At 65.0% G+C, this 224651-nt stretch carries 203 protein-coding genes and 2 tRNA genes (2 of these 205 running past the window's edge); 130 read left to right on the forward strand and 75 right to left on the reverse strand.

What is annotated here, in order from left to right; all coding sequences use genetic code 11:
- The 5 genes from AC3RCJ_RS11710 to AC3RCJ_RS11730 form a co-directional block, all read left to right on the forward strand.
- Window positions 1–415, forward strand: partial view of a YncE family protein gene (locus tag AC3RCJ_RS11710; RefSeq protein WP_492960119.1) — the 3' end only. Its footprint begins 857 nt before the window's first position; the window shows 415 of its 1272 coding nt (coding positions 858–1272); its start codon lies beyond the left edge, outside the window; the stop codon is at window positions 413–415.
- A gap of 13 nt (window positions 416–428) precedes the next feature.
- On the forward strand, window positions 429–1034 hold the full coding sequence (locus tag AC3RCJ_RS11715; protein ID WP_492960121.1) for a pyridoxamine 5'-phosphate oxidase family protein: 606 nt from the start codon (window positions 429–431) through the stop codon (window positions 1032–1034).
- A gap of 71 nt (window positions 1035–1105) precedes the next feature.
- Window positions 1106–1477 carry a VOC family protein gene (locus AC3RCJ_RS11720; protein ID WP_492960123.1) on the forward strand — a complete coding sequence of 124 codons (372 nt, stop codon included), beginning with the start codon at window positions 1106–1108 and terminating at the stop codon, window positions 1475–1477.
- Between the two features lie 27 nt (window positions 1478–1504).
- On the forward strand, window positions 1505–1840 hold the full coding sequence (locus AC3RCJ_RS11725; protein ID WP_492960125.1) for a DUF2628 domain-containing protein: 336 nt from the start codon (window positions 1505–1507) through the stop codon (window positions 1838–1840).
- A 290-nt stretch (window positions 1841–2130) separates the two neighbouring features.
- A complete protein-coding gene (locus AC3RCJ_RS11730) occupies window positions 2131–2751 on the forward strand; it encodes a phasin family protein (RefSeq protein WP_492960127.1) in 621 nt (206 codons plus the stop codon).
- 160 nt (window positions 2752–2911) lie between these two features.
- Here the strand turns inward: AC3RCJ_RS11730 and AC3RCJ_RS11735 are convergent, their stop codons facing one another.
- Complete coding sequence (locus AC3RCJ_RS11735) at window positions 2912–3844, reverse strand: alpha/beta hydrolase (RefSeq protein ID WP_492960129.1); 933 nt, start codon at window positions 3842–3844, stop codon at window positions 2912–2914.
- A 103-nt stretch (window positions 3845–3947) separates the two neighbouring features.
- On the reverse strand, window positions 3948–4838 hold the full coding sequence (locus AC3RCJ_RS11740; RefSeq protein WP_492960131.1) for a LysR family transcriptional regulator ArgP: 891 nt from the start codon (window positions 4836–4838) through the stop codon (window positions 3948–3950).
- Between the two features lie 204 nt (window positions 4839–5042).
- On the opposite strand from AC3RCJ_RS11740, the gene AC3RCJ_RS11745 reads away from it, so the two are divergent.
- The 4 genes from AC3RCJ_RS11745 (at window position 5043) to AC3RCJ_RS11760 (ending at window position 7517) form a co-directional block, all read left to right on the forward strand.
- On the forward strand, window positions 5043–5648 hold the full coding sequence (locus AC3RCJ_RS11745; protein WP_492960133.1) for a LysE/ArgO family amino acid transporter: 606 nt from the start codon (window positions 5043–5045) through the stop codon (window positions 5646–5648).
- A 64-nt stretch (window positions 5649–5712) separates the two neighbouring features.
- Window positions 5713–6171, forward strand: a complete 459-nt coding sequence (gene trxC, locus AC3RCJ_RS11750) for a thioredoxin TrxC (RefSeq protein WP_492960135.1) — start codon at window positions 5713–5715, stop codon at window positions 6169–6171.
- 31 nt (window positions 6172–6202) lie between these two features.
- Window positions 6203–6934, forward strand: coding sequence for a CPBP family glutamic-type intramembrane protease (locus AC3RCJ_RS11755; protein ID WP_492960137.1), 732 nt, complete (start codon window positions 6203–6205; stop codon window positions 6932–6934).
- Between the two features lie 40 nt (window positions 6935–6974).
- Window positions 6975–7517, forward strand: a complete 543-nt coding sequence (locus AC3RCJ_RS11760) for a gamma carbonic anhydrase family protein (protein ID WP_492960139.1) — start codon at window positions 6975–6977, stop codon at window positions 7515–7517.
- On the opposite strand, the gene AC3RCJ_RS11765 is transcribed toward AC3RCJ_RS11760, so the two are convergent.
- The 8 genes from AC3RCJ_RS11765 to AC3RCJ_RS11800 all read right to left on the reverse strand — a co-directional run bounded on the left by AC3RCJ_RS11765 (window position 7490) and on the right by AC3RCJ_RS11800 (window position 13974).
- The gene (locus tag AC3RCJ_RS11765; RefSeq protein ID WP_492960141.1) at window positions 7490–8434 is read right to left on the reverse strand and encodes an acyl-CoA desaturase; all 945 of its coding nucleotides are present in this window, start codon (window positions 8432–8434) and stop codon (window positions 7490–7492) included. The two genes, AC3RCJ_RS11760 and AC3RCJ_RS11765, sit on opposite strands and share 28 nt — an antisense overlap.
- Window positions 8431–8757, reverse strand: coding sequence for an ArsR/SmtB family transcription factor (locus tag AC3RCJ_RS11770; protein WP_492960143.1), 327 nt, complete (start codon window positions 8755–8757; stop codon window positions 8431–8433). The genes AC3RCJ_RS11765 and AC3RCJ_RS11770 overlap by 4 nt, the downstream gene beginning before the upstream one ends.
- Window positions 8758–8881: 124 nt before the next feature.
- Window positions 8882–9199: a DUF3144 domain-containing protein gene (locus AC3RCJ_RS11775; protein WP_492960145.1), complete on the reverse strand. Its 318-nt coding sequence runs from the start codon at window positions 9197–9199 to the stop codon at window positions 8882–8884.
- Between the two features lie 55 nt (window positions 9200–9254).
- On the reverse strand, window positions 9255–9785 hold the full coding sequence (locus tag AC3RCJ_RS11780) for a gluconokinase (protein ID WP_492960147.1): 531 nt from the start codon (window positions 9783–9785) through the stop codon (window positions 9255–9257).
- Window positions 9782–10285, reverse strand: a complete 504-nt coding sequence (gene yfiB / locus AC3RCJ_RS11785) for an outer membrane lipoprotein YfiB (RefSeq protein ID WP_492960149.1) — start codon at window positions 10283–10285, stop codon at window positions 9782–9784. Before yfiB ends, AC3RCJ_RS11780 begins: the two co-directional genes overlap by 4 nt.
- Window positions 10286–10302: 17 nt before the next feature.
- Window positions 10303–11562: a diguanylate cyclase DgcN/YfiN gene (gene dgcN, locus AC3RCJ_RS11790; protein WP_492960151.1), complete on the reverse strand. Its 1260-nt coding sequence runs from the start codon at window positions 11560–11562 to the stop codon at window positions 10303–10305.
- Complete coding sequence (gene yfiR, locus AC3RCJ_RS11795) at window positions 11559–12140, reverse strand: regulatory sequestration protein YfiR (protein ID WP_492960153.1); 582 nt, start codon at window positions 12138–12140, stop codon at window positions 11559–11561. Before yfiR ends, dgcN begins: the two co-directional genes overlap by 4 nt.
- A gap of 181 nt (window positions 12141–12321) precedes the next feature.
- The gene (locus AC3RCJ_RS11800) at window positions 12322–13974 is read right to left on the reverse strand and encodes a Na+/H+ antiporter (protein WP_492960155.1); all 1653 of its coding nucleotides are present in this window, start codon (window positions 13972–13974) and stop codon (window positions 12322–12324) included.
- Window positions 13975–14169: 195 nt separating this feature from the next.
- Between AC3RCJ_RS11800 and AC3RCJ_RS11805 the strand changes: the two genes are divergently transcribed.
- The 4 genes from AC3RCJ_RS11805 (at window position 14170) to AC3RCJ_RS11820 (ending at window position 19154) form a co-directional block, all read left to right on the forward strand.
- Window positions 14170–15468, forward strand: coding sequence for a cytochrome c (locus AC3RCJ_RS11805; protein WP_492960157.1), 1299 nt, complete (start codon window positions 14170–14172; stop codon window positions 15466–15468).
- A gap of 49 nt (window positions 15469–15517) precedes the next feature.
- Window positions 15518–15985 (forward strand): (2Fe-2S)-binding protein, encoded by a 468-nt coding sequence (locus AC3RCJ_RS11810; RefSeq protein ID WP_492960159.1) that lies wholly within the window; start codon window positions 15518–15520, stop codon window positions 15983–15985.
- Entirely contained in the window at window positions 15978–18296 is a 2319-nt protein-coding gene (locus AC3RCJ_RS11815; RefSeq protein WP_492960161.1) for a xanthine dehydrogenase family protein molybdopterin-binding subunit, read from the forward strand. The genes AC3RCJ_RS11810 and AC3RCJ_RS11815 overlap by 8 nt, the downstream gene beginning before the upstream one ends.
- A gap of 192 nt (window positions 18297–18488) precedes the next feature.
- Window positions 18489–19154: an alpha/beta hydrolase gene (locus tag AC3RCJ_RS11820; RefSeq protein ID WP_492960163.1), complete on the forward strand. Its 666-nt coding sequence runs from the start codon at window positions 18489–18491 to the stop codon at window positions 19152–19154.
- Between the two features lie 44 nt (window positions 19155–19198).
- On the opposite strand, the gene fghA is transcribed toward AC3RCJ_RS11820, so the two are convergent.
- From fghA to AC3RCJ_RS11855, 7 genes are all read right to left on the reverse strand, one after another.
- Complete coding sequence (gene fghA / locus AC3RCJ_RS11825; RefSeq protein WP_492960165.1) at window positions 19199–20068, reverse strand: S-formylglutathione hydrolase; 870 nt, start codon at window positions 20066–20068, stop codon at window positions 19199–19201.
- A gap of 56 nt (window positions 20069–20124) precedes the next feature.
- Entirely contained in the window at window positions 20125–20988 is an 864-nt protein-coding gene (locus AC3RCJ_RS11830) for an NAD-dependent protein deacetylase (protein WP_492960167.1), read from the reverse strand.
- Between the two features lie 49 nt (window positions 20989–21037).
- The gene (gene lepB / locus AC3RCJ_RS11835) at window positions 21038–21709 is read right to left on the reverse strand and encodes a signal peptidase I (RefSeq protein ID WP_492960169.1); all 672 of its coding nucleotides are present in this window, start codon (window positions 21707–21709) and stop codon (window positions 21038–21040) included.
- 168 nt (window positions 21710–21877) lie between these two features.
- Window positions 21878–22111: a hypothetical protein gene (locus AC3RCJ_RS11840; protein WP_492960171.1), complete on the reverse strand. Its 234-nt coding sequence runs from the start codon at window positions 22109–22111 to the stop codon at window positions 21878–21880.
- Window positions 22108–22359, reverse strand: coding sequence for a hypothetical protein (locus tag AC3RCJ_RS11845; protein ID WP_492960173.1), 252 nt, complete (start codon window positions 22357–22359; stop codon window positions 22108–22110). Before AC3RCJ_RS11845 ends, AC3RCJ_RS11840 begins: the two co-directional genes overlap by 4 nt.
- A gap of 126 nt (window positions 22360–22485) precedes the next feature.
- Window positions 22486–24060 carry an oleate hydratase gene (locus tag AC3RCJ_RS11850; protein ID WP_492960175.1) on the reverse strand — a complete coding sequence of 525 codons (1575 nt, stop codon included), beginning with the start codon at window positions 24058–24060 and terminating at the stop codon, window positions 22486–22488.
- A 132-nt stretch (window positions 24061–24192) separates the two neighbouring features.
- Complete coding sequence (locus AC3RCJ_RS11855; RefSeq protein ID WP_492960177.1) at window positions 24193–24735, reverse strand: GNAT family N-acetyltransferase; 543 nt, start codon at window positions 24733–24735, stop codon at window positions 24193–24195.
- Between the two features lie 83 nt (window positions 24736–24818).
- Here AC3RCJ_RS11855 and AC3RCJ_RS11860 point away from each other — a divergent pair, with 83 nt between their 5' ends.
- Window positions 24819–25211: a VOC family protein gene (locus AC3RCJ_RS11860; protein ID WP_492960179.1), complete on the forward strand. Its 393-nt coding sequence runs from the start codon at window positions 24819–24821 to the stop codon at window positions 25209–25211.
- 1 nt (window position 25212) lies between these two features.
- Here the strand turns inward: AC3RCJ_RS11860 and AC3RCJ_RS11865 are convergent, their stop codons facing one another.
- Complete coding sequence (locus AC3RCJ_RS11865) at window positions 25213–25797, reverse strand: DinB family protein (RefSeq protein WP_492960181.1); 585 nt, start codon at window positions 25795–25797, stop codon at window positions 25213–25215.
- Window positions 25798–25961: 164 nt separating this feature from the next.
- Here AC3RCJ_RS11865 and AC3RCJ_RS11870 point away from each other — a divergent pair, with 164 nt between their 5' ends.
- Window positions 25962–26951 carry an HDOD domain-containing protein gene (locus tag AC3RCJ_RS11870; protein ID WP_492960183.1) on the forward strand — a complete coding sequence of 330 codons (990 nt, stop codon included), beginning with the start codon at window positions 25962–25964 and terminating at the stop codon, window positions 26949–26951.
- Window positions 26952–26977: 26 nt separating this feature from the next.
- On the opposite strand, the gene AC3RCJ_RS11875 is transcribed toward AC3RCJ_RS11870, so the two are convergent.
- The 8 genes from AC3RCJ_RS11875 to AC3RCJ_RS11910 all read right to left on the reverse strand — a co-directional run bounded on the left by AC3RCJ_RS11875 (window position 26978) and on the right by AC3RCJ_RS11910 (window position 35185).
- Window positions 26978–27679, reverse strand: a complete 702-nt coding sequence (locus AC3RCJ_RS11875; RefSeq protein ID WP_492960185.1) for an ABC transporter ATP-binding protein — start codon at window positions 27677–27679, stop codon at window positions 26978–26980.
- Window positions 27672–28385 carry an ABC transporter ATP-binding protein gene (locus tag AC3RCJ_RS11880; RefSeq protein WP_492960187.1) on the reverse strand — a complete coding sequence of 238 codons (714 nt, stop codon included), beginning with the start codon at window positions 28383–28385 and terminating at the stop codon, window positions 27672–27674. Before AC3RCJ_RS11880 ends, AC3RCJ_RS11875 begins: the two co-directional genes overlap by 8 nt.
- On the reverse strand, window positions 28378–29352 hold the full coding sequence (locus AC3RCJ_RS11885) for a branched-chain amino acid ABC transporter permease (RefSeq protein ID WP_492960189.1): 975 nt from the start codon (window positions 29350–29352) through the stop codon (window positions 28378–28380). Before AC3RCJ_RS11885 ends, AC3RCJ_RS11880 begins: the two co-directional genes overlap by 8 nt.
- Window positions 29349–30221, reverse strand: coding sequence for a branched-chain amino acid ABC transporter permease (locus tag AC3RCJ_RS11890; protein ID WP_492960191.1), 873 nt, complete (start codon window positions 30219–30221; stop codon window positions 29349–29351). The genes AC3RCJ_RS11885 and AC3RCJ_RS11890 overlap by 4 nt, the downstream gene beginning before the upstream one ends.
- Before the next feature lie 104 nt (window positions 30222–30325).
- Window positions 30326–31492: an ABC transporter substrate-binding protein gene (locus AC3RCJ_RS11895; RefSeq protein WP_492960192.1), complete on the reverse strand. Its 1167-nt coding sequence runs from the start codon at window positions 31490–31492 to the stop codon at window positions 30326–30328.
- Between the two features lie 117 nt (window positions 31493–31609).
- Window positions 31610–33142: a class I adenylate-forming enzyme family protein gene (locus AC3RCJ_RS11900; protein WP_492960194.1), complete on the reverse strand. Its 1533-nt coding sequence runs from the start codon at window positions 33140–33142 to the stop codon at window positions 31610–31612.
- Window positions 33143–33153: 11 nt separating this feature from the next.
- Window positions 33154–34308, reverse strand: a complete 1155-nt coding sequence (locus AC3RCJ_RS11905) for an acyl-CoA dehydrogenase family protein (RefSeq protein ID WP_176388302.1) — start codon at window positions 34306–34308, stop codon at window positions 33154–33156.
- A gap of 52 nt (window positions 34309–34360) precedes the next feature.
- A complete protein-coding gene (locus tag AC3RCJ_RS11910; RefSeq protein ID WP_492960196.1) occupies window positions 34361–35185 on the reverse strand; it encodes an IclR family transcriptional regulator in 825 nt (274 codons plus the stop codon).
- A gap of 279 nt (window positions 35186–35464) precedes the next feature.
- Between AC3RCJ_RS11910 and AC3RCJ_RS11915 the strand changes: the two genes are divergently transcribed.
- Window positions 35465–37465 carry a TonB-dependent receptor plug domain-containing protein gene (locus tag AC3RCJ_RS11915; protein WP_492965582.1) on the forward strand — a complete coding sequence of 667 codons (2001 nt, stop codon included), beginning with the start codon at window positions 35465–35467 and terminating at the stop codon, window positions 37463–37465.
- Between the two features lie 27 nt (window positions 37466–37492).
- The gene (locus AC3RCJ_RS11920) at window positions 37493–38032 is read left to right on the forward strand and encodes a molybdopterin-dependent oxidoreductase (RefSeq protein WP_492960200.1); all 540 of its coding nucleotides are present in this window, start codon (window positions 37493–37495) and stop codon (window positions 38030–38032) included.
- Between the two features lie 52 nt (window positions 38033–38084).
- Here the strand turns inward: AC3RCJ_RS11920 and AC3RCJ_RS11925 are convergent, their stop codons facing one another.
- Genes AC3RCJ_RS11925 through AC3RCJ_RS11935 form a run of 3 tightly spaced genes read right to left on the reverse strand, consistent with a single transcriptional unit; the run spans window position 38085 to window position 40958 of the window.
- A complete protein-coding gene (locus AC3RCJ_RS11925) occupies window positions 38085–39014 on the reverse strand; it encodes an alpha/beta hydrolase (RefSeq protein ID WP_492960202.1) in 930 nt (309 codons plus the stop codon).
- A complete protein-coding gene (locus AC3RCJ_RS11930) occupies window positions 39011–39883 on the reverse strand; it encodes an alpha/beta fold hydrolase (RefSeq protein WP_492960204.1) in 873 nt (290 codons plus the stop codon). Before AC3RCJ_RS11930 ends, AC3RCJ_RS11925 begins: the two co-directional genes overlap by 4 nt.
- A 13-nt stretch (window positions 39884–39896) precedes the next feature.
- On the reverse strand, window positions 39897–40958 hold the full coding sequence (locus AC3RCJ_RS11935) for a sugar phosphate isomerase/epimerase family protein (protein WP_492960206.1): 1062 nt from the start codon (window positions 40956–40958) through the stop codon (window positions 39897–39899).
- 140 nt (window positions 40959–41098) lie between these two features.
- On the opposite strand from AC3RCJ_RS11935, the gene AC3RCJ_RS11940 reads away from it, so the two are divergent.
- The gene (locus AC3RCJ_RS11940) at window positions 41099–41704 is read left to right on the forward strand and encodes a TetR/AcrR family transcriptional regulator (RefSeq protein WP_492960207.1); all 606 of its coding nucleotides are present in this window, start codon (window positions 41099–41101) and stop codon (window positions 41702–41704) included.
- 13 nt (window positions 41705–41717) lie between these two features.
- Here AC3RCJ_RS11940 and AC3RCJ_RS11945 read toward each other — a convergent pair whose 3' ends face one another.
- Window positions 41718–42089 (reverse strand): flagellar basal body protein, encoded by a 372-nt coding sequence (locus tag AC3RCJ_RS11945; protein WP_492960209.1) that lies wholly within the window; start codon window positions 42087–42089, stop codon window positions 41718–41720.
- A gap of 204 nt (window positions 42090–42293) precedes the next feature.
- On the opposite strand from AC3RCJ_RS11945, the gene AC3RCJ_RS11950 reads away from it, so the two are divergent.
- The 7 genes from AC3RCJ_RS11950 (at window position 42294) to AC3RCJ_RS11980 (ending at window position 49949) form a co-directional block, all read left to right on the forward strand.
- Window positions 42294–43481 carry a dienelactone hydrolase family protein gene (locus AC3RCJ_RS11950; protein ID WP_492960211.1) on the forward strand — a complete coding sequence of 396 codons (1188 nt, stop codon included), beginning with the start codon at window positions 42294–42296 and terminating at the stop codon, window positions 43479–43481.
- 111 nt (window positions 43482–43592) lie between these two features.
- A complete protein-coding gene (locus AC3RCJ_RS11955) occupies window positions 43593–45128 on the forward strand; it encodes an NYN domain-containing protein (RefSeq protein ID WP_492960213.1) in 1536 nt (511 codons plus the stop codon).
- Between the two features lie 85 nt (window positions 45129–45213).
- Window positions 45214–45831, forward strand: a complete 618-nt coding sequence (gene trhA / locus AC3RCJ_RS11960; RefSeq protein WP_492960215.1) for a PAQR family membrane homeostasis protein TrhA — start codon at window positions 45214–45216, stop codon at window positions 45829–45831.
- A gap of 69 nt (window positions 45832–45900) precedes the next feature.
- Window positions 45901–46782 (forward strand): LysR substrate-binding domain-containing protein, encoded by an 882-nt coding sequence (locus tag AC3RCJ_RS11965; RefSeq protein WP_492960217.1) that lies wholly within the window; start codon window positions 45901–45903, stop codon window positions 46780–46782.
- Window positions 46783–46806: 24 nt separating this feature from the next.
- Window positions 46807–47064 carry a hypothetical protein gene (locus AC3RCJ_RS11970; protein ID WP_492960219.1) on the forward strand — a complete coding sequence of 86 codons (258 nt, stop codon included), beginning with the start codon at window positions 46807–46809 and terminating at the stop codon, window positions 47062–47064.
- A 64-nt stretch (window positions 47065–47128) separates the two neighbouring features.
- A complete protein-coding gene (locus AC3RCJ_RS11975) occupies window positions 47129–47452 on the forward strand; it encodes a hypothetical protein (protein ID WP_492960220.1) in 324 nt (107 codons plus the stop codon).
- Between the two features lie 55 nt (window positions 47453–47507).
- Entirely contained in the window at window positions 47508–49949 is a 2442-nt protein-coding gene (locus AC3RCJ_RS11980; RefSeq protein ID WP_492960222.1) for a membrane-bound PQQ-dependent dehydrogenase, glucose/quinate/shikimate family, read from the forward strand.
- Between the two features lie 74 nt (window positions 49950–50023).
- Here the strand turns inward: AC3RCJ_RS11980 and AC3RCJ_RS11985 are convergent, their stop codons facing one another.
- Entirely contained in the window at window positions 50024–52900 is a 2877-nt protein-coding gene (locus AC3RCJ_RS11985; RefSeq protein WP_492960224.1) for a bifunctional diguanylate cyclase/phosphodiesterase, read from the reverse strand.
- 148 nt (window positions 52901–53048) lie between these two features.
- Window positions 53049–53840, reverse strand: coding sequence for a spermine/spermidine synthase domain-containing protein (locus tag AC3RCJ_RS11990; protein ID WP_492960226.1), 792 nt, complete (start codon window positions 53838–53840; stop codon window positions 53049–53051).
- Window positions 53841–54072: 232 nt separating this feature from the next.
- Here AC3RCJ_RS11990 and AC3RCJ_RS11995 point away from each other — a divergent pair, with 232 nt between their 5' ends.
- The 7 genes from AC3RCJ_RS11995 (at window position 54073) to AC3RCJ_RS12025 (ending at window position 61023) form a co-directional block, all read left to right on the forward strand.
- Entirely contained in the window at window positions 54073–54348 is a 276-nt protein-coding gene (locus AC3RCJ_RS11995) for a hypothetical protein (RefSeq protein ID WP_492960228.1), read from the forward strand.
- Window positions 54349–54385: 37 nt separating this feature from the next.
- Complete coding sequence (locus AC3RCJ_RS12000; protein WP_492960230.1) at window positions 54386–55537, forward strand: GGDEF domain-containing protein; 1152 nt, start codon at window positions 54386–54388, stop codon at window positions 55535–55537.
- A gap of 108 nt (window positions 55538–55645) precedes the next feature.
- On the forward strand, window positions 55646–56728 hold the full coding sequence (locus tag AC3RCJ_RS12005; RefSeq protein ID WP_492960232.1) for a calcium:cation antiporter: 1083 nt from the start codon (window positions 55646–55648) through the stop codon (window positions 56726–56728).
- Between the two features lie 159 nt (window positions 56729–56887).
- Window positions 56888–58345, forward strand: a complete 1458-nt coding sequence (locus AC3RCJ_RS12010) for a Ppx/GppA phosphatase family protein (protein ID WP_492960234.1) — start codon at window positions 56888–56890, stop codon at window positions 58343–58345.
- Between the two features lie 92 nt (window positions 58346–58437).
- Window positions 58438–59112, forward strand: a complete 675-nt coding sequence (locus tag AC3RCJ_RS12015; RefSeq protein ID WP_492960236.1) for a hypothetical protein — start codon at window positions 58438–58440, stop codon at window positions 59110–59112.
- Between the two features lie 67 nt (window positions 59113–59179).
- Window positions 59180–60007, forward strand: a complete 828-nt coding sequence (gene fdhD / locus AC3RCJ_RS12020) for a formate dehydrogenase accessory sulfurtransferase FdhD (protein ID WP_492960238.1) — start codon at window positions 59180–59182, stop codon at window positions 60005–60007.
- A 254-nt stretch (window positions 60008–60261) separates the two neighbouring features.
- Window positions 60262–61023, forward strand: coding sequence for a GNAT family N-acetyltransferase (locus tag AC3RCJ_RS12025; RefSeq protein WP_492960240.1), 762 nt, complete (start codon window positions 60262–60264; stop codon window positions 61021–61023).
- On the opposite strand, the gene AC3RCJ_RS12030 is transcribed toward AC3RCJ_RS12025, so the two are convergent.
- The 3 genes from AC3RCJ_RS12030 to AC3RCJ_RS12040 form a co-directional block, all read right to left on the reverse strand.
- Window positions 61024–66459 carry a CHAT domain-containing protein gene (locus tag AC3RCJ_RS12030; RefSeq protein ID WP_492965592.1) on the reverse strand — a complete coding sequence of 1812 codons (5436 nt, stop codon included), beginning with the start codon at window positions 66457–66459 and terminating at the stop codon, window positions 61024–61026.
- A gap of 282 nt (window positions 66460–66741) precedes the next feature.
- Window positions 66742–67029: a hypothetical protein gene (locus tag AC3RCJ_RS12035; RefSeq protein WP_492963115.1), complete on the reverse strand. Its 288-nt coding sequence runs from the start codon at window positions 67027–67029 to the stop codon at window positions 66742–66744.
- A 192-nt stretch (window positions 67030–67221) separates the two neighbouring features.
- Window positions 67222–67914: an ABC transporter ATP-binding protein gene (locus tag AC3RCJ_RS12040; protein ID WP_492963117.1), complete on the reverse strand. Its 693-nt coding sequence runs from the start codon at window positions 67912–67914 to the stop codon at window positions 67222–67224.
- Window positions 67915–68234: 320 nt separating this feature from the next.
- Here AC3RCJ_RS12040 and egtD point away from each other — a divergent pair, with 320 nt between their 5' ends.
- Entirely contained in the window at window positions 68235–69227 is a 993-nt protein-coding gene (gene egtD / locus AC3RCJ_RS12045) for an L-histidine N(alpha)-methyltransferase (RefSeq protein ID WP_492963119.1), read from the forward strand.
- A 10-nt stretch (window positions 69228–69237) separates the two neighbouring features.
- Entirely contained in the window at window positions 69238–70482 is a 1245-nt protein-coding gene (gene egtB / locus AC3RCJ_RS12050; RefSeq protein WP_492963121.1) for an ergothioneine biosynthesis protein EgtB, read from the forward strand.
- A 3-nt stretch (window positions 70483–70485) separates the two neighbouring features.
- Here egtB and AC3RCJ_RS12055 read toward each other — a convergent pair whose 3' ends face one another.
- Together AC3RCJ_RS12055 and leuA are read right to left on the reverse strand one after the other, a co-directional pair.
- The gene (locus tag AC3RCJ_RS12055) at window positions 70486–72081 is read right to left on the reverse strand and encodes a methyl-accepting chemotaxis protein (protein WP_492963123.1); all 1596 of its coding nucleotides are present in this window, start codon (window positions 72079–72081) and stop codon (window positions 70486–70488) included.
- A gap of 182 nt (window positions 72082–72263) precedes the next feature.
- A complete protein-coding gene (gene leuA, locus AC3RCJ_RS12060) occupies window positions 72264–73970 on the reverse strand; it encodes a 2-isopropylmalate synthase (RefSeq protein ID WP_492963125.1) in 1707 nt (568 codons plus the stop codon).
- Window positions 73971–74453: 483 nt separating this feature from the next.
- Between leuA and AC3RCJ_RS12065 the strand changes: the two genes are divergently transcribed.
- The 3 genes from AC3RCJ_RS12065 to AC3RCJ_RS12075 all read left to right on the forward strand — a co-directional run bounded on the left by AC3RCJ_RS12065 (window position 74454) and on the right by AC3RCJ_RS12075 (window position 76952).
- Window positions 74454–74822 (forward strand): type VI secretion system baseplate subunit TssF, encoded by a 369-nt coding sequence (locus tag AC3RCJ_RS12065; protein WP_492963127.1) that lies wholly within the window; start codon window positions 74454–74456, stop codon window positions 74820–74822.
- Window positions 74822–75562: an effector protein Tle3 domain-containing protein gene (locus AC3RCJ_RS12070; RefSeq protein WP_492963129.1), complete on the forward strand. Its 741-nt coding sequence runs from the start codon at window positions 74822–74824 to the stop codon at window positions 75560–75562. The genes AC3RCJ_RS12065 and AC3RCJ_RS12070 overlap by 1 nt, the downstream gene beginning before the upstream one ends.
- A 418-nt stretch (window positions 75563–75980) precedes the next feature.
- Window positions 75981–76952, forward strand: a complete 972-nt coding sequence (locus AC3RCJ_RS12075; RefSeq protein ID WP_492963131.1) for a hypothetical protein — start codon at window positions 75981–75983, stop codon at window positions 76950–76952.
- Window positions 76953–76966: 14 nt separating this feature from the next.
- Here the strand turns inward: AC3RCJ_RS12075 and AC3RCJ_RS12080 are convergent, their stop codons facing one another.
- The gene (locus tag AC3RCJ_RS12080; RefSeq protein WP_492963133.1) at window positions 76967–77236 is read right to left on the reverse strand and encodes a barstar family protein; all 270 of its coding nucleotides are present in this window, start codon (window positions 77234–77236) and stop codon (window positions 76967–76969) included.
- A 14-nt stretch (window positions 77237–77250) separates the two neighbouring features.
- A complete protein-coding gene (locus AC3RCJ_RS12085) occupies window positions 77251–77913 on the reverse strand; it encodes a hypothetical protein (RefSeq protein WP_492963135.1) in 663 nt (220 codons plus the stop codon).
- Between the two features lie 169 nt (window positions 77914–78082).
- On the opposite strand from AC3RCJ_RS12085, the gene AC3RCJ_RS12090 reads away from it, so the two are divergent.
- The 6 genes from AC3RCJ_RS12090 to AC3RCJ_RS12115 all read left to right on the forward strand — a co-directional run bounded on the left by AC3RCJ_RS12090 (window position 78083) and on the right by AC3RCJ_RS12115 (window position 85252).
- Window positions 78083–78991 (forward strand): patatin-like phospholipase family protein, encoded by a 909-nt coding sequence (locus tag AC3RCJ_RS12090; RefSeq protein ID WP_492963137.1) that lies wholly within the window; start codon window positions 78083–78085, stop codon window positions 78989–78991.
- A 59-nt stretch (window positions 78992–79050) separates the two neighbouring features.
- Window positions 79051–79458, forward strand: a complete 408-nt coding sequence (locus AC3RCJ_RS12095; RefSeq protein WP_492963139.1) for a GlcG/HbpS family heme-binding protein — start codon at window positions 79051–79053, stop codon at window positions 79456–79458.
- A 295-nt stretch (window positions 79459–79753) separates the two neighbouring features.
- A complete protein-coding gene (carA, locus tag AC3RCJ_RS12100) occupies window positions 79754–80932 on the forward strand; it encodes a glutamine-hydrolyzing carbamoyl-phosphate synthase small subunit (protein WP_492963141.1) in 1179 nt (392 codons plus the stop codon).
- The gene (carB, locus tag AC3RCJ_RS12105) at window positions 80925–84164 is read left to right on the forward strand and encodes a carbamoyl-phosphate synthase large subunit (protein ID WP_492963143.1); all 3240 of its coding nucleotides are present in this window, start codon (window positions 80925–80927) and stop codon (window positions 84162–84164) included. Before carA ends, carB begins: the two co-directional genes overlap by 8 nt.
- Window positions 84165–84332: 168 nt before the next feature.
- Window positions 84333–84809: a transcription elongation factor GreA gene (greA, locus tag AC3RCJ_RS12110; protein WP_034757428.1), complete on the forward strand. Its 477-nt coding sequence runs from the start codon at window positions 84333–84335 to the stop codon at window positions 84807–84809.
- Window positions 84809–85252 (forward strand): DUF4149 domain-containing protein, encoded by a 444-nt coding sequence (locus tag AC3RCJ_RS12115; RefSeq protein ID WP_492963145.1) that lies wholly within the window; start codon window positions 84809–84811, stop codon window positions 85250–85252. Before greA ends, AC3RCJ_RS12115 begins: the two co-directional genes overlap by 1 nt.
- A gap of 227 nt (window positions 85253–85479) precedes the next feature.
- Here the strand turns inward: AC3RCJ_RS12115 and AC3RCJ_RS12120 are convergent, their stop codons facing one another.
- The gene (locus AC3RCJ_RS12120) at window positions 85480–85950 is read right to left on the reverse strand and encodes a YhbY family RNA-binding protein (protein ID WP_492963147.1); all 471 of its coding nucleotides are present in this window, start codon (window positions 85948–85950) and stop codon (window positions 85480–85482) included.
- Window positions 85951–85992: 42 nt separating this feature from the next.
- Between AC3RCJ_RS12120 and AC3RCJ_RS12125 the strand changes: the two genes are divergently transcribed.
- From AC3RCJ_RS12125 to AC3RCJ_RS12150, 6 genes are all read left to right on the forward strand, one after another.
- Complete coding sequence (locus AC3RCJ_RS12125; protein WP_492963149.1) at window positions 85993–86676, forward strand: RlmE family RNA methyltransferase; 684 nt, start codon at window positions 85993–85995, stop codon at window positions 86674–86676.
- A 201-nt stretch (window positions 86677–86877) separates the two neighbouring features.
- Window positions 86878–88758 carry an ATP-dependent zinc metalloprotease FtsH gene (gene ftsH / locus AC3RCJ_RS12130; protein WP_492963151.1) on the forward strand — a complete coding sequence of 627 codons (1881 nt, stop codon included), beginning with the start codon at window positions 86878–86880 and terminating at the stop codon, window positions 88756–88758.
- Between the two features lie 109 nt (window positions 88759–88867).
- The gene (gene folP / locus AC3RCJ_RS12135) at window positions 88868–89701 is read left to right on the forward strand and encodes a dihydropteroate synthase (protein WP_492963153.1); all 834 of its coding nucleotides are present in this window, start codon (window positions 88868–88870) and stop codon (window positions 89699–89701) included.
- Window positions 89702–89740: 39 nt separating this feature from the next.
- On the forward strand, window positions 89741–91078 hold the full coding sequence (gene glmM / locus AC3RCJ_RS12140) for a phosphoglucosamine mutase (protein WP_492963155.1): 1338 nt from the start codon (window positions 89741–89743) through the stop codon (window positions 91076–91078).
- 92 nt (window positions 91079–91170) lie between these two features.
- Window positions 91171–91247, forward strand: a tRNA-Pro gene (locus AC3RCJ_RS12145).
- Between the two features lie 94 nt (window positions 91248–91341).
- Window positions 91342–91416 (forward strand) — tRNA-Arg (locus tag AC3RCJ_RS12150).
- Between the two features lie 52 nt (window positions 91417–91468).
- Here the strand turns inward: AC3RCJ_RS12150 and AC3RCJ_RS12155 are convergent.
- From AC3RCJ_RS12155 to AC3RCJ_RS12170, 4 genes are all read right to left on the reverse strand, one after another.
- Window positions 91469–92233 (reverse strand): PEP-CTERM sorting domain-containing protein, encoded by a 765-nt coding sequence (locus tag AC3RCJ_RS12155; RefSeq protein ID WP_492963156.1) that lies wholly within the window; start codon window positions 92231–92233, stop codon window positions 91469–91471.
- Window positions 92234–92431: 198 nt separating this feature from the next.
- A complete protein-coding gene (locus AC3RCJ_RS12160) occupies window positions 92432–92602 on the reverse strand; it encodes a hypothetical protein (RefSeq protein ID WP_175533359.1) in 171 nt (56 codons plus the stop codon).
- A 160-nt stretch (window positions 92603–92762) separates the two neighbouring features.
- A complete protein-coding gene (locus AC3RCJ_RS12165; RefSeq protein ID WP_492963157.1) occupies window positions 92763–93329 on the reverse strand; it encodes a PEP-CTERM sorting domain-containing protein in 567 nt (188 codons plus the stop codon).
- Between the two features lie 300 nt (window positions 93330–93629).
- Window positions 93630–94181, reverse strand: a complete 552-nt coding sequence (locus AC3RCJ_RS12170; protein WP_492963158.1) for a GbsR/MarR family transcriptional regulator — start codon at window positions 94179–94181, stop codon at window positions 93630–93632.
- Between the two features lie 141 nt (window positions 94182–94322).
- Between AC3RCJ_RS12170 and cydD the strand changes: the two genes are divergently transcribed.
- The 5 genes from cydD to cydX all read left to right on the forward strand — a co-directional run bounded on the left by cydD (window position 94323) and on the right by cydX (window position 100696).
- On the forward strand, window positions 94323–96011 hold the full coding sequence (gene cydD, locus AC3RCJ_RS12175) for a thiol reductant ABC exporter subunit CydD (protein WP_492963159.1): 1689 nt from the start codon (window positions 94323–94325) through the stop codon (window positions 96009–96011).
- The gene (locus AC3RCJ_RS12180; protein WP_492963161.1) at window positions 96008–97690 is read left to right on the forward strand and encodes an amino acid ABC transporter ATP-binding/permease protein; all 1683 of its coding nucleotides are present in this window, start codon (window positions 96008–96010) and stop codon (window positions 97688–97690) included. Before cydD ends, AC3RCJ_RS12180 begins: the two co-directional genes overlap by 4 nt.
- Before the next feature lie 124 nt (window positions 97691–97814).
- Window positions 97815–99389, forward strand: coding sequence for a cytochrome ubiquinol oxidase subunit I (locus AC3RCJ_RS12185; protein ID WP_492963163.1), 1575 nt, complete (start codon window positions 97815–97817; stop codon window positions 99387–99389).
- A 13-nt stretch (window positions 99390–99402) separates the two neighbouring features.
- The gene (cydB, locus tag AC3RCJ_RS12190) at window positions 99403–100557 is read left to right on the forward strand and encodes a cytochrome d ubiquinol oxidase subunit II (RefSeq protein ID WP_492963165.1); all 1155 of its coding nucleotides are present in this window, start codon (window positions 99403–99405) and stop codon (window positions 100555–100557) included.
- 22 nt (window positions 100558–100579) lie between these two features.
- Window positions 100580–100696, forward strand: coding sequence for a cytochrome bd-I oxidase subunit CydX (gene cydX, locus AC3RCJ_RS12195; protein WP_215408054.1), 117 nt, complete (start codon window positions 100580–100582; stop codon window positions 100694–100696).
- A gap of 114 nt (window positions 100697–100810) precedes the next feature.
- Here the strand turns inward: cydX and AC3RCJ_RS12200 are convergent, their stop codons facing one another.
- The 3 genes from AC3RCJ_RS12200 to AC3RCJ_RS12210 form a co-directional block, all read right to left on the reverse strand.
- Complete coding sequence (locus tag AC3RCJ_RS12200; RefSeq protein WP_492963167.1) at window positions 100811–101521, reverse strand: PEP-CTERM sorting domain-containing protein; 711 nt, start codon at window positions 101519–101521, stop codon at window positions 100811–100813.
- Window positions 101522–101725: 204 nt separating this feature from the next.
- Window positions 101726–101971, reverse strand: coding sequence for a hypothetical protein (locus AC3RCJ_RS12205; protein WP_492963169.1), 246 nt, complete (start codon window positions 101969–101971; stop codon window positions 101726–101728).
- An 87-nt stretch (window positions 101972–102058) separates the two neighbouring features.
- Complete coding sequence (locus AC3RCJ_RS12210) at window positions 102059–102238, reverse strand: hypothetical protein (protein ID WP_492963171.1); 180 nt, start codon at window positions 102236–102238, stop codon at window positions 102059–102061.
- A gap of 175 nt (window positions 102239–102413) precedes the next feature.
- Between AC3RCJ_RS12210 and AC3RCJ_RS12215 the strand changes: the two genes are divergently transcribed.
- Window positions 102414–103133, forward strand: a complete 720-nt coding sequence (locus AC3RCJ_RS12215; RefSeq protein WP_492963173.1) for a hypothetical protein — start codon at window positions 102414–102416, stop codon at window positions 103131–103133.
- 4 nt (window positions 103134–103137) lie between these two features.
- Here the strand turns inward: AC3RCJ_RS12215 and AC3RCJ_RS12220 are convergent, their stop codons facing one another.
- Entirely contained in the window at window positions 103138–103704 is a 567-nt protein-coding gene (locus tag AC3RCJ_RS12220) for a methylated-DNA--[protein]-cysteine S-methyltransferase (RefSeq protein ID WP_492963175.1), read from the reverse strand.
- Window positions 103705–103816: 112 nt separating this feature from the next.
- On the opposite strand from AC3RCJ_RS12220, the gene AC3RCJ_RS12225 reads away from it, so the two are divergent.
- On the forward strand, window positions 103817–104575 hold the full coding sequence (locus AC3RCJ_RS12225) for a nucleotidyltransferase domain-containing protein (protein WP_492963177.1): 759 nt from the start codon (window positions 103817–103819) through the stop codon (window positions 104573–104575).
- A gap of 3 nt (window positions 104576–104578) precedes the next feature.
- Here the strand turns inward: AC3RCJ_RS12225 and AC3RCJ_RS12230 are convergent, their stop codons facing one another.
- A complete protein-coding gene (locus AC3RCJ_RS12230) occupies window positions 104579–106387 on the reverse strand; it encodes a carbohydrate binding domain-containing protein (protein WP_492963179.1) in 1809 nt (602 codons plus the stop codon).
- A gap of 181 nt (window positions 106388–106568) precedes the next feature.
- On the reverse strand, window positions 106569–108812 hold the full coding sequence (locus tag AC3RCJ_RS12235) for a TonB-dependent siderophore receptor (RefSeq protein ID WP_492965606.1): 2244 nt from the start codon (window positions 108810–108812) through the stop codon (window positions 106569–106571).
- Window positions 108813–109134: 322 nt separating this feature from the next.
- Here AC3RCJ_RS12235 and AC3RCJ_RS12240 point away from each other — a divergent pair, with 322 nt between their 5' ends.
- Window positions 109135–109968 (forward strand): hypothetical protein, encoded by an 834-nt coding sequence (locus tag AC3RCJ_RS12240; protein WP_492963183.1) that lies wholly within the window; start codon window positions 109135–109137, stop codon window positions 109966–109968.
- Window positions 109969–109982: 14 nt separating this feature from the next.
- On the opposite strand, the gene AC3RCJ_RS12245 is transcribed toward AC3RCJ_RS12240, so the two are convergent.
- The 4 genes from AC3RCJ_RS12245 to AC3RCJ_RS12260 form a co-directional block, all read right to left on the reverse strand.
- Window positions 109983–110381 carry a bacteriohemerythrin gene (locus AC3RCJ_RS12245; RefSeq protein WP_492963185.1) on the reverse strand — a complete coding sequence of 133 codons (399 nt, stop codon included), beginning with the start codon at window positions 110379–110381 and terminating at the stop codon, window positions 109983–109985.
- Window positions 110382–110608: 227 nt separating this feature from the next.
- Window positions 110609–110761, reverse strand: coding sequence for a hypothetical protein (locus AC3RCJ_RS12250; protein WP_492963187.1), 153 nt, complete (start codon window positions 110759–110761; stop codon window positions 110609–110611).
- Between the two features lie 151 nt (window positions 110762–110912).
- Window positions 110913–111098 carry a hypothetical protein gene (locus AC3RCJ_RS12255; protein WP_492963189.1) on the reverse strand — a complete coding sequence of 62 codons (186 nt, stop codon included), beginning with the start codon at window positions 111096–111098 and terminating at the stop codon, window positions 110913–110915.
- 126 nt (window positions 111099–111224) lie between these two features.
- Window positions 111225–113750, reverse strand: a complete 2526-nt coding sequence (locus AC3RCJ_RS12260; protein ID WP_492963191.1) for a PepSY domain-containing protein — start codon at window positions 113748–113750, stop codon at window positions 111225–111227.
- Window positions 113751–114276: 526 nt separating this feature from the next.
- Here AC3RCJ_RS12260 and AC3RCJ_RS12265 point away from each other — a divergent pair.
- From AC3RCJ_RS12265 to AC3RCJ_RS12280, 4 genes are all read left to right on the forward strand, one after another.
- Entirely contained in the window at window positions 114277–116625 is a 2349-nt protein-coding gene (locus AC3RCJ_RS12265; RefSeq protein ID WP_492963193.1) for a TonB-dependent receptor, read from the forward strand.
- Window positions 116626–116789: 164 nt separating this feature from the next.
- Window positions 116790–117890: a branched-chain amino acid aminotransferase gene (locus AC3RCJ_RS12270; RefSeq protein ID WP_492963195.1), complete on the forward strand. Its 1101-nt coding sequence runs from the start codon at window positions 116790–116792 to the stop codon at window positions 117888–117890.
- 72 nt (window positions 117891–117962) lie between these two features.
- Window positions 117963–118679 (forward strand): ribonuclease T2 family protein, encoded by a 717-nt coding sequence (locus tag AC3RCJ_RS12275; protein ID WP_492963197.1) that lies wholly within the window; start codon window positions 117963–117965, stop codon window positions 118677–118679.
- Between the two features lie 95 nt (window positions 118680–118774).
- On the forward strand, window positions 118775–120187 hold the full coding sequence (locus AC3RCJ_RS12280; RefSeq protein ID WP_492965610.1) for an MFS transporter: 1413 nt from the start codon (window positions 118775–118777) through the stop codon (window positions 120185–120187).
- 4 nt (window positions 120188–120191) lie between these two features.
- Here the strand turns inward: AC3RCJ_RS12280 and AC3RCJ_RS12285 are convergent, their stop codons facing one another.
- Complete coding sequence (locus tag AC3RCJ_RS12285) at window positions 120192–121826, reverse strand: acyl-CoA synthetase (RefSeq protein WP_492963202.1); 1635 nt, start codon at window positions 121824–121826, stop codon at window positions 120192–120194.
- Between the two features lie 154 nt (window positions 121827–121980).
- Here AC3RCJ_RS12285 and AC3RCJ_RS12290 point away from each other — a divergent pair, with 154 nt between their 5' ends.
- From AC3RCJ_RS12290 to AC3RCJ_RS12460, 35 genes are all read left to right on the forward strand, one after another.
- Window positions 121981–122682 carry a Crp/Fnr family transcriptional regulator gene (locus AC3RCJ_RS12290; RefSeq protein WP_492963204.1) on the forward strand — a complete coding sequence of 234 codons (702 nt, stop codon included), beginning with the start codon at window positions 121981–121983 and terminating at the stop codon, window positions 122680–122682.
- Window positions 122683–122744: 62 nt separating this feature from the next.
- Entirely contained in the window at window positions 122745–123347 is a 603-nt protein-coding gene (locus tag AC3RCJ_RS12295; protein WP_492963206.1) for a helix-turn-helix transcriptional regulator, read from the forward strand.
- 24 nt (window positions 123348–123371) lie between these two features.
- Entirely contained in the window at window positions 123372–123779 is a 408-nt protein-coding gene (locus AC3RCJ_RS12300; RefSeq protein ID WP_492963208.1) for a DUF2946 domain-containing protein, read from the forward strand.
- A gap of 83 nt (window positions 123780–123862) precedes the next feature.
- Window positions 123863–124459 (forward strand): SCO family protein, encoded by a 597-nt coding sequence (locus AC3RCJ_RS12305; RefSeq protein ID WP_492963210.1) that lies wholly within the window; start codon window positions 123863–123865, stop codon window positions 124457–124459.
- A 21-nt stretch (window positions 124460–124480) separates the two neighbouring features.
- Window positions 124481–124951 (forward strand): copper chaperone PCu(A)C, encoded by a 471-nt coding sequence (locus tag AC3RCJ_RS12310; protein WP_492963212.1) that lies wholly within the window; start codon window positions 124481–124483, stop codon window positions 124949–124951.
- Between the two features lie 122 nt (window positions 124952–125073).
- On the forward strand, window positions 125074–125718 hold the full coding sequence (locus AC3RCJ_RS12315) for a CerR family C-terminal domain-containing protein (RefSeq protein ID WP_492963214.1): 645 nt from the start codon (window positions 125074–125076) through the stop codon (window positions 125716–125718).
- Window positions 125715–126923 carry a multidrug effflux MFS transporter gene (locus AC3RCJ_RS12320; protein ID WP_492963216.1) on the forward strand — a complete coding sequence of 403 codons (1209 nt, stop codon included), beginning with the start codon at window positions 125715–125717 and terminating at the stop codon, window positions 126921–126923. The genes AC3RCJ_RS12315 and AC3RCJ_RS12320 overlap by 4 nt, the downstream gene beginning before the upstream one ends.
- A 122-nt stretch (window positions 126924–127045) precedes the next feature.
- Entirely contained in the window at window positions 127046–128392 is a 1347-nt protein-coding gene (locus AC3RCJ_RS12325; RefSeq protein WP_492963218.1) for a DUF3422 family protein, read from the forward strand.
- A 97-nt stretch (window positions 128393–128489) separates the two neighbouring features.
- On the forward strand, window positions 128490–129983 hold the full coding sequence (locus AC3RCJ_RS12330) for a hypothetical protein (protein ID WP_492963220.1): 1494 nt from the start codon (window positions 128490–128492) through the stop codon (window positions 129981–129983).
- Window positions 129984–130044: 61 nt separating this feature from the next.
- Window positions 130045–130461, forward strand: coding sequence for a BlaI/MecI/CopY family transcriptional regulator (locus AC3RCJ_RS12335; protein ID WP_492963222.1), 417 nt, complete (start codon window positions 130045–130047; stop codon window positions 130459–130461).
- On the forward strand, window positions 130458–132206 hold the full coding sequence (locus AC3RCJ_RS12340) for a M56 family metallopeptidase (RefSeq protein ID WP_492963224.1): 1749 nt from the start codon (window positions 130458–130460) through the stop codon (window positions 132204–132206). Before AC3RCJ_RS12335 ends, AC3RCJ_RS12340 begins: the two co-directional genes overlap by 4 nt.
- 60 nt (window positions 132207–132266) lie before the next feature.
- Window positions 132267–133217 carry a subclass B3 metallo-beta-lactamase gene (gene bla / locus AC3RCJ_RS12345; RefSeq protein WP_492963226.1) on the forward strand — a complete coding sequence of 317 codons (951 nt, stop codon included), beginning with the start codon at window positions 132267–132269 and terminating at the stop codon, window positions 133215–133217.
- Window positions 133218–133563: 346 nt separating this feature from the next.
- Window positions 133564–134142: a HupE/UreJ family protein gene (locus AC3RCJ_RS12350; protein ID WP_492963228.1), complete on the forward strand. Its 579-nt coding sequence runs from the start codon at window positions 133564–133566 to the stop codon at window positions 134140–134142.
- A gap of 336 nt (window positions 134143–134478) precedes the next feature.
- Window positions 134479–135570 (forward strand): hydrogenase small subunit, encoded by a 1092-nt coding sequence (locus AC3RCJ_RS12355; protein WP_492963230.1) that lies wholly within the window; start codon window positions 134479–134481, stop codon window positions 135568–135570.
- Between the two features lie 12 nt (window positions 135571–135582).
- The gene (locus AC3RCJ_RS12360) at window positions 135583–137445 is read left to right on the forward strand and encodes a nickel-dependent hydrogenase large subunit (protein ID WP_492963232.1); all 1863 of its coding nucleotides are present in this window, start codon (window positions 135583–135585) and stop codon (window positions 137443–137445) included.
- A 34-nt stretch (window positions 137446–137479) separates the two neighbouring features.
- Complete coding sequence (gene cybH, locus AC3RCJ_RS12365; RefSeq protein WP_492963234.1) at window positions 137480–138202, forward strand: Ni/Fe-hydrogenase, b-type cytochrome subunit; 723 nt, start codon at window positions 137480–137482, stop codon at window positions 138200–138202.
- Between the two features lie 3 nt (window positions 138203–138205).
- Window positions 138206–138868: a HyaD/HybD family hydrogenase maturation endopeptidase gene (locus AC3RCJ_RS12370; protein ID WP_492963236.1), complete on the forward strand. Its 663-nt coding sequence runs from the start codon at window positions 138206–138208 to the stop codon at window positions 138866–138868.
- Window positions 138869–138870: 2 nt separating this feature from the next.
- Window positions 138871–139215 (forward strand): HypC/HybG/HupF family hydrogenase formation chaperone, encoded by a 345-nt coding sequence (hypC, locus tag AC3RCJ_RS12375; protein WP_492963238.1) that lies wholly within the window; start codon window positions 138871–138873, stop codon window positions 139213–139215.
- On the forward strand, window positions 139208–139684 hold the full coding sequence (locus tag AC3RCJ_RS12380) for a hydrogenase (protein ID WP_492963240.1): 477 nt from the start codon (window positions 139208–139210) through the stop codon (window positions 139682–139684). Before hypC ends, AC3RCJ_RS12380 begins: the two co-directional genes overlap by 8 nt.
- A 37-nt stretch (window positions 139685–139721) precedes the next feature.
- Window positions 139722–140576 carry a hydrogenase expression/formation protein gene (locus AC3RCJ_RS12385; protein ID WP_492965619.1) on the forward strand — a complete coding sequence of 285 codons (855 nt, stop codon included), beginning with the start codon at window positions 139722–139724 and terminating at the stop codon, window positions 140574–140576.
- A 5-nt stretch (window positions 140577–140581) separates the two neighbouring features.
- Window positions 140582–140797, forward strand: coding sequence for a rubredoxin (locus AC3RCJ_RS12390; protein ID WP_492964124.1), 216 nt, complete (start codon window positions 140582–140584; stop codon window positions 140795–140797).
- Window positions 140798–140799: 2 nt separating this feature from the next.
- Complete coding sequence (gene hybE / locus AC3RCJ_RS12395; RefSeq protein WP_492964119.1) at window positions 140800–141309, forward strand: [NiFe]-hydrogenase assembly chaperone HybE; 510 nt, start codon at window positions 140800–140802, stop codon at window positions 141307–141309.
- Window positions 141302–142405 carry a nickel-dependent hydrogenase large subunit gene (locus AC3RCJ_RS12400; protein ID WP_492964118.1) on the forward strand — a complete coding sequence of 368 codons (1104 nt, stop codon included), beginning with the start codon at window positions 141302–141304 and terminating at the stop codon, window positions 142403–142405. Before hybE ends, AC3RCJ_RS12400 begins: the two co-directional genes overlap by 8 nt.
- Window positions 142398–142760 carry a hydrogenase maturation nickel metallochaperone HypA/HybF gene (locus tag AC3RCJ_RS12405; protein ID WP_492964117.1) on the forward strand — a complete coding sequence of 121 codons (363 nt, stop codon included), beginning with the start codon at window positions 142398–142400 and terminating at the stop codon, window positions 142758–142760. The genes AC3RCJ_RS12400 and AC3RCJ_RS12405 overlap by 8 nt, the downstream gene beginning before the upstream one ends.
- 9 nt (window positions 142761–142769) lie before the next feature.
- A complete protein-coding gene (gene hypB, locus AC3RCJ_RS12410; protein WP_492964116.1) occupies window positions 142770–143660 on the forward strand; it encodes a hydrogenase nickel incorporation protein HypB in 891 nt (296 codons plus the stop codon).
- Entirely contained in the window at window positions 143657–144796 is a 1140-nt protein-coding gene (locus AC3RCJ_RS12415) for a Kae1-like domain-containing protein (protein ID WP_492964115.1), read from the forward strand. The genes hypB and AC3RCJ_RS12415 overlap by 4 nt, the downstream gene beginning before the upstream one ends.
- Window positions 144787–145017: a HypC/HybG/HupF family hydrogenase formation chaperone gene (locus AC3RCJ_RS12420; RefSeq protein ID WP_492964114.1), complete on the forward strand. Its 231-nt coding sequence runs from the start codon at window positions 144787–144789 to the stop codon at window positions 145015–145017. The genes AC3RCJ_RS12415 and AC3RCJ_RS12420 overlap by 10 nt, the downstream gene beginning before the upstream one ends.
- 20 nt (window positions 145018–145037) lie before the next feature.
- Window positions 145038–146177, forward strand: a complete 1140-nt coding sequence (hypD, locus tag AC3RCJ_RS12425) for a hydrogenase formation protein HypD (RefSeq protein WP_492964113.1) — start codon at window positions 145038–145040, stop codon at window positions 146175–146177.
- The gene (gene hypE / locus AC3RCJ_RS12430) at window positions 146174–147226 is read left to right on the forward strand and encodes a hydrogenase expression/formation protein HypE (protein WP_492964112.1); all 1053 of its coding nucleotides are present in this window, start codon (window positions 146174–146176) and stop codon (window positions 147224–147226) included. The genes hypD and hypE overlap by 4 nt, the downstream gene beginning before the upstream one ends.
- A 90-nt stretch (window positions 147227–147316) precedes the next feature.
- The gene (locus AC3RCJ_RS12435; RefSeq protein ID WP_492964111.1) at window positions 147317–148792 is read left to right on the forward strand and encodes a sigma-54-dependent transcriptional regulator; all 1476 of its coding nucleotides are present in this window, start codon (window positions 147317–147319) and stop codon (window positions 148790–148792) included.
- Window positions 148792–149802 carry an NADH-quinone oxidoreductase subunit B family protein gene (locus AC3RCJ_RS12440; protein ID WP_492964110.1) on the forward strand — a complete coding sequence of 337 codons (1011 nt, stop codon included), beginning with the start codon at window positions 148792–148794 and terminating at the stop codon, window positions 149800–149802. Before AC3RCJ_RS12435 ends, AC3RCJ_RS12440 begins: the two co-directional genes overlap by 1 nt.
- 8 nt (window positions 149803–149810) lie before the next feature.
- Window positions 149811–151268, forward strand: a complete 1458-nt coding sequence (locus tag AC3RCJ_RS12445; protein ID WP_492964123.1) for a nickel-dependent hydrogenase large subunit — start codon at window positions 149811–149813, stop codon at window positions 151266–151268.
- A gap of 2 nt (window positions 151269–151270) precedes the next feature.
- Window positions 151271–152638, forward strand: coding sequence for a sensor histidine kinase (locus AC3RCJ_RS12450; RefSeq protein ID WP_492965625.1), 1368 nt, complete (start codon window positions 151271–151273; stop codon window positions 152636–152638).
- Window positions 152639–152860: 222 nt separating this feature from the next.
- The gene (locus tag AC3RCJ_RS12455; protein WP_492964108.1) at window positions 152861–153244 is read left to right on the forward strand and encodes a hypothetical protein; all 384 of its coding nucleotides are present in this window, start codon (window positions 152861–152863) and stop codon (window positions 153242–153244) included.
- Window positions 153241–154410 carry an acetyltransferase domain-containing protein gene (locus AC3RCJ_RS12460; RefSeq protein ID WP_492964107.1) on the forward strand — a complete coding sequence of 390 codons (1170 nt, stop codon included), beginning with the start codon at window positions 153241–153243 and terminating at the stop codon, window positions 154408–154410. The genes AC3RCJ_RS12455 and AC3RCJ_RS12460 overlap by 4 nt, the downstream gene beginning before the upstream one ends.
- A gap of 12 nt (window positions 154411–154422) precedes the next feature.
- On the opposite strand, the gene AC3RCJ_RS12465 is transcribed toward AC3RCJ_RS12460, so the two are convergent.
- The 3 genes from AC3RCJ_RS12465 to AC3RCJ_RS12475 all read right to left on the reverse strand — a co-directional run bounded on the left by AC3RCJ_RS12465 (window position 154423) and on the right by AC3RCJ_RS12475 (window position 157904).
- Window positions 154423–156294 carry a transthyretin-like family protein gene (locus AC3RCJ_RS12465; protein ID WP_492964106.1) on the reverse strand — a complete coding sequence of 624 codons (1872 nt, stop codon included), beginning with the start codon at window positions 156292–156294 and terminating at the stop codon, window positions 154423–154425.
- Between the two features lie 106 nt (window positions 156295–156400).
- Window positions 156401–156931, reverse strand: coding sequence for an isochorismatase family protein (locus tag AC3RCJ_RS12470; RefSeq protein WP_492964105.1), 531 nt, complete (start codon window positions 156929–156931; stop codon window positions 156401–156403).
- 55 nt (window positions 156932–156986) lie between these two features.
- Window positions 156987–157904 (reverse strand): LysR family transcriptional regulator, encoded by a 918-nt coding sequence (locus tag AC3RCJ_RS12475; RefSeq protein ID WP_492964122.1) that lies wholly within the window; start codon window positions 157902–157904, stop codon window positions 156987–156989.
- 119 nt (window positions 157905–158023) lie between these two features.
- On the opposite strand from AC3RCJ_RS12475, the gene AC3RCJ_RS12480 reads away from it, so the two are divergent.
- From AC3RCJ_RS12480 to mmsB, 3 genes are read left to right on the forward strand one after another with little or no spacing between them, the layout of a single operon-like run.
- On the forward strand, window positions 158024–159241 hold the full coding sequence (locus tag AC3RCJ_RS12480) for an ABC transporter substrate-binding protein (RefSeq protein WP_492964104.1): 1218 nt from the start codon (window positions 158024–158026) through the stop codon (window positions 159239–159241).
- Between the two features lie 17 nt (window positions 159242–159258).
- Window positions 159259–160773: a CoA-acylating methylmalonate-semialdehyde dehydrogenase gene (locus tag AC3RCJ_RS12485; protein WP_492964103.1), complete on the forward strand. Its 1515-nt coding sequence runs from the start codon at window positions 159259–159261 to the stop codon at window positions 160771–160773.
- Between the two features lie 9 nt (window positions 160774–160782).
- Entirely contained in the window at window positions 160783–161676 is an 894-nt protein-coding gene (gene mmsB, locus AC3RCJ_RS12490; RefSeq protein ID WP_492964102.1) for a 3-hydroxyisobutyrate dehydrogenase, read from the forward strand.
- Here the strand turns inward: mmsB and AC3RCJ_RS12495 are convergent.
- A complete protein-coding gene (locus AC3RCJ_RS12495) occupies window positions 161673–162062 on the reverse strand; it encodes a DUF1090 family protein (protein ID WP_492964101.1) in 390 nt (129 codons plus the stop codon). The two genes, mmsB and AC3RCJ_RS12495, sit on opposite strands and share 4 nt — an antisense overlap.
- Before the next feature lie 222 nt (window positions 162063–162284).
- On the opposite strand from AC3RCJ_RS12495, the gene AC3RCJ_RS12500 reads away from it, so the two are divergent.
- From AC3RCJ_RS12500 to AC3RCJ_RS12515, 4 genes are all read left to right on the forward strand, one after another.
- The gene (locus AC3RCJ_RS12500; RefSeq protein WP_492965630.1) at window positions 162285–163040 is read left to right on the forward strand and encodes a tetratricopeptide repeat protein; all 756 of its coding nucleotides are present in this window, start codon (window positions 162285–162287) and stop codon (window positions 163038–163040) included.
- Window positions 163037–164038, forward strand: a complete 1002-nt coding sequence (locus AC3RCJ_RS12505; protein ID WP_492964099.1) for a tetratricopeptide repeat protein — start codon at window positions 163037–163039, stop codon at window positions 164036–164038. Before AC3RCJ_RS12500 ends, AC3RCJ_RS12505 begins: the two co-directional genes overlap by 4 nt.
- A 68-nt stretch (window positions 164039–164106) precedes the next feature.
- Complete coding sequence (locus AC3RCJ_RS12510) at window positions 164107–165321, forward strand: AGE family epimerase/isomerase (RefSeq protein ID WP_492964098.1); 1215 nt, start codon at window positions 164107–164109, stop codon at window positions 165319–165321.
- A complete protein-coding gene (locus AC3RCJ_RS12515; protein ID WP_492964097.1) occupies window positions 165318–166250 on the forward strand; it encodes a carbohydrate kinase family protein in 933 nt (310 codons plus the stop codon). The genes AC3RCJ_RS12510 and AC3RCJ_RS12515 overlap by 4 nt, the downstream gene beginning before the upstream one ends.
- A gap of 7 nt (window positions 166251–166257) precedes the next feature.
- Here the strand turns inward: AC3RCJ_RS12515 and AC3RCJ_RS12520 are convergent, their stop codons facing one another.
- Together AC3RCJ_RS12520 and AC3RCJ_RS12525 are read right to left on the reverse strand one after the other, a co-directional pair.
- The gene (locus AC3RCJ_RS12520) at window positions 166258–167331 is read right to left on the reverse strand and encodes a LacI family DNA-binding transcriptional regulator (RefSeq protein ID WP_492964096.1); all 1074 of its coding nucleotides are present in this window, start codon (window positions 167329–167331) and stop codon (window positions 166258–166260) included.
- A complete protein-coding gene (locus AC3RCJ_RS12525; RefSeq protein ID WP_492964095.1) occupies window positions 167315–169228 on the reverse strand; it encodes a glucokinase in 1914 nt (637 codons plus the stop codon). The genes AC3RCJ_RS12520 and AC3RCJ_RS12525 overlap by 17 nt, the downstream gene beginning before the upstream one ends.
- Before the next feature lie 322 nt (window positions 169229–169550).
- Between AC3RCJ_RS12525 and AC3RCJ_RS12530 the strand changes: the two genes are divergently transcribed.
- The 5 genes from AC3RCJ_RS12530 to AC3RCJ_RS12550 all read left to right on the forward strand — a co-directional run bounded on the left by AC3RCJ_RS12530 (window position 169551) and on the right by AC3RCJ_RS12550 (window position 175349).
- Window positions 169551–170837 carry a maltoporin gene (locus AC3RCJ_RS12530; protein ID WP_492964094.1) on the forward strand — a complete coding sequence of 429 codons (1287 nt, stop codon included), beginning with the start codon at window positions 169551–169553 and terminating at the stop codon, window positions 170835–170837.
- A gap of 267 nt (window positions 170838–171104) precedes the next feature.
- A complete protein-coding gene (locus tag AC3RCJ_RS12535) occupies window positions 171105–172358 on the forward strand; it encodes an ABC transporter substrate-binding protein (RefSeq protein ID WP_077402988.1) in 1254 nt (417 codons plus the stop codon).
- Between the two features lie 115 nt (window positions 172359–172473).
- The gene (locus AC3RCJ_RS12540) at window positions 172474–173358 is read left to right on the forward strand and encodes a carbohydrate ABC transporter permease (RefSeq protein WP_010397323.1); all 885 of its coding nucleotides are present in this window, start codon (window positions 172474–172476) and stop codon (window positions 173356–173358) included.
- A complete protein-coding gene (locus tag AC3RCJ_RS12545; RefSeq protein ID WP_034757607.1) occupies window positions 173355–174230 on the forward strand; it encodes a carbohydrate ABC transporter permease in 876 nt (291 codons plus the stop codon). The genes AC3RCJ_RS12540 and AC3RCJ_RS12545 overlap by 4 nt, the downstream gene beginning before the upstream one ends.
- Before the next feature lie 9 nt (window positions 174231–174239).
- Window positions 174240–175349, forward strand: coding sequence for an ABC transporter ATP-binding protein (locus AC3RCJ_RS12550; protein ID WP_492964093.1), 1110 nt, complete (start codon window positions 174240–174242; stop codon window positions 175347–175349).
- Between the two features lie 72 nt (window positions 175350–175421).
- Here the strand turns inward: AC3RCJ_RS12550 and AC3RCJ_RS12555 are convergent, their stop codons facing one another.
- The 6 genes from AC3RCJ_RS12555 to AC3RCJ_RS12580 all read right to left on the reverse strand — a co-directional run bounded on the left by AC3RCJ_RS12555 (window position 175422) and on the right by AC3RCJ_RS12580 (window position 182158).
- Window positions 175422–176453, reverse strand: coding sequence for a ParB/Srx family N-terminal domain-containing protein (locus AC3RCJ_RS12555; RefSeq protein WP_492964092.1), 1032 nt, complete (start codon window positions 176451–176453; stop codon window positions 175422–175424).
- Window positions 176454–176552: 99 nt separating this feature from the next.
- Entirely contained in the window at window positions 176553–177785 is a 1233-nt protein-coding gene (locus AC3RCJ_RS12560; RefSeq protein WP_492964091.1) for a maltoporin, read from the reverse strand.
- Between the two features lie 92 nt (window positions 177786–177877).
- Window positions 177878–179011 (reverse strand): ABC transporter ATP-binding protein, encoded by a 1134-nt coding sequence (locus AC3RCJ_RS12565; protein WP_492964090.1) that lies wholly within the window; start codon window positions 179009–179011, stop codon window positions 177878–177880.
- A gap of 10 nt (window positions 179012–179021) precedes the next feature.
- Window positions 179022–179861, reverse strand: a complete 840-nt coding sequence (locus AC3RCJ_RS12570) for a carbohydrate ABC transporter permease (protein WP_086147275.1) — start codon at window positions 179859–179861, stop codon at window positions 179022–179024.
- An 8-nt stretch (window positions 179862–179869) separates the two neighbouring features.
- Window positions 179870–180784: a carbohydrate ABC transporter permease gene (locus AC3RCJ_RS12575; RefSeq protein WP_492964089.1), complete on the reverse strand. Its 915-nt coding sequence runs from the start codon at window positions 180782–180784 to the stop codon at window positions 179870–179872.
- Between the two features lie 111 nt (window positions 180785–180895).
- Window positions 180896–182158 (reverse strand): ABC transporter substrate-binding protein, encoded by a 1263-nt coding sequence (locus AC3RCJ_RS12580; protein ID WP_492964088.1) that lies wholly within the window; start codon window positions 182156–182158, stop codon window positions 180896–180898.
- A 355-nt stretch (window positions 182159–182513) separates the two neighbouring features.
- Here AC3RCJ_RS12580 and AC3RCJ_RS12585 point away from each other — a divergent pair, with 355 nt between their 5' ends.
- The 3 genes from AC3RCJ_RS12585 to AC3RCJ_RS12595 are packed head-to-tail and all read left to right on the forward strand — an operon-like array spanning window position 182514 to window position 185986.
- Window positions 182514–183842 (forward strand): ABC transporter substrate-binding protein, encoded by a 1329-nt coding sequence (locus tag AC3RCJ_RS12585; RefSeq protein WP_492964087.1) that lies wholly within the window; start codon window positions 182514–182516, stop codon window positions 183840–183842.
- Window positions 183817–184530 carry a response regulator gene (locus AC3RCJ_RS12590; RefSeq protein ID WP_492964086.1) on the forward strand — a complete coding sequence of 238 codons (714 nt, stop codon included), beginning with the start codon at window positions 183817–183819 and terminating at the stop codon, window positions 184528–184530. The genes AC3RCJ_RS12585 and AC3RCJ_RS12590 overlap by 26 nt, the downstream gene beginning before the upstream one ends.
- The gene (locus tag AC3RCJ_RS12595) at window positions 184523–185986 is read left to right on the forward strand and encodes an ATP-binding protein (RefSeq protein ID WP_492964085.1); all 1464 of its coding nucleotides are present in this window, start codon (window positions 184523–184525) and stop codon (window positions 185984–185986) included. Before AC3RCJ_RS12590 ends, AC3RCJ_RS12595 begins: the two co-directional genes overlap by 8 nt.
- 13 nt (window positions 185987–185999) lie before the next feature.
- Here AC3RCJ_RS12595 and AC3RCJ_RS12600 read toward each other — a convergent pair whose 3' ends face one another.
- A complete protein-coding gene (locus AC3RCJ_RS12600; protein ID WP_492964084.1) occupies window positions 186000–187217 on the reverse strand; it encodes a hypothetical protein in 1218 nt (405 codons plus the stop codon).
- 237 nt (window positions 187218–187454) lie between these two features.
- On the opposite strand from AC3RCJ_RS12600, the gene AC3RCJ_RS12605 reads away from it, so the two are divergent.
- Together AC3RCJ_RS12605 and AC3RCJ_RS12610 are read left to right on the forward strand one after the other, a co-directional pair.
- The gene (locus AC3RCJ_RS12605) at window positions 187455–187820 is read left to right on the forward strand and encodes a type II toxin-antitoxin system RelE/ParE family toxin (protein WP_492964083.1); all 366 of its coding nucleotides are present in this window, start codon (window positions 187455–187457) and stop codon (window positions 187818–187820) included.
- Window positions 187777–188115, forward strand: a complete 339-nt coding sequence (locus tag AC3RCJ_RS12610; protein ID WP_492964082.1) for a helix-turn-helix domain-containing transcriptional regulator — start codon at window positions 187777–187779, stop codon at window positions 188113–188115. Before AC3RCJ_RS12605 ends, AC3RCJ_RS12610 begins: the two co-directional genes overlap by 44 nt.
- A 13-nt stretch (window positions 188116–188128) precedes the next feature.
- Here the strand turns inward: AC3RCJ_RS12610 and AC3RCJ_RS12615 are convergent, their stop codons facing one another.
- Genes AC3RCJ_RS12615 through AC3RCJ_RS12625 form a run of 3 tightly spaced genes read right to left on the reverse strand, consistent with a single transcriptional unit; the run spans window position 188129 to window position 191025 of the window.
- Window positions 188129–189151 (reverse strand): Gfo/Idh/MocA family oxidoreductase, encoded by a 1023-nt coding sequence (locus AC3RCJ_RS12615; RefSeq protein ID WP_492964081.1) that lies wholly within the window; start codon window positions 189149–189151, stop codon window positions 188129–188131.
- 28 nt (window positions 189152–189179) lie between these two features.
- On the reverse strand, window positions 189180–190166 hold the full coding sequence (gene iolG / locus AC3RCJ_RS12620) for an inositol 2-dehydrogenase (protein ID WP_492964121.1): 987 nt from the start codon (window positions 190164–190166) through the stop codon (window positions 189180–189182).
- The gene (locus AC3RCJ_RS12625; protein ID WP_353657677.1) at window positions 190159–191025 is read right to left on the reverse strand and encodes a MurR/RpiR family transcriptional regulator; all 867 of its coding nucleotides are present in this window, start codon (window positions 191023–191025) and stop codon (window positions 190159–190161) included. The genes iolG and AC3RCJ_RS12625 overlap by 8 nt, the downstream gene beginning before the upstream one ends.
- A gap of 261 nt (window positions 191026–191286) precedes the next feature.
- On the opposite strand from AC3RCJ_RS12625, the gene AC3RCJ_RS12630 reads away from it, so the two are divergent.
- From AC3RCJ_RS12630 to AC3RCJ_RS12670, 9 genes are all read left to right on the forward strand, one after another.
- A complete protein-coding gene (locus tag AC3RCJ_RS12630; protein WP_070311795.1) occupies window positions 191287–192336 on the forward strand; it encodes a sugar ABC transporter substrate-binding protein in 1050 nt (349 codons plus the stop codon).
- Between the two features lie 139 nt (window positions 192337–192475).
- Window positions 192476–193645, forward strand: a complete 1170-nt coding sequence (locus AC3RCJ_RS12635; RefSeq protein WP_475416882.1) for an ABC transporter permease — start codon at window positions 192476–192478, stop codon at window positions 193643–193645.
- A gap of 3 nt (window positions 193646–193648) precedes the next feature.
- Window positions 193649–194434 (forward strand): ATP-binding cassette domain-containing protein, encoded by a 786-nt coding sequence (locus tag AC3RCJ_RS12640; protein ID WP_492964080.1) that lies wholly within the window; start codon window positions 193649–193651, stop codon window positions 194432–194434.
- Between the two features lie 8 nt (window positions 194435–194442).
- Window positions 194443–196389, forward strand: coding sequence for a bifunctional 5-dehydro-2-deoxygluconokinase/5-dehydro-2-deoxyphosphogluconate aldolase (locus tag AC3RCJ_RS12645; RefSeq protein WP_492965641.1), 1947 nt, complete (start codon window positions 194443–194445; stop codon window positions 196387–196389).
- Window positions 196386–198218 (forward strand): 3D-(3,5/4)-trihydroxycyclohexane-1,2-dione acylhydrolase (decyclizing), encoded by a 1833-nt coding sequence (iolD, locus tag AC3RCJ_RS12650; RefSeq protein ID WP_492965643.1) that lies wholly within the window; start codon window positions 196386–196388, stop codon window positions 198216–198218. Before AC3RCJ_RS12645 ends, iolD begins: the two co-directional genes overlap by 4 nt.
- 1 nt (window position 198219) lies before the next feature.
- Window positions 198220–199134, forward strand: a complete 915-nt coding sequence (gene iolE, locus AC3RCJ_RS12655; protein ID WP_492958606.1) for a myo-inosose-2 dehydratase — start codon at window positions 198220–198222, stop codon at window positions 199132–199134.
- Complete coding sequence (gene iolB / locus AC3RCJ_RS12660; protein ID WP_492958608.1) at window positions 199131–199931, forward strand: 5-deoxy-glucuronate isomerase; 801 nt, start codon at window positions 199131–199133, stop codon at window positions 199929–199931. The genes iolE and iolB overlap by 4 nt, the downstream gene beginning before the upstream one ends.
- A gap of 14 nt (window positions 199932–199945) precedes the next feature.
- Window positions 199946–201445 (forward strand): CoA-acylating methylmalonate-semialdehyde dehydrogenase, encoded by a 1500-nt coding sequence (locus AC3RCJ_RS12665; RefSeq protein ID WP_492965645.1) that lies wholly within the window; start codon window positions 199946–199948, stop codon window positions 201443–201445.
- Window positions 201446–201509: 64 nt separating this feature from the next.
- Entirely contained in the window at window positions 201510–202148 is a 639-nt protein-coding gene (locus AC3RCJ_RS12670) for an ANTAR domain-containing response regulator (protein WP_492958612.1), read from the forward strand.
- Between the two features lie 46 nt (window positions 202149–202194).
- On the opposite strand, the gene AC3RCJ_RS12675 is transcribed toward AC3RCJ_RS12670, so the two are convergent.
- From AC3RCJ_RS12675 to AC3RCJ_RS12685, 3 genes are all read right to left on the reverse strand, one after another.
- Window positions 202195–204717: a TonB-dependent siderophore receptor gene (locus AC3RCJ_RS12675; RefSeq protein ID WP_492958614.1), complete on the reverse strand. Its 2523-nt coding sequence runs from the start codon at window positions 204715–204717 to the stop codon at window positions 202195–202197.
- 94 nt (window positions 204718–204811) lie between these two features.
- Window positions 204812–205816, reverse strand: a complete 1005-nt coding sequence (locus AC3RCJ_RS12680) for a FecR domain-containing protein (RefSeq protein WP_492958616.1) — start codon at window positions 205814–205816, stop codon at window positions 204812–204814.
- Entirely contained in the window at window positions 205813–206331 is a 519-nt protein-coding gene (locus AC3RCJ_RS12685; protein ID WP_492958618.1) for a sigma-70 family RNA polymerase sigma factor, read from the reverse strand. The genes AC3RCJ_RS12680 and AC3RCJ_RS12685 overlap by 4 nt, the downstream gene beginning before the upstream one ends.
- 244 nt (window positions 206332–206575) lie before the next feature.
- Between AC3RCJ_RS12685 and AC3RCJ_RS12690 the strand changes: the two genes are divergently transcribed.
- Together AC3RCJ_RS12690 and cobA are read left to right on the forward strand one after the other, a co-directional pair.
- On the forward strand, window positions 206576–207754 hold the full coding sequence (locus AC3RCJ_RS12690; RefSeq protein WP_492958620.1) for a CmpA/NrtA family ABC transporter substrate-binding protein: 1179 nt from the start codon (window positions 206576–206578) through the stop codon (window positions 207752–207754).
- Between the two features lie 14 nt (window positions 207755–207768).
- Window positions 207769–208542: a uroporphyrinogen-III C-methyltransferase gene (gene cobA / locus AC3RCJ_RS12695; RefSeq protein WP_492958622.1), complete on the forward strand. Its 774-nt coding sequence runs from the start codon at window positions 207769–207771 to the stop codon at window positions 208540–208542.
- On the opposite strand, the gene AC3RCJ_RS12700 is transcribed toward cobA, so the two are convergent.
- Window positions 208539–209528: a cyclase family protein gene (locus AC3RCJ_RS12700; RefSeq protein ID WP_492958624.1), complete on the reverse strand. Its 990-nt coding sequence runs from the start codon at window positions 209526–209528 to the stop codon at window positions 208539–208541. The genes cobA and AC3RCJ_RS12700 overlap by 4 nt on opposite strands.
- A 108-nt stretch (window positions 209529–209636) precedes the next feature.
- Between AC3RCJ_RS12700 and AC3RCJ_RS12705 the strand changes: the two genes are divergently transcribed.
- The 6 genes from AC3RCJ_RS12705 to AC3RCJ_RS12730 form a co-directional block, all read left to right on the forward strand.
- On the forward strand, window positions 209637–210527 hold the full coding sequence (locus AC3RCJ_RS12705; RefSeq protein WP_492958902.1) for a LysR family transcriptional regulator: 891 nt from the start codon (window positions 209637–209639) through the stop codon (window positions 210525–210527).
- A gap of 139 nt (window positions 210528–210666) precedes the next feature.
- Complete coding sequence (locus AC3RCJ_RS12710; RefSeq protein ID WP_492958626.1) at window positions 210667–213693, forward strand: CHASE domain-containing protein; 3027 nt, start codon at window positions 210667–210669, stop codon at window positions 213691–213693.
- A 75-nt stretch (window positions 213694–213768) separates the two neighbouring features.
- Window positions 213769–217185, forward strand: coding sequence for an exodeoxyribonuclease V subunit gamma (recC, locus tag AC3RCJ_RS12715; protein WP_492958628.1), 3417 nt, complete (start codon window positions 213769–213771; stop codon window positions 217183–217185).
- Window positions 217182–220850: an exodeoxyribonuclease V subunit beta gene (gene recB / locus AC3RCJ_RS12720; RefSeq protein WP_492958630.1), complete on the forward strand. Its 3669-nt coding sequence runs from the start codon at window positions 217182–217184 to the stop codon at window positions 220848–220850. The genes recC and recB overlap by 4 nt, the downstream gene beginning before the upstream one ends.
- Window positions 220847–222817, forward strand: coding sequence for an exodeoxyribonuclease V subunit alpha (recD, locus tag AC3RCJ_RS12725; RefSeq protein ID WP_492958632.1), 1971 nt, complete (start codon window positions 220847–220849; stop codon window positions 222815–222817). Before recB ends, recD begins: the two co-directional genes overlap by 4 nt.
- A 193-nt stretch (window positions 222818–223010) precedes the next feature.
- Window positions 223011–224651, forward strand: the 5' portion of a protein-coding gene (locus AC3RCJ_RS12730) for a methyl-accepting chemotaxis protein (protein ID WP_492958634.1). 297 nt of this gene lie beyond the right edge of the window; the window shows 1641 of its 1938 coding nt (coding positions 1–1641); its start codon is at window positions 223011–223013; its stop codon lies beyond the right edge, outside the window.

A 224651-nucleotide genomic window follows, 5' to 3' on the forward strand; every position in this document is an offset into this window, starting at 1 on the left:
CGTGCACATCGTCGATGGCGCCACCCTGAAGGAAATCGGCTTCATCCAGACGGGCGTGGGCGCGCACGGCCTGTACCCGAGCCGCGACGGCAAGAAACTGTACGTGGCCAACCGCGGCACGCACCGCATCCACGGCAAGCGCAACGGCAAGGGCAGCGTCAGCGTGATCGATTTCGCCACGGAAAAAGTGGTGGCGAACTGGCCGATTCCCGGTGGCGGCAGCCCCGACATGGGCAATGTGAGCGCCGACGGCAAGTATCTGTGGCTGTCCGGCCGTTTCGACGACGTGGTCTACCGCATCGATACGAACAGTGGCGACGTGTCGAAGGTGAAAGTCGGCCAGGAACCGCACGGCCTGACCGTGTGGCCGCAGCCGGGCCGCTATTCGCTCGGTCACACGGGCAACCTGCGCTAGGCGGGGGAGGCGCATGGAAATCGATTCGTTGGAGCAACTGCGCGCGCATTATCCGCCCGCGCAGGGGCGCTCGCTGAGCAAGCAGCTCGACCGTCTCGACCCGCATTGCATCGCCTTCATCGGGCTGTCGCCGTTCGCCGTGCTGGCCACGGGCGGGGCTGGCGGCCAGCTCGACGCCTCGCCGCGCGGCGGCGCGCCCGGTTTCGTGCACGTGCTCGATGCCCATACCTTGCTGCTGCCCGATGCCAAGGGCAATAACCGCCTCGACAGTTTCAGCAATGTTGCCGAGACGGGCAGGGCGGGACTGCTGTTCATGATCCCCGGCGTCGATGAAACCTTGCGCGTGAATGGCGAGGCCAGTCTCAGCGACGATGCGGCGCTGCTGGCGCACTTTGCCGCCGAGCGCAACCCGCCGCGCCTGGTCCTGCGCCTGCGCGTGGCCGAGGCTTACTTGCACTGCGCCAAGGCCCTGATGCGCGCGCGCCTGTGGGACAGCACGGCCAGGGTCGAACGCTCCGTCTTGCCGAGCATGGGGCGGATGATCCAGGACCAGACGGGTAGTACTGGTCCGCTGGAAACCCAGGAGCAGATGCTCGCCCGCTACGCGCAGGATCTGTAGCCTTGCTTGCTTAAAAGGCAATGTTGGCGCATACTGCGCTTCCTGTCCCACTACCTGCATGGAGCGACCTCATGATTCTTGATCACATTGGTTTGAACGTCAGCGATGCACAGGCCAGCAAGGCCTTCTTTTCGGCCGCCCTGGCGCCCCTGGGCGTGTCGGTGGTGATGGAAGCGCAGGGCTGGGTGGGCATGGGCAAGGATGGCAAGCCCGATTTCTGGTTTGGCGTGGGCGCCGCGCCGCATGCGGGCATGCATCTCGCCTTTGCGGCAGGCAACCGTGCCCAGGTTGACGCGTTCTACCAGGCCGCGCTTGCAGCGGGCGGCAAGGACAACGGCGCCCCCGGCATCCGTGCCATCTATCATCCGAATTACTACGGCGCCTTCGTGCTGGGACCGGACGGCCATAATGTCGAAGCCGTCTGCCATGCCCCCGAGGACTGACATCGGTCCCGCTCTGAAAAATACCGCATGAAGCCCGGCGCCACCCTGTATGCCAACGCTGCCGGCCGCTACGCCTACGTGAGCGGGGGCTTTTCCTGGCCCGCGTTCTTCCTCGGCCCCTTGTGGGCCGTCGCCAAGCGTCGCTGGTGGCTGCTGCTGCCCATGCTGGCCGTGGAGCTGTGCCTGTGGTGCGGCAGCCAGTTCGCCACGGACTTGCGCACGGGGCCGCTGATGCTGCTGATGATGTGCGCCGAACTCAGCTATCTGCTGGCGCGTGGCTGGTATGGCAACCGCTGGCTGGAAGCTTCCCTGCGCAACCATGGCTATCGGCCCGTCGTGCCGGGCGCCGGCGCGCGCTTCTGACTCTTCCTGCCTGCTTTTTCTGCGCAGGATGCTGACCTTCGGCAACGATCGTGCGCCCGGCACAAACTTTCTGCGCTCCCTGTCGCACCTTTGATCCAGATCATCCCTTGAAAGCGGTGCTCACGTAGCCTTGGGACTCGCGTTGCAAAGCATCTCTCCACCAAATCGGATATGTTTTTTCGCGTAGCGCGCGGCAGGGCCTGCACGGTTGACGGCATGTGTTTTGACTGTCCAGCGCCTGTGTCGCACAGGTAGACCAATCCACCCCGAACTTTCATGAGGAATTTCACATGTATCCATACTCACGCAATGTCACACCCGCTGCCAAAAACCACCTGGAAGCGCAATTGTCGTTCTTTAACGGTATTTCGAAATCGCTGTTTCGCTCGGTTCAACAATTCAGCGACCTGAACATGCAACTGGCCCAGGGCTTGCTGGAAGAAGGTACCATCGCCAGCCAGAACCTGATCACGGTCGATCGCGTGGAAGACGTGTTCCAGGTGGCCGCCGCCTCGGGTCAGCCGGCAGCCGAACAGCTGCGCGTGTATCAGCAGCAAGTCTCGCGTCTGGCCGCCGACACGCAAGTGGAACTGGCCAATGTCGCGGAACAGCATGTGTCTGAAACGAGCCGCACGGCCAAGGCCCTGGCCGAAGAAGTGGCCCGCACGGCATCGGAAGAAACCGAGAAAAACATGCGCAAGCAGCAAGACGCGATGCAGCGCATTGCCGAGCCCTTCCAGGCCTTCCATAATGGCGCCGGCCGCGAGCAGCGCCGTGAAGGTCAAAGCATGCAAAGCGCCAGCCATCAAGGCAGCCAGCAATCGGCTGCCAGCGAAGGTTCCGCCAGCGGCAGTACGGCGCAGGCGAGCGGGACGCAAAGCAAAAGCGGCAGCGCCAGCCGCAAGGAGTAAGCGGGCCGCAGCCTGGGCGTAAGCGCCTGGGCCGGAGGCCGAGCTCCGGCCCAGGCGATTCGCCTTGCGCCTGTCGCCAGCGGCGGCCCTGTGCCGCCGCCATCGCACAAAACGCCCATTCCTTGCCGGATGGGCGTTTTGCCGTTTGATCGGAGCCGGTTTACGGCGCTGCTGGTGGGCGGCGCAGATGGGGGGCGCCGGCCGGTGCGCCTGGAGCTCCCGCTTGCGCGTCGACGAAGGTGCTTACCTCGTCCAGCGTGGGCGCCAGCATGCGCAGCGGCCCTGCCAGCGAGGCCACCAGGGTGGCATGGCTGACCTTGTCGAAATACCGTTCCGTCACGGGACGGTGCAGCGCGCGCAGGGCGCGCGCCAGGCCGCCCGTGTTGCGTTGCGGGTTGACCAGCTTGTCCTTGCCCGCTGCCGGTGCGATCAGCAGCGCGGGCGGGGCGTCGGCCGTCACGTGATGGATGGGCTGTGATGCCGTCGGCGTGTCGGGATAGTAAAAGACCGGGCGGGCCGCGGGGTTTTGGACGGGCAGGAAGTCGTACGGCCCGGCCAGGCCTATCCAGCCGCGCAAGTCTTGCGGGCGCATGCCGTGGCGCGCCAGCAGGCTGGCGTCGAGCGCCACCATGGCCGCGTTGTAGGCGCCGGCGCTATGGCCCATCACGAACAGCCGCGTCGGGTCGCCGCCATAACGGCGCGCTTCCATGGCGGCCCAGGCCACGGCACGGGCCGCATCCTGCAGGATGGCGGGATAATGCGCCTGCGGATACAGGCGGTAGTCGGCGATCACGGCCATGTAGCCGCGCGCGGCCAGCGCATGGCCGACAAACGCATAGTCGGCGCGCTCGCCCGACGTCCAGTTGCCGCCATAAAAGAACACCACCACGGGCACCGGTCCCGCAGCGTCCCTGGGCGCATACACGTCGAGCCGTTGCCGCTCCAGCGGCCCATATGCCAGGTTGGGCGTGACCCGCGAAGCGCCGCCGGAAGACAGGGCGTTGATGGCGCTCAAGGGAGAGCGTGCGATCAGGCCCGCCGCCAGGGGCAGGGCCGCCAGCAGGCCGAACACGGTGGTGCGCAGCGTCGTCATGCGTGCCCCTTGTTAGTCGCGATGTTCCCAGTGTAGGCCAGGTGCGCGGAAAGAGGCACGCAGTCGTTGCAAGCTGGCATAGAAAATTGGCTGGTACGCAACATCAGCCCTGCAGCAGCCACTTGCGTGCCGTGGCGATCACGGCGTCCGACAGGGTGCGCGTGAGGGCCGTCTGGATATCCCAGGCATGCCAGATCAGGGGCACGTCCAGGGCCTGGCCTGCCGCCACGTCCACCAGCCGGCCCGCCGCCAGCGCCGTTTCGGCCTGCAGCAGGGGCACCATGCCATACGCATAGCCGGCTTCGATGAAGCGCACGAAGTCGCGCGCCGAGCCGAGCACGTGATGCGGATAGCGGCCCGTGTAGCCGAGCCGGTGCTGCAGGTAGCGCTCGTGCAGCGCATCCTTGCTGCCAAACGTGATGGCGGGCGCCTGGCTGACGGCCTCGACCGTAAATCCGTCCGGAAACCATTGCCGCGCGAACGCGGGCGAGGCTACGCACAGGTAGCGCATGCCGCCCAGCGGCGTGGCCGTGGTGCCGGCCACCAGGTCGGTGGCGCTGGTGACGCAGGCAAACACGCGGCCTTCGCGCAGCTGGCTCAAGGTGTGGTCCTGGTCGTCGAGGCGGATGTCGAGCAGGCAGGAGGGGGGCGTGAGCAGCGGTCCCAGCGCTTCCGGTATCCAGGTGGCGGCGCTGTCGGCATTGACGGCGATGGCCAGCGCCGGCAGTTGCGTGGTCGGTCCCGGCTGGGCGTCGAGCGCCGCCTCGAGCAGCTTGACTTGCCGGTAATGGGCGATCAGCCGCTGTCCCGCTTCCGTGGGCAGGGGCGGGTGGCTGCGGACGATCAACAAGGTGCCTTCCAGGTTTTCCAGGGTGCGGATGCGCTGCGACACGGCCGGCTGGCTGATCGCCAGCGCATGGGCCGCCTTTTCAAAGCTGCCCAGGCCGATCACGGCGTCGAGGGCGGCCAGTCCACGGTAATCGACGACGCGCATAAGTTTCTCTTATATATGTTTAGAATCATTCATTATACTTATATTTACTTTTTCTTTACACTGTTGAAATAGGGTAACAACTCCACTCTCCCGCGCGGTCCTGCTGGTACCGCTACACCCTCCACCTACCTTTGATGCCTCTGCCGTTGCCGGCGGAGCGTGGGCGGCCGTGCGCGTGATGGAAAGCAATGGAAAGGAATCGATATGGACAGCGCAATTTTCTTGAAAGGCATGGGGCTCGGGGCGAGCCTGATCGTGGCCATCGGCACGCAAAACGCATTCTTGCTCAAGCAGGGCTTGAAACGCCATTACGTGCTCACCTGCATCCTCGTCTGTTTGCTGTGCGATGCCATCCTCATTTCCGCCGGCGTGGCCGGCATGGGGACGTTTATCGCCGACAATCCGAACTTCTTGCTGTGGGCCAAGGCCGGCGGCGCCACCTTCCTGATCGCGTATGGCTTGCGCGCCGCCAAATCGGCATGGCGTCCGACGGCCATGACGGTATCGGCCGCCAAGGCGCCCGAAGGCTACTGGGCCGTGATCGGCGCGGCGCTGGCGTTCAGCCTGCTGAACCCGCACGCCTTCCTCGACACGGTGATACTGCTCGGTTCCATCGGCGGCCAGCATGAAGGCAGCGGCCGCTTCTACTTCGCCGGCGGCGCCATCGTGGCCTCGGCCCTGTGGTTCTTCCTGCTGGGCTTTGGCGCCCGCTACCTGGCGCCCGTGTTTGCCAAGCCCATGGCCTGGCGCGTGCTCGACGGCATCATTGCCCTCGTGATGTGGGCGATCGCCGCCTCGCTGTTCCTGTAAGCGGGAAGCTGGCCGGGATTTCTGCTAAGGTTGCATTATTCTTAGCAAGCATCCCGGCCCTTTCATGACTACAAGCTCGACCACGCCAGACTCCGTGCACATCGTTTGCCCCCATTGCGACGCCGTCAACCGCCTGCCGCCCGCGCGCCTGCGCGAGCAGCCCACGTGTGGCAAGTGCCAGAAAGACCTGTTTACGGGCCAGCCCGTGGACCTGGCCAGCGCCCGTTTCCTCAAGCATATCGACCGCACGGACATTCCCGTCCTCGTCGATTTCTGGGCCCCGTGGTGCGGTCCGTGCCGCAGCATGGCGCCATTCTATGCACAGGCCGCCAAGACGCTGGAACCGGCCTTCCGCGTCGTGAAGGTCAATACGGAAGCGTCGCAAGACCTGGGCGCCCGCTTCAATATCCGCAGCATTCCCACCCTGGCGCTGTTCCACAAGGGCCTGGAAGTGGCGCGCCAGCCGGGCGCCATCGATGCCAACGCCATCATCGCCTGGGCCAGGGACAAGGCGCGGCCGTGAGCGCCGCCGGCGCCTCTCCCGCTTGCCTGCCATGCCGGAATTGACTTCCCTGCTGGCCTACCTGCTGGCGATCACGCCCGCCTTCCTCGTCTGCGGCGCCTTGCTGCTGGCCGTGCCGCGCGACGTGCCGCTGCTGCGCGTGCTCGTGCACATCCTGTTCTTCGTGCTGGCGCGCGACGCGATGACGGCGCACGGCTATTGGCACGTGGCGGCGGGCGGCTTGCGCTTCACGGCGCCGCCGCCGGTGCTGCTGGCGCTGGGCGCCCTGTCGCTGGCAATGGTGGCCGGCATTTGCTGGCTGGAAAAGAGTGCGCGTGCCCACCTGCGCTGGACGGGCGGGCAGCCGGCCCGGTCCGCGCTGCTGGGCGTGGCCGGCGCCGCGCTGATTGTCTTGCTGGCAAGTATGCTCAAGGGGCTGGCCGGCTTGCCGTCGCTGCCGCCCGTCGCGCCTTCGCTGTGGCCGCTGCTGCTGCTGTTTGCGCTGGCCGCCAACTGCTATGAAGAATTGCTGTTTCGCGGCTTGCTGCAGCAGCAATTGCAAGCGTGGCTGCCCGCCTGGCGCGCGGCGCTGGTGTCGGGCCTGCTGTTCGGCCTGTGCCACGCCTTCCTGGCCACCACCGTCACGCGCGTGGGCGCGCCCATCCTCGTGTTTACCGTGATCGAAGGCGTGGTGGCGGGCCTGGTATATTGCCGTGCCGGCTTGCTGGGCGCCGCGCTCGCGCATGGCCTGGCCATTTTTGCGCTGGCGGCCGGCTGGGTGTGATGCCCGTGTTCCTTTTTATTGAGTGTGAAGCGAGAAAATAATGCCTGTGAGTTCCTACCTGAATACCCGTCCCGTCGTGGGCGAGCGCGTGTACCTGCATGACACGGCGCAAGTGATTGGCGATGTGCGGATCGGCGACGACTGCTCGATCTGGTGCAACAGCGTGCTGCGGGGCGACGTCAACCGCATCGTCATCGGCGAGGGCAGCAATATCCAGGACTTTTCCATGGGCCATGTGTCGCACAAGAATGCGGCCAAGCCCGACGGCTCGCCCTTGACCATCGGCAAGTATGTGACCATCGGCCATTCCGTGATCTTGCACGGCTGCACTATCGGCGATGAATGCCTGATCGGCATGGGCAGCATCGTCATGGACGATGTCGTGGTGGAAAAGCATGTGATGCTGGGCGCGGGCAGCCTGGTGTCGCCGGGCAAGGTACTGCAAAGCGGCCACCTGTACGTGGGGCGGCCCGCCGCCAAGGTGCGCGCCTTGACGCAGGACGAGATCGCCTACCTGCGCTATTCGGCCGAGCACTATGTGCGCGTGAAGAATAACTACCTGGCGGGCCGGGACGACGCCTGAGCCGGCGCGACATCGAGGCGGCGCAGTGCCGTCCGCGGCGCCAGGTCGGCCGGCAGGCGCAATTTCGACACCAGGCCCATGCGCCGCAACAGCAGCAGCGCCCACCAGCCCGGGTCCCATTCGCCCGGCAGCAGTCCCAGCCGGGCCGAGCCCGGATAGGCATGGTGGTTGTTGTGCCAGCATTCGCCCATCGTCAAGAGCGAGGCGAGGCGGATGTTCCGGCCTTGCACGGCCGCGCCATCGACGTGGAAGCGCATCTGGCCATGGTTATGGGCGAAGTAGCCGATCAGCCAATGGCCGAGCACGCCAGCGCTGACGCGCGCGCACACGCCCCAGCATACAAAGCCCCAGCCGCCCCACGCCAGGAACAGCATGGCCCATGGCGCTTGCTGCAGCATCCACGTCGCCTGCAGGAAACGATACAGGCGGTCGCCCGCGATGCGCTGCTCGATGGCGATGTGCGGCGGATGGTCGAGCAGCAGGCGGCAATGTAATTGCCACCAGGCATCGCGCCAGAAACCGCCGCCATGCCGCAGATAGGGGTGGCAAGCGGGCATCCGCTGGGCATAGTCGCGCAATTCATGCTGGCGCAGCAGGCCCAGCGGACCGCCGAGGCCGACCAGCACGCCCAGGTAGACGAACAGGTATTCCAGCCACCGGGGGCAATCGTAGCTGTCGTGTATCAGCTTGCGGTGGCTGCCCAGCGAGTGGCCGAACAGCAGTACCGTTGCCGTGCTGACCATGAACAGCAGCAGGGCCGTCCAGCTGAAAGCGAGCGCGCCGCCGATCACGGCGCCGGCCAGCATGGCCGCCAGCCACAGCGATTGCAATGGCGCATGCCGCACCGAGCCATGGACGACGGCGTCGGCGCGCGCCGCACTGGCGCGGTGGCCGGACGGGCCGGCTGGCGCCGTCATGGCCCCGTTGTTTCCGCGTGCGCCGCCAGTTGCGCCGACTCGCGTTTCAGCGCGCGGCCCACGGGGCAGATTTCAAAGGCGAAATTATTGAGCGTATTGACCAGATTGTCCGGATGCAGGCGGTACAGCACGAACTGGCCCTTGCGCTCGCTGCTGACGAGGCCCGCGTTTTCCAGCACGGCCAGGTGGCGCGAAATGGCCGGCGCGCTCATGGAGAAGCGTGCCGCCAGCTCGGACGTCGTCAGCTGCGCCTGCGACAGGTAGGCGAGAATCTGGCGCCGCGGCGTGGAGGCGAGCGCCTCGAAGATCTTGTCTGCTTGCATGCCTGCTCCTCATAAACTATTAACTAATTCGTTAATAGTTTAAAGGATGGGCGGGACAAGTCAAGCGCGTTCGCGGGCGGGCATGGGAGGCAGATGGCCGGCGCACAGGGCCGGCCCGCAGGAATCAGGCCTGGGGGGCGGCTGAAGGTTGCGTATATTTGTCGAAGTTGGCGATGTAGTCGTTGAAATTATCCGTCAGCATGCGCTTGTATTGCTCGGTGAAAAAGGCGACGGCGTCGTCCTTTTCCTGCTGCATCTTGGTGACGTCGTTGGTCTTGCTGGCAACGAGGAAGGCATTGAAACGGGCGGCCGCGTACAGCAGCGAGGTGGCCACTTCATTGCCGCGGCTGTGCTCGCATTGCTGGTTGGCGACGGCGATGATCTGGTCGGCCCGTTCCCAGAATTCGGGACCTGGTGCTGCTTTTTCTGCTGGTGTGCTCATACGGCTCCTCATGAAAGTGCGTGCCAGTCTACACAGCGTGCCGCGGGCTGTCCAGTCACGCCGCTTGCCGGATCTGCCGCACCAGCGTGGACAGGGGCAGGCGCAGGTCGAGCACGATACCGGCCTCGTCCGCTTGCAGCGGCTGCAAGGTGCGCAGCTGGCTGTCGAGCAGGCTGGCCGGCATGAAGTGCCCCGACGTTTGCTGCCGGCCCTGCACGCGGCTGGCCAGCACGTCGCGCGGACCGTCGAGGTGGGCGAAGCGCAGCGCCGGGTCGCCCGTGCGCAGCAGGTCGCGGTAGGCGCGTTTCAGGGCCGAGCAGGAAACCACCAGCCCGCTTCCCTGTGCGCGGGCGGCGGCGATGCGCTCGCGCAAGGCGGCCAGCCAGCCGGCGCGGTCGGCGTCGTCGAGCGGCACGCCGGCGGCCATCCTGGCCACGTTATGCGGCGGATGCAGATCGTCGCCTTCCACATAGGGGACGCCCAGCTCGCTGGCCAGCAAGCTGCCGACGGCGCTCTTGCCGCAGCCGGACACGCCCATCACGACCCAGCGCACGGCGGCTGCGCCGCTGGCCGGGACGCTGCTCATGGCGCCGAGACGATGACGGTGACGCGGCGGTTTTCCGCCTGGCCCGCCTTGGTGGCGTTCGAGGCCACCGGCTTGCTCATGCCCAGGCCGCGCACGACGATATTGCCACGTGGAATACCTGCCACGCCCATCGCATCGGCCACCACGTTGGCGCGCGCCAGCGACAGCTTGTTGTTCAGCGCCTCGGCGCCTTCATTGTCCGTGTGGCCTTCCACGCGCATGTGCGTGATGCCCACCTTCAGCAGGGCCGCGCTGATCTTCTGGATGGCGCTGCGGCTGGGCGCCGTCAGGCTGGAGGCGCCGAAATCGAACAGCAGCTTGTCGGTAAAGCTCAGTTCCCAGCCGTCTTCCGTCTGCACGAAACCCTGTTCCGTCAGGGTGGCGATCTGCTGGGCGTTGAACGGCGATTTCTTTTCGGGCGTGCTTTGGCAGGCGGCCAGCAGGCCCAGCATGAGCAGGCCGAGAAAACCGAGGCGTAGTTGCTTGTAGAGAAATTGCATGGTGATGCTCCTTGCGGTCAGGGGTGAGTGTAGGTAGGGGAGCGGCCGGCCACCTGGCGCGTGCCGCGCTGCGCCTGCTTGGCGCGGTACATCGCTTGGTCGGCCGCGCCCACCAGCGACATGGCATCGATGGCGTGATCGGGGAAGACGGCCACGCCGATGGTCAGCGAGGTGACGATACTGTTGCCTGTCGGCAGTTCAATGGCTTGGCCCATGGCGGCGATGATGTTGTCGGCGATATGCATGGCGTCGGCACTGCTGCGCAGCGGCTTGAGCAGGATGGCGAATTCGTCGCCGCCCAGGCGCGCCACCAGGTCGCCTTCGCGCAATTGCTGCTTGATGCGCGCGGCAATGGTGACCAGCACGCGGTCGCCCGAGGCGTGGCCAAAGGTGTCGTTGATGTACTTGAAACGGTCGCTGTCGAGGAACAGCACGGCCACCTTGCCATTGCCGACGCGCGCCTCGATGATGGCGCGCTCCAGTTCCGTTTCCATGAAGGCGCGGTTGGACAGGCCCGTCAGGCTGTCGTGGTTGGCGCGGTGCGACAGCGAGGCGTTTTCCATCTGCAGGTGGCTTTGCCATGCCTCCAGTTCGTCGAGCAGCGCGTTGAAGTCGTCGTTGATCTGGTTCAGTTCGGCGATATTGGCGCCCGGCACGCGCAATTCGAACGAGCGGTCGCGCCGCACGCGGTGCGCCGTTTCGGCCAGGTGGCGCAGCGGCGAAGTGATTTCCGTTTCCATGCGGCGCGACAAACGCACGGCTACCACCAGGCTCAGCGCCAGGCAGCCCAGCAGGCAGGAGAGGCCGCTGAGCAGGAAGGGCAGCAGGCTGCGGCTGTGCGGCACCAGTTCGATGCTGCCGATGACCTGGTCGTCGTGCGTGATGGGAAAGGCCAGCGAATCGGGCAGCATCCAGCCCGTCAGCGCGCGCTCGATCACATAGCGCGTGCCGTGCTCGCCCCGTTCCCAGCGGGCCAGCGTCTTGCCATTGCTGTCCGTGACGTGGGCCTGGTCGATGTCCTCATTGACGCCGATCAAGGCCAGCGCTTCCTTGGCGGCCATCGGGTCGCCGAAGACCACGGCCGCTTCCACCGTGTAGCTCATGGAGCGCGCCACCAGGCGCAGGTTCTGGTCCGAATACACGCGCAGGGCCAGCAGCGCGATGGCCGTCAGGGTCAGGCCGGCCGTGAGGACGGCGATCAGCGACACGCTCAGGTGGGCGCGCCGCAGCACGCTGTCGAGCGTGGGCCGGGGTTTCTTGGCAAGCTTGGCGCTCATGGCGTGGGTCCCTTGCGACGTGCAATTTGCAAGGCATTCGGATGCACGCGCAGGCCGCTGCGGGCGATGGCGTCGAGATTGACGTCAAAGCCGATCTGCGCCTCGGCCAGGCGCAGGCAGAACATGGTGCCCACGGCGCAGGCCGTGCCAGGCTCGGTGACGGACAGGATGGGTTTGCCGATGATCTGCGCCAGCAGGTGCTCGCGTTCGCTGTCGGGCAGGCTGCCGAAGTAGACCACGTCGCATTCGCTGGCGGCCACGCTGGCCGGCTGGGCCTTGACGCGGATGCGCTGGCCCGTGCTGGAGGCGGGGGTATCGACGATGGCCGTCCCATGGCGTGCCGTGCCCACCATGCAGACGCGCACTTCGGGGCGTGCCACGGGCCAGCGCACATAGCTGATGATGCCGAACAGTACCTGGGCCACGTCGGCCGGACGCCGCGCATCCGGCATGGCAAGCCCTTGCGCCTGCGCCACGCCCGTGGCAAGCAGGGCGCAGGCCAACAGCGAGGCCAGCAGCAAGGCGACCAGCGGCGTGGGCGGCGCGGCGCGCTGCCAGTGACAGAGGGGAGAGGGCACGGCTTCGGATGTCTTTATTCAGGTCGGGCATGGCTACTCATCAACGCTGACTGTACGGAACTGCGCGCTGAAAGTAAATCTCTAATGCGATATAAATTGCATTATAAACATTAATTCACAAGCTTGCATTCTTTACCATGAGAATTGCTGTCCAACATTGTCCAAGGCGCTGCCACTGTCGTTATTCTTCCAATGTCGCTTCCAGCAAGTCGATTTCGCGCAACAGGCGCAAGTGGATGGTGTCGTCCAGTTCGCCGGAGATGCGGCGGCGGAACAGTTCGTCGCGTTCCGCGTTCAGCGCTTCCAGGCGCAAGGCCCGCTCGGCCCTGGCCAGCTCCTGCATGCGGGCCGCCTCGTCGTTGCTGCTTTCGCCGTAGGCCAGCCGGCGCCGGTAAGCCTCGATCAGCCGGTTGGCGGCCTCGGTGACCACTTGCTGCTTGCTGTCCTTGTCGATGCCTTCGCAGACTTTTTCCAGCCGCGCGATGGCCGCTTCGGCCGCGGCGGCCCGTGCATTGCGCTCCTCCGTCGAACGGCGCGCGGGCGGGGCGAAGACCAGGCCCTTGGTCAGCAGGGGCAGGGTGACGCTGGCCACGATCAGCGACAGCAGGATCACGCCCATGGCCAGGAAGATGACCAGGTCGCGCGCGGGGAAGCGCGTGCCGTCAGGCAAGAACAGGGGCAGGGTCAGGATGCCGGCCAGCGTCAGCGCGCCGCGCACGCCGGCAAACGAAGCGACCAGCAGCAGGCGCAGGCTGGGGCGCGCCAGCAGCGCCGCCTCCTTCGATTCGCCGGTCACCTTCTTGTGGTGCTTGAACAAGGTCAGCTTCATCGAGATGAAGACCCAGACGAAGCGCATGAAGGTCAGGCCCACCGTGATGGCCACCACGAACAGGGGCAGCTTCCAGGCGCTGCCGGCGCCCACTTCGGCCGACGCGGCCGGCAGGCCGGCGACGGTGGCGGGCAGCTGCGCGCCCAGCATGACGAAGATGACGCCGTTCAAGACCAGTTGCACGGTATCCCACACGGCCTTGCGCTGCGTGCGCGTGGCGGCCAGCGGACGGCCGATCAGGTCGGCGTAATGCATGGACACGCCCGCCGTGGCGGCGGCCAGGATGCCCGAGCCGTGGATTTGCTCGGCGCCCAGGTAGGCGGCAAACGGGATCAGGATGCTGATCAGGATTTGCAGGCCCGGCTCTTCGCCGACCTTGCTCACCAGCCATTTATTCGCCAGGCCCACGCCCCACGAGATGCCCAGGCCGATGACGATGCCGCCGCCCGCTTCCTGCAGGAAGCTCAGCGAGGCGGCGCCGATGGAAAAGCCGCCCGTCATCATGGCGCCGACGGCAAACGTGAAGCAGACCAGGCCGGAAGCGTCGTTCAGCAGGGATTCGCCTTCGAGGATGTGCATCAGGCGCGGCGGGATCGGGTTGCCGGCCGCAATCGCCGAGACGGCCACGGGGTCCGTCGGCGAGAGGATGGCGCCCAGCGCGAAGGCCACGGCCAGCGGCACGCTGGGGATCAGCCAGTCGATGAAGAAGCCCATGCCCATGACGGTAAACAGCACCAGGCCGATGGCCAGCATCAGGATCGAGCGCGCATCGGAAAAGAAGGCGCCCTTGGGGATGCGCCAGCCATCGAGAAACAGCAGCGGCGGGATGAAGAGCAGGAAGAAGATGTCGGGATCGAGCGGCACTTGCACGCCAAACAGGGCCAAACCCGTGCCGCCGGCGATCTGGATCAGGGGCAGCGGCAGCCTGACCCAGCGCGAGCGGGCGATGAAGCCGCACAGGACGACGGTCAAGACGAGGATGAGGATGATGGTGACGGTATGCATGAAGGGAGCGGCGGCGTGCTGAAACGCTGATTATAAGGCGCAGCCTGCCTGCGGGACCGCCTGCGTGTCATTGCGTACATACAACAAGTCACAATCGCGGTAAGATTGTCGCTGTGGCCCGGTTGCCGCCGCCGTTGGCCAGCGGCCCATGCGCCTTGCTTTCACCCCGGCCTTTACTTTTCACTGGTTCCTGTTTTGCTCAAGAAAATCTTCACCGGCCTGCTGCTGTCGCTGGCATTGCTCATCGTGGCGGCGCTGGCCGCGTATCTGTATTATTGGCGCCCCGCGCTGGCGCCCGCCAATCCGCCCGCCGCCACGGCGTTTTCCCCGCAAGTGGTGGAGCAGGGCCGCATCCTGGCCGGCATGGGCAATTGCGCCGCCTGCCATACGGCCAGGGGCGGCGCCGATTACGCGGGCGGCCACGGGCTGGCCACGCCGTTCGGCACGATTCATGCCACGAATATCACGCCCGACACGCAGACGGGTATCGGCCGCTGGTCGCTGGCCGCCTTCCGGCGCGCCATGCGCGAAGGCGTGGGGCGCGACGGCGCGCATTTGTTTCCCGTGTTTCCGTACACCCATTTCAACGGCGTCTCCGATGCGGATTTGACGGCCCTGTACGCCTACTTCATGACGCGTCCGCCCGTGTACGCGGTGGCGCCCGTCAATAGCCTGCCTTTCCCTCTGAGCTGGCGACCCTTGCAGGCGGGCTGGAAGCTGCTGTACTTCAAGCCAGCCAGCTACCGGCCTGATCCCGCGCAAAGTGCGCACTGGAACCGGGGCCGCTACCTGGCCGAAGGGCTGGCCCATTGCGCCGCCTGCCACACGCCGCGCAATGCGCTGGGCGCCGAGCTTGCCGGTTCCGCGTATCTGGGCGCGTCCATCGACGGCTGGTATGCGCCGGCCTTGAGCAGCGCCAACACGGCACCGTTGCCGTGGACGCAGGCCGAGCTGTATGCCTTCCTGCGCACAGGGGCGACGGCCCTGCACGGCGTGGCGGCCGGGCCCATGTCGGCCGTCGTGCACGAGGGCATGGGTGCCTCGCCCGATAGCGATATCGGCGCGCTGGCCACGTATTTTGCCGGCGTGGCGGGCGCTGACGGGCGCAAGGTGGATGCGCAGGCCGTGATCAAGGCTGGCATCGAACGCTCGCAGCGCGTCAGCCTGGTCGACAACGACCGTGGCGCCAGCCTGTACGTGGCCGCCTGCGCGGCGTGCCATTCGAACAGCGATGGCCGGCCCGTGGCCGTGCGCCCCGAGCTGAGCCTGAACAGCGCCGTCAGCGCGCCCGATCCCGTCAACCTGATCCAGGTGGTTTTGCACGGCATCGGCAAGGACGCGGCCATGTCCGGCGTGCTGATGCCGGGCTTTGCCGCCTCGCTGACGGACAACGACGTGGCCCAGCTGGCTGCCTATCTGCGCCGCAGCCGCAGCCACCAGCCGGCCTGGAGCAACCTGGAAGCGGCCGTGGCGCGTACGCGTGCCGGCAAGTAAATATGAAAGTATGAAAGTTTCTTATGTATGACACTTATCTATAACACTTATGTATAACATGACCGTGAATGGCCAGCCCTTAGTCACCGAGGCCGATGCCGGGACGCCGCTGCTGTGGGTGCTGCGCGACGAAGTCAACTTAAAAGGCACGAAGTTTGGCTGCGGCATCGGCATGTGCGGCGCCTGCACCGTGCACGTGGATGGGCGCGCCATGCGTTCGTGCATCACGCCCATTTCCGCCGTGGCCGGCTGCGCCATCACCACCATCGAAGGCCTGTCGCCCGATGGCACGCACCCGTTGCAGCGGGCGTGGCTGGCCACGCAGGCACCGCAGTGCGGTTATTGCCAGTCGGGCCAGATCATGCAGGCTGCTACCTTGCTGAAAGACTATCCGCAGCCGACGGATGCGAATATCGATGCCGTCATGAGCGGCAACCTGTGCCGCTGCATGGCGTATGTGCGGATCCGCAAGGCCATCAAGCTGGCGGCCGGCATGGGGGAGACGCCCGGTGTTTAAGTTGCCTAAAGATAATTCTTCCGCCCGTCCCCCGTTGCCGGGCCGGCGCGGTTTCCTCATCGCCGCCGCCGGCACGGGGTTTACGCTGGCCTTCCTGCGCGCCGACAGCTCCTTGGCCGCCGGCAAGCCGGCGCCCATGCCGCCGACAAAACCCGCGGTGCCCGTGTTCGACCCGAGCATCTGGTTCCAGATCGACCGCGACGGCATGATCACCGTCAATATCGCCAAGGCGGAAATGGGCCAGCATATCGGCACGGCCCTGGCGCGCATCGTGGCCGATGAACTGGAAGCGGACTGGAGCAAGGTGCGCCTGCATTACGTCGATACGGACCCGAAATGGGGGCTGATGGTGACGGGCGGCAGCTGGTCCGTCTGGCAGAATGTCGATCCGCTCAGCCGCGCCGGCGCGGCCGGCCGCCTCGCGCTGGTCGAGGAGGGCGCGCGCCTGCTGCGCGTGCCCGTGTCCGCCTGCCACGCCCGGCTCGGTGTCGTGCATGGCCGGGGACGTTCGATCAGCTATGGCGATATCGTGCGCCGAGGCAAGCTGGCCCGCCGCTATACGCCCGAGCAGCTGCAGGCCATCGTGCTGAAGACGCCGCAGCAGCGCAGGCTGATCGGCCAGCAGGTGCAGGCGCTCGATATCCCCGCGAAAATCAATGGCGCGGCCGTGTACGGCATCGATGCGCAGGTCGAAGGCATGCTGTTTGCGCGTCCGAAGATCCCGCCCACGCGCTATGGCGCGAAGGTGGTGTCCATCGATGATTCGGCGGCCAAGGCGGTACAGGGCTACCTGCATAGCGTGGCGCTGCAGGACCCGAGCGGCACGGTGCCCGGCTGGGTCATGGTTTATGCGCAAACGTATGCGGCCGCCAGCCGCGCGGCCGAGCTGGTGCGGGTGAAATGGCGGGCCGGCGCGGCCGCCCACGTGTCGGAGCAGGATATCGTCAATTATGCGGGCAAGCAGCTGGCCGATGCCACGCTGGGCGCCCGCGTGGTCGATGACGATGGCGTCGAACAAGCGTTCAAGGATGCCAGCCTGCAGCTGGAGCGCCATTACACGACCGGCACGGTACTGCATTTCCAGCTCGAGCCCGTCAATGCGCTGGCGCAGGAAATCGACGGCGTCTGGCACATTCATGCCGGCAACCAGTGGCAGTCGCTGATCCTGCCCGTGCTGGCGCAGGCGCTCAAGGTGGCGCAGGACAAGGTGGTGCTGCATACCTATCTGCTCGGCGGCGGTTTCGGGCGGCGCCTGAATGGCGACTATTGCGTGCCGGCCGCGCTGGCGGCGCAGGCCGTGGGGCGTCCCGTCAAGATGATCTGCACGCGCGCCGACGATGCGCGCTTCGATTCGCCCCGCTCGCCGTCCGTGCAGCACCTGCGCATGGCCTTCGACGATGCCGGCAAGGTGTCGGCCATGGTGCATGAGGCGAGCGCGGGCTGGCCCACGCAGGCCATGATTCCCGCCTTGCTGGCCAAGGATAAGCAAGGCCATCCGTATGACCCCTTCGCCATCGCCGGCGCCGATCACTGGTATGCGGTGGGCGCGCAGCGCGTGCGGGCCGTGTCGAACGACCTGGCCAACAGCAGTTTCCGGCCCGGCTGGCTGCGTTCCGTGGGGCCGGGCTGGACCAACTGGGCCGTGGAAAGCTTCATGGACGAGGCGGCGCAGGCGGCCAAGGTCGATCCGCTGGCGTTCCGGCTGTCGCTGCTGCAGGCCACGGGCCGCAACGCGGGCAGCGCGCCGAACGCCGTCGGCGGTGCCGCGCGCCTGGCCCACGTGCTGCGGCGGGCGGCGGACAAGGCGGGCTGGGGCACGGCCATGCCGCCCGACACGGGCCTGGGCATTGCCGCCACGTTCGGCCAGGAGCGCGACATGCCGACCTGGACGGCGTGCGTGGCGCGCGTGAAAGTGGACCGCAGCACCTGCATGGTGAAGGTGGAAAAGCTGACGATGGTGATCGACGCCGGCACCATCGTCGATCCCGATGGCGCGCTGGCGCAGGCGGAAGGCGGCGCCCTGTGGGGCGTGAGCATGGCCATCCATGAGGGCACGGCCTTCCTGAATGGCCAGGTGAAGGATACCAACCTGAATACCTACACGCCGCTGCGCATGGCCGACGTGCCGCAGCTGGACATCGAATTCGTGGCCAGCACGCAGGCGGCCACGGGCATGGGCGAGCCGCCCACCACCGTGGTGGCGCCCGCCATCGGCAACGCCATCTTTGCCGCCGTGGCGGCGCGCGTGCGGCATTTGCCGATCCGCCCCGAAGCCGTGCTCAAGGCGCTGGACAAGCACGGCGCCGTGTAGCGTCCATGTCGGCAGCAAGGCCGGGCGCCACGGGCGCGCGTCCGGCGCTGTTGCACGGCGCTCCCTGCGCCGCGAACGCCTGCACGCAAATGGGCGCAGGCTGGTACACTGCAGGTATCTCTCAAGGGCCGCCGCCGGGTGCCGTTTTGATAGCTCCGGTCCGGCCGAACCAGCTCGATTGTGGAGGCAGACATGCAAGAACAACTTGTCAGCATCACGGCGGACGAACTTCAAATGGACGGCGTGCTGGAATTGCCCGAGCGGCCAGTGGGCATCGTCCTGTTCGCGCATGGCGCCAGCGCCGATAGCGACTATCTGGGCGCTTCCAGCCATGCCACTTCCCAGGATTTTTTGCGAGCGGGCATGGCGACCCTGCGTTTCGACCAGGGCGGCATCGCGCCGGCCGGCGGCAGCAATGGCCATGCGTATTTCGTGCGCAGCGACATCGTGCTGCTGGCGCGGCAGCTGGAGAAGGCGCTGGGCTGGCTGCAGGTGGATCCCAGCACGCGGCGCCTGCCCTGCGGCCTGTACGGGTATGGCACCAGCGCGGCCGTGGTGATGCAACTGGCGGCCTGGCGCGGCAATGACATCGCCGCGCTGGCCGTCTGCGATGGCCAGGTGGAAATGGCGGGCAAGGCGGCGCTGGAAAATGTCCGCGTGCCCTCCTTGCTCATCGTGGGCGGACGCGACCCCGACGTGGCCGGATTGAACCGCATGGCCTTTGCCACCTTGCGCTGCGACAAGCAGCTTGAGCAGATTGCCGCGCCCGGCGGTCCCGATACCCGCCACCAGGCGGCGCTGCTGGCCACGGACTGGTACACGCGCCATTTCAACGGGCATACCAGCACGGCGCAGTAGTGCAATCAGGCAAATGCGTCAGGCAAATGCGTCAGGCAAATGCGTCAGGCAAGGGCGCGCAGGTTTTGCGCATGGAAGCGCACGTGCTCTTCCATGAAGGTGGCGATGAAGTAATAGCCGTGGTCGTAGCCGGCATGGCGGCGCAGCCGCAAGGGCTGGGCCGCGTCGCGGCATGCCGCTTCGAATACCTCCGGATACAACTGCTCGGGCAGGAACTGGTCGGCCAGGCCCTGGTCGATCAAGATGCCATTAGGAAATAGTGCCGGCTGGCCCTGCAGGCCGCGCATCAGCGCGCTGGCATCGTACTGCTGCCAGTTGGCTTCGTTGCTGCCCAGGTAGCCCGTCAACGCTTTCTTGCCCCACGGACACAGGCTCGGCGCGGCAATGGGCGCGAACGCGGACACGGAGCGGAACAGTTGCGGGTTGCGCAAGGCCAGCACCAGCGCGCCGTGGCCACCCATGGAGTGGCCAAAAATGCCCGTGCGTTGCGCATCGATACCGAGTTCGCGCTCCAGCAGCGCGCGCAATTCCAGGATGTAGCTGTACATGCGGTAGCGCGCCGCCCATGGCGCTTGCGTGGCATCGACGTAGAAGCCGGCGCCGGCGCCGAAATCCCAGGCATCGGTCTCGCCCGCAAGGCCGGCGCCACGGGGGCTGGTATCGGGCGCGATCAGGATCAGGCCTTCCTCGGCCGCCACGCGCTGCGCGCCGCCCTTGATCATGAACGTTTCTTCAGTGCAAGTGAGACCTGCCAGGTAAAACAGGGCGGGCCGCTTGCCGTGGGCCATGGCGCCTGGCGCCAGGTCCGGAATGAAGGCCGAGAAACGCATGGGCAAGCCGATGGCTTGCGCGTCGTGGCGATAAAAACGTTGTACGCCGCCAAAACAGGCGTGTTCACTCAACAGTTCCAGCATGAATTCTCCTCGTTAATGCCACAGTATAGCGAGAGCGGCGCAGCGCCGAGGCGGCATCAGCCCAGCATGGCCGCTATTGCAGGCAAGATGTCCTGTGCCGCCGCTTCGGTCTTGAACGCCAGCAGATGGTCGGCGCGCGTCTTGCCCAGGTTGATGGCGGCCACGGGCTTGCCCGTCTCGGCCGCCATGCGGCACAGGCGAAAGCTCGAATACACCATCACGGACGAGCCCACCACCAGCAGGGCGCCGGCCTCCCTCATCTTGCGCTCGGCCTCGGCCGCGCGGGCGGCGGGCACGCCATCGCCGAAAAACACCACGTCCGGCTGCAAGGTGCCGCCGCAGCGGGGGCAGACGGGCAGGTGGAAGGTGGCCAGATGCGACGGCTCGAGCAGGGCGTCGCCGTCGGGCGCCGGGGTGGCCGTGGCGCCCAGCATCTGGGGATTGTCGCGTTCGAGCTGATCCTGGATCAGGCGGCGCGCGTGGCTGGCGCGGCAATCGAGGCACACGACGCCGTGTATGCTGCCGTGCAACTCCGTGACGGCCGCGCTGCCCGCCCGCTGGTGCAGGCCATCCACGTTTTGCGTGATCAGGCCGCCTATGCGGCCCCGCTGCGCCAGCTGGGCGATGGCCAGGTGGCCAGGGTTGGGTGCGGCCTGCGCCAGGGTGGGCCAGCCCACCATGCTGCGCGCCCAGTAGCGGCGGCGCACGGCTTCCTGGCGGCGAAAATCCGGTCCTTGCACAGGAGCATTGCCACGCCGCACGCCGTCCACGTCGCGGTAAGCGGGAATGCCGGACGCCGTGCTGATGCCGGCGCCGGTCAGCAGCAGCACGTCGGGATGGCGCTGCAGGAACTGCGCCAATTGCCCGGCGACGCTATCGTCGCTGGCGGGCTGCTGGCTGGCGGAGGGAAAGTTTTGCATGATGCGCCATGCTAACCGAAAAGCACGGCGCCGTTGCGAGGCCGGGTGCTTATTCCAGCTTCATGCCAAAGCGTTGCAGTCGCGGCTGCCAATGGTCCTGGATGTTGGCCGAGACGAGGATGCGCTCGGCCTTGCCGATCAGTAAATTCCGCGGCACGAAGCCGAAGTAGCGCGAATCGGCGCTGTTGTCGCGGTTATCGCCCAGCATGAGGAAATGGTCGGGCGGCACCGTCACGGGAGCGAAGCTGCGCGCCGCCCCTGCGATTTGCGGCAAGACCTGGATGCGGTGCTGTTCCGTCGCGTTGCGTTCGCGGACGCGCTGCGCCGTCAGCTGGCCCACGTGGGCGATGGTTTCGGGCGCCGTGTCGAGCGCCGTGTACTGGGCGGGCTGGCCATTGATGACCAGCTGTTCATTGCGCATTTCCACCGTGTCGCCGGGCAGGGCGATGATGCGCTTGATCAATCGCGTGCCGTCTTTCGGCGAGGAAAAGGTGACGATGTCGCCCCGTTGCGGTTCACCCAGGCGTTGCAGCACGATGTCGGTCAGCGGTACCTTCAGCTGGAAGGCCAGGCGGTTGACGAAGACCACGTCGCCTTCGAGCAGGTTGGGGCGCATGGAGGCCGACGGTATCGGGTTCCAGTCGGCCACGGCCGTGCGGAACACGCCGAACAGCAGCAAGAACATCAAAAAGCCCTTATTCGTTCGCATCCATGTTTTCATCGTCTGTCTCTCGCTGCGGGCCTGCGCCCGTGGTGGTGGGAAAAACGCCAACGCGGTGCCGGCGCCATGCGATAGACGATGCAGGAGCAGACTGAAGCCAGTCTTAAATGGCCGGTATCGGCCGGCGCCGGCGCGCGGAGGTGTTGCGCGCACGCGTCGGCTGCCGCCTCATGGTCGCCGGCAGTGCGCCTGCCCGTTTCCGCTGCCATGCGGCAGGATTTCGTCCCACAGCTCGCCCAGCGCCACCAGCAGGCCGCCCGCCACGAGGGGGATGGCCACCAGCCACGGCGTGCTGTCGAGCCAGGGACCCAGCAGCAGCGCGCAGGCGATGGCGATGGCCAGGGAGCTCCACCAGAAGCGCCTGGGATGCCTGAGCCGGAACAGGTAATGAAGGTCTGTCATATGTCCTCCTTGGTCAGCATGCGGTACAGCCTGGCGGCAAGGATGCTGCTGGCGGCAATGACGACGCAGCCGTCAAGGAAGAACAGCACCATGCCGATCAGGTGCATGCCTTGCGCCAGGTAAGCGGGCAACTGCCGCGCCTCCACCCATTGCGTCATCCAGGCCAGCACGATGGCGGCGCCAAAGATGACGATGGCCAGCGCAAGCATCAGCAGCACGTGTTCGAACAGGCGCAGGCGCAGTTTCATATGGACCAGGCAACGCTCAAAGGGATTCCCGAGCCTTGACGTTATCAGTCCGATATCGCTGCACTTTGCGCTGGCATAAACTCGCGGTGGAAATGGGCAAAGTGGCGTTTATGCCAGGCAAGAAGGTTATTTGAACGCCTTGATCACGGCATCGAGCTTGACCTTGAGCGATTTGTCATGCGCGTGGATGGCCGGCACTTCGCGCTGCACCTCGAGCAACTGGTAGACGGCCGTCTGCGCCGCGCGCACCGAGTACTCCACCGTGAAGACCACGTCGTCGGCGATTTCCACGAACTGGCTGACGAAGGCCAGGTTGCTGGAGTTGGCTGGCACGGGCAGCGGACGGTCGCTCTTCGCGCGGGGCATGAACATGCTGGTGATGTAGGGCATGCGGCAGGGAATGCAGTTGGCCGTGGCCATGACGTCGAGGTCGAAGTTCAAATGGCCGCACAGTTCGCGCAGGATCTCTTCGCCGCTGCAGTCGGACATGGGCTTGGCGACAAAATTGCCGATGCGGTCGGGGTGCAGTGCATAGCCCCAGAACACCTGCACGCCGTCGGGCTGGCCGGCGAAATGGGGCTGGTGCGCCAGCACCACGGACATGAACCAGTTGCTGTCCTTGAAAGTGACGAGGCCGCCCGTGCCGGCGCGGTTGCCCGTGAATTGTTCCATGCGGTCGAAAAAGGCGCTGTCCTTCAGGGTGACCGTGTACGAAGCCCAGTACGATTCCGGGATGCTGCTGTTGAAGGCGGCGGGGCGGCCCAGTTCCGGGCGTCCCTCGGCCAGCTTTTCCCACAGGCGCCAGCCGCCGCTGTCGCTCTTCGTCAGCTTGGCCGGCGCGCCGTGCATGCTGCCATAGCTGGACGCATCCGTCATCGAGGCATTCTGGAAGAACACCAGGTCGCCCGCGGCGACGGGAATCACATCGGCCAGGCCGCGGCGCTGGCAGGCGATGGCCGTGGCCGTCAAGCGCCCGTCGGCCTCCTGCAGCTCGATATCGGTCACCGTGCAATCCATGATGACGTTCACGCCTTGCCCGCGCAGCCAGGCGACCAGCGGCCGCACCAGCGAATCGTACTGGTTGTAGATGGTGCGCTTGACCCCGGCCAGGGTTTCGATGCGCGAAAACTCCAGCATGAAGCGGTGCAGGTAGCGCTTGAATTCGACGGCGCTATGCCAGGGCTGGAAGGCGAACGTGGTGGCCCACATATACCAGAACTTGGTGTCGAAAAATTCGGGCGACAGCCAGTCCGTGATGGCGCTGCTGCCCAGCGTGTCTTCATCGGCTTCCGTCAGTTTCAGCAGTTCCAGCCTGTCCTGCATGGTAAAACCCATGCTGCCGACGTCGACCTTGAAACGGTTGCGGTCGACCAGGCGCGCGCGCGAGTGGGGAAGGTGCAGTTCGTTGAAGGCGATGGTTTCGTCGTAGACGCTCTGGCCCGCATGTTCGAGCGAGGGGATGCTCTTGAACAGATCCCAGGTGCACTCGTAGTTGTCGGTGGTGAGCATGCGCCCGCCGCGCAAGGTATAGCCGTCCTCGGCATTGCCGCCGCCATCGAGGCTGCCGCCCGTGACGGGCGATGCTTCGAAGATGGTGATATTGCTTCCTTGCATGCCTGCGTCGCGTATCATGAACGCGGCCGCGGCCAGCGAGCCGATGCCGCCCCCTACCAGATAGGCTTTTTTGTTTGTATTGGTCATGGTTTTTCCCTGAATGTGAGCACATCCGCGTGCGCGAAAACACTGGCGAGCGGCACGGCGGATGCCGTGCCATATTTGCCTATTTTACAACGCCAGGGGAAAAATAGCCGCTCAATAGAGCAATTGCTCGGTTTATCGCGTGCCGGCGTGCCCCTTGCGCCGTTCAAAATACAGCAGGTCCGACCAGGCGTCCTGGAAGCGCATGGCTTGTTCCGCTTTGCCATACTGGTGAAAGCCGTTGCGCTGCATGACGGCGATCGAGCCCAGGTTTTGCGGCCGCGCCGTCGCTTCCAGGCGCCACAGGTCCAGCGCGCCGAACGCTTCTTCCAGCAGCAGCGCCACCACGCGCGTGGCGTAGCCGCGCCCGCCGAAGCGTTCGCCGATGCGGTAGCCGAGTTGCGCCTTGTTGAAGTACGGGCGCGTGACGGCCGTCAGGTTGACCCTGCCGACGATCTGCCCGTCCAGCCTGGCCAGGTACTGGTGTGCCGTGTCGTTTTCGCGTTCGCGCTGCGCCTGTTCGATGCTGGCGGCGACGGCGTCCAGGCTATAGTAGGACGGCGCCCGGGCCGTGACCCAGGATTCAAAATAGGCGCGGTTGTCCAGCTCGAAGGCGAGCAGGCCGGGGAGGTCGGCGCTGGCCGGGGGGGACAAATGGAGACGGTCGATGTCTGGCATGGGATGGGGTCCGAAAGAGATGCGCCATTATAATCAGCGAGCGCATTTTGCCGCACCCCCGTTTCTACCCATGAAGGAGCAGCATGCTGTCCCATCTCTGCCTCGGCACCAACGATTTTCCCCGCGCCTACGCCTTCTATACGGCCTTGCTGGGAGAACTCGATCTGATCGAAAAATTTCATGATCCGGCCAAGCCCTGGGCGGGCTGGATGGCGCGGCAGGCGCCGCGTCCCCTGTTCGTGCTGACGGCGCCGCATGACGGCTTGCCGGCGACGCCCGGCAACGGCCAGATGACGGCCTTGCTGGCGGCCAGCCGCGCGCAGGTGGACCGCTGCCACGAGAGGGCGCTGGCGCTGGGCGCCGCGTGCGAGGGGCCGCCCGGCCTGCGTCCCCATTACCACGCCCATTACTATGGCGCCTACTTCCGCGACCTCGACGGCAACAAGCTGTGCGTCTGCTGCCACGGCGAGGAATAACTCAGCGCTCTCCCCACACCTCGTCTTCCGTCCAGCCCAATTCCAGAAAATCCTGCGCCCGCTCGTCCGCTTCGCCGGCGCAATAGAATTCATCGAGCTGCGGTGGCGCGATGCGCGTGCCGGCCAGCATGGCGTGCACTTGCCCCCGGTGGTGGAGCTGGTGCTGGAACAGATGCGCCAGCAGGCGCTGGCGCGTGTCGACCTGTGGGGTGTCGCGCAGGATCGTCACGGGCCGCGCCAGGTCAAGGTCGCACAGGCTGCGGCAATGCGCGATCAGGCGTGCATCCGAGGCGCGCTGGGCCGCATGCAGGGCGGCGCAATCGCTGAACGGTTCATCCTGTGCAAAGAAGACGTAGCAGTCGGGATGGGGCGCCTCGCCGCGCAGCTCGCGCTCCAGCGCGTCGAGATAAAACCAGTCGCACGTCAATATGTGGTTCAGGGTGAAGCCGATGGTGGGAAAAAAACTGACGCGCGTGGCCTGGAACTCGGCCTGGCTCAGCTGTCCGCAAGCTTTCAGCAGGCGGTGGTTGGCCCAGGCGTTGTTGTACGCCTGGCTGGTGACGTACCGGGCCAGCAAATTGTTCATGATGTACCTTGTAAGGCAGGGGAAGCTGCGGGAGCGCCACTGTAGCACTACTTTGCGGCATGTGAACAACGCCGGTCACGCCAGTCGCACCGGCGCCGCTGTCATCAAGTAAAATCGGGGAGCGGATTTCTCGATAGTGATGCACATAGGGCTGGAAGAATAAAATGGGTTGGATAGGAAAACTACTGAACGGCGGCGACGACAAAAACAAGCCTGCGCCAGCCGCGGCGGCGGCGCCCGAGATGGCGCGGCCGCCAGCGACCATCGCCGAGATCGATGCCATTTACTACCGCTGGCTGGCGGCCGTGGGTTCGGCGCAGGCGCCGGCGGAGGCGGAACAGCAGATTCTGGACGAATTGGCGCGCCTGGCCCGTGAACCGATCGCCGGCGCCGCGCTGGTGCCGCGCATTCCCGCCATTATTCCGCAGTTGATGCGGACCTTGCAAAATGAAAACATGAACGCGGCCGAGCTGTCGCGCCAGCTGGCCCAGGACGTGCTGCTGGTCGCCGAAGTCTACCGCGAAGCGAACCGGCCCTGCTACCATTCGCGCTACAACGCCAGCCCGTCGATCAACAACATGGAAGGCGCCATCATGCTGCTCGGGCAAAACGGCATGCGCATGCTGCTGGCCCGCGTCGCCTTTCGTCCCATCGTCAGCATGCAAAGCGGCGGCCTGACCGTGCGTACGGCGCCGCTGATCTGGCGCCAGTCCGAGAAATGCGCGCTGGCGGCCAACCTGCTCGCGCCGGCCATGCAGGCCAACGCCTTCGACGCCTATCTGGCGGGATTGATGGCCAATGTCGGCCTGGTGGTGGCCTTCCGGCTGATCGACCAGATGCATGCGCCCGACGCCTTCCCGCAATCGGATGCCTTCATAGCCCAGGTGTTTGCGCAAGCGCGCATCTTGTCGGTACGGATCGCGGAATTATGGGAGTTTCCCGCGTCCGTCACCCGCGCGATCGGGCAGGCGGGTGTCGATGCCAACGCCGATGCCGATCCGCAGGCGCAGGCGCTGGCCCTGGGCGAACGCTTGAGCAAGCTGCGCATGCTGGTCGATACCGGCCGCTTTCCGGCCGACGATCCTTTTGTGATAGCCGGACTCGGCAAGGGCGCGCTGCTGGCGTTTGACAAACTGGCCGACGACGAGGAGTGACGCCGGCCGCGTGCGGCCGATCTCGCTTAGCGCGCGAAATACAGTTCATGCAGGTGCTCGAGGTCGACCTCGCCGGCTTTTTGCGACAGCGCCACCTTACCGCTTTGCATCAGGTAGACGTGATCGGCCACGCCCACGGCGCGCGCCGTATTCTGCTCCACTAAAATGAGGGTGCGCTTGCCGTCGTTCAGGCGCGCGAGGATCTCGAACAGTTCGTTGACCACCAGCGGCGCCAGGCCCAGCGAGGGCTCGTCGATGATCAAGAGCGACGGATCCGACATCAATCCCCGCGCCATCGCCAGCATCTGCGCCTCGCCGCCGGAGAGCGAGCCGGCCAGCTGGCGGCGCCGTTCGTGCAGGCGCGGGAACATGGCGTAGGCTTCGGCCAGGCGCGCCGGCATGTGGCTGCGGTGCTCCTTCGGAAAGGCGCCCATGATCAGGTTTTCTTCCACGCTCATGTCGCGGAACGTCATGCGGCCTTCCGGGATCATCGTGACCCTCGCGTCGCTCATCTTCCAGGTGGGCGTGCCGTTGATGGCCTGGCCGTCGAGCAGGATTCGTCCCGCGCTGGCCGGCACCAGGCCCATGATGGCGCGCAGCAGGGTGGTCTTGCCGGCGCCGTTCGGGCCGATGATGGTGGTCAGCTTGCCCTTCTGGATCGAGAGCGACACGTCCCACAGCACGTTGATGGCGCCATAGCCGGCGCGCAGATTTTCTATGTTAAGCATGCGCTGCTCCCGTATAGCTTTCGATGACGGCCGGATCGCGGAAGACGCAATCGGGCGTGCCGTCGGCGATCAGCTGGCCAAAATTGAGCACGGCCACGCGCTGGCACAGATTGCTGATGGTTTCGATATCGTGCTCGATCATGACGATGCCCACGCCAAAGGCGGCATGCAATTCCTTCAGCATGCCCATGAAGCGGCGCTTGCCGTTCGTTTCCAGGCCCGCCAGCACCTCGTCAAGCAGCAGCAGTTTCGGGTTCGTCGCCAGCGCCTTGGCCACTTCCAGCGCTTTCAATTCCGTCAGCGCCAGTTCGCTGGCCGCGTCGCGCTGCGCCTTGTCCGCCAGGCTCGTGAAATCGAGGATTTCATCGATCTTGCGCTGGTCCACCTTGCCGGTGCCGAAGCGCTGCGCCACGACGAGGTTTTCGCGCACCGTCAATTCATGCATCGGTTGCGGAATCTGGAAGGTGCGGCCCAACCCCAGGCGCGCGCGCTGGTACATGGGCGTGGCCATGATGTCGCGCCCCTCGAAGCGGATGCTGCCGCCGGTGGGGCGCACCAGGCCGGAAATGGCGTTGAACAGCGTGGTCTTGCCGGCACCGTTGGGGCCCACCAGGCCGATCACGTCGTGGCTGCCCACCTTTAAGGTGACGGCATCGACGGCCGTCAGGCCGCCGAAGCGCACGGACACATTATCGAGTTCAAGCATGTTGTTTCTCCTTCGCTTTGAAGGTGTTTTTCAGCCATTTTTGCAGCAGCGGCAGCAAGCCGTTCGGACTGAAGACGATCATCGCCACCAGCAGCACGCCCAGCACCAACTGGTGGCCGGTCGGGATCAGCGACTTGAAGATCAGCTGGTCGACCAGGTACACCACGACGGCGCCCAGCACGGGACCGAGTATCGTGCGGTAGCCGCCGAAGATGGCCGCCACGATCGGTAACGTGACCCACAGGCTGTTGAAGGCGTAATCGGGCTCCAGGAAGTTGATGTAGTGGGCGTTGAAGGCGCCGAACAAGCCCGCCATGAAGGCCGACACCAGCAGCATCGCGCCTTTCAGCAGGGTGCTGTTGACGCCGACGACGCGCGTGGCGTCCTCGCTGTCGTGCATGGCGCGCAAGGCGATGCCGTAGTGGCTGGCGCGGATGCGGCCGTAGGCAAACGCGCATGCCACCACCAGGGTCAGCACCACCAGGTAGGCGCCCGTCTTGCTGGCCAGATCAACACCGAAGACGGTGGGCAGGGCGGGAATGTTGTTGATGCCGCCGGCGCCGCCCGTCACCGAGCTCCATTCCGTGGCCAGGATGCGGAAGATATGGGCGTAGGCGAGGATGGCCAGCGCAAAATATGGCCCGCGCAGGCGCAGCACGGGCAGCATGATGACGGCGGCGATGGCCGCGCCCGCGCCGCCCAGCAGCATGGCGGCAAACACGGGCAGGCCCAGTTTCACGGTGGCCAGCGCGGAGACATACGCGCCCACGCCGAAGAAGGCCGCATGGCCGAAGCTGACCATGCCGCCCAAATTGCCGAGCAGAGCCCAGGACATGGCCACGCCGCCGATGATCAGCGCCGCCACCACCATGCTCATCACATACTGGTTGCCGCCCAAGGCCAGCGGCACGGCGACATACGCGGCCAGCAGCAGCACTGCCGTGGAAATCAAAGTCGAGCGCTTCATCCGCGCCTCCGTTGTGCGCCGAACAAGCCGTTCGGCATGATGAACAGCACCAGCAGGAACAGCACCATGCCCGACAATTCCTGCAGCGCGGAGCTGGCCAGGGTGACGGTCAAGGCTTCGGCCACGCCCAGCAGCACGGCGGCCAGCAGCACGCCTGGAATCGAGCCGATGCCGGCCAGCACCGTGATGATGAAGGCCTTCACCGTCAGCGCGCCGCCGTAGGCAGGCTGGATCACGCCATAGCTGAACAGGGCCACGCCGGCGAAGGCGGCCAGGATGCCGGCGACCAGAAACGACACCAGCTCCGTGCGGCCCGGGTCGATGCCCATCAGCTTGGCCGCGTCGCGGTTGCTGGACACGGCGCGCACGGCGCGCCCATACCAGCTGGTCGACAGCCAGCGCCACAGGGCCGCCATCAGCACCAGGCTGACGCCAAAGAAGATCACTTCGCTGCGCATGCTGAAAAACGGGCCGATCTCGAAGCCTTCCTGCAGCCAGCTCGACGAGGTCGAGCGGATGTCGGCCTTCCAGACCAGCAAAATGACATTGGTGAGTATCACGCCGATGCCGTAGGTAAGGATCAGCGAGTTGATTTCGCGGTCCTTCTTGATGCGGCTGACGATCAGGTAGACGCCGACCGACGTCAGGCTGACGATCACCAGCGCGATGGGAATGGCGAACATCGGCCCCAGGCCCAGGCCCGACTCCACGCTGTAGGCGATGTAGGCGGCCAGCAGCACCAGTTCGCCGTGCGCCAGGTTGATCACTTTCATGGTGCCGAAGACCAGCGCCAGTCCCAGTGCGATCAGGGCGTAGGAGCCGCCCTGCAGCAGGCCCGAATACAGGGCTTGCAAGATTAATTCTGTCATGTCGTCATCCCGTCAGGCGGCCCAGGCGCATCGCGAAGAGGCACCAGGACCGCCGTTCATCGGTGCACGCCCGGCGGGCGCGCGCGTGTGCAGCGGGAGGCTGCCTACCAGGGCAGGGCAGGATAGGCCAGCTTGCCCGTCGCGTGTTCCTTCGGCCAGACGATCACCACCTTCTTGTCCTGGTGCTGGGCCATGCGGTGCACGAAGTTCTGGTTGTCGCCATTGGCGGCGAACTGCACCCGGCCGATCAGCGTTTCGCGGTCCGTCTTGCGCATTTCCTCGGCCACGCCGCCCTTTTTTATCGTGCCCTTGTCGGCCGCGCGCGCGATCGCCTCGAACAGCAGCATCGACTGCACATAGCCGAACTGGCCCAGGTAGTCCGGTTCCTTCTTGTACAGCTGCTTGTAGGCGTCGCTGAAGGCCTTGCCGTCGGCCGTCTTGAATTCGGTCGGGAAGGGCAGCAGGGCCGTGCCGAAGACGTTCGGCATCAGCTCGGGGAAGTCGGCCGCCATCTTCGGGGTGGCCAGCGACCACACGCCCACCATGGCCTTGATCTTCGGTTTCAGCACGCGGGCGGCGCGGATGATGCCGACGTAATCGTTTTCATAGCCGACCATGGCCACCACTTCCGATTTATCCTGCAGCTTGATCTTGTTGATGATGGGCTTGAAGTCGGTAATGGCCGGGTCGAACGAGTGCGTCGTCACCTTCACGCCCTTGGCGGCCAGGGCCTTTTCCACGTCCTTGGCCAGGCCCGTGGTGGCATCCTTGGTCGAATACACGATGGAGACGGACTTGGCACCCACGTCGGCAAGCAGTCCCAGCATGGCTTTTTCGTAGCCGGCCGTGTTATTGATGCGGAAGAAATTCTTGCGCCCGCTGGCCACCAGGCTGTCGTCCACGCCGCCCGAGGTGATGTAGACGAGGCCCAGCTTGTTGGCCGTGTCCGAGGCGGGCGAGATATTGTTCGAGCCATAGCCGCCCGTGATGGCCACCACGCCCTGGCTGGCCAGCTTTTCCACGGCGGCGATGGCCTTGGCGGGCGCCGATTCGTCGTCGACGGTGACGATCTTGACCTTGTGCTTGCCGTTGGTCTTGTTGAAGACCTCGGCCGCGACCATGATCCCTTCCTGCATGCCTGCGCCGACCCGCGCCAGGTTGCCCGTCAGCGGGATTTCCGCGCCGACCAGGAATTCGTCGGCGCTGGCGTGCGACAGCCAGGCGCCGGCAACCAGCGCTGCCATGGCGATGCGTGTGTATGTGCGTTTCATCGTGTCTCCTCCGGTGATGTGACTCGGTTTGCCGGCGCCAGGATCGGCGCCGGCAAGGTACCCGCCTGGGTTTTATTGTCGGGTCTCTTGAAAGCAGGTGCAATGTCGAATTGACTACTAGTTCTGTGCCATCTGCCGCAGCTGCCCCTTTAAAATCTTGCCCGTGGCGGCGGCCGGCAGCGCTTCCATGACGATGATCGCGGACGGACACTTGTACGGTGACAGGGTCTGCGCCAGCCAGGCTTGCAGCTCTTCCACCGTGGCAGGCCGGCGCTGGTCGATTTCCACGTAGGCGATGACGTCCTCGTTGCCATCGGCCAGGCTGCGCCCGACCACGGCCGACTGCACCACGGAAGCGTGGGCGTTCAGGGCCGTTTCCACTTCCAGCGGATAGACATTGAAGCCGGAGCGGATGATCAGTTCCTTGGTGCGGCCGACGATGAACAGCGCGCCGTCAGGCTCCTGGCGCGCCATGTCGCCCGTATTGAGCCAGCCGCCGTCGCGCATGGCGGCCGCCGTCATGGCCGGTTCGCGGTAGTAGCCGGCCATGACGTTCGGCCCGCGTATCCACAGTTCTCCCGCCTCGCCCGGCGCCACGTCAAGGCCATCGAGGCTGACCACGCGCACGTCCACGCCGGGGATTGGCATGCCGACGGAATCGTCCTGGCGCGGCGCTTCCAGGCGCGTCTGGCTGATGGTGGGGGCGCTTTCCGTCATGCCGTAGCCATTGTGCAGCGCGGTGCCCAGCAGCTTTTCCACGTCGCGCTTGAGCGACGGCGCCAGCGGCGAGCCGCCCGCATACGCAAAGCGCAGCCGCGTGGGCAGCGGCGTGTCCGGGCCGCCCAGGGTTTGCAGCAGCTTGGCGTACATGGCGGGCACGCCCTGCACGATGGTCAAGCCGTCATCCTTCAGGGCCGACAGCAGGCCGTCGACGGAGAAGCGTGGCACCAGGTACAGCGCGGCGCCCGCATACAGGGTGCCCAGGGCCACCGAGGCCAGGCCGTACACGTGCGAAATCGGCAGCACGCCGTAGGCGCGGTCGGTGCTGCTCAAGCCGCGCAGGGTGCTGGAGACGGCGGCGATGAACAGCAGGTTGCGGTGCGTGAGCATCACGCCCTTCGACTGGCCCGTCGTGCCCGTCGTGTAGATCAGCGCGGCCACCTGTTCGTTGCCGGGCACCGTGTCTTGCGCGATGGCCGCCTCGTTCAAGTCGCCGGCCAGCAGCTCGCCCATGCCATCGACCGTGGCGCTGGCCGCGCCCAGACGCGCCGCATGCGCTGCCGCCTCCGGCGAGGCGCCGGCCAGGAACAGCATGCGCCGCGCGCCGGAGTGGGCGGCGATGGTGTCGATCTCGCGCGCCGACAGCCGCGCATTGACGTTGACGATCCAGGCGTCGATGCTGGCGCAAGCAAAGATCAGCGCCACCTGCAGCGCGCAGTTCTCGCCCACCACCATCAGGCGGTCGCCGGCGCGCACGTCCAGCTCGCGCAGCAGCTGCGCGGCGCTTTCCACGCCATGCTGCAGCTGCGCATAGGTCCAGCTGCGCCCACCTTCATGCAGCGCGGGCGCGTCGGGCGCGCGCGCCGCCCAATAGATGGGGATGGCCGACAGGCGCGCCGGCAAGTGGGCCAGCAGGGCGGGAATGTCCATCGCGGCCTCCTTCACTTTTGCGCTGCCTTGATCATGTTGCGGGCGATGACGATCTGCTGGATCTGCGTGGTGCCTTCGTAGATGCGGAACAGGCGCACGTCGCGGTAGAAGCGTTCGGCCGCGTATTCGCTGATGTAGCCGGCGCCGCCGTGGATCTGCACGGAGCGGTCAGCGACTCTGCCGCACATTTCGGAGGCGAACAGCTTGCAGCACGACGCTTCCGTCGAGATGTCTTCCTTGTTGTCGCGCCGGCGCGCGGCGTCGAGCACCATGCTGCGCGCGGCATAAATTTCGGCCTTGCTGTCGGCCAGCATGGCCTGGATCAGCTGGAATTCCGCGATGGGCTGGCCGAACTGCTGGCGCTCCATGGCGTAGGCCAGGGCGTCGGCCAGCATGCGTTCGGCCGCGCCCACGCAGACGGCGGCGATGTGCAGCCGGCCCTTGTCGAGCACTTTCATGGCTGTTTTAAAACCCACGCCTTCCTTGCCGCCGATGATGTTTGCCGCCGGCACGCGGCAGTTCTCGAAGATGACGTCGCAGGTATGCGCGCCTTGCTGGCCCATCTTCTTATCGATTTTGCCCAGCGAGAGGCCTGGCGTATCTTTTTCCACGATGAAGGCGGAGATGGCCGAGGCGCCGCGCTTGACGGGGTCCGTGCGCGCCATGACGGTAAAGATGCTCGCCTCGGGGGCGTTGGTGATATAGCGCTTGCTGCCGTTGAGGATGTAAAAATCGCCATCGCGCACGGCCGTCGTGCGCAGCGAGGCGGCATCGGACCCCGATCCCGCTTCCGTCAGCGCGAAGGAGCCGATGATGTCGCCCGCCGCCAGCTTGGGCAGATAGTATTGTTTTTGCGCTTCCGTGCCGTCGATGACGATGCCTTGCGAGCCGATGCCGTTGTTCGTGCCGATCAGCGAGCGGAAGGCCGGCGAGGTGCGGGCAATTTCAAAGGCGACGCGCACTTCCTCTTCCATGCTCAGTTCCAGGCCGCCGTAGGCTTCCGGGATGGACAGGCCGAACAGGCCCAGTTCGCGCATCTGCGCCACGATGGCGGGCGGGATCGTGTCCGTTTCGGCCACCAGCGCCTCGTTCGGCACCAGCACTTCGCGCACGAAGCGGGCGATGCTGTCGAGCAGGATGTTCAGGGTTTCTTCGTCGCGTATCATCGGGTTCCTCGGCGCTTTGATTTGATCTGTCATTGAGAGGCGGGCGCGCAGTCTAACCGCGTCCCAGGTTTTTTTCCACTGTCTTGACCAGGGCGGCCAGGCGCGGTCCCAGGTCCGCTTCGAGCTTTTCGCGCGACAGCAAAAAGGCGGGGCCGCCGCAATTGAAGGCCATCACCTGTTCGCCGTCGGCACCCAGCATGGGCACGCCCACGGCATGCACGTCGTTCTGCCATTCGCCGGCCGAGATGCAAAAGCCCCGGTCCTGGTAGTCCTTGAAGCCTTGCTCGATGCCGGCCTTGATGCGCGGCCAGCGCTGCGTCTCGTGCAGGCGCGCATGGTCCATCAGGTAGTCGCGCTCGGCCTGCGGCAGGATGCACAGCAGGGCCTTGCCCATGGCCGTCGTCATCAGCGGTATGCGCGAGCCGACGTCGAGGCGCAGGGTGACGTTGGCGCTGCTGCGGCAGGTTTCCACGTAGACCATGCTGAGACGGTCGCGCGTGCCCAGCGACACGGAGGCCTGCGCATGTTCGGCCAGTTCCTCCATCAGCGGGCGCGCCATCTTGCGCACGTCGAGGTTCGACAGCATGCGGTAGCCGAGGGCCAGCACGCCGGCGCCCAGCTGGTACTTGCCCAGGCTGTCCGAGTAGTTGAGGTAACCGAGCTTGGTCAGGGTGTAGGTGAGGCGGGAGATCGTCGGCTTCGGGATGGCCGTGCGCTTGGCCATGTCCGCGTTCGACAGGAAGACTTCACCGGGACGAAAGCAGCGCAGTACTTCCAGGCCGCGCGCCAGCGCGTTGACGAACTGGCGGTCCTTGCCTTCCTCGTCATCGCTGAAGACGATGATTTCCGGATCTGCCGCGGTCTGCATATTTGTCATATTTGCATTCATTTTCTGGTTCCCTGGAAACCAGTTTGCCTAGCGTCATTCCGCATGTCAACCGTTTTGTGAAACATTCGTTCGCACAGCGAAATGCTGCGCTGCATGAAAAAGAGCGGGAAAATTGACCCGTGCGCGCGCTTCTGGCCTTGTCGCTTGAGCATCGCTATATACATCTGTATATTGCGCTGTTGGGTGACGGCTGGCGCATGCGCGGCCGCTTTTTTGTACTTTTTTGCATATCGCTATATAAGACGATATATAACGAGAGATGAAAGAATGACGATGTTGAAACAGGTAATGGCGGGCGCGGTGATGCTCGCATTGGCGCAGATGGCGCAGGCGCAGCAAATGGCGGGCAACGATGACGTGGCGGCGGCGCCGTTCGTGCTGGGGACCGTGACGGTGATCGGCCAGCGCGAGCAAACAGGCCAGGTGGAACAGCAGGTGGGCTCGCAAGTGAACCGCGCCGAGATGCGCCGCTTTAACCGCGACAACGTGGGAGATGCCCTCAATTTGCTGTCGGGCGTGTCGCTGTCGACCAATTCGCGCAACGAGAAAACCGTCGCCATCCGCGGCTTCGATGCGCGCCAGGTGCCGCTGTACATCGACGGCATCCCCGTCTACGTGCCGTACGACGGTTATGTCGATTTCAACCGCTTTACGACGGCCGACCTGGCCGCCATCCAGGTGGCCAAGGGCTACAGCTCCGTGGCCTACGGCGCCAATACCCTGGGGGGCGCCATCAACCTGGTCTCGCGCAAACCGTCCGCGCCGATGGAGGGTGACGCATCCGTCGGCTTCGGCTCGGGCAGCGAGCGTCAGATGTCGGCCAACGTGGGCACCAACCAGGGCCTGTGGTATCTGCAGGCGGGCGTGTCCTACATCGACAGCGACGGCTTCCCCATGTCGTCCGACTTCCGTCCGACGGCCACGGAAGATGGCGGCACGCGCAACAATTCCTACCGCAAGGACCATAAATTGTCGTTCAAGGTGGGCCTGACGCCCGGCGGCGCGCATGCTGGCGATGAATATGCGCTCAGCTACTACAAGCAGCATGGTGAAAAGGGCCAGCCGCCATCGACCAATCCCGTTGGCGCGCGCTATTGGCAATGGCCGTACTGGAACAAGGAAAGCGTGTATTTCGTCTCCCATACGCGTCTGGGAGAAGCCGAGCGGCTGAAACTGCGCTTGTACCACGACAGCTACGACAATGAAATCACCTCATTCACCAACGGCAGCTACACGACCCTGAAAACCAGCGGCCAGGGCAGCGTCAGCGGCGGGCGCAGCATCTACAACGACCGCACGAACGGCGGCGCGGTGGAACTCGAATCGTTCCGCCTGGCCGCGCACAGCCTGCGCCTTGTCGCCAGCTACAAGGCCGACGAACACCAGGAACTCGATGCCAAGGGCGTGCGCACCACCTGGTACAAGGACGCGCTGTGGACCCTGGGCGCGGAAGACAGCATCGCCCTGAACGCCGCGACGCAGCTGTCGCTGGGCGCCTCGCGCAATGCGCTGCGCCCGGATACGGTCTACAGCGCCGGCAATGCGTATACCTTGCCCGATAATCAGTCGGCCACCGACCTGCAGGCAGGCCTGTTCTACAAGACCGGTCTTGCATCGCGTGTGTACGCCACCGTGGCGCGCAAGTCGCGCCTGCCGACCCTGAAGGACCGCTACTCGCAGCGCCTGGGCACGTATGTCGAAAACCCGGCCTTGCGCGCCGAACAGGCGCTCAATTACGAGCTCGGGTATCAAGGAAACGTAAGGGGCGCCAGCCTGGAAGCGGCGTTGTTCTACAGCGACGTGAAGGACAAGATCCAGAGCGTGGCGAATGTGGCGGGCGTGCGCTCGCAGATGCAGAACGCGGGCAGGGCGCACATCAGCGGCGTGGAACTGGGCTTGCGCGCACGCGCGGGCGCCTGGCTCGATGTCGGCGCCAACTACACGTATACCGACATGAAAAATGTCAGCGACCGCGCCATCCGCCTGACGGACGTGCCGCGCCACAAGCTGACGGCGCACGCCGTGCTGCACGCGGCGCGCCAGGTCGACGTGGTGGCCATCGCGGAATCGAACAGCGGGCGCTGGGTCTCGAACACCCTGGAACTCGGTGGTTTTACGACGCTGAACCTGAAGGCCGTGTACCGCCCCTTGCCGGCATTGACCCTGGAAGCGGGCGTGGCGAACCTGGGTGACCGCAATTATGCGCTGTCCGATGGTTTTCCCGGCGCGGGCCGCACCTGGCTGGCCAATGCGCAGTATCAGTTCTGATTTATCACTGTCATGAAAGGACACAGCATGTTGAAGAAAATATTGGCTGGTTTTACCTCGGTGGCGCTGCTGGCGGCGGTGCCCGCGTGGTCGGCCGCTCCGGCGCCCGCGCGCGACAACATGAGCCATGCGCTCGCCGTGACGGGCATGGTGGAAACGCCGTTGACCCTGAAGGTGGCCGACCTGCGCCAACTGCCGCCCGCGAATGGCGGAGAGATTGCCGTCACGCGCCACAATGGCGACAAGGCAGAAACCATCACCAGCTACAAGGGCGTGCGCCTGCGCGACATCCTCGACAAGGCGGCGCTCGATGCGCCGGGCCACAACGACGTCAAGAAGCTCGCCATCATCGCCACGGCCACCGATGGCTATGCGGTGGTGTTTTCCTGGGGCGAGCTGTATAACGCGCCGGCCGGCGAGGGCGTGATCGTCTACTACGAGAAGAACGGCAAGGCGCTCGACGACAACGATGGTGAAATCGCGCTGATCTCGGCCAAGGATATCCGCACGGGGCCGCGCCATGTGAAGTGGCTGAACGGCATCGAGGTGCGCAAGCTGGTGGAGTAACGAGACGCTGGTGGGGAAAAACGCGCCGTGGAGCCATCCCCGGCGCGTTTTTTTATGCCGCCAGCGCTTGCCGCATGGCCTTGCCCGCCACGTCGAACAGACCGCGCGCCGCTGGCGTCAGGCCCGGCATGTGCATCGACGCATGGATCATGCCGTCGAGCTGCACGCATTGCGCCGCCACGCCGTCGTCGCGCAAATACCGCGCATAGGCTTCGCCTTCGTCATGCAGCGGATCGTACTCGCACACCAGCACCGTCGCCGGCGGCAAGTCCTTCAGCGAGGCCGCCCGCAGGGGCGCCGCATAAGGATTGCCACCGTCGGCCGGCTCGTTCAGGTAGGCTGACCAGCAAAAGCGCATCGCCTCCCGGGTCAGCGAATGGCCATCCGCATAGCGCTGGTAGGAAGCCGTATCGAAGGCGAAATCGAGGGCCGGGTACAGCAGCAGCTGGTGCGCCAGCGCGGGTCCGGCCTGGTCGCGCGCCATCAGGGCCGCTGCCGCGGCCAGATTGCCACCCGCGCTGTCGCCGCCCACGGCGAGCCGCCGCGCATCGATGCCGAGCGCCGCCGCATGCTCGGCGACCCAGCACAAGGCCCGGTAAAAGTCGTTCAGCGGCACGGGAAACTTGTGCTCCGGCGCCAGCCGGTAGTCGACGGAAAAGATCACGCAGCCGGTGGCATTGGCCAGCGCGCGGCACGGGTTGTCGTACAGGTCCAGCGAGCACAGGCACCATCCGCCGCCATGCGCGAAGACGATGGCCGGCAGGGGCTGGCCGGAATCGGCGCCGGCCGGCACGTAGGCGCGCACGCTCAGCGCATGCTCGCCGGGCAGCACGTAGTCGGTGACGGACGCGACATCCTCCAGGGGACCGTGCAACTGGCGCAGCCCCGTTTCCGTGGCCGCGCGCAGGTCCGCCAGCGTCGCGGGCGGCGGCGCATCCTTTGTATTTTCCAGCCAGGCGGCGATCAGCGGGTCGAGGCTCATGCGGGCTCTCCGGCCAGGAAGGGCAGCAAATGGGCGATGAACGCTTGCGGCTGTTCTTCCATGATGAAGTGGCCGCATTCGGCGACGATGGCGCCTTTCAAATTTTCCGCCTTGCCCTGCATGGTCAGCAGCGGCGCGTCATTCGTCGCGTGGTCGGCGCCGATGGCCAGCACGGGCATGGCCAGGCTGCGTTTTGCCCGCTCCAGGTTCTGCCGGATGGTTTCTGGGATGGCGCGGTAGTAGGCGAAACCGGCGCGCAGGGCGCCCGGCGTGGCGTAGGCGTCCGCATACACGTCGACGGCCACCTTGTCGCGGCGGTACGACCAGCGGTCGAAAATGAAGCGGATGTATTCGCGCTCCTTGCCTGCCGTGAGCATTTCCGGCAAATCCAGCACCTGGTTGAACATGAAGTGCCACAGGAAGATGTTGTCGGACGGCGCGACAAAAATCGGCGGCGCCGGCGCCAGACCGGGAATCACGGCTTCCGTCAGCGCCAGTTTCGTCACGGCCTGCGGGAAATCGCTGGCCAGCGCATAGCCGACCCACATGCCGATGTCGTGGCCGACGACGTCGTACTGCGCGTGGCCCAGGGCCAGCATGGCGCGGTGCAGGGTGGCCGCCACGGCGCCCGTGTCGTAGCCGCCGGCCGGGCGGCTCGAGTGGCCGCTGCCCGGCGGGTCGATGGCGATCGCCTGATAGCCGTTGGCGGCCAGCGCCGCCATCACGTGGCGCCATGCATACCAGGTTTGCGGCCAGCCGGGAATCAAGAGCACGGGCTTGCCGTTGGCGGGACCGGCGATGACGCAATGCAGGCGCTCGCCGTCGATGCGGACGTAATCATGTGTATATTCGTGGCTAAAATCGTTCATTGGGTTTCCTTGTTTAGTGATGCTCGATGCCGAGCAGGGTGTTGATCTGTTGCGCGCTGACGGGGGCGCCGGCGAAGTCGTCGAAGATCTTGTCAGTCACGGGGATGATGTGGGCGTTGATGAAGGCCACGCCTTCGCGCGCGCCCACCTCCTGGTCTTTCAGGCAGCATTCCCATTCCAAGGTGGCCCAGCCCGCGTAGTCGTTCTGCGCCATCTTCGAAAAAATCGCCTTGAAATCGACCTGGCCGTCGCCCAGCGAGCGGAAGCGCCCGGCGCGGTTTTCCCACGACTGGTAGCCGCCGTAGATGCCTTGCCGTCCCGTCGGATTGAATTCGGCATCCTTCACATGGAACATGCGGATGTGGTCCTTGTAGATATCGATGAATTCCAGGTAGTTCAGCTGCTGCAGCACGAAGTGGCTGGGGTCGAACAGCATCTTGCAGCGCGGGTGGCGGCCCACGCGCTCGTAGAACATCTCGAAGCTGATGCCGTCGTGCAGGTCTTCGCTCGGGTGGATTTCATAGCACAGGTTGACGCCCTGTTCCTCGCATACGTCGAGGATGGGCAGCCAGCGGCGCGCCAGTTCGTCGAAGGCCGCTTCGATCAGGCCGGGCGGGCGCTGCGGGAACGGGAACAGGTAGGGCCAGGCGAACGAGCCGGAGAACGTGCCCATGTCGGTCAGGCCCAGGCGTTTCGATGCCATGGCCGCCAGCTTGACCTGTTCGATGGCCCACTCGGTGCGCGCCGCCGGCTGGCCGTGCAGGTGTGCCGGGGCGAAGCTGTCGCACAGCGCGTCGTAGGCCGGGTGCACGGCCACCAGCTGGCCGAGGATGTGCGTCGTCAGTTCGCTGATGACGAGGCCATGGCCGGCCAGCATGGCCACGAGCTCGTCGCAGTATTGCTGGCTGTGGGCAGCCTGCGCCACGTCGAACAGGCGCGCATCCCAGGCGGGAATCTGCAGGGCCTTGAAGCCCATGCCGGCCGCCCACTCGGCGATGGCGGGCAGGGTGTTGAAGGGCGCCGTGTCGGCGGCGAATTGTGCCAGGTGCAGGCTTGGTCCTTGGATGGTTTTCATATCGGCTCCTATTGTTTGTCGATCGACAAAGAATAGGTGAAATTCTTGGCGCGGTCAAGCCCGTGATGCGAAATAAATGGCGAACGCGCCGTGCGCGCCAGGCGTTATACTGGCCGCCAGTTCGCAAGCAGAGGATCAAGATGGCAGGAAGACCGAGGGAATTCGACCGCGCGCAGGCGCTGGCAAAAGCGCGCGACGCGTTCTGGACGCGCGGCTACGAAGGCGTATCGATGGCGGACCTGGTGGCGGCGCTGGGCATCGCCTCGGCGCGCATCTATGCGGCGTTCGGCTCGAAGGAGCAGCTGTTCCGCGAAGCCGTGGAGCTGTATGAAACGGGCGAGGGCGCCTTTGCCGTGCACGCGCTGGCGGCCAGCCTGAATGTGCGCGATGCGGTGGCGCGCATGCTGGAAGAAGCCGTGCTGCTGTACACGCGCAGCGGCCAGCCGCAAGGCTGCATGGTGGTGACGGCCGCCACGAATACGAGCGCGGACAACGCGGGCATCGCCGACTGGCTGGCGCAGCACCGGCGCGCGCGCACGCAGGCTCTCATCGAGCGCCTGCGTGCGGCGCAGCTGGCGGGGGAATTAAGAGGGGACGCCGATGTGCAGGCGCTGGGCGACTATTATGCGGCGCTGCTGCACGGCCTGTCGGTGCAGGCGCGCGACGGCATTCCGGCCGAACGGCTGCTGGCGCTGATCCAGCCGGCGCTGGCGCCGCTGGCGCTCGCTTCCCAGGCTACCGTGTAGATAGTCGCGGCGTTCAGGTCTTGACGTCGATCAGGCTGCCCAGCGCCTGGTCGGCGGCCTTGACGACATTCGCCGACAAATTGAAGCCGGCCTTGTAGACCAGGTTATCGGTCAGCTCGGACGCCAGGCCCACGCCATTCGGCCGGCTTTCTGCCGCCTTGGCCGCAGTCGCATTCGCGCCGCTGACGCTTTCGCCGGCGGCCAGCTTGCGCCCCTCGACCGACAGCGTCACGCCCGTGCCGGCCGGGCTGCTTTCCTGGAAATTCGCCGACTGCGGCTGGAAGGCCGGCGTGTTGGCATTGGCGACATTGTTGGCGGCCACGTCCAGCGCGCGCTGGTTGGCGGTCAGTCCCGACGTGCCGGTGGCAAGGGCGGATATGGACATGGCAACTCCTTGAGAATACTGCCAGTTTACTCCAGTTGGCGGGAGTTGTGCTTGGCGCAAGGCAGTAATGACTTGCGCTGCGGCAATGGATTTCCATGCCGTTCATTTCTCGAAAAATAGTTATCTGTCGTAATATTTTAATATTGTCATCGCTGGCATGGCTGCCTAGACTGCCTGGATCGCATTGTTTGCCGCCTCCGGGAGTTGCTTATTTCTCGCCTGTCCGCGCCGTTGTTCGCTTGCCTGCTGGCTTGCCTCTGGTCCCCCGGTTCGTCGGCGCAGTCTGTTGCCGCGCCACTGCCGCTCGACACGCGCCTGAACGAGCAGATCATCATGGTGCCGGCCGGCGACGGCATGCGCGAGGCGCTGGAGACGACGGTTTTCCGGCCCGGCGGCCCCGGTCCGTTTCCGCTGTTGCTGATGAACCACGGCAAGCAGGGTGGTCCGGCCAGGCGGCAGGGGCGCGAACGCTTCATTTATATGGCGGCCGAGTTCGTGCGCCGCGGTTATGCCGTGATGTTGCCCATGCGCACGGGATTTGCCCAGTCCACGGGGATTTACCGCGATTTCGGCTGCGACATGCTGGCCAATGCCCGGGGCCAGGCGCGCGACGTGCTCGATGCGCTGGCCTATGCGCGGCGCCAGAACTGGGTCGATCCCGCGCGCATCATCGTGGCGGGCCAGTCGTATGGCGGCATGGCGGCGCTGGCGCTGGCCACCCGGGCGCTGCCCGGCGTGCGCGGCGTGCTCAATTTCGCCGGCGGCCTGCGCGTCGATGCGCCGGGCTGCGACTGGCAAGCCGCGCTGGCCAAGGCCTTTGCCACCCTGGGCGCCTACAACCGCATCCCCAGCCTGTGGCTGTATGGCGCCAACGACTCCTATTTCGGCCCGGCGCTGGCGCAGCGCCTGTACCGCTCGTTTACCGGCTCGGGCGGCAGGGCCCAGCTGCATGCGTATGGCGCGTTCAAGCGCGATGCCCACCTGACCCTGGGCAGCCGCGACGGCGTGGGCACCTGGCTGCCGGCCACCGAACGTTTCCTGCGCAGCGTGGACATGCCGGTGCGGCAGGTTTATGCGGTGATCGATCCGCCGTCCCCGCCCGAAACGCATTTCGCGCTGCAGGACGATATCGCCGCCGTGCCCTACCTGGCCGCGCAGGGCCGCGCCGCCTACCGCGATTTCCTCGGCAAGCTCTCGCCGCGCGCGTTTGCGCTCTCCGAAAGCGGTGCCTGGGGCTGGGCCGAGGAAGGCGAAAGCCCCGATGTCCGCGCGCTGGCATCGTGCCAGCAGCGCAGCAGCAAACCCTGTCGCTTGTACTCGGTCGATGCCAACGTGGTGTGGCCAGGGGCGGGCAGCAGCGTCAGCGCCGGTGCCGCCGGCGGTGCGGATTAGGCGGGCGCGCACGATAGTTGTCGCCGAAACGGGGGGCGGGCGAATATACTAGGGGAAAAGGGAGGCGTTGCGCTTCCCGTCCGCCCTTATCATCAGCGAGAATTCACCCTTATGGCGTCATCCCCAGAAAACCTCAGCATGGCCGTGTTTTGCGACTTCGAGAACGTCGCGCTCGGCGTGCGAGATGCAAATTACGAAAAATTCGATATCAAGCCCATCCTCGAACGCTTGCTGCTGAAGGGCAGCATTGTTGTCAAGAAGGCATATTGCGACTGGGACCGTTATAAAAGTTTCAAGGGCACCATGCATGAGGCGAACTTCGAACTGATCGAAATCCCGCACGTGCGCCAGTCCGGCAAGAATTCGGCCGACATCCGCCTGGTGGTCGATGCCCTGGACCTGTGCTACACCAAGGCCCACGTCAACACCTTCGTCATCATCAGCGGCGATTCCGACTTTTCGCCGCTGGTGTCGAAACTGCGCGAAAACGCCAAGCAGGTGATCGGCGTGGGCGTCAAGCAGTCGACTTCCGACCTGCTGGTGGCGAACTGCGACGAATTCATTTTCTACGATGACCTGGTGCGCGAAAGCCGCCGCACGGCCGCCAAGCGCGATGCGCGCGAAAGCCCGGCTGCTGCCGCCAAGCGCTCGCCCGACGAGGAAGTGCGCCGCAAGGAAAAATACGAGTCGCGCAAGACGGAAGCGATCGAGATGGCCGTTGCCACCTTCGATGCGCTGGTTTCCGAGCGCGGCGACAGCGGCAAGATATGGGCCTCGATGCTGAAGGAAGCGATCAAGCGCCGCAAGCCCGATTTCAGCGAATCGTATTACGGTTTCCGCACCTTCGGCAACCTGCTGGAAGAAGCGCAGACGCGCGGCTTGCTGGAATTTGGCCGCGATGAAAAGTCGGGCGCGTATGTCTATCGCAGCAGCGGCCTGGCGGCCGTGCCTGCCCCGGATGCCGTGCCGGCGAACATGGAAGCGGCCGGCGATGCCGACGCCGCCGCGACGACCGAAGACGGTGGCCGCGACAGCGGCAGCCGCCGCGATTCGCGCCGCAATGGCCGTGGCGGACGCAAGCAGAACGAGCATCGCCGCGGCGAAGCGGCGCCCCAGGCCTTCGTGCCCGTGGCCGATGCCGAGGCATCCGTCGTCATCGTCGACCAGTATGCGCAGGAGTATGCGCAAGCGCCGCAGCCGGAAGGAGGGCTGGAAGTGGCCCAGCCGGTCGAGGCGCCGGGCGAAGACGCCAGCGCGGAAGGCGGCGCCAAGCGCGGTTCGCGCCGTAATGGCCGGGGCGGACGCAAGAATGGCGATGGTGGGCGCGAGGCGCGCGTCGTGGCCGATGCCGCCGACGTCGCGCCGGCGCCGGTTGCCGAAGCAGTCCCGGTGCCCGAGCCGGTGAGCGAGGCCGTCGCCGAGGTGGTGGCCGACGCGAAGCCGAAGGCCAAGCCGCGCACGCCTGCCCGCAAGGCGGCTGCGGCGAAGAAGCCGGCCAAGAAGGCGGTCGACGCCGTGGTGGAAGCGGCGCCTGTCGTCGAGGCGGCGCCGGTGGAAGTGGCCGTCGTGGCGGAAGACAAGCCGGCCAAGGCGCCGCGCAAGACGCCGGCGCGCCGTCCCGCGCGCAAGAAAGCGGAAGAAGCTTGATTGCAACCCCAAAGCAAGAACTGGGGTCGGACCCGTCGGGTCTGACCCCGGAATTTTGCGGCGTCTCGATACGCTCGGCTTAAGCATGTATCACGGCGAACGCTTCAACAGCATTTCCCATACGGTGGGCGCCGCGCTGGCGGCCATCGGCGGCGTCATCCTGATCGTCGCGGCGGCCCGCACGGGCGACCCGTGGAAGATCGTCAGCTGCAGCGTGTATGCGGCCATGCTGCTCACGCTCTACCTCACCTCCACCCTGTATCACAGCGTGCGCGGCAAGGCCAAGGCCGTGCTGCAGCGGCTTGACCATTGCGCCATCTATCTGCTCATCGCGGGCACCTACACGCCGTTCATGCTGGTGACCCTGCGCGGGCCATGGGGCTGGTCGCTGTTCGGCGTCGTCTGGGGACTGGCGCTGCTTGGCATCGTGCAGGAATATGTGTACGCGAAAGGCGCGCGCATCCTGTCGCTGGTGATTTACGTGGCCATGGGCTGGCTGGTCGTCATCGGCATCAAGCCGCTGCTGGCGGCGCTCGCATGGAACGGCTTCCTGTGGCTGGTGGCGGGCGGGCTGTGCTACACGGGCGGCATCGTCTTTTACGCCACCGACCACAAGCTGCGCCACGGCCACGGCATCTGGCATTTGTTCGTGCTGGCCGGCAGCAGCTGCCATTTCATCGCCATTTTGTTCTACGTTGCCTGACCTAGTCCCTTGCCCTCACTGTTGCCGCAATTCCATTATAATGGCGGGATATGTGAAAAAAAGGCAACAATGGATATCAATTCGGACGATCTGAAAATTTTCGTCACCGTCATCGACAGCGGCACCCTGAGCGCGGCCGCCGTGCACCTGGGACAAACCACCTCGGGCGTCAGCCGCGCCCTGTCGCGCCTGGAAGACAAGCTGGCCACCTCGCTGCTGACGCGCACCACGCGGCGCATGGAGCTGACGGAAGAGGGCCAGCTGTTCCTGGACAAGGCGCGCGCCATCCTCGCCTCGATGGAGGACGTGGAAGAGTCGATCCGCATCCGCCGCCAGAAGCCGGCCGGGCGCCTGTGCGTGGACGCCGCCTCGCCCTTCATGCTCCATTGCGTGGTGCCGCACGTGGCCGAGTTTCGCGCCATGTATCCGGACATCCGCCTGGAGCTGACCAGCAACGACCAGATCGCCGACCTGCTCGAGCACCGTACCGACATCGCCATCCGCATCGGCGCCCTGGTCGACTCGACCCTGCATGCGCGCCCGCTGACTGCCAGCCCGCTGCACGTGCTGGCCACGCCCGCCTACCTGGCGCGCCACGGCGTACCCGACACGCCGGAAGCGCTGTCCGGCCATGCGCTGCTGGGTTTTGCGCAATATGAACTGGGCAATCACTGGCCGCTGCGCCACGAAGCGGGCAACAGCCTGCAGATCGTGCCTGCGCTGGCCGCTTCCAGCGGCGAAACCCTGCGCCAACTGGCGTTGCATGACCAGGGCATCGTCTGCCTGTCCGACTTCATGACGAAGGACGACATCGCGGCCGGCCGCCTGGTGCAGGTGCTGCAGCCGTTCTACACGGGCTACCGCCAGCAGATCCACGCCGTGTATTACCGCAATACGCAGCTGGCGCAGCGCATCAGCTGCTTCCTCGAATTCCTGCAGCACAAGCTGTAGGCCCTGAGCATGCAGGAGACCGGCATGCAATGTCCCTCCTGCGACGAGTACGGCGACCTGCTGCGCGCCACGGTCCGCAAGACGGGGCAACAGGTGATCGTCTGCTCGGAATGCGATTTCGTGTGGCCGCATCCGGGGCAGCCTTTCGACTGGGCCCGCGCCACGGACGTGGCTTCCCTGCTGGCGCAGTCCGGCCTGGACGACGACTGGGACGAGCTCGAACTTGGGGCAAGGCTGGCGGCGCCAGCCGCATTTCCCGTAGTACTACGTAAATACAAATGAATAGTTCAAGAGTATAGTGTTCATTCGTACAGTATTCATCGGATCCTGAAATCGACGCACGCATTTGCGCCAGGCCGTGCGGGGGCATGTCCCCGTCGCCTGGCATCTTACGCAAAGCGCATGCATCGACCTGGCCGCGATGATGCCGGACGGCGTGCTGCATGCCGTGCCGATGGTCGACGCGCTGGTGCGCCGGCGCAGCGGCGACGGCGCTGGTGCGCATGACGGTGGTGCTGATCAAAATGATGAGCGACTCCCCGACCCCGAGCCGTTTTTTTGTGCTCTTTCTCCTGGACCCAGGCGCCGCCCCAAGCGCCACCTTGATCCGCTGATCCCACAAAAACATTCGATCATGCCGGCACTGCCGTTATCTCTCTTGTCACCTTGAGCCTGCCGCACATGGCTCGGATGGCTGCGTATAGACTAACGGAGTACAACATAAAATGATGAATGATCTTCATTCAACACCAGGGAAATTTTCAGCAGCGGATCTCGGCAGAATAGTCTTCTCCCTTGTCGTTGCCATCGTGGCGCTGGCCTTGCTATATGGCGGCGGCAAGCTGGTGGGGCTGGGCGGATCGAGCTACTACCTGATCGCCGGTTTCGCCTATCTGGCACTGGCCATCCTCCTCTTCTTGAAAAAGCGCAGCGGCGCGCCGCTGTCCGTCGCCATCTTCCTGGCCACCTGTGCCTGGGCCTTGTACGAGGTTGGCCAGTTCAGCTACTGGGAACTGCTGCCGCGCGTCGTCGTGCCGGCCGTGATCCTGATGTGCAGCCTGTGGGTGGGCGCGGCCTTGCCGGGCAGCTCCCGGGGCCAGCGCCGCTTGGCGAACTGGTGCGGCCTGGGCCTGTTCGCGGCCCTGGCCGCCACCCTGGTCGCCGCGTTTTTCCCGCATGGCGTGATCTTCGATCCTTCCGCCACTGCCGCCACGGCGGACCGCTCCGCCGCGCCGGACGGCGCGCCCGAGAACTGGGAATTCTTTGGCCGCGATGCCTCGGGCACCCGCTTCGCCCCCTATACGCAGATCACGCCGGGCAACGTCAAGGACCTGCAAGTGGCCTGGACCTACAGGACCGGCCGCCGCACCACCGGCGCCGGCGCCGGCGTCGATGAAAACACCCCGTTGCAAATCGGTAATGTGCTGTATTCGTGCACGCCGGAAAACCTGGTGACGGCCCTCGATGGCGACACGGGCAAGCCGCTGTGGAAATTCGATCCGCATGCCCGGAGCGCGGAGCACGTGACGTGCCGTGGCGTCGGCTATCACGACATCGACAAGGACAGCAGCCTGGGCGCGGCCGTCAAGGCGTCGTATGGCGCGCAGCAGCAATGCCGCCAGCGCATCCTGGTCTCGTCCGTCGATGCGCGTTTGTTCGCGCTCGATGCGCATACGGGCGCCCTGTGTTCGGACTTTGGCGACAAGGGCTATGTCGACCTGAAGAAAGGCATGGGACCGACGGAAAACAGCAAGCGCTATCACCCCACCTCGCTGCCCGTCGTCATGGGCCACCTGACGGTGGTCGGCGGCTGGGTGCGCGATATCGTGGCCGGCGAGCCGTCCGGCGCCGTGCGCGCATTCGACGTGCTGACCGGCAAGCTGGTGTGGGCCTGGGACGTGGGCGCGCCGGAGAGCGCCGATACCACGGCGCCGGCGCACCAGTTCGCGCTCGATACGCCGAACGTGTGGACCGTGCCGACCTATGACAAGGCCTTGAACCTGCTGTACCTGCCTACCGGCAACGGCCCGCCCGACTACTGGGGCGGCGACCGCAACGCGGTCAAGGAAAAATTCGGCTCGGCCATCGTGGCCGTCGATGCCTCGACCGGCAAGGCCAAATGGGTCTACCAGATGGTGCACCACGATGTGTGGGACTTCGACCTGCCGTCGCAGCCCGTGCTGTATGACATGAAGAATGCCCGGGGCGAGAAAACGCCGGTGCTGATCCAGACCACCAAGACGGGCCATATCTTCGTGCTGGACCGCCGCACCGGCAAGCCCTTCACGGAAGTGCAGGAGCGCGCCGTGCCGACCGCGCCGGCCGCCCATGGCGAGCATCTGTCGCCGACGCAACCGTACTCGGTCGGCATGCCCGTCATCGGCGCCGAGCCCCTGACGGAAAAATCCATGTGGGGCGTGAGCACCTTCGACCAGCTGTACTGCCGCATCCTGTTCAAGGATTCCGTCTATGTGGGACCGTTTACGCCGCCGAGCGAAAAGCCGTATATCGAATGGCCCAGCCTGTTGGGCGGCATGAACTGGGGCGGCATGTCCATCGATGAAAACACGGGCATGATGTTCGTCAACGACATGCGCATGCCGCTGCGCATGTCGCTGGTGACGCAGGAAAATACGAAGAAATTCAAGGTCTCGACCGACGAGGTGCCCGGCTTCATGGGGACCATCCGTCCGCAAGTGGCCGGCATCTATGGCGGCATCAAAATCGATATCATGCAGTCGCCGCTGGGCGTACCGTGCAACAAGCCGCCGTTCGGCAGCATGAGCGCCATTGACCTGAATACACAGAAACTGGTGTGGCAGGTACCGCTGGGCACGGTCAAGGATACGGGCCCGCTGGGCATCAAGACGCACTTGCCGATCCCGCTGGGCATGCCCACCCTCGGAGGCCCGACGTCGACGGCGTCCGGTCTGGTGTTCTTCGCCGGCACGCAGGATTACTATTTGCGTGCGCTCGATTCGGCCACGGGCAAGGAAGTCTGGAAGGCGCGCCTGCCGGTGGGCGCCGTGGCCGCTCCGCTAATCTACAAGTCGCCGGCCAGCGGCAAGCAGTACGTGGTCATTTCCGCGGGCGGCACGAGCCATTCGCCTGACGTGGGCGACTACATCATTGCCTACGCCTTGCCGGACAATCTCATCGAGAAATAAGCGGCTATCCCGTTGTGCCCAATAATCCCCACTTGCTGGGGATTATTTTTGCCCGGGTCACGGCGCTTGCCCGCCTAGGCCAGCGCGATCGTCTCGGCTCTCAGCAGCTGTTCCACCTCGTGCGCGGGCAGCGGCCGGCTGAAATAAAAGCCCTGCGCCTCGTCGCAGCCGTGCTGGCGCAGGTAGTCCAGCTGTTCCGCCGTTTCCACGCCTTCGGCCACCACGCGCAGTTTCAGATTGTGCGCCAGCGCGATGATGGAAACGACGATGGCCGCATCGTCGGCGTCGCGCGCCACGTCGTTGACGAAGCTGCGGTCGATCTTCAGCACGTCGATGGGGAAGGTGCGCAGGTAGGCAAAGCTCGAATAGCCGGTGCCAAAATCGTCGATCGACAGCTGCACCCCCAGCGCCTTCATGTCGTGCAACTGGCTGACGGCCAGCGCCACGTCGTGCATGAACAGGCTTTCCGTCAGTTCCAGCTCGAGGCAGGCGGGCGCCAGGCCCGTTTCAAGCAGCACCTCGTCGATCGAGGCGACCAGGTTCGGCTCGTTGAACTGGCGCGCCGACAGGTTGACGGCCAGGCGCAGCGTGCCCAGCCCCGCCGCATGCCAGGCCTGCATCTGCGCGCAGGCCTGGCGCATGACCCAGGCGCCGATCGGCACGATCAGGCCCGTATCCTCGGCCAGCGCGATGAAGCGGTTCGGCGCCACCATGCCCAGCTCCGGGTGCTGCCAGCGCAGCAGCGCTTCCACGCCGACGATGCGCCCGCTGGCCAGGTCCAGCTGTGGCTGGTAATGCAGCACGAACTGCTCGCGTTCGAGCGCATTGCGCAGCGCCGTCTCGATGCGCAGGCGCTCCAGCGTGGCCTGGTTCATGGCCGAGGTATAGAACTTGATGTTGTTGCGGCCCTGCTTCTTGGCGCAATACATGGCGATATCGGCCTGCTCGATCAGGTTTTGCGTCTCGCCATTGAGCGTGACGTCGCCGGGCGCGTCGTAGCGCGAGAGGTCGTAGACGGCCACGCCGATGCTGCAGGTGACGAAAAATTCCTTGCCATCGAGGACGACCGGCTGGGCCACGGCATCCATGATGCGCTGCACGATGGCATTGCTGAGCACTTCGTCCGCCTGTTCGCACAGGATGGCGACGAATTCGTCGCCGGACAGGCGCGCCACGGTGTCGCTTTCGCGCAGGCTGGCCTGCAGGCGCGCGGCGATGGTCTTGAGCAGCAAGTCGCCGGCCTTGTGGCCGAGGCTGTCGTTGACGAATTTGAAGCGGTCCAGGTCGATCAACAGCACCCACAACGCGCGTCCCTTGCGGCGCGCCAGCGCCATCGCCTGCGCCAGGCGGTCGCGCAGCAGGGCGCGGTTGGGCAAGCCCGTCAGCACGTCGTGGTGGGCGATATGCTGGATCTGCTGCTCGGCCAGCTTGCGCTCGGTGATTTCCGAGCCCGTGCCCCGGTAGCCGTGGAATTCGCCCAGCTCATTGAACAGCGGCTCGCCATTGATGCTGAACCAGCGCAGCTGCCCATTGCGGTCGTGCATCGCATATTCGAGGTTGAAGAAGGGCAGGTGGGCTTCCAGGTTGGCGATATGCTGCTTGCCCCAGCGTGAATTGCGCATTTCCGGGTTGTTGTCCCAGCGCGTCATGCCGATGAAGCGTTCCAGCGGCATGTTCGACTTGTCCGTGAAGCCGCTGGTGATGTGCGTGAAGCAGAAGTTCGCATCCTGTTCCCAGTACCAGTCCGAGGATAGCGCCAGCAGGCGGCGGAAACGCTTTTCGCTTTCCTGCAGTGCCCGTTCCGTGCGCTGGCGCGCACGCACGTCGGCGCTCAGCAGTTCATTGCTGCGCTTGAGGTCGGCGGTGCGCTGCTCGACCAGCAGCTGCACCCGGCGCGAGCGCTGCGTCAGCGATTGCACGAAGGCGGCCGTCAGCAAGCTGAACAGCAATCCCGCGATGACGGTGAACAGCGAGCCCAGGTGGTCGGCCAGGAAGGGGCGCGGATGGGCGGTCACGCGCACGTGCCAGGGGCGGCCGGCGGCCAGGAAGGCGCTGTCATAGCGGCTGTGGTAGGCGAAATGCAGCCAGCGGGGCAGCGATTGCCAGCCCTTGTCCGAGGTGTCGGCCGCTACCTGGCCATGCTGGAAGATGCGCTGCGCGGGATCGGCGCCCGCATCCGCATAGACGCTGATTTCCAGCTGCGGATCGGCCAGCAGGTCGGCGCCGGCGAGGATCTTCTGCACCAGTTCGCCCGCGCGGATGACCGCCGCCGTGTCGCCGATCAGCGCCGCGCGGCGCTGCCGCACCGTGTGCAGCGGCATGCCCTGGCGGTACACGGGGCGCAGGATGACGAAGCCCCGCTGCGGCCCTTGCGCCAGTGCCAGCAGGCCGGTGGCGGTGGTCTGGCCGCTGATCAGCGACTGCTCGAGCGCGCCGGCCAGCAAGCCGTCGGGACGCACGTTCAGGCCAAAGGCGGGCTGGTTGCCCTGCAGCGGCTCAAGGTAGTCGACGATCAGGTAGGTCGCGTGCTCGGCCACGGGATGGATGGTGCCGTCGCGCATTTCCGTCATGGCGTAGTCGGGCATGATGCGCCGCAGTTCGGCCTCGAAGGCGGCGCGCTGCGCATGCGGCACGAGGCGGTGGAAATTGAAGGCCTGGATGAACGGGTGGCGCTGCAGCAGCGGCGTGGTGAAGTCGTGGAACTGTTCCCGCGTGACGGGCACGATGGCGGCAAACAGCTGGTTTGTCGTGGTCAGCACTTCCACCGCGTCGTCGAGCCCCTGCTCGATGGCGGCCACGCGGGCGCCTGCGCGCTGTTGCAGGCTCAGGCTCATCTTGTCGTACTCGAGCTGGCTGATCGCCGCGAACAGCACGGCCGTGATGCTCAGACCGCAGGCAAAGGTCAGTGCGGCCGCGGCGGAAATCGACAATGGCAGGCGGCCACGCAACATGGGGATTCCTATCTCACTTCATGGACACAATCGTTTCGCGGCGCCTGCCGGCCCCGCGAAGGCCGTAGTTTGTCATAAACGCTAGCAACAGTGCTGATTTTGCGCCCACTCAGTGCCAATAAGCAACAATAATACGCGACAGGCTGGCTCACTGCGCCGGGCGAGTCTCGCCTGGTGCCGCCTGGCGCGAACGGCGGCGCAGGCGCCACAGCTGCCATGGCGGCAGCAGGCGGTTCAGCACGGCCATCCGCGCCAGGCGGCGCCAGCGCACCAGCCGGACGACGCGCAGGGCGCGCCCGGGCGTATCGCGCCCGGGCTTGGCCGCGAAGACGATGCGGTTATTGCCGGCGATGCCATCGAAGTGGCACACGGCGCCGCGGAAGGTCAGCATCAGGCGCGCCAGCATGGCCGGGTAGTGCTCGTCATAGCTGAACAGGTTGGCCACCAGTACGCCGCCGGGCAGCAGCGCGCGCAGGCAGTCCGCATAAAAGCGCGCGCTGCCCAGAGCCGGCGGCAGGCCCGTTTCGTCGAAACCGTCGAGCAGCAGCACGTCGGCGCATCCCGGGTGCTGGCGGATATAGCTGACGGCGTCGGTTTCGATGATGCGCAGGCGCGCATCGTCGGGCGGCACCATGAATTGTTCGCGCAGGGCGATCACGTCGGCGCGCAATTCCAGCACGGTGATGCGCGCCTGGGGCAGGTGGCGGTGGCAGAATTTCAGCAGCGAGCCGCCGCCCAGGCCGACCATCAGGATGTGCCTCGGACGCGGCACGAACAGGGTGAAGCACATCATGGCGCGCGCGTAGCGCAGCAGCAGGTGGTCCGGGCGCGACAGCAGCATTTCGCTCTGGATCATGCCTGGCCTGAATTCCAGGCGGCGCCGGTCGCCGCAGGTGTGCACCAGGGGAAGGTCGAGGCTGTTTTCCGTGGTGTCCGGCATGGCTTGGCTTGGCTGGGTTGGATTCTGTGCGATGTTTTGTTGCATTCAGAGAAATCTGATAAGCTCCCGTGAGCATACCCGATTATAATCCGCACAGTCCGCAGGGCGCGGCGGCGGTGGGCTGGCCACCTGCCGTCTGACGCGCAGTCCGGGACCTGGTTCCGGATGCAATGCAGGGCATTACACGACGCGTGGCGGCCAGGCCGCCCGCTCGGGCACCATGGAGACAAGCATGTTTTTGGATCACCCCATTATCACGGCCACGAATAGTTTTACCGAGCCCGACCGCATTGAGCGGCTCACCCGCGTGTATGGCTATGCGGCGGCGCTGGCCGACCAGGCCGCCAATTTCGGCTTTATCGAAAAAGTGGCGCAGATCCACGATCACAAGGGTACCCTGATCGTCTTCTGGCATGAAGTGCCCACCGAGGTGGAAAAACAGTATTTCGTGCAGGCCTGGGCCAGCAAGGTGGGGGACGGCAGCACCAATGTCGAGCACGAAATTTGACATGAGACGCCGCCGCGTGGCGGCGATAGCGTAGCCCATGGATATCAAGACCCTGGTACTGGCGCTGGCGCTGGGCAATCTGAGCCTGTGCGCGGCCCTGTTCTTCTTCGAATACGAGCGCAAGAAGTCGCTCAGCCTGTCCACCTGGGCGGTGGCCAAGCAATGCCAGGCCATCGCCTGGTGCCTGCTGTACTTTCGCGGCGTGCTGCCCGATTTCCTCTCCATTTTGCTGGGCAACAGCCTGCTGTTCGCCGGCATGGCGCTCGACGCGGGCGCGCTGTGGCAGGCGGCCGGGCGCGGCGGCTGGCGCCGCCATCTGCTGCCGGCGCTGGGCGTGGCCATCGCGCTGTTCGCCGCCTGCTACCTGTTCGACGTGGCGCCGCTGCTGCGCAGCGCGGGCGGCTCGCTGATCGTCGCCGGCTTCTTCCTGTCGGGCGTGGCCGCGCTGTGCCTGAAATGGCGCGAAGCGAGCATGCTGCGCCGCTTCCTCGTCGTCAGCATGGGCATACTGTCGCTGCTGATCGCCGCGCGCGGCGTGCTGGCCGCCAGCATGCCCGGTTTCGACGCGGAGCTGATGCAGCTGGCCGGCTTCGGCGCGCTCTACCTGATGATGCTGACGAACGGCTTCGGCTACCTGCTGCTGTCGCGCGAAAAGCTGGGCAGCGAGCTGGCGCGGCTGGAAGTGCTGGACACGGCCACGGGCGTGCCGAACCGGCGCGGCTTTTACCAGGCGCTGGCGCCGTGGATGGCGCTGGCGCGCCGGCCCGGCCTGCCGACGGCGCTGGTGGTGCTCAATATCGACCATTTCAAGCGGGTCAACGACAGCTATGGCCATCCGGTCGGCGACGCGGTGCTGAAGGCCATCGTCGACACCTGCCGCCAGCAGCTGCGCGACAGCGACCTGATGGGCCGCCTGGGCGGCGCCGAATTCGCCATCCAGCTGCCGCGTACCAACCTGGTCGACGCGCTGATGGTGGCCGAGCGCATCCGCGCCGCGGTGGCGGCGCTGCCCGTCAAGACCGAGCGCGCCGTGCTGCAGCTGACGGCCAGCCTGGGGGTGACCACCATCCGCGCCGAAGACAGCACCGTCAGCCTGTTCAAGCGCGCCGACGAGGCGCTGCAGGCGGCCAAGCAGGCGGGCCGCAACCGCGTCATGGAAGCGCAGGAGCGCGCCACGCCCGATGCGTGATGCTTCTAACTTTCATTTAAGCTAAGCAAGTTATGCTGTGGGATGCACGCTGGGTCCCTCATGTCGTCCGCACCGCAGTTCCCCTTTTTTACTCTTGCCAGGCCCATAATGAAAATGCTTAAATCCCTGCCTGTATGGCCGCTTGCCGCCCCCCTTGCCGGCTGGCTGTTCCTGTTCGGTTCCACGTTCAATGTCGGCGGCGCCTACCAGATCCTGCTGGTGGTAGGCCTGATCGGCAGCGTGCTGGCCGCCGTGTATCACGCGGAAGTGGTGGCGCACCGCATCGGCGAACCATATGGCACGCTGGTGCTGGCGCTGGCCGTGACGCTGATCGAGGTGGCGCTGATCGTCTCGCTGATGCTGGCCGGCGGGCCGGAAACGACGGGCCTGGCGCGCGACACCGTGTTTGCCGCCATCATGATCATCCTGAACGGCATCGTCGGCATCTGCCTGCTGCTGGGCGCCGGGCGCCACAGGGAACAGACTTTCGGCCTGCTGGGCGTGAGCGCCTCGCTGGCCACCCTGGCGGCCATCGCCATCTTGACCCTGGTGCTGCCGAACTACACCTCGAGCGCGGCGGGACCGTACTACAACTCCAGCCAGCTGATCTTCATCGCCGTCATCTCGCTGGTCCTGTACGGCACCTTCGTGCTGGTGCAGACGGTGCGTCACCGCGATTACTTCCTGCCCAAGGAAGCCGTCGGCGACGAAGAGGTGCATGCGGCGCCGCCCACGCCGACGGTGGCCTGGGTCAGCGCCGGCGCGCTGCTGGTCTGCCTGGGCGCCGTGGTGCTGCTGGCCAAGTCGCTGGCGCCCGCGCTGGAGACGGCGATTGCCGCCATGGGCGCGCCGAAAACCCTGGTCGGCATCGTCATCGCCGCCATCGTGCTGCTGCCGGAGGGCTTGGCCGCCGTGCGCGCGGCGCGCGCGAACCGCCTGCAAACGAGCTTGAACCTGGCGCTCGGCTCCGCGCTGGCCAGCATCGGCCTGACGATTCCCGCCGTGGTGGTGGTGTCGCTGGCCACGGGCCTGACGATCACGCTGGGACTCGATATCAAGTCGACGGTCCTGCTGCTGCTGTCGCTGATGGTGGCCACGCTGTCGCTGGGCACGGGCCGCACCACGGTGATGCAGGGCACCGTGCACCTGGTGATCTTCGCCGTCTATCTGTTTACCACCATCGTGCCCTAAGCATCGCGGCGGGCCGCCGTTTTGTCACAATCCTGTCACGCCGCTGTCATACGATGGCGGTAGTGTGGTAGGATTTTTAAATCGTTTAAATGATTTATATAGTTTGTCAACTTTTCCGCATACTGGCGCAAAGTGGCAATGACAAGACAAGAGGCTAGTATGTATGCAGCGGTGGACCTGGGGTCCAACAGTTTTCGTTTACACGTCGGCAGGCATGATGGCGACACCATCCGCGTCATTAAAAGCGTGCGCGACCCGATACGCCTGGCGGCCGGACTGGATGCCAACGGCGACCTGACCGACGCGGCCATGCAGGCGGCGCTGGCCTGCCTGCAGCGCTTCCGCGCCATCCTGGCCGGCTATGAACTCGATGCCGTGCGCGTGGTGGCCACTTCGGCCATGCGCGTGGCGCGCAATGGCGCCGTCTTTTTGCCGCTGGCCGAACAGGCCATCGGCTATTCGATCGAGATCATCTCGGGCGAGGAGGAGGGGCGCCTGATCTACATGGGTGTGGCCAATTCGCTGGCCATTCCCGGCGAACGCCGGCTGGTGATGGATATCGGCGGCGGCTCGACCGAATTGATACTCGGGCGTGGCCAGGATATCGAGCGCGTGGAGTCGTTCAGCCTGGGCACGGTCAAGCAAAGCCTTTCCTTCTTCATCGGCGGGCGCATCGACGCGCCGTCGTTCGAGGCGGCCATCCTGTCGGCGCGCAGCCATTTCGAGGATGGCGCGCCGCCATTCGGCCCGCAGTACTGGAAGACGGCATATGGCTCGTCCGGCACCATCCGCACCATCGCCGACATCATCGCGCGCAACAAGCTGGGCGACGGCCTGCTGTCCGGCCCCAGCCTCGATGCGCTGGTGCTGCGCTTTATTGAACTGGGCCACACCAGCCGCATCGACATGCCCGGCCTGCGTCCCGACCGCGCCAGCACCATCGTGGGCGGCCTGGCCATCTTGATCGGCCTGTTCCGCGAACTGGCGATTCCCGTCATGACGCCGATCGAGGCGGGCCTGCGCATGGGCGTGATGTGGGATTTGTACCTGCGCTCGACCAAGCGCGACCGCCGCGAGCAGTCGGTGCAGGGCTGCATGGAGAAATTCCATATCGACCAGCGCCGCGCCGGCAGGGTGGCCGAGCAGGCGCTGGCCATGTACGCCCAGCTCAAGCCCACCTCGGACGCGCTGGTGAAATGCCTGCGCTGGAGCAGCCTGCTGCACGAAGTCGGCCTGGCTGTCTCGCAGACCGGCTACCACAAGCATGCGGCCTACATCGTTGAAAACGCCGACCTGCCCGGCTTCACCACGCGCGAACAGAAGATCATGAGCCGCCTGATCCTGGCGCAAAAGGGCAATCTGCGCAAGATCGGCGAAGTGCTGGCCGATGCCGATTTCGCCAAGGCCGTGCTGGCGCTGCGCCTGTCCATCCTGCTCATGCATGCGCGCATCGAAGCCGACTTCAGCGAATTGCGCCTGCGCATGAAGAGCCGCATCGATCTCGACATCAAGCGCGACTGGGTGGCGCATCACCCGACCGTGTCGTTCTGGATCGAAAAGGAACAGGAGTTCTGGGATGAGGTGGGGGTCGATTTCACCATACGCGCGAGCGCGTAGGCAGGGTGCATACTGCCGGGACTTGATGTGCAGCAAGCAAGATTTCAAAAAACAGTATATATTGTTTATATTCTTTTAAATTGGAAAAATCCATGACTAAAATCGTACCCGTGAAAAAAGACGCCGCTGCCCCCGTTTCGATGTTCCCGACCAGCGCCTCGATCAACGCCGCCAGCGCCAAGGCCGCCCCTGCGGCGCCAGTCAAGCCCGCCGCCGCAAAAACGGCGGCCGCAAAACCGGCCGTTGCCAAGCCTGCCGCTGTCAGGGCCGCCGTCGCCAAGCCAGTTGCCAAGGCCGCCGTCGCCAAACCAGCGGCCAAGGCCGCTGTCAAACCGGCCGCCAAACCGGCCGTGAAAACCGTTGCCAAGGTGGCGGCCAAGCCGGCGCCGAAGGCGCCCGCCAAGCCAGCAGCCAAGCCAGCGGCCAAGGCTGCTGCCAAGCCGGTCGCCAAGGCCGCCGCCAAGCCAGCCGTGAAAGTCGCCGCCAAGCCGGCTGCCGCGAAGAAGGCGCCGGTCGCCAAAGTTGCTGCAGTGAAAGAAAAAGCCCGCAAGCCCAAGCTGGTGCGCGACAGCTTCACCATGCCGGAAGCCGAGTATGAAGTGCTGGGCCAGGTCAAGAAGGCGTGCCTGAAGGCCGGTTTCGAGATCAAGAAAAGCGAATTGCTGCGCATCGGCGTGGCGCTGATCAGCCAGATCGACCTGGCGACGCTGCAAAACGTGCTGGCCGGCCTGCCGCAGCTCAAAACCGGCCGTCCGAAGAAGGATTGATGGCGCGGGCAGGGCTCGCCCCCTGCCTGGCCGTTCTGGTTTACCATGGGGCCTGTGATAGTTCCCCATGGTTGCCATGTCAGAAGAAACCCCTGTTGAACGCGCCGGCTTCGTCGCGCGCGCCATCGTCCGCCACCGCGCGGGCGTCTCCACCCCTGCCTTTGACCACGTCGCCGAGGAAATTCCCGTCGCGCTGGTCTTCAACGGCATTTCCCACGTCGTCATGATGGCCACACCGCGCGACCTGGAAGCGTTTGCCTGCGGCTTCGCGCTGACGGAAGGCGTGGTGGCATCGGCTGCCGCCATCTTCGATTGCGAAGTGTTGCTGCGTCCCGACTCCGCCGAAGTGGCGTTGACCATCGCCCAGGAGGACTTCGTGCGCCTGAAGGACCGGCGCCGCGCGCTGACGGGCCGCACGGGCTGCGGCGTGTGCGGCATCGACAGCCTGGAAATGCTGGATTTGCTGCCGGAAGCGCTGCCGCCGGCGCTGATCCGGGTCGACCTGCCCGCCGCGCTGGCGCGCGCATCAAGCGCTTTGCGCGAACACCAGGCGCTGATGCGCGAGACGGGCGGCGTGCATGCGGCCGCGTGGTGCACGCCCGATGGCGATATCGTGCACGTGTTCGAGGATGTCGGGCGCCACAACGGCCTGGATAAACTGATCGGCCATCTGGCGCTGCACGCTATCGACATGCGGCGCGGCTTTGTGTTCCTGTCCAGCCGCGGCAGCTACGAGCTGGCGCGCAAGGCGGCGCGCATGCAGATCCCGCTGCTGGCGACGATTTCCGCCCCCAGTTCGCTGGCCGTTTCCATCGCCACGCAGGCGGGCATGAAGCTGGTGGGCTTTTGCCGCCAGGATGCCTGGGTCGATTACACGCCGGCTATCCGCATCTGAACGCCCGCCGCTGGCAGCGGCAGCGGCACCGATTCCGATGTCGGCGCGCCACGCCGTCGTCCCCGGTGTGTGCCAGCAGCGCCGTCCGGCTGCCGGCCTGGTCTTTCATCCTCTCTTCCGGCTGGGCGAGTGTGGTAATTCTGCACGCAGCCTGCAGGGTATTGACTTGCGTCATGGAAATGACATTCGGCTGTCATTTTCCTGACATATTAGACAAGTACGCTGGAGTCGTCTTGATCACAGGGGATGAAACCATGCAAAACATAAGCGTGTCAAACGAAGCCAAGGCCCGGCCGGTGCAACTGGTGCTGAGCCAGGCCACTACAGCCGCTGAGTTGCGCGAAGTACAGCGTCTGCGTTACAAGGTGTTTATCGAGACCATGGGATTGAGCTCGCTGGCGAATGCCGATGGCCTCGACAGCGATGAATTCGACGCGCATTGCGATCACCTGATCGTGCGCGACGCCGATACCCTGAAGGTGGTGGGCACCTACCGCGTGCTGAGCGCGGCCAAGGCGGCCAAGATCGGCCGGCTGTATTCGGAAAACGAGTTCGACCTGAGCCGCCTGAACAACCTGCGCGGCCGCATGGTTGAAGCGGGGCGCGCCTGCATCCATCCCAAGTACCGCGGCGGCAGCGTGATCATGCTGTTGTGGTCCGGCCTGGCCGAATACATGCGCCGCGAGCGCTGCGACTACCTGGTCGGCTGCGCCAGCATCAGCCTGGCCGACGGCGGCCACAACGCCGTCGCCGTGTACCAGGCGCTGGCCGAAAAGCACATGGCCCCAAGCGAGTACCGCGTCACGCCGCACCTGCCTTTCCCCATCCACCAGGTGGAAGCGGCGCAAAAGCCGCAAGTGCCGCCGCTGATCAAGGGCTACCTGCGTTCGGGCGCGTGGATTTGCGGCGAACCGGCGTGGGACCCCGATTTTGAAAGCGCCGACATGTTCATGATGATGCCGCTGGCGAATCTGGACGAGCGCTATGCGCGCCACTACGGCGTGGTGCCCGGCTAGCTACTGCCGCAACTGGCCGTCGAGCGCCTGCAGCGCGCTGCGCAAGCCGTTTTCGCCGCCGTCGGGCGGCAGCAGTTCGAGCAGGAAGCGCAAGGGCGCGCCAAGCGCTTCCGGTTCGCCGATGCTGCCGTGGCGCCGCACGGCGTCGCGGTACAGCGCGAGAAACGATGCCCGCGCATCTGCATCGAAGGGCACGCCGTCCTGGGCGTGCCATAGCGCCGCCATCAGCGCGGCGCGCACGGGGACGCCGGCGTCGATGGCGCGGTGTTCTTCCGCATGGCGCTGCCGCGCATGGCCGATGGCGTCGTGCAGCAGTTCGTCGAGCCGCGGGTGCAAGGCCCGCCAGGCGCGGTCGTCGCCGTGGCTATGCAGCAGCAGGGCGCTCGTCAGCAACTGGAAGGTGAGGTCGCAGTCGGGCGTGCCGCTGCGCAGCCGCGCTTCGTCCAGGGCGGCCGAGCAGGCATCGTGCATGGCGCGCAGCGCCGGCGTGTACGCGGCTTGCGCGGCATGCTGCAGCCGCGCCTGCAAGGCCCAATAACGGCCCAGCAGCGCCAGGCGCTGCGCTGTGGGCGCCAAGGCGATCAGCAGGTCGATATGATGCTTGCCGTCTTGCATTAATTGCCGGCCCTGCGGCTTGTCGGGCACGGCCGGCACGTCGATGCCGGCACCCGCATCCAGGCCGCACAGGGCCGCGCCCTGGCGGATTTCCAGTTCCGCCAGGTGCGCCAGCGCGCGCAGGCCGACCTTGCCGTCGGCCGCGCTGTGCGCCGCCCGGTAATGTTCGATGGCCCGCAAAGTGTTGTCGAGTCCGCCGAGGCCGGCGCGCGTGGCGGCCATGTTTTCGCGAATGTCGGCGCAGCCGAAGAAGCGTGCGCGCACGGCGTCCTCGATGCGGCGCAGCCTGTCCTCGATGGCCGCGCGGCGTGCCGCATCGGCGCCCGCCAGGCCCGCGTGCAGGGTTTCCAGGTCGGCCAGCAGGTGGCCGTGGTAATGGTAGGCGGGCGCCTGCCACGGCCGGCTTTGCGTATTCGGGAAGCGGTAGCGGTCATCGCCATACGCCTGGTAGGCGCCCCAGGTGTTCGACGCCGGGAATTGCAGGTAGGCCGCCTCGCGCGCCAGGCGCACGGCATCGCCGAAGAATTCGCCGCCCAGCATGGCATGGTACAGGCTGTGCGCAAAGATGCTGGCCGCCTGGTCGTCGATGCGCCAGCCGGCCGCGATCACCGCCTGCGAGCCCATTTCGATGAAGGCGGTGGCCAGGCTGGCGGCCAGCTTGGACCAGGGAGCGATGGCGTCCTGGCGCATGTCGCCCAGGTGGCAGCAATTGATGAAGACGAATTGCGGCACCCGTTTGAGCTTGCCGACCTGCGCCGCCGTCAGGCGCGTCTTCGGTCCCAGCACCAGTCCCGTATGCGCGATGCCGGGGCCTGCCACCTCGCCGTGGCCGGCCAGGTGGATGGCGAAGTAGCGCTCGTCGAACAGCTGCACCAGCACCTGCTGCGCCTGCGGCCGTAGCAGTTCGCGCACCTGGTAGCCGTGCGCGCGGAACAGGCGTGCCACGTCTTGCGCTTCGGCCTGGGCGCCCGGCAGTTCGGGCAGGCCGGAATCGGTGTCGCCGATCACCAGCACGCCGTTGCCGGGCGGGCTGGCGGCAGGCGGCTGTTCGCGCAGGCTGGCCAGCTGGCGCACCATGCCGATGCGCGTTGACAGCGGGCTTTCCTCGCTGCCCGCCTCGTCGCGCATCAGTTCCCACGGATAGATGGCGGCGCTCTGGTCGACGGCCAGGACCAGGCCGCGCATCTCGGGAATGGCCGCCTTCAGGCCGTTGGGCAGCATCAGTTCGTACAGCGCGCGCGACAGGCCCGGCTGGTCGGTGCTGTTGTCGGTGGCATCCAGGATCAGGCCATCGACGGCTTGCCGCTGGTTCGGCTCCTCGTCGACGCTGTTGTGGGCGCGGTCCGTCAGCACGGTGAAGCGCAGCGCGCCGGAGAGATCCGCGGCGACGATCTGCACGCGGCGCCAGCCATTGTCGCCGCTCAGCGTGGGCAGGATGCGCCGGTAGCCGCCGGGGCTGTGGCGGATGCGCCGCTCGAACGTGAAGCTGCCCTGGTAGCGCGCTTCGGTCATGATCTGCTCGATGGCCACGGCGGCGGCGATGGCGCGCGCCTCGGACTGTTCGTAGATGGCGATGTGGCCGATGCGGCAGGCCATGCCCGCGTCTTCCAGGCGCCGGTTGGCGCTGCGCGCGCCGTCGATCAGGGCGCGCGCGCACAGTGCGATGCTCAGGCCGCCGTAGCCGGAACCGGACAGCAGGCTGGCCACGCGCAAGCCGTGCCCGCCCGGCGGCGGCGCCGCGCCGTGCTGTGCGGCGCGCACCTGCGTGCAGACGCAGGCGTATTCCAGCAGGCCGCCAGCGAAGGCGCGCGTCAATTCCCCTGGCGTCAGTTCGCCCAGCGGACCCAGGCCGATGACGATGGCGCCGCCGGGCCGTCGCGACGCGTCGGGCTGCAGCACCACCAGCGCGGAGTCCGGCCGCTGCGGGAAGCGCCCCAGCGCGTGGATTTCCTGCAGCTTGCCGGCCAGCAGGCGGTCGAGAAAACTCATGCTGCCGCGCAGCGACTCGTATGCGTAGCAGCCGCTCATGACGGGGGCGTCGGCCGAGGCCATGCTGCCGTGGATGACGGAGATGCTCAGGCGCGGCCGCGCGTTGGCCGGCGCGGCGGGCGGACGCGCCGCGCCGATGGCGGCGTCGAGCAGTTCCTGCGGCTGCGGATACAGCGGCGGCGCGTCGGGCGCATGCGGCCGGAAGCGGGGCGGGGCGCCGCCTGGCGCATGCGGCGGCTGCCGGGCAAGTTGCCCCCCGTGGCCGCTGTCGAGCAGCCCGGCGATGGCCGCATAGGCCGGCTTGTGCAGCAGCAGGTCGCCATGCGCGAGCGGCAGGTAGCAGGCCTCGACGCCGGGCGGAATGGCGCCTTGCCACGCCGTGCGCCCGTCGCCATCGGGGGACCAGGCCACCTCGATGGCGCCGTCGCGCAGGCGCAGCGCTTGCGGCGTGTCGGCGCAGCCGGCCAGGTAGCTGCAGTAGCGGGCGTCGGGCGGCGCGGCGGCCAGCAGATCGACGGTGGCGCGCGCGGCGCGCAGCGCGCCGGGGTCCGGCGCCTGCCAGCCGCCGGGCAGGCCGGCTTGCCGGTCGCCTGCGGCCAGCAGGGTCCAGGCGGCCGGGTCGAAATAATCGATATCGCCGGCCGTCGGCTGCGCGCGTGGCCACGGCAGCATTTCCAGCACGCCGGGGAAATCCCGCACGAAGCCGAGGAACTGGCGCCGCGTATGCTTCCAGCCTATCCAGCTGGCCAGCATGCGCACCAGCGGGTCGCGTCCCAGCAGCACCTGCACCATCGCCAGCGTGCCGCGGTTGGGCGTGCCGACCTGCAGCAGGCGGCTGCCGGCGATGGCGCCAAGGTGCGTCCAGCGGTCCTTCAGGGCCAGGCGCGCCACCAGCCCGCCCATGCCATGGGCGACGATCTGCAGCGGCTGGCCGCGCCGCTGCGCGTCGCGCAAGGCCTCGTCGAGCACGGGCAGGAAGGCCGCGCTGACGTCTTGCAGCGACAGGCGCCAGTCGTAGGTGTAGGGCCGCACTTCGCGGCTTTGCGCGAGGAACTGGGCAAACGGTTCGTAGCAGGACTCGAGCCAGCCGGCGCTGACGATGTGCGGTTGCCCGACCGCCAGGCGCTCGATGCGGCCCTCGACCAGGTTGACGGGATCGAACCAGATGCGGTTGCTGCCTACCTGCAGGTGGCTGCCCATGATGTCGGGCAGCAGCAGCACGATGGGGGCATGTTCGCGCCGTTTCGGCGCTTCGCCGCCGCGCGCCAGCACGCCATGCTCGGGGCCGGCCAGCGCCTGGTAGGCGCTGTCGTCGCCGGCCAGCGCCTGCAGGGTGGCCGTGCTGGACGGCGCGCGCTCGAAGTAGTTCAGGTGATGCACGCGGGGGCCGCGCAGCTGCAGCTGCAGCACCGGCGTGGTGCGCGTGGCGCCGCCGGCCATCGACGCGCAATTGACCACCAGGTCGCTCTGGCCGCCGTAGAACAGGTCGCCCAGGCAATCGTTCAGCCAGCCCAGCAGGCTGTCGCCGCTGCAGTCGCCTGCCAGCACGTGCAGCGGACTGGCCACGCGCACGTCGGGCGCGTTGAGCAGGGCCAGCAGCGGCGAGTCGGGCATCATCGCCTCGAGTCCCGGCAGGATGCGCGCGTCGCAGCGCTGCCGGACCAGGGCCAGCAGGAAGGGCGTGCCGCCATCGAGCATATCGGCCTGCGGCGCGTTTGCGCCATCGCCGTGCAGGCCCAGCACGGCCAGGTTGAACATCACGCTGGCCCAGCGGTCCAGCCGCCCGGACATCAGCGTGGTGCCGCGCGCGGGGCAGGCCACGCGCACGAAGCGGGCGATGGTGATGGCGCGCGTCTTCAATTCCAGGTTCAGTTCGCACAGGCGCGCCGCATCGTCCTCATGGCCGCTGCGTCCGCACAGGCGCGACTGGGCCGTGAAGTGTTCGATGTCGTGGCTGTTGAACGCTTCGCCGCCCACCGTGTTTTCGCTCAGGCGTCCGAGGCCGTCGCCGGCCAGGTCGACGGCGCCGCGGCTGTCGATGCGTTGCGCGCGCGCCAGCAGTTCGCCCACCAGGCCGCCGCGCGAATGCGCCAGCAAGTGCAGCACGGCGCCCGGCGGCAGCAGGCGCACCAGCGCCAGGGCGTTCTGGATCGGGCTTTCGCTGAGGCTGCGGTGTTCATAGCCATAGATGCGGTTGCCGTACAGGGCGGCCAGCTGCGGCGCCAGGCCGTGGCGCCACAGGGCGCCAAAGCTGCGCTGGGTCGACGACGCCGTGCCGTGCAATAGCAGCAGCACCGGTTCCGGCCCGGCCGGCAGGCTCGCCACGGGCGTCATGGCGCCGGCCTCCATGCCGCAGCGGTACAGGCCCAGGCGATGCTCCAGCTGGCGGTCCTGGAAGGCGCCGGCCGCCGCCAGCGCCGTCATGGCGCCGGCGCCGCTGCGGTACACGCGCAGCGCCCTGAGCATCCAGGCACCGAGGCCGTCGCGGCTGGCGCCGGGCGGCGGCCGCGCGCCTTGCGGATGCAGGGACAGGCCTACCTCGATGGCGGCCGGCTCCCCGTCGCGCGCGGCGGCGGGGCCCAGGTAGCGCGGCAGGTCAAGGCTGCCGGCCAGCAGCGAACTGCCATCGCACAGCAGCAGTTCGACCACGTCGTCGGCGCCGATGTCGAGCGTGACGCGGCTGCTGCCCATGCCGCGCGCGCCGGACAGCACATGCGTCTCGGCCTGCCAGCCGGGCGCCACGGGGCGCTCGCCGGCGCTGGCATGGGGGTCGCGCGTGAGCGTCAGGCGCAGGACGGGCAGCGCGGCCGGCAAAAGGGGATCGCTGGGCATGCTGGCGGCAATACGGAGTTAAAAGATGACCTTGATACGGGCGGCGCGGATGCGTGTTGCGGAAGATCAAGCAGGAGCGGAAAGGCGATGCGGCTGGCGGCTGGGGGAGAAGAACGGCGAGCGTCTGGCCAGAGAAACGAGCAGCATGGTTTGGGCTGGGCTTCTTCGGTATCGTGCTCGTGTGCTGTGCTCTATGGTGAGCGAACTACGCGAATTTCATGGCAAAAGTTCTTGGCGCCGGGGACCTGGGTGCCTGGCATGGCAATACAACAGCGAGACGGTTCAATGCACGTGGGTGGCGGACAGTTCCTTCAGTTCGCGGATGGTGATTTCCGATTTTTCATGCATGCGCAATAAAATCGTGGCACCGACCGACAGTTTGCCGTGCCGTATCTTGCTGATGATGGGGGGCTGGACTTCCAGCACGCGGCACAGTTCCGCATCATTTTTCAGATTCAGCTTTTCGATCAGGGTATCGAGCAGCTTGTTGGGCACAAAACTCGATGGTTCGAGCGCGCGCGCCCGGTTCATCGCTTCAATCATTTCCAGCTTCTTTTGCCGAACGTTCATTTACTCCTCCTTTAGGTTATGCAAGGGACGGGACCGCTACTGGTCCCGGCGATAGTTCGTCATCGCAATACGGCCATGCGGGTGACGTAGTACACCATTTGCAGTACAACATTCCTCTTAAAACATTGATAACCAGGCAAGTGATTTCAATAATACTACGATAACAAAACTTGTGATATATGGTCAGTAAAATTAACTGATTGTTTGATCAAATCGGTTGACGGTTGTTGTATTTTGTAATCCGCTCTTGGTCAAAATCATGGTCCTGTCCGCCATTTCGGCGGCGGCCAGCGAATGCGTGACCATGATGGCGCAACTGCCGTTGGCCTTGATTTCGGCGCGCAGCAATTGCAGGATGCCGTGCGCCGTGTCCGGATCGAGGTTGCCGGTAGGCTCGTCGGCCAGCACCAGCGCCGGCCTGTGCACGAGCGCGCGGGCGATGGCCACGCGCTGCATTTCGCCGCCGGACAGCTGCTGCGGAAAATCGCCGCCGCGGCCGCCCAGGCCGACGGCCTCGAGCATGCTGGCGGCGCGCTCCTGCGGCAGGCCGTTGAGCAGCAGCGGCAGGGCCACGTTTTGCAGCAGGGTCAAGTGCGGCAAGACGTGGAAGGCCTGGAAGATAAAGCCCATGCGGGCGCGACGCAGCCGGGTCGCGGCGGCGTCATCGAGGCTGGACATGGCAATGCCGTCCACCAGGATAGGGTGCGCTTCGCTACCCGCATCGGGCGTGTCGAGGCCGGCAATCAGATTGAGCAAGGTCGACTTGCCGACGCCGGAGTCGCCCATGATGGCGATGAATTCCCCCGCATGGAAGCGGCAGGAAAGGTTGGCCAGCACGGGACGCGCATTGGCATAGGACTTCGACAGATGACGCAATTCGAGCATGATGATGGCTATCGTAAAGGGAGGCACGCGGGGGAGAGGGGGGCCTGGAACTGCAATGGCGCGCGGATTGTTTGGCCGGCAATGTGTAGTATACGACAGGCTTATCATTTTTGCTGGGTAATACCACTTTTGTGTGCTTGCCGCGGCAAGCGGCACGTGTCGACCTTAAGTTACCTGTCGCACGGCTGGCTTGCGCGGATTCCGCTATGATGGAAAAAAGTCATCGGCAAAGGTGCCCGCAAGCCGCTGCGGCAGGGGCGGCGCGCCCGGTGGCCGACCGTGCAAGCCCTTCGTGAACCCCATATTGACGACGCCAGCCCATGACCATGCCACCCGCGCAGCACCTGTCCCATCCGCGCCACACCGACCGCCCGGCGGCGGCCGGCGCCACTCCCGCAACGATAGCCGAGATCAGCGCCGGCTTGCTGGCCCCGGCCGCCTGGACCTCGCCCAAGTACCTGTACGACGCGCTGGGCTCGAAGCTGTTCGAGGCCATCTGCGCCTTGCCCGAGTACTACCCGACGCGCACCGAGGCAGCCATCTTTGCCCGCCACGGCGCCGACATAGCCCATGCGGTGGGGCCGGGCAGCACGCTGATCGACCTGGGCGCGGGCAACTGCGCCAAGGCCGCCAGCCTGTTTCCACTGCTGCACCCGGCCCAGTACGTGGCCGTGGATATTTCCTATGATTTCCTCAGTGAATCACTGAGCCGGCTGCGGCAGCGCTTCCCGCACATCGAGATGGACGGCCTGGGCCTGGATTTTTCCAGCGGCCTCGAGTTGCCGGCCAGCGTGCGCGCCGCGCGCCGCCTGTTCTTCTACCCCGGCTCGTCGATCGGCAATTTTGCGCCTGAGCAAGCAATCGCCTTCCTGCGCCGCCTGCGCGCGAATGCCGAGGGCGACGGCGGCTTGCTGATCGGCGTCGACCTGATCAAGGACGATGCCATCCTCGATGCCGCCTACGACGATGCGCTGGGCGTCACGGCCGCCTTCAACCTGAACATGCTGCGCCACGTGAACGGCCTGGTCGGCGCCGACTTCGACGTGCGCGCCTGGCAGCACCACGGCTTTTTCAATGCCGACGAGAGCCGCGTCGAGATGCACCTGGAAGCGCGCAGCGAGCAAGTTGTCCATTGGAAAGGTGGTCAGCGGCGTTTCGCAAAAGGCGAACGCATCCATACGGAAGACAGCTATAAATATACGCGGGCCGGTTTCGTGGGCTTGCTGGAACAGGCGGGTTTTTCCACCGTGCAAGTGTGGACCGACCCGCAGCAGTGGTTTGCCGTCATTTACGCCAGAGTAATCCGGGATTAACAAGGAAAAGATGCTGATCGATCATTACCATACAGTGCGCCAGCACTCGCTGCGGCTGGCCGAGCCCTTGTCCGACGAGGATTGCGGCGCCCAGTCGATGCCGGACGCCAGTCCCGTCAAATGGCATCTCGCGCATACCACTTGGTTTTTCGAAACGTTTATTCTGGAAAGCATGGAAGCGGCGTTCGCGCCATTCCACCCCGCCTTCCGCGTGCTGTTCAACTCGTATTACAACGGCGTGGGCGAGAAGCACCCCCGCGCCCAGCGGGGCTTGCTGACGCGTCCCGGCATGGCGCAGGTGCGCGCCTACCGCATCGATGTCGATGCGCGCATCGCGCGCCTGCTGGCGGGCGAGCTGGCGCGCGACGCGCGCGAACGGCTGACCATGCTGCTGGCGCTGGGCCTGGAACACGAGCAGCAGCACCAGGAGCTGCTATTGACGGATGTCAAACACCTGCTGGCGCAGAGCGCGCTGTTTCCCGCTTATCTGGACAATGCGCTCGACGGCGCGGTGGCGCCGGCGCAAGCACACGCGCAGTCCACGGCCTGGCTCGCCTTCGACGGCGGCCTGGCGCAGATCGGCCACGCGGGCGACGGTTTTTGCTTCGACAATGAACTGCCGCGCCACCCGCAATACGTGGCGCCGTTCGAACTGGCCAGTGCGCTGGTGACGAACGGCGAATTTCTCGCCTTCATCGAGGCGGGCGGCTACCGCACGGCGCACCTGTGGCTGGCCGAAGGCTGGGACTGGGTCTGCCGCCAGCAGCTGCAATGTCCGCTGTACTGGCAGCGCGATGACGCGGGGCACTGGCTGGAATTTACCTTGCATGGCTTGCAGCCGCTGGAGCCGGACTTGCCGGCCACGCATTTGTCGCTGTTCGAGGCGGATGCCTATGCGCACTGGGCCGGCGCGCGCCTGCCCACGGAAGCGGAATGGGAACTGGCCGCGCAGGGCGTGGCCGTGCAGGTCGGCCGGCTGCATCCGGCGGCCGCCACGCAGGCCGGGGGATTGCGGCAAATGTTCGGCCACTGCTGGCAATGGACCAGCAGCAGTTATGCGCCGTATCCCGGCTACCGCACGGCGCCGGGCGCCCTGGGCGAATACAACGGCAAGTTCATGCTGAACCAGTATGTGCTGCGCGGCTCCTCGTGCGCCACGCCGGCCGGCCACGCGCGCGCCAGCTACCGCAATTTCTTTCCGGCCGGCGCGCGCTGGCAATTTTCCGGCATCCGCCTGGCGCGCCAGGTGGAATAGGCGCTAGCGGCGTGCCAGACGCCGCGCGGCAGTAGCGGCCGGGCGTGCCGCTACCTTGCCATGGACCGCGTCATCGAGCTTGAACTGGCTGACCAGCGCTTCGAGGTCGCTGGCCTGCTCATGCATGGCGGCCGCCGCCGCGGCCGCCTGCTCGACGAGCGCCGCGTTTTGCTGCGTGGTCTGGTCCATCTGCATGATGGCGGCATTGATCTGCTCGATGCCTTCGCTTTGCTCGTGGTTGGCGACGCTGATTTCGCCGACGATGTCGCTGACGCGGCCCACGCTGGCCACCACTTCTTCCATCGTCGTGCCAGCCTGGCTCACCAGTTGCGCGCCCTGGTCGACGCGGCTGACGGAGTCGGCGATCAGTTCCTTGATTTCCTTGGCCGCTGCCGCCGAGCGGTGCGCCAGGCTGCGTACCTCGGTGGCGACGACGGCAAAGCCGCGTCCCTGCTCGCCCGCGCGCGCCGCTTCCACGGCCGCGTTCAAGGCCAGGATATTGGTCTGGAAGGCGATGCCGTCGATGACGGCGATGATGTCGACGATCTTGCGCGAACTGGCGTTGATGGCATCCATGGTGCCGATGACTTCGGCCATGGCCGTGCCGCCGCGCTGGGCGACCAGCGATGCGGAGCGGGCCAGGCTGTCGGCCTGGCGCGCATTGTCGCTGTTGCTGCGCACCGTGCCGGTCAGTTCGATCATCGACGATGCCGTCTCTTCCAGCGCGCTCGCTTGCGCCTCGGTACGGGCCGACAGGTCGGCATTGCCGCTGGCAATCTCGCTCGAGGCCACGGTGATGGTGCCCGTGCCGCCGCGCACCTGGCCCACCAGCGTGGCCAGGTTGTGGTTCATGTCGCGCAGGGCCTGCAGCAGCTGGCCCGTTTCATCCTTGCCGTCAGTCACGATTTTGCTGCTGAGGTCACCACCGGCCACGGCTTGCGCCACGCGCAGCGCATACGCGATCGGCGCGGTGATGGAGCGCGTGACGCGCCAGGCGAAGAGCACGCCCAGCAGCAGGGCGACGGCGCCGAAGCTGGCCATCAGCACATTTGCCATGGAAATATTCTGGTGTATCTGTTCGCCGCCGCGCATGACCACGCCGCGCTGCACGTCGTTCAGGGTATTGACGGTCTTTTGCAGGCGGCTCAGCGCCGGCAGCGTGTCGTCGCGCACGTGCCTGGCCGCTTCCGCGCGCTGCCCGGCCACCAGCAGCTTGTCGGCCTGGCTGAACGAGACAACATAGGCCTTGCGCTGCTGTTTCAGGGTGGCCAGCAGTTCCTTGGCTTCCGGCAGCACGATCAGGCGGTCGAGAATTTCCAGGGCCTTGGTGATGGTGGCCTTGTTGGTGTCGATTTCCGCGTGGATGGCCGCCGCGCGGGCCGGATCCTCATGGATGAACAGTTCCAGCACCAGCGCCGCGTTCGAGCGCGTGGTGCTGCGGACGGTGGCGATGGCGTCGGCCTTGGCCCAGTCGCGCTCGATGATGGCGTCGCTCAGTGCACCTATCTTGTCCAGGCGCAGCAGGCCCGTCAGTACCAGCACCGCCATCAGCAGCAGCACCACGCCAAAGCCCGCACCCAGGCGTACGCCTATCTTCATATCCGTTAATTTCATCATAGTCCCTCGGTAGCTAACATTCTGTCCCCGGTGGTCTTATTATGAGTCGATTATACGGCGAGTGATACTTCTTTTGCAGCAACAATTGCTCTACGGAAATGAAAAAGCGGCACGGCGATCAAGCCGTACCGCTTTTTTTTCCTGCGCAAGAGGGAAAACCGTCCTCAGGCAGCGCTGGCCGCCACGTCGGCTGTTGTTGTTTTTTCGGCTTCCGTCTGCTTGATGCGGCGGTTTACGGCCGACAGCACGGCCTTGAACGAGGCGGTGACGATATTGCTGTCGATGGCGGCGCCGAACAGGGTCGGGCCGTTATCGAGGCGCAATTCGACGTAGCAGGCCGCCTGCGCGTTGGCGCCGGAACCGATCGAGTGCTCATGGTAATCCATCAGCTTGATGTCGAGACCGAGCGCATTGACGAAGGCGTCGATGGGGCCGTTGCCGCCGCCCTGCAGGGCCAGCGGCGTCTGGCGGTGCGACAGGCTGATGTCGATCTGCACGGATTCATCGCTGCTCGTGTCTTCCACCATGCGGTGCGAGGCATAGGCGTACGGCGCCACCTGCTCCAGGTATTCGCGCTGGAAGATTTCATGGATATCCTGCGCGGCGATTTCGCGGCCCGTGGCGTCGGCCACGGCTTGCACGGCGCGCGAAAATTCGATCTGCAGGCGGCGCGGCAAGACCAGGCCGTATTCCTGTTCCAGCAGATACGCCATGCCGCCCTTGCCGGACTGGCTGTTGACGCGGATCACGGCGTCGTAGCTGCGGCCCAGGTCGGCCGGGTCGATCGGCAGGTAGGGCACTTCCCAGATGCTGTCCGGTTGTTGCTTGGCAAACCCTTTCTTGATGGCATCTTGGTGCGAGCCGGAGAATGCCGTGAACACCAGGTCGCCCGCATACGGGTGGCGCGGGTGGACGGGCAGCTGGTTGCACTCTTCCACGCATTTGCGCACGGTATCGATGTCGGAGAAATCCAGGCCCGGGTGCACGCCCTGCGTGTACAGGTTCATCGCCAAAGTGACGAGGTCGACGTTGCCCGTGCGCTCGCCATTGCCGAACAAGCAGCCTTCCACGCGGTCGGCACCCGCCATCACGGCCAGCTCGGCCGAGGCGACGGCCGTGCCGCGGTCGTTATGCGGGTGCACGCTGATGATGATGGAATCGCGGCGCGCCAGCTTGCGCGACATCCATTCGATCTGGTCCGCATACACGTTCGGCGTGCTGCATTCCACGGTCGAGGGCAGGTTGATGATCATCTTGTTGGCGGGCGTCGGTTTCCAGATGGCGCTGACGGCGTCGCAGATATGCTTGGAGAAATCGAGTTCCGTGGTGGAGAACGATTCCGGCGTGTATTCGAAGCCCCATTCCGTTTCCGGATGCTGCGCCACCAGCTGTTTTACCAGGGTGGTGCCGGTGGTGGCGATCTGCGTGATTTCTTCGCGCGACATGCCGAACACGACCTTGCGGAACACGGGCGCCACGGAGTTGTACAGGTGCACGATGGCGCGCTTGGCGCCGACGACGGACTCCACCGTGCGGCGGATCAATTCTTCGCGCGACTGGGTCAGCACGATGATGGTGACGTCGTCCGGGATGCGGCCTTCATCGACGAGCTTGCGCACGAAGTCGAAATCCGTCTGCGATGCCGATGGGAAACCCACTTCGATTTCCTTCAGGCCGATGGCGATCAGCATCTCGAAGAAGCGCAGCTTCTTTTCCGCGCTCATCGGCTCGATCAAGGACTGGTTGCCGTCGCGCAAGTCGGTGCTCATCCAGATCGGCGGTTTGCTGATGATCTGGTTCGGCCATTGACGGTCGGTCAATTTGACGGGAGGAAAGGCGCGGTATTTGGAAGCTGGGTTTTGCAACATCATGATCGGGTACTCCTGAAGATAGGGGGGAAATCAATGGTTGTGGCGCAAGCTTGCCGGGCGGCCACGCAACACTAGGCCAGGCAAGCGATCGGTAGCGGTAGCAGTGCGGCCGCGATGCCAGCAGGGGCGGTCGCAGCGGGAATTACGTGTACGTATGGGGATGGTGCAAACATCATCAAACCTTCCAGGGTTTTTGAAACACGCCGGCGTGTGACCAGGCGAAGCAATGCGGCAAACTTATGCGCGTGCTAGCAGTAGTCGCGATAGCGACAGCAGGGAAGGGGAGGAATGTTTGAAGGAGGACATGCACTTAATGTAAGGGAAGTGGGGCGGGGCTGTCAAGCATATTTCGCCAGGGAACAACCTCTGCGGCCATGTTATGGATTTGCTTATTGTTCCTGCGCAACTTACTTTTCCAGCGCTGTTGAATAATGACGCTATGCCTGGCGGCCCGTGTCGCCCGTGCTGTCCTGGAGCCGACGTATGGAATCATTGCTGAAATATTATGAGCTGGAATTGGGCATGTTGCGTACGCATCAGCAGGAATTCGCCGCGCGCTATCCCGGCGTGGCCGGTGCACTGGGTCTGACTGGCAACAGTTGCCAGGACCCGCATATCGAGCGCCTGATCGAGGCCTATGCCTTGTGCAATGCCCGCACGGCCAAGAAGATCGATGACGCGCGCCATGTTTTCACCGAGTCCATGCTGGAAGTGAATTTTCCACATTACCTGAGGCCGTTTCCCGCGTGTTCGATAGCCCACGTGGACGCCAGCGGCGTGCCGGGCCAGGCGCGCGACGGCATCGATATCTTGCCACGCGGAACATTGATGCATGCCCCGCAATATCCTTGATGCGCCAGCGTATCAATGCCTCGCCCGACAAGTACTGGAAAATCCCGCTGGAAGCGCCCGACCTGCCAGAGACCTTCTTCCCGCAGGCGAAGTTGTTTGGCGCTATCTGCCCCAGCTTTGACATGGGACTGCATCCGCACGGCTGGGATCGCAACAAGGATGCCGCCCATCCGAAGGGCGACCCCTTCCATGGCGAGCGCGAGTTGTCGATACCGCGCGGCGGCCTGCATGGCGAAAAACAGCGCACCGATGCCGCGCGCGGCAACGAGGAGAGCGAAGCGGCACTGCAATACGAATACCACGCCTCCCTGCGCATGATGGCCAAGCGCGAAGGCAAGGTCGAGAAAGGCAAGCAAGTCACGGAAGAAGACCGTCCCGAGACGGCGAGCGCGCAATACACGGCATGGCGCCATCGGAAAATCCAGGCGGGACTCGCTGGAAACGTCGGCACCTATGCCACCGATCACTCCACCATCCTGACCAACAGCGAGCATTCCAGAAAGGCGCTGGCGTATGACGTGGCCGTGGGCTGTTGCCATCTGTTGGAAACGGATTTGCGGGAGTTGAGGACGATGGCGGATTGGCGGTTTCTTGAATATTTTGAAAGTAATGAGGATTTTATATTATTGGATAGATACATTAAAAAAGGGAAATATAAAGAGGTTGCTGTTTTGGAATGGAGTAAGTCGGCAGAGGGCTCAATGCCAGAAAAAATTCAGAACCTGCGCGAAAATAGGTAATTTCAAATTTTGCAAATTAAAATTAAAGGCTAACGGTATGGTTAAAAGTAATGTAGTAACTTCTTTGGCTGCAATCATGGCGTCGATAGGGCTATCTTCTTGTGCCGTCAAGCCGGAGTTGAATACCGATAAAAATAAGGTTGACACGACTGACATCAGTAAGCCGTTTACTGCGCAAGTTGTGGGATTGCAATGGTTGAATCCTCTTCAGCGTCAGGACTATTCAACCGAGTGGCAACTATTATGGACTATGGGGAAGGTGCAATCGAATAAGAAAGATGATATGTTGGAACTATATCCAGAGGAATTTTCGGAATTGAAATATGTATCTGATATAGCATCATCAAATAAATTAACAGGTACTTTCAGAGGATATCATCGTAAATATGTAATCCAAATGATCGCTAGATTTCATGGAATGTATTTTTCCAATCCCACTTATTTTTATAACGCCCACGACTTCAAACACAAAAAAGGCTGGAATGAACTGGCGGGTATCCATGTCGAATATACCGTGCCCGCAGAGCGGGTTGATTCCATCCAGGCAGGCGAAGTCCTGCGCGAAGAAATCATCGATACTTTTTCAATCGGGAATCCAAGTTTCCCCAACTCCTGGACCAAGTCCACGCCGCCCGACGTGCGCGTCACAGCCGGCGGCGCGAATGCCGGGTTTATCTCTCTGGCGGCCGCCCTCGATTATCTGCAGGCGCATCCGAAGGAAACGGTGTGGGTGATGAGCTGGGATGCGCCCAGTTTTCCCAAGGATGAGCAGATCAATGAAAACATGGTCTTGCTGGTATTGGCCGGTCCGAACTACAAGACGGAGCGCGATGCGCTGGCGTGGATAGGCTATCCGGCCACGCAGCAGGTCGGCGCCTTTACTGCGCAGAAGGGCTTGCCGCCGCCCACGGTGCAGGCGTGGCAGGCGACCCTGGCGCAGGCGGCCGCGAATGGGCACAAGACCGATGCCGAGATCGGCTATGTGATCCACGACGCGCACAACACGCATCCGGCCTCGTCGGACCGCATCGGCTACCTGGCGCAGACCTTGACGACCGAGGTGCCGGCCTTCGATTTTCTCCGGCAGACCTTCAATACGCCGGCCTTGCTGGGTGAAATGGGCGCCGCCACGGCCTTGACGAATGTGGCGCTGGGCATTGCGCAGGCGAATCACTTTGGCCAGAACGTGCTGGTGGCGGGCACCAGCGACGCCGGCCAGACGAGCGGCGTGCTGATCTTGCCGCCGGCCAAGGTGCGGCCGATCGACCCCGTGAAACCATGGTTCCGCGCGCGCGGCGGCGGCAATGCCTATCTGATGTGGTGGGGCATCCGCCATGCCTGGGCCACGCTGGATGCGGGGCAGTTCAATGAGCAGGGCTATTCGAAGTAATCGACGGTAAAAGCTCAGGCATGGCGCACCTGCGCCGCCTGGGCCGGCATGTCCTGCGCCAGGCGCGCCAGGCTGCGCCGCAGCATGGCTGCATCGGCGGGCAGTCGCGTGGCAAAGGCTGGCCAGCCGCGCAGTTCCAGCTGCTGCGGCATGTCCACCAGGCCCGTGATGGCATCGTGGAAGGCATCCCAGTTCATGCCGTAGAAGGAAGGGAAATCCAGCGCGGCTGCCAGTGCCGCGTGCAGCTGGCTCGGCGTGTTGATCTCGCTCAAGTCGATTATCACAAGGGTTTGCCTGTTCACAGTATGCCCTTGAGCAGGTTCTGCAGGTTTTGCCGCATGCCGCCCACCACCGTCTCATGCCGCTCCAGGATGGCGGAAGCATCTTTGAACGGTACCGGCTCGAGGTACAGGCGCGGCAAGTCGGCCACGGCCACGCCGCGTGGGCCGCCGCGCAGGATGTCGTCGGCGTGCTGCGTGATGGCGCTCACTGCCGCCCGGATGCGCGGCGTGGCGGACGCGGCCAGGCAGACGGCCAGCGCCGCGTCCAGTTCGGCGCGCGCGGGTGCCTGCGGCAGCACGGGGGCGGCGATCTGTTCCAGCGGCGACATGTTGACGGCCGGCTTGCGGTACGCCAGCAAGGTATCGAGCGCCATCAGCCGGTGCGGGCCGCCGCGGTGCAGCCAGTCAACGATTTGCGGCCACGGCGTGTCGAGCAGCGCGGCCGCCACGCCCCATTGCCCGGCCACGGGCGAGCCGATATTGGTGTTGATCCAGGCGATGGCGGCCGGGTTGCCCGTGTAGGCCAGCAGAATGGCGTTCGACGAGCGCAGCGCGGGCGCTTGCGTGGCAAGGATGGCGGTCAGCCAGGCGAGGGCGCCGTCGGGCGGCTGCTTCGATAACTGTTGCGCGAACGGCTCGCCCAGGACGCGGCTGTCGGCAAATTGCAAATGTTCTGGCATGGTGAAAAGGAAGAAAAGGCGAGGTGCCAGTCTAACAGCAGCGCAGGCGCGCACGTTTCCCTGGAGCCTGGTCCTGTCGCCATTTAAGACTGCCTTCAGTGCGGGCAGCCCCGCTTGCGCTACAATCGGCTCTTCTTTTTACTGCCGCGTGCGGTTCCCTTTAGCCACTATGCTCCCTAAACGCCTGACTCTGCTTGCCCTGGCCGCCTTTGTGCTGGCCGGTTGCGATACCACCGCCCCGAAACCCGTACAAGTATTGACGCCGCCCGAACCCGTCGTCGCTCCCCGCAAGATCAAGATCGGCCTGGCGCTGGGCGGCGGCGCGGCGCGCGGCTTTGCGCATATCGGCGTGATCAAGGCGCTCGAATCGCAGGGCATCCATGCCGACATCGTTGTCGGCACCAGCGCCGGCAGCGTCGTGGGCGCCCTGTATGCGGCGGGCAATTCCGGCTTCGCCCTGCAAAAGATGGCCTTCGACATGGATGAGGCGGCCATTTCCGACTGGGCCTTGCCCCTGTTCGGCAAGTCGTCCGGCGTGCTCAAGGGCGAAGCGCTGCAAAGCTATGTCAACAAGGCCGTCGGCGGCGTGCCGCTGGAAAAGCTGAAGATCCCGTTTGGCGTGGTGGCCACCGATTTGAAAAATGGCCAGCCGATCCTGTTCCAGCGTGGCAACACCGGCATGGCCGTGCGCGCCTCGTCGGCCGTGCCCGGCGTGTTCCAGCCCGTGACGATTGCCGGCCATACCTATGTCGATGGCGGCCTGGTCGCTCCCGTGCCGGTGCGTTTCGCGCGCGACATGGGCGCCGATTTCATCATCGCCGTGAATATCTCGTCGCAAACGGATACGCAAAAGGCCATCAGTTCGATGGAAGTGCTGATGCAGACGTTCGCCATCATGGGCCAGCGCATCAACCAGTTCGAATTGAAAGATGCGGACGTGGTGATCCAGCCCAGCCTGGGCACCATGAAGGGCAACGATTTCAACAGCCGCAACCAGGCCATCCTGGCGGGTGAGCAGGCGACATTTGCCGTGATGGCACAGCTCAAGCAAAAGTTGAAAGCCCGGCGGGAGCAGTAAGTAGCCGCGCCGCAGCGCATTTCGTATACAATTTTACTTCAACATAACAAGGATGCAGCATGCAATCGAAACCGATTTTGACCCTGGACGACGTAAAGAAAATCGCAGCCGCCGCCGAAGCGGAAGCGGTCAAGAATAACTGGGCGGTCGCTATCGCCATCGTCGACGACGGCGGCCACCTGGTGTGGCTGCAGCGCATGGACGGCGTGGCGCCGATCTCGTCGCACATCGCCCCATCGAAAGCCAAGACGGCCGCCCTGGGCCGCCGCGAATCGCGCATCTATGAAGAGATGATCAACGGCGGCCGCGTGTCGTTCCTGAGCGCACCGGAAATCGACGGCTTGCTCGAAGGCGGCGTGCCCATCGTGTACGACGGTCACTACGTGGGCGCCGTCGGCGTCTCGGGCGTCAAGTCTGCCGAGGACGCGCAAATCGCGAAAGCGGGCATTGCGGCCCTGACGGCCTAAGTAGTAGCCACAGTTGCAGAACCAGCCGCTCCGCGCAAGCCGGGCGGCTTTTTTCATGGGGCGCCGGTTTTATGCTGCTGCGCAAAAAAATGCCGGGCTTTCTGAATTTTCTTCCTTGTGGAAAAGCTTCCTTTTGGTTATAATTCAAAGGTTTAGCCAATCACACATATACCGTAGCGACTACCCATCCCCTCATTCAAAATGACCGTTGAAACGCCCTGAGTGCATCTGGCTCGGGTATCTAGGCGGTCGGTCTGACGTGGCGCAGCTACGGTAACTTTATCAGGAGTTGCCCTTGCCGCCATTTTTTTCTGGCCCTGCCGTTCCAGCCATATTAGCGCTTGCTGATGGAACGATCTTTAAAGGTTTTTCGATCGGCGCCGCCGGTCATACCACGGGCGAGGTTGTTTTCAACACCTCGATGACCGGGTATCAGGAAATCCTTACCGACCCAAGCTATTGCCGCCAGATGGTCACCCTGACCTATCCGCATATCGGCAATACGGGCGTCAACCCGGAAGACGTCGAGTCTTCCAAGGTACACGCCGCCGGCCTCATCATCCGCGATCTGCCATTGCTGGCATCCAATTTCCGTTCCACCGTTTCCCTGTCCGACTACCTGAAAGCTGAAAATATCGTCGCCATCGCCGGCATCGATACACGCAAGCTCACGCGCATCCTGCGTGAAAAAGGCGCGCAGGGCGGCGCCATCCTGGTCGGTACGCAAGGCAACGAACCGTCCGCCGCGCAGGCGCTGGAACTGGCCCGTTCCTTCCCCGGCCTGGCCGGCATGGACCTGGCCAAGGTGGTATCGAGCAAGGTCGCCTACGAGTACCGTGAAACGGAATGGACCCTGGGTGTAGGCTACGGCCAGCTGGCTGACGCGGACGCGAAATACCACGTGGTCGCCTTCGACTACGGCGTCAAGCGCAACATCCTGCGCATGCTGACGGCGCGCGGCTGCAAGGTCACCGTGCTGCCAGCGCAGGCGACGGCCGCTGACGCCCTGGCACTGAATCCGGACGGCATCTTCCTGTCGAACGGTCCGGGCGACCCGGAACCGTGCGACTACGCCATAGCGGCGACCAAGGAGCTGATCGAGAAGGGCATCCCGACCTTCGGCATCTGCCTCGGCCACCAGATCATGGCGCTCGCTTCCGGCGCGAAAACCTTGAAGATGAAGTTCGGCCACCACGGCGCCAACCACCCGGTGCAAGACCTGGAAACGAAACAGGTCTTGATTACCTCGCAAAACCACGGTTTCGCAGTCGACGCGGCAACGTTGCCCGCGAATTGCCGCGTGACCCATGAATCGCTGTTCGACGGCTCCCTGCAAGGCTTTGCCCGCACGGACAAGCCGGCCTTCTGCTTCCAGGGCCACCCTGAAGCGTCGCCGGGCCCGATGGATGTTGCTTACCTGTTTGACCGCTTCATCAACTTGATGGCTGCGGAGGAGAAAAAGAAAAATGCCTAAACGTTTAGATATCAAAAGTATTCTGATTATTGGCGCTGGCCCGATCGTGATCGGCCAGGCCTGCGAATTCGATTATTCCGGCGCGCAAGCGTGCAAGGCCCTGCGCGAAGAGGGCTACAAAGTCATCCTGGTCAACAGCAATCCTGCGACCATCATGACGGACCCGGAAATGGCCGACGTGACCTATATCGAACCGATCACCTGGTCGGTCGTCGAGCGCATCATCGCCAAGGAGCGTCCTGACGCCATCCTGCCGACGATGGGCGGCCAGACGGCGCTGAACTGCGCGCTGGACCTGTTCAACAACGGCGTGCTGGCAAAATACAACGTCGAGCTGATCGGCGCATCGCCGGAAGCCATCGACAAGGCGGAAGACCGCTCCAAGTTCAAGGACGCGATGACCAAGATCGGCCTCGGTTCGGCACGCTCCGGCGTGGCGCACTCGATGGAAGAATCGTGGGCCGTGCAGCGCACCCTGGGCTTCCCGACCATCATCCGTCCATCGTTCACCATGGGCGGTTCCGGCGGCGGCATCGCCTACAACGAAGAAGAATTCGAAACCATCTGCAAGCGCGGCCTGGAAGCATCGCCGACGAAAGAGCTGCTGATCGAAGAATCGTTGCTGGGCTGGAAAGAGTACGAGATGGAAGTGGTGCGCGACAAGGCGGACAACTGCATCATCATCTGCTCGATCGAAAACCTCGATCCGATGGGCGTGCACACGGGCGACTCCATCACGGTTGCGCCAGCGCAAACGCTGACGGACAAGGAATACCAGATCATGCGCAATGCCAGTCTGGCAGTGCTGCGCGAGATCGGCGTCGACACGGGCGGCTCGAACGTGCAATTTTCGATCAACCCCGTCGATGGCCGCATGATCGTCATCGAGATGAACCCGCGCGTATCGCGTTCGTCGGCGCTGGCCTCGAAAGCGACGGGTTTTCCGATCGCCAAGATCGCCGCCAAGCTGGCCGTCGGTTTCACCCTGGACGAGCTGCGCAATGAAATCACGGGCGGCGCCACGCCGGCTTCGTTCGAACCGTCGATCGATTACGTCGTCACGAAGATTCCCCGTTTCACGTTCGAGAAATTCCCGACCGCCGACCACCACCTGACGACGCAGATGAAATCCGTCGGCGAAGTGATGGCCATCGGCCGTACTTTCCAGGAATCGTTCCAGAAAGCCTTGCGCGGCCTGGAAGTGGGCGTGGACGGCATGAACGAAAAGACCAAGGACCGCGAAAAGATCGAAGAAGAACTGGGCGAGCCTGGCCCTGAGCGTATCTGGTACGTGGGCGATGCGTTTGCCCAGGGTTTTACTTTGGAAGAAGTGCACCAGCTGACCAAGATCGACCCATGGTTCTTGATCCAGATCAAGGAAATCGTCGACCTGGAACTGTGGCTCGATACGCAGAAGCTGGACAACCTGGACAAGAACACCCTGTACAAGTTGAAACAGAAGGGCTTCTCGGACCGCCGCCTGGGCTTTTTGCTGCAAACGACCGACACGGCCGTGCGCCAGCAGCGCCATGCACTCAATATCCGTCCCGTCTACAAGCGCGTCGACACGTGCGCGGCGGAATTCTCGACCGACACGGCGTACATGTATTCCACGTACGACGAAGAGTGCGAATCGAATCCGACCGACAAGAAAAAGATCATGGTGCTGGGCGGTGGCCCGAACCGTATCGGCCAGGGTATCGAGTTTGACTATTGCTGCGTCCACGCGGCCCTCGCCATGCGCGAAGACGGCTACGAAACCATCATGGTCAATTGCAACCCAGAAACGGTTTCCACTGACTACGATACTTCGGACCGCCTGTACTTCGAATCGCTGACCCTGGAAGACGTGCTGGAAATCGTCGCCATCGAAAAACCGGTCGGCGTGATCGTGCAGTACGGCGGCCAGACCCCATTGAAGCTGGCGCTGGACCTGGAAGCGAATGGCGTGCCGATCATTGGCACCTCGCCCGACATGATCGATGCGGCCGAAGACCGCGAGCGTTTCCAGCAGATGCTGCACAAGCTGGAGCTGCGCCAGCCGCCTAACCGCACCGCGCGCACGGAAGCCGACGCCCTGGCGCTGGCGCAGGAAATCGGCTACCCGCTGGTCGTGCGTCCATCGTACGTGCTGGGCGGGCGCGCCATGGAAATCGTCCACGAGCAGCGCGACCTCGAGCGCTACATGCGCGAAGCCGTCAAGGTCTCGCACGATTCGCCCGTGCTGCTGGACCGCTTCCTGAACGACGCCATCGAGTGCGATGTCGATTGCATCTCCGACGGCGAAACGACCTTCATCGGCGGCGTGATGGAACACATCGAACAGGCTGGCGTGCATTCGGGCGACTCGGCTTGCTCCTTGCCGCCGTACTCGCTGTCGCAAGAAACCATTGATGAACTGAAACGCCAGACGGCGCTGATGGCCAAGGGCTTGAACGTGGTCGGCCTGATGAACGTACAGTTCGCGATTCAGAAGCAAGAGATCGACGGCCAGCTGAAAGACGTCGTCTTCGTGCTGGAAGTCAATCCACGCGCCTCGCGCACCGTGCCTTTCGTGTCGAAAGCCACCGGTCTGCAACTGGCGAAGATCGCCGCACGCTGCATGGTCGGCCAGTCGCTGGCCTCGCAAGGCATCACGCAGGAAGTCGTGCCGCCATATTTCAGCGTCAAGGAAGCCGTGTTCCCGTTCGTCAAGTTCCCGGGCGTGGACACCATCCTCGGCCCTGAAATGAAATCGACGGGCGAAGTCATGGGCGTGGGCCTGACCTTCGGCGAAGCGTTTGTGAAATCGCAACTGGGCGCCGGCGTGAACCTGCCAAAATCGGGCAAGGTCTTCATCAGCGTGAAAGCGTCGGACAAGCCGCGCGCCGTGCAAGTGGCGCGCGACCTGGTCGAGTCCGGTTTCACCGTGGTTGCCACCAAGGGCACCGCCGCCGTGATCGCTGCCGCCGGCATCGCCGTCACGCCAGTGAACAAGGTGATCGAAGGCCGTCCGCACGTGGTCGACATGATCAAGAACCATGAAATCGTGCTGGTGATCAACACCGTGGAAGAAAAGCGCAGCGCCATCGTCGATTCGCGGGCCATCCGCACCTCGGCCCTGGCCTCGCGCGTGACGACCTACACCACCATCGCCGGCGCGGAAGCGGCAGTCGAAGGCATCCGCCATCTGGATGAGTTGCGTGTGTACGATCTGCAAGGTCTGCACAAGACCCTGCAACAGGCTGAGTAATCCGCGTGTGATTTGCAGTGACCGCCGTTAGGCGGTACACTGCATGCTTATCAACCACAGAGTTCCGTGCAGAGCAGCGCGCGGCCTCTGTGGTTTTCACTTGGTAAGTCCGTTCAGCGTGGCAAAACACGGCAACGGCGCCGATAACTAGCAGATAGTAGAGATAACATGACCTCAGTCCCATTGACCAAATACGGCGCAGAACTCCTGAAGGAAGAGCTGCATCATTTGAAGACCAAGGAACGCCGCATCGTCATCGATGCGATCGCCGAAGCGCGTTCGCACGGAGATTTGTCGGAAAACGCCGAGTACGATGCCGCCAAGGAGCGCCAGGCCTTCGTCGAAGGCCGCATCGCCGAGCTCGAGGGCAAGCTGGGTGCCGCGCAAATCATCGACCCGACCGCGCTCGACGCGGAAGGCCGCGTGGTGTTTGCCTCGACCGTGAACCTGGAAGACCTGGAATCGGGCCAGAAAGTCACGTACCAGATCGTCGGCCTCGATGAAGCCGACCTGAAAATGAACAAGGTGTCCGTGACGTCGCCGATCGCCCGCGCGCTGATCGGCAAGTATGCCGGTGACGTGGTCGAAGTGCAGGCGCCGTCCGGCCCGCGCGAATACGAAATCCTGGAAGTACTGTACATCTGATGCTGGCCCGCGTGCGCGTCCTCGTTGCCACCCTGTGGGCGGGCAGCCTGTGGACCATCGGCTTCATCGTGGCACCGACCCTGTTCGGGACCTTGAGCGACCGCGTGCTGGCAGGCAATATCGCCGGCAGCATGTTCCGCGCCGAGGCCTGGCTGTCGATCGCCTGTGCCTTGATACTGCTGGCCTTGCTGCAATGGGCGCCCGGCGTGCTGGAACCGAAGCGCCGCCGCCTGCTGGGGGCGCTGGTGCTGTCGATGCTCGTGTGCGCGCTGCTCAGCCATTTCGGCATTTCGCCGCTGATGGCCGAACTCAAGGCGCAAGCGCCGTCGGGCATCATGGACGAGGCCATGCGCAGCCGCTTCGGCATGCTGCACGGCGTGTCGACCGTGATCTTTGCCGTGCAAAGCGTGCTGGCGGGCGTGCTGATCTGGAAACAGCAGTAATCGTCTGTGGTGTTGTCGGATTACGCGTGGCCTGCGGCCCCGCTAATCCGACAAATGCCGCAGCGCAATTGCAATAAAAACGCGCAGCCCGCAGGTCGGATTGGCGCGCAGCGCGTAATCCGACGATGTCTATGTAATAACAGTAATAAAAAAGCGGAGCAGGGAAGATCCCGTGCTCCGCTTCTTGTTTCAAGCCCGGCCGCCTTGCGGTGGCCGGGTGTACAGGCTTACTTGCTGCCCAGTGCGCTTTTCTTGGCGCTTTTCTGACGTGGCTTGGCACGCTTGATGGAACCGCCTTCGGTAACGCGCTCATTGCCCTTGATCATGACTTTCGTCACGCTCGGGCGCTTGGTGCCGCTGGCGCTGGCCTTGACGATGGTCACTTCGCGCATGCCTTTGCCGGCGCTGACCTTCTCCTTAACCACATCTTTTTTCGGACGGTAGATTACCAGCAGTTTGCCTATATGTTGTACCGGGGCGGCGCCGAGATTGCCGCAAATCGTATCGTACATTCCGACGCGGGCTTCGCGGTCGTCGCCGAACACGCGCACTTTAATCAGGCCGTGCGAATCCAGGCCCAGGTCGATTTCTTTGAGGACAGCAGGTGTCAAGCCCGCTTCGCCAATGATGACGATAGGCTTCAGCGCGTGTGCTTCGGCGCGCAGTGCGCTGCGCTCTACGGGTGTAAGTTTTAGCATAATAATTTTTAGTAATTCCCTTAAAAGCAGTATTCTACGCGAATGGCAAAGAAGAAATTAAACAAAAACTGGTTGCACGACCACATAAATGATCCTTATGTGAAGTTGGCGCAAAAAGAGGGCTACCGTGCCCGGGCCGCATACAAGCTCAAAGAAATCGATGAAGACGAGAAACTGATCAAGCCTGGGCAGGTGATTGTCGACCTGGGCTGCACTCCCGGCAGCTGGGCGCAGTACACGCGGCGCAAGCTGGCCGGCAAGGATGGCGGCGGGGTCAATGGTACGCTGATTGGCCTGGACATGCTGGAAATGGAGCCGATCGCCGATTTCCACTTCATCCAGGGCGACTTCCGCGAAGCGCGCGTGCTGCGCCAGCTGGAAGTGGTGTTGCAAGGCCGCAAGGTCGACCTGGTGCTGTCGGATATGGCGCCCAATCTGTCGGGCATCGCCACGGCGGACGCCGCGCGCATGGAGCACCTGATCGACCTGGCCATCGAATTTTCGCAGCTGCACCTGAAGCCATCCGGCGTGCTGCTGGTGAAATGCTTTAAAGACATGGGTTTCAGCCAGATCGTGGAGAAATTCCGCGCCGAATTCAAGGTCGTGGTGCAGAAAAAGCCCAAGGCCAGCCGCGATAAATCGTCGGAAATCTTCCTGATGGGGCGTGGTGTCAAGAATCCGATGAAAAATGCCGTTGAAGAAGATGATTCCGCCCTTGATATTTAAGCGGGAATCCGCACATGGGAACGAGAAGTGCGGTGGCGGCGGTGGTATAAAAGCCTAAATTGTTTATACTGCACTTTTTTGCGTGAACGCGGTTTTTTCGCGCGCACGGATCGGCGGGCTTTGGCACGGCCCGCTTATTACGAGTAAAATCGTGTTTCTAGCTATAGGTAAAGAGATGCGCACTGCATCCAAGGAGTCTTCGTGAATAACATGTTTTCCAAATCTGCCATCTGGGTAGTCGTATTGCTGCTGTTGTTCATGCTGTTCAAGCAATTCGACAGTCATGGCGCCACAGGCGGCAGCAAGGCCATCGCTTATTCCGACTTGCTGGATGAAGTCAAAGCCAAGCGCGTCAAGGATGTCGTGATCGAAGGTTCGTCGATCACCGCCAAGCTGATGGACGATACCAAGGTGCGTACCACGGCTACCAGCCTGGACAAGGGCCTGATCGGCGACCTGCGCGACAATGGCGTGCATTTCGATGTGCGTCCGCCCGAGGAAGCGTCGTTCCTGCAACAAATTTTTGTTTCCTGGTTCCCCATGCTGCTGTTGATCGGCGTGTGGGTCTTCTTCATGCGTCAGATGCAGGGCGGCGGCAAGGGCGGGGCATTCTCGTTCGGCAAGTCGAAGGCCCGCATGATGGATGAGGCCAGCAACACCGTCACCTTCGCCGACGTCGCTGGTTGCGACGAAGCCAAGGAAGAAGTCAACGAAGTGGTCGATTTCCTCAAGGACCCGAGCAAATTCCAGAAACTGGGCGGCCGCATCCCGCGCGGCGTGCTGATGGTCGGCCCTCCGGGCACGGGTAAAACCCTGCTGGCGCGCGCCATCGCCGGCGAAGCCAAGGTGCCGTTCTTCTCGATTTCCGGTTCGGACTTCGTGGAAATGTTCGTTGGCGTCGGCGCAAGCCGCGTGCGCGACATGTTTGAAAACGCGAAAAAGCATTCGCCATGCATCATCTTCATCGACGAGATCGACGCTGTCGGCCGCCACCGCGGTGCCGGCATGGGCGGCGGCAATGACGAGCGCGAACAGACCTTGAACCAGTTGCTGGTCGAGATGGACGGTTTTGAAGCGAACTCCGGCGTGATCGTCGTGGCCGCCACCAACCGTGCCGACGTGCTCGACAAGGCGCTGCTGCGTCCGGGCCGTTTCGACCGCCAGGTGTCCGTCGGCTTGCCCGATATCCGTGGCCGCGAGCAGATCTTGAACGTACACATGCGCAAGGTGCCTATCGGTACCGACGTGAAAGCCGATATCCTGGCCCGTGGCACCCCCGGTTTCTCGGGCGCGGACCTGGCCAACCTGGTCAACGAGGCAGCCCTGTTCGCGGCACGCCGCAGCAAGCGCCTGGTGGAAATGGCCGACTTCGAAGATGCCAAGGACAAGATCTACATGGGTCCGGAGCGTAAATCGATGATCATCCGCGAGGAAGAGCGTCGCAATACGGCTTACCATGAGTCCGGTCATGCCGTCGTCGCCAAGCTGCTGCCGAAGGCCGATCCCGTGCATAAAGTGACGATCATGCCGCGCGGCTGGGCCCTGGGCCTGACCTGGCAGCTGCCGGAACACGACAATCTGTCCGCCTACAAGGACAAGATGCTGGAAGAAATTTCCATCCTGTTCGGCGGCCGTATCGCCGAAGAGATTTTCGTCGGACAGATGTCCACCGGTGCATCGAACGACTTTTCACGCGCCACCAAGCTGGCCCGCTCCATGGTGACCCGCTTCGGCATGTCCGACAGCATGGGCGTGATGGTCTACGAAGACAGCGAAAACGAAGGTTTCTTCGGTGGCGCCACGAAGACGATCTCGGAAGCGACCCAGCAAAAGGTCGACGCTGAAATCCGTAACATTCTGGACAAGCAATATGCTTTGGCGCGCACCTTGCTGGAAAGCAACCGCGACAAGGTCGAAATGATGACCAAGGCCTTGCTGGAATGGGAAACCATTGACGCCGAGCAAATCAACGACATCATGGCTGGCCTGGAGCCGCGTCCGCCGAAGGTCATTCCGCCACGCCGCAATGCGGGCGACAGCGGTGCCGGCGGCATCTCGCCGAACGTGACGGCACCGGCCTGATCATGATGCCGGCCTCCTGCGGGCGGCCTGCGATAACAAAGGGTAAGGAGCAATCCTTGCCCTTTTTCGTTAGCGCGCCAGTCTTTCCTTCCTGACTATATAGATTCACATGCGACATTATCTTCAATTTGGCCGCTTCGGCTTCAACCTGCAGGGCACGCAGGCGCTGGTCATGGGCATCCTGAACATCACGCCCGATTCGTTTTCCGATGCGGGCCGCTACCAACACCTGGAATTTGCCCTGTCGCGCGCCGAGCAGATGATGCTGGACGGTGCCGACATCCTCGACATCGGCGGCGAATCGAGCCGGCCCGGTGCGCCGCCGTTGCCGCTGCAGGACGAATTGCAGCGCGTCATGCCGGTGCTGTATGCCCTGCGCGACTGCGGCAAGCCCCTGTCCGTCGACACCTACAAGCCCGAAGTGATGCGCGAAGCCATCCTGGCCGGCGCCGACATGATCAACGACATCAACGGTTTCCGCGCGCCGGGCGCCATCGATGCCGTGCGCGGCAGCGACTGCGCGCTGTGCATCATGCACATGCAAAGCGTGCCGCAGACCATGCAGGACCAGCCGCAATACGAGGACGTGGTGCGCGAAGTCATCGACTTCCTGCGCGAGCGCGTCGATGCCATGGTCGGGGCGGGAATCGAGCGCGAGCGCCTGTGTGTCGATCCCGGCTTTGGCTTCGGCAAGACTGTCGAGCAGAACTATGCCTTGCTGCGCGCCACGCGCCAGCTGCGCGGCGAACTGGGCCTGCCGGTGCTGGCGGGCCTGTCGCGCAAGTCGATGATCGGCGCCGTGACGGGCCGGCCTGTCGAGCAGCGCCTGGCCGGCAGCATTGCCGGTGCGCTTGCTGCGGTAGCGCAAGGTGCGGAAATTGTACGTGTGCATGATGTGGCGGAAACCGTCGATGCCTTGAAGGTCTGGCGCATGGCGCACTGAGCCTGTAAGATTCATTATAAACAACAAAAAGAGAAATTTATGACCCGGAAATATTTTGGTACCGATGGTATTCGTGGCCTGGTGGGCGTTGCCCCGATCACCCCTGATTTCGTGATGCGCCTCGGCTACGCGGCCGGCAAGGTGCTGGCCAAGTCGCATGGCAGCAAGGTGCGTCCTACCGTACTGATCGGCAAGGACACGCGCATTTCCGGTTATATGCTGGAAGCGGCGCTGGAGGCTGGCCTGTCGGCGGCTGGCGTGGACGTGATGCTGGCCGGCCCCATGCCGACCCCGGCGATCGCCTACCTGACGCGCGCGCTGCGCCTGTCGGCCGGCGTGGTGATTTCCGCCTCGCACAATCCCTTCCATGACAATGGCATCAAGTTCTTTTCCGGCCAGGGCACCAAGCTGCCCGACAGCATGGAGCTGGAAATCGAGGCGGCGCTGGACGAGCCGATGGAATGCGTGCCGTCGGACAAGCTGGGCCGCGCCAAGCGCCTCGACGATGCGCAGGGCCGCTACATCGAGTTTTGCAAGAGTACCTTCCCGAACGAGCTCGATCTGCATGGCCTGAAGATCGTCGTCGATTGCGCGCATGGCGCCGCGTATAACATCGCGCCGCATGTGTTCCACGAGCTGGGTGCGGAAGTCATCGCCATCGGCAACAAGCCCGATGGCTTCAACATCAACGCCGGTTTTGGCGCCACGGCAACCAAGGCCATGGCGGCGGCCGTCGTCGAGCATGGCGCGGACCTGGGCATCGCGCTCGATGGCGATGCGGACCGCCTGATCATGTGCGACGCCACCGGTCGCCTGTATAACGGCGACGAACTGTTGTACGTGATGGTCAAGGACCGCCTGGCGACGGGCCCCGTGCCTGGCGCCGTGGGCACCCTGATGACGAACATGGCGCTGGAAGTGCTGTTCAAGCAGCAGGGCATCGGTTTCGCGCGCGCCAAGGTGGGCGACCGCTACGTGCTGGAAGTCATGAAGGAAAAGGGCTGGATACTGGGCGGCGAAGGCTCGGGCCACTTGCTGTGCCTGGACAAGCATACGACGGGCGATGGCATCGTCTCCGCGTTGCAAGTGTTGTCGGCGCTCAAGCGCAGCGGCCAGAGCCTGCAGCAATGCCTGGCCGAACTGGTGCTGTTCCCGCAAACCCTGATCAATGTGCGCGTGGCCCCCGGTTTCGACTGGCAACAGAATGCCGTCATGGTGGCCGAGAAAGAGGCGGTCGAGGCTGAACTGGGCGACACGGGCCGCGTGCTGATCCGCGCTTCCGGCACGGAGCCGCTGATCCGCGTGATGGTGGAAGCCAAGGACAAGGAGAAGGCCGAGTCCATGGCGCGCCGCATCGCCGATAAAATTGCCGTATAAAACAAAAGGCAGGGGCGGGCGCGATAGTTATTTCCGCCTAATTCGTCTATGGCAATTGACGAAATTGTGGGGAAGCGTTATTATCTTGTCTTCGGAGTGTGGCGCAGCCCGGTAGCGCACCTGGTTTGGGACCAGGGGGTCCAAGGTTCGAATCCTTGTACTCCGACCAAAGTCATAAGCGGGCTGTCAGAAATGACAGCCCGTTTTCTATTGTGCGACGCCTTGGCATTGCTGGCGCGCATAGACTAAAATGCTGCACCTTTCCGCCCATCGTTCAACGGATAGGACAACGGTCTTCTAAACCGTGAATGGGGGTTCGATTCCCTCTGGGCGGACCAGTATGTACTGGCCAGTAATGCCATCAGCGGCGCAATGTCCGCACTCTATCCTCTACCTGTTCCCCTTTTCCCGTGCCGTGGCCTTCCTGCGCCAGCGCCAGCCGATCAAGCCCAAGCCCGCCAGCAGCATGGCATGCGTCTGCGGCTCCGGCACTGCTGACAGGATGGGTTCGGAATAAATCGTCAACATGATATCGCGCAAACTGACATGGGCCAGCGAGGGGTTGGAGATGTAATGACAACAAAGATAGGGATCGGGATCGCGGATGTGCGCCCATTGTGCCTTTGCATCCGTCGTCAGCATGGCATCGAAGCGGATGGAAAAATCCTGTGTCAGCGACAGGCCGGAAGCGCCGACCAGGAGCTCGCCGCTGGAATTGAAGAGTGTTTTCGACTGGCCGGCGCCGATTGCGCTGCCGTCGGCCAGGCGCGTCTCGACGGCCAGGGTCGCCGACGAGTAGGAGTATCCTGGCGAGATTTCATCGTACTCCTTGTAATTCTCCCATCCCAGAGCGACCAGGTGGGCGCTGAATACATTGCTCTGCAGGCTGTATCCCGTGATGCGGTAGCCATCCTTTACGCTGATCTGCATGGTATCGCCATACGGCAGGGTTTTCGGTGCAGGGCGCGGCTCGTAGGGCAGCGCGTCATCCCATGACTGCAGGGCGTTGTTTTCGTCGTAACTGCCAAAGGCGATGCGGCTGACGCCCGGCTGGTCCGATGCCAGATAGTCCGCCCAGCTACTTTGTGTTCCGCTTGTCAGGAAGGTAAAGGCATGGGTTTCCTGCCACGTATTACTCTGCGCGGAAGCCTGCATGGATGACAATGTCAAGATGCTGGCGGCCAGATACAGTCGGACTCGATGCATTTCTTTCCCCTTGGGCGCGTATTCTCGCCCGTGACTTTGCCAGCGGCGCCGGCACAAGAGTCGTTATCATATTCTTATCGAATTGAGAGAAATGCTTCAATTGTCACTTTATTACTATCATGGTGCGGCGATGCGCGCCGTGAGGGACTATGGTTGCGCGGACAGTACCACTGACAGCAGGTAGAGGATGGGGGCCGCGCTCAGCATGGCCACGACCAGGGGGGCGCGCTTCCTGTTCGCCAGGCGCAAGCGTTCACGCGCCGGCAGGTGGCGCCGCAGGATGCCGGGGCGACGCGTGCGCAAATGCGGTTGATGCATGAAGGACTCCTCGCAAAGTGGCTGGTGATGCCGTCCAGCATAGCGAGGGGGGTCTAAAAATGGTGTAAACAGTGGGCCTGGCGCCGCAAGCGCGGCGTAAACAGGCCGCTGGCGGTGAAGGCGGCAGCGGGCGCCGTTGCGCCGCTGCCGCTGGTGATGCTTACTTTCCCTGGCGGCGGCGTGCCAGGAAGCCCAGCAGGCCCAGGCCGGCGAGCAGCATGGCATAGGTTTCAGGTTCCGGCACGGCGGAAATGAAGGCCCTGTAGTTGCTCAGGTCCTTGGGCAGGCCCGCCACCGTGAACGTGGTGCCGGCAGCCACGGGCGCGGCCCAGTGGAACACCAGTTCGCCCTGGCCGAAGTGGATGGCCAGGTAGTCATAGGCCGCCGCGCTCGTATAGGAGTTGACGCCGCCGCTCAGGCCGGCCGTGGTGCCGGCCGTGCAGCCCGAGGTGGCGCTGTTGCAATATGAAACGGCGGCGCCCAGACTGGTGCCGAACACGCCATTGATATAGCCCTGAATATCGGACGGGCTTTGCGGCACGAGATTATCGTCATAATATTTCACCTGCAGTGCCGGCGACGGCGAGTAGGTGACGGTGCTGCCGGCGATGACGAAACCGCTGGCCGGACCCACATCGACCCAGGTGGCCGCTTGCGCCGCACTTGCCAGTACGGTCATCGCGGCCAGCATGGATGCCTTGACGGCAATGCGCTTTATGCTTTTCATGAAAATCCCCTTGTGCTAAGACTAACGCTTCATCGTGTGGGAATGCGTCCCTGCATGCCGGGGATCTCATCCCATTGCCCGTTTTTATCTATTTCCTGCGCGTAGAGAGTACGCAAATGAAAGCTTACTCTTGATGTAAATTAATACAATTTAAATAATACTATTGGTTCAGTTGACAACATCGCATACAGCTATGCATGGCTGTGCTAGCGATGTTCGCAACAACGTTCGGAAATAGCGTGACAGGAAATGTCCGCGCGTGCTAGCGGCATTCCGGGCGGAAAGAGGGGAGGCGGGGTGTCAGTCGCTGTTGTTGCTGACGCCAAACAGGCGGTCCTTGGCGTTGAGCAGTTTTTGTACCTTGGCGCCCATCTTCATCAGCTGCGCCATCGATTCGGGCGACAGGCGCTGCAAGTCGTCGAACCAGGTATTGGCCAGGTCGACCAGTTCATACATTTCGCGCATGCGTTCCTGCGCATAGTGATCGACGGGTTCCGTGGCGGGCGTGAGCAGTGATTCGCGCAGCACCGTCAGGGTGGGCGCCACTTCGCGGCGGCGGCGTTCGGCCGCCACCACGCGGAAGATTTGCCACACGTCGCCCAGCGACGAGAAGTACTCGCGCCGGTCGCCGGGGATGCGCGACTGGCGGATCAGGCCCCAGCCCTGCAATTCCTTCAGGCCGATGCTCACGTTCGAGCGTGAAAAACTCAGGTGCTCCGCAATTTCGTCCGCATGCAAGGGGTGCTCCGCGACAAACAACAAGGCGTACACTTGTCCCACCGTGCGGTTGAAGCCCCAGCGGCTGCCCATCTCGCCGAAATGGCTGACGAAGGTCAGGATCAGCGGTGTCATGTGGATATTTTGAGTTTTCATAATTATCTGAAATTTTTGCACGCCGATCAGGTCGGGTCAATTGATATATGTCATGTTTCGCAGTATTATACAAAAAATCGAATTTACAGAAAATTCTGAAAACTCAAGAAGTATAAGACGATGCCCACCACGCCACTTGCCTTGCCCCGCTTTCTCCTTCCCCGTGTCCCCAGCCTGGTGCAAGGCGGCGCGGCCTTGCTGTGGCTGCCGCAAGCGGCCCTGCTGGCCTGGGCCCTGCAAGCCATGCTCGATGGCGCGCCCTGGCGCGCGGCCCTGCTGCCCGCGGCCGGCGTGCTGCTGCTGGGCGTGCTGCGCGCCTGGGGCGAAGCGTGGGGCGCGCGGCGCATGTATGCGGCGGCGCGCGCCCACCTGTCGACCTTGCGCGCGCAAGTGGCGCAGGCGCTGGCGCGCCGTTCGCCGCTGGATCGCCAGCGCGCCCAGTCGGGACAGGCTGCCAGCGTCATCGCCGAACAGGCCGAGGCCATCGTGCCCTACCTGGTGCGCTACAGGCCGGCGCGCTGGAAGGTGCTGACCGTGCCCCTCGTGATCCTCGCCGTGGTGACGCCGCTGTCGTGGATCGCCGCGCTGATCCTGCTCATCGCCGCGCCGCTGATTCCCGTCTTCATGGCCCTGGTCGGCATAGGCGCGCAGGCGGCCAGCCGCGCGCAGATGGTGGAAATGGGCAGCATGAACGCGTTCCTGCTGGACCGCCTGCGCGGCCTGGCCACTCTGCGCGCGCTCGGTGCCGTCGATGCCACGGCCGCGCGGCTCGATGCCTCGTCGCAATCCGTGCGCCGGCGCACGATGGTGGTGCTGCGCATCGCCTTTTTATCGTCGGCCGTGCTGGAACTGTTTTCCGCGCTGGGCGTGGCCATGGTGGCCGCCTTCATCGGCTTTTCCTTGTTGGGCAGCATTAATTTCGGTACCTGGGGCCGGGAACTGACGCTGGGGCAGGGCATGTTCATCTTGCTGCTGGCGCCCGCCTTCTTCGAACCGCTGCGCGAGCTGGCGGCCGTCTGGCATGACAAGGCGGCCGGCGAAGCGGGCCTGGTCGGCCTGCACGACCTGGCGGGCGAGGGCGTCGCCCTGCCTGGCGCCAGCGTGGAAGTGGCCGCCGTTTCCGCCGCCGCCATGGCGGTGGCAGCGCCGCCCGCCATTGCCATCCATCAACTGCGCTTTGCCCATCCCGGCGAAGCGCCCGTGTTCGACGGCTTTGACTTGAGCGTGCGCGCCGGCGAACACGTGGCCCTGCTGGGCGCCAGCGGCGCCGGCAAGACCACCTTGCTGTCCCTGCTGGCCGGCTTGCTGCCCGCCAGCGGCGGCGAGATCCGCATCGGCGGCGTGCGCCTGAACGACGGCAGCGTGAACACCTTGCGCCAGCGCATGGCCTGGATGGGCCAGCGGCCCCATGTATTTGCCGCTTCCGTCAGCCAGAACGTGACCCTGGGCCGCCTCGGTGCGAACGCGGCGCAGGTGACGCAGGCGCTGCACCTGGCCGACCTGGCCGGCGTGGCGCAGGCGCAGCCGGCCGTCATGCTCAGCGACGGCGGCCAGGGCTTGTCGGGCGGCGAAGCCGTGCGCCTGGCCCTGGCCCGCGTGGCCCTGCATCCGCATGCCGATCTGCTGCTGGTCGATGAGCCGACGGCCCACCTGGACAGCGAAACGGCGGCGCGCGTCACGGACGCCTTGCTGGCCCTGGCGCAAGGCAAGACGATGCTCGTCGCCACGCACGACCCCGTGCTGGCCGCCCGCCTGCAGCGCACGGTGCAGGTCGATGCGCAGGCGCCAATGCAGGAGCGGCGCGCATGAAACCCTCCCTCCTGTCGCACCCCGTCCTGCGGCAACTGCTGCTGGCCCAGCCCGGCAAACTGATCGCCGGCGCCGTGCTGGCCGCCCTGACGGCCGTGGCTGGCATGGCGTTATTGGGCCTGTCCGGCTGGTTCATCACGGCCACCTCGATTGCCGGCCTGCATGCGTCCACCGCCATCGTCTTCGACGTTTTCGGCCCGTCGGCCGGCATCCGCCTGCTGGCCATCGGCCGCACGGGCTCGCGCTATGCGGAACGGCTCGTCACGCACGACGCCACGTTTGCCGCGCTGGCGGCCATCCGCGTGCAGCTGTTTCGCGGCTGGTCGCGCCCCGAGGCGGCGGGCCGCCTGCTGCGCCAGCCCGCCCGGCTGCTGTTTCGCCTGACGGCCGACATCGACGCGCTTGAAGCGCTGTATTTGCGCCTGCTGGTGCCCGCCTTCACGGCCCTGTGCGCGGCCTTGCTGGCCGGCGTGGCGCTGGGCCTCATGCGGTGGCAGCTGGGCCTGGGCCTGGCGCTGTGGCTGCTGGCCGCCGGCGGCGGCATCGGCTGGCTGGTCGCGCGCGGCGCCCGCCGTCCCGCCATCGTGCGTACACGCGCCATCGAAAAACTGCGCTCCGGCGCCATCGACCTGGTGGCGGGCCAGACGGACCTGGTGATGGCCGGCCGCATCGAGGCCCAGTGCGCGGCGCTGGCGCGCATCGACGCCTCGCTGGCGCAAGCCGATGTCGCCCTGCAGCGCCTGGAGACGGCGGCCGGTGCCGCCTACGGCGTGGCCGGCAGCGCGACCTTGGCCGGTGTGCTGCTGGCCGTGGCCGCGCTGGCGCAGCAGCAAACGCTGAGCGTGCCGCTGGCGGCCCTGGCCCTGCTGGTCGCGCTGACGGCCGTGGAACCGTTCGCGGGACTGCGCCGCGGCGCGCTGGAGGCGGGGCGCATGCTGCTGGCCATGCGTCGCCTGGCGCCGCGCCTCGATGGCCGGGAAGCCGCCGCGCCGCCGGCTGACAGCGCGCCGGGCTTGCGCCTGGAGCGCGTGAGCGCCGCGCATGCGGGCAGTAATGTTGCAATTTTGCATGACGTATCGCTGCACATCGCCGATGGCGAGCGCGTGGCCGTGATCGGCCCCAGCGGCGCGGGCAAGTCCACCTTGCTGGCCATCGCCGCGCGCGAACTGGCACCGCTGTCGGGGAGCGTCAGCGCGCCGCGCGCCTGCCTGCTGACGCAGAAGACGCAACTGTTCCAGGACAGCCTGCGCGACAACCTGCGCCTGGCCGACCCGTCCGCCAGCGACGAACAGCTGTGGGCGGCGCTGCACGCGGCCGGGCTGGACGGCGAGGTGCGGGCTTTCGCGAGCGGCCTGGATACCATGCTGGGCGAGGGCGGCCTGGGCTTGTCCGGCGGCCAGGCGCGGCGCTTGGCGCTGGCGCGCCTGTTCCTGCACGCATCGACCTTGTGGCTGCTGGACGAGGCGACGGAAGCGCTCAATGCGCAGACGGCCAGCGATGTCCTGCAGCGCCTGGCCGCGCGCAGCGAAGGGCGCAGCTTGCTGATCGCAACCCACTTGCGGCGCGAAGCGGCGCTGGCGGACCGGCTGCTCAGCCTGCGCGATGGCCGCATCGTCGGCGACGTGCGGCGTGGCACGCCAGCCTTCGAGGCGGCGCTGGCGGGCTTGCGCGCAGATTAAGGAATCAAGGAAAGACGGGAGACACAGGCGGTCCGTATGCCAGCCTGAGGGCGGCGGAACCAATCGAATCGCATCAGATAGATACCAAGTTTACAATTCAGTAGGGAAACACCAAGGAAATCATATGGACTTCGATATTGTCGCTTTATCCAGACTGCAGTTTGCGCTGACAGCTCTGTACCACTTTATATTCGTTCCGCTGACGATAGGCCTGTCAGTGATCCTCGCCATCATGGAGACGGTTTACGTGATGACGAACCGCCCCATCTGGCGCGATATGACCAAGTTCTGGGGTGTCTTGTTCGGCATCAACTTCGCCATGGGCGTGGCGACGGGCATCGTCATGGAATTCCAGTTCGGCATGAACTGGAGCTATTACAGCCATTACGTGGGCGACATCTTCGGCGCGCCGCTGGCCATCGAGGGCTTGATGGCTTTCTTCCTGGAAGCGACCTTCGTCGGCCTGTTCTTCTTCGGCTGGGACAAGCTGTCGAAGCGGGGCCATTTGGTCACGACCTGGCTGGTCGCCATCGGCTCGAACTTCTCGGCCCTGTGGATTCTGATCGCCAACGGCTGGATGCAAAATCCCGTCGGCGCGGCCTTCAATCCGCAGACCATGCGCATGGAAGTGACGGATTTCGGCGCCGTGCTGACGAATCCTGTTGCTCAGGCGAAATTCGTGCACACGGTGTCGGCCGGCTATACGGCGGCGGCCATCTTCGTGCTCGGTATTTCCGCCTGGTATCTGCTGAAGGGCCGCCACGTGCAGCTGGCCAAGCGCTCGATGACGGTGGCCGCCTCGTTCGGCCTGGCCGCCACCTTGTCGGTGGTGGTGCTCGGCGATGAAAGCGGCTACCTGTCGTCCGAACATCAAAAAATGAAGCTGGCCGCGATCGAGGCCATGTGGACCACGGAGCCGGCGCCCGCCGCCTTCACGGCCTTCGGCTTCCCCGACGCGACAGCGCGCGAGACGCATTACGCCGTGCATATCCCGATGGTGATGGGCCTGATCGGCACGCGTTCGCTGACGACGGAAATCCCCGGCATCGAGCAGCTGGTCGACCGTGGCGAGCTGCTGATACAGGATGGCATCAAGGCCTATGACGCGCTGCAGACCATCCGCAGCGTGGCGCCGGGCAGCCCCGTGCCGCAGGACGCGAAGGACATGTTCGAGTCGAAAGGCCACTCCATGGGCTACGCCTTGTTATTGAAACGCTATGTCGACGACCCGCGCCAGGCCACGCCCGAGCAGATCCGCAAGGCCGCGCTCGACACCGTCCCGCCCGTGGCGCCCCTGTTCTGGTCCTTCCGCGTGATGGTGGGCCTGGGCATGTTCTTTATCTTGTTGACTGGCACGTTCTTCATCCTGTCGACGCGCCGCACGCTGGACAAGCACCGCTGGCTGCTGAAACTGGCCGTGTTCGCCATCCCGCTGCCCTGGGTGGCCATCGAGGCGGGCTGGATCGTGGCCGAAGTGGGCCGCCAGCCGTGGGTCATCGAAGGCGTGCTGCCGACGGCCGTGGCCGTCTCGAACCTGGGCGCGACGACCTTGTTGATTACCATTGCCGGCTTTGCCGCCATCTACACCGTGCTGTTGGTGATCGAAATGAAGCTCATGCTCAAGGCCATCCGCAAGGGGCCGGAAGAGACGCCGCCGGCCTCCGCGCCCGCCGCAGCCATTCGTACCCAACACGCCTGAGGAGGACCGGACCATGATTTTGCATGAAATGATTTCTTATGAAACACTGCGCCTGATCTGGTGGCTGCTGATCGGCGTGCTGCTGGTGGGCTTTGCCATCACGGACGGCTTCGACCTGGGCACGGGCATCCTGCTGCCCTTCGTCGGCAAGACAGACCTCGAGCGCCGCGTCGTCATCAACAGTATCGGCCCCGTGTGGGAAGGCAACCAGGTGTGGCTGATCCTCGGCGGCGGCGCCATCTTCGCCGCCTGGCCGCAGCTGTACGCCGTGTCGTTCTCGGGCTTTTACCTGGCCATGTTCGTCATCCTCGTGGCGCTGATCGTGCGTCCCGTGGCGTTCAAGTTCCGCAGCAAGCGTGAAGACCCGCGCTGGCGCGCCCGCTGGGACGCGGCCCTGTTCGTGGGTGGCTTCGTGCCGGCCCTGATCTGCGGCGTGGCGATCGGCAACGTGCTGCAGGGCGTGCCGTTCCGTTTCTCGCCGGACATGCACATCTTCTATGACGGCACGTTCTTTGCGCTGCTCAATCCGTTCGCCTTGCTGTGCGGCCTCGTCTCGGTGGCCATGCTGGTGATGCACGGCGCCACCTGGCTGCAGCTGAAGACGGACGGTCTCGTCGCCGAACGGGCGCGCCGCTACGGCAGCGTGGCGGCGATGGCCACCGTGGTGCTGTATGCGGCAGCCGGCGTGGCCCTGTGGCTGTGGGTCGATGGCTACCGCATCAGCAGCGCCGTCGTCGCCGACGGTCCGTCGAATCCGATGCTGAAAACGGCGCACGTGCACGCGGGCGCCTGGTTCCTCAACTTCGCGGCCCATCCGTGGACCTGGATCGCCCCGGCGGCCGGCCTGCTTTGCCCGCTGCTGGCCTTCGCCTTGTTGCGCGCGCGCCGCGAAGTGCCGGCCCTGCTGGCCAGTGCGGCGGCCATCGCCGGCATCATCCTCGGCGTGGGCGCGGCCATGTTCCCGTTCATCCTGCCTTCGTCGATCGACCCGCGCGCCAGCCTGACGGTGTGGGATTCCTCGTCCAGCCACATGACGCTGTTCATCATGCTGGTCGTCACGGCCGTCTTCATTCCCCTCATCGTGGCCTACACGACCTGGGTATATAAAGTGCTGTGGGGCAAGGTTGATGCAAAAGCCATCAACGACGACAGCGGTCATGCCTACTAAGAATTTACGAAAGGAATTAACTATGTGGTATTTCGCCTGGATACTGGGTCTGCCGCTGGCGGCGACCTTCGCCGTGCTCAATGCGATGTGGTATGAAGTCGCCGATGGCGACACGACGCCCGAGCAGTACCGCGACTAGTTTTACTGGTCGCGTGACGTATTGACCAGCCCCGCCCGACGCGTACGCATCCGGCGGGGCTGTTTATTATGATCTGCGCAAACGCATTATTAGTGCTTGCGCAGTGTCGCATTCTCAATGCTTACTGCCGCGCCCCGTCTTGCGCGCAAAGGCGCCCAGCAGGGCCAGGCCGCCCAGCAGCATGCCGTAGCTTGCCGGCTCGGGCACCGGCGAGACGTGGCCCTTGGTCAGGGAGGTCAGGTGGCCGTTGACAATCAAGTAGTCTTGGTACAGGCCATAACGGTAGTTGAAGGTGGCTGATGTGAAATCGGCCAGAGTCAATGTTTTGGTCGGTATGCCGGTGCTTGAAAAGGCGTTACCACTCGCATCGGCCAAGGTCAGGGACTGACCGATGTAGATGGTAGAGCCGCCGCCAGCGTCGGTGATCGTAAACTCGTCGGTTGCGCCGTTTTGGACGGTGAGTCTGCTGCCGTAGGCATTGTGGAACTCTCCATAGCCGGATTGATCGAAGGTCAGCGTCATGAAATTATTCTCCGAGCAGGCATAGGTAGTGTTGCTGCCCGAGGGCGCATTTCCCGTACAGCTTGTTGATTCCGATGCCGTGTCGTAAGAAAACGTACCATGCACGGTGTAGCCTGTTTTGAACAGGTATCCATAGGGCATTGTGCTAGAGCTGACCTCCGTTGGCGACAGCAAGCCTTCGTTCTTTTCCACCATGAGATCAACCACGCCCGTGAATTGATACATAATGACTTCAGCATGCGCCTGGCTGGCGCACGCAGCCATGGTAAGTAGCGTAAGCGGAATGAATTTGGACAATTTCATGATAATCCCATTAATATAAAAAATACAATTTAATTTCAAAGCGCAATATTGTCAAATGTAATTTACTTTAAAATAATTTTATATTTTCTGCTATCGATGGCTGGGCTGTTTGCCGCTACCTGTCGTGGTCCCGCCGGCTTGGCAAGATGAAGCATCGATGGAGGTCTTGCGCACGGTGACGCGTGCCGGGCCGGCGCATTGCGCCTAGAGCAAAATGAACTCACCGCGGATGCGCAGTTTCATGCCGCGCGGCGCATCCATGCCCGCCGTCACGGCCCAGGCTGCGACCCAGCGCGCGCAGCGTTCATGTGCTGCCGCATCGTGCAGCCGTTGCAAGCGCGCATAGGCCAGGTCGATATGCCGGGCCAGATACAGGTGTGGCCCATAGGATTTTTTTTCTGGAATGCCGCATGACACTCCCTTTTCCGCGTGCTTACTTCCTTGGGTCATGGCATCGCCATCTACGCATGGGCGCGCCGTTCAGGTTCAGCGGAGGATAAAAAAATGCCACCGCAAGGGTGGCTGGCGGCTGCGCCTTCAGGTGGGTGCCTCGTTCGATGGCTTGGGAATGGCAATGGCAATCGGATCGCTGGCCGGAAAGCTTTCTTTCAATGCTTCATCGAGTGCTTGCTCGGCATGGCTTTCGCCGGCTGGCGTGGGCGAATCGCGCTCCGGTGGCGGGGCGGGTGCGGTGGCGGCGTTGGTGCTGGAATGCATGGTATTCCCCTCGCAATCATTGTCCGGCAACGCCATGCGGCCGGGATGGCCATGGCGCGGACGGATGCTTCCAGCCTAGCACAGCGCGCAAAAACAGCGCGCCCGCTGCGCCAGCGGCGGCGCTGACATGGCGGCGTCTGCTACACTGCGCTCCACTTTGACCGATGGAACCGCCATGACTTCCCTATCCCTGCCATACCGCGCCACCGCCCTTGACGCTTGCGCCTGGCTGGCGCAACAGACGGGCACGCCTTGGACCCTGGTGCGTTTGCTCGAGCAGGGCGGCTTGCCGTATGTCTGGCTCGACTACAGCGAGCAGTGGGCCGAGCTGTTCCATGACGGCGTGACGCGCTATGCGGCGCCCGTCGTGTTTATCGAGGACAAACAGCACCTGGCCTCGGGCGCCGGCGACGTATGGCTGCGTTTTACGCGCGATTCGGGCAATCTCCCCATCGAACTGAAAGGGCAGGGCTTGCGCGTGCCGCTCGACGGCCTGCATTTCCAGGAGCGCGACCTGTTGCGTTTGCTCAAGGAACTCCAGCACCCGCAGCCGGCCGAAGCGGAATCGGACAAGGCGCCCGTGGTCTTGCCCAGCGCCCTGAAGGGCCTGGGGCGCGAGCAGATACTGATTGCCTTTGCCGGCGTGGGCAAGGTCGACCTGGACAAAGGCATGGCCGGCGGCGTGGGTATCTTTGGCGACGATGGCGCGCGCGTGCGCAAGAATTCGCGCGGCGGCAAGAACAGCCACCTGTGGCATCCGGTGACCCTGGCGTTCGGCTTGCACGATGTGCACCGCGTGCCGATGGCGCACCTGAAAAAGGCCTTCGCCACGCAACCGTTGCTGCGCGAGTGGAAGGCGGACTGGCTGGAATCGCTGCGCCTGCTGGGCGAATAAAGGCCTAGAACAGGCAGCCTTGCGCCGTATCAATGTGCACGGCGCGGCGCCGCGCGTGGCCCGTCTTCAGGGCTTCGCGGTCGCTGGACAGGGAAATACCTTCCAGCGCCAGTAACGTTTCCTTCGCATGCAGGCCGCCCGCAAAGCCCGTCAGCTCGCCCGTGGCGCCGATGACGCGGTGGCAGGGGGCGATGATGGAGATGGGATTCCTGCCGTTGGCGGCGCCCACGGCGCGCACGGCGGCGGGGCGGCCGATCTGGCGCGCGATCTCGCCATAGCTGCGCGTCTGGCCGTACGGTATCGTCAGCAGCGCGCGCCACACTTCCTGCTGGAACGCGGTGCCGGCAAAATCGAGCGGCAGCTCAAAATGCTGGCGCGCGCCGGCAAAATACTCGCCCAACTGGCGCGCCGTCTGCTGCAGCACGGCGCAACCGTCATCGACGCGCATGTCGCCCAGGCGCACGCGGCCGGGCTTGTCGTTTTCCCACAGGATGGCCGCCAGGGCCGCGCCGCGCGCCACCAGGGTCAGTTCGCCCACGGGCGAGGGCACCACGATACATACGGTTTCCATGTCGCTTCCTTGACCACGCACGCCGTGCGAATGAGATGGCGTCAGTGTAGCAGGATGGCGACTGCACGCATATTGCTGGTAGGATAACGTTTTTCGACATGGAGCACCGGCTTTGACGACGATTCCCACCTACGAGGCCATCCGCGCCATTGCCGTGCGGCTGGTGCACGAGCGCTATCCCACGGCCGTGGCGGCCATCATCGGCGGCTCGTTCGCCACGGGCCGGCAAACGCCCACTTCCGATATCGACTTGCTGCTGCTGTTCGAGCACGTCGATTGCGCCTGGCGCGACACCATCGTGGCCGAAGGGCGCACGGTGGAATTGTTCGGCCACGATCTGGCCACGTTCACGTATTTTTGCAAGGAAATAGATGCGCCCGGCGGCACGGTGCCGCTGGCGATGATGGTGGTCGAAGGGGAAAACATCGTCGCCGCCGGCGACGCCTACGCGCAGATGCACGCGCTGGCGCAAGCCATCGACGGGGCCGGACCGCCCGTGCTCGACGCGGAAAACCTGCAGCGCCGCCGCTACGCCATCACCACCGCGCAGGAAGACCTGGTCGACAGCACGCACCCGGGCGAGGCGCTGGCCGTCGCTTGCCAGCTGTACGAAGCGCTGGCCGACCTGCACCTGCGCGCGGCGGGGCAGTGGAGCGGCGGCGGCAAGCATCTGTTCCGCCGCCTGCAGGCCTTCGACGCCGCCATCGCCGGGCAGCTCGACGGCGCGCTGCGCCTGGTGGCCGGCGACTTGCCGGCCGGCCAGCAGGCGTTTGCGCAAGTGACCGCCGCCGTGCTGGCGCCCGCGGGCGGTCCCCTGTTGCAAGGTTTTACCTTGCCGGCGCCCGCGCACTGGCGCTGCGCACGGGAGTGAGTCTTACTGCTGTGGCCAGCGCTGCGGATAATGCTGCTTGATGTAGTCGGCGACGGCTTTCACGTCGGCATAGCCGGCATTGCCGCGCCAGGCCGTGTACATGAAGCCGTTGACGCCCGTCACGCCATTGCTTTCCGCCTGCGCCAGCGCCTCCATCCAGGAATGCACATTCCCGGTTTCGAGGGCGCGGTCGTCATAATAGCCGGCGATCATTTGCCGATGCCCGAGGCCATGGAAGAATTCCAGCGATGCCTTGCGCTTGGCGGTTCCTTCATCGCTCCAGTTGACGATGATCGTCGTCGCTTTCAAGCCTAGCCATGAGTTGCTGAGGTCGCCGTTGACGGCCCAGTATTTCGGAATGGCGTTCATCTTCGGATCGAACATGTCATTCCACACATACAGTTCCAGATTCGGATACGCTTGCAGCAGGGTTTCCTGGTGTTTCTCGATCATGTTCGCCAGGTATTTGCCGGCTGTGATGTTGCCGCAGGCAGGATCCCAGTTGAGCACCCGATTTTCATCATAGTAGAGGAAGAATTTTGTCGGGGCGTCGAGCAGACCGTGGATATTGTCGTAATATTGTTTCTGGATATCGAAGAATTTCTGATAGCAGGCGCTGGCCGGCGTACCCCACATGGCCGTCATGTTCTGCGCCGACTGATAGGCCGATACGCGCAGGATGGCACCTTCGCCGATGCTGCTTTGCGCGGGAAGGCTTAGCGCTTCCGTGTCGACGACATAATCGAGCGATTCCACATATGTGATGCTGCCGTCTTCCGACTTGACCGTGACGGGCAAGGTCGCGGGATTGCGCCGTATCGTATGAGCCAGGCCGATCTGTTTGATTTCCAGATCATCGAGCCAGACGGTCCCGGCCTGCAGCAGATTCGCCTTCCAGCTGCCTATGTACAAATATGTCAGGGGATTGTTCCCCGTATTGAAGTCCAGATTATATTGTTTCCAATCCTGCGTGCTGGCCAGCGTGTTGCCGCTGCCATTCCAGGCGCCATTCTGCGTACCCCATCCCAGCCCGGCGCTGGCATTCGAGTACATGGGGGCCTTTGCCGTGGGGTCGGTAATTTGTATCCTGAAGGCGGCATCGGGATGATAGTCTTCAGTCTTGACCCAGAACGATGCGCGGTAGGCGGTATTCGGGCGCAAATTGTTTAACTTGCGGTGCAAACGGGCCATATTGCTGTCCCCAGCCTTGCTGAATTTAATCGAGCGCTGGCCCGTGTGCGCGACCGTATTGTCGACAACGCTGTTGCCTACCGTTTTTTCAAACAATTCCCATGCCGGGCTGTTGTTTTCAAAACCGGGATCGTCGATGACCGACATGCCGACAGGCACCGCGCGCCTGCCTTGCACGATGAACGGCGTATCGATGGTCGGCAAGGCCTCGATCAAGTCAGGCGCGGCGCTAACGGGGACTTCCGGACCGCCGCCGACCGGTATCAATTCGATGCCGTTATCCTTGGCCGCTTGTAGCACCAGGGCGAAATTGGGGAAGTAATTCGGATATCTGGCCGCCGTGGCGGGATTGAGCATGGCTACATAGGAACCGCTGCCACCCGCATTGAGCGCGATGCCGTTATAGCCTTCTGCCTTGGCCAGATGTATCAGTTCGATGACTTTGTTGAAACTGGCATCAGCTGTGGAAGCTGCCGCCGTAATATTGCCGCCGTAATAAATCCAGCGTTTTTCAAAGCAGTTCGTGCAAGGTGGCGTCGCCGCGTTTGCGGAAACCAGGGGCAGTACGCTGGCGCATAACGTCGCCAGCGCCGTCCAGATAATCGTCTCTTTCATCTTCATCAGATATTCCCATTTTAAATTTTTGATAATATCAAAAAATTATCAACGTGGGCACGTCTTCAGGATGATTGCCGGCTATTTCTATTCCATATCAATGCATGCGCTATCGCGCAAGCCATTGCCATTCAAGGCACGGCGGACAGGGCCGCATCCGCCGTGCCGGCGATGCGGCTACGATTCTTTAAAACGCCGTGCGCACGGTCAGGCTGATGTTGCGCGGTTCGCCCCAGAACACGCCGTCGAAGAAGCCCACGTTGCGGTAGTACTTTTTATCGAGCAAGTTGTTGACGTTCAGCTGCACGCTGGCGTGGCGGTTGATGGCATAGCTGGCCATGGCGTTGACCAGTGCATAGCCGGCCTGCGGGATATTCGTCATCTCGCCCGATGGCGGGCGGCCGTACCACGATTCGCTGTAGGTGGCGCTTTGCGCCGTCATGCTGGCGCCCGCCCTCAAACCGGCCAGGCGGCCGTCGAAGCGGTAGCTGGTGGCCAGGCGCAGCAAGTGGCGCGGCTGCGTGGTGGCGGCGCGGCGGCCATCGGCCTCGGCCGCGTGCAGATAGGTATAGCCGCCGCTCGCTTCCCAGGCGGGCGTGAGCTGGCCGGAGACGTCGAACTCGACGCCCTTGGCCGTCACGCCGGTGCCGTTGGCCACCATGGCCTGGCCGCCGTCGGGCAGCAAAAAGCCGGGCGGCACCGTGCGGTCCAGCTCGGCCATGTTCTTTTTCTTCGTGTGGAACAGGGCGGCCGACGCGTTCAGCTTGCCTTCATAGAATTCGCCCTTGATGCCCAGTTCCGCATTGTCGCCCGTTTCCGGCGCCAGGAACTGGTTGTTGCGGTCCTTGCTCGATTGCGGGTTGAACAGCTGCGTGAAGCTGGCGTAGGCCGAATATTGCTTGTTGATATCGAACACGGCGCCCACATACGGCGTGACTTCATTGCGCGTTTCCACGAAGTCGCCGCTGCCCGTGTACGCGCCTTGCGTGTTGTAGCTGCGCGTGTCGGTGCGGTAAGTACTGCTGCGCGCGCCGATGATCAGGTGCAGCGGGTCGGCCAGGCTCAATCGCGTGGCCACGTAGCCGCCCGCCAGGCGCGTGACGGTTTCCGTGTGCGAGCCGTCCGGGTGGAACACGGGGCGGGGAATGTTGCCCGTCCAGTTGCGGTAATCGGGGACGAAGTTCGGGTAGTTGATTTCCGCCTCGCCACCCAGCGAGCGGGCGCGCTGGTTGCCGCCGTTCCAGCCGATGATGGCCGTGTGCTTGCGCCCCAGCAAGGTGAATGGGCCGCTGGCGTAGACGTCGAAGTTGTCGCCCGTGGTCTTGCCCGGGCCATACGCGCCCGTCCACAGGAACATGCCTTCGCCCGTGGCCGGATCGGGCTTGCCGCCGCCCGCATAGGCGACGGTGGTGCGGTTCGTGCTTTCCGTGCGCGCGTAGCCCAGGTGCATGTTCCAGTTGCCGGGCAGGCGCTGGTCCAGCGAGGTGAAGATGGTGTGCTGCTTGTTGGCCCAGGTGCTCCATGGCGTCGTGAGGCTGGTGTTGCGCGGCAAGTTCGCCAGGCTGCCATCCGCATTCCAGTAGGGCACGGCGCCCCAGGTGGCGCCCGTCGGCTTGTTGTCCTGGAAGTCGACGCCGGCCGTCAGCAGGGTGCCGGGACGCACGTCCGCCTCGAGGATGACCATGCCGACCGTCTTGCGCTCGTGGTACATGTCCAGGTAGGAATCGCGTTTTTGCCACGCCAGGGAGGTGCGCGCGCGCACGCTGCCCTCCGCGTTCAGCGGCGTGGAGAGGTCGGCTTCGAAGCGCTGGTCATCCCAGCGGCCCATGATGAGACCGGCGCTGGCCTGGAATTCCTTCGTCGGACGCTTGCGTATCATGTTGATGGTGGCCGACGGGTCGCCCTTGCCGCCCATCAGGCCCGTGGCGCCGCGCACGACTTCGATGCGGTCGTACAGGATGGTGTCTTGCAGCGGTGCATTGCCGCCGCGCGCCATGCCGTCGATCTGGAGATTGTTGATGCCGAAGCCGCGCGCATAAAAGGTCGTGCGTTCCGTGTCGTTCTGGCCCACCTGGATGCCCGTCGTCTGCGCCAGGGCCTGGTCCAGGCGCACGGCGCCCAGGTCGTCGAGCAGCTGGCGCGTGATGACGCTGACCGATTGCGGCGTTTCGCGCAAGGACAGGTCCATGCGGGTGGCGCTGCGCGCTTCACCGGCCGTGTACGACTGCGTGCCTTCCGTGCCGGCCGTCGACTGGCCCAGCACGGTGACGGCCGGCATGGTGACGGGCGTGTCTTCTGGCACGGCATCGGCCGCCTGTGCCGGCAGGACAGCGCCGGCGGCAAGGCTGAACAGGGTGTAGCGCAAGAGGCGCGTCAGGGGACGCAAGGCGGGATGGGGGGCAGGGCGAGGTTCTATAGTCGATTGCATCATATTCCTGGAGTATTTTTAGTCGTAGTTTTCCTATCTCGTCTGGCGAAGTGCGCAGTAGCTGGTGGGGTGGCGTGGAGCTGGCCCGTGGTCTGGCTCGGATAGCAGTTCCACCGCGAGGCCCGGCGCGGATGGGCGTGGAAAAGACAATGCGCGGTATTCTTTACACTATTTCGTGAATAAGAATCATTATCAATATAGGCGGAATGTGACAAATAAGCAAGCGTGTGCACCATAAAAGTGCATGCGGCCGGGGGCGGCGCGTTGGCGGGCCTTCTGCGATAATGGCGGAGCTGACAAATATTTTCCTAATTGAAAGAAATGCATGCGTACATGGATAGCCTGTGCAGGATGGTGGTGTGTCGTGTCGCTGGGACAGGCCCAGGAACACGCGGCAACACCGCCGGCCATGCCGCCAGCCATGCCTGCCGCCAGCGTGCCGGCCGCCAGCGTGGCGGCGCCCCCCGTGGCGCGGCCGGTTCCGGTCGCGGACGGCGAAGCCCCGCCGCAAACGGTGACGATCACGGCTAGCAGCGACTTGAAGCCTCCGCGCATCCGTTTCACGGCTTACCGCGACAGTTATCTGACGGCCAAGAAAGTGTGGCAAGTGTCGAGCGGCAGCGTGGTCATGGCCTTGCGCCTGATCCCGGCCAAGCTCAGCGCCACCATCGACGACGTGCGCGTGGCCCTGCAGGGCAATGGCGCGCCGATTCCCATCAAGGTGTCCGAGGGCGGCGTGTTTGTCGTGCCCCTGAATGACGATATCGCCGCGCAAGACGGCAGTTTCATGGTGAACAAGGGCAAGGGGGAATTGACGGCCAACATCGTCATCCAGCCTTCTGTGGCGCGCGATGCGTGGAATGTCACGCGCATCGGCCAGGTCTTGCATGATGCCAAGCGCGCGGTGCGCGCCATCACGCCCTGGTACAAGCGGCCATTCGCCAACGACGTGCAAGCGCTGGCTTTTTGCGCGGCCGAGCGGGGCAGCACCCTGCAATTGGTGGAAGGCGAACAATTGATCGCCACCCTGCCCATGAACGAGCCGGCCGTCAACGACATCAACATGCCTGTATTTTGCAAAATCTTCGATGGCGAAGATAAATATCCCGGGCATTACCGCGTGGTCTTGCCCGAGCAGGCCAAGGTCTTGCTGCTGTAACGTCCAGCCGGCGCTCAGCCGGGCTGGCGCTGCACGATTTCCAGCGCCGCGGCCAGGGCCAGGTCCATGGTCGCCTGGTGGAATACCAGCCATTGCGGCAAGAGCGCCAGCGCATGGCGCCCCTGTTCCAGGTCGCCCTCGTCGACGGCGGCCCAGGCGTGGTGCAGTCCGCTCAGCACGCGCGCATGCTGTTCGCGGTGATTGGCCAGCGAGGGGAAGCCGATTTCTTCCATCAAGTCTTCCTCTTCGCGGAAATCGCGCTCGACGGCGGCGATCAGGTCGCGGAACGCGGCGCTGAAGTGCTGGTCGCTCAGGCGGCCCAGGCGCGCCAGTTCCAGAAACAGCGCCTCATGCGCTTCGTCGATGGCGGGAACGCCCAGCGCCATGTCATCCTTCCATTGCGTTTCATGCATGCTGATACTCCTGGTTAAGCCCGTTCCGAGACGAAGCGGACTGTTCCAGTGTGGACGCGACGAAGGTGGAAATCCATGACCTGGATCAAATGTGTGATGAAGAGGGCCAGGCCATGCGCAAAAGCGGAGAAAAGGAAGAACAGCGGCCCCTTCCGCACCAGCGGCGTGGAACACTGCGGCAACTTCGGCAGTGCGGTTTTTCAACGGCACCCAGCCGCGCAAACTCGCTACTGCCTCGGCCAGTGGGCCCACATGGCATGCGCATCGACATTCGGCACCTGCATCTGCACGCCCGATGATTGCATCGCATCGCGCAGCACGAGCGGCACCAGCAGCAGCGCCGACAGGGCAAGGCAGGCCAGCACTTTGAGCGTCAACATGGTCGTCTCCCGATGAGCCGGTGGCGGCGCGGGGATGCGGCGCCTGCCGGCCATTCCATCTCTGTACACCATGCTTGCAGTTTAGTTCACCTGATATGAATTTCAACTAATTGCTGTGATGCAGCGCAGCAGCGAGGCCATGCCGGCCGCGTCATTTGGCCTTGCGGCGACGGCGCGGCTTGCCCGCCGCAGGCAGGAAAGAGTCGAACCACACTTGCGTCAGTTGCCGCGTATTCTTCGCCGCCTCGCGCTTGACGGCCGCCGTCGCATGGCCGCGCGCCGTGTTGGCGATGCGGTTGGCGGCGCTCAGGTACATGCTCATCCAGGGGTTTTTCATGGGAGACCTCGCAGACAGTGAGTGGGCAGGCGGTCTTGCCGCCATGCCCCTACTGTAGCCCGATGGCGTGCCGGGACCGTGCGGCGGCCCACACATGCCTGGTCTTGCATGGGCATCCTGCCTGCATCAATACACGTCGCGGCGGTAGCGGCCGGCCGCCAGCAGGGCGTCGAGTCCGTCCTGGCCCAGCACTTCTTGCAGTACAGCATCGATTCCTGCCGCCATGCCTTGCAGGCTGCCGCACACGTAGACGATGGCGCCCTGTGCCAGCCATGCGCGCAATTCGTCCGCGCTGGCACGCAGGCGGTCCTGCACGTATGCGCGCTGGCCGCCAGCGGTGTCGCGCGAAAAGACGCGGTCCAGCCGTGCCAGGTGGCCGGTTGCCAGCCAGTCTTCCAGTTCGGCGGCGCAGAGGCCGTCGACGGCTTGCTGGCGTTCGCCGAACAGCAGCCAGTTGCGCGCCAGTCCCGCCCGCTGGCGCGCGCGCAGGTGGGCGCGCAGGCCGGCCAGGCCGGAACCGTTGCCGATGTAGATGCAGGGCACATCGCCCAAGGCAGGGGCGAAGGCGGGATTGGCTTGCAGGCGCAGGCGGATGCTGGCGCCCACGGGCGCGAAGCGCGTGAGCCAGCCGGAACAGACGCCATAGCCTTGGTTTTCGCCGCCCGCATGGCGCTCCTGGCGCACCAGCAATTGCAGTTCGCCGTCGGACGGCAGCGAAGCGATGGAATAGCTGCGCGGCGCATGCTGGGCATTCTGCGCATCGCCCTCGCTGCCATCCGCATTGCAGGCGATGATTTCGGCCAGCGCGCCCGCTTGCCAGCTGACATCCGCCGGACCGCTGAGGACGATTTCATGCAGTTCGCCGCCCAGGCTGCCCGGATTGAGCAGCGTGCGGCGCACCAGGCGCCACGCGTCATACGACGCTTCTTCCTGCACGCCGATGGCGTCGATGGCGCTGCCGCTGCAGCGGGCCAGCGCCTGCGACCAGGCGGCCAGCGCTTGCGCGTCGTGCTTGTCCACTTCGATCAGCGGGAATAAAGGCGTGGCGCCCAGCGCGCGCAACTGCCGCTCCAGCGCGTGGCCAAAGCCGCAGAAGGCGCTGTAATGGCGGTCGCCCAGGGCCAGCAAGCCGAATGCCAGGCCCGCCAGCGGCGCACCCGAGGTCGCTTGCAGCAGGCGCGCGAAGCGGCGCGTGCCGTCCGGCGCCTCGCCCTCGCCAAAGGTGCTGGCGACGATCAGGGCCCGTTCGTACTGGCGCAATTGCGCCGGATCAAAGCCCTCCAGCGATTGCACGTCGACGGCCACGCCCGCCTGCTGCAGGGCGCGCGCGCTTTCCAGGGCCAGGCGCTCGGCCTGTCCCGACTGGCTGGCGTAGGCCACCAGGGTCGGCAAACCTGTGTCCGTCTTGCCCGCTATGCCAGCCAGCAACGCGCGCTGCGCCTGCACAGCCCGTTTTGCCTTGCGGCGGCCCAGGTACAGCATCCAGCCCGTGATGGCGAACAGGGGCAGGCCCAGGCTGGCGAGCGTCACGATGATGCGGCCCGGCAAGCCAAAATACGTGCCCATGTGCAGCGGATAAATGATGTTGACGAGGCGCGCACCGAGGTCCTGCCGGCTGTACGGCGCGTTTTCCGTGAGCGTGCCGTCGGCCGGCGCAATGCTCATGCGGCTGCGCGCCCGTTCGTGCGGCGCGTCGCCGGCCAGCCACGTGAATTGCACGGCTTCGCCGGGGCGCACGGGCAGGCGCAGCGTGGCCAGGGTCCAGCCGGGGGCGTGCTGCTGGAAGCTGCTCCAGGCCAGGCCGATGTCGGCGGCGGGCGATGGCTCCTTCGGCGTGCCTGTTTTGCCGGGTGCTTGCGCCGTCCGGGGCGGCTTGCCGGCCCAGGCGTCGATATTGTCGCGCACCACGTCATAGCTCCAGTAAATGCCCGTCAGGGTCAGCGCCACGTAGACCACCAGGCACCAGGTGCCGGCCACGGCGTGCAGATTCCACAAAAACGAGCGGCCTTTTAATGCCGGATCGAAGGTCAGCCAGGTGCGCCAGTCCAGCGGACGGCGCGGCCAGCGCAGGTACAGGCCGGACAGTGCCAGGCCCAGCAGGCACAAGGCCAGCGCGCCCGCCACTTGCCGGCCCGGATCGCGCGGCAGCAGCAGCCAGCGGTGCAAGGACTCCGTCCATTCGAAAAATGCCGCCCCCGTCAGCGCCGGCTGGGTGGCGCCCGTGTACGGGTGCACATAAGCGGACTCGCCGCGCCGCTGGCCGTTCTTCGGCGCGAAGAACAGGCGCGGCGCCGCGCCCGCTTCGGCAGACATGGTGATCGAGGCGACGCGCTGGCCGTGTTCGGCTGCGGCAATGCTGGCGAGCCGGGCCGGCGTCAGCGGCGCGCGCGTTTCCACGGGCACATGACGCACGCCGGGGTTCATGACATCGAGTAGTTCATCCTTGAAAGCCAGGGTGGCGCCGCTCAGGCCGATGATCACCAGCACGGTGCCGGCCGTGATGCCGATGAACCAGTGCAATTGAAACCAGACCTGCTTCCAGCTCCAGTGCCAGCGCCGCGCATGCGGCGCGGCGGCAGGCGGGCGTTGCTGGCGGCTTGCGGACGCGGCGTCGGCGCTGGCGCGCAACTGGGGCAGGGAGGAGGTAGTCATGGCGGCTTTCGATAGCGCCGCCATGCAGAGCGTCAGGCATGGCGGGAAGAGGAAGGCTGACATAGTATCGCAAACGAGAATCATTCGCAAATGATGGCCAGGCTCCGGGGCAAGCCAAAATAGCCACGGAATTGAAAAATGCTGGCATTGATAATTTACATCACAGTGAAAATATGTAAAAATAAAAATCATTCTCATTCGTACTTATGGACGCATCCGGAATTCGCGAACGTGCCCCCGCTGAGACAGGCTGACCCGCCTGCCAGGCAAGTCGGGCAGCTGTGCGTTCCCGTGTCCACCCTCGACGTTGTCAGTAGCCTGTGCACGAGCCGGCATGGCTGGCTGTCGCACCGGCGCAGGACACTTCCTACAGCATTGACAATATCGCGCTCCGTCCGGCTCGCCCCGGGCGCCGCGCATGACGATGCTGTGGCAGTTTTGTAGTACCCAAGCAAGCATGGCCAGCCAGGCGCCACGGCGCATTCGCCAGCTATATTCAGCCCACTTGATAGATTGAAAGAACACGATGACATTGAAACACACCGCAGGCGCCGCCAAGCCAGCCGCTGCCATCCGCAGCCGCAAGCACCAGATCGCCGCCGCGCCGCGCATGCATGGCACGGCCCTGGCCGCGTTTGCCACCCTGGCCATGCCGCTGGCGCTGCACGCGCAAACGGTGGACAAGCCGCAGCAGTTGCAGGAAGTAAAAGTCATCGGCACGGCTGAGCGCCTCATCCAGGCGCCCGTGAAATCGGCGAACGACAAGTTGACGGCGCCGCTGCTGGACACGCCGAAATCCGTGACGGTGATTCCCGCCGAAATCATTTCGCAAACGGGCGCCGTCTCGCTGACGGACGCGCTGCGCACCGTGCCGGGCATTACCATCGGCGCCGGCGAGGGCGGCAACCCCGTGGGCGACAATCTGTTTATCCGCGGCTACAACGCGCAAACGGACACGTATATCGACGGCATCCGCGACACGGGTTCGCAATCGCGTGAAATCTTTGCGCTGGAACAAATCGAAGTCGTCAAGGGGCCGAACTCGGCCTACGGCGGACGCTCGTCCGCGGGCGGCGGTGTCAACCTGATCAGCAAGACGCCGAAGGCGGAAGATTTCACGAATGCCACGGTGGGCCTGGGCAGCGCCAAGTACCGCCGCGCCACGGCCGACGTCAACCGCGTCGTCAGCGACGATGTGGCCGTGCGCGTCAACGTGATGGCGCATGACGCCCACGTGGCCGGCCGCGACTACATCAATGGCGACCGCTGGGGCATCGCGCCCTCCGTCACGTTTGGCCTGAAATCGGCCACGCAGGCGACCCTCAGCTACTACCACATGCAATCGAGCGAATTGCCCGATACCGGCTTGCCGTTCAACAACCCGTTCTCGTCGGGCGCGAATGTGTCGAAAAATGGCAACGGCACGCCCGTCAACGTGCCGCGCGACACCTTCTATGGCCTGGTGAACCGCGATTTCCGCGACACGCAAAGCGATATCGGCACCATCGACGTGCGCCACGACTTCGGCAACAAATTGATCTTGCGCAACGTGACCCGTTACGGCAAGACCAGCAACGACTACGTGTGGACCCAGCCCGACGATTCCAAGGGCAACACCATGCTGTACGGCACCGTCTGGCGCCGCGCCAACACGCGCACCACCGATACGGACGCGCTGGCCAACGCGACCAGCCTGGGCGGCGAATGGCTGGCCGGCGGCGTCAAGCACACGTACACGCTGGGCCTGGAAATCAGCCGCGAAGAGACGGACCGCAGCTCCTACCTGTTCAGCCCGGGGACGAACAATCCGCTGGAAAAAGTCGGCTCCAGCTGCCCGACCTCTGGTGCGGCCACCCTGTACAACTGCGCACCGTTGCTCAATCCGAACGCCAACGACCCGTGGGTCTACACGCGCTCGGTGTCGCCGGCCCGCACGAACATCGTCACCAACACGCGTTCCGTGTACGGTTTCGACACCATCGAGTTCACGCCGCAATGGCTGCTCAACGTGGGCATCCGCTGGGATGATTACAAGAGTTCGTTGAACACGCCGCAATACACGCTTGACGGCAAGACCACGTCCGCCGTCAGCGCCCGTGTGCATGCCACGTTCGCCAGCTACCAGGCGGGCCTGGTCTACAAGCCGTCGAGCAACAGCAGCGTGTATGTGTCGTACGGCACCTCGTCCACGCCACCGGGCAATGACGGCGGCGACGGCATCGACGGCCTGTCGGTGGCGATCCAGAACCTGAAACCGCAAGAGAGCAAGAGCTTCGAGCTGGGCACGAAATGGGAAGTGTTGCCGGGCGGCCGTTTGTCCGTGAGCGGCGCCTATTTCCAGAGCGACATGAGCAATGCGCGCGTGACGGCGCCGGACGGCAGCACGCAAAACGTGGGCGACAAGCAAGTCAAGGGTATCGAGCTGGGCGTGAGCGGCAATATCACGCGCGAATGGTCGGTCTTCGGCGGCTACACGCACTTGAACGCCATCGTGGAAAACAATGGTTATCTCAACACGGGCACGACGGCTGCGCCTGTGTATGTGCCGTCGCCCTACAACGGCAACCAGTTCCCCACCACGCCGAAAAACAGCGCCTCGCTGTGGACGTCCTACCTGGTCACGCCTGCCATCACGGTGGGCGGCGGCGTGAACTACGTCGACAAGGTCTACGCCAACGTAGCCAACAATAAATATGCACCGGCCTACACGCGCTTCGACGCCATGGCCAGCTATGTCGTCAGCCGCAATGTGACCCTGCAGCTGAACATCCAGAACCTGACGAACAAGCTGTACTTCGACAAGGTATCGTCGCCGCACTACGCTGGCGTGGCGCCTGGCCGCTCGGCCACCCTGACGGCCAACATGAAGTTCTGATGCAGTGATTTTGCTGTAATGCCAAAGCGCCGTTTCCACCGCAAGGTGAACGGCGCTTTTTTTTGCAGCCGGATTGACACGGGGCGGGGCGCCGTCCCGGCCATCCTCGTTTGCCTGATTAGGCGCTACAATAGGGATACTGTTCACTAGTTCCTATTGCCGCCATGACTACATCCACACCGAATCTCGTCGTCACCCCATCCGCCCACCCCTTGTCCGATGCCGAGCGCGCCGCGCGCATGGTCAATCCTGCCTTCGGCCGCATCTTCACCGACCACATGGTGGTGATTCCTTACCGCGACGGCAAGTGGCAGCAGGGTGAGCTGAAGGCCTACGGCCCTTTGATGCTGGACCCGTCCGCCTCGTCGCTGCACTACGGCCAGGCCATCTTCGAAGGGTATAAGGCGTTTGCCCAGCCCGATGGCAGCATCAAGACTTTCCGTCCGGAACAAAATGCCGAGCGCTTCAACCGCAGCGCCGCGCGCCTGGCCATGCCGGCTATCCCTGTCGAGCTGTTCCTGGAAGCGGGCGATGCGCTGATCGCGCAAGACCGCAACTGGGTGCCGAAGAACACGGGCGAGAGCCTGTACATGCGTCCGCTGATGATCGCCACCGACCCCTACCTGGGCGTGCGTCCATCGGAAGAGTACCTGTTCGTGCTGTTCGCCTCGCCGGCCGGCGCCTACTTCCCGAAAGGCGTGAAACCCGTCACCGTGTGGATCAGCGAAGACTTCGTGCGCGCCGCGCCGGGCGGCACCGGTGAAGCCAAGTGCGCGGGCAACTACGCGGCCAGCCTGATGGCCCAGTCGCAAGCGCAAGAGAAGGGCTGCGACCAGGTCGTGTGGCTGGACGCCGTGCACCGCGAATTCATCGAAGAGATGGGCGGCATGAATCTGTTCTTCGTGTACAAGGATGGCGAGAAAGTCACGGTCGTGACGCCGGAACTGACGGGTACCTTGTTGCCAGGCATCACCCGCCGCAGCCTGCTGGAAATGGCGAAAGACCTCGGCTATGCGACGGAAGAGCGTAAATTGTCCGTCCAGCAATGGCGCGACGACATCGCCTCGGGCCGCATGACCGAAGTGTTCGCCTGCGGCACGGCCGCCGTCATCACGCCGGTCGGCGTGGCCAAAGCCAACGGCTTTGAAATGACCATCAACAACAATGAAAACGGCGCCGTCACCCTGGCCCTGCGCGAAGCGCTGCTGGGCTTGCAGCATGGCACGGCCCCGGATACCCATAACTGGATGCATACCGTCTGCTAAGTTGATGGTGTCATTTCACTACCGCGCCGGCACCCAGTTGCCGGCGTTTTATATTCCTGAAAGGGAAACTCGATGCATTTGAAAACTGTCTTGCCGGCGCTGGCCGCCGTTTTCTTCGGCCTGTCGGCCGGCGCCGCCCACGCGGCCGACGCCAGCTGCGCCATTCCCCGCAACGTCAGTTATGTCGACTACGACGTCAAGCCGTCGGACGAGAAAAACACGTGCTACAAGCAAAGCACCAACGTGCCCACGGATTCCTTCATGCTCGCGCTGTCGTGGTCGCCCGGCTTTTGCGACAGCCAGCGCCGCCGTGGCGCGGTGTCGAAGAAGGCCGCCTTCCAGTGCGCCGAGAGCAATCACTTCGGCTGGATCGTGCATGGCTTGTGGGCGCAGTCGGACCATCCGGCCACCTGCGAAGACATTTCCGTGACGCCGCCGCGCAAGACGGAACTGCATCCGCGCTACTGCAAGGGCAACTTGCCCAAGCTGGCGCCGTCGGAGATTTTGCCGTATATGTGCATGCAGCCCGGCGAAGCCTTGCTGCAGGGGGAGTGGGAAAAGCACGGCGCCTGCGATTTCGCTACGGCCAAGCAGTATTTCGAGAAGGAACGCGAACTGTTCCAGGCCTTGAAGTTGCCGGACTCCACCATGCCGAAAAACGAACTGTTCCAGTGGATGAAGCAGCACAACCCGCAGCTGAAGGGCCGCTGGCTCGGCTATGAAAAGCACTCGGGCGAGCTGCGCATCTGCTATTCCAAGGATTTCAAGGTCATCGACTGCAAGAAATGAGGGGCATGGCTTGCCCGGCAGAGTCCGCTCATCCATGCTAGTGTCTTGCCAGCGGCAATCGTTGTCGCGCGCGATAGGCTAGACGAACAGGCAAGATGATGAAGCAGAAGAATAGGGCGCCAGCCGTCCCTGTGGGCGAGGACGGCTTGCCGCCCGGCGCCCGTTTATGGGCCATGCTGGCGCTGGCCATCGGCGTGGGCATGGCTTCGCTCGATACGGCGATCGCCAACACGGCCTTGCCGGCCATCGCCAGCGAGCTGCACGCGACGCCGGCCGCCTCCGTCTGGATCGTCAACGTGTACCAGCTGGCCATGGTGGCGACCCTGCTGCCGTTTTCCGCCCTCGGCGAAATCGCCGGCTACCGGCGCGTGTTTATCTCCGGCATGTTCGTGTTTACTTTGGCGTCGCTGGCCTGCGCGCTGTCCTGGTCCCTGCCCTCGCTGGTGGTGGCGCGCCTGTTTCAGGGTGTCGGCGCCAGCGCCATGATGAGCGTCAATACGGCGCTGCTGCGCGCCCTGTATCCGAAGCACTTGCTGGGGCGCGCGTTTGGCAACAATGCGCTGGTGGTGGCCGTCGCCTTTGCCATCGGCCCCACAGCCGCCTCGCTGATTTTGGCGACGGCGTCGTGGCCCTGGCTGTTCGCCATCAATGTGCCGCTGGGCGTGGCCGGCTTTTTCCTCGCCAGCCGCATGCTGCCGGCGACGACACTGTCCGGCCACACCTTGGATGCGCGCACGGCGCTGTACAACGTGGGCGCCTTCGGCTTGCTCATCTTGCTGTTCGGCGATGCGGCCCATCATGCGTCCAGCGCCGTCCTGCTGGCGGAACTGGCGGCCGTCGTGATCTTTTTCATCTTGCTGCTGCGCCGCCAGGCAGGGCATGCGGCACCGATGCTGCCCATCGACCTGTTCCGCCGTCCCCTGTTTTTGTTGTCGTCGCTGACGGCCGTGTGCACGTTTGCCGCGCAGGGCCTGGCGTTCGTCTCCTTGCCCTTCTATTTTGAAGTGACACTGGGCCGCTCTCCCGTCGAGACGGGCTTTTTGATGACGCCGTGGGCCGTGCTGGTGGCCGTGATGGCGCCCGTGGCGGGGCGCCTGAGCGACCGTTATGCGCCGGGCGTGCTGGGCGGTATTGGCCTGGCGGCGCTGGCGGGCGGCTTGCTGACCCTGGTGTGGATACCGGCCCACCCGAGCGCCTTCGACATCGGCTGGCGCATGGCCTTGTGCGGCATCGGTTTCGGCTTTTTTCAGGCGCCCAATCTGAAAGCCATCATGGGCAGCGCGCCGCCCGAGCGGGCCGGCGGCGCCAGCGGCGTGGTGGCCACCTCGCGCCTGATCGGGCAGGCGACGGGCGCGGCACTGGTCGCCTACTGCTTTACGGTGTCGGCTGCCAAGGGCACGACGTATGCGCTGTGCCTGGCGGCAGGGTTCGCCGCCGTGGCCAGCGTCGCCAGTTTTGCGCGCCTGGCGGTGGCGCAGCCGGCGTGGCTGGCCGGCAAGGGCAGCTAAGCGGCTAGACGTCGATGGCCTTGTCCGAGTGCATGCGCTTGCGCAATTCGAACTTCTGGATCTTGCCCGTCGAGGTGCGGGGCAGGGGACCGAAATAAATGGCTTTCGGCACCTTGAAGCCGGCCAGGTTGTTCTTGCAGAAGGCGATCAATTCCGCTTCCGTCACCGTCGCCCCTTCGCGCAGTTCGACGAACGCGCATGGCGTCTCGCCCCATTTCTCGTCCGGCTGGGCGATGACGGCGGCGGCCAGCACTTGCGGGTGGTGGTACAGCGCATCTTCCACCTCCACGCTGGAAATGTTTTCGCCGCCGGAGATGATGATGTCCTTGCTGCGGTCCTTCAGCTTGATATAGCCGTCCGGATACATGACGCCGAGGTCGCCCGTGTGGAACCAGCCGCCCGCGAACGCTTCCTGCGTCGCCTTTTCATTTTTTAAGTAACCCTTCATGCAGATGTTGCCACGGAACATGATCTCGCCGATCTGTTCGCCGTCGGCCGCCACGTGCTGCATGGTTTCCGGGTCGATCACGGCGACGGCGCTTTGCAGGTGGTAGCGCACGCCCTGGCGTGACTTCAATACGGCGCGCTCTTCCTGGCTCAAGGCCGCCCACTCATCCTGCTCGGCGCAGATGGCGGCCGGGCCATATACTTCCGTCAAGCCATACGAGTGGATCAAGTCAAAGCCCATGGCTTCGATCTTCGCCACCATGGCCGCCGGCGGCGGCGCGCCGGCCACCATGCCGCGCACGGTCCAGTCTATCCCGTCGCGCCAGTTGGCGGGCGCGTTGGCCAGGGCCGCATGCACGATGGGCGCCGCGCAATAGTGGGTGATGCGCAATTCGCGCATCAGGTCGAATACCAGTTTCGGTTCGAACTTGCGCAGGCAGACATTGACGCCGGCGCGCGCGGCGATGGTCCACGGGAAGCACCAGCCGTTGCAGTGGAACATGGGCAAGGTCCACAAGTAGACGGCGTGCTTGGGCATGTCCCATTCCAGGATGTTGGACAGGGCATTCAATGCCGCGCCCCGGTGGTGGTAGACGACGCCTTTCGGGTCGCCCGTGGTGCCGGACGTGTAGTTGAGGGCGATGGCGTCCCACTCGTCGGCAGGCGGCTGCCAGGCGTACTCGGGGTCGCCGCTGGCCAGCAAGGTTTCGTAGTCGAGGTCGGAAAAGGCGTCCACTTCCGGCCCCAGCACGTCATTGACCTGGATCACGCGCAAACCGGGAATCTGCGCCGCCATCTGGCGCGCCAGCTCGGCGAATTCCGTATCGGCCAGCAAGACTTTCGCCTGGCCATGGCGCAGCATGAAGGTCAGCGAGGCCAGGTCGAGGCGGATGTTCAGGGCGTTGAGGACGGCGCCGGCCATGGGCACGCCAAAGCTCGCTTCCACCATGGCAGGGGTGTTGGGCAGCATCACGGCCACCGTGTCGCCGGTGCCCACGCCCAGCTTGACGAGGCCGGACGCGAGGCGGCGCGTGCGCGCATAGGTCTCGCGCCACGTATGGCGCACGGCGCCGTGTGCAATTGCCAGGCGATTGCCATATACTGCGGCTGCCCTGGCGATATAGTCGAGCGGGGTCAGGGCGGCATAGTTGGCGCTGTTCTTGCCGAGGCCGGTGTTGAAATCGGGTGTCATGTCTGTCTCCTGATGAGTAAGCTAAGCCTGGTGCTCCCTGTTTCGGGATTGATACCGGCAAGCATAGCACCGGTATGGAAAAATCACTGTCATCTTAGTGACAACTGGCAAGGCCAGCCCATGTGACAATCAAGCGTGACAATGCAAGGATGGAATGGATAGCAAGGATATCGCCGGCAGCGCAGGACAGGAACTCGACAGCCACGACTGGTTCGCGGCGCTCGATACGCACCACCAGGCGCTGCTGCGCGCCGGCAGCACGCTCAAGCACTTTCCCGCCGGCGCCTTCATCACGCGGCGCGGCGAGCCCTCGCTGCACTGGGTCGGCGTGCACACGGGCTTGATCAAGCTGGCCGTGTACAACGCCGATGGCCGCGCCGCCACGTTTTCCGGCGTGCCGGCCGGCGGCTGGTGCGGCGAGGGTAGCGTGCTCAAGCGCGAATTGCGCCGCTATGACGTGGTGGCCGTGCGCGCCTCAAGCATCATCCTGGTGCCGGTGGACCTGTTCCATCTGCTGCTGGCCGAAAGCCTGTCCTTCAATGCCTACGTGATACGCCAGCTTAACGAGCGCATGGGGCAATTCATCGCCACCATCCAGAACCAGCGCCTGCTGGCCGTCGATGCGCAAGTGGCGCAGGCGATCGCGCAACTGTTCCATCCCATGCTATACCCGCGCACCTCCGACGTGCTTGAGCTGTCGCAGGAAGAAATCGGCTTGCTGACCGGCATCTCGCGCCAGAGGGTGAACCTGGCCCTGGGGCGGTTGGCCGAGCTGGGCCTGATCAGCATCGCCTACCAGGCCATCCGCGTGGTGGACCTGGACGGTTTGCGCCGCTATGGCGTGGCGTCGCTGTGATGACAGACTGCCGGCGCCATTCATGGCATGCTCATGCCTTGCATATTGAATCGAGTTGAAGCATGGCCCTGGTTTCCGATCATCCCTTGCACCTGTTGGGTCTGCGCTTTCCGCTCAGGCTGCGCGTGACCGTGCGCCAGGGCTACGTCACCCTGCACAACGAAATTGCCACCAAGAAACTTGGCAGCGGCGACAGCTTTGTCGTGCCCGCGTTTCTGCGCTTTGCCTGCGATGTGATGCCGGGCAGGGGCAAACCGGCCGTGTTCACGCTGGCGCTGGAAGGCGATGAGGCGGATGCGGGCCACGGCGGCGGCAAGCGCTGGAGCCGGGCGCTGGCGCGGCATATATTCCATTCGCCGCAAGGCAAGTGGACGGCCGCCCGCCTGGCCGCCCTGTGGCAGGTGACGCCGCACAAGGCCAGGGCGCGCCTGTTTGCCGAGGGCGAGGCCTTGCTCAGCCTGGTGCGCGAACAGCGGCTCGCGCATGCGCTGCATACCGTGGCGCAGGCGGGCCGCGACGGGGAGGACGGCGAGCGCGACCTGGCGCAAGTGGCGGCCGGCTCCGGCTTCGCCTCGATCCCCGCGTTTTGCGACGCCTGCGTGGATGTGGCCGGCATACGCCCGAGCCTGTTCCTGCGCGGCGCGGACGCCGGCATGCCCGGATAGCCATACTCCGCTATAATCGGGGGCATGGGACATACATCGACGCGCAAACCGTGGCATATGTGGTTCGCCTGCCTGGCGATACTGCTCAATGCGCTGTCGCCGTCCCTGTCATATGCCTACGCTGCGCTGCACGCGAATGCGAATGGCGCCACGCTCGAGGTCTGCTCGGCCAGCGGCGCCGTCTACACGCAGGCCGACCTGGCGCCCGCCATACAGGCCGCGACCTCCGCCACCGATTCCGTGCTGCACCATATCGAGCATTGTCCGTTCTGCATGAGCCATGCGGGCAGCTTTGCCTTGCCGCCGCCGCAATCGACGCCGCTGGCCGTGATGGACGGCCACGACCGCTATCCGCCCCTGTTCTACCAGGCGCCGCAGCCCCAGTTCGCGTGGCTGGCCGCCAGTCCGCGCGGGCCGCCGGCAGCCGCCTGAGCGCATCTGTTCCGCCTGCCGCCCTGCGGCATGGCATCTACGTCCTCATTTGTCTCAACTACGCCCATTGGGCCGGAATTTCCATGAAACGTCGTTTATTCCTTCTCGCCGGCACGGCGGGATTGCTTACGCTTGCCGCGTGCGAGCAAGCACCGAAACCCCATTACAACGGCCTCGACTTGACGGGCGGCGATTACAAGCCCGACTTCACATTGAGCGGCCCCGACGGCAAGGTGTATACCCTGGCCGACTTCAAGGGCAAGTATGTGATGGTCTTCTTTGGCTTCACGCAATGCCCGGACGTGTGCCCGACGGCCCTGTCGCGCGCGCTGGAAATCCGCCAGAAGCTGGGCGCCGATGCCGACAAGCTGCAAGTGATCTTCATCAGCATCGACCCCGAGCGCGATACGCCCGAACTGCTGGGCGAGTACATGCGCGCCTTCGACCCCAGCTTCCTCGGCTTGCGCACGGACCCGCAGGCGACGGCGCAGACGGCCTTCAACTACAAGGTCTTCTACCGCCGCGTGCCGAGCGGCAGCTCGTATACCATGGACCACACGGCCATCAGCTATGTGCTCGATAACGAGGGGCGCATGCGCCTGGGCCTGAAGCACCAGTTGACGGGCGACGAGTGCGTCCAGGACATCAAGACCTTGATGAAATCGAAATACACTTTGTAACCTCCATTGAAAGGAATGATCATGACCCATCTGAACACCCTGCTGGCCACGGCCCTGGCCGTGCTGTCCTTCTCCGCCGCTGCCCAGACTTCCGTGCAGATCAGCGACCCGTGGGTGCGCGCCACCGTGCCGCAGCAAAAAGCCACGGGCGCCTTCATGCAGATCACGGCGCCGAAAGCCATGCGCCTGCTGGAAGTGCGCTCGCCCGTGGCGGGCGTGGCGGAAATCCATGAAATGAGCATGAGCGACAACATGATGCGCATGCGCCAGGTCAAGGAAATCGCTTTGCCAGCCGGCAAGGCCGTGGAATTGAAGCCGGGCGGCTACCACGTGATGCTGCTCGAACTCAAGGGGCAGGTGAAGGCGGGCGACAAGATCCCGCTGACCCTGGTCGTCGAGGGCGAGGACAAGCACCGCGAAACCATCGAAGTGACCGCCGTGGCCCGTCCGCTGGGCACCGCCTCGGCCCCGATGCCGGCGATGAAGCACTAAGTCTGCCGCTGTCCCTTGAAAAGCCCGGTACGCCGGGCTTTTTTGCGTCCATTTGAAAGTTAAACGGCTGTTTGATACAATGTCGGATAATATTAAACGGCTGTTTAAATGATGGGAATGGCATGACAGAAGAAGTCGAACCGGCGCGCACGCGCATCCTGCAGGCGGCGGTCCAGCTGTTTGCCGACCAAGGCTACAAGCTCGCGTCCGTGCGCCGGATATGCGAAGCGGCCCACGTCAACGTGGCGATGGTCAATTATTATTTTCATGGCAAGGAAGAGCTGTACCTGGCCGCCTTCGACCATGCGCGCGCGCTGGCGCGTGCCTCGGCTGCTGCCGGCCCTGTGGCGGCCGTGGCGCCCGTGGAACAGTTGCGCCTGGCGATAGAAGCGATGGTATTCGACATGCTGCGCCCGGGACCGTCTTCCCTGTTCAGCCGCCTGGTGGCGCGCGAACTGATCGAGCCGACGGCCGCCATCCACCTGCTGGCCGAACGCGATGTACGCGCGCACCATGCGCTGTTCACTAGCTTGATCCGCGCCGTGGTGGGCGCGGCCATGCCGGACGCGGTGGTGCAGAAATGCGTGTTCAGCGTGATCGGCCAAGCCGTGTTCTATGCCCGTTCGCGCATCGTGCATGAACTGGTGGCGCCGGAAATCACCTATGACGAGGCGGGTACCGCCAGCATTGCGCAGCATGTGTCGCAATTCTCGCTGGCGGCCCTCGATGGCATGCGCCGTCAATACGCCGAGCAGGCGGGCGCATGAAGGCGCGTAACCTGACCCTGGTGCTGGCCGGGCTGGCCATGCTGGGCCCGTTCGCCACCGATACCTTCTTGCCCTCGTTTCCCGCGATCAGCACGCATTTCGGCGTCAGCAGCGTGCTGGTGCAGCAGACCCTGAGCGTCTACCTGGCCGCCTACGCCTTCATGACCCTGTTCTACGGCACCTTGTCCGACTCGTTCGGCCGCCGTCCCGTGATCCTCGCTTCGCTCCTGATCTTTGCCGCCGGCTCCATCGGCGCCGCGTTCGCGCCCAGCTTTGGCTGGCTGCTGTTTTTCCGCGGCATGCAGGGCGCCTCGGCCGGGGCGGGCAGGGTGATCGGGCAAGCCATCGTGCGCGATACCCTGTCGGGCGCGGCCGCGCAAAAGATGCTGGCCAATATCATGATGGTGTTCGGCATCGCGCCGGCCATCGCCCCCATCATCGGCGGCTGGCTGCACGTGGCGTATGGCTGGCAATCGACGTTCGTCTTCACCTTTGCCGTCACGGTGCTGCTGGCGCTCGCTTGCCTGAAAGGCTTGCCGGAAAGTTTAGCCGTCGAGCAACGCCAACCCTTCCACCCAGGCAACATCGCGCGCAATTACTGGCTGGCCTTGCGCCACCGGGTTTTCCTGCTGCGTTCGCTGGCCGTGGCCTTCGCCTTTGGCGGCTTCGCTCTATACATCGCCTCGGCCCCGCATTTCATCCTGGAGTTGCTGCGCCTGCCGGAAACGGCGTTCGGCTGGATGTTCATCCCCATGGTGGCCGGCCTGGTGGGTGGTTCCGCCCTGTCGGGCAAGCTCGCACACACGGTAAAAAGCACCGTGCTGGTGCGCTGGGGCTTGCTGGCCATGGCGGCCACGGGAGCGCTCAACATTGCTTACAACCACTGGTTTGCGGCCAGCATCCCGTTCGCCGTCGTGCCCGTGATGCTGTATGCGTTCGGCATGTCGCTGGCCTTGCCCGGCATGACCATGTCCACGCTCGACATCTTCCCGCAGATGCGGGGCCTGGCGGCGTCCTTGCAGAACTTCGTGCAGATGCTGGTGTTTGCCCTGGTGTCCGGTTTTGTCGCACCCTTGCTGTTCGACAGCGCTTTTAAATTGGCGCTGGGACAAGCGTCGGCCGTCGTGCTGGCAGCCTTGTTCTGGTGGCTGGGCACGCGGCAGGGGGCGCGGCGCGCCATGGCTGGCATTATCAAAACCACATGACCGGCTTGTGAAAAAGGTGGCATGCTTTCTGCTTTGTTACACTGTGACAATCAGACCCACGCCGCGGGCACGGCAGCACGCGCGCGGGTCTAAGCAGTTTTGCAACTTTACCTTTGGCTATCATGCACTTGATTAACTCCAGTTTGAACCACGCCCTGCGCGTGCCGCTGGCCGCGGAAATCCATTCGCGGCCGTTTTTGCAGCTCGACGCGCCCGAGCTGATCACCCATTTGGCCGTCTACAAGGATGACAGCGCGGCGCCCGGTGCGTCGAATATGGCGGCCCAGCACGCTACCCTGGCGGCCCTGTGCACGCATTTTGGCGTCACGCCCCCAAGCACCGAAGCCAAGTATTTTTATTACGACTTCGGCCGCTTCCGCCTGAAATGGGAATGCCATACGGAATTTGCCACGTTTACCTTTGCCGAGCATCCGGGCGCCGCCTTGCCCCTGGAGCAGGCGTTCGAGCGCATGCCCCTGGAACAGTTGCCGCAGCATTGGCTGGTCGGCTTGAAGGGCAAGCTGATGGTGGCCGCGCACGTGGTGCTGGAACAGGCAAGGGAGCCGGCCGATATCTTCATGCAGGGCCTGTCGCGCGTGTTCGAGGGCAATACCCTGGTGGGCAGCGAAGTGCTGCAGGGCGGTGAATTGTGGACGGATTTCACCATCCAGTCCGATGGTTTCAGCCGTTTCGTCATCCGCGACGCGGGCATGCGCTCGCAGCAGTCGGGCCGGCTGGTGCAGCGCGTGCTGGAAATCGAAACCTACCGCATGATGGCCTTGCTGGGCTTGCCTTACGCCATGCAGGCGGCGCCGTCGTTGAACGCCATCGAAAATGAGCTGGCGACCCTGGCCGCCGCCATGGTCGATACGGACGACGCCCCGGGCGCCAGCGCGGCCGACGCGGGCGTGTCCGAGCAAGCCTTGCTCGACCGCATCACGCGCCTGGCGGCCCGCATAGAAAAATTGTCACTCGACAATAGCTACCGTTTTTCCGCCTCGAAAGCGTATATCGGACTGGTCAAGGCGCGCATCGAGGAGTTGCGCGAAGTGCGCATCGAAGGCATCCCCACGATAGAGGAATTCATGGACCGCCGCCTGACGCCGGCCATGAACACCTGCGAAGCGATGGCCAGCCGCCAGGAAGCCATGGCGCAGCGCATCGCCAACACCAACGACTTGCTGCGCACGCGCGTGGGCATCGTGCAGGAATTGCAGAACCGGCAAATCCTGCAATCGATGAACGCCCGCGCGGCCCAGCAATTGCGCTTGCAGCAAGCCGTGGAAGGCTTGTCGGTCGCCGCCATCTCGTACTACGTGATCGGCCTGTTCAGCTACACGGGCAAGGCAGCCAAGGTGCTGGGCTTGCCCGTGAACCCGGAAATCCTCGTCGGCGCCCTGGTGCCGTTCGTGGCGGCGGCCGTCTGGCTGGGCTTGCGGCGCATGCACCACAAGCTGCACGCCGACTGAGCCGTGTAAGCACCTTTGCGGCTCCGGCGGCGCGTACGCCATGCGCCGCCAATCTTTGCTATCGTGCGGCCCTCACCGTTCGATACAAGGAAATGACGTGCTTGCCAAGGTTGGAGATATTTACAGTGTGTTTTCGTCCAGGCTGCAGCAGTATGTGGCTTGCCAGGTCACGGCCATCGACGATGCTGCGTCCGGCAGCGCCCCGCTGGCCGCCATTTTGCAGCTGGACTGGACGGGCGACGCCTTGCCCGATGCCGCAGCCGTGCAGGCGATGCGCCCGCTGGTGTGCGATTACTATTTCTGGAACAGCCGCCACGACCACAGCTTTGCCAACGCCAAGGTGCCGCGCCACTACACGTTCGTGGCGAATATCGCGCCCCTGGTCGAGGTGGAAGTCAAGAGCTACAGCGGCGGCTGGCACATGGGCGACAGCGTGTACCGCCAGCGCCGCTGGGAGCAGGTCGATCCGGCCAGGCGCCAGCGCTTCAAGGCGGCGTCGAGCGAGCAAGTGATGGTCGGCGGCCAGGCCGTGCGACAAAAGACGAGCCGCATCGGCGACGACATCCTGCAGGAGATCAGCGACCTGTCCGAACTGGACCGGCTGCCTTGCCTGACGACCATCGAGACGCGCCACGGCAGCGCGGCGCTGGCCGCCTACATCAACGGCAACCCCATCATCAACGAAGTGCAGTGGCAGTCCTCGACGGAGAGCGAACTCGACTTGAGCAACAGCAATGTCAGCCGCCTCATCGTGCATGCCGCAGGCTTGCGCTCGCTGCGCCTGAACGAGGGTGTGAGCACCCTGATACTGAATGGCGCGCCGTCGCCCGCGCTGCGCATCGACGATCCGCATGCGGGGCGCTTCCTGCGGCTGCAGTTGTCCGGCGACCTGGCGCCATTCCACGGCCTCGACCAGCTGGCGCGCCTGTCGCTGAGCGCCATGCCGGCCGTGGATTTCGACATGGTGGCGCAGCGTTTCCCCTTGCTGACGGACCTGACCGTGTGGGGCAAGCCGGGCGTGGCGTCAAACGTGGCCGGCATCGCCAGACTGGACCGTTTGCGCTCCTTCACCGCGTATGAACTGTTTGGCTACGGTCCAGATGACTTCCCCGCGCCGGCGCAGTTGCCGGCCTTGTCCAGCCTGTGCCTGGCCAGCCTGCCGGCCGACGCCGCCAAGGCCATCAAGGCCAGTTATAAAAAGGCGGCGGCGCTGGGCCTGGACTTGTCCGTGACGCGGCCGCGCAAGCCGGAATGGCTGGCGGAAAACCTGGACAATCCGTTCCGCGACTGGGACGGCCGCGCGCACATTTCGGCAGCGTATGCCAAAAAGGCCGCGCAGGCATATAAAAAGCTGCTGGCCACGGCGCGCACGCTCGACGGGGTGACCGATGCCGGGACGGCGCACGCCGTGGCGCAGGAGATGGTCACCGCCTATGTCGGCGTGTTCAACCAGATCGAGCGGCGTTCCAGCATCATCGAGACGGTGGAGCGCGATGAAATCTACGTGGCGCTGGAGCAGGTGCTGACGCAAGTGCCGCTGCCGGATATGGCGGCGCTGTATGCCTTGTTCGACCGCTTGCGCGATTTTTAGTCAGGCATGCTCTAGAAAAAAAGTTCTAGACATGGAGTTCTAGAATCGGTATTCTAGCGTCATGCTAAAAAATACTTCCACTCCCCATCCCACGGCCGCCGAACTGGATTTGCTGCGCATCCTGTGGCAGCGCGGTCCGTCCGACGCGCGCGCCGTGTACGACGCCCTGGCCGAAGAGCGTGCCGACGCCAGCTACGCCACCGTGCTGCGCCAGTTGCAGCTGATGCATGGCAAGGGTTTGCTGAGCCGCGACGAAAGCCGGCGGCCGCAGCTGTATGCGGCCGTCGAGGCGCAGGAAAAGCTGCAGACGAGTCTGCTCAAGGACTTGATCGGCAAGGTGTTTTCCGGTTCCGGCAAGGCGCTGGTGCTGGCCGCGCTGCGCGAGCACGTGAGCGACGCCGAACGCGCGGACATTGAAAAAATCCTGCGTGCTGACCATGCTCACAACGACGGCGGCCAGGGTGGCGGCCAGCCATGAGCCTGTCCATCACCGATGCATTCCTGCCTGCGCTGGGCTGGGTGCTGCTGTATTTTGTCTGGCAGGGCTTGCTCGTTGGCGCTGCCTCCGCTGCCGGGCTATGGCTGCTGCGCGACGCGGACGCGCGCTGGCGCTATGCGCTGTGCGCGCTGGCCCTGCTGCTGTGCCTGTGTATTCCCGCCGCGCATCTGCTGACCTTGCTGTTGGACAGCGGCGCATCGTCCAGCCTGTTTTCGGCCATGGCGCCGCCCGCGTGGCGGCAAGACCTTCAGGCCTGGCTGCCCGCGCTGGTGCTGGCCTGGAGCGCCGGTGTCGGCCTGATGAGCTTGCGCCTGTGCCTGGGCCTGGCCTGGGTCGGCAAGCTGCGCCGCCAGGCCGTCGCTGCCCCGGCCAGCTGGCAGGCGCGGCTCGACGCCCTGGCCCTGCGCATGGGCTTGCCAAGGCCGCTGCCGCTCAAGCTGCATGCGGGGCTGTCCAGTCCCGTCACGCTCGGTTTCTGGCGTCCCGTCGTGCTCTTGCCCGTCGCCTTGCTGAGCGGCATGCCCGTGCCGCTGCTCGAAGCCTTGCTGGCGCATGAGCTGGCGCACGTGCGGCGCTGGGATTACCTGGTCAACCTGCTGCAAAGCGTGGCCGAGGCGCTGCTGTTTTTTCACCCCGCCGTCTGGTGGTTGTCGGCGCGCATGCGGACCGAGCGCGAACAGGTGGCCGACGCGCTGGCCGCGCAGGCGCTGCAAGACCCGCAGCAGCTGGCCATGGCCCTGCACGCCTTGTCCCTGCACGCGTCTCCATTGCAGCGGCCCGGCCTGCTGTTGTCGGCGCGGGGCGGCGTGCTGCTCGCCCGCATTCGCCGCCTGATGGCGCCCGCGCCCGCCGTCACGGGCTGGAAACTGGCCGTGCCCGCCTTGCTGCTGGCCGGCGCCACCCTGCTGTTGCAGACGCAGGGCAAGCCGGCCGTCACGGCGGCGACGCTTGCCGGTGCCGCTACCGCGATGCTGGACTTGCCCGTGAGCGCAAAACACATGCTGGTATTTGACGACAGCACGGGCCAGGTGCTGATGGCAAAAGACGCGGACGCGGTGGTGCCGATCGCCTCGATTACCAAGCTGATGACGGCCATGGTGGTGCTCGACGCGGGCCTGGCCCCCGACGAACAGCTGCGCATCGTGCGCGCCGATGGCGACTCGTCGCGGCAGCGCCACGGCCTGCTGGCCGATGGCGTGGCCGTGTCGCGCGGCACGCTGTTGCAGCTGGCGCTGCTGCCATCCGAGAACCGCGCCGCCGCCGCGCTGGCACGTACCTATCCGGGCGGCAACGCGGCCTTTGCGCAAGCGCTGCAGGCGAAGATACGCGCGCTGGGCCTGATCCGCACCACCCTGACGGACCCGGTCGGCAGTTCGCCCGCGAACACGTCCACGGCCAGCGAGGTGGCGAAGATCGTCGCGGCGGCCGCGCGCTACCCGGACATCGCGCGCATCACCAGCCATCCGCAAGCGAGCGTGGCCGTCAATGGCAAGGTCCGCACCCTGCACAACACCAATCCGCTCGTCGGCGGCAAGGGCTGGGACATTCTGCTGTCGAAGACGGGCAGCAGCCACGCGGCGGGCAGTTGCCTGAGCATGCGCATGCGCAGCGGCGGCAAGCACGTCACGGTGGTGCTGCTGGACGCGGATGGCGCGCAGCGGCGCTCGCTCGACGCCGGACACATCCGCGACACCCTGGCCGACAGGACCGGCCGCATGCATTGATCCCCCCCCCGGGCGCGCCGCGCGGCGGCCGCCTTTCTTTTTACACTCTGGAGATGATAGATGACACTATTGGCGAAGTTGATGCTGGCGACGGTTGCGACCATGTCGGCGGGTGCAGTACAGGCGAAGACCCTCGCACCGGTGCAGGATACACCGGTTAATTGCGATAATTGCAAGGAATGGAATGCGCCCGTCAAGCCGTTCAATATCTACGGCAATAGCTGGTATGTGGGCACGGCCGGCCTGTCCGCCGTGCTGGTGACGAGCCCGCAGGGCCATATCCTGCTCGACGGCGCGTTGCCGCAATCGGCACCCTTGATCATCGACAATATCAAGGCGCTCGGCTTCCGCATCGAGGATGTGAAGTTCATCCTCAATTCGCATGCGCACTGGGACCATGCGGGCGGCATCGCCGCCTTGCAGCGGGCCAGCGGCGCCACCGTGGTGGCCAGCGCCTCGGGCGCCCTGGGGCTGCAAAGCGGCACGAATGGCAAGGACGATCCGCAATACCAGGCCAACCCTGTCGTGCATGTCGCCAAGGTGGCCAGGGTCAAGGTGGTGGGCGAGGGCGATACCGTCAAGGTCGGCCCCTTGACCTTGACGGCCCGCATGACGCCCGGTCACACGCCCGGCGGCACGACGTGGACCTGGACCTCGTGCGAAGGCCAGCGCTGCCTGAACGTGGTGTATGCGGACAGCCTGAATCCGTATGCCAGCGGCGATTTTACTTATACGGACAAAGGCAGGACGCCGGACGTATCGGCCGCGTTCGAAGCGAGCATCGCCAAGGTGGCCGCCTTGCCATGCGACATCATCATTCCCGTGCATCCGGGCACGACGGACGTGCTGGGCAAGGCGGCCAGGCGCAGCGGCGCGGACAATCCCCTGGTCGACGCCAGCGCCTGCCGCAGCTATGCGGCGCAAGCGGGCGACCTGCTGGCCAGGCGCCTGGCGAAAGAACGGGGCGAGACGGCGCCGGCCGCCGCCGTGGATGCACCGCAGCTGCACTAAGGGCGGCGCTAAGGGCGGCACTGAGCGCCTGTCCCGGTAGATGAATACCTCTCCCGCTGGCGCGCCTCAGAAGCGGGGACTGCGTTGAGCGTCGTCGCGTGGCGTGCCACGCGTCCGGCTCACGCCCTGTCCGCGCCGCCAATTGATGGTGGCCCCATGTGGCAGCGTACTTGTCGCTTTGGCGCCAGCGCTGCAAGCTTGCCATGCAGTGCCGGCCATGGCGGGCCGGGGGGCATGGCGCCGCGCGGCGCCGTGACGGCGGCTTGGCGGCGCATCGGGCGCATCTGGTACGCTTCTTGTATGTGGACCTTGAAATTTTCCATCACGCAGAAATAAAGGAGATTGCATGAAGCGTTCACTGATAGGCGCCAGCGTGGCGCTGGCCGGCCTGGCCGCCAGCGGCATGGCGGCCGCCCATCCCGGGCACGAACATGGCGGCGGCCTCGTCGAAGGCCTCAGCCACCCCTTGCTGGGAACAGACCACGTGCTGGCCATGCTGGCCGTTGGTGCATGGGCCTGGCAACTCGGCGGCAGGGCGCGCTGGGCCGTGCCCTTGAGCTTTGTCAGCTTGATGGCGGCATCCGCCGCCGCGGGCGCCGCCGGCCTGGCCTTGCCGATGGTCGAGAGCGGCATTGCCGCGTCGCTGCTGGTGCTGGGCTTGCTGATCGCTTGCGCCGTGCGCGTCGCGCCCGCTGCGGGCGCGGCCATCGTGGCGGTGTTCGCCGTCTTCCATGGTCATGCGCATGGCACGGAGATGCCCGGCTTCGCGCATGCCTGGCAATACGGCGCCGGCTTCCTGCTGTCGACGGCGGCCCTGCATGGCGCTGGCCTGCTGCTGGGCAAGCGTATCGGCGCGCATACGCTGTGGCTGCGCGCCACGGGTGCCGCGATCGGCCTGTGCGGTGCGTGGATGCTCGCTGCCTGATCCGTCACAGCCGCTTCGCAGGGCCAGGGCCGGACATATTGTCCGGCTTTTTTTTTGCTTTCCATCTAACTTTCCACCTTGCGCTGCAACACGCCAGTGCTGCAAGCCATGCTTCCAGCTGGGCTATCCGACTGGAAAGATGCCGACCTTTTCCCCTCGCTGCATTGAATTTGACCTGCGTCAAAAGCGCCAGCCCGCCCCATTCTCTGCCGCGCGGCAGCCTGGCACGCAATTTGCCCTAGGAAGGGGAGGCCGGCGGCGAAATGTGCGCATGCAGCACGACGGGCGTCGCGGTGGATAAAACAGACACGGTCACAAGCCGGGAGGAAGGGAATCATGATCGAGACTTTTTACGAAGTCATGCGGCGCCAGGGGATCTCGCGCCGCAGTTTTTTGAAATACTGCTCGCTGACGGCGACGTCGCTGGGCCTGGGGCCGGCTTTCGTGCCGCAGATCGCGCACGCCATGGAAACCAAGCCGCGCACGCCCGTGCTGTGGCTGCACGGACTGGAATGCACCTGCTGTTCCGAGTCCTTCATCCGTTCGGCCCACCCGCTGGCCAAGGATGTCGTGCTGTCGATGATTTCGCTCGACTACGACGATACGCTGATGACGGCGGCCGGCCACCAGGCCGAGGCCATCCTCGAAGAGATCATGGTCAAGTACAAGGGCAATTACATCCTGGCGGTGGAAGGCAATCCGCCCCTGAACCAGGATGGCATGAGCTGCATCATCGGCGGGCGCCCGTTCATCGAGCAGCTGCGCCACGTGGCCAAGGATGCCAAGGCCATCATTTCCTGGGGCTCGTGCGCCTCATGGGGCTGCGTGCAGGCGGCCAAGCCGAACCCCACGCAGGCCGTGCCCATCCATAAAGTCATCCTCGACAAGCCCATCATCAAGGTGCCGGGCTGCCCGCCGATCGCCGAAGTCATGACGGGGGTGATCACTTACATGCTGACTTTCGACAAGATCCCCGAGCTGGACCGCCAGGGCCGGCCGAAGATGTTCTACAGCCAGCGCATCCACGACAAATGCTATCGCCGGCCGCATTTCGACGCAGGGCAGTTCGTCGAGGAGTGGGATGACGAAGCGGCGCGCAAGGGCTACTGCCTGTACAAGGTGGGCTGCAAGGGACCGACCACCTACAACGCCTGTTCCACCACGCGCTGGAACGAGGGCACCAGCTTCCCGATCCAGTCCGGCCACGGCTGCATCGGCTGTTCCGAGGACGGTTTCTGGGACAAGGGCTCGTTCTACAACCGCCTGACCGACATCCACCAGTTCGGCATCGAGGCCAATGCCGACCAGATCGGCGGCGCGCTGGCCGGCGCGGCCGGCGCGGCCGTGGTGGCCCACGCGGCCGTGTCCGCGATCCAGCGCGCCAGCCGCAAGAAGGACGAGAGCCGCAGCGCGAACGAGAAAAATTAATCAGGAAACCGCATGTCAAATTACGCAACTCAGGGCTACCAGCTCAATGACACGGGCCGGCGCATCGTCGTCGATCCGGTCACCCGCATCGAAGGCCATATGCGCGTCGAGGTCAATGTCGACGCCAACAACGTGATCCAGAACGCCGTCTCCACCGGCACCATGTGGCGCGGCCTGGAAGTGATACTGAAGGGACGCGACCCGCGCGATGCCTGGGCCTTTGTCGAACGCATCTGCGGCGTGTGCACGGGTTGCCATGCGCTGGCCTCGGTGCGCGCGGTGGAGGACGCGCTCGATATCAAGATTCCCAAGAACGCCCACCTGATCCGCGAGATCATGGCCAAGACCCTGCAGGTGCATGACCATGTCGTGCATTTCTATCACCTGCATGCGCTGGACTGGGTCGACATCATGTCGGCCCTGAAGGCAGACCCCAGGCGCACTTCCGAACTGCAGCAGACAGTCTCGCCATCGCATCCCATGTCTTCGCCCGGCTACTTCCGCGACATCCAGAACCGCATCAAGAAGTTCGTCGAAAGCGGCCAGCTGGGGCCTTTCAAGAATGGTTACTGGGGCAATGCGGCCTACAAGCTGCCGCCCGAGGCGAACCTGATGGCGCTGGCGCATTACCTGGAGGCGCTGGACCTGCAAAAGGAATGGGTCAAGATCCACGCCATTTTTGGCGGCAAGAACCCGCATCCGAACTACCTGGTGGGCGGCGTGCCGTGCGCGATCAACATCGACGGCAATGGCGCGGCAGGTGCGCCGCTGAACATGGAGCGCCTGAATTTCGTCAAGGCGCGCATCGAGGAAGCGATCGAATTCTGCCGCAACGTCTACATTCCCGACGTGCTGGCCATCGGCACCATCTACAAGGATGCTGGCTGGCTGTATGGCGGCGGCCTGGCGGCCAGCAACGTGATCGACTATGGCGCCTACCCGAAGGTCAATTACGACGACAGCACCAACCAGATGCCGGGCGGGGCCATCCTCAATGGCAACTGGGACGAGATTTTCCCGGTCGACGCGCGCGACCCGGAGCAGGTGCAGGAATTCGTCGCCCATTCCTGGTACAAGTATGCGGACGACAGCCGTGGCCTGCATCCATGGGACGGCGTCACGGAAGCCCATTATGAGCTGGGCAAGAAGACCAAGGGCACGCGCACGGCCATCGAGCAGATCGACGAAGACGCCAAGTATTCGTGGGTGAAGTCGCCGCGCTGGCGCGGTCATGCGATGGAGGTGGGGCCGCTGGCGCGCTACATCCTCGGCTATGCGCATGCGCAGCAGACGCCGAACCACGCTGGCGCGGCGTATATCCGCGAGCAGATCCTGTCGTCGGCGCGCGCCATCAACACGGAGATCCCGAAGGCGCTGGGCCTGAAGGAAACCGACCATGCACCGAAGATCCTGCTGCCGACCACCATCGGCCGCACGCTGGCGCGCGCGCTCGAGTCGCTGAACTGCGCCGAGATGATGCGCGACGACTTCAACGAGATGATGGCCAATATCAAGGCGGGCGACACCGCCACCGCCAACGTGGAGAAGTGGGACCCCGCCCACTGGCCGAAGGAAGCGCACGGGGTCGGCCTGGTGGCCGCGCCGCGCGGCGCGCTGGGGCACTGGATACGCATCCGCGACGGCAAGATCGAAAATTATCAGTGCGTGGTGCCGTCGACGTGGAATGCGGGACCGCGCGATGCGCAGGGACAGATCGGCGCGTTCGAGGCGAGCCTGCTGGGCACCCCGATGAGCAACCCGGAGCAGCCGCTGGAAATCCTGCGCACCCTGCATTCCTTCGATCCATGCATGGCGTGCTCGACGCACATCATGAGTCCGGACGGCCAGGAAATGAGCAAGGTGACGGTGCGCTGAATGGCGTCAATGGCAATCAAGCAGGGAGACTAGCATGCAATCAACGAGCAAGCCTGGTGCCGACGGCACCAACGAGGACGCCGTCGCGCACGGCGTGTCGGCCAGGTCCGTGTACGTGTACGAGGCGCCCGTGCGCCTGTGGCACTGGGTCAATGTGCTGGCCATCACGGTGCTGTGCGTGAGCGGCTACTTCATCGGCAGCCCGCTGCCATCGGTGATGGGCGAGGCCAGCGCGCACTTCCTGATGGGCTACATCCGCTTTGCCCACTTCGCCGCCGCCTATGTGTTCGCCATCGGCCTGCTGGTGCGCATCTACTGGGCCTGCGTGGGCAATCACCATGCGCGCGAGCTGTTCTGGGTGCCCATCTTCACCCGCGCCTACTGGCGCGAAGTGCTGTGCATGCTGAAATGGTACGCCTTCCTGATCAAGCAGCCGAACCGCTACATGGGACATAACCCGCTGGCCCGCTTCGCCATGGTCTTTGTCTTCCTGACGACGTCCATTTTCATGGTGCTGTCCGGGTTTGCCCTGTATGCCGAAGGCTTGCAGCGCGGTTCCTGGGCCGACCGGCTGTTCGGCTGGGTGATCCCGCTGATGGGGCAGTCGCAGGACGTGCATACCTGGCATCACGTGGGCATGTGGGTCATCATCACCTTCATCATCCTGCACGTGTATGCAGCCATCCGCGAAGACATCATGGGGCCGACCAGCGTGGTCAGCACCATGATCTCGGGACACCGCAGCTTCAAAGGTTAAGCCATGACGCTCACGCAAAACGGGGGCGCGCCCGAGGCGCCCGGCATCGTCGTACTGGGCATCGGCAACGTGCTGTGGGCCGACGAAGGCTTTGGCGTGCGCTGCGCCGAACTGCTGCAGCAGCGCTGCGAATTCGCGCCGCACGTGCAACTGATCGACGGCGGCACGCAGGGCCTGTACCTGATCCAGCATGTGCAGGGCGCCGACAGCCTGCTGATTTTCGATGCCATCGACTACGGCCTGCTGCCGGGCGAAATGAAGGTGGTGGAAAACGAGGACGTGCCCATGTTCATGGGGGCGAAGAAAATGAGCTTGCACCAGACGGGTTTCCAGGAAGTGCTGTCGCTGGCGCAGCTGACCGGGCATTTTCCCCGCCAGGTGGTGCTGATCGGCTGCCAGCCCGAGGAAATCGAGGATTACGGCGGCAGCCTGCGCCCGCGCCTGAAAGCGGCCATCGAGCCGGCCCTGGAGATCGCGCTGCGCTACTTGCGGGCCTGGGGTGCCCAGCCGCGTCCGCGCACCACGCCGCTGGCGCCCGACGAAGCCATCACGCTGCCGCACCTGGCCTTGCGGCGCTACGAGGGCGAACGTCCCAGCGAGGACGAGGCCTGCCGCATCGGCGACGCGCGCTTCATGCCGCAGATGGCCGGCCTGGAGGGAGCCTAGCCATGTGCATCGGCATCCCCATGCAGGTGCTCAGCGTGGCCGGCGGCTTTGCCGAATGCCGCGGTCGCGGCGAGCGGCGCCGCATCTCCACCTTGCTGGTGGGCGATTGCGCCCCGGGAGAGTGGCTGCTGGCCTTCCTCGATGACGCGCGCGAACGTATTGCGGCCACGCGCGCCGATGAAATCAATGCCGTGCTGGACTTGCTGGAGGAAGCGCTGGGCGGCGAGGGGCGCGCTGCCGGCACCTCCCTGTTTGCCCTGCCGTCGGCCATGAGCGCGAGCCAGGCAGGCGCGCTGGCTGGCCAGCATCCGAATATCGACCCTATAGCAAAGGAATACCATGAATGACACCACCGCCATGCTGCAGACGCCGGCGCCGCATACCCTCTCCGGCACGCCGCCCCTGATCACCCGCCTGGTCGAACAGCATGGCGGCATGTGGATCGGCGACGCCGGCCCGGAGGCGCTGGCCGCACCGGACGGCGACGTGGTCTTGCTGATCGCCGGCGATGCCCAGCGCTTTCCCGAATGCCTGGACGTGGCCGTCGTCCTGCCCGAACTGCTGCGCGCCTTTCCGGGGCGCCTGCGCATCGCCGTGGCCGAGCGCGACAGCGAAGATGCGCTGGCGCGTCGCTATGGCGCCACGCGCCGTCCCTCGCTGGTCTTCCTGCGTGGCGGCCAGTACGTGACCACCATCGCCGGCATGCTGGACTGGGATGACTACCTGGCCGAAGTGGCGCACGCGCTGGACATGCCCGTCACGCGCGCACCCGGCATCGGCATTCCCGTCGTCGCCGCAGCCACCGGCTGCCATTGAGGCGCCGCCTCCCACATTGAAAGACGCTATGCAACCCATGCAGCCATTCCCCATTCCCGTCGTTACCATCGGCCCCGGCAGCCAGGTCGAGGACGTAGAACTCGATTACATGCCCATGCCGCAAGGGATGCAAACCTATGCCATGCCCATCCTGCCCGAGCGCGAGGAGTTGACGGCGCTGCAGCCGGCGCAGCGCGTGCTGCGCGCCGTGCTGGCCGCGACGCGCCTGGCGGCCGGCGGCGGCGTGCCCGAGCCGGTGGCGCTGGCGGGACTCGATGCGGCCAACCTGGCCCTGGTCAACCAGGTGCTGGGCGAGGGCGAGGTCAGCGCCCGTATCGAAGGCGAACAGTCGGTGCGGATACAGGAAGCGATTTTTGCCGGCGTATGGCGCACCCACGTCACGCGCCACGGGCGCCTTGCCAGCGACGACATCGACGTGGGACCGGTGCCGCCCGTGCTGGTCAGCGCCGCGCGCGCCGCCGCCTCCGTGGACGCCATCGTCCTGCCTGAGCGGCTGCCGCCGGGCGCCATGAACGCGCCCGCCATCGCCACTGAAATCAACGACGCCATCGCGCGCTGGCGGCCCGACGCGCCCGCGCACGTGATCAACCTGACCTTGCTGCCCCTGTCGCCGCAGGACGTGGGCTTCCTGGAGCAGTCGCTGTCCGGCGGCAGCGTGCTGATGCTGTCGCGCGGTTACGGCAATTGCCGCATCCTCAGCACGCCCTTGCCCAACTGCTGGCGCGTCGTGTATTACAACTCGTCCGATACGATCCTGCTCAACACCGTGGAAATCACGGCGATACCCGACGTGGCGTGCGCCGCGCCGGAAGACCTGCTTGACTCGGCCGAGCGCCTGGCCGAAGTGCTGGAATGGGTGGCGGGCGCATGAGCGGCATGTATTTCGAAGGCAGCTACCTGGGCGACGCCGCGCGCCTGGCGCCATCGACGCGTCTCGAATGCAAGATCTGCTGGTGGGTTTACGATCCGGCGCTGGGCGACCCCATATGGCAGGTGGCCGCCGGTACGCCGTTTGCCGACCTGCCTGCGCACTGGCGCTGTCCGAACTGCGACGGCGACGCGGAGCAATTCATGGTCTTGCGGGAGGAGTGACGATGCTGTTCCATCAGCATAATGCGCCGGCGCAGGCCGCGGCCTGCGCGCAGCGGTTGGCCGCGGCCTTTCGCCATATCGCCGCCACGCGCATGCAGGGCGTGCCGCTGCTGCATCCGCGCCTGTCCGTCGAAGCCATCGGTTTCCAGGCGTTGCGCGACGATGACGGCTGCGCCGCCACGGGCATACTGCTCACGCCCTGGTTCATGAACCTAATCTGGCTGCCGCTCGATGGCCAGCCCGTCGCCGCACCGGGCCAGGCGCGCGAGCACCGGCTGGGCGTGGAAAGCTTTGACTTCATCGGTGCCTGCGAGGACGGCTTCGGCAGCTACGAAATGTGTTCGCTGTTTTCGCCGATGTTCGAATTCGCCGACCAGGCTGGCGCGCGCGCCACGGCGTGGGAAATCCTGGGGCAGCTGCGCCAGGCTCCTGCGCCGCCGCCCGCGGCCGGACGCCGTGCCTTCCTGATGGGCCGCTCGCCGCGCCTGGCCGTGGCGGCGCGCCTTGCGTGAGCACGCCGTGAATACGGCCCTGTCACCCGGCGAGCTGGTATTTTACCCGGGCCGGCCGCTGCCATCGATCGCCAGCCACCGCAAGGCGCTGGCCGGCCTGCTGCTGCGCGGCCAGCCGGCGCACATGGCCGGCGTGCGCCTGCCGCAGCTGTATGCGCTGTGCGGGCAGTCGCACCGCATCACGGCCAGCCTTGCCATTGATGCGGCGCTGGGCCTGCGCAGCGGCGCCACGCCGGAAGAGTGCGACAGCCTGCGGCTGGAGACGGCGCGCGAGCATGTGCGCCGCATCTGGCTGGACTGGCCCCGCTGGCTGGGCGGCGTCGACGGCGCCGCCCACATGCGCCATTTGCTGGCGTGTCCATGGCTCAGTCCCGCACAAGCGGGCGATGCGCTGGCCTGGCTGGAAGACAGCGTGCTGCAAGGACCGGCGCGCGCGTGGCTGGCATGCTGGCAGCGCGACCCCGCCGGCTGGCTCGGGGATTGGGCGGCGCGGACGGACAGCCTGCCGGCGCAGTTGCTGCGGGCGGTAGAATGCGAGGCGGCGCTGCTGCCTTGCGGGGCGCCGCCCTTGCTTGTGCATGGCGACGTGGCCGCATTGCGGCGCCTGGCGCGGGCGCTGGCCGGCGACGCCGGTTTTGCGCAGCTTCCCGTCTGTGACGGCCAGGTGCGCGAGACAGGCGTCGCCAGCCGCCTGGCGCATGCCTGGCGTGCCGCGCCGTCCACGCTCTGGCTGCGCCTCGGGTCGCGTATCGCGGAACTGGCGGAACTGGCGCTGGCCGGGCATGGCGAGGCGGCATCGCCGCTGGCGCTGGGTGCGCTGGACCTGGGGCAGGGCTGCGCGCTGGCGTGGAGCGAAATGGCGCGCGGGCTGCTGCTGCACTGGGTGCGCCTGGAGCAGCGCGACGGCAAGGCGGTGATTGGCGACTATCGCGTGGTGGCGCCCACCGAATGGAATTTTCACCCGCGGGGAGCGGTGGCGCAGTCGCTGGCCGGCATGGCGCCGGTGGCCAATGCGCGCGACTGGCGCCAGCTTGGCATCCTGGCGGCGGCGTATGATCCCTGCATCAACTTCAGGATCGAGTACGAACATGCATGAAGTCAGTCTGGCGGGAGGTATCTTGCGCATCGTCGAGGAGGCCGCCGTGCGCGAGCGCTTTGCCAGGGTCACCATGTTGCGTCTGGAGGCGGGAACATGGTCGGGGGTGGAAGTGCGCGCCTTGCGTTTTGCGCTCGAAGCGATGGCGCCCGGCACCTGCCTGTCCGGCGCGCGCATCGAAATCGACACGCCGCCGGCGCAGGCGTGGTGCATGCCTTGCGGCGCGCAGGTAACGGTGGCCGCACGCGGCGACGCCTGTCCCGCGTGTGGCGGCTATCAATTGCAGGCGACCAGCGGCACCGCGCTGAGCGTCGTCGAAATGCTGGTGGAAGACCAGCACGAACCTGATCAGTAAGGAGAAACCATGTGTGTCGTTTGCGGCTGTGCCGCCCCCCGGGAAGTCCGCCATGAAGGCGAAGGCCCCTATCGCGCCGTGCGGCGCCCGCTATTGCAGCGCGGCGGCCACCAGCATTCTCACCATGAGCCGGCCGCGCCCGCGCGCGACAGCCACGTGCGCGTCGATGCGGACAGCGGGGACCTGCATTATGGCGCCGGCGCCGCCTGCGCGTCCGTGCCCGGCATCAGCCAGGCGCGCGCCGTGCGGCTGGAACTGGACGTGCTGGGCGAGAACGCCCGCCATGCGCAGCGCAACCGCGAGCGCTTCGCCAGGCAGAAGGTGCTGGCGCTGAACCTGGTGTCGAGTCCCGGCTCGGGCAAGACGACCCTGCTGTGCGCCACCATCGCCGCCCTGCGCCAGCGCGGCCGTGGCGCGCCGCTGCCGGTGGCGGTGATCGAGGGCGACCAGCAGACCAGCAATGACGCCGAGCGCATCCGCGCCACGGGCGCGCCCGCCATCCAGGTCAACACGGGCAAGGGCTGCCATCTCGATGCGCAGATGGTGGGCGATGCCTGCCAGGGCTTGCCGGGCGTCGATGGCGGCGTGCTGTTCATCGAAAACGTGGGCAATCTTGTGTGTCCGGCCATGTGGGACCTGGGCGAGGCGGCCAAGGTGGCCATCCTGTCGGTGACGGAAGGCGAGGACAAGCCCCTGAAATACCCGGACATGTTTGCCGCCGCCAGCCTGATGATCCTCAATAAGGTCGACCTGCTGCCCTACCTGCAGTTCGACGTGGAGCGTTGCCTGGCCTACGCGCGCAGGGTCAATCCGGCCATCCGCATCATCGAGCTGTCGGCCACCAGCGGCGCCGGCATGGATGCCTGGCTCGACTGGATCGACGGCGCGCGCGCGGCATGAGCATCCTTGCCTGCGGCGCCTGGCTGAAGAACACGGCCTGCCTGCTGCACCGGGACGGCGTGGACTGGAGCGCCCTGCATGGCGACCTGGGCGATCCCGACGCCTGCAGCGCGCTGGCGCACGCCGCGCAGGGCTTGCTGGCGCGGCGCGCCGAGGCTGTCGAGGCGGTGGCGCACGACCTGCATCCCGATTTCTTCAGCAGCCAGCTGGCGCAGGAACTGGCGCGCGAGCTGAAGGTGCCGGCCATCGCCGTGCAGCACCACCATGCGCACATCGGCGCCGTGCTGGCCGAGCACGGCCGCGAGGGGCCGGTACTGGGCCTGGCGCTCGACGGCGTGGGCCTGGGCACGGACGGCGCGGCCTGGGGCGGCGAACTGCTGTGGGTCGATGGCGCCAGCTGGCGCCGCCTGGGGCATTTGCAGCCGCTGGCGCTGCCCGGCGGCGACGTGGCCGCGCGCGAACCGTGGCGCATGGCCGCCGCCGCGCTGCATGCGCTGGGGCGAACGGGCGAAGTCGCAGCGCGGTTCGGCCCTGCCGCCGGCGTGCTGGCCGCGCGCACGGTGCAGGCCATGCTGCAAAAGAATCTGCATTGCCCGCCCAGCAGCGGGGCCGGACGCTGGTTCGACGCTGCCGCGGGCGCACTGGGCGTGAGCGTGCGCCAGCCGTTCGAAGCGCAGGCGGCGATGGCGCTGGAAAGGCTGGCGGCCGATTACCTGGACCAGCATGCCGTACCGCCTTCGGCCGCACTGTATGCGATCGCCGACGACGGCACGCTGGACTTGCGGCCCGTGCTGGCCGCGCTGTTCGAACTGGGGGCCGATGCCCAAGGCATGGGAGCGGCCCTGTTCCACCTGACCCTGGCCGAGGCCCTGGCGCACTGGGCGGGGCAGGCGGCGCGCCGCCATGGCGTGGCCACGGTGGCGCTGGGCGGCGGCTGCTTTTATAACCGCATCGTCACGGCGCGCCTGCGCGCGGCACTGCAGGCGCAAGGACTGCAAGTGCTGTTGCCGCAGTCGGTTTCGTGCGGCGACGCGGGGCTGGCGCTGGGCCAGGCCTGGGTCGCGCGGCGGCAGCTCGATGCCGCGCGCCGCGCCCCCGCAACTCTGGAAAACAAGGAAAAAGCATCATGTGTCTAGCCATTCCCGTGCGTATCGTGGAAGTATTGCCGGGGCAGCAGGCGGTCATCGACCTGTCCGGCCTGCGCAAGGAAATATCGACGGCGCTGCTGGCCGACGTGGCCGTGGGCGACTACGTCATCCTGCACGTGGGCTACGCGATCGGCAAGCTCGATCCGCTGGAGGCCGAGCGCACCCTGGCCATGTTCGGCGAACTGGCGGCGGCGCAGGCCGCTACGTAAACAAAGACTGAGGAAATCGCATGAAATACATCGACGAATACCGCGACGGCGAAGTGGCGCAAAAGATCGCCGCCCGCATCGCGGCCGAAGCCGACCCCTCGCGCAGCTACAGCTTCATGGAGTTTTGCGGCGGCCACACGCACGCCATCTCGCGCTACGGCATCGCGGGACTGCTGCCGGCCGGGCTGCGCATGATCCATGGCCCCGGCTGTCCGGTGTGCGTGCTGCCCATCGGCCGCATCGACCTGGCCCTGTCGCTGGCGCTGGAGCGCGACGTCATCGTCTGCACCTATGGCGACACCATGCGCGTGCCGGCCTCGGGCGGCATGTCGCTGATCAAGGCCAAGGCGCGCGGTGGCGATATCCGGATGGTGTACTCGGCCAGCGACGCGCTGCGCATCGCAGCCGAGAATCCCGCGCGCGAAGTGGTGTTCTTCGCCATCGGCTTCGAGACCACCACGCCGCCCACGGCGCTGGCCATCCGCGCCGCGCAGGAGCGCGGCTTGCGTAATTTCAGCGTGCTGTGCTGCCATGTGCTCACTCCCGCAGCCATCACGCATATCCTGGAGTCACCCGAAGTGCGGCAGTACGGCACGGTGCCCATCGACGGGTTTATCGGCCCGGCGCACGTGAGCATCGTCATCGGTTCCGATCCGTATGTGCAGTTCGCGCGCGAATACCGCAAGCCCGTGGTGATCGCCGGCTTCGAGCCGCTCGACGTGATGCAGGCGATCCTGATGCTGGTGCGCCAGGTGAACGAAGGGCGCAGCGAGGTAGAGAACGAATTCCTGCGCGCCGTGACGGCCGGCGGCAACCTGCACGCGCAGGCGCTGATGGACGAGGTATTCGAACAGCGCGAAAGCTTCGAATGGCGGGGACTGGGCGAGGTGCCGCACAGCGCACTGCGCATCCGCGAGCGCTACGCCGCCTTTGACGCGGAACGGCGCTACGCGCTCGCTTACCAACCGGTGGCCGACAACAAGGCGTGCGAATGCGGCGCCATCCTGCGCGGCGTCAAGCAGCCTGCCGATTGCAAGATCTTCGGCACCGTCTGCACGCCGGAGAACCCGATGGGCTCGTGCATGGTGTCAAGCGAAGGCGCGTGCGCCGCGCATTATTCATATGGACGCTACAGCAACAGCGCGCTGGTGGCGGCATGAGCGGCGCCGTGAAGAAGGGTTACGTGCGTCCGCTGGACTTGCGCCATGGCCGCATCGACATGGGCCACGGCGCAGGAGGGCGCGCCTCGGCGCAACTGGTCGAGGAACTGTTCCTGGCCGCTTTCGACAACCCGTGGCTGCGCCAGGGCAATGACGGCGCGCTGTTCGGCGTGGCGGGCGGACGCATGGTGATGGCCACCGACGCGCATGTCGTCTCGCCGCTGTTTTTCCCCGGCGGCGACATCGGCTGCCTGTCCGTGCACGGTACCATCAACGACGTGGCGATGTCGGGCGCCCAGCCCTTGTTCCTGTCGGCCAGCTTCATCCTGGAAGAAGGCTTTCCCCTGGCGGACCTGAAGCGCATCGTCGACTCGATGGCGCAGGCGTCGCGCCAGGCGGGCGTGCCGATCATCACGGGCGACACCAAGGTCGTCGAGCGCGGCAAGGGCGACGGCGTGTTCATCACCACCACGGGCGTGGGCGTGGTGGCCAGCGGCATCGACATCGCCGGCAGCCATGCGCGGCCGGGCGACGCCATCTTGCTGTCCGGTTCCATCGGCGAGCATGGCGTGGCCATCATGTCGAAACGCGAATCGCTGGACTTCGAGACGGAAATCCGCTCCGATACGGCGGCCCTGCATACGCTGGTGGCGCAGATGCTGGCGGCCGTGCCCGGCGTGCGCGTGCTGCGCGACCCCACGCGCGGCGGCCTGGCCACCACGCTCAACGAGATCGCGCGCCAGTCCGGCGTGGGCATGCTGCTCGATGAAGCGGCCATCCCGGTCGCACCGCAGGTCGACGCCGCCTGCGAGTTCCTGGGCCTGGACCCGCTGTACGTGGCCAACGAGGGCAAGCTGGTGGCGATCTGCGCCGAAGCCGACAGCGCGGCGCTGCTGGCGGCCATGCGCAGCCATCCGCTGGGTGCGCAGGCCGCGCGCATCGGCAGCGTGGCCGCCGACCCGCATGGCTTCGTGCAGATGCGCACGCGCTTCGGCGGGCGCCGCGTCGTGGACTGGCTTTCGGGCGAGCAGTTGCCGCGCATATGCTGACGGCCATTGTGGCGCAGCGCCATTTCTGCCTACAATGACGCCTACGATGATGGCTGCCGCCGTCCTGCCAAGAAAGAAACCCACCGCACCATGAGTATTTTCGACGCCAGCGCCTTGCCGACCATCCTGGTGGTCGATGACGAGATGGGATCGCAGGACGCGATCCGGCGCACCCTGGACGAGGATTTCAATGTGCTGACCGCCGGGTCGGCGGTGGAGGCGCGCGCGCTGATGGAATTGCAATTGCCGGTGGTGATCCTGTGCGACCAGCGCATGCCGGGCATGAGCGGCGTGAGTTTCCTGAAGGAGGTGCGCGAGCGCTGGCCGGAGGTGGTGCGCATCATCATTTCCGGCTACACGGATTCGGAAGACATCATCGCCGGCATCAACGACGCGGGCATTTACCAGTACCTGATGAAGCCGTGGATGCCCGATCACCTGCTCGACTGCGTGCGTGGCGCGGCCGAATCGCGGCGCCTGCAGAACGACATGCATCGCCTTGACATCGAACTGCGCAGCAGTACTTCCGTGCTGCGCCAGCGCAAGACGGAAAAGCAGAACCGCGTGCGCGCCGTCTTCGATTTCGACCGCATCGTGCGCGCCCCGGGCAGCCCCATGGACGGCATCTGCGAGCTGGCGGCCAGGGTGGCCCGTTTCGACCTGTCGGTGCTGGTGCTGGGCGAATCGGGCAGCGGCAAGGAACTGCTGGCGCGCGCCATGCACTACGCCAGCGCCCGTGCCGAGCGCGTCTTCGTGATGGAAAACTGCGGCGCCATTACCGACAGCCTGCTGGAGTCCGAGCTGTTCGGCCACAAGCGGGGCGCGTTTACTGGCGCTTATGAAGACCATGTGGGCATCTTCCAGCGCGCCGACGGCGGCACCGTCTTCCTCGACGAGATAGGCGACACCTCGCCCGCCTTCCAGGTGAAGCTGCTGCGCGTGCTGCAGGAGGGCGAGGTGCGGCCCGTCGGCGCCACGCGCGCCGTTCCCATCAACGTGCGGGTGATTGCCGCCACCCACCGCGACCTGGAGCAGGAAGTGCGGGCCGGGCGCTTTCGCCAGGACCTGTATTACCGCCTGGCCGGCGTGACGCTTACCATGCCGCCCTTGCGCGAGCGGCCAGCCGACGTGCTGCCCATCGCCGAGGCGCTGCTGGCGCAGGGCACGCGCGAGCTGGGCGTGGCGGCGCGCAGCTTTGCGCCCGATGCCATGGCCTGCCTGCTGGCCTATCCTTGGCCGGGGAATATCCGCGAACTGCGCAATGAAATCTACCGCGCCATCGCGCTGGCCTCGTCCGAACGCGAAGAGCTCGGCGCACAGGCCTTTTCCGGCAAAGTGGTGCAGGGGCGGATGGCCGGCGGCGCGGACGGCGCCTGCGCGCCGGGCGTGATGGCGATTCCCCACAGCGGCACGCTGGAGCAGCGGCTGGAAGTGATCGAGGTGGCCATCCTCAAGGAGACCCTGCTGCGGCTGCGCTGGAACAAGACGCATACGGCCAATGAACTGGGATTGTCGCGCGTGGGCTTGCGCAGCAAGATGCTGCGCCTGGGACTGGAGAAACGCTGATGGCTGAGGCGAACGGAAAATTCAATGTGCTGTGGCTGCAATCGGGCGGCTGCGGCGGCTGCACCATGTCGCTGCTGTGCGCCGACACGCCCGATTTCTTCGGTACCCTGGACAGTGCCGGCATCGAGCTGCTGTGGCATCCTTCGCTGTCGCTGGCCAGCGGGCAGGATGCGCTGGACATCCTGCGCGATTGCGCCGAAGGCCGCATCGTCCTGCACGCGCTGTGCGTGGAAGGCTCCATGCTGCGCGGCGCCGACGGACGCTTCCACATGCTGGCCGGCAGCGGCCAGCCCATGATCGCCTGGGTGCGCCAGCTGGCCGCCGTCGCCAGCTACACGCTGGCCGTGGGCAGCTGCGCCGCCTTCGGCGGCATCACGGCAGGAGGCATCAATCCCACCGATGCCTGCGGCCTGCAGTACGAGGGCGAACAGCCCGGCGGCCTGCTGGGCGCCGCCTACCGTTCGCGCGCCGGCTTGCCCGTGATTAACGTGGCCGGCTGCCCGACGCACCCGAACTGGGTCATGGAAACCCTGATGGCGCTGGCCGCCGGCCTGTTCGACGGCGCTTCGCTCGACGCGCTGGGACGGCCCCGCTTCTATGCCGACCACCTGGTGCATCACGGCTGCACGCGCAATGAATTTTATGAATTCAAGGCCAGCGCCGAGCAGCCGTCGGACCTGGGCTGCATGATGGAACACATGGGTTGCAAGGGCACGCAGGTGCATGCCGACTGCAACACGCGCCTGTGGAACGGCGAAGGCTCGTGCACGCGCGGCGGCTATGCCTGCATCGCCTGCACCGAGCCGGGTTTCGAGGAACCCGGCCATGCCTTCCAGACGACGCCGAAGATTGCCGGCATCCCCGTCGGCCTGCCGACCGACATGCCCAAGGCCTGGTTCGTGGCGCTGGCCTCGCTGTCCAAGTCGGCCACGCCCAGGCGCGTGCGCGACAATGCCGTGGCCGACCACCTGGTGCGCCTGCCGGCCATCCGCAAGCGGGGCCAGAAGTGAGCCAGCCCGTGAGCCGCCTGATCGTCGGGCCGTTCAACCGTGTCGAGGGCGACCTGGAGGTGCGCCTCGACGTGGAAGACGGCACGGTGCGCAGCGCGCACGTCAACTCCACCATGTACCGCGGCTTCGAGCAGATCCTGCAGGGCAAGCCCGCTTTTGACGCGCTGGTGTACGTGCCACGCATTTGCGGCATCTGTTCCGTGTCGCAGTCGGTGGCCGCGGCCCGCGCGTTGGGCGACCTGATGGGCGCGCATGCGCCACCGAATGGCCAGCGGGTGATCAACATCATGCAGGCGACGGAAAACCTGGCCGACCACCTCAGTCATTTCTATTTGTTCTTCATGCCCGACTTCGCGCGCGCCGGGTATGCGCACCAGCCCTGGCACGGCGCCGTGCACGAGCGCTTTGCCGCGCAGGCGGGCCGCCACGCACGAATGGCGCTGGCCGCGCGCCAGCGTTGGTTCACCTTGCTGGGCACCCTGGGCGGCAAGTGGCCGCACACGCAATCGATCGAACCGGGCGGCTCGTCGCGCGCGCTCGAAGCGGGGGAGCGTATCCGGCTGCTGGCGCGCATCCGCGAATTTCGCGCCTTCCTCGAGCAGACGCTGTTTGCCGCGCCGCTCGAAGCCGTGGCCGCCATCGACAGCGAGGCAGCCTTGCGTGCCTGGCATGCGCAGGATGCACCCGAGGCGGGAGACTTGCGCCTGTTCCTTACCATTGCCTGGAACAACAGGCTGGAACATATGGGGCCGGGGCCGGGACTGTACATGTCGAACGGCGCCTATCCTGCGCCGGATGGCGCTTTCCTGTTCGCGCGCGGCCTGTGGCAGGCCGGCAAGGGGGCCGCGCCGCTGGACACGGGCGCCATCGGCGAAGACGCCACGCATGCCTGGCTCAGCGACGCGGGCGGACCGCGCCACCCGGCGCAGGGACTGACCTTGCCGCAGCCGGACAAGGCGGGCGCCTACACCTGGAACAAGGCGCCGCGCCTGGCCGGCAAAGTGCTGGAAACGGGCGCGCTGGCGCGCCAGCTGGTCGACGGCCATCCGCTGATACGCGACGCGGCAGGCCGTTGCGGCGGCAGCGTCTATACGCGCGTGCTGGCGCGCCTGCTGGAGCTTGCGCTGGTGGTGCCGGCGATGGAGCGCTGGGTGCGTGAACTCGATAACGGTGCGCCATACTTTTCGCACGCCGAACTACCGCCCGAAGGCGAAGGCATGGGCTTGACGGAGGCGGCGCGCGGCAGCCTGGGACACTGGGTCAGCATCCGCAAGGGACGCATCAGCAATTTCCAGATCGTCGCGCCCACTTCCTGGAATTTTTCGCCGCGCGATGCGCACGGCGTTCCCGGCGCGCTGGAAGCGGCCCTGGTGGGCGCGCCCGTGCTGGCTGGCGAGACGACGCCGGTGGCGGTGCAGCACATCGTGCGTTCGTTCGACCCGTGCATGGTCTGCACGGTTCATTGAACATGACGCGGCGCCCCCGTCCGCCGGCCATGCCGGATCCGCTGCCCGGAATGACGGGAGCGGGAGATGCCATGGAGGCGGGCTGGATCGATGTGATCCAGAAGATGGATGAGGTGTATTCGCAGCTGGTGCAGGACGAGATCGCGCTGGAGGAAAAAAACCAGGAGCTGGAAAGCTCGCAGCAGTTCATTCTCAGCGTGATGTCGTCGATGTCCGACGTGCTGGTCGCCTGCGGACGCGATGGCGCCATCGAGGAAAGCAATGCGGCCCTGCGCGAGCTGGCCGGCCTGTCCGAGCCGCAGCTGCGGGGCACCTCCGTGTATGCGCTGCTGGCAGACGAGGATAGCGCGGAGCGGCTGCGCGCGGTGCTCGGGCGCGGCGAAGCCGGTTCCAGTTCCAGCGTGGCGCTGGAACTGAGTCTGCAGGACAGGCGCCAGGGCCAGCCATCGCGCGCCATGCCGGTGGACGTCAATTGCACCGCGCGCCGCGATGGCGCCGGGCGCACCGTGGGCCATGTGCTGGTGGGCCGCCCCATGGGCGAGCTGAAACAGGCTTACCGCGAATTGAGCGACACGCATGAAGCGCTGAAGCGCATGCAGCAGCAACTGCTGCACGCGGAAAAACTCGCTTCGCTGGGCCGCCTGGTGGCCGGCGTCGCGCATGAACTGAATAATCCGATCAGTTTCGTGCTGGGCAATGTGCATGCCTTGCAGCGCTACAGCGGGCGCCTGACGCAGTACCTGGATGCCGTGCACGGCGGCGCGGACTCTGCGCAGCTGGCGCAGCTGCGGCGCCAGCTGCGCATCGATCCCATCCTGGCGGACCTGCCTTCGCTGATGGCGGGCACGCTGGAGGGCGCGCAGCGCACCACGGAAATCGTCAATGGCCTCAAGCGCTTTTCCGCCGTCGACCGCGACGAGCGCGTGGCGGTGGATCTGAACGGCGTGATCGAACGCGCCGTGCACTGGATAGGCAAGGGCGCCGCCCCCGGCTTCCAGGTACATTGGACGCCACAGCCGATCACGGTGATGGGCAATGGCGGCAAGCTGCTGCAGGTCTTCATGAACCTGATCCAGAATGCCAGCGATGCGGCGCTGGCCGGCGCCGCCGCGCCGCCGCAGATGTGGATCAGCGCCGCCTGCGACGCGCAGGAGGTGACGCTGGAATTGCGCGACAACGGCAGCGGCATCGCGCCGGCGCAGCTGCCGCACGTCTTCGATCCTTTCTTCACGACCAAGCCCGTGGGCAAGGGCACGGGCCTGGGGCTGTCGATCAGCTATGGCATCGTCGAGCAGCATGGCGGCAGCCTGACGGCGGGCAACCACCCCGACGGCGGGGCGTGCTTCATGCTGCGCCTGCCCTTGCGCTGAACGGCGCCTGCCGTGCGGCGGCCATGCCGGCGGACGAGATCTGCATTTTTCATCAACTGGCGCGCGCGTGCGGCCGCCGCCGCGCCCCCGGCCGGCACGCGCGGTGTCCATGGGCGACAAGTACAGGGCTGGTGAGTTGCGCGGGTAAAGAGCCCTTTAGTGAGAATCAATTATCATTTATAATGCAATTGATCTGCATTTTCATTGATTGCCAGAAATCCCATGCCCTTCTTTTTTTCACGCCCGGCAGCGCTGTTGCCGGCGGCCGCCAGTCCCCTGGCGCTGGCGAGCGATGCCGCCCCTGGGATGTCGCCAACGCACGATATCGTGACCGTCAGCGGCATCGCCAGGCACAGTCCGCCGGACGGCCTGTGGGACAGCCATGCCCTGCGCGGCGTCACGGGCGCCCCGAAATGCGGCTCCGACCACCTGCTCAATGGCTGCAGCTCCAGCCGCGGCGACAATGGCATGCGCCACGCGGGCCATACGCAGAATGTCGAAGTGCTGACAGGCCCGGCCACGGCGCTGTACGGCCGGCTGGGTGCCGTGCCCGTGCCGCGCTTCCCGGGCGCGCCAACGAACCACCAACATAGACCTGGCAAATGACTGTTTCCGCCCCCCTGGCTTCTTCCGCCACCCTGCGCACCCGCATCGCCGTCATCGACGTACTGCGCGGCCTCGTCATGCTGATCATGCTGTTCGACCATGTGCGCGAAACCGTGTTTTTACATCACCAGGTCAGCGACCCGATGGATGTGGCCAGCGTCGATCCGGCCCTGTTCTTCACGCGCCTGGCGGCCCACGTCTGCGCGCCCATGTTCGTCTTTTTGACGGGCCTGTCGGCCTGGCTGTACGCGCATCCGGCCGCCGGACCGCGCAGCGCGGCCGGCTTCCTGTTCAAGCGGGGCTTGCTGCTGGTGGTGCTGGAACTGGTGTTCGTCAATTTCGCGTGGAGCGGGACCTTTCCGCCGGCCGTGCTGTATTTGCAGGTGATCTGGGTCATCGGCCTGGCCATGATGGCGCTGGCCGTGCTGCACAAGCTGCCCTTGAAGGTGCTGCTCGTGCTCGGTGTGGCGATTATCGCGGGCCAGCATTTGCTCACAGGCTTGCGCGCGGAACCGGGCAGCCTTGGCTATTACGCGCTGACGGTGCTGCTGCAACGCGGTTACCTGGTGGCGGACGGCGCCATGCAGGTCAAGGTCAGCTATCCGTTGCTGCCGTGGATAGGCGTGATCGTGCTCGGCTATGCGGCCGGGCCCCTGTATGCGCGCAGCCGTTCACCGGATGGACGGCGTCGCCTGTTGCTGGCGCTGGGCGCGGGCGGCTTGCTGCTCCTGGTCGTCTTGCGCGGCTTCAATTTATATGGCGAAACCTTGCCGTGGGTAGCGGGCGAGACAACCGTGCGCACGCTCATGAGCGTGCTGAACTTCACCAAGTATCCGCCGTCGCTGGACTTTTTGCTGTTCACCCTGGGCTTGGGCTTGCTGGGCCTGGCCTGGCTGGAAAGCATCGACAATGGGTTCACGCGGGCCTGCGCCACCTTTGGCGGCGCGCCCATGTTTTACTACTTGCTGCATTTATACCTGCTGCTGGCCATCGGCCTGGCCCTGACGGCCGTGCTGGGCGCCAACCACGGCGCCCGCTATGGCGTCGAGCACATCTGGCAAGTCTGGCTGCTGGCCTTGCTGCTGATGCCCGTGCTGTACTTTCCCTGCCGCGCGTTTGCCAACTACAAGCGCACCTCGCAGCAGGCGTGGGTACGTTATTTCTGAGTCAAGCCTATTCTATTTGCAGTACAGCCTGTCAATGCTGTGGCTGGACGCCAGGTAATGCCGCGTCTGCCACGTAATCGCCACGCGATAGGCGCACGGCGGATCGAGCGCCACGTTGACGGGAAAGCCGCCATTGTTGCCCGATAAATGCGGGCCGCCCGCGCCGCCGCGGAACAGATAATTGCTCGGTGGTGGCGGCGGCGTGAAACTCGCGGCCGGCAGCGGTGGCGGCGGGTGCTGGATGCCGTTGTTGTTGGAAATCGTGATATTGAAAAAGCGCAAATGCGGATGGTCTATCGTGTACAGGATATGCACGAGGCCGCCCGCGATGGGGTTGCAGGCATTGCTGCGCAACTCTTCCAGGTCCAGCACCACGATGACGGGCGAGTTGTCGAAGACAATGGAGTCAAGCCCGTCCGTGGCCACCAGCGCCAGGCTGATGCCGTCGCGCACTTCGAAGCCCAGGCGGTAGCGGCGTATCGGTTCGCTCTCGGCTGCCGTCAGGCTGCGGCCCGCGTCGAGGATGGGCAAGCCGCCTGGCAGCTTGGCCGGATGCAGGCTGGTGATGGCGGGCGTATTCACGGTGAGCAAATCGAAGGTGCGCAGGAAGATGTTGGGCGCCACGTTGACGATGGCCGTCGTGCCGTCGCGCATGTCCACGGTGACGGGCTTGCCGTCGACCCGTATCCAGCCGCCCGGTTTCAGATCGCTCGCATCGATGACGACCTGTGCCGAGTCGGCCAGGCCCAGTCCATTCGTATAAAACACATAGCCGACGAGGGTGCCGAGCACTTGCGTCAAAGGCAGCAGGGTAGCCGGCGCCACCGTCGGCAAGGCTGTCGGGTCGTCCGTGCCGCCGGGCCACGTCCATTCGCCGATCAGGAAGCGGTATTCGAGCGGATTGGCGGGGATGGCGCTGTTGCGCAGCGGGCAATTGCCTTTCAAGGTGACGCCGCCGGCGAACACGTAGGAGGCGCCGGCGCCGCCCGCATAGCCTTGCGCGGAAAAGCCTGCCAGCGAGGGGAAGGGGTGGATGTCGAATACTTCCACCTGCTGCCAGTGGGGCACGCCTTCCACGTCGGGCGGCAAGACGTCTTTCGAGCACAGTTCCACGCAGAAACAGTGGCCGACGTTTTCGCGCCCCGGCTGGCGGCCGTTGGCTTGCGTTTCCGACAGGATGGTCACGCTGCCCAGCTGGGCCGTGAAGTACACGTCGGGCCCGCTGGCGAACTCCACGTTGATGAACGGCGAGAACGGCGTAAGCGTGAAGTCCGACGTCAGGTAATCGATGCGGAAACGTCCCGTGGCATCGGTGACGGCCACGCCCAGCGCATCGTCCTGCAGCCAGTCCGCGTCAAATGCGCGCACGGTGGCGCCGGCGATCGGCGTGTGGGGCGCATCGCAGGTGCGCAGGCGGCCGCAGATGGTCCAGGCGCCGAAGCGGGCGCGCACCAGGCACCAGAAGCGTTGCGGCAGGCAGTAATCCCAGACGGCGAGGAAATCGTTGTCGACCTGGCGCCAGCGGGGCTGGAGGGTGGTGATGGAAAACTGCAGCGGCACGGGGTCTTTCGGGCCCGGCTTCAGATGCGGCACGGTGGGGCACAGCACATCGACCTCGACGGCTTCGCCCTGGTAATCGCCGTCCAGGGTGAAACTGTAATTGCCGTCGTCATCCGTGCGCGCCTCGGCCAGCAGGAAGGGTGCTTTCGCCTGCACTTCCTCGTCGGTAAGGATGGCGAAGGTTTCCTTGGCGCTGGCCACGGCCAGGGCCGTGACGTTTTGCGACTCGCGCAGGCGGTACAGGCGCACGATGACGTGCGACAAGGCTTCAGGACATTCGGCACAGATCAAGCCGCACAGCTTGCCCCGCAGGATATAGGCCATGATGGTTCTCCAGCTCGGTTGGACAGGTGCGCTGCTCGCAATGGCGGCGCTTTTACCAAGCTAGCAAATGGACAGCCGATGGGCTTGATCCTGCGTAAAGGAGTGCTTATTTGATCAGCGCCAGTACTTCGCGGAAACGCGGGTGCTTGCAGTCTCGCAACCATTCAAAGGCCAGCATTTCCACCGTCACCAGGTGGGCGCCCAGCCTGTCCAGGCGGGCCAGCGCCGCGTCGCGGCTGGCGGCCTGGCGCGAACCGACGGCGTCGATGGCGATGATCACGTCATAATCGAGTTCCAGCAGGCCGATGGCCGTCTGCAGCATGCACACATGGGCTTCGCAACCGGTGACGACGATCTGGCTGCGCCCTGGCGGCAAGATCGCCTGCAAGCCGTCGGCACAGGCGCCGAAATGCGTCTTGTGCAAGGTGCGTTCGCACAAGGCGGCGATCTCTTCCACGTTCGGCCCCAGTCCCTGGCGGTTCTGTTCCGTGCCCAGCACGGGCACGTCGAGCAGGCGGGCGATCCTGGCCAGGCGCAGGTTTTGCGCCAGCACCAGGCCGGCGTCGTGGATGGCCGGCATCAAACGGCCTTGCAGGTCGACAATGACTAAAACAGCCTGGTTTGCATCCATCAGCATGGCATTCTCCTAATTTGTATGTGGCGACAGGACAGTGTAGCGCGCCGCAGTGTGCTCAAGTTGGCCAGCTGGGCGTGGCCGTCTCGCCCATCAGATAGGCGTGATTCAAATCGATGGCGCCGCGCAGGTAGTTCCACAGGGCGCTGACGCGGGCGATGTTGCGCCGTTCGCTCGGTGAAATCATCCAGAAAGAGCGCACGAGGTCGATGTCGCCGTCGAGCACGGGCAGCAGTTCGTTCGACTGCTGCGCCACGAAGCAGGGCAGGATCGCCAGCGCCTGGCCCGCGCGCGCCGCGTGGTATTGGGCGATCACGCTGGTGCTGCGGAATGCGCGCAGCGAGTCGGGCGCCACGTTGTCCATATAGCGCAGCTCCGCGCTGAAGACCAGGTCGTCCACATAGCCGATGATCGGGTGCTGCGCCAGCTGCGCCACGCTGGTGATCGCCGCGTGGCGCGCCAGGTAGGCGGGCGTGGCGTACAGTTTCAGCCGGTAGTCGGACAATTTCGTCACCACGTAGGGGCCGGACAGGGGGCGCTCGATGGAAATGGCCACGTCCGCCTCGCGCTTGGACAGGCTGACGAAGCGCGGCACGGCGATCAGGTCCACGCTGATGTGCGGATAGCGGCCGCAAAACTGCGCCAGGTGCGGCGCCAGCACGACGGCGCCGAAGCCTTCCGTGGCGCCCAGGCGCACCTGGCCCGACAGCAGCCGGTTGTGTTCGCCCAGTTCCTCGGTGGCGGCAAATACCGTGCTTTCCATGGTTTCCGCATATTCCATCAGGCGGTGGCCCTCGGGCGTCAGCTGGTAGCCCACGTAATTGCGGTCGAACAGCTGCGTGCCCACCTGCTCCTCGAACTTGCGCATGCGCCGCGACACGGTGGAATGGTCGATGCCCAGTTTTTTCGCCGCGTCGACGAGTCCCGCGCTGCGCGTCAGCTCCAGGAAGACGCGTACATTGTCCCAATCGAGCACTTTCTTCTCCTTGTGCATTTTTGCAAAGGAATTATGCATTAATTTCACTTGAGTGCATATTTTTACACATGCAGAATGCATCTACACCTATAAGAAAACCTGTTCACCTGGAGACACGCATGAAAAAAACCGTTCTGGCCATGGGCGCGCTGGCGCTTTCCCTGTCTTTCACCGGCGCGCACGCGCAGATTTCCGACGGCGTCGTCAAGGTCGGCATCCTGACCGACATGTCCGGCCCGTATTCGGCCATGGGCGGGCGCGGCTCCGTCGTCGCCAGCCAGATGGCCGTCGAGGATTGCCTGAAAGCCGAATGCAAGGGCATGAAGATCGAAATCCTCTCGGCCGACCATTTGAACAAGGCCGATATCGCCGCCTCCAAGGCGCGCGAGTGGATAGACCGCGACAAGGTCGATGCCATCGCCGATCTGACCAATTCCTCGGTGGCCCTGTCCGTGCAAAAGCTGATGAAAGAGAAGGGCGGCATCGCCATGTTCAGTGGCCCGGCCACCACGCGCCTGACGAATGAAGATTGCTCGCCGAACGGCTTCCACTGGATGTTCGACACCTATTCGCAGGCGGCCGGCACGGCGGCGGCGCTGACGAAACTCGGGCAAAAATCCTGGTATTTCGTCACCGTCGACTACGCCTTCGGCCACTCGCTGGAAAAGGACGCCAGCGAAGTCGTCAAGCGCAATGGCGGCACGGTGCTGGGCGCCGTGCGCCATCCGCTCAACGCTTCCGATTTCTCGTCCTTCCTGGTGCAGGCGCAAGGCTCGAAAGCGCAGGTGATCGGCCTGGCCAACGGCGGCGCCGACGTGGTCTCCGCCATCAAGCAGGCGCGCGAATTCCGCATCGGCAGCGGCAAGGACCAGCGCCTGGCCGCCTTGCTGGTGTTCCTGTCCGACGTGCACGCGCTGGGGCTGGACACGGCCCAGGGCCTGGTCTACGCGGACGGCTTTTACTGGGATGCCGATGAGCGCAGCCGCGCGTTTGCCAAGCGTTTCGAGGCGCTCAACAAGGGCGCCAAGCCGACCATGGTGCAGGCGGGCGTGTATTCGAGCGTCTACCATTACCTGAAATCGGTGGCGGCCGCGAAAAGCGACGACTCGAAGATCGTCGCCCAGAAAATGCGCGAGCTGCCCATCCAGGACGCCGTCATGCACAATGCCTCGATCCGCCCAGACGGCCGCGTCATCCACGACATGTACCTGGTGCAGGTCAAAACCCCGGCCGAATCCAAAGGCGCGTGGGATTACCTGAAAGTGCTGTCCACCATCCCCGCCGACCAGGCGTTCAAGCCGATGGATGCTGCGGCGTGCAATCTCGTTAAAAAATAACCACGGAGTCTCGAACCATGAACCAAGCCCTCACCTCAGTCCCCGCCATCCCCCTGCACATCGGCGGCAAGCACCACGCCTCGACCAGCACGGAATGGCGCGACGTCGTCAACCCGGCCACGCAGGACATCGTCGCCAGGGTGCCGTTTTCCACGCCCGACGAAGTCAATCTGGCCGTCGCCACGGCCAAGGAAGCATTCAAGACGTGGCGCAATACCCCGCTGGCGGCGCGCATGCGCATCATGCTCAAGTACCAGCATTTGATCCGCGACAATATCGGCGCCCTGGCCGAACTGATCACGCGCGAGCATGGCAAGACCCTGCCCGACGCGGAAGGGGAAGTGATGCGCGGCCTGGAAGTGGTGGAACACGCGTGCTCGATCGCCACCCTGCAGCTGGGCGAAATCGCGGAAAACGCGGCCACGGGCGTCGACGTCTACAATATCTACCAGCCGCTGGGCGTGGGCGCCGGCATCACGGCGTTCAATTTCCCCGTCATGCTGCCATGCTTCATGTTCCCCATCGCCATTGCCTGCGGCAATACCTTTGTGCTGAAACCGTCCGAGCAGGACCCGTCCTCGAGCATGTACCTGGTCGAGCTGATGTACCAGGCGGGCTTGCCGGCCGGCGTGCTGAATGTCGTGCATGGCGGCGCCGACGTCGTCAACATGCTGTGCGACCATCCCGACATCAAGGCCGTGTCCTTCATCGGCTCCACTCACGTGGGCACGCATGTGTACCGCCGCGCCAGCGAATCGGGCAAGCGCGCGCAGTCGATGATGGGCGCGAAAAACCATTGCGTGGTGCTGGCCGACGCCAACAAGGAGCAGGCGATCAATAACCTGATCGGCGCGGCCTTCGGCGCGGCGGGCCAGCGCTGCATGGCCAATTCCGTCGTCGTGCTGGTGGGCGAGGCCCGTTCCTGGCTGCCGGAAATCGTCGCCCGCTCGCAAGCGCTGAAAGTGGGACCGGGCAGCGACCGCACGGCCGACCTGGGGCCGATGGTCTCGAAGGCCGCCATGCAACGCGCGGAAAAGCTGATCCAGGCGGGCGTGGACGAAGGCGCGCAGCTGCTGCTCGACGGCCGCGGCCACAAGGTGGCCGGCTACGAGGGCGGCAATTTCATGGGGCCGACGATATTCTCGCAGGTGGCGGCATCGAATTCCGTCTACACGCAGGAAATCTTCGGTCCCGCCATGTGCGTGGTCGAAACCGAGACGCTCGACGAAGCGATCGCCTTCATCAACGCCAACCCGAACGGCAACGGCACCTCGATCTTCACCTCGTCCGGCTGGGCCGGGCGCAAGTTCCAGAACGAGATCGACGTGGGGCAGGTGGGCATCAACGTGGCCATTCCCGTGCCCGTCGCCTATTTCAGCTTTACGGGCTCGCGCGCCTCGAAACTGGGCGACCTGGGGCCGAACGGCAAGCAAGCCTTGTATTTCTGGACGCAGACCAAGACCGTCACGGCGCGCTGGTTCGCCCCGGACGATGGCGGCAGCGGCGTCAACACCACCATTGCAATGAAATAAGGGGCGGCGATGAGCGCAAACATCGTTTTTATTGGCCTGGGCAACATGGGGCTGCCCATGGCGCACAACCTGGTGCGGGCCGGCCATGCCGTCACGGGCTTTGACTTGCTGCCGGCCAGCGTGCGCCAGTTCGCCGATGGCGGCGGCCTGGTGTCCGACGACCAGGGTGCGGCGATTGCCGCCGCCGACATCGTCATCACCATGCTGCCGGCCAGCCGCCACGTGCTGGGTGCGTATTTGGGGGACTCCGGTATCCTGGCGCAGGCGCGGCCCGGCACCCTGCTGATCGACTGTTCGACGATTTCCACCGAGGCGGCGCGCCAGGTGGGCCGCGCGGCGCAGGAGCGGGGCTTGCCCATGCTGGACGCGCCCGTCTCGGGCGGCACGGCGGGCGCCACCAACGGCACCCTGACTTTCATGGTGGGCGGCGAAGAATCGGCACTGGCGGCGGCGCGGCCCTACCTGGAGATCATGGGCAAGGCCATCTTCCATGCGGGCGGCTCCGGTTGCGGTCAGACGGTCAAGATATGCAACAACATGCTGCTGGGGATACTGATGGTCGGCACCAGCGAAGCGATACGCCTGGGCGTGGCCAATGGCCTGGACCCCAAAGTGGTGTCGGACGTGATGGCGAAAAGCTCGGGCCGCAACTGGACCCTGGAGGTGTACAACCCGTGCCCCGGCGTGGCCGAGAACGTGCCCGCGTCGCGCGGCTACACGGGCGGCTTTGGCGTCGATTTGATGCTGAAAGACCTGGGCCTGGCCGTGGAAAGCGCGCTGGCCAGCGGCGCCTCGGTGCCGCTGGGCGCCCTGTCGCGCAATTTATATAGTCTGCACAGCAAGGCGGGGGCGGGCGCGCTGGATTTCTCCAGCATTTATCAGCTGCTGGGGGAGAAAGCTTAAGGCTGCTGGGCCTGCAGGGCGGCCAATTCCGCCCTGGCTTTTTCCAGCTTGCCTTCCAGCTTGGCGATCTTCTTCGGCTCCTTGTTCGCTTCCTGGGCCAGGCGCAGCGAACGCTCCGTCTGGTTGACCTTGGCCTGCGCCTTCAGCACCTTCTTGTTGTGGCGTTCGACCAGGCTGCTGTCGCGGCAGTGGGCGTTGACTTCATCGAGCGCGCGCGTCAGGCCCGCGACCTTGTCGGACAGGCCCTGTTCCTGGGCCTGGCGCAATTCGCTGCGGATGCTTTCGCGTTTGGCGGCGCAGCCGGTCAGCTGGGTGTCTGCGGCGCTGGCGCCCACGCAGGCTGCGGCGAGCAGCAAAGTCAGGGCAGTGGTGGCGAGGCGGTTCATGGCGTTCCTGGGTATGGGGTTGAGTTGATGCAATGTAAGCTTGCCTACGCCACCTGTCAAACTTCGCCTACCGTGCGCGCCTGTCCCGCATGGCATCGGCTACCATGCGGGTTTTCTTCTTTTCGATACCGCCGCATGCCCAAGAAATTATTGTTGCTGATTCCTTTACTATTGGCGTTGCCTGTCCTGGCGCAAACCTCGCCCACCTTGCTCGATCTGCAGTTGATCGCCATCAAGGCCCGGGCCGATGCGGCCAGCCATAGCCCGGAAAGCATCGCCGAATTTGCCGAGACCCGGCGTGCGGCCGAAGCGGGCGACGTCGAGGCGCAGCTGGAACTGGCGCGCATGCTGCAGCTGGGCGTCGGCGCGCCGCAAGACACGGCGCACTCGATGGCCTGGATACGCAAGTCGGCCGAAGGCGGCTATGCGCCGGCGCAATCGGCCCTGGGCCTGGCCTACACGGTGGGCGGCAAGGTGCCGATCGACCGCGTGCAGGGACAATATTGGCTGCGCAAGGGCGCGGCGCAGGGTGACGCGCTGGCGCAAACCATGCTGGCGCTGGAATTCATCGATGGCGACAGCCCTGCCGAAGAACAGGCGCTGGCCATCCAATGGCTGAAGAAGGCCGCGCTCGAAGAGCACTTTGTGCCCGCCTATAATGCGCTGGGCGAGCACCTGATGCGCGCAGCCGCCGATGAGCAGGATCGCGGCGAGGCCTTCCACTGGTATGACAGGGCGGCGCGCGAAAAGGAACCGGCCGGCATGCGCAACCTGGCCCGCGCGCACGAGCTGGGACTGGGCGTGGCGCAGTCGGACAAGCTGGCCCTGGTCTGGTACGAGCGGGCGGGATGGAGCGGCGACTTGCCCGCCATGCGACGCATGCTCGATGTGTATGTCAAGGGCGAACTGGGACAGCAGGCGAATGCCGACGACGCCGCCGAATGGCGCGCCAGGCTGGCGGAAAGCGAGAAGAAATGAAGACCATCGTATTCTTATTGAGCCTGGCGCTGGCCCAGAGCGTGCCGGCCCAGCCAGCCGCCGAAGCGGCGCCGCGCCAGCATCCGGCGCTGGCCGAATTCGACACCAAGGGCCTTGACGCCATGCGCGCCAGGGTGCAGGCCGTGATCGACCGTCCGGCCGACCTGTCGCCGGAAAAAATCGCCGCCTACGACAAGACGCGCCGCGCCGCCGAAGGGGGCGATGCGGCCGCCCAGCTGGAACTGGCGCAGATGCTGCACGAGGGCGAGGGCGCGCCGCGCGACGTTGACGCCGGCCTGGCGTGGATGCGGAAATCGGCCGAGGGCGGCCATGGCCCGGCCCAGGCATTCCTGGGCGTGGCCTATACGCTGGGGCAGGGCATGGCCATCGACCGCAAGCTGGGCGAATACTGGTCGCGCAAGGGGGCCGCGCAAGGCGTGGAACTTGCCAACTTCATGGTGGCCCAGCATTTTGAAAATATCCACAGCAGCCCGGAAGAACAGGCGCACGCGCTGCATTGGCTGAAGTTCTATGCCGAAAACGGTTTTATTCCCGCCTACAATGAAATCGGCTACCGCCTGATGATGACGGCGCACGATGATGCGCAGCGCAAGGAGGCGTTCGGCTGGTACATGCGGGCGGCCAAGGCGCTCGATCCGCCCGGCTTGAACAATGTCGCTTATTCCTATGAAGTGGGGCAGGGCGTGCCGCAGAGCGACGAGGCGGCGCTGGGCTGGTACGAGATGGCGGCCATCGCCAAAAGCCCGCCGGGCCAGACGGGTTTCGCGCGCCTGCTGGAGCAGGGCCGCGGCGGTCCCACGCGGCAAGGGCCGGCGCCCCAGCCCTTCGACTTGTATCTGCTGGCGGCCAGGCAGGGCGACCTGGAGGCCATCGAAAGGCTGATCAAGGTGTACGATCGGGGTGAACTGGGACAGGCGGCCGACCCCGCGCAGGCCACAATGTGGCGTGAACAGCGCAAGCTGGCCAAGACGCCGTGATTCGGCGAGACGGAGCGGAAACGGCATGCTATCATCATTGTTATCGATAACAATATCATGAGAGACCCATGAATCCCGATTTCCGTTCCAGGCAGATGCTCGAAGGGCACATCCTGCACACGATGCACTTCTATCACCCGCGCGCGTTTGACCCGAGCGGCGGCTTCTACCACTTCTTCCTCGACGACGGCACCGTCTACGACCATGCCACGCGCCACCTGGTCAGCAGCACGCGCTTCATCTTCAATTACGCCATGGCTTGCCGCCATTTCGGCGGCGACGATTACCAGGCGGCCATGCGCCACGGCGTGGCCTTCTTGCGCGACGTGCACCGCGACCCGGCCACGGGCGGCTACGCCTGGCAACTGTCGTGGAAAGATGGCGTCAAACAGGTGGAAGACGGCGCCAACCACTGCTATGGCCTGGCTTTCGTGCTGCTCGCCTATGCGCATGCCTTGCAGGCGGGGATGGCGGAAGCGCGTGCCTACCTGGATGAAACGTTCGAATTGATGGAACAGCGCTTCTGGCTGCCCGAGCACGGCCTGTATGCGGACGTGGCCAGCGCCGACTGGGCCACGCTTGACGGCTACCGTGGACAGAACGCGAACATGCATGCCTGCGAAGCCATGCTGGCCGCGTTCGAGGCGACGGGCGAGGCGCGCTACCTGCACCGCGCCGAAACGCTGGCGCACAACATCACGGTGCGCCAGGCGGGTCTGGCCAACGGCATGATCTGGGAACACTACAAGCCGGATTGGTCTATCGACTGGGACTACAACCTGCACGACAAGAGCAATATCTTCCGCCCGTGGGGCTACCAGCCCGGCCACTTCACGGAATGGGCCAAGCTGCTGTTGATCATGGAGCGCCACGCCAGGTTCATGGCCGGTCCGTCCGACTGGCTGCTGCCCCGTGCGCGTGAACTGTACGACACGGCGCTGGCCAAGGCCTGGGATGGCGCGCATGGCGGCATCCATTACGGTTTCGGTCCGCACGATGAGATCTGCGACGGCGACAAATATTTTTGGGTGCAGGCGGAAAGCTTCGCCGCCGCCGCCGTGCTGGCCGCGCGCACGGGCGACGACGCCTACTGGCACAGCTACGACAAGATATGGGACTACAGCTGGAAGCACTTCGTCGACCACGAGCACGGCGCCTGGTACCGCATTTTGACGCCCGAGAATCAAAAAATCAGCAACGAGAAGAGCCCGGCCGGCAAGGTCGATTACCACACCATGGGCGCCTGCTATGAAGTACTGAACGTGCTCAAAGGTGCCGCATGAGCGCCGCTTTTCCACGCGAATTCCCACCATTCGTGTCGGCCGGCGAAGCGCTGACGGACATGCTGCGCACGGGCGCGGACGCCTGGAGCAGCCAGGTGGGCGGCTCGACCTGGAACGTGGCCCGCGTGATGGCTCGGCTGGGCGTGCCCAGCGCCTTTGCGGGCGCCGTCAGCCTCGACGTGTTCGGCGACGCGCTGGCCGCCGCCACCGAAGCGGCGGGCCTGGACATGCGCTTTTTGCAGCGCCGCGCGAAGTCGCCGCTGCTGGCCATCGTGCATGAACTGCATCCGCCCACGTATTATTTCATCGGCGACGACAGCGCCGACCTGCATTTCGACGCGGCGCAGCTGCCAGGCGGATGGATGCAGGGCGCGCAATGGGTGCATTTCGGCGGCATCAGCCTGGCGCGCGAACCGCTGGCCGGCAAGCTGGTGGCGCTGGCGCAGGAACTCAAGGCGGCCGGCGTCAAGATCAGCTACGACCCGAATTTCCGCATCATGATGGACGAGCGCTACGACGCCACCCTGCGCCGCATGACGGAGCTGGCCGACGTGGTGAAGGTGTCGGACGAAGACCTGGCGGGCCTGTTCCGCCACGACGACATCGATGGCGCGTTTGCCGTGCTGCGCGGCTGGAATCCGCAGGCCACGTATCTGTATACGCGTGGCTCGCAGGGCGCGGCGCTGTACCAGGGCGGGCAGACATGGCAGGCGGCGCCGCCCGTCATCGAGGTGGTCGACTCGGTGGGTGCGGGCGACGCCAGCATCGGCGGCTTGCTGTACAGCCTGATGTACCGTCCCGAGGCCGACGGCGGCCAGCACTTGCGCTTTGCCGTCGCGGCCGGGGCGGGCGCCTGCCTGGCGGCCGGCGGCTCGCCGCCCTCGGTGGAACTGGTGGAGTCGCTGGCGCAGCGCACGGTGGTGCGCTAAGGGCAGGTCAGCGGGGGCCGCATGCCCCCGTCGACGCCCGTTTCATCAAGGTGAACGCCATCAGGTGATGCGTGGCGGGCGCCGTTTCGCCCGCGCGGCGCTGGCGGATTTCGTCGATGACGAGATTGACGGCGGCGCGCGCCATGTCGGCGATGGGCTGGTGGATGGTCGTCAGCTCGGGCCAGACGGTGGTGGCGACGGGCGTGTCGTCGAAGCCGCACACGCTCAATTGCGCCGGCACCTGCAAGCCCATGCCGTGCGCCACGGCCAGGGTGGCGGCGGCCATGTCGTCGTTGCTGGCGAAGATGGCGCTGGGGTGCGGTTGTTGCGCCAGCAGCTGGCGCGCCGCGTCCAGTCCCGAACGATACGTAAAATAGCCTTGCGCCACCCTGTGCGGCGGCACCTGCAAGCCCGCTTCGCGCATGGCGTCCTCGAAGGCCTGGCGGCGCAGCAGGGCGGGCGTGTGCGCCGGGTCGCCTTCGATGAAGCCGATGTCGCGGTGGCCCAGCGCGAGCAGGTGGCGCGTCATGGCCAGCGCGCCTTCGTAGTCGTCGATGCGTACGGCCGACATATCGGGCGAGGGCCGCGCCGTGGCGACGGCGATGGCGGGGATGCCCATATTGTTCAATTGTGCCAGCACTTGCGGCGAATCGCACAAAGGCGGCGGCACCAGGATGCCGTCGATGCCCGCTTCCACCAGGCAGGCGATGGCGGCATGCTGGCTGGCCAGGTCGCCGCAGCGTTCGAGCAGCAGCTGGCCGCCGCCCTGGCGGCATTGGTCCATGGCGCCAACCAGAAATTCGCTGAGGAAGGCGGCGCTGGGGTTGCTGTACAACAAACCGATGCGCAGCGTGCCCGTGCGGGCCGCCCTGGCCGCCAGGTTGGGCTGGTAGCGCAGGCTGGCGATCGCCGCCTCGACCTTGTCGCGCGTGGCCGCGCTGACGCTGGCGCGCCCGTTGATCACGCGCGATACCGTCATGGCCGACACGCCGGCCACGCGCGCCACGTCGTGCACGGTGGCGCCGCTGGCCGCGTCGGAGGAGGCGTGGACGGCGGGCGCCGCCTTATTCGAGGTGGCCACCGAATTTCAGCTTGCCGCTGATGCGCATGCCGTGCAATTGTCCTTCTTCCAGCTGGGCGGCGCTGGTGCGCTGCGCCGTATCGCGCCGCGCCAGTCCCACCGACAGGATATCGAGCATCATCAGCTGCAGCAGGCGCACGATCATGGGCACGAAATTGAGGTTGCCCTCCGGGTGGTTCAGGGTCAGCAGCACATCGGCCAGCTTGGCCAGCGGCGAACCGCTGGCGGTGATGGCCAGCACGCGCGCGCCGCAGGCCTGCGCCACCTTGACGGTGCGCAGCAGCTCGGGCAGGGCGCCCGAGCGCGAAATGACCAGCGCCACGTCGCCCGGCTTGAGCATGCCGGCGCTCATTTCCTGTGCCTGCGGGTCGGCGAAGAAGCTGCTGACGATGCCCAGGTTGAGCAGCTTTTGCTGCATGTCGTCGGCCACCACGCGGGCGCTGCCCACGGCCAGCAGCTCCACGCGCTGCGCGCCGCGCAGCAGTTCGATGGCCGCCGTCAGCGCTTTGACGTCGAGCATGTCGCGCAGGGCCAGCGCGGCCGAGGCGTTATTGCCCAGCACCTTGCGCGCCAGTTCGGCATCGGAGTCCGAAATCTCCACATGGCAGTGGGCCACCGTGATGGCGCCGCCCGTCAGGCCGGAAGCGAGTTTCAGCTTGAAGTCGGCCAGGCCCTGCACGCCGATCGAGCGGCAAAAGCGCATCACGGTCGGCTGGCTGACGCCGACGCGCTGGGCGATTTCAGCGATCGGCAGGGTCAGCATGGCGTTCGGTTCCTTCAATACCCAGTCGGCCACCTTGCATTCCGAGGGACTCATGCGGCCGCGCGCCTGGCGGACCGATTCGAGCACGGGCGCGCCGGTATGGGCACGCTTGAGCTTTTGCGCCAGGATGGCGGCGATGCCCAGGAATGTCGGCAGTTCGGCCGTGATCAAAAAGGTGGGAATCTGCGCCAGGTATTCGTTCAGGCGGCCCTTTTGCTCGAAGCGGGCGCGGAACTGCGACTGCTCGAACAGGGGGCCGAGGCGCGGCACGATGCCGCCACCTATATAGATGCCGCCCAGCGCGCCCAGGGTCATGGCCACGTTGCCGGCGATGGAGCCGAGGATGGCGCAGAAGCAGTCGACCGCCTCCAGGCACACCTCGCACTCGTTGTTCAGGGCGCGGCTGGTGATTTCAGCGGCCAGCAGCGGCGGCACCTCATGCCGGCCGGCGCGGTCGGACAGCGCGCGGTAGATCAATTCCAGCCCCCGTCCGGAGGCGAGGCGCTCGGCCGAGACGTGCGACAGTTCGCGCCAGGCGAAGGACAGCACGTCCATCTCGCGCTGGTCGCACGGGGCGAAGCTGACATGGCCGCCCTCGCTGCCCAGCGCGATCCAGCGGTCTTCGGCGGGGATCATGCCCGATACGCCCAGGCCCGTGCCCGAGCCGAGCAGGCCGATGACGCTGTCGGCGCGCGCCATGCCGCCGCCGATCTGCAGGCGCTGGTCCGGCCGCAGGTAGGGCAGGGCCATGGCCAGCGCCGTGAAGTCGTTCACCACCAGCAGGGTGTCGAGGCCCAGCGCGTCGCGCATCGCCTCGATGGAGAAGAACCAGTGGTGGTTCATCATGCGGATATTGTCGTCGTCAATGGGATTGGCGATGGCGATGGCCGCATGGCGCACGCGCGCCGAACCGGCGGCGCGCGCCTCGCCGCTGTCCATGTAGGCGGTGATGGCGTCGAGCAGCGACGCGTAGTCGTCGCAGGGCAGCACGGCCACCGCTTCCAAGTGGCCCTGGCGCGTCTCCAGCACGAAACGGGCATTGGTGCCGCCGATGTCCGCCAGCAGGCGCGGCCCGTCACTGAAGCGCTCCGCGGGATCGCTGCCTGCTACTTCAGTCTTTTCATCAATTTTCATGGCGGTGCTTTATCTCGTGTGCGTGCGCTGTCGTGGCGGCGCAACTGTCGTTATGGGCAAAAACCAAGGATTTTAATTCGTATACGTCCTGCGTGCCAAAAAATGCAAGGCCGCCTGTCAAACGCCCGCGCGCACCGTCAAAAAAGGAGCGGCGACGGAAAAAAGCAGGCAAATAAAGTGTCGCAGAGTAGTCGTAGGATTACAACATAATATGTTGATATTTGTTCGTAGTATAGTTACTATGTCCCTGCTGGAAAGAATTCTGGCCAGTACATTCGGCCACGAATGACTAGATAAAAAATAACTACTGAGGAGACTTACCATGCTGCATCGCAACATGTTGAAGGCCGTGTTGAAAACACTGCCAGCTGCCATCGTCTTGGCCATCGCCAGCGGTTCCGCTGCCGCCGACCCCATGTACCCATCCGACTCCGAAGGCTTCCACGGCTACCTGCGCGCCGGCGCCGGCAGCAATACCTCGGGCGACGGCGGCTCGCAGGGTTGCTTCGGCCTGGGCGGCAATACCATGAAATACCGTCTGGGCAATGAGTGCGACGCCTACACGGAATTCGGCTACACCAAGTCCGTCGCCCAGTCCGGCGGCGTGAACTACCTGGCCACCATCTGGGTCAACGCCTACGCGCCCAATTCCGATTTCGGCGACAACAAGCTGGGCATCGTCAAGGCCTATGTCGAAGCGCAGGGACTCGATTTCCTGAACGGCGGCACGGCCTGGATCGGCAAGCGCTTCTACTACCGTCCTGACATCCACATGCTGGACTTGCAGTACATCAACATGAACGGCACGGGCGCCGGCCTGGACCGCATTCCTGCCGGTCCCGGTAAATTCTCGTATGCCTTCTTCAAGGACAACGACATCAACACCGTGTCGAAGACCGGCGTCGTCAGCACCAAGTCGGCCGTGCGCCAGAACTTCATCTATGGCGAAATTCCCGTCAATGAAAACGGCACCCTGGACCTGGCCGCGACCTACATCATCGGCGAAGGCAAGGACAACGACGCATTTGGCCAGAAGCACAATGGCTGGCAATTGTCGGCCTTCCACCGTCAAGCGAAAGTCTTCGGCGGCGGCAATACCTTCGGCGTGCAGTACGGCGTCGGTCCTGGCACCGGCAAGGGCGCGCAGTTCGGCGCTTCGGGCGACACCAATTTCGGTTCGGACGTGAAACGCACGCGCATCTTCAATGACATGGCGATCCAGCCGATGGCCAACTTCGGCATGGAATTTGTCGCCCTGTGGCAAAAAGACGAGTCGAACGCCACCGGTTCCTCGACCTGGACCTCGGTCGGCGTGCGCCCTGTGTACGCGTTCACCAACAACTTCAAGCTGGTGGGCGAACTGGGCACGGACCGCGTGACGCAAGCGGGCGGCCTGCCGGCCAAGCGCCTGACCAAGCTGACCATCGCCCCGACGATCTCGGCCGGTCCTGGCCTGTGGTCGCGTCCGGAGCTGCGCGCTTTCGTGACCTACGGCAAATGGAACGATGCGGCCACCGCCTCGGTCAATGCGGCCAACAACGGCGGCCCGATCTACAACAACAATACCAGCGGCACCTCGTACGGCTTCCAAGTCGAAACCTGGTTCTAAACACCGAAGCAAACGGTTTTGTTCAGTGTTGACGTTTGTAATGCAGATCAACCTGGCGCATCCTTCGCGGATGCGTTTTTGGCGCCGTCCCGTGATATAAATGCAATGTAGTCATGTCATGGATCACGGCGCCGTCTTTACACCAAGATGATGCCCGTTAGCAAGCGGGTCTGAGCACTAGAGCGCCGGTACAGGCGCAGATTTCACCTTTTTCGGCCCCCGTATGCCGAAGCCCCCTAAAAGCTTGATCAAAAAAGGAATGTGGAGATGAAACTGAAATTCAAGATTACCCAACTGGCCGCATTGACCACCCTGGCATTCGCCGGCAGCGCATTTGCGACCGACGTGGAAGTGTTGCACTACTGGACCTCCGGCGGCGAAGCGAAGTCCGTGGGCCAGTTGCAGCAAATCGTGAAGGAAAGCGGCTTCGGCTGGAAAGACTTCGCCGTGGCTGGCGGCGCTGGCGAAAACGCCGCGACCGCGCTGAAGACCCGCGTCATTTCCGGCAACCCGCCAACGGCCGCCCAGATCAAGGGCCCATCGATCCAGGAGTGGGGCGCAGAAGGCGTGCTGGCCAATATCGACGATGCCGCCATTCCAGGCAAATGGGATGCCGTGCTGCCGAAAGTCGTCGCCGACATCATGAAATACAAGGGCCACTACGTTGCCGCTCCCGTCAACGTCCACCGCGTCAACTGGATGTGGGTCAATCCGGAAGTGCTGAAAAAAGCCGGCGTGGCCACCACCCCGACCACCTGGGATGCGTTCTTCGACGCGGCCGAGAAGATCAAGAAATCGGGCGGCATCGCCATCGCCCACGGCGGCCAGCCTTGGCAGGACGCCACCGTGTTTGAATCCGTCGCGCTGGGCGTGGGCGGCACGGAATTCTACAAGAAGGCCATCCTCAAGCTGGACCAGAAGGAATTGACCGGCCCGACCATGCTCAAGGTGTTCGACACCCTGGGCAAGGTGAAGACCTATATCGACAAGGATGCGGCTGGCCGCGACTGGAACCTGGCCACCGCCATGGTCATCAACAACAAGGCCGGCTTCCAGTTCATGGGCGACTGGGCCAAGGGCGAGTTCACGGCCGCCGGCAAGGTGCCGGGCAAGGACTACCTGTGCGTGGCCGCTCCTGGCACGGACAAGGCCTACACCTTCAACATCGATTCGTTTGCCATGTTCACGCAAAAGGATGCGAATGCGAAGAAAGGGCAGATCGCCCTGGCCAACGCCATCATGAATCCGAAGTTCCAGTCGATCTTCAACCTGAACAAGGGTTCCATCCCCGTGCGTTCCGGCGTATCGAAGGACAAGTTTGACGCTTGCGCCCTGAAATCGATGGAAGACATGGACGCCACCAACAAGACCGGCGGCCTGGTGCCATCGTTCGCCCACGGCATGGCGCTGGCATCGGCCACGCAGGGCGCCGTGACCGACGTCATCGCCAAGTTCATGAATACCAACATGAGCTCGAAAGACGCGGTTGCCGCCCTGGCCAAAGCGGCAAAAGTGAAGTAATCACCCCGGCGCCGGCACTCGCGCCGGCGCCCGCTGCATCGCATGCATCGCAGGCGTGCGCCCTGGCTGTCGCTCAGGGGCGCGCCACACGCAGTTTTACTTCTACGGCTGTCCTATGTCCATACGCAAGCAATTCGACCGATGGATACCGCAGATGGTGCTGGGCCCCACGCTCATCGCCAGCCTGGTATTCGTCTATGGTTTTATCTTTTTGACCGGTTGGCTGTCGCTGACCGAATCGCGGCTGATGCCGAACTACGAGTTCGCCGGCCTGGTGCAATACGTCGAGCTGTTCGACAACGAGCGCTGGTGGACCTCGCTCAAGAACCTCGGCATCTTCGGTGTCCTGTTCATCGGTTGCAGCATCGCCATCGGCCTGTTCCTGGCCATCCTGCTGGACCAGAAAATCCGCGCCGAAGGCGCGCTGCGCGCCATTTACCTGTACCCGATGGCGCTGTCCTTCATCGTCACCGGCACGGCCTGGAAATGGATGCTCAATCCCAGCCTGGGCCTGGAAAAGGTCATGCACGACTGGGGCTGGACCTCGTTTACCTTCGACTGGCTGGTGAACTCCGACATGGCCATCTACACGGTGGTGATCGCCGGCGTATGGCAGTCGTCGGGCTTCGTCATGGCCCTGTTCCTGGCCGGCCTGCGCGGCATCGATGATGAAATCATCAAGGCGGCCCAGGTCGACGGCGCCTCGCTGCCGACGATCTACTGGCGCATCGTGATTCCCGCCATGCGTCCCGTGTTCTTCAGCGTGCTGCTGATCCTCGCGCATATCGCCATCAAGAGCTTCGACCTGGTCATCGCACTGACGGCTGGCGGACCTGGCAACTCGTCGTCCGTGCCGGCCATCTTCATGTACCAGTTTTCCTTCACCCGCGGCCAGCTGGGCCTGGGCTCGGCATCGGCCATGATGATGCTGGCCACCATCGTGGCCGTGCTCGTGCCGCTGATGTACCTGGAAACGCGCAGCGCAAAGGCGATGAGATGACACACACTCCTACACGTAACAACAAACTCACCCTGGGGCGGGTGGTGCTGTACCTGCTGCTGATCCTGTTCGCGGTGTACTACATCGTGCCCCTGTACGTGACCCTGTCGACGTCGTTCAAGTCGCTCGACGAGATCCGCAGCGGCAACCTGCTGGCACTGCCGCACGTGTGGCAGTTCGATTCCTGGTCCAAGGCCTGGTCTTCGGCCTGCACGGGCGTCACCTGCGACGGCATGCAGCCGTTCTTCTGGAACTCGATCAAGATGGTGATACCCGCCGTGCTGATCTCGACCTTCCTGGGCGCCTTCAACGGCTATGTGTTCGCGCACTGGCGCTTCCGCGGTTCGGAAATCCTGTTTGCCGCCCTGCTCGTGGGCTGCTTCATTCCGTTCCAGGTCGTGATCCTGCCGATGGCGCGCCTGCTGGGCGAATTCGGCCTGGCCAATACCACCACGGGCCTGGTTTTCGTGCACGTGGTGTACGGCACGGCGTTCACGACCCTGTTCTTCCGCAACTACTATATCGGCGTGCCGGAAGAGCTGATCAAGGCGGCGCGCATCGACGGTGCCGGCTTCTTCCTGATCTTCCGCAAGATCGTGCTGCCGATTTCGGGTCCGATTTTCGTCGTCTGCATCATCTGGCAGTTCACGCAGATCTGGAACGACTTCCTGTTCGGGATTGTGTTTGCCAGCGGCGATTCGCAGCCGATCACGGTGGGCTTGAACAACCTGGTCAACACGTCCACGGGCGTGAAGGAATACAACGTCAACATGGCGGCCGCGGTGATTGCCGCGCTGCCGACCCTGCTGGTCTACCTGGTCGCAGGCCGTTATTTTGTGCGCGGCCTGACCGCAGGCGCAGTCAAAGGTTAAGGAAAGAATATGTCCAGTTTATCGATACGCAGCATCCGCAAGGTGTACACGAATGGCGTCGAAGTCCTCAAGGGCATCGACATCGAGATCAAGGATGGCCAGTTCCTGATCCTCGTCGGCGGCTCCGGCTCCGGCAAGTCGACCTTGCTCAATATGGTGGCCGGCCTGGAAAGCGTCACCTCGGGCGAAATCCTCATCGACGGCAAGGTGGTCAACGACTTGCCGCCGAAGGACCGCGACATCGCCATGGTGTTCCAGTCGTATGCGCTGTACCCGTCGATGACGGTGCGCGAAAACATCGCCTTTGGCCTGAACGTGAAAAAAGTGCCGAAGGCGGAGCAGGAAGAAATCGTCTCGCGCGTGGCTGAAACGCTGCAGATCACGCACTTGCTGGACCGCCGCCCGGCGCAGCTGTCCGGCGGGCAGCGCCAGAGGGTCGCCATGGGCCGCGCCATCTCGCGCAAGCCCTCGCTGTTCCTGTTCGACGAACCGCTGTCGAACCTGGACGCCAAGCTGCGCGTGGAAATGCGCGCCGAGATCAAGCTGCTGCACCAACGCCTGAAGGCCACCATCGTCTACGTCACGCATGACCAGATCGAGGCGATGACGATGGGCGATTTGATCGCCGTCATGAAGGATGGGGTGGTGCAGCAACTGGGCACGCCGCAGGAAATCTACGACAATCCGGCCAACCTGTTCGTGGCCGGCTTCATCGGCTCGCCGTCGATGAACTTCATCACCGTCAAGCCTGTCATCGAGGGCAACGAAGTATTTGCCGCCATCGACAACGCGGGCAAGAGCATGCGCCTGGCCCTGCCGTTCGCCGCCGACAAGCTGCGCAGCTATGCGGGCCGCGACGTGATCCTGGGCGTGCGCCCGGAACAGATCACGGACATGAGCAGCGCGCACGGCGACGTGGGCCAGGAACTCGGTTGCCTGATCGACCTCGTCGAGCCGACCGGCCCGGACACCCTGCTGACGACGCGCCTGAACGGCGCGGCAGTGACTTGCCGCACGCACCCGCGCGAAGCCGTGCTGCCGGGGCAGACCATGCAGCTGTCGTTCAACCTGTCGAAGGCGGCCCTGTTCGATCCGGCCAACGGTGAGCGCATCGCCTAAGCGGCACTTGCCATGAAAAACGGCCCGCTTGTCCAGGCGACAGGCGGGCCGTTGTCGTTTATGCCGCCGCGATTATCGTGCCAGTGATTGTTTGTACGCGATGGCGTAGCTCAGCTTGCCTTTGTTCTGCGTCAATTCTTCCAGCGTTTCGCGGTCGACCTTGTCCAGCGCGCCCAGCTCCGCCGCGCGCTTGCCGCCGCTGACGATATCGCCGGGCCGCAGCGCCACCATGGCCTGCGCCGCTTGCAGGATCGCATTGGCATACGCGGCCGGATCGCGCAGGTCGACACGCGCCAGGTCCAGCGCCGGCATGCCGCGCAGCCAGTCGGCCCAGTAAAACTCGAGAAATTCCGTGGCCTTGCCGGGCGGCTCGTAGCCGATCTCGCGCGTAAAGTAGACGAGCGAGCGGTAGGGGTCGTCGCCGAGCGTGCGCAAGCCGATGGCGGACGGCAGCTGCTGCGGCGTGATGGCCTGGTTCTTGCCGTTCTTCAGCCAGACCTTGTTTTCCGCGCGCATGCGGGTCCAGAAGGCCGCTTCGTCCAGCGCGCTGAAATTGTCGCTGACCTTGACCCAGACCTGCAATTGATGATTGCGCCCGCCATCGCCGCCATCGGCTTCCCAGAAGGTGGAAAACGTGTGGTGGCCATCGGTCAGGTACACGATGCCGCGCGGGCCGATGACGACGGTCTTCATGTCGTCCGGACGGCTGCCGACGGCCGCCTTGCAGCGGTAGCCGGCCGGCGGCGCGGCCAGGGTGGCACCGGCCACGTTGGCCGTGCCGGGCAAGACGTCGCCCTGGCCATTGGCTTCGCACAGGTCGGCGAATTTCTTCGGCTTGGCGATGTCGGCGATGTGCTTTTCTTCGGCCGCATAGCGTCCCAGCTTGTAATACACCTGGTCGTAGCCGATGGCCGGCTGGGTCGGATGCAGTTCATCGAGGCGCACCTGCAGGATGCGCGGATGGGCGGCGCTGCCCACGACGGTGGCCATCAGCGCCTGCTGGCGCGCGCTGAGGGCAGGGGCGACGACGGCATCCCTGGCCCAGGCCATGCTGGCGAAAGACAGGGCCAGCGCGGCGGCGACCCGTGGAAATGCGGCGTGCATGCGACCTCCGAAGTGAGCGGTATGGCGTGCAGCATAGCGCGGCACGCGATTTTGCGCAGTCCTGCAGGCGCATGCACTGCGCCATATCAAGCCAGTTTCTTAAAACCACGTTTCCACTTGCAGGCCGAACGAGGTGCCGCTGGTGGCCTTGCCGTACACGGGGCCGGACTCGTTGGCCTTGTTGACGGCGGCCGTGGCGGCATCGTTCCATTTGCCGTAGGTGACGAAGGCGCGCAATTCCGGGCGCGACCAGTAACCCTTGCCCGCCGTCAGGGTGGGCGCGAAGGTCAGCTTGGTCAGGCGCTGGGCTGCGCCGCCCGTGGGCGAGGTCACGCGGTCCGTGCCCAGCTCGAACTGCAGCTTGAAGTTGTCGTTGACGGCATACACGGGGCGCACGCCCAGGCTGGTCCAGGTCGAGCTGCCGCCCGAGACGTCGGACTTGTCGCGCTGTACGATGGCCACCATTTCCGCGCTCCACTCGGGCGTCGGCTGTATCCACAGCGAATTGAAGATGCGCAAGCGCGTCACGTCGCTGCCGTTGCGGATCGAGCCCGTGGTGCCCATGCGGTCGCAGCACTGGCCGCCGGCGCCCGTGCCCGGTCCCACGCCGTACTGGATGCCGAAGGTGTTGGCGCCGCCCCATACTTTATCCTGCTTGTGCAGCACGGTGGCTTGCCAGCCGCCGTGCGAGGTGCTGTCCTTCTTGTCGGGCGTGATGAGGGTGGTCAGCACTTCCAGCGTACCGTCCTGGTTGACGGGGATGCCCTGGTAGACGAGGTTTTGCCGGATGGCCGAGTTGCCGGGCTTGTCGTTATCCTTGAAGAAACCATAGCTGATGCGGCCCGGGCCCAGCTGGTACTGGTCGATGCCGCCGCCCGTGCCGTTCATATTGATATATTGCAAATCGAGCATGTGGATGTCGGGACGCATGTAGTAGCGCTTGCCTATCCAGGCCGTGCCGCCGTTGAGCACCGCGATGTTTTTCGCTTCCACGTACATTTTCGACATGCTCAGTTCCGAATCGCTGACGGCGGAACTGGGCGTGTAGGCGGCCACCATGACGTGGCCGACGAAGCTGACGCCGTTGGGCGACTTGGCCATTTCCTTCTGGTACTCGAATTCGCCATACGTGTCGCATTCGTTGCCGAGCCGGTAGCGCATGGTGTTGCCGCCCAGGCCGTAGCAGCTTTGCGGACCGCGGCTGTCCGTGCTCGAACCCAGGCCGGCGCGGAAATAGCCGTGGTATTCGCCTTCGGCATCGCTGGCGTGGGCGGCGCAGGACAGCAGTGCCGCGCAGGCGAGGGACAGCGTGGTCTTGATCGGGTGTTGCATACAATCTCCTTGTCGTTATAAAAATGCGTGCTTGTGCACGTCGTACCGGATCGCTGCCGATCCGATCGGGGCGGCTGCCTGGGCGGGAATGCTCAGGCGGCCAGATTCTGTTTCGAGGAAATCAGGTTGCCGGGCTGGCGCCGCGTGCGTGCCACGCCTTGCGCGTCGAACAGGTGGAAGGCGCTGCTGGCGGCCGAGACCGTGAATGGCTGGCCCAGCGGCACGCGGTTGTTGCCGTCGCCGCGTATCACCAGTTCCTGGCCGTTGTCCAGCGCCAGGTAGATGAAATTGGCTTCGCCCAGGTGTTCCACCAGGCTGACGACGCCCTGAAAGCAAGCGCTGCCGTCGCGGTTTTCCAGGATGTGTTCGGCGCGCAGGCCCACCGTGACGGCCTCGCCCGCCCGCAGGCCCGCCGGATCGACGAGGGCCGTGATTTCCTGGCCGCTGGCCAGGGCCACGCGCACGCCGTCGTCGTCGGCGGCAAGGACTCTACCCTCGAAGAAATTCATCATGGGCGCGCCGATGAAGCCGGCCACGAAGCGGTTGGCCGGCTGCTGGTACAGCTCCAGCGGCGTGCCCGCCTGCTGGATATGGCCGCCATGCATGACGACGATCTTGTCGCCCAGGGTCATCGCCTCGACCTGGTCGTGCGTGACATAGACGATGGTGGCGTTCAGCTGGCGGTGCAGCTTGGCAATTTCCAGCCGCGTCTGCACGCGCAGGGCCGCGTCGAGGTTCGACAGCGGCTCGTCGAACAGGAACAGCTGCGGCTCGCGCACGATGGCGCGGCCGATGGCCACCCTCTGGCGCTGGCCGCCCGACAGCTCGCGCGGCAGGCGTTCGAGCAGGTGGTCGATCTTCAGGATGGCCGCCGCGTGGCGCACGCGCCGGGCGATGTCGTCCTTGCCGGCGCCGGCGATCTTCAGGCCGAAGGCCATGTTGCGGAACACGCTCATGTGCGGATACAGCGCATAGCTCTGGAAGACCATGGCGATACCGCGCTCGGCCGGCGGCAGGTCGTTGACGACCTTGCCGCCGATCGACAGGGTGCCGTGCGAAATGCCTTCCAGGCCGCACAGCATGCGCAGCAAGGTCGATTTGCCGCAGCCGGAAGGGCCGACCAGCACGACGAATTCGCCGTCGCGGATGTCGAGGTCGATGCCGGCCAGCACATTGTGGTGGCCGTCGTAGGATTTGCTCAGTTGTTGCAGGCTTACATGGGCCATGGTGCACCTATTATTTGACCGCGCCGGAGGTCAGGCCGCGGATCAGTTGACGAGAGAAAATGACGTACATGACGAGCACGGGAATGACGGCCAGCGACAGCGCCGCCAGCACGGAGTTCCAGTCCGTCACGTATTGCCCGATGAATTGCTGCACGCCCAGGGTGACGGTCTTGGTGCGGTCCGATGGCGCCAGGATCAGCGGGAACCACAGGTCGTTCCAGGCGGGAATCATGGTGAACACGGCCACCGTGGCGATGGCGGGGCGGATCAGGGGCAGGATCACCTGGAAGAAGATGGCGAACTCGCCCACGCCGTCGCAGCGCGCCGCATCCTTCAGTTCGCGCGGCACCTGGCGCACGAATTCGGACAGGATCATCACGGCCAGCGGCAAGCCCTGCGCCGTGTACACGAGCACCAGCGCCGTCAGGGTGTTGATCAGGTCCAGGCGCACCACCAGTTCCAGGATGGATACCGTGCCCAGGCGGATGGGAATCATGATGCCCAGCGCCAGGTACAGGGTCAGCAGGCGGTTGCCCGTGAACGTGTATTCGGACAGTGCCCAGGCCGCCATGGCGCCGAACAGCACGATCAGCAGCAGCGACAGCAGGGTGACGAACAGGCTGTTGCCGAAATACAGCAGGAAGTCCGAATTGGCCAGCACCTTGTGAAAGCCCACGAGGGAAAAGGTGGCGGGCGTGGGCAGGGCCAGCGGATTGTCGAAGATGGCGGCCCGCGTCTTGACCGAGTTGATTAGGATCAAGACGATGGGGAACAGGGCGATGATGGTGTAGCCGGCCAGGATCACGTGCACGGCGGCGCGGCCCAGGGGGCGGGTGGAAACGTTGCGCATGGCGGCCCTTACAGTTCGTGGCGTGTCAGCTTGCGCTGCACGAAAAAGAAATACACGCCCACGCCCACGAGGATGACGAGGAACATCATGGTGGCCACGGCTGCGCCCATGGTGGGGCTGCCCAGCTGGGCCTGGTAACCGAAGAAGGTGCGGTAGAAGAAGGTGCCGAGGATGTCGGTGGCGTAGTTCGGCCCCGCCAGCGCGCCTTTCACGGAATACACGAGGTCGAAGGCATTGAAGTTGGCGACAAAGGTCAGGATGGTCACCAGCCCCAGGGTGGGCCAGATCAGCGGCAGCTTGATTTGCCAGAAGATGCGCATGGCGCTGGCCCCTTCCGCGTGGGCCGCCTCGATGATTTCCTCGGGCACGGCCAGCAGGGCCGCATAGATCAGCATCATGGGGATGCCGATGTATTGCCAAACAGAAATGAGGGCGATGGTCAGCAGGGCCGTCGATTCCTGGCCCAGCCATGGCGCGAAATAGCTGCCGATGCCCGCGCCATCCATCAGCGACTGGCCCACGCCCCACAGCGGCGACAGGATCAGTTGCCAGATGAAGCCGATGATCACCACGGACAATAAGGTGGGCAGGAAGATCAGGGTGCGGTAGCTGCGCTCGCCCTTCAATCCCTTGAGGCTGAAGAGGGTGGCCAGCAGCAGGCCGATGGGGTTTTGCAGCAGCATGTGGATAAGAAAAAACTTACAGTTGTTCCACATTGCATTCCAGAAACTTTGCGACCATTGCGGGTCGAACAGGATGGTGGCGTAGTTGGCCAGGCCGGCAAAATGGTGGCGGCCGCCCTCATCGCTCGTGTACAGGCCCAGGCGCAGGGTGTCGGCCAGGGGCAGGGCGCTGAACAGCGAGTAGATGAGCAGCGCCGGGGCCAGGAACACGGCCACGTGCCACGGGAAAGCTTTCTTCACGGCGAAACTCCAGACGAATAAAAACACCGGCGGCGGTGCCGCCGGCAAAACCGCGCCACCGGGCCGCCGCATCGCACTGCTCGGGCCGGTTGCGGGGGGAGGAAGGGGCGATTACTGCTGCGGCTTGTACCACTTGGCAAAGCCGGCCTGGATCTGGCGCGCCGCGTCTTTCGGCGCCAGCTTGCCGTTCAGGACCTGGGCGTTGACGTTCCACAGCTCGTTTTCCATGCTCGGTTCGCCCCGGTTGAGGATTTGCGCGTTCAAGCGGATGGTCGAGGCGCAGCTGGCGCGCCAGCCGTTCATCTGCTTGGCCAGCGGGTCCTTGATGGAGATCAAGTGGTTCGACAGCGAGAAGAAACCGGTCACCTTGTTGGTGTAGATGTCGGCGAATTCCTGCGAACCGAGCCAGGCGAGGAATTTGTAGGCATCGTCCTTGTTCTTCGACTTCTTGTTGATGCTCATGCCGATGTCGGTGTGGTCCGAGATCTGGCACTTGTCGCCGGCCTTGCGCACGGGCGGGTTGAAGGCGCCCAGTTCCAGCTCCGGGTCCTGCTTGAAGTAGGCGATATCCCAGGAGCCGGCCGGGTAGATGGCGGCCTTGCCCAGCGCGAACTGGTTCTGGCTGTCGCCATAGGTTTGCGCGCTGGCGCCCTTGGACAGATAGCTGCCCAGCCGGGCCTCATATTCCCAGGCGGCAACGAATTGCGGATCGGTAAACTTGGCCTTGCCGGCGATCAGCGCCTTGCGGCCCTCTTCACCCTTCCAGTAATTGGCGCCGATGCTGGTAAACACCACCTGGTTCGCTTCCCACTGGTCGGCCGTGCCCAGGGCCAGCGGCGCATACTTGCCGCTTTTCTTGACCGTTTCGAGCACCATGAAGAATTCCTCTTCCGTGGCGGGCGGCTGCAGTTTCAGTTCGCGGAAGATTTTCTTGTTGTACAGGAAACCATGCATGACGGAGGCGATCGGCATGCAGAAGGTGTCCTTGCCATCGTCCGTCTGCCACGCCACCTTGGCCGAGGCGGGGAAGTTGTCCATGCCGGCCTTGCCGTCGAGCTTTTCCAGCTGGCCCCGCTTGTACAGGGCCAGCGAGACGTCGAACGGGCGGCAGGCCAGCAAGTCGCCGGCCGTGCCGCCGCTCAGGCGCGCGTTCAGCGTGGAATCGTATTCGGTGGGGGCGGTGGGCGAGAACTTGACTTCGATGCCCGGATGCTTTTTCTGGAAGGCGGGGATGAGCACGGTTTCCCACAGGGTCTTGTCGTCCACGCGCCAGCTTTCGATGGTGAGCGTGCCCGCTTGCGCCGTGCCGCTGGCCAGCAGCAGGGCCAGCAATGTGTTGCGCGCGGCCACGCCGCCTTGTGCATGCAATCGCATGATGTCTCCTTGTTGGTGTTGGTCTTGTTTGGCTGCCTGATACGCTGCAGTTGGCGGACAGTAGCATCGGGGGAAATGTGACGCCAGCATCCGGCAGCGCGCTGGCGATCGTTTCTTATCTTGTTGATTTAAAAGGATAATATTGAAATGTGCAGGTGCGCTTGCTTACCTTTCCTTACCGTCGGCCGCTGCCGTGGCACGCCGCGCGGGGCGTCGGCCGGTCGCGGCCGCCTGGACGCCGTGCAAGATGGCGCAACAAAAGCTCACGTTTCTTTACAAATCAGCGGGCTAAATTACCAACCTGCTGTTTTGTAGTTGGGCTATAGTTTGTCGCGACAAGAACAAGGGGACAGCATTGAAGACGCCACCGCGCAGCACCGCCGACCGCCATGCCGGGGCCGCCCGCCGTCGCGGCGTGGCGGCGCTGGCGCTGCTCTCGCTGATGTGGACCGGCGCGTCCGCGCGGGCCGAGCCGCTGCAGGTGCTGCACTGGTGGACCTCGACCGGCGAGCGCCGCGCCGCCGACGTGCTGGTGGCGCGCCTGGCGCAGGAAGGCGTCGAATGGCGCGACGCGGGCATCGCGGGCGGCGCCGGCGTCGGCGCGGGCAAGGTGCTGAAGAGCCGCGTGCTGGCCGGCAATTCGCCGGAAGTCATGCAGCTGATCGGCTACACCCTGGGCGAGTGGAGCGACCTGGGCCTGCTGCTGCAGCTCGACAGCGTTGCCGCCAGCAACAACTGGCGCGCGACCATGTATCCGACCGTGTGGGGCCTGCTGCAGAACCGCGGCCATACGATGGGCGTGCCGGCCGGCATCCACCGCATCAATACGCTGTTTTACAACCGCAAGATTTTCCAGCGCCTGGGCCTGGCCGCGCCGCGCAGCTGGAGCGACTTCGAGCGCGTCGCCCGTCAACTGCGCCAGGCCGGCATCACGCCGCTGGCGCAAAGCAGCGAAGCGTGGCAGGTGGCCACCCTGTTCGAGACGCTGGTGCTGGCCGAATCGGGGCCCGCCTACTACCGCGCCCTGTTTGTCGAGAAGAAGGCCGAGGCGTACGCCGACCCCCGCCTGCGGCACGCCTTGCAGCGCTTGAGGTCGCTCAAGCAATGGATGGCGACGCCGCTGCGCGAACAGGGCTGGACCGAGATGGCGCGCCAGGTCGGTGATGGCGAGGCGGCCATGTACATCATGGGCGACTGGGCCAAGGGCGAACTCAATGCCTGGGGGCGTGCCACGGACGAGGTCTTCGGCTGCCTCGCCGCGCCCGACACGGGCGAATATCACCTGTACAGCATCGATACGCTGGCCATGTTCGCGTCCGACTACACGCACCAGGGCGCGCAGGAAAAGCTGGCGCAGGTGGTCGCGTCGCCAGCCGTGCAGCTCGAGTACAGCCAGGTGAAAGGCTCGATTCCCGCGCTGCGTCTGGCTGACCTGTCGCGTCTGGACAGTTGTGCGCGCGGGTCGGCGCAGGCGTTCGCGCGCGGCGCGGCCTTCCAGGCGCCCAGCCTCGTGCACCGCATGGCCACCGATGAAACCAGCAAAGACGCCATCATCGCCGAGGTGCACCGCTATTTCCTGAATGATACGATCAGCGCGGCCGACACCCAGCGCCGGATCGCCAGCATGTTGCAGGCGCTGAATAAAAAAGGACGAGACCATGTCGCGCAAAATCCTGGTCGTTGACGACGATCAAAAGACCCGCATGCTGCTGAAGGCCTACCTGGAGAAAAACCAGTACGAGGTGGGCCTGGCGCACGACGGCGCCGCCTTCCTGGCCGAATTCCATCGCCACGCCGACAGCCTGTCGCTGGTGATCCTCGACGTGATGCTGCCCGACACGGATGGCTTTGCCCTGTGCAAGGTGGTGCGCGCCCGCTCGAACGTGCCGATCATCATGCTGACGGCCAGTTCCGACGAGACAGACCGGGTGGTGGGGCTGGAGCTGGGGGCCGACGACTACATCGCCAAGCCCTACAGTCCGCGTGAATTGCTGGCGCGCATCAAGGCCATCCACCGCCGCACGGGCATCGACGCGGCGGCGCCGCCACGCTACTACCGCTTCGTCGGCTTTACGCTCGATACGCTGGAGCGCACGGTGACGGATGCCGATGGCGAGCCGCTGCAGCTGACGGGACTCGATTTCCAGCTGCTGCGCTATTTCGTCGAGCATCCGGGCGACATCCTCGACCGCAGCGTGCTGTGCGAACAGACGCGGGGGCGCGACGCGGGGCCGCTCGACCGCTCGCTCGACGTGCAGGTGAGCCGGCTGCGCCTGCGCCTGAAGGACGATGGCAAGCAGCCCATGCTGATCAAGACGGTGCGTGGCGCCGGCTATGTGTTTTCGGCCGACGTGAGCAGCGCGCATGCCTGAGCGGGGCGCGCAAGGGCTGCCGGGGCGTTTGCTGCCGCAATCGCTGCTGGGCCGCCTGTCCGTGGTGATGGTGGCCGGCGTGCTGGCCACGCAACTGGTGGGCAACCTGATCTGGGCCGCGCAGCTGCGCCGCGATTCGGCCGTGGAAGCGCGCATGGCCTCGCAGCACCTGGCCCGCAGCGCCAGCAGCACCATCCGTTTTTTCCTCAGCCTGCCCGCCAATTACCGGCCCATCCTGATCCAGCAATTCCGCGAGATGGGCGGCACGCGCTTCTTTGTCAACGTCAACCAGGGCCCGCTGGCCATCCGCGAGATCGCACCGCACGCGCTGGCCGACACGGTGGTGGCCACCGTGGGCGCGGCGCTGAAGGAGGATTTGCCGCAATTGGCCGGCTACCGCGTCGGTTTCGCCTGGCCGGCCGATCTGGTGGTGGCCGACAGCGGCGCGCGCATCGGCGACCTGCCGGAAAACTGGGTCCAGCATATCTTGCTGCTGAAACCGAATCCGGCCCCCGTGCTGGTGATCCAGGCCGAGCTGGAGCCGGGCAACTGGCTGTACCTGGCGGCGCTGATGCCGAATCCGTATTTCTTGCAAAGCAGCAACCCGTGGACCCTGGACCGCGTGCTGCTGCAAGCGCTGTCGCTGGCGGCCGTGCTGCTGTTGTCCATCCTCGTCGTGCGCTGGACCACGCGGCCGCTGGCGGCCCTGTCGGACGCGGCCGAGGCGTTTGGCCGCGGCGAGACGCCGCCGCCCCTGCCGCAGACGGGCAGCCGCGAGTTCGTGCAGACGGCGCGCGCCTTTGGTGCCATGCGCGAGCGTATCCAGCGCTACCTGGAAGACCGCGAACGCCTGTTCGTCTCGATTTCGCACGACTTGCGCACGCCCATCACGCGTTTGAAGCTGCGCACGGAACTGCTCGACGACGATGTGCAGCGCAATGAATTCCACGATGACCTTGACGAGCTGGACATGATGGTCAAGGGGGCGCTGCAGTGCGTGAAGGATAGCGACATCCATGAAAACGCCACCGCAGTGCGGCTCGACGCCTTGCTGCGGCGCATGGTGCGCGGCACCGAGCTGGCCGGCCACGACGTGCATTATGTGGACACGGGCCTGAGCGTGACGGCCAAGCCGCTGGCGCTCAAGCGCGCCATCGGCAACCTGCTCGACAATGCCTTGTTTTACGGCAAGACGGCCCACCTGTCCGCGTGCCGCGAAGGCGCGCATATCGTCATCCGCATCCGCGACGACGGCCCGGGCGTGCCGGAAGAGGCCTTCGCCAGCCTGTTCCAGCCGTATGTGCGCCTGGAGCACGGCCGCGAGCAGAATGCGCACGGCATGGGACTGGGACTCGGTATCGCGCGCAGCATCGTGCAGGCGCACGGTGGCGAGCTGAGCCTGGCCAACCATCGCGACGGCGGCCTGGAAGCGACCATCCGCCTGCCGGCCCAGTAGCCGGCGGCTGGCGTCAGGCCAGCAGTGCGCTGGGCACGCGCGGCGACGACATCAGGTCGCGGAAGGCGGCCCAGCGTGCTTCGCGCGTGGCGCCCTGGCGCTCGACATAGGCTTTCGCCATGTCCTGGCCCAGGTTGTAGTTGATGACGTACGCGCCCATGGCATCATAGAATTGAAGGCGCTGCGCCGATTTCTCGGCCGGATACAGGCGCACGTTGACCAGCCATTCCAGCGCTTCCTCGCGCGTGATGCCGCCTTCGAGGTACTGGCGCGCGATGTCGTTGTCGGCGTAGCTGAGTTTGGCCAGCAAGACATTGAGTTGCGCATAGCGGGGCGCCAGCGCCGGGTCCAGACCGGCCAGCGGATACAGCACTTGCTGTTCGAAGTCCAGCCGTTCTGCCTCTGTAAAGCTCAGTTCGATGCCGTAATTGGCCGTGCCTTCGGCGATCAATGATTGCGGCGAGTACAGCGGGTAGATGCAGTATTCGATCCAGCCCTTGCCGCGCACCAGGTCGCGCTCGAGCAGCACGTTGTAGACGTGGTGGCCCGGATACGCTTCATGGCAGCCGAGGTCGACGGCGCGATCGATATACACGGGCAAGTCCGTATTGATCTGGATCACACTCTGGTAGTTGCCCTTGTACCAGTTGTAGCCGCTCCACGGCTTGTCGGTGACGAATTCCAATATAAAATCTTCGCCGTCGGGCAGGGCGATGTACTGCAGGGTGCGCTCGCGGCCCATGCGGATGGCCGCGTCCATGACGGCGCGCAGCTTGTCGGCGGGAATGACGAGTTGCGCGCGCAAGGCGTTGACCCTGTCGCTCACCATGCCATCGCCAGGCAGCAGGGCCTCGATCTGCGCCACCAGTTCTGCGTAATATGCGCGGCTGTGGTGGGGCGAGACGGCATCGTACAGGCGCGCGCTTTGCGTATCGAAATCCAGGCGTGCGCCTTGCAGCATGTCCGCCTTGGCCAGCACGGCCTGCAACTGCTTGCTCAGGTTAAGGGCGCGCAGGCAAGGTTCGTCGGCCAGCAGGGCCAGCGCCTTGTCAGTCGCGGCTTTGATGTCGCTCAAACTCAATTGCTGTTCTACCGCTTCCTGTTGCCATGCGGGCGGGCCGTAATAGGCGTCCACATACGACGCATCGTGCTGGCCCATGGCCAGAACCAGCTTGACGTAGCGTTCGGCCACGTGGGCAAGGGGAGGGGAGTTGCTATCGTTATTCGTCATGGCGGCAGAGTTTTTCGCGGTTGGGCAGCGCTTATTGTATAGCGCAATGGCATGCGCGTGAGGCGTGTACGCGCCACATCATTTCTCTACAGTAACTGGGGAAACGCATCTTGATATACATCAGTAATCCCGGCATTCGGCACCTGCGTCATGCGGTTTCGCCGCAAGATGGCGTGGACTTCTTTTTTATGCAACCACGTGATTTTTTCCTTGATATTTCTTCGTTTATGGACGAATATGATGGTCGAGATCCGGCACTATCTGACATCATCGGGCAGGGATTTATATACGGAATGGCTGAAACGCCAGCGCGATACCACGGCCAGGGTGGCCATAGCCCGGCGCGTGCTGCGTATGATTCCCGGCAATTTTGGCGACCACAAGTTCTGCCACGATGGCGTGTGGGAATTGCGCATCGACGTGGGGCCCGGCTACCGCGTGTATTACGCCATTGCCGGGGAACAGATCATTTTATTGCTGTGCGGCGGCGACAAGCGTACCCAATCGAAAGATATCGAGTACGCCTGTGCCTGCTGGCACGACTGGAAGGAGAGAGGACATGAAAGAGGAACTAAGCAAACCACCGAGAGACCGCTCGCATGACGAAGCGATGGCCGAACTGTACCGCGACGACCCCGCTCTCGCCCTTGAACTGATCAACCATATCCTCATCGATGGCGAGCATGGCGAACTGCTGGCCGTGCTGCGCCAGCTGACACGCGCCTTTGGCGGCGTGCCCGCCGTGGCGCAGGCGGCCAAGCTCAATCCCACCCAGTTGTACCGTACCCTGTCGCCCGATGGCAATCCGTCCTTGAGCACCTTGACGGCCATCCTCGATGCCATGGGCTTGCGCCTGGCCGTGGAACCCAGGCAACCGTTTCCAGCACCGGCGGCCTGAGTCCACTGGCCGCTTAAAACTCCACGGGCCGCGCCTCGCGCATGGCTTGCGTCATGGCCAGGCCGATGCGCGTCGCTTCCGTCGCGTCGTGCAAGGTCAATGACAGGGTGCGCCGGCCCAGCGCCGCATCCGTGAATTCCTGCGCCTCGATCAGGAAGGCGTCGGCGAAGCGGGCGTAGAAGTCCGGCGTGCACTCGTTGCGCACGCCGTGCGCATCCGAGATTTCCACCCTGTTCAGGCGCGGATTGCTGCCCACGGCCAGGCGGCCGCCCGTGCCGAACAGTTCCGTCAGGGTTTCATGGCCATGCGCCATGGTGCGCGAGGCCATGAAGCTGGCCATGCTGCCATCGGCAAACTCGACCGTCGCCAGGCCGTTGTCGACGTCGCCGAAGGCCTGCAAGCCCGTGTGGATGGCGTTGGTGCCGCTCGCATACACGCGCCTGGGCACAGGATTGCCCAGCAGCCAGCGCGCCAGGTCGATATCGTGCACGCTGCAATCGAGGAAGATGCCGCCGCTGGTGGGGGCGAAGCGCATGAAGGCGCCGCTGGGGTCGTTCTGGTCGCAGGTTTGCGAGCGCACCAGATACGGCTTGCCGATGACACCTTGGGCGATCTTTTGCTGCGCGTCATGGTAGCTGGCGTCGAAACGCCGCACGAAACCGATCATGACGGTCAATTGCGGGTGGCGCGCCGCTTCCGCTTCCACCTTCAGGCAGTCGGCCAGGTCCAGCGATAGCGGTTTTTCGCAAAACACGTGCTTGCCGGCGCGCAAGGCGGCGATGATCTGGTCCGCATGCAGCGAGGTGGGCGTGACGAGGAAGACGGCGTCCAGGCCCGGATGGGCCAGCAGGGCCTCGTAGTCGGCATAGCCGGTGGTGATGCCGAGCTGGCTGGCGGCCCAGTCCAGCTCGGCCGGCACGGGGCTGCAGGCGGCCACCACGTCGGCGTTGGGCACGCGCTGCGCCAGGTTGATGGCGTGGCGCTGGCCCAGCCGGCCCAGGCCGACGATGCCGACTTTTAATGTTGGGGATGACATGGTGTCTCCAAATAGCTTTATTATTGGTTTATACAGTGACCACGCGCTGTTCGCGCCACGACAGCGTCGCCGCCTCGGCCAGTTCCAGGGCCTTCAAGCCGTCGTGAACGGTGGTGCGCAGCGGCGTGCCATGCGTGAGCGCGTCGAAGAAGTGCGCCATTTCCTGCGCGTAGGCGACGCGGTAGCGTTCCAGGAAAAAATCTTCCGGGCGATCCACGCTGACGTTCACGGCACCGTAAGCCGTCACTTCGGTCGGCTTGTGGTTGCCCGCCTGCAGCATGCCCTTGCTGCCCAGCACTTCAAAACGCTGGTCATAGCCATACGCGGCGCGGCGCGTGGCGTTGATCTGGCACAAACGTCCCTTCGCCGTGCGGATGGTGACGACGGCCGTATCGAGGTCGCCCGCCGCGCCGATGGCCGGGTCGACCAGGCAGCTGCCCGTGGCGTGCACGCTGACGGCTTCATCGTCGAGTATCCAGCGGAAGATGTCGAAGTCGTGGATCAGCATATCCTTGAAGATGCCGCCCGACACCTTGATGTAGCTCACGGGGGGCGGACCCGGATCGCGGCTGGTCACAATGAGCAATTCCGGCGTGCCGATTTCGCCCGCCTCGACCCGTGCCTTCAGGAAGGCGAAGGTAGGGTCATAGCGGCGCTGGAAGCCCAGCATGCACAGCACGCCCGCTTCCTGGACGGCGGCGGCGCAGGCGCGTGCCCGGTCGAGGGTCAGATCGACGGGTTTTTCGCAAAAGATGGCCTTGCCGGCGGCGGCCGAGCGCAGGATCAGGTCCGCGTGCGTGTCCGTGCTCGAGGCGATGACGACAGCCTTGATGGCCGGATCGGCCAGCGCCGTTTCCACCGAGGCGCTGCTGCCGCCATGCAGGCTGGCCAGCGCGGCGGCCGCTTCCTGGTTGACGTCGACCACGTACTTGAATTGCACGCCGGGGTGAAAGGCCAGGTTGGCCGCGTGGATTTTGCCGATGCGTCCGGCGCCGAATAACGCTACTTCAATCATCATGTTCTCCTGGGGTGTGGATTTCTTCGATGTCGAGCTCTAATTTGTATGCCAGCGCGATGAACAGCGCCTGGCACAGGCAGATGGTGCTGGTCAGCGAGCGGAAGGCGAAGGCGCTGCCCTCGGTGACGGTGAGCAGCGCGTCGGCGGCCCGCGCGAGCGGGGCCAGCTTGCTGTCGGTAATCACCAGGACCTTGGCACCCTTGTCTTGCGCCGCCTTGATGCACTGCTGGGTTTCCTTGCCGTAAGGCGAGAAACTGATGGCGATCGCCACATCGCGTTCGCGCACGCTGCGCATCTGTTCGCGGTGCATGCCGCCCAGTCCGCTGATCAGGTGCACGCGCTTGTCCGTATGCTCGAGCGCGTAGGCGATGTAGGAGGCGATCGGAAACGACCGGCGCACGCCGATCACATAGATATTGTCCGCTTTCAGCAGCAGGTTGACGGCTGCCTCCAGCTGGGCGTCGTCGAGGCCGGCCGCCAGGTCGTCGAGGCCGGCACGGCTGGCGCCGACGAATTCGCGCGTCAGGTCGCCCGCGCTGAGGGCGGCGTCGCGCGTGGAAATGAGCTTGCGGATGCGCTGCTGGTAGTCGGGCGTGGCGCCGGCCTGGTCCGTGTATGCCTGGCGGAACACGTCCTGCATTTCGGAAAAGCCCGTGTAGCCGAAGCGCTGCGCGAAGCGCACGATGGCCGACGGCTGCACGTCGCAGGCGGCGGCGATGTCGCTGATGCGTTCGAGCATCAAACTGGCGCGGTGCTTTTCGATGTATTGGGCGATGACTTTCAGCTGGCGCGACAGATTGTCGTATTCGGCGGCAATGTGCTGCATCAGCTGTTCGATGGGGGCGGTGGCTGCCATGGTTTCTTTCCTTGGTGTACTTGCTGGGCCGCGATGCTGTATCAAGTTGCGCTACGGCTGGTTCTGGCGAGAATTATAGGAGGGAATCTTGAAAATAGAAACGAATTTCTATTTAAATTTAATTTGAAAATTTTATTGCATTTGTCTTTTTTGTGGCCTAAGCTGTGCGCAGTGCATCGGTTCGTGTGCCGCAAGGCCAGGCCGGTGACACCCTTCATAAAAGCTCGCAACTATAAAAATTAATCCGTCTAGGAGACATTCATGCATAGCAATAAAAGCAAGGGTTTGATGAAGTGCCTGGCCATCGCCAGCCTGGGCCTGAGCCTGGGTTTGAGCACGGGCGCCAGCCATGCTGCCGGTGAGAAATTCGTCATGGTCAGCCATGCGCCGGACTCCGATTCCTGGTGGAACACCATCAAGAACGCCATCAAGCAAGCCGGCGAAGACTTCAACGTGTCCGTCGACTACCGCAATCCGCCGAATGGCGACCTGGCCGACATGGCGCGCCTGATCGAACAATCGGCCGCGCGCAATTACGATGGCTTGATCGCCGATATCGCCGACTTCAGCGTGCTGCAAAAACCGCTGGGTACGGTTGTGGCCAAGAAAATCATGCTCGTGACCATCAATTCGGGCACCATCGCGCAAAGCGAACAGTTGAAAGCCATCATGCACGTGGGCCAGCCCGAGTATGACGCGGGCCTGGGCGCCGGCAAGCGCGCCAAGGAAGCGGGCATCAAATCGTTCGTGTGCGTGAATCACTATGCGATGAATGCGTCCTCGTTCGAACGCTGCCGCGGTTTTGCCGATGCGCTCGGCGTCGATTTCAAATCGTCCACGCTCGACACCAATGGCGTCGATCCTGGCGTGATCGAAAGCAAGGTCAGCGCCTATCTGCGCAGCAATCCGAAGACCCAGGCCGTGCTGGCGCTGGGACCGGATTCGGCACCGGCCGCCATGCGCGCCGTCGAGAAGCTGGGGCTGAAAGGCAAGATGTACTTCGCCAGCTTCGATTTGTCGGAAGAAATCGCCAAGGGCATCAAGGATGGCAGCATCCAGTTCGCCATCGACCAGCAGCCTTACCTGCAAGGCTACATTCCCGTTGCCGTGATGGCCATCATGAAACAGCAAAAAATCACTGACCTGGCCAAGGTCAAGGAAATCCTGATCGCCAATCCGAAATACCAGGCGCGCCTGGCCGAATACGGCCTGACGCCCATCTATGGCCCGCGCCACATCAGCTCCGGCCCCGGCTTCGTGACCAAGGAAAACATCGCCAAGGTCGAAAAATACGCCGGCCAATACCGCTAATCCACACAGTCGCCACCGGGAGTTGCCCAGCGCCGCACCGCCTCCCGCGGGCGGCGCATGGGAGGAACACGCCTGGCGCCAGCGATGCTGGCAGGAAAGTAATCGGAATTGGTAACAAGTATCACTGAAAGGACTTTGTATGACTGCGCTCAAATCCAGCCTGGCTAGCCCCGGCAAGTATCCTCCTCCGCCTCCCGGCGCCTCCAGCAAGCCAGTTGCCGCCGCCGACGAGCGCGTGGGCACGACCAGCTGGGTCAAACGGTTTTTTGGCCGCCCCGAGTTCGCCTCGATTTCCGGCGCGGTGCTCGTGTTTGCCTTCTTTGTCATCACGGCCGGCGATTCCGGCATGTTCAACCTCGATGGCGTCGTCAACTGGATGCAAGTGGCGTCCTACCTGGGCATCATCGCCATCGGCGCCTGCCTGTTGATGATCGCCGGTGAATTCGACCTGTCGATCGGCTCCATGATCGGCTTTGCCGGCATGATGATCGCCATCCCGACGATTTACTTCCACTGGCCATTGTGGGCCGCCATTCTCTTCGCCTTCGCCGGTTCCATGGCGCTGGGCTGGCTCAACGGCTACATCGTCATCAAGACGCGCTTGCCGTCGTTCATCGTCACCCTGGCATTCCTGTTCATCCTGCGTGGCCTGACCCTGGCCCTGTCGATCATGTTCGCCAACCGCACCATCGTCAGCGGCGTGGGCGACCTGGCGGCGCAGGACTGGCTGGCCAGCCTGTTGTTCCACGGCAATGTGGCCACGGGCCTGTTCCAGTGGCTGGGCGCGCATGGCTGGATCGCCGTGCTCGACGACGGCTCGCCGCTGGTGAAAGGCGTGCCGAAAGTCATCGCCTGGTGGCTGGTGCTGGCCGCCGGCGCCGCCTTCGTCTTGTCGCGTACCCGCTTCGGCAACTGGATGTTTGCCGTCGGCGGCGACGCCAACGCGGCCAAGAATGTGGGCGTGCCGGTACGCAAGGTGAAAATTTCCCTGTTCGTCTTCACGGCCTTCTGCGCCTGCCTGTTTGCCACCTTGCAAGTATGCGACGTGGGTTCGGCCGCCGCTGACCGCGGCATGCAAAAGGAATTCGAAGCCATCATCGCGGCCGTCATCGGCGGCGCCTTGCTGACGGGCGGCTACGGTTCCGTCGTCGGCGCCTGCTTCGGCGCGCTGATCTTCGGCGTCGTGCAGATCGGCATCACTTATACCAACATCAATTCGGACTGGTTCCGCGTCTTCCTCGGCGTGATGCTGCTGATCGCGGTACTGTTCAATAACTTTGTACGCTCACGCGTCACGGAAGCGAGGTAAATCATGAGCGAGCATATTCTTGCCCTGGAAAATGTCAGCAAGCGTTTCGGCTCCGTGCTGGCGCTGCAAAACATCACCATGCGCTTGCGCGAGGGGGAGGTTCATTGTTTGCTGGGCGACAACGGCGCCGGCAAGTCGACGTTGATCAAGACCCTGGCCGGCGTGCACAAGCCCACCGATGGCCAATACCTGGTCGATGGCAAGCCCGTCGTCTTCAATTCGCCCAGCGAAGCGCTGGACATGGGCGTGGCCACCGTCTACCAGGATCTGGCGCTGGTGCCGCTGCTGTCCGTGGCGCGCAATTTCTTCATGGGCCGCGAGCCGATGAAAAAGCTGCTGGGCCTGGTGCCCGTGATGGATATCGACTATGCGGCCGACACGGCGCGCGACAAGCTGGCCGAGATGGGCATCATGGTGCGCGACCCGCACCAGGCCATCGGCACCATGTCGGGCGGCGAAAAGCAGTGCCTGGCCATCGCCCGCGCCATCCACTTCGGTGCCCGCGTGCTGATCCTCGACGAACCGACGGCCGCCCTGGGCGTCAAGCAATCGTTCAATGTGCTGAAACTGATCTACAAGGCGCGCGAGCGGGGTATTTCCGTGATCTTTATTACGCATAATGTGCACCATGCGTATCCGGTCGGCGACTCGTTCACATTGTTGAACCGGGGCAAGTCGCTGGGCACCTTCACCAAGGATACGGTGAGCAAGGAGGCCTTGCTGGACATGATGGCGGGCGGCGCGGAAATGCAAACGCTGATGAGTGAACTCGACGGTGTCACGATTTAAGGATAACCATGAATAATTCCACACAATTTGCCCAGGGCCGCGCGCTCGACGTGATCTGCCTGGGCCGCCTAGCCGTGGACCTGTACGCGCAGCAGATCGGCAGCACCCTGGAAGATGTCACCAGTTTCGCCAAATACCTGGGCGGCTCGTCGGCCAATATCGCCTTCGGCACGGCTCGCCTGGGCTTGAAGTCGGCCATGCTGTCGAAGGTGGGCGACGACCACATGGGCCGTTTCTTGACGGATACTTTGGCGCGGGAGGGCTGCGACGTCAGCCACGTCGGCATCGACCGCGACCGGTTGACGGCGCTCGTGATGTTGGGCATCAAGGACAAGAACACCTTCCCGCTGATCTTTTACCGTGAAAATTGCGCCGACATGGCCATCGAAGCGTCCAGCGTCGACGCCGCCTTTATCGCTTCCAGCAAGGCGCTCTTGATCACCGGCACGCACTTTTCCACGGCCGCCATGCACGCCGTCAGCACCCAGGCATTGAAACTGGCCCGCGCCCATAACGTGCGCACCGTGCTCGACATCGATTACCGGCCCGTGCTGTGGGGCTTGTCGGGCAAGGCCGACGGCGAAACGCGTTTCGTCTCGAACGACGGCGTCACCCGCCACTTGCAGGCGATCTTGCCGCAGTTCGACCTGATCGTCGGCACGGAAGATGAATTCATGATCGCCGGCGGCGGTGCCGACATCATGGCGTCCCTGCGCGCCGTGCGGGCCGCCACCCTGGCCACCCTGGTCGTCAAGCGGGGCCCGCTGGGCAGCGCCGTCATCGACAGCGTAGTACCGGCCAGTTTGGATGACGCGTATAACTACCGTGGCGTGCGCGTGGAAGTGTTGAACGTGCTGGGCGCGGGCGACGCCTTCCTGTCCGGCTTTTTAAAGGGCTGGCTGCGCGGCGAGGATTACGAAGCGTGCTGCCGCTATGCGAACGGCTGCGGCGCCCTCGTCGTGTCGCGCCACGGCTGCGCCCCGGCCATGCCGTCGCCCGTCGAGCTCGACTATTTCCTGGCCAATGCGGCCAAGCTGACGCAGCCGGACCAGGATGCGACCTTGTCGCGCCTGCACCGCACGACGGTGGCGCGCAAACAGTGGAATGAACTGTGCGTGTTCGCCTTCGATCACCGCACGCAGTTTTTTGAGCTGGCGCAACAAACGGGCGCATCCGAATCGCGTATCGCAGCCTTGAAGCAATTGATGGTGCAAGCCGTGGCGCAAACGGAAACGGCCTTGCAGCTGGCCGGCACGACGGGCGTGCTGATCGATGGCCGCTATGGCGTTGACGCACTCAACGATGCGACGGGGCGCGGCTGGTGGATAGGCCGTCCCGTGGAATTGCCGGGCTCCAACCCGCTACAATTCGACTGGGGCCGCTCCATCGGCTCCCACCTGCTCAGCTGGCCGAAGGAACACGTGATCAAGTGCCTGGTGCAGCTGCACCCGGACGATGCCGTGGAAAACCGGCTGGAACAGGAAGCGCAGATCAAGGCCCTGTACGACGCGGCGCAAGTGAGCGGTCACGAACTGTTGCTCGAAGTCATACCGTCGGAAGCCTTGCCGCACAGCGACGATACCGTCTTGCGCGCCGTCAAGCGCCTGTACAACCTAGGCATTTACCCGGAATGGTGGAAGCTGGAAAGCATGTCAGCTGCGCAATGGCAAGCCATCGATGCCCTCGTGCACGAGCGCGATCCGTATTGCCGTGGCGTCGTCCTGCTCGGTTTGAACGCGCCGATCGACAAACTGGCCGCCAGCTTCGAGCAGGCCAGTGCCAGCAGCACCTGCAAGGGTTTCATGGTGGGCCGCACCATCTTCCAGGAACCGAGCCGCCGCTGGCTGGCCGGAGAGCTTGACGACGCGGGCCTGATCGCCGCCGTGCGCGCCAACTTCGAGCAGCTGATCAGTTTGTGGCAGCGCACGCGCCAGCACCTGGAGCGTGCGGCATGACCACCACCACGATCCGCCTGACCATGGCGCAGGCCTTGATCCGCTACCTGTCCGTGCTGCGCACCGAGGACGGCCAGCCCCTGTTCGGCGGCGCCTTCGCCATCTTTGGCCACGGCAACGTGGCGGGCCTGGGCGAGGCGCTGTACCAGTATCGGGATGCCTTTCCCACCTACCGCGCCCATAACGAGCAGGCGATGGCGCACTCGGCCATCGCCTATGCGAAAGCCCACATGCGCTGGCGCATGATGGCCGTCACCAGTTCCATCGGCCCCGGCGCCACCAACCTGCTGACGGCCGCCGCGCTGGCGCACGTGAATCGCCTGCCGGTCTTGCTCCTGCCCGGCGACGTGTTTGTCTCGCGCGCACCCGATCCCGTCTTGCAGCAGCTGGAAGATGGAAGCGATGGCAGCGTCTCGGTCAACGATGCCTTCAAACCGCTGTCGCGCTATTTCGACCGCATCGTGTATCCGGAGCAATTGCTGACGGCCTTGCCAAGGGCGATTGCCGCCTTGACGGACGCGGCCGCCTGCGGTCCCGTCACCTTGTCCCTGCCGCAAGACGTGCAGACGATGGCATATGACTATCCGGCCGACTTTTTCGAACCGAGAGTCGTGCGTTTCCGCGCCGTACCGCCCGTCGAGCAGGAGCTGGAAGAGGCGGCGTTGCTGTTGAAAAATGCGAAACAGCCGCTGATCGTGGCCGGTGGCGGGGTATTGTACGGCCAGGCCGGCGCCGCCCTGCGGGCGTTTGCCGAACGGCACGGCATTCCCGTGGCGGAAACCCAGGCGGGCAAGAGCAGCTTGCCGTGGGACCACCCGCTGCAACTGGGCGCCATCGGCGTCACCGGTTCGCCCGCCGCGAACGCGCTGGCGGCGCAGGCCGACGTCGTGCTGGCCGTCGGCACGCGCCTGCAGGATTTCACGACGGGGTCGAATTCCCTGTTTGCGCAGGCGCAACTGCTCAGCCTGAACGTCAACGCTTTCGATGCGCTGAAACGCCGCGGCCTGGGCCTGCAGGCGGACGCGACCTTGGGCTTGCAGGGCCTGTCGCAAAGGCTGGCGCACTGGAATAGCGCCGGCCAGTGGCTGGACCGCGCGCAGCAGGCAGGCAAGGCCTGGCGAGACACGGTGCTGGCGATCACGGGAAAACGCGAGGTCGCCGGCTTGCCGTACGACGGCGAAGTCATCGGCGCCGTGCAGCGCTCTTCACCGGACTCCACCACCCGCGACATCGTCGTCTGCGCGGCCGGTACCTTGCCGGCCGAACTGCATAAACTGTGGCGAACATCGACGCCGGGCGGCTACCACATGGAATACGGCTATTCGTGCATGGGCTATGAAATCGCCGGCGGCCTCGGCGTCAAGATGGCCAAGCCGGACTCGGAAGTCATCGTCATGGTGGGCGACGGCAGCTATCTGATGATGAATTCGGAAATCGCCACCTCCGTCATGCTCGATAAAAAACTCATCATCGTCGTGCTCGACAACCGGGGCTACGGCTGCATCAACCGCCTGCAGCAGGCCTGCGGCAATGCCTCGTTCAACAATATGTTGCCCGATAGCGCACCGGCCATCGACTTCGCCCTGCATGCGCAATCCTTGGGCGCCTTGAGCGAGCACGTGGCCAGTATCGCAGAACTGGAGCAAGCGATGCTGCGCGCCCGGGGAGCTTCCCGCACGTATCTGATCTGCATCAATACGGACGCCACGCGCACGACGCAAGAGGGTGGTTGCTGGTGGGAAGTGGCCGTACCCGAGGTTTCCACGCAAGCCGGCGTGCAAGCTGCGCGTGCCCGTTATGAAAACGATCGCCTGAAACAAAGGAATTGAAATGACTACCTGGAATGTCAAGATCGGCATCAACCCGATCTCGTGGATGAACGACGATTTGCCGAGCCTGGGCGGCGAAACGCCCCTGGAAACGGCCCTGAAGGAAGGCGCCGAGATCGGCTACGTGGGTTTTGAACTGGGCAACAAGTTTCCGAAAGATGCCCCGTCCCTGAACGCCGTGCTGGGCAAATATGGCCTGGCATGCGTCTCGGGCTGGTATTCGGGCCGCCTGGCGCACCGCTCGGTGGAAGAAGAGATCGCCTCCGTCGGCCCGCATTTGCGCCTGCTGGCCGACAGCGGCGCCACCGTCATGGTCTACGGCGAAGTGGCCGACGCCATCCAGGGCGAAGCGCGTCCCCTGTATAAACGCCCGCGTTTCCAGTCCGTCCAGCAATGGCAGGACTACGCCGATAAACTCACGGCGTTTGCCAAGCATTTGCTCGACAACGGTGTGCGCCTGGCCTACCACCACCACATGGGCGCCTACGTGGAAACACCGGCTGATGTGGATCAATTGATGGCCCTGACGGGGCCGGAAGTGGGCTTGTTGTTTGATACGGGTCATATCACCTTTGCCGGCGGCGACGCGCTGGCGGTTTTAAATAAGCATATCGATCGCATCTGCCACGTGCATTGCAAGGACGTGCGTCCCAACGTCGTGAAACTGGCCCGCAATGGCCACTGGAGTTTTTTGCAGGCCGTCATCAATGGCGCCTTCAGCGTACCGGGCGACGGCTGCATTGACTTTCCGGCCATCTTGACGCGGCTGTACCTGCACGGCTATGCGGGCTGGCTGGTGGTGGAAGCGGAGCAGGACCCGGCCGTCGCCCCCAGCTACGCATACGCGAAGATGGGCCACGATTACCTGGCGCAATTGGTCGAGGCCATCCCTCGCCTGGGCCGGGAGGCGGCATGAGCCCGCTGTTAGTCAAAGCAGGCAAGGCCGGCGGCAAGATTGTGGAAGTCACGCCGGCATCGGCCGGCTGGACGCACGTGGGCTTTGCCGCGCACAGGTTGCAGGCCGGCGAGGGCTTGACGCTGGAGACGGGCAGCCGCGAGCTGTGCCTCGTCGTGCTGACGGGCACGGTCACGGTGCAGGCGGGCGAGCAAACCTGGGAAGCCATCGGCAAGCGCGCCAGCGTCTTCGAGGACGTCTCGCCGTATGCCGTGTATGTGCCGCTGGGAACCACGGTCAGCATCACGGCCGTGAGCGCCGCCGAGGTCGCCCTGTGCAGCGCGCCGGCCACCCACCAGCGCCCGGCGCGCCTGATCGAACCGGCCAGCATGACGCGCTCCGTGCGCGGCCAGGGCGCCAACACGCGCTATGTGTGCGACATCCTGCCGCAGACGGCAGAAGCGGACGGCTTGCTGGTGGTGGAAGTCGTCACGCCGTCCGGCCATTCCTCGAGCTATCCGCCGCACAAGCACGACAGCGACAATGTGCCGCTGGAAAGTTCTTTGGAAGAAACGTATTACCATCGGCTCAATCCCGAACAGGGCTTTGCCTACCAGCGCGTCTACACGGATGACCGTTCCATCGATGAAGCCATGGCCGTGGAAAACCACGACGTGGTGATGGTGCCCAGGGGCTACCACCCCGTCACCGTGCCGTATGGCTATGACGGCTATTACCTGAACGTGATGGCCGGCCCGAAACGCGTGTGGCACTTTAAAAACGACCCGGCCCATGAGTGGCTGATGCATACCAAATAATCAAGGAATCCGCTATGACAACGCAACAGATCGGCCACTTTATTGGTGGCAACCCGATGGCTTCGCGCTCCGAGCGCACGAGCGACGTGTTCAATCCCGCCACGGGCGAGGTGACCGCCAAGGTGGCCCTGGCCACTTCCGCCGAGCTGAACGCGGCCGTGGCCGCCGCCCACGCGGCCTTTCCCGCCTGGTCGCAAACCTCGCCATTGCGCCGCGCCCGTGTCATGTTCAAATTCAAGGAATTGCTGGAGCAAAACGCCGACAGGCTGGCCGAGCTGATCACGCGTGAACACGGCAAAGTGTTTACGGATGCGAAAGGGGAAGTCACGCGCGGCATCGAAGTGGTGGAATTTGCCTGCGGCATCCCGCAACTGATGAAGGGAGAGTATTCGGAACAGGTGGCCGGCGGCATCGACGCCTGGTCCATCCGCCAGGCGCTCGGCGTCTGCGTCGGCATCACGCCGTTCAACTTTCCCGTGATGGTGCCGATGTGGATGTTCCCGATGGCCATTGCCTGCGGCAATACGTTTGTGTTGAAACCGTCGGAGCGCGACCCGTCGGCCAGCCTGCTGCTGGCGCAGCTGCTGACGGACGCGGGCTTGCCCGACGGCGTCTTCAACGTCGTGCAGGGAGACAAGGAAGCCGTCGACGGCCTGCTGCACCACCCGGACGTGCGCGCCGTCAGCTTCGTCGGTTCCACGCCGATTGCCGAGTATATCTATGCGACGGGCTGCGCCCAGGGCAAGCGCGTGCAGGCGCTCGGTGGCGCGAAAAACCACATGGTGGTCATGCCCGACGCGGATATTCCCCAGACGGTGGACGCGCTGATGGGCGCCGCGTTTGGCTCGGCCGGCGAGCGCTGCATGGCCATTTCCGTCGTCGTGGCGGTCGGCAATGTCGCGGATCAATTGGTGGAAGCCCTGGTGCCCCGTATCGCGGCGTTAAAGATCACGCAAGGCATGGATCTGTCGGCCGAGATGGGCCCCGTGGTGACGCAGGTACATAAAGACAAGATTGCCGGCTATATCGCGCAAGGTGTGGAAGAGGGCGCCAAGCTCATCTGCGACGGGCGCGGCTTTGTCTTGCCCGGCTACGAGCAGGGCTTTTTCCTTGGCGGCAGCCTGTTCGACCACGTCACGCCCGAGATGACGATTTATAAAGAGGAAATCTTCGGCCCCGTGCTGTGCATCGTGCGCGTGCCCGATTTTGCCACCGCGCTGGACCTGGTCAATGCGCATGAGTATGGCAATGGCACGGCGATCTACACGCGCGACGGCAACACGGCGCGCGAATACACGCACCGGGTGCAGGTCGGCATGGTGGGCGTGAACGTGCCGATCCCCGTGCCGATGGCCTTCCACAGCTTCGGCGGCTGGAAGCGCAGCCTGTTCGGTGACCACCATGCGCACGGCCCGGAAGCGGTGCGCTTCTACACGAAACAGAAGGCGGTGACGCAGCGCTGGCCGGCCTCGACGGCGGCCGGGGCCGAGTTTGCCATGCCGACCTTGAAGTAAGCCTATCTGGTTCGTTTCTTGCTTGCTGCAATGGTTAACTATTTAGCCATTGCAGATCGCTCCCATGACGTCCAGCCGTACCCAGCCTTTGCGCATCGTTGTCGTCAACACCATTGTCGAGCACGGCGTGCACGAGAATGCGGCCTTGGCGGCCCAAGTGCAGCGCGGCAATGCCTTGCGCATCGGCTTGCTGGAATCGGGCTACGACATCGTCGCCTCGCTTCCAGCCGACCTCTACCTCCCTGAGCGCATCGCCCAGTTGCAGCCTGACCTCATCATCATTGATGCCGAGTCGGACGCGCGCGACGTGCTCGAACACATCGTCATCGCCACGCGCGACGAGCGCCGCCCCATCGTACTATTCACCGAAGACGGCGCCACGGCCAGCATCGACGCGGCCATGGCGGCCGGCGTCTCCGCCTATATCGTCGCCGGCCTGCAGGCCGAGCGCATTCAAGCCGTGCTGAACGTGGCGCTGGCGCGCTTTCGCCAGGAAGAAAAACTCCGGGCCGAATTGCACGAGTCGCGCCATAAATTGCTGGAGCGCAAGGTGATCGAGCGGGCCAAGGGCTTGTTGATGACGCATCAGGGCTTGACGGAAGAGCAGGCTTACCAGCGGCTGCGCAGCATGGCGATGAATAAAAAGCTGAAACTGGCGGAAATTGCCCAGCGCATCCTCGACGTGGAGGACTTGCTGGGATGAGTCGATGTGGTGCAATGCACCATATCAGTGCGTACTTGCCTGTCAGTCAGTAGCTGGCACGCAAGATCAGCGCCGCGCTGCGTGGTTCTCCATAGAAATTGCCATTACTGGAGCGGCCCATGGTGCGGTAATAGGTCTTGTCGAAGACATTGTTGATATTGACGCTGGCGCTCCAGTGGCGGTCGATGCGGTATTGCGCCATGGCATTCCAGACGGCATAGCTTGCCTGTGTATAGTTGAATGGCACAGCAGGACCGTTGAACTTGCCTGTGGCCACATTCCAGCTGGCAGCCGTGCCTTGCGCGTATTGCTTGCTCTGCATGGTTGCACCGGCACCGAGTTTCCAGGCGGAAGCCGCCCCCGGCAATTGCCAGCTGCCCCACAGCTTGAGCGCATGCTTGGGCGTGATCGTGCTGAAAACGGCCTTGTCCGTTTCATTGCTGTTGTGGTTGTAGGTATAGCCGCCGGACAATTGCACGCCAGCGGCCACTTCACCGTTGACTTCCATTTCCATGCCCTGGCTGACGACCTTGCCGGAAGCCAGGTAGCAGCAATTGCTGGAAAATAGGGCGGACTGTTCTTCATAGCGGGGATCGTTGACGGCCCGGCCATCCTGCACGATGCGGTACAGGGCCAGTGCCGTATTGAGCTTGCCGCCCAACAGTTCTCCTTTCAGGCCCAGTTCGCTATTTGCGCCGCGCATGGGGCGCAATCCCGTGCCCGGCGCGGGGCCAGCCTTGAAGTCGGCTTGTGGCTTGAATATTTGCGCGTGGCTGGCATAGGCCGACCACTCGTGATTGATATCGTGCACGAAGCCGATGAAGGGGGTGATCTTGGTCGGTTCCGCGTATTGCGTCAAGCCTGACGTGTCCCAGACGCCCGTATCCGTATCGAGTTCGCGATAGTGCTGGCGGTAGCGGTAGCGGTTGACCCGCGCGCCTACGATCAGCTTGCTGCCTTCGGCCACGTCCAGGCGTAAGGTGGCGTAGGCGCCATACTGGGTCTGGCCCCAGGGATCGTAGTCGCGTTCAACGGGACCATACACCGGTTTGGGAAAGGGGGTGTTGCCTGGGTGGAATAAATCTCCCGGCGCGCCGTTACCATCCAGCGGATAGCTGGCCACCCAGCTACTGCTGACTTTCTGGCCATCGATGCCGGCCAATACTTCATGCGTACGGCCGAACCAGTCGAAGGCGCCGCTGACGTTGATATCGAGCAGTTGTTGCTTGTTATGGTATTGCGTGTGGCCGCTTTGCCAGCGGCCGCCCGTCAAGGTTTGCGGATCGATGGCGCCCTGGATGAAACCGTCGTCCGTTGCGCCGGCCTGGCGCATCAGCGCAGCATTCGCGCGCAGGGTCCAGCGCTGTGCCAGGCGCCAGGTCAGCTTGGCAAACAGTTCTTTCGAGGTGGAATCGACGCCGGCCCAGTCGGCCATGGCGCCCGTGTTGCGGGGCAAGTGCAGTTCGGCGCCCGTACTATAGCGGGGCAAGCCCGGCCAGGTTCCCTTGTCATGCGTGCGCTGTTCGCGAGCGCCGATGGCCAGCATGGCACCGGGTGCGATATCGGCTTCCAGTACACCATAGATGAGCGGCTTTTCCGTCGCGCGGATGGCCGTGAAGTATTTGCGGTTTTCATAGGCGACGACGACGCGTCCTCGCAACTTGCCGTCGAACGCCAGCGGGCCGGAAGCATCGAAGTCGCTGCGGTAATTGTTCCAGCTGCCGGCCGATACGCTGGCATTGAACTGCGGCGCGGCAGTAGGCATCTTGCGCACGAGATTGACTGCGCCACCTGGATTGCCCGTGCCGTTCAGCAAACCTGCCGCGCCGCGCAGGATTTCCACACGATCATATTCCGCCAGGTCGGCCGCGATGCTGGCGGAAAAGCCCGTATCCATGGGTGCCCCCCCATCGAGCTGGTAGCTACTGATTTCAAAGCCACGTGCATACAGCTTTTGTATCAGGAAAGTATTGTCCTGTACGGTGATGCCGACGGCTTGTTCGGCTGCCTTGCTCAAGTCGCTGATATTCTGGTCGTCGAGGCGCTGGCGCGTCAGCACGGAGACTGTTTGCGGGTGTTCGCGCAAGGATTGGGCCGTCTTGCCTATGGTAATGACCGGCGTGGTATACGAAGCCGTGCCTTCTGTTTCGCCGTCGCGTCGGCCCGTCACGCGGATTTCACGCATGCTGATTTCCGTCGCCTGCGGCGCAGCCGCAGCCTTGCGCAACACATAATTGCCGTCGCCGCGTTGCTCCGCTTCCCAGCCGCTACCTTGCAGCAATTGCGCATAAGCCTGGTCGACTGTGTAGTTGCCGCGCAAGCCCGGCGAGCTCAGGCCTGACAGTTGCGAGGCATCGAAGGCGATGGCGACACCGGCCGCGCTGGCATAGCGGCTGATGGTGGCGCCCAGTGGCCCGGCGGGAATGTCGACGTTGCGGGCGGTGCTGCTGGCGTCAGCAGACGCGACGGCTGGCGTGAGTAGTGGCGCGGTGGCCAGCATGGCCAGCAGGACGGTGCGTACAGCGTGTGCGACGGCGGTGCGGCGCGCGATAATTGGTGCGGCGATCATGGAATTCCTTCAGGGTTAACGCGTCTTTCAGGACGCTTGCAGAAAGGAGGTCGGATCAGCGGCAAAAAAAGTGCACGCTTTGGGAATATATTTTTCAGGCGGGCAGCACGCGTACCCAGAAACGCGTGTGCATCACGATGTGCAGCGGGAAGCCGTTGGCCAGCACTTGCAGGGCGCGGTCGCTATCTGCCAGCGGGAAGTTGCCCGATATGCGCAGGTCGGCCACGCGCGGATCGCATTGCAGCACGCCCCGACGATAGCGTCCCAGTTCAGCCAGCAAGCGAGACAGCGGCATGTTGTCAACCAATAGACTGCCGTCCTGCCACGCGCCTGCGCCGAATGCGGCCGGCGCGGGGCCTTGCATGGCGCCGTCGGCGCCGATGCGCAATTGCTGGTCCGCTTGCACCAGCATGGGGCGCTGCTGTCCGCTGCGCACTTCCACGGCCTTTTCCAGTACGGTGACCAGCGTGCCTGCATGATCGCTGCGCACGAGGAAGCGCGTACCCAGCGCGCGGATGCGGCCATGTGGCGTATCTACCAGGAAAGGCCGGGCGCCATAGCCGATGGCCAGGTGGGGATCGGCGACCGTGCCGATGTAAATTTCACCCCTGCGCAGCAGCAGGCGGCGCTGCGCCTCGCCATAGGCCAGGTCCACGGCGCTATCCGTATCGAGCACGAGGCGCGAGCCGTCGGGCAAGATCAGGCGCCGCTGTTCGCCCGTTGCCGTGGATATGTCGGCCAGCATGGCCAGCCGCCATTCCCGCGCGGCGGGCTGGCGCCAGCCATGCCACGCGAGGCCGCTGGCACCCAGCACGGCCAGGGTGCCGCGCAGCACGCCGCGGCGCGATACCTGCGCAAGCCCGGTTTGCGCCGCAGCCTGCAAGGCTGGCGCGGCCAAGGCGCCGGGCACGCTGCCCAGTTGCCGTTGCATCGCTTCGATGCGTTGCCAGGCGGCGCCGTGGGCGGGATGTGCGTTGTGCCAGTGCTGCCAGCGCAACCGGTCTTCCGGCGTGACGTGGCCCGAGCACAGGCGCGCATACCAGGCGGAGGCCGCGCGCAGTGCGCGCAATTCCATGCGGGACAGGGCGCCCGCGCTCATGGTTCGCGCGCCGCTTGCAGCAGGCATACCTGCAGCACGGCCTTCGCCATGTAGTTGTTCACGCTGCGCAGGCTGATACCGAGCTCCTGCGCAATGCGGGCATAGCTGAGGCCCTCGAATTGCGACAGGATGAAGACTTGCTTGACTTTCGCGCCCAGGCCGTCGAGCAGCGCGTCGATCTCGTGCAGTGTTTCCAGCACGATGGCGCGCGCCTCGCACGACAGTTCCTGTGCTTGCGGCCATTGCGCCAAGGTTTCCAGGTAAGCCTGTTCCAGCGCACGGCGGCGGTAATGATCGACCACGACTCTACCGGCGATGGTCGCCAGGTAACTGCGCGGTTCGCGGATGGCTTCCGCATTGCGGTCGACCAGCAGGCGCACGAAGGTGTCGTGCGCCAGGTCGGCGACATCGCCCATATTGCCCAGGCGCGTGCGCAGCCAGCCTTTCAGCCAGCCGAGGTGTGCGCGGTAGAGCGTGCCGACAGGGTGGGTGGAAAGGGGGAGCGGGGCGGGCATGGGGCGTGACGGTCGTGAACGGAAAGGTCTTAAATCTAAATGGGAATTGTTCTCATTTTAACGAGGAAGGGTGCTTTGTGCAATGAGGCCGTGGCTTGCTCATCCGTTCCTGCCAGCCACGGCACGCTTTTGGTGCATATTTAACCCGCGCGTCTGGCACGGCTCTTGCAAGCTAAAGCACAGGGGCGCGGTTTGCGCAGGGAATGGTCAGCGGTATGTCGCAAAGTTAAGCAAGGACGCGGGTATGACAGAGGGAAAGGGCGCAAGCGCCCAGGTGATGCGCTGCATGCATCCGGAAAAACAGACGGTACGCATCGGCTACCTGCCGCTGACCGACTGCGCCTCGCTGGTGATGGCGTCGAGGCTGGGCCTCGACGAAAAATACGGCATCAAGATCGAACTGAGCCGCGAGATGTCGTGGGCCGGCGTGCGCGATAAATTGCATAACGGCGAACTCGACGCGGCCCATGTGTTGTACGGCCTCGTGTATGGCGTGCAGATGGGCATCGGCGGGCAGCAGAAGGACATGGCTGTCTTGATGAATCTCAATCACGGCGGCCAGGCCGTGACCCTGTCGGCGGCGCTGGCGCGCGAAGGCGCCCACGATGGTCCCAGCTTGGCGCGGCACGTGCGGGCTGCGGCGAGGCCCTTTGCGTTTGCACATACTTTCCCGACCGGCAACCATGCGATGCTGCTGCAATACTGGCTGGCCGCGCACGGCATCGATCCGCTGCGCGACGCGCGCGTGCTGACGGTACCGCCGTCGCAGATGGTGGCGGCCTTGCGCGCGGGCCAGATGGACGGTTTTTGCGCGGGCGAGCCGTGGGGCTACAAGGCCATCGTCGATGGCGTGGGCGTGACGGCCACCGCCAGCGGCGCCATCTGGCCCGACCATCCGGGCAAGGTGCTCGGTACCAGCGCGGCCTTTGCGCATGCGCATCCGAACACCTGCCGCGCCCTGATCGCCGCCGTGCTCGAGGCGGGGCGCTGGATCGACGCCAGCGACGCCAACCGGCTGGAAGTAGCCGCCACCCTGGCCGATCCCGCCTATTTGAATACGCCGCAGGAAATGCTGGCGCCGCGCATCCTCGGCCACTACCAGGACGGCCTGGGCAAGACGTGGAACGATACGCATGGCTTGAAGTTTTACGGCGCTGGCGCCGTGAACTTTCCGTATCTGTCGGACGGCATGTGGTTCATGACGCAGCACCGGCGCTGGGGCTTGCTGCGCGACGCACCCGATTACCTTGGCGTGGCGGGGCAGGTCAACCGCATCGACCTGTACCGCCAGGCGGCGGAGATGACGGCCACGCCCGTACCAAAAACCCCCATGCGCAGCTCGACCCTGTGCGACGGCGTCGTGTGGGATGGCAGCGCGCCGGAAGCGTACGCGGCGTCGTTTGCCATCGGCCATTTTTTCTGATTGGAGAGTCCAGCATGGCGCAACTTGGAAGCGTGACCCTGGTCGGCGCCGGTCCCGGCGATCCGGACCTGCTGACATTAAAAGCCGTGAAGGCCATCGCCAGTGCCGACGTGGTGCTGATCGACGACCTTGTCAACCCGGCCATCCTCGCGCATGCGGCGCAAGGCGCGCGCGTGGTCGAGGTGGGCAAGCGGGGCGGCTGCGCCTCGACGCCGCAAGCCTTCATCGAACGGCTGATGCTGGCCGAGGCGCGCGCGGGCCTGCACGTGGTGCGCCTGAAAGGAGGCGATCCCTACCTGTTCGGACGCGGGGGCGAAGAGCGCGCCTATTTGCGCAGCCACGGCGTGGCCGTCGAGGTAATACCGGGCATCAGCAGCGGCCTGGCCGCGCCGTCCGGCATCGGCGTGCCGCTGACGCACCGCGGCTGGAGCCAAGGCGCCATCTTCGTCACCGGCCACGGCAAGGACGGCGCTTCGGAACCGAACTGGGCGGCATTGGCGCAAAGCAAGCTCACCCTCGTCATCTACATGGGCGTGGCCAGGGTGGCGGCCATCCAGGCCGGCTTGCTGGCCGGCGGCATGGCGCCCGGCACGCCCGTGGCCGTGGTGCAGTCGGCCAGCCTGGCCGCGCAGCGCCAGTTGCTGAGCACCTTGCGGCGCTTGCCGGACGATTTGCAGTCCAGCGGCCTGGGCAGCCCCAGCATCATCGTCGTGGGCGACGTGGTGCGCTGCGCCGATGCCTGGGATGAGCATGGCGCGCAGGGCTTGCTGGCCGCCGCCGGGCATTAGCGGATCGGCAGCGCCACGGGGCGGATGGGCGCAGCGTCGCCGCCGCGGAATTTCAGCGAGGCGCCGATGAAGGCGAACTGGTACACCTTGTCGCGCGACAGCGCTTCCAGGTTCACCAGTTCCAGGATGGGCGCGCCCTGCTGCGCCAGCAGATAGGTGTGCACGGGCAGGTAATTGTTCGCCACTTCCGAGGGAAACGCCTCGAAACTGAGATTGTCCGCGCCCACCACCATGGCGCCGCCGTCTTCCACGAGGAATTTCGCCGCGTCCAGCGACAGGCCGGGTGGATGCGCCATATAGGCTTGCGCATTGTCATAGTCCTGCATGCGGCCCGTGCGTATCAGCACCACGTCGCCCTGTTCCAGCGTGATTTTTTGTTGCGCCAGCGCCGCGCGCAAATCCTGCCGCGTGACGCGGTAATTGTCGGGCAACTGCTGGAGTCCCTTGGCCACGGCCACGTCGATCAGCACGCCGCGCGCGACGATGGGCGGCAGCTTTTCCGCGCCCGTCACGGTCCAGCCCCGGTCGCCCAGGTGTTGCTCTTCCGTAAAGCCGTTCCAGATCTTGCCGTTCAGGCCAAAGTGGTTGAGCGCGTCGATATGCGTGCCCATGTGCGCATACATGGACACGGCCGAGCCCGTGTAACTGACGTGGCGGTTCATCTGTTCGCCCACCTGCATCGCGTCAGCCACCACGTTGCCCTTCGGCGTGTGCGTCATCCACATCTGGTAGGGCGGGTCGCCGGCCGCCTGCCAGCTGGGCATGCCGATATAGAAATCGACGGCCAGGTCGTAGCTCTTGCCGCCGTCGATGCGCGCCAGGATGGCGGCGCGCGAGGCCGGCGTCATCAGGTTCAGGCGGCCGATCTCGTCCTTCGGCCCCCAGGGGCTGATGCCCACTTCGGGCAGCGCGGCAGGGGCCGCCTGCGCTGTGCCGGCCAGCAGGGCCAGCAGCAGGGCGGTCAGGGTGGCGGATGGTTTGAACATGGGGTGCTCCTTGCTTGACATGAATGAAGAAGCCGTCATCATATTGTTTTCAGATTCAATGATAATCTGCGATAAAATAATAAGATATTCAACTGCAAGGAAAGAATGATGGATGTCCTGGCGCACATGCGCGTGTTTCGCAAGGTGGTCGAGCGCGACAGCTTCAGCAAGGCCGCGCAGGACCTGCACCAGTCGGCGGCGGCCATCAGCAAGCAGCTGCGCCAGCTGGAGGAGCGGCTGGGCACGGTGCTGCTGGTGCGCACGACACGTCGCATGAGCCTGTCCGACGGCGGGCGTGCCTATTATGTTGAATGCTGCCGCCTGCTCGACGAGATCGATGCGCTGGAACTGGCCACGCGCGGCTGCGCGGGCAAGGTGGCGGGGCGGCTGCGCGTGAATGCGCCGCTGTCGTTTGGCCTGAAGGTGCTGTCGCCGCTGCTGCCGGACTTCATGGCCCGTTATCCGGACGTCAAGATCGAGATGACCCTGGACGACCGCCTGCGCGACGTGGTGGGCGAGGGCTATGACGTGTCGCTGCGCATCCGCGCCGCGCTGGCCGATTCGACCCTGGTGGCGCGCCGCCTGGGCGAAGTCGAACAGATGATCTGCGCGGCGCCGGCCTACCTGGCGTCGCACGGTACGCCGATGCAGGCGCAGGATTTGCATGGCCACGACTGCCTGGCCTACCGCCTGGCCGACAGTCCCGGCTCCTGGCAGCTCGAGGGTCCCGAAGGCGCGCACAGCATCGTGCTGCCCGTGCGTTTTTCCGCCGACAGCAGCCTGCTGCTGGCCGACATGCTGGTCGCCGGCGTGGGCGTGGGCGCGCTGCCGTCGTTCATCGCCGCGCCGCTGTTGGCCAGCGGCGCCCTGGTGCGCGTGCTGCCTTCGCACGCCATGGCCAGGCGCGGCGTGTATGCCCTGATGCCCGATGGCCGCCATGTGCAGCAGAAGGTGCGCGCCTTCTGCGACTTCCTGGGCGAGGCGCTGCAGGCGGGATAGCCGCGGTGCTTTCCACGGCAACCATCGTGCGCGCTTTTTTTCTCGGCTAAATGCGTCGTGCAGGGGCTTTGATAGTATCCTCGTACCTGCTGTGCGGGTCTGTGCCCCACATTCGAGGAACCGGAATAAGCGATTGACAATGCACACTTTGAGCAAGGGCGGGACGGCATCAGGCTTCAGGATCTGGACGGGCGGCTCGCTGCTGGCGCTGGCCGTCGGCGGCGCCCTGTACGCGGGTGCCGCGCGCACCGTGCTTGACGATGCGCAGCAGCGTTTCGACAACCTGACGCACGGCGCCCAGCATAGCCTGGCGACGCGCGTCAAAAGCTATTCCGACCTGCTGCGTGGCCTCGAAGCCCTGTTCCGCACCAGCGACCGGCTCTCGCGCAGGCAGTTCCATGATTACGTGGCCGGCCTCGATATCGCGCGCCAGTTTCCCGCCATCGAGTCGGTCAACTATGCGGTGGCGCTCACGCAGGCGCAGCGCGCGGCATATATCGACGGCGTGCGTCTCGATACCAGCCTGGCGCCGCGCGGCTATCCCGATTTCACCATACGTCCGGCAGGCGAGCGGCCCGAATACACGGTGCTGACCTACCTGGAACCCGATTCCCTGCTGGCCGAGCGCATGGGCGTCGATATCGGCGCCAATCCGCTGGTGACGCAGGCCCTGGGCCAGGCGCGCGACAGCGGCGAAATCAGTGCCTCGGGCCAGGTCATCATGATCAAGGGGCCACCCGCGCACGCGGGACTGGGCATGCGCCTGCCCGTCTACCGCAATGGCATGCCGCAGGGCAGCGTGGCCGAACGCCGCGCCGCCTACCAGGGTTCCGTGGGCATCGGCTTCGGCGTGACGCAGCTGGTGCACAGCGCGCTCGAACGCAGCACGCTCGAGCCGCTGCACCTGATCCTGTACAGCGCCGCCGCGCCGCTGCCGGCCGATGGCGCGCTGACCATCACGCCGCAAGACCGCCTGTTGTTCAACGACGACGAGGACCTGGCGGCGGCGCCGCCACGGCCGGGCGGCGACGCCGCGTATTTCGACCGGGTGCTGCCCGTGGCGTACCAGGGCGGCTTGTGGAAGGCGCATTTCCGCGTGCGCAAGACGGAGCTGTACAGCGGCTTCGACCGTTATTTCCCGTGGCTGGCGCTGGCCGTGGGCATGGCCGGCACCTTGCTGATCTATGGCTACATCTTTACCCTGTACCGCTCGCGCCGCAACGCCATCGTGCAGCGCGCGCTGCTCGATACGGTGCTCGACAGCGTCGATGCCTACGTCTACATGAAGGATGACGACTTGCGTTATCGCTACGTGAACGCCCGTGCCGCGAGCATCCTGGGGCGGCCGGCGGAGCAGGTGATCGGCCGCCACGACGGCGAACTGATGGTCGGTGGCGCGGCGGAGGCCGTGCAGCGCACGGAGCGCCAGGTGTTCGCCAGCGGCGCCAAGTTCGTCGGCGAGGAGCGTTTCGTCGATGCGCAGGGCCAGGTGCATCACCTGTGGAGCGTGAAGGTGCCGCTGGGATTGCCCGGCCCCGTCACGGGGCTGATCGGCCTGTCCACCGATGTGACGGAACTGCATCGCCTGAAGGAGCAGGCCGACGCCGCCAGCCAGGCCAAGAGCGACTTCCTGTCGAACATGAGCCACGAGATCCGCACGCCGATGAACAGCATCATCGGCATGGCCCACCTGGCCCTGAAATCGGTGGCCGATGCACGCCAGCGCGATTACCTGCAAAAGATTTTCCATTCGGGCCAGCACCTGCTGGGCCTGATCAACGACATCCTCGATTTTTCCAAGATCGAAGCGGGCAAGCTGGAACTGGAAGTGCTCGATTTCAGGCTCGATACCCTGCTGGCGAATATCGCCAGCCAGCTGGGCGAGGCGGCCGCCGTCAAGGGCTTGACCCTGCAGTTCGATATCGCGGCCGACCTGCCGCAGCGCTGGCGCGGCGATCCGCTGCGGCTGGAACAGGTGCTGCTGAACCTGACCAGCAATGCCATCAAGTTTTCCGACCACGACAGCATCTTCGTGCGCGTGCGCCGCTCCGAGGAGCGCGCCGGCCACACCATGCTGCGCTTCGAAGTCCAGGACCGCGGCATCGGCATGAGCCAGGAAGAACTGGGACAGCTGTTCCGCTCCTTCCACCAGGCCGACCCGTCGACCACGCGCAAGTACGGCGGCAGCGGACTGGGGCTGGTGATCAGCAAGCAGCTCGCTGAGCTAATGGGCGGCAAGGTGGGCGTGTACAGCCAGCCGGGGCAGGGCAGCACCTTCTGGTTTACGGCGCGCCTGGAAAAAAGCGTGGAGGCGCTGGAAGACCGCATCGCCGACCTGGAGCCGGAAGTGCTGGGCGTGATACGCGGCGCTTCCATCCTGCTGGTGGAAGACAACGTCTTCAGCCAGCAGGTGGGCTGCGAACTGCTGGAAGACGCGGGCGCCACCGTCTGCATCGCCAGCAATGGCCGCGAAGCGCTCGATTTGCTGGCAAGGCAACGCTACGATTGCGTGCTGATGGATGTGCAGATGCCCGAGATGGACGGCTTCGAGGCGACGCGCCGCATCCGCGCCGATCCGCAGCTTGCCGGCCTGCTGGTGATCGCCATGACGGCCAACGCGGGCAGCGAAGACCGCGCCCGCTGCCTGGAAGCCGGCATGGATGAATTCGTGACCAAGCCGATCGCGCCCAATTTGCTGTTCCGCCTGCTGGCGAAGTGGTTCCGCCTGCGGGGCGGCATCGGTCACGCAGCGCCGGCAGGCCAGCCGCGCGCGCCGCACGGCGCGGCCCAGCGCGCGTCGCCGGAGTCGCGCGATACGGCCATCCTCGACCTGGCCACCCTGGCGCTCACCTTCAGCAACGATAGTGTCAAGATGCGCAAGTATGCGCAGCTGTTCCTCGACACGGCGCACGACGGCATCGGCGAGATGGAGCAGGCGCTGGCGCTGGAAGACCTGGGGCGCCTGGCGGACCTGGGCCACCGCAGCAAGTCGTCGGCGCTGGCCGTGGGCGCGCATGCATTTGCCTCGCTGTGCCTGTCGATCGAGGGCTTGCGCCGCGGCGGCGACCTGCAGCAGGCGCGCGTGCTGCTGGCGGCGATGGAACCGGCCCTGGCGCAGGTGGCGGAACAAATTTCACTGGAATTTTCCACCAGCGACGCGTCCTGACGCAGGGAACGGCGATAATACGGGTTTGGCGCGCCCGGCCGTCCTGGCGGGTGCGCGGCAACCCAACGGAACCGCATGCACACTACCGTCACGCCCGGCCTACTCATCCTGCATGGCAACCAGCTGGAACAGCTGCGCGCCGCCGTCTTCCAGTGGCTGCGCAGCCATCCGCTGGCGCCGCTGGAGACCGACATCTTCCTGGTGCAGTCGAACGGCGTGGCCGAATGGCTGAAGATCGCCCTGGCCGAAGAGATGGGCGTATGCGCCGCCACGCGCATTGCGCTGCCGGCGCGCCTGCTGTGGGAAAGCTACCGTGGCATGCTGGGGCGCGAGCGCGTGCCGCGCGTGTCGCCGTTCGATAAATCGCCGCTGACCTGGCGTTTGATGCGCTTGCTGCCGTCCTTGCTGGCCGACCCCGTCTTTGCGCCGCTGCGCTATTTCCTCGCCGATGGCGATTGCGAACGCCGGCTGCAGCTGGCCGAACGCCTGGCCGACTTGTTCGACCAGTACCAGGTCTACCGCGCCGACTGGCTGGCCGACTGGGCGGCCGGGCGCGACCAGTTGCGCACGGCGCGCGGCGAGTCCATCGTCTTGAAGGACGACCAGCGCTGGCAGGCGCAGTTGTGGCGCGCCGTGGCTGCCGACGTGGAACCGTTCGAGCGCGACACGGGCCGCGCCGACATCCACGACGCCTTTTTGGCGGCGATCGCCGCCGGCGATGCGCCGCTTGGCAAGCTGCCGCGCAGGGTGGTGCTGTTTGGCGTATCGGCCTTGCCGTACCAGACCTTGCAGGCGCTCGCCGCGCTGGCGCGCCACACGCAGGTGGTGCTGGCCGTGCCGAATCCATGCCAGTTCTACTGGGGCGACATCATCGACGGGCGCGACCTGCTGCGCGCGCAAAACAAGCGCCAGCGCCAGCGCAACGGCACCGACCTGGCGCACATTCCGCTGGAAGAACTGCATGCGCACAGCCACCCGCTGCTGGCCAGCTGGGGGCGGCAAGGGCGCGATTTCATCCGCATGCTCGACGAATTCGACGAACACGCGCACGCCGAAGGGCGCGACGACAGCCTGCGCATCGACCTGTTTGGCGAGGAAACGGGCGAGACCCTGCTGCAGCAGGTGCAGGTGGCCATCCGCGAACTGCGGCCGCTGGCCGAACACGAGCAAACGCCGCCCGATGCGGCCGACCGCTCGATCGAATTCCACGTGGCGCACAGCGTGCAGCGCGAAGTGGAAGTACTGCACGACCAGCTGCTGGCCATGTTTGCGCACAGCGCCGAGACGGGCTTGCGCCCGCGCGACGTGGTGGTGATGGTGCCCGACATCGACACCTTCACGGCCGCCATCCACGCCGTGTTCGGCCAGCACCGGCGCGCGGACCCGCGTTTCATTCCGTTCGAGATCGGCGACGTGAAGGACCGCAGCGTCAATCCGCTGCTGGTCGCGCTCGAGTGGCTGCTGCGGCTGCCGCAGCAGCGCTGCCGCCAGAGCGAGGTGCGCGACCTGCTCGACGTGCCCGCGCTGGCCACCCGCTTTGGCCTGCAGCCGGACGACCTGGCCACCCTGGGCGCGTGGATCGAAGGGGCCGGCGTGCGCTGGGGCCTGGACCAGGCGCACCGCGCCGGCCTGGGCCTGGGCGCGGCCGGGGAACAGAATGCGTGGATCTTCGGCGTGCGGCGCATGCTGCTTGGCTATGCCAGCGGCGATGGCGCCAGCTTTGGCGGCATCGAGCCGTATGCGGAAGTGGGCGGCCTCGATGCGGCGCTGGCGGGCTCGCTGGCGCAGCTGGTCGAGGCGCTGCTGCACTGGCGCACCGTGCTGGCCGGCGCGCTCACGCCCGCCGAATGGGGCGAACAGGCGCGCGCGTTGCTGGCCGCCTTCTTTGATGCCGACGACGAGGGCGACCGCCTGACCCTGGCGCAGCTCGAAGGCGCCTTGCAGGGCTGGCTGGAAACCTGCGGGCATGCGGGCTTTGTCGAAGCGGTGCCCTTGTCCGTGCTGCGCGTGGCGTGGCTGGGCGCGCTGGACGAGCCGACGCTGAACCACCAGTTCGTCTCGGGCGGCGTGACCTTCTGCACGCTGATGCCGATGCGCGCCGTGCCGTTCCGCGTCGTCTGCCTGCTGGGCATGAACGACGGCGACTTCCCGCGCCGCGCGCAGAAGGCCGATTTCGACCTGCTGGCGCTGCCGGGCATGGCGCGCCCGGGCGACCGCTCGCGCCGCGACGACGACCGCTACCTGATGCTCGAAGCCTTGCTGGCCGCGCGCGACAAGCTGTACGTGAGCTGGGTGGGGCGCAATGTGCGCGACAATTCCGAACAGCCGCCGTCCGTGCTGGTGTCGCAGCTGCGCGACTACCTGGCGGCCGGCTGGTCGCTGGACCGTCACCTGGCGTCGCTGACCACCGAACACGCGCTGCAGCCGTTCAGCCGCCGCTACTTCGAGACGGGCGGCCTGCTCACCTATGCGGGCGAATGGCGCGTGGCCCACGCGGATGCGCAGCAGGCCGAGGCGCTGCCGCTGGGGCCATACGAGCTCGATGCCGGCACGCGCCTGAAATTGAACGAACTGGCCAGCTTCCTGCGCCAGCCCGTCAAGTACTTCTTCCGCCGCCGCCTCAGCGTGCACTTCGCCGACGCCGCCATGCTGGGCGAGGATGAGGAACCGTTCGGCCTGAATGCGCTCGAGCGCTACCTGCTGGAAGACACCATGCTCGATGACGGCGGCGTCGTGGAGGACATCGACGACGTGCGCGCCAGCCTGGCGTCGCGCGCGCAGCGGCTGGCGCGCGAAGGCGTGCTGCCGATCGGCCTGATCGGCCAGCAAGTGCAGGCGCAGCTGGTCGAGGCGCTGGTGCCCGTGCGCAGCGCCTGGCTGTCCTTGCGCGCCTCGTTCCCGCTGGCAGCCGACAAGCGCGCCATCAGCCTGGCGTTCGGAGAGGTGCAGATCGACGACTGGCTCGACAGGTTGTGCAGCAATGGGCAGGAAACGGCCTGGCTGATGCAGATTTCCTCGAAGGTGACGGACAAGGGCGGCCAGGCGCGCGGCGACAAGCTGATGCTGATGTGGCTGCGCCAGCTGGCCGCCGCCGCCCTCGGTTTCCCCGTCACCGGCTACCTGGTGGCGCGCGACGCCATCGTCAGCATGGCGCCGCTCGATCCGGCCAGTTCGCGCGACGCCCTGGCCACCTTGCTGGCGCTGTGGCGCGAAGGCATGAACCACCCGCTGCCGACGGCCTGCAAGACGGGGCTGGCGCTGGTGCAGCAGGGCGACCCGCGCGCCGTGTATGACGGCGGCTTCGACATGTCCGGCGAGCGCGATGAACTGTGCCTGGCGCGCCTGTGGCCCGAGTTTTCCGCCCTGGCTGCGGAGGAAGCATGGGAAGACTGTACGCGCGAGCTGTATGGCCCGCTGGCCGACTGGCTGCAACAACACATCACGATCGACCCGATCAGCGCGCCCGATGACGGCGCCGGAGAAGAACCATGACCAGCCACCTGCTCAACCCCCTGGAATTCCCGCTGCACGGCTCGCGCCTGATCGAGGCATCCGCCGGCACCGGCAAGACCTGGACCATCGCCGCGCTGTACGTGCGCCTCGTGCTGGGTCACGGCGTGGGCCACGGCGGCGAAGGCACGGCTTTTGCCCGCCCGCTGCTGCCGGCCGATATCCTGGTGATGACGTTTACACGCGCCGCCACGCGCGAATTGTCGAACCGCGTGCGCGAGCGCCTGATCGAGGCGGCCGCCTATTTTCGTCACGAATCCGGCGGCGGCGACCCGTTTCTCGACGCCTTGCTCGAATCCTATCCGGACGAGGGCGAACGGCAAAAGGCCGCGCACCGGCTGATGCTGGCCGCCGAGACGATGGATGAAGCGGCCATCTTCACCATCGACGCCTGGTGCCAGCGCATGCTGCGCGAGCACGCGTTCGACAGCGGCAGCCTGTTCGACGAGGAACTGGTCAGCGACGAGCAGGCGCTGTTCGAGGATGCGGCCCACGATTACTGGCGCCAGCAGGTGTATCCGCTGTCGCCGCAGGCGCTCGACGTGCTGCTCGATTGCTGGCCCGACGTGGAGGCATTGAAGAAGGGCGCGCGCGAGCTGGCGCGCCGCGCCGGGATCATGCGCATGGCCGACGACGAGCCGCTGTCCACGCTGATCGGGCGCGAGCAGCGGGCGCTGGCCGCGCAGCTGGCCACCCTGAAGGCGGGCTGGGTCGAGCGCGCCGACCAGATGGCGATGTGGATCAACGATCACCGCGCCGCCAATCCCAAGTGTTTTAACGGCGTCAAGATGAAACCGGAGAACCTGGCGAAGTGGTTCGACGGCTTGCGCCGCTGGGCGCAAGACCCCTTGCTGCTGCTGCCGGCCATCACGGCCAAGGCCTGGGAGCGGTTGACGCCGTTCGGCATCGAGGATGCGTTTGCCAAGAGTTTCACGGCGCCGGTGCCCGAGTGCTTTGAACACACGGAGGCGCTGGGGCTGGCCCTGGCGGCCCTCACGCCGCTGTCGCACCAGCTGCACCTGCACGCGGCGGCGGCCATCGCGCGGCGCATGGATCAGCTGAAGCGCCAGTCGCGCCAGTTCGGCTTTGCCGACATGCTGCAGCGCCTGCACGACGCCCTGGCCGGTGAAAACGGCGCGGCCCTGCGCCAGCGCATCATCGACCAGTACCCGCTGGCCATGGTCGATGAATTCCAGGACACGGCGCCGGCGCAGTACCAGATCTTCAATGTGCTGTACCGCATCGCCGACAACGACCCGGCCCTGGGCCTGTTCCTGATCGGCGACCCGAAACAGTCGATCTACGGCTTTCGCGGCGCCGATATCCAGAGCTACCTGGCGGCGCGGCGCGCCACTGACGGCCGCCACTACCAGCTGGGCACCAACTACCGCTCGACGGCGCCGCTGGTGGCGGCCGTCAACCAGCTGTTCCTGCATGCCGAGCGCGCCGAGGTGCCGGCTGGCGCCTTCCGCTACCGCAAAGGCGGCGACAATCCGCTGCCCTTCGAGGCCGTCGACGCCAAGGGGCGTGACGAATACCTGGTGAACGCCGGCGGGCCGCTGCCGGCGCTGCTGGCCGCCTGCGCCAGCGATGAAGGCTTGCGCGGCGACAGCTACCGCGAATACTTTGCCCAGCACTGCGCCGAGCACATCGTCGCCATGCTCGGTGATGCGCAAGCCGGCTTTACTGGCCCCGACGGTTTCACGCGCCTGCAGCCGGCCGATATCGCCATCCTCGTGCGCGATCGCAAGGAGGCGGCGGCCATCCGCCGCGCGCTGGCGCGCCGCCGGGTCGCCAGCGTGTATTTGTCCGACAAGGATTCCGTCATCGACAGCGAGGAAGCGGCCGACGTGCTGCGCTGGCTGGCGGCGCTGGCCAACCCGCTCGACGGGGGGCTGGCGCGGGCCGCGTTTGCCACGCGCACCATCGCCCTGTCGCTGGGCGAGCTGGCGCGCCTGTCCAGCGACGAACTGGAATGGGAGCGCCGGGTCGAGCAATTGAAGGCCCTGCATTTGATCTGGCAGCGCCAGGGCGTGCTGGCCATGCTGCGCCGCTTCATCCACGAGCTGCAGCTGCCGGCCATGCTGCTGCAGCAGACGGGCGGCGAGCGGCGCCTGACGAACCTGCTGCACCTGGCCGAGCTGCTGCAATCGGCCAGCCGCCAGCTCGACGGCGAGCAGGCGCTGATACGCTGGCTGGCCGAGCAGATCGCCGGCGAGGGCGAAAACGGCGACGAGCGCGTGCTGCGCCTGGAAAGCGATGCGGAGCTGGTGAAAGTCATCACCGTGCACAAATCGAAGGGGCTCGAATACCCGCTCGTGTACCTGCCGTTCGCCGTCACGGCGCGCAAGGTGGACAAGCGCAACCGCAGCTTCTTCGACTATACCGATGAAAAAGACGAACGCCGCCTCGACCTGTCGCTGTCCGACGAGGCCATGGCGTTTGTGGAAGAGGCGCGCATCGAGGAAGACCTGCGCCTGCTGTACGTGGCGCTGACGCGCGCGCGTCATTTCCTGTGGCTGGGGGTGGCCGCGCTGGCGGCGCGCAAGGCCGGCGAAAATACCCTGCACGAGTCGGCGCTCGGCTACCTGCTGACGGGCGGCGACAAGCTGCCGTTCGAGCAGTTGCTGCCGCGCTGGCAGCAGGTGGCGGGCAGCTGCGACGCCATCTACGTGGGCTCCCTGGCGCAGCCCGGTGCCTGCACGGTGCTCGACCGGGTGGAGACGCGCCCGGAGCTGCTGCCCGCGCCCCAGTTCACGGGCCGTTTCGAGCGCGACTGGTCGGTGGGCAGCTTTACCTCGCTGACGCGCCAGATCGGCGCCGTGGCCGCCGTGCACGTGCCGCAGCGGGCGCTGGAAGAAACCCTGCTGGAAGACGGCACGGGCGGCGCGGCGCTGGTGCCGGCGCAGACGGGCGAGGCGCCATGGCACCGCTTCCCGCGCGGCTCCGTGCCCGGCAACTTCCTGCACGAGCAGCTCGAATGGATGGGCAGCGAAGGTTTTGACAGCGTCAACGACGCCAATTTCGCCGCGCGCCTGGCCGCGCGCTGCGAGCGGGCAGGCTGGGGCCACCGCCAGGAAGACGCCATTGCCTGGCTGACGGAGGTGGCCGTCACGCCGCTGCCGCTGCTCGACGCTTCGCTGTCCGAACTGGACAGCACCCTGTCCGAGATGGAGTTCTGGTTCCCCAGCGAACACCTGTCGACCGAGAGGCTCGATCAGCTGTGCACGCGCTTGCTGCTGGGCGGCGCGCCGCGTCCCGTGCTGCCGCGGCGCCAGCTGCACGGCATGCTCAAGGGCTTTGCCGACCTGGTCATCGAAAGGGATGGCCGCTACTGGGTGCTCGACTACAAGTCGAACGCGCTGGGCGCCAATGACGCTGCCTACCACACGCAAGCGCTGGCGGCCGGCATGGCACAGCACCGCTACGACATCCAGGGCGCCATCTACATGCTGGCGCTGCACCGCCTGCTGAAAAGCCGGCTGGGCGCAGCGTACGACCCGGCCGTACACCTGGGCGGCGCCATCTTCCTGTTCCTGCGCGGCATCGCGAATGCGGACACGCATGGCTGCTACTGGCTGGCGCCGCAGCTGGAACTGCTGGACGGCCTCGATCAACTGTTGTCAGAAGAAGTGGAAATAGCATGAAGCATGCGGCACACGACGAAGCGTCCCTGGACGCCCTGTTTACCCATGTCGACGGCGTCGCTGCGGCGGGCCATCTGCGCCGCCTGAGCGCCGCCTTTGCCCGTTTCATCGCCAGCCTGGCGCCGCAGGCAGCCGATGCGCTGGCCGTGGGCGTGGCCAGCGTGGTGCTGTCCGAGCTGGAAGGGCGCGGCCACAGCTGCCTGGTGCTGGACGCGCTGGCGGACGAGCCGTCGCAGCTGCTGGGCTGGAGCGAGGAGCTGTGGCATGCCGTGCTGGCTGTTTCCGGGCCGTTGCCGGCCTCGCTCGAGGGCTGGCATGCCGTGCTGGCCGGCGCGCCGCAGGTGTGGCGGGTGGGGGCGCCCGACGCGCAGCAGCCGCTGGTGCTCGATGGCGCGCGCCTGTACCTGCGCCGCTACTGGCGCGATGAAACCCTGGTGGGCGGGAAAATCGCCGCGCGCGCCGTGACGCTGTCCACGCCGCCGCTGGCGCAGGTGCGGCAGTGGCTCGACATCCTGTTCGACCAGCCGACGCAGGACGGCGGCCCGGACTGGCAAAAAGTGGCCTGCGCCGTCGCCCTGCGCGGCAAGGTGGCCATCATCACGGGCGGCCCGGGGACGGGCAAGACGTACACGGTGGCGAGCCTGTTGACCCTGCTGTTTGCCGTCTCGCCGCAGCCGGAGCAGCTGCGCATCGCGCTGGCCGCGCCGACCGGCAAGGCGGCCGCGCGCTTGAAACAGTCGATCGACAAGGCCTTGAGCGGCCTGGCGGAAAAGGTCGGGGAAGCCTTGCCGCTGCTGGAACTGGCGCGGCGCATGGGCGCGGCGCGCACCCTGCACAGTTTGCTGGGCGCGCGGCCCGACACGCGCGCCTTTGCCCACCATGCGGGCAATCCGCTCGACGTCAACGTGCTGATCGTCGATGAAGCGTCGATGGTGCACCTGGAGATGATGGCCTCGGTGCTCGACGCCTTGCCTTCCAAGGCGATATTGATCCTGCTGGGCGACAAGGACCAATTGGCGTCCGTGGAGGCGGGTGCCGTGCTGGGCGACTTGTGCCACGACGCGCAGGCGGGCGGCTACGCGGGGGACACCATCGCGTATGCGCAGGCGGCCAGCGGCGTGGCCATCCCCGCGCAGTTTGGCGGGACTGCCGGCGCGCTGGCGCAGCAGACGGTGATGCTGCGCCACAGCCACCGCTTCAGCGGCCCGATCGGCGAGCTGGCGCTGGCCGTGAATGCGGGCCAGCCGCGCCTGGCCCAGGAATGCCTGTCGCGTGACAGCGGCGGCCAGGTGGCGTGGATGGTGCCGGCGCAGCCCGAGGACGTGCTGCGCCTGGCCTTGCGCGGGCGGGTGGACGCGCCCGGCGGCTACCAGCCTTACCTGGCGCTGGTCCATGCCGGCGAAGAAGGCCATGCGCGGCATGATGACTGGGTGCGCGCCGTGCTGCACAGCTTTGAATCGTTCCGCATCCTGTGCGCCGTGCGCGAAGGCGAGTGGGGCGTGGCGGGCCTGAACGCGGCCATCGAACTGCGGCTGGAAAAGGAAGGCTTGCTGCGCCGCAGCGAGTGGTATGTGGGCCGTCCCGTGATGGTCACGCGCAATGACTATGGCACCGGTGTGTTCAATGGCGACATCGGCGTGACCCTGCGCGACCCGGCGCGGCCCGGCTCCCTGCGCGTATACTTCCTGGAGGGCGAAAACGTGCGCAGCGTGCTGGCCACGCGTTTGCGCCACGTCGAGACGGCGTTTGCCATGACCGTGCACAAGTCGCAGGGCTCGGAATTCCGGCATACGGTGCTGGTGCTGCCGCAGGAAGGCGGCGCCATGCTGGCGCGCGAACTGGTCTACACCGGCATCACGCGCGCGCGCGACTTTTTTACCCTGGTGTCGCCCACGCAGGCCGTGCTGTACGACGCGATCCTGCGCCGCACGCAGCGCGCCAGCGGGCTGCGGGAACTGATAGGCTGAGGCAGGCGGCCTGGCCCGCTGGCGCGGCCGACGGCTGGCTGGATGGATGATGGTGTTGCTTTAATGTAATAGACGTGGTTTATTCCGGATATTGAGTAATATTATTCCGTTTTTTATGTAAAATTGTTCAGGCATAAGGCCCGGGGCAAGAACGCTGTTTCAAACCATAAGAATCAAAACCGAGGAGTACACCATGTTTTCATCGTTGCGCACGCGTCTGGTGCTGATTTGCGTCTCCATTGTCGTGCTGTCCATGCTGGCCTTGTCGGTCGCCAATTACCTCACCACGCGCAACAGCATGCTGGCGTCGGCCGACCAGCAGATGCAGCAGCTGCTGCAAAGCCAGTCCGCCGTGCTGGCCCAATGGGTCGATGGCAAGAAAAAGGTCATGGCATCCGTGCTGCTGTCGGCTGAAACGCCCGATCCGCTGCGCGCCTTCCAGATCGCGGAAAAGGCCGGCGATTTTGCCGAAGTGTTCATCGGCTACGCGGACAAGCGTTCCGTATTTACCCATCCGGGCCGACCGGCCGACTTCGACCCCACGGCGCGCGCCTGGTACACGGACACCGTCAAGGCGGGCGTGCCCATGCTCACGCCGCCGTACGTGGACGCGGCCAGCCACAAGCTGGTGGTGTCGTTCACGGCGCCCGTCGGGCCGAAAGAGGCGCTGCTGGGCGTGGCGGGCGCGGACGTGCTGCTCGATACGGTGATCGCCAACGTGGTGGCGATCAAGCCGACGCCGCACAGCTTTGCCTTCCTCGTCGACCAGAGCGGCACCATCATCGCCCATGCGGACAAGGACCTGAGCCTGCAGCCGGTGGCGAAAATCGATGCGGCGCTGTCGGCCGCGCAGGTCAACCGGCTGGAAAGCACGCATACAAGCGATGCCGTGCGCCTCAATGAGCGCGACGGCAAGCTGTATGTGACGCGCGTGGCGGGCACCGACTGGCTGCTGGCCGTGGTACTGGACCAGCAGGAAGCCATGCAGGCCCTGCAGACGATGCTGACCACGGCCACCGTCACGGCCCTGCTGCTGGCCGGCGCCGCCGCCGCGCTGCTGTCGCTGCTGGTCTTTGGCATGCTCAAGCGCCTGGAACTGGTGCGCGACGCGCTCGACGACATCGCCTCGGGCGAGGGCGACCTGACGCGCCGCCTCGACGCTTCCGGCGTGGACGAACTGGCGCAGATCGCCGGCGCCTTCAACCGCTTCATCGACAAGATCGCCGCCGTGCTGGTGAAGATCCGCACGGCCAGCGAATCGGTGAAGGTGTCGTCGTCGGAAATCGCCGCCGGCAACCAGGACCTGTCCTCGCGCACGGAAGAACAGGCCAGCTCGCTGGAAGAGACGGCCGCCTCGATGGAAGAGCTGACTTCCACCGTCAAGCAGAACGCCGACAATGCGCGCCAGGCCAACCAGCTGGCGCTGTCGGCATCGAGCGTGGCCAGCAAGGGCGGCACCGTGGTGTCGCAAGTGGTCGACACCATGGCCTCGATCAATGACTCGTCGAAGAAGATCGTCGACATCATCAGCGTCATCGACGGCATCGCCTTCCAGACCAACATCCTGGCCTTGAACGCGGCCGTGGAAGCGGCGCGCGCCGGCGAGCAGGGACGCGGCTTTGCCGTGGTGGCGACGGAAGTGCGCAGCCTGGCCCAGCGCTCGGCCGGTGCGGCCAAGGAAATCAAGCTGCTGATCGACGATTCGGTGGACAAGGTCGACGCGGGTGCGCGCCTGGTCGACGAGGCGGGGGCGACGATGCAGGAAATCGTCGACAGCGTGCGCCGCGTGACCGACATCATGGGCGAGATCACCTCGGCCAGCGTGGAGCAGAGC

It is taken from the genome of Janthinobacterium sp. GW822-FHT07H11 (assembly GCF_058798615.1).

Bases quoted from the DNA above. Each gene is read 5' to 3' on its own strand.
- egtD (WP_492963119.1), top strand. From the start codon at position 68,235: ATGACCATGCCACCCGCGCAGCACCTGTCCCATCCGCGCCACACCGAC.
- AC3RCJ_RS11985 (WP_492960224.1), bottom strand. From the start codon at position 52,900: ATGTTGCGTGGCCGCCTGCCATTGTCGATTTCCGCCGCGGCCGCACTG.
- AC3RCJ_RS12085 (WP_492963135.1), bottom strand. From the start codon at position 77,913: ATGCCAGAACATTTGCAATTTGCCGACAGCCGCGTCCTGGGCGAGCCG.
- AC3RCJ_RS12270 (WP_492963195.1), top strand. From the start codon at position 116,790: ATGACTACATCCACACCGAATCTCGTCGTCACCCCATCCGCCCACCCC.
- AC3RCJ_RS12265 (WP_492963193.1), top strand. From the start codon at position 114,277: ATGACATTGAAACACACCGCAGGCGCCGCCAAGCCAGCCGCTGCCATC.
- AC3RCJ_RS12350 (WP_492963228.1), top strand. From the start codon at position 133,564: ATGAAGCGTTCACTGATAGGCGCCAGCGTGGCGCTGGCCGGCCTGGCC.
- iolE (WP_492958606.1), top strand. From the start codon at position 198,220: ATGACTACCTGGAATGTCAAGATCGGCATCAACCCGATCTCGTGGATG.
- AC3RCJ_RS11730 (WP_492960127.1), top strand. From the start codon at position 2,131: ATGTATCCATACTCACGCAATGTCACACCCGCTGCCAAAAACCACCTG.
- trhA (WP_492960215.1), top strand. From the start codon at position 45,214: ATGTATCACGGCGAACGCTTCAACAGCATTTCCCATACGGTGGGCGCC.
- AC3RCJ_RS12300 (WP_492963208.1), top strand. From the start codon at position 123,372: ATGGGACATACATCGACGCGCAAACCGTGGCATATGTGGTTCGCCTGC.
- AC3RCJ_RS11880 (WP_492960187.1), bottom strand. From the start codon at position 28,385: ATGCTTGAACTCGATAATGTGTCCGTGCGCTTCGGCGGCCTGACGGCC.
- dgcN (WP_492960151.1), bottom strand. From the start codon at position 11,562: ATGAGCGCCAAGCTTGCCAAGAAACCCCGGCCCACGCTCGACAGCGTG.
- greA (WP_034757428.1), top strand. From the start codon at position 84,333: ATGACCTCAGTCCCATTGACCAAATACGGCGCAGAACTCCTGAAGGAA.
- AC3RCJ_RS12555 (WP_492964092.1), bottom strand. From the start codon at position 176,453: ATGCACGCCGCATTTCCACGGGTCGCCGCCGCGCTGGCCCTGTCTTTC.
- AC3RCJ_RS12250 (WP_492963187.1), bottom strand. From the start codon at position 110,761: ATGTTGACGCTCAAAGTGCTGGCCTGCCTTGCCCTGTCGGCGCTGCTG.
- AC3RCJ_RS12305 (WP_492963210.1), top strand. From the start codon at position 123,863: ATGAAACGTCGTTTATTCCTTCTCGCCGGCACGGCGGGATTGCTTACG.
- hybE (WP_492964119.1), top strand. From the start codon at position 140,800: ATGCTGTTCCATCAGCATAATGCGCCGGCGCAGGCCGCGGCCTGCGCG.
- AC3RCJ_RS12310 (WP_492963212.1), top strand. From the start codon at position 124,481: ATGACCCATCTGAACACCCTGCTGGCCACGGCCCTGGCCGTGCTGTCC.
- AC3RCJ_RS11930 (WP_492960204.1), bottom strand. From the start codon at position 39,883: ATGAACGATTTTAGCCACGAATATACACATGATTACGTCCGCATCGAC.
- AC3RCJ_RS12340 (WP_492963224.1), top strand. From the start codon at position 130,458: ATGAGCCTGTCCATCACCGATGCATTCCTGCCTGCGCTGGGCTGGGTG.
- AC3RCJ_RS12220 (WP_492963175.1), bottom strand. From the start codon at position 103,704: ATGGAAACCGTATGTATCGTGGTGCCCTCGCCCGTGGGCGAACTGACC.
- AC3RCJ_RS12010 (WP_492960234.1), top strand. From the start codon at position 56,888: ATGTATGCAGCGGTGGACCTGGGGTCCAACAGTTTTCGTTTACACGTC.
- AC3RCJ_RS12325 (WP_492963218.1), top strand. From the start codon at position 127,046: ATGCACTTGATTAACTCCAGTTTGAACCACGCCCTGCGCGTGCCGCTG.
- AC3RCJ_RS11890 (WP_492960191.1), bottom strand. From the start codon at position 30,221: ATGACAGAATTAATCTTGCAAGCCCTGTATTCGGGCCTGCTGCAGGGC.
- AC3RCJ_RS12280 (WP_492965610.1), top strand. From the start codon at position 118,775: ATGATGAAGCAGAAGAATAGGGCGCCAGCCGTCCCTGTGGGCGAGGAC.
- AC3RCJ_RS11865 (WP_492960181.1), bottom strand. From the start codon at position 25,797: ATGAACAATTTGCTGGCCCGGTACGTCACCAGCCAGGCGTACAACAAC.
- fdhD (WP_492960238.1), top strand. From the start codon at position 59,180: ATGGTTGCCATGTCAGAAGAAACCCCTGTTGAACGCGCCGGCTTCGTC.
- AC3RCJ_RS12535 (WP_077402988.1), top strand. From the start codon at position 171,105: ATGAAACTGAAATTCAAGATTACCCAACTGGCCGCATTGACCACCCTG.
- AC3RCJ_RS12675 (WP_492958614.1), bottom strand. From the start codon at position 204,717: ATGATCGCCGCACCAATTATCGCGCGCCGCACCGCCGTCGCACACGCT.
- AC3RCJ_RS11855 (WP_492960177.1), bottom strand. From the start codon at position 24,735: ATGCCAGACATCGACCGTCTCCATTTGTCCCCCCCGGCCAGCGCCGAC.
- AC3RCJ_RS11755 (WP_492960137.1), top strand. From the start codon at position 6,203: ATGCCGGAATTGACTTCCCTGCTGGCCTACCTGCTGGCGATCACGCCC.
- AC3RCJ_RS11765 (WP_492960141.1), bottom strand. From the start codon at position 8,434: ATGACGGCGCCAGCCGGCCCGTCCGGCCACCGCGCCAGTGCGGCGCGC.
- AC3RCJ_RS12505 (WP_492964099.1), top strand. From the start codon at position 163,037: ATGAAGACCATCGTATTCTTATTGAGCCTGGCGCTGGCCCAGAGCGTG.
- cydB (WP_492963165.1), top strand. From the start codon at position 99,403: ATGATTTTGCATGAAATGATTTCTTATGAAACACTGCGCCTGATCTGG.
- AC3RCJ_RS11720 (WP_492960123.1), top strand. From the start codon at position 1,106: ATGATTCTTGATCACATTGGTTTGAACGTCAGCGATGCACAGGCCAGC.
- AC3RCJ_RS12385 (WP_492965619.1), top strand. From the start codon at position 139,722: ATGCAGCCATTCCCCATTCCCGTCGTTACCATCGGCCCCGGCAGCCAG.
- AC3RCJ_RS12380 (WP_492963240.1), top strand. From the start codon at position 139,208: ATGAATGACACCACCGCCATGCTGCAGACGCCGGCGCCGCATACCCTC.
- AC3RCJ_RS12670 (WP_492958612.1), top strand. From the start codon at position 201,510: ATGACGTCCAGCCGTACCCAGCCTTTGCGCATCGTTGTCGTCAACACC.
- AC3RCJ_RS12360 (WP_492963232.1), top strand. From the start codon at position 135,583: ATGTCAAATTACGCAACTCAGGGCTACCAGCTCAATGACACGGGCCGG.
- AC3RCJ_RS11915 (WP_492965582.1), top strand. From the start codon at position 35,465: ATGACGATGTTGAAACAGGTAATGGCGGGCGCGGTGATGCTCGCATTG.
- AC3RCJ_RS12120 (WP_492963147.1), bottom strand. From the start codon at position 85,950: ATGCTAAAACTTACACCCGTAGAGCGCAGCGCACTGCGCGCCGAAGCA.
- lepB (WP_492960169.1), bottom strand. From the start codon at position 21,709: ATGAAAACATGGATGCGAACGAATAAGGGCTTTTTGATGTTCTTGCTG.
- AC3RCJ_RS12355 (WP_492963230.1), top strand. From the start codon at position 134,479: ATGATCGAGACTTTTTACGAAGTCATGCGGCGCCAGGGGATCTCGCGC.
- AC3RCJ_RS11875 (WP_492960185.1), bottom strand. From the start codon at position 27,679: ATGCTTAACATAGAAAATCTGCGCGCCGGCTATGGCGCCATCAACGTG.
- cydX (WP_215408054.1), top strand. From the start codon at position 100,580: ATGTGGTATTTCGCCTGGATACTGGGTCTGCCGCTGGCGGCGACCTTC.
- leuA (WP_492963125.1), bottom strand. From the start codon at position 73,970: ATGATGTTGCAAAACCCAGCTTCCAAATACCGCGCCTTTCCTCCCGTC.
- AC3RCJ_RS11920 (WP_492960200.1), top strand. From the start codon at position 37,493: ATGTTGAAGAAAATATTGGCTGGTTTTACCTCGGTGGCGCTGCTGGCG.
- AC3RCJ_RS12495 (WP_492964101.1), bottom strand. From the start codon at position 162,062: ATGAACCGCCTCGCCACCACTGCCCTGACTTTGCTGCTCGCCGCAGCC.
- AC3RCJ_RS11885 (WP_492960189.1), bottom strand. From the start codon at position 29,352: ATGAAGCGCTCGACTTTGATTTCCACGGCAGTGCTGCTGCTGGCCGCG.
- mmsB (WP_492964102.1), top strand. From the start codon at position 160,783: ATGAGCGCAAACATCGTTTTTATTGGCCTGGGCAACATGGGGCTGCCC.
- AC3RCJ_RS11820 (WP_492960163.1), top strand. From the start codon at position 18,489: ATGCAAGAACAACTTGTCAGCATCACGGCGGACGAACTTCAAATGGAC.
- AC3RCJ_RS11745 (WP_492960133.1), top strand. From the start codon at position 5,043: ATGGACAGCGCAATTTTCTTGAAAGGCATGGGGCTCGGGGCGAGCCTG.
- AC3RCJ_RS12480 (WP_492964104.1), top strand. From the start codon at position 158,024: ATGAAAAAAACCGTTCTGGCCATGGGCGCGCTGGCGCTTTCCCTGTCT.
- cobA (WP_492958622.1), top strand. From the start codon at position 207,769: ATGGCGCAACTTGGAAGCGTGACCCTGGTCGGCGCCGGTCCCGGCGAT.
- AC3RCJ_RS12075 (WP_492963131.1), top strand. From the start codon at position 75,981: ATGTATTTTTCCAATCCCACTTATTTTTATAACGCCCACGACTTCAAA.
- AC3RCJ_RS12030 (WP_492965592.1), bottom strand. From the start codon at position 66,459: ATGCCCAGCGATCCCCTTTTGCCGGCCGCGCTGCCCGTCCTGCGCCTG.
- AC3RCJ_RS11775 (WP_492960145.1), bottom strand. From the start codon at position 9,199: ATGAGCACACCAGCAGAAAAAGCAGCACCAGGTCCCGAATTCTGGGAA.
- AC3RCJ_RS12005 (WP_492960232.1), top strand. From the start codon at position 55,646: ATGAAAATGCTTAAATCCCTGCCTGTATGGCCGCTTGCCGCCCCCCTT.
- hypD (WP_492964113.1), top strand. From the start codon at position 145,038: ATGAAATACATCGACGAATACCGCGACGGCGAAGTGGCGCAAAAGATC.
- AC3RCJ_RS12090 (WP_492963137.1), top strand. From the start codon at position 78,083: ATGCTCCCTAAACGCCTGACTCTGCTTGCCCTGGCCGCCTTTGTGCTG.
- AC3RCJ_RS12185 (WP_492963163.1), top strand. From the start codon at position 97,815: ATGGACTTCGATATTGTCGCTTTATCCAGACTGCAGTTTGCGCTGACA.
- AC3RCJ_RS12200 (WP_492963167.1), bottom strand. From the start codon at position 101,521: ATGAAATTGTCCAAATTCATTCCGCTTACGCTACTTACCATGGCTGCG.
- AC3RCJ_RS12025 (WP_492960240.1), top strand. From the start codon at position 60,262: ATGCAAAACATAAGCGTGTCAAACGAAGCCAAGGCCCGGCCGGTGCAA.
- glmM (WP_492963155.1), top strand. From the start codon at position 89,741: ATGACCCGGAAATATTTTGGTACCGATGGTATTCGTGGCCTGGTGGGC.
- AC3RCJ_RS12580 (WP_492964088.1), bottom strand. From the start codon at position 182,158: ATGCGATTGCATGCACAAGGCGGCGTGGCCGCGCGCAACACATTGCTG.
- AC3RCJ_RS11935 (WP_492960206.1), bottom strand. From the start codon at position 40,958: ATGAAAACCATCCAAGGACCAAGCCTGCACCTGGCACAATTCGCCGCC.
- AC3RCJ_RS12290 (WP_492963204.1), top strand. From the start codon at position 121,981: ATGGATAGCAAGGATATCGCCGGCAGCGCAGGACAGGAACTCGACAGC.
- AC3RCJ_RS11760 (WP_492960139.1), top strand. From the start codon at position 6,975: ATGCCTGTGAGTTCCTACCTGAATACCCGTCCCGTCGTGGGCGAGCGC.
- AC3RCJ_RS12590 (WP_492964086.1), top strand. From the start codon at position 183,817: ATGTCGCGCAAAATCCTGGTCGTTGACGACGATCAAAAGACCCGCATG.
- AC3RCJ_RS12315 (WP_492963214.1), top strand. From the start codon at position 125,074: ATGACAGAAGAAGTCGAACCGGCGCGCACGCGCATCCTGCAGGCGGCG.
- AC3RCJ_RS12255 (WP_492963189.1), bottom strand. From the start codon at position 111,098: ATGAAAAACCCCTGGATGAGCATGTACCTGAGCGCCGCCAACCGCATC.
- AC3RCJ_RS12205 (WP_492963169.1), bottom strand. From the start codon at position 101,971: ATGACCCAAGGAAGTAAGCACGCGGAAAAGGGAGTGTCATGCGGCATT.
- AC3RCJ_RS12595 (WP_492964085.1), top strand. From the start codon at position 184,523: ATGCCTGAGCGGGGCGCGCAAGGGCTGCCGGGGCGTTTGCTGCCGCAA.
- AC3RCJ_RS12560 (WP_492964091.1), bottom strand. From the start codon at position 177,785: ATGCAACACCCGATCAAGACCACGCTGTCCCTCGCCTGCGCGGCACTG.
- AC3RCJ_RS12335 (WP_492963222.1), top strand. From the start codon at position 130,045: ATGCTAAAAAATACTTCCACTCCCCATCCCACGGCCGCCGAACTGGAT.
- AC3RCJ_RS12245 (WP_492963185.1), bottom strand. From the start codon at position 110,381: ATGCATGAAACGCAATGGAAGGATGACATGGCGCTGGGCGTTCCCGCC.
- AC3RCJ_RS12540 (WP_010397323.1), top strand. From the start codon at position 172,474: ATGTCCATACGCAAGCAATTCGACCGATGGATACCGCAGATGGTGCTG.
- AC3RCJ_RS12065 (WP_492963127.1), top strand. From the start codon at position 74,454: ATGGAATCATTGCTGAAATATTATGAGCTGGAATTGGGCATGTTGCGT.
- AC3RCJ_RS12570 (WP_086147275.1), bottom strand. From the start codon at position 179,861: ATGCGCAACGTTTCCACCCGCCCCCTGGGCCGCGCCGCCGTGCACGTG.
- AC3RCJ_RS11965 (WP_492960217.1), top strand. From the start codon at position 45,901: ATGGATATCAATTCGGACGATCTGAAAATTTTCGTCACCGTCATCGAC.
- AC3RCJ_RS11955 (WP_492960213.1), top strand. From the start codon at position 43,593: ATGGCGTCATCCCCAGAAAACCTCAGCATGGCCGTGTTTTGCGACTTC.
- AC3RCJ_RS11970 (WP_492960219.1), top strand. From the start codon at position 46,807: ATGCAATGTCCCTCCTGCGACGAGTACGGCGACCTGCTGCGCGCCACG.
- AC3RCJ_RS11840 (WP_492960171.1), bottom strand. From the start codon at position 22,111: ATGACAGACCTTCATTACCTGTTCCGGCTCAGGCATCCCAGGCGCTTC.
- AC3RCJ_RS12600 (WP_492964084.1), bottom strand. From the start codon at position 187,217: ATGACGAATAACGATAGCAACTCCCCTCCCCTTGCCCACGTGGCCGAA.
- AC3RCJ_RS12055 (WP_492963123.1), bottom strand. From the start codon at position 72,081: ATGAAGATAGGCGTACGCCTGGGTGCGGGCTTTGGCGTGGTGCTGCTG.
- AC3RCJ_RS12180 (WP_492963161.1), top strand. From the start codon at position 96,008: ATGAAACCCTCCCTCCTGTCGCACCCCGTCCTGCGGCAACTGCTGCTG.
- iolD (WP_492965643.1), top strand. From the start codon at position 196,386: ATGACCACCACCACGATCCGCCTGACCATGGCGCAGGCCTTGATCCGC.
- recD (WP_492958632.1), top strand. From the start codon at position 220,847: ATGAAGCATGCGGCACACGACGAAGCGTCCCTGGACGCCCTGTTTACC.
- AC3RCJ_RS12210 (WP_492963171.1), bottom strand. From the start codon at position 102,238: ATGCATTCCAGCACCAACGCCGCCACCGCACCCGCCCCGCCACCGGAG.
- AC3RCJ_RS12000 (WP_492960230.1), top strand. From the start codon at position 54,386: ATGGATATCAAGACCCTGGTACTGGCGCTGGCGCTGGGCAATCTGAGC.
- trxC (WP_492960135.1), top strand. From the start codon at position 5,713: ATGACTACAAGCTCGACCACGCCAGACTCCGTGCACATCGTTTGCCCC.
- AC3RCJ_RS12645 (WP_492965641.1), top strand. From the start codon at position 194,443: ATGAATAATTCCACACAATTTGCCCAGGGCCGCGCGCTCGACGTGATC.
- AC3RCJ_RS12545 (WP_034757607.1), top strand. From the start codon at position 173,355: ATGACACACACTCCTACACGTAACAACAAACTCACCCTGGGGCGGGTG.
- cydD (WP_492963159.1), top strand. From the start codon at position 94,323: ATGCCCACCACGCCACTTGCCTTGCCCCGCTTTCTCCTTCCCCGTGTC.
- recB (WP_492958630.1), top strand. From the start codon at position 217,182: ATGACCAGCCACCTGCTCAACCCCCTGGAATTCCCGCTGCACGGCTCG.
- AC3RCJ_RS12630 (WP_070311795.1), top strand. From the start codon at position 191,287: ATGCATAGCAATAAAAGCAAGGGTTTGATGAAGTGCCTGGCCATCGCC.
- AC3RCJ_RS11990 (WP_492960226.1), bottom strand. From the start codon at position 53,840: ATGCCGGACACCACGGAAAACAGCCTCGACCTTCCCCTGGTGCACACC.
- egtB (WP_492963121.1), top strand. From the start codon at position 69,238: ATGCTGATCGATCATTACCATACAGTGCGCCAGCACTCGCTGCGGCTG.
- AC3RCJ_RS12605 (WP_492964083.1), top strand. From the start codon at position 187,455: ATGATGGTCGAGATCCGGCACTATCTGACATCATCGGGCAGGGATTTA.
- AC3RCJ_RS12635 (WP_475416882.1), top strand. From the start codon at position 192,476: ATGACTGCGCTCAAATCCAGCCTGGCTAGCCCCGGCAAGTATCCTCCT.
- AC3RCJ_RS11870 (WP_492960183.1), top strand. From the start codon at position 25,962: ATGGGTTGGATAGGAAAACTACTGAACGGCGGCGACGACAAAAACAAG.
- AC3RCJ_RS11910 (WP_492960196.1), bottom strand. From the start codon at position 35,185: ATGACAAATATGCAGACCGCGGCAGATCCGGAAATCATCGTCTTCAGC.
- AC3RCJ_RS11995 (WP_492960228.1), top strand. From the start codon at position 54,073: ATGTTTTTGGATCACCCCATTATCACGGCCACGAATAGTTTTACCGAG.
- AC3RCJ_RS12415 (WP_492964115.1), top strand. From the start codon at position 143,657: ATGAGCATCCTTGCCTGCGGCGCCTGGCTGAAGAACACGGCCTGCCTG.
- AC3RCJ_RS11780 (WP_492960147.1), bottom strand. From the start codon at position 9,785: ATGAGCAGCGTCCCGGCCAGCGGCGCAGCCGCCGTGCGCTGGGTCGTG.
- AC3RCJ_RS11740 (WP_492960131.1), bottom strand. From the start codon at position 4,838: ATGCGCGTCGTCGATTACCGTGGACTGGCCGCCCTCGACGCCGTGATC.
- AC3RCJ_RS11715 (WP_492960121.1), top strand. From the start codon at position 429: ATGGAAATCGATTCGTTGGAGCAACTGCGCGCGCATTATCCGCCCGCG.
- AC3RCJ_RS11895 (WP_492960192.1), bottom strand. From the start codon at position 31,492: ATGAAACGCACATACACACGCATCGCCATGGCAGCGCTGGTTGCCGGC.
- AC3RCJ_RS11810 (WP_492960159.1), top strand. From the start codon at position 15,518: ATGTATAACATGACCGTGAATGGCCAGCCCTTAGTCACCGAGGCCGAT.
- AC3RCJ_RS12685 (WP_492958618.1), bottom strand. From the start codon at position 206,331: ATGCCCGCCCCGCTCCCCCTTTCCACCCACCCTGTCGGCACGCTCTAC.
- AC3RCJ_RS12230 (WP_492963179.1), bottom strand. From the start codon at position 106,387: ATGAAGATGAAAGAGACGATTATCTGGACGGCGCTGGCGACGTTATGC.
- carB (WP_492963143.1), top strand. From the start codon at position 80,925: ATGCCTAAACGTTTAGATATCAAAAGTATTCTGATTATTGGCGCTGGC.
- AC3RCJ_RS12405 (WP_492964117.1), top strand. From the start codon at position 142,398: ATGCATGAAGTCAGTCTGGCGGGAGGTATCTTGCGCATCGTCGAGGAG.
- AC3RCJ_RS11800 (WP_492960155.1), bottom strand. From the start codon at position 13,974: ATGCATACCGTCACCATCATCCTCATCCTCGTCTTGACCGTCGTCCTG.
- AC3RCJ_RS11845 (WP_492960173.1), bottom strand. From the start codon at position 22,359: ATGAAACTGCGCCTGCGCCTGTTCGAACACGTGCTGCTGATGCTTGCG.
- recC (WP_492958628.1), top strand. From the start codon at position 213,769: ATGCACACTACCGTCACGCCCGGCCTACTCATCCTGCATGGCAACCAG.
- AC3RCJ_RS11905 (WP_176388302.1), bottom strand. From the start codon at position 34,308: ATGATACGCGACGAAGAAACCCTGAACATCCTGCTCGACAGCATCGCC.
- AC3RCJ_RS12235 (WP_492965606.1), bottom strand. From the start codon at position 108,812: ATGATGCAATCGACTATAGAACCTCGCCCTGCCCCCCATCCCGCCTTG.
- yfiB (WP_492960149.1), bottom strand. From the start codon at position 10,285: ATGCAATTTCTCTACAAGCAACTACGCCTCGGTTTTCTCGGCCTGCTC.
- AC3RCJ_RS12625 (WP_353657677.1), bottom strand. From the start codon at position 191,025: ATGGCAGCCACCGCCCCCATCGAACAGCTGATGCAGCACATTGCCGCC.
- AC3RCJ_RS12040 (WP_492963117.1), bottom strand. From the start codon at position 67,914: ATGCTCGAATTGCGTCATCTGTCGAAGTCCTATGCCAATGCGCGTCCC.
- AC3RCJ_RS12070 (WP_492963129.1), top strand. From the start codon at position 74,822: ATGCGCCAGCGTATCAATGCCTCGCCCGACAAGTACTGGAAAATCCCG.
- folP (WP_492963153.1), top strand. From the start codon at position 88,868: ATGCGACATTATCTTCAATTTGGCCGCTTCGGCTTCAACCTGCAGGGC.
- AC3RCJ_RS11925 (WP_492960202.1), bottom strand. From the start codon at position 39,014: ATGAGCCTCGACCCGCTGATCGCCGCCTGGCTGGAAAATACAAAGGAT.
- AC3RCJ_RS11770 (WP_492960143.1), bottom strand. From the start codon at position 8,757: ATGCAAGCAGACAAGATCTTCGAGGCGCTCGCCTCCACGCCGCGGCGC.
- AC3RCJ_RS12615 (WP_492964081.1), bottom strand. From the start codon at position 189,151: ATGTCATCCCCAACATTAAAAGTCGGCATCGTCGGCCTGGGCCGGCTG.
- AC3RCJ_RS12215 (WP_492963173.1), top strand. From the start codon at position 102,414: ATGACTTCCCTATCCCTGCCATACCGCGCCACCGCCCTTGACGCTTGC.
- iolB (WP_492958608.1), top strand. From the start codon at position 199,131: ATGAGCCCGCTGTTAGTCAAAGCAGGCAAGGCCGGCGGCAAGATTGTG.
- AC3RCJ_RS12275 (WP_492963197.1), top strand. From the start codon at position 117,963: ATGCATTTGAAAACTGTCTTGCCGGCGCTGGCCGCCGTTTTCTTCGGC.
- AC3RCJ_RS12680 (WP_492958616.1), bottom strand. From the start codon at position 205,816: ATGAGCGCGGGCGCCCTGTCCCGCATGGAATTGCGCGCACTGCGCGCG.
- AC3RCJ_RS12035 (WP_492963115.1), bottom strand. From the start codon at position 67,029: ATGAACGTTCGGCAAAAGAAGCTGGAAATGATTGAAGCGATGAACCGG.
- AC3RCJ_RS12320 (WP_492963216.1), top strand. From the start codon at position 125,715: ATGAAGGCGCGTAACCTGACCCTGGTGCTGGCCGGGCTGGCCATGCTG.
- AC3RCJ_RS12125 (WP_492963149.1), top strand. From the start codon at position 85,993: ATGGCAAAGAAGAAATTAAACAAAAACTGGTTGCACGACCACATAAAT.
- AC3RCJ_RS12390 (WP_492964124.1), top strand. From the start codon at position 140,582: ATGTATTTCGAAGGCAGCTACCTGGGCGACGCCGCGCGCCTGGCGCCA.
- AC3RCJ_RS12565 (WP_492964090.1), bottom strand. From the start codon at position 179,011: ATGGCCCATGTAAGCCTGCAACAACTGAGCAAATCCTACGACGGCCAC.
- AC3RCJ_RS11980 (WP_492960222.1), top strand. From the start codon at position 47,508: ATGATGAATGATCTTCATTCAACACCAGGGAAATTTTCAGCAGCGGAT.
- hypC (WP_492963238.1), top strand. From the start codon at position 138,871: ATGTGCATCGGCATCCCCATGCAGGTGCTCAGCGTGGCCGGCGGCTTT.
- AC3RCJ_RS11860 (WP_492960179.1), top strand. From the start codon at position 24,819: ATGCTGTCCCATCTCTGCCTCGGCACCAACGATTTTCCCCGCGCCTAC.
- AC3RCJ_RS11830 (WP_492960167.1), bottom strand. From the start codon at position 20,988: ATGCAAAACTTTCCCTCCGCCAGCCAGCAGCCCGCCAGCGACGATAGC.
- cybH (WP_492963234.1), top strand. From the start codon at position 137,480: ATGCAATCAACGAGCAAGCCTGGTGCCGACGGCACCAACGAGGACGCC.
- AC3RCJ_RS12455 (WP_492964108.1), top strand. From the start codon at position 152,861: ATGCCCTTCTTTTTTTCACGCCCGGCAGCGCTGTTGCCGGCGGCCGCC.
- AC3RCJ_RS12370 (WP_492963236.1), top strand. From the start codon at position 138,206: ATGACGCTCACGCAAAACGGGGGCGCGCCCGAGGCGCCCGGCATCGTC.
- AC3RCJ_RS12700 (WP_492958624.1), bottom strand. From the start codon at position 209,528: ATGTTCAAACCATCCGCCACCCTGACCGCCCTGCTGCTGGCCCTGCTG.
- AC3RCJ_RS12515 (WP_492964097.1), top strand. From the start codon at position 165,318: ATGAGCGCCGCTTTTCCACGCGAATTCCCACCATTCGTGTCGGCCGGC.
- bla (WP_492963226.1), top strand. From the start codon at position 132,267: ATGACACTATTGGCGAAGTTGATGCTGGCGACGGTTGCGACCATGTCG.
- AC3RCJ_RS12420 (WP_492964114.1), top strand. From the start codon at position 144,787: ATGTGTCTAGCCATTCCCGTGCGTATCGTGGAAGTATTGCCGGGGCAG.
- AC3RCJ_RS12610 (WP_492964082.1), top strand. From the start codon at position 187,777: ATGAAAGAGGAACTAAGCAAACCACCGAGAGACCGCTCGCATGACGAA.
- AC3RCJ_RS12240 (WP_492963183.1), top strand. From the start codon at position 109,135: ATGCGTACATGGATAGCCTGTGCAGGATGGTGGTGTGTCGTGTCGCTG.
- AC3RCJ_RS12465 (WP_492964106.1), bottom strand. From the start codon at position 156,294: ATGGCCTATATCCTGCGGGGCAAGCTGTGCGGCTTGATCTGTGCCGAA.
- AC3RCJ_RS12295 (WP_492963206.1), top strand. From the start codon at position 122,745: ATGGCCCTGGTTTCCGATCATCCCTTGCACCTGTTGGGTCTGCGCTTT.
- AC3RCJ_RS12450 (WP_492965625.1), top strand. From the start codon at position 151,271: ATGACGCGGCGCCCCCGTCCGCCGGCCATGCCGGATCCGCTGCCCGGA.
- AC3RCJ_RS12460 (WP_492964107.1), top strand. From the start codon at position 153,241: ATGACTGTTTCCGCCCCCCTGGCTTCTTCCGCCACCCTGCGCACCCGC.
- AC3RCJ_RS12665 (WP_492965645.1), top strand. From the start codon at position 199,946: ATGACAACGCAACAGATCGGCCACTTTATTGGTGGCAACCCGATGGCT.
- AC3RCJ_RS11735 (WP_492960129.1), bottom strand. From the start codon at position 3,844: ATGACGACGCTGCGCACCACCGTGTTCGGCCTGCTGGCGGCCCTGCCC.
- AC3RCJ_RS12525 (WP_492964095.1), bottom strand. From the start codon at position 169,228: ATGAAAATTGATGAAAAGACTGAAGTAGCAGGCAGCGATCCCGCGGAG.
- AC3RCJ_RS12485 (WP_492964103.1), top strand. From the start codon at position 159,259: ATGAACCAAGCCCTCACCTCAGTCCCCGCCATCCCCCTGCACATCGGC.
- AC3RCJ_RS12260 (WP_492963191.1), bottom strand. From the start codon at position 113,750: ATGACTACCTCCTCCCTGCCCCAGTTGCGCGCCAGCGCCGACGCCGCG.
- AC3RCJ_RS12530 (WP_492964094.1), top strand. From the start codon at position 169,551: ATGCTGCATCGCAACATGTTGAAGGCCGTGTTGAAAACACTGCCAGCT.
- AC3RCJ_RS11945 (WP_492960209.1), bottom strand. From the start codon at position 42,089: ATGTCCATATCCGCCCTTGCCACCGGCACGTCGGGACTGACCGCCAAC.
- AC3RCJ_RS12170 (WP_492963158.1), bottom strand. From the start codon at position 94,181: ATGACACCGCTGATCCTGACCTTCGTCAGCCATTTCGGCGAGATGGGC.
- AC3RCJ_RS12160 (WP_175533359.1), bottom strand. From the start codon at position 92,602: ATGCATCAACCGCATTTGCGCACGCGTCGCCCCGGCATCCTGCGGCGC.
- AC3RCJ_RS12155 (WP_492963156.1), bottom strand. From the start codon at position 92,233: ATGCAGGCTTCCGCGCAGAGTAATACGTGGCAGGAAACCCATGCCTTT.
- AC3RCJ_RS11850 (WP_492960175.1), bottom strand. From the start codon at position 24,060: ATGACCAATACAAACAAAAAAGCCTATCTGGTAGGGGGCGGCATCGGC.
- AC3RCJ_RS12550 (WP_492964093.1), top strand. From the start codon at position 174,240: ATGTCCAGTTTATCGATACGCAGCATCCGCAAGGTGTACACGAATGGC.
- AC3RCJ_RS12015 (WP_492960236.1), top strand. From the start codon at position 58,438: ATGACTAAAATCGTACCCGTGAAAAAAGACGCCGCTGCCCCCGTTTCG.
- AC3RCJ_RS12510 (WP_492964098.1), top strand. From the start codon at position 164,107: ATGAATCCCGATTTCCGTTCCAGGCAGATGCTCGAAGGGCACATCCTG.
- AC3RCJ_RS12095 (WP_492963139.1), top strand. From the start codon at position 79,051: ATGCAATCGAAACCGATTTTGACCCTGGACGACGTAAAGAAAATCGCA.
- AC3RCJ_RS12285 (WP_492963202.1), bottom strand. From the start codon at position 121,826: ATGACACCCGATTTCAACACCGGCCTCGGCAAGAACAGCGCCAACTAT.
- AC3RCJ_RS11900 (WP_492960194.1), bottom strand. From the start codon at position 33,142: ATGGACATTCCCGCCCTGCTGGCCCACTTGCCGGCGCGCCTGTCGGCC.
- AC3RCJ_RS12470 (WP_492964105.1), bottom strand. From the start codon at position 156,931: ATGCTGATGGATGCAAACCAGGCTGTTTTAGTCATTGTCGACCTGCAA.
- hypB (WP_492964116.1), top strand. From the start codon at position 142,770: ATGTGTGTCGTTTGCGGCTGTGCCGCCCCCCGGGAAGTCCGCCATGAA.
- AC3RCJ_RS12640 (WP_492964080.1), top strand. From the start codon at position 193,649: ATGAGCGAGCATATTCTTGCCCTGGAAAATGTCAGCAAGCGTTTCGGC.
- AC3RCJ_RS12115 (WP_492963145.1), top strand. From the start codon at position 84,809: ATGCTGGCCCGCGTGCGCGTCCTCGTTGCCACCCTGTGGGCGGGCAGC.
- AC3RCJ_RS12705 (WP_492958902.1), top strand. From the start codon at position 209,637: ATGGATGTCCTGGCGCACATGCGCGTGTTTCGCAAGGTGGTCGAGCGC.
- AC3RCJ_RS11725 (WP_492960125.1), top strand. From the start codon at position 1,505: ATGAAGCCCGGCGCCACCCTGTATGCCAACGCTGCCGGCCGCTACGCC.
- hypE (WP_492964112.1), top strand. From the start codon at position 146,174: ATGAGCGGCGCCGTGAAGAAGGGTTACGTGCGTCCGCTGGACTTGCGC.
- fghA (WP_492960165.1), bottom strand. From the start codon at position 20,068: ATGCTGGAACTGTTGAGTGAACACGCCTGTTTTGGCGGCGTACAACGT.
- AC3RCJ_RS12440 (WP_492964110.1), top strand. From the start codon at position 148,792: ATGGCTGAGGCGAACGGAAAATTCAATGTGCTGTGGCTGCAATCGGGC.
- AC3RCJ_RS11940 (WP_492960207.1), top strand. From the start codon at position 41,099: ATGGCAGGAAGACCGAGGGAATTCGACCGCGCGCAGGCGCTGGCAAAA.
- AC3RCJ_RS12710 (WP_492958626.1), top strand. From the start codon at position 210,667: ATGCACACTTTGAGCAAGGGCGGGACGGCATCAGGCTTCAGGATCTGG.
- AC3RCJ_RS12690 (WP_492958620.1), top strand. From the start codon at position 206,576: ATGACAGAGGGAAAGGGCGCAAGCGCCCAGGTGATGCGCTGCATGCAT.
- AC3RCJ_RS12165 (WP_492963157.1), bottom strand. From the start codon at position 93,329: ATGAAAAGCATAAAGCGCATTGCCGTCAAGGCATCCATGCTGGCCGCG.
- AC3RCJ_RS12435 (WP_492964111.1), top strand. From the start codon at position 147,317: ATGAGTATTTTCGACGCCAGCGCCTTGCCGACCATCCTGGTGGTCGAT.
- iolG (WP_492964121.1), bottom strand. From the start codon at position 190,166: ATGATTGAAGTAGCGTTATTCGGCGCCGGACGCATCGGCAAAATCCAC.